The organism is Riemerella columbina (assembly GCF_030517065.1).
In the GTDB taxonomy this organism is placed as follows: Bacteria; Bacteroidota; Bacteroidia; order Flavobacteriales; family Weeksellaceae; genus Riemerella; species Riemerella columbina_A.
This window is the reverse complement of sequence record NZ_CP103950.1, coordinates 1,614,104-1,844,789: the sequence shown is the minus strand read 5'-3', so window position 1 is coordinate 1,844,789 and position 230,686 is coordinate 1,614,104. Positions and strand designations below refer to the sequence as shown.

The window sequence follows — 230,686 nt, the reverse complement described above, 5'->3', positions numbered from 1 at the left end:
CAGCCTTGCATTGCAGAAAAAGGGACTTTATAATAAACCTTATTGATCTGTTGGAACAAGGTGAATAGCGCCGCTTGATGATTTTTAAAAACTTGATCAGAGTAGGTATCTAATAATAAATCTTGCTTGGGCTGTTGGGTCAGGCTATCATTGAATGCAAAAACGGAAGTTTGTTTCTGGGTATCTATCCAAAGTGAAAAAATGAGGTTGTCTTTTATACTATCATTTCGGTTGGGTTTTATAGAGGCTTCATAGTTCACGCAAAGATTTTGGGCGATGCTAAAACTGCACCCCAGCCAACAGAAGAGCCAAAAATAAATTAGTTTTCCCATTCAAATTCTATTTCTAAATCTACCCTTGGTTGCTCAAAAATAGTACGATTTGGATTTTTGCTTAGGGCTTCCTCTAACCGTTTGGATAAGCCATATCTTAGTTTAGGGTATTTTTGATAAGGCTCAAAATGGGTTACCGTTTTAAAAGGATTTTTCATAATCTCTTTGGTTTTAGCATATCCATTCAATGTCTAACGGAAGCGATTTTCATCATCATAAATTTCGTAGACAATGCCAGGCAGCCCAGAGAATTTCCAAGGTGCCACGCTAAAAGTTGATGATTTCTGAAACCAAGCGGTATAATGCCGACCTCTAAAATCAACGGTGGCTTTCTCTAACTTAACTTGCTGGAACATTTTGGTTTCTGATGTAAAATGCCAATCTAAATGCACATGGTCTTCTAAATCATAATATTTCTTTTGGATAAAATCGTGAATGAGAAAAGAAGTGCCATCTTCAGTATAGAGGGTGTATTGGTATTGGCTGCGAGGAAGCACCATATTTTCTGAAACTTGGGGTGTATACTTTTCATCATCCTGACCAAAAGAAACTTCATATAATTTTCCTTTGCTACCTAATTTTGTTAAAACCTTAGCCTGATCCTGATACTCTCGGTTAGAAGGGTATTCTTTAAAGGTGAAATGGTAGTTGAATTGGTAAGTTTGCGCCGAGAATAACAAGGTATAAAGCATCAAAATAAAGGCAAATTGATTTTTCATTTTTGCAGAATTATAAGTCTGGATAGTTAACCAATAGGTTAAGGTCTATAGGGTTGTTATTTTTCTTGATGAAAGCTTGATATTTCTTGGCTTGTGCTCTCATATCTATAACTTTTTTATTACCATGCTCATCTAAAATAATGATGTCTTGAGCATCTTTTATAGGATTGTCAAAGTGTTCTAAATTCAATTTACGGTACATTTTTAGATTGATAGGAATGGCTTTTTTACCATAATCGGTTTCTAAAAAAGATTCTGTATCTACGGTTTCTTTTTTATTTACAATCCTATTGACGGAAAATATGAAATTGTCTTTAGTGTCTCTCAGCTCAAAGATTAGCCCTGGCAATCCTCTAAATTATGCGGACCTTCCGAGATTGGATATTCCTCTGCGAACCAGGCTTCCCAATTTCTTTTGCCGAAAGTGGTGGTGGCTTTTCTGAGGAGAATACCATTAACGGTTTTAGTATCGTTATGAAGTGTCCAATTTTGAACATCATCGGTTTCTAAACGGTAATAGTCTGTGGAAATGGTATAATAAGCCTCGTTATGATGGCTATTGAGTTGCCTTTTGATTTTATCATTAAATTCAGGTTGGGCAAATTGGGTTTGATTGGTGGCTCTGCGTATAGAATCTACTTTTAGGTATTCGGAGGAGTAGAATTTAGTTTCTTTTGGCGATAAATCTAATACCACCTCATCTTTAGTCAGGTGCTCGGCTAGGGAATCTTCTTTAAAACTGACATTATAATAGACCATTAAATCTTGGGCTTGGAAGCTTAATGATAGGAAGATGAAAACGAAAGATAGGGCTTTTAAAATGGTGTTTTTAATCATTATAATAGGTTGTTGACATTAACGCTACGAATATAGTAAAATATTGGTAATGTTTGCCTTTTGGTCTGTTATTTATTAATTCTCTTATTTCAAAGATATTAGTTTCATCTATTTCAAAGCAATACATTTTTTTAACAAAAATTTCCTCCACCTCATTTCCCATAAAAAAACTCCCCCTTAATGATAAGGAGGAGTTGGGTATCATAGCAAAGTGTTTAATATCACACTTTGATTTCTACATCTACACCGCTTGGAAGCTCTAATTTCATTAGGGCATCTACTGTTTTAGAAGAAGAAGAGTAGATATCCATCAATCTTTTGTGTGCAGATAGTTGGAACTGTTCTCTTGCTTTCTTGTTAACATGCGGAGATCTTAGCACGGTAAAAATTCTTTTGTGTGTAGGCAATGGGATAGGCCCGTTCACTACAGCACCAGTAGATTTTACTGTTTTTACGATTTTCTCAGCAGACTTGTCTACCAAGTTGTAATCGTAAGATTTTAATTTTATTCTGATTCTTTGTGACATTTTAATTCAATTTTAAAGATTAACCTTTCGCTTTTTCGATAACTTCTTCAGCAATGTTTTGTGGTGCTGGTTCGTATTTCTCAAACTCCATAGAAGAAGTTGCTCTACCAGAAGATAGGGTTCTAAGAGAGGTTACATAACCGAACATTTCAGAAAGTGGAACGAAAGCTTTCACTACTTTAGCGTTATTTCTATCGTCCATACCATTGATGGTTCCTCTTCTTCGGTTCAAGTCTCCTACGATGTCCCCCATGTATTCCTCAGGTGTTACCACTTCTAATTTCATAATAGGCTCCATAATCACGGCTTTTGCGGCTTTACCAGCGGCTTTGAAACCGAGTTTTGCTGCCAATTCGAAAGAAAGCTGGTCAGAGTCTACCGCGTGGAAAGATCCATCTTTAAGGGTAATCTTCATCGCTTCTACTTCAAATCCTGCTAAAGGTCCGTTTTTCATCGCTTCTTTGAATCCTTTTTCTACGGAAGGAATAAATTCTTTCGGAATGTTACCCCCTTTAATCTCGTTGATGAATTCTAAACCTACTTTACCTTCTTCAGCTGGACCGATTTCAAATACAATATCCGCAAATTTACCTCTACCACCAGATTGTTTTTTGTAAACTTCTCTATGGCTGGCTGTAGCAGTAAGCGCTTCTTTGTACTCTACCTGAGGTTGTCCTTGGTTAACTTCTACCTTGAACTCTCTCTTCAAACGGTCTACAATGATATCTAAGTGAAGCTCACCCATACCAGAGATAATGGTTTGGCCAGAAGCCTCGTCTGTTTTCACTTGGAATGTAGGATCCTCTTCTGCCAACTTGGCTAAGGCATTACCTAATTTATCTTGGTCCGCTTTAGTTTTAGGTTCTACGGCAATACCGATTACAGGATCTGGGAAAATCATAGATTCTAAAACGATAGGGTGTTTTTCATCAGAAAGGGTATCCCCAGTTTTAATATCTTTGAAACCTACCGCAGCACCGATGTCTCCTGCCTCAATGTATTCCACAGGATTTTGCTTGTTAGCGTGCATTTGGTAAATTCTTGAAATTCTTTCTTTGTTTCCAGAACGGGTGTTAAGAACATAAGAACCAGCATCTAATCTACCAGAGTAAGCTCTAAAGAAAGCTAATCTTCCCACGAATGGGTCTGTAGCGATTTTAAATGCTAATGCAGAGAACGGCTCTTTTACATCTGGTTTTCTGGTGATTTCTTCGTCCGTGTTAGGGTCTGTACCTTTAATATCGTCTTTGTCTAACGGAGAAGGTAAGTATCTACAAACGGCATCCAGCATAAACTGAACTCCTTTGTTTTTGAATGAAGAACCACAAGTCATCGGGATGATGGATAGATCAATGGTGGCTTTTCTTAGCGCTTCGTTGATTTCATCTTCTGTGATAGAGTCTGGATCTTCAAAGAATTTTTCTAATAAAGATTCATCGTATTCTGCTACAGCTTCTACTAAGTTTTGTCTGTATGCCAATACATCTTCTTTCATATCCTCAGGGATAGGGACTACATCAAAAGTTGCCCCTTGAGTTTCTTCATGCCAAATGATTGCTCTGTTCTTAATTAAATCTACCACACCTTTGAAGTCTTCTTCAGCACCGATTGGTAGTACAATTGGAACAGCGTTAGAGCCGAGCATTTCCTTCACTTGGTTTACCACATTGAGGAAGTCTGCCCCTTGTCTGTCCATTTTATTCACGAAGCCCATTCTGGCTACTTTGTAGTTGTCAGCCAATCTCCAGTTGGTTTCGGACTGAGGCTCTACACCATCTACGGCAGAGAATAAGAATACCAAACCATCTAATACTCTAAGGGAGCGGTTTACCTCTACGGTAAAGTCCACGTGTCCCGGTGTATCGATGATGTTGAAGTGGTAATCTTTAGCATCGGCAGTTGGCTTACCATCGTGTCTTGGGAATACCCAGTTACAAGTGGTAGCTGCAGAGGTAATGGTAATCCCTCTTTCTGCTTCTTGTTCCATCCAGTCCATTGTGGCAGCACCTTCGTGCACCTCACCAATTTTGTGAGTTTTTCCGGTATAGAATAGGATTCTTTCCGTGGTTGTCGTCTTTCCAGCATCAATGTGTGCTGCAATACCAATATTTCTTGTGTATTTAAGATCTCTTCCCATTTTTTCTTAAAATCTAAAGTGTGAGAATGCTTTGTTGGCTTCTGCCATTTTGTGAGTGTCTGTTTTCTTTTTGAAAGCGGCACCTTCTTCTTTTGCTGCGGCGATGATTTCTGCGGCTAATTTTTGCGCCATAGATTTATCATTTCTTGCTTTAGCGTATTTGATGAGCCACTTCATTGCCATAGAGATTTTTCTGTCCGCTCTAATAGGCATAGGGATTTGGAAATTAGCGCCACCCACTCTTCTTGAACGCACTTCTACATGCGGCATTACATTGGTTAAGGCATCTTTCCAAATTTCTAAAGAAGTTTTTTCGTTGTCTCCTTTTTTAGTTTCTACGATGTCTAATGCATCATAAAAAATTCTAAATGCGATAGACTTTTTACCGTCTAACATTAGGTTGTTAACAAATCTGGTTACCAATTGATCATTAAATTTAGGATCTGGTAACAACGGTCTTTTTTTTGCTTTTGTTTTTCTCATTGTTCTGTTTCTTAAAATTTAATGATTACTTTTTAGCTTCTTTAGGACGCTTAGCACCGTATTTAGATCTTCTTTGAAGTCTTCCGTTTACGCCAGCGGTATCTAAAGCACCACGAACAATGTGATAACGAACTCCCGGTAGGTCTTTCACCCTTCCGCCTCTTACCAATACTATCGAGTGCTCTTGGAGGTTATGTCCTTCGCCCGGGATATAAGCGTTTACTTCTTTACCGTTAGAAAGTCTTACCCTTGCTACTTTTCTAAGTGCAGAGTTAGGTTTCTTAGGTGTAGTGGTATATACTCTGGTACATACCCCTCTTTTCTGTGGACAAGAATCCAAAGCAGCCGATTTGCTCTTCTTGGCAAGTGTGGCTCTTCCTTTTCTTACTAATTGTTGAATAGTAGGCATTTAATTGCTTTTATTTATTTTAGTTTCAAGTTGCAAAAATAAGATTTTTATTTGAATGGGCAAAAGTTTTTTCTTAGTAAATTTTTTGCCCATCTGTTCGTTAATCTTTGCCTTTCCAAAAACTCCACTTGCTTCCGTTAAATACTGCTAAGCGTTTGGAACCCGCTTTGTTGATGAAAACCATCATCCCTGGAGAGGGGTTGATAATATCCTTATAATCATTAACCATGGGGAGCACCATGGCTTGGGTCTGAGATTCTAAAACAAGGACACCATCTGCAGAAGTTGTAGCGTTTCCGATAATCACTTTTGCCTTGTCTGCGTCTCCAACGCCTAATTCGGGTTGGTTTTGGAGGGCGCTAGTAATGTCAGCACTTTGTTGGCTTAGATCAATCCATTCTCCGTTATAGTATCTTACGCGTGCACCTTGAGGATCTCTGGCATCTAATAATATGGTGCCTTCTGTAATATTGCTAGGGTACTCTCTTACATAAGGCAAGATTAAACCTCTATTTTCGGATGTGGAAAACTGTAACAGAACAGACTCTGTATCATTCTCATAAGCGACTTTGTTGGGGTCTCCTATAATAACTTGAGCTTTTATAAAAAGTGCATTACAAATAAATAATATCAGCGTGATGTAAGTTGATTTTCTATAATTCATTTTTGTGTTGTTTTGATGTGAATATTAAGGACAAGTGGCAACATTGAAGCACTTCCAAGAGCCGTCAGAATAGATGCTGAGGCATTTTTGGGTAGTGTCATACACGATCATTCCTTCTTTAGGTTTAGCTATGGCAGTATTAGGGTCTGCTACTCTGGTGAGAACAAATCCTTTTTTGTTGGATTCTAATACTGTCCAAGCGCCTTTGCGTACCATAGGCCATTCATTACCTGTGATGTTATCTGGACTAACGCCCGCTCTAATAAGAGTTGTGATACCATGGTTAGACGATAGGACGGTGCCAGTGGTGGTAGGGTCTTCATAACAAGCGCCTATAAGGTTAATAACCACTGTAGCGGTGGCTTGGTTAGAGCAGGCGCCATCCACTACATAATTGAAAGTGTAGGTGTTGGCAGATGCTAGCTCTGCGTACCAAATGTTATCAACTAATAAACCGCTGTTGGATACTTCTACCCATTCACCATAGTTGTCATAAGGAGGAGTAAGGTAGGAGAACAAGTCAATTCCTGAGGTAACATCGTTTTTATCTATCGTTACGGTTTGTCCTGTTCCAGCATTAGGGTTGCTCTCTGTACCTGCTACCAAGTTAAAGGATATGGTATTGCTAATACAAGAGTTAGGGTTGGGCTGGTAGGTTATTTTAGCTTCGTATAAACCTGCGTGTGTAGCAGAGTGGTACGGTGTGAATGTTAGTGTATTATTGTTGGTAGCACTAGGTGAAATGACTACGCCGTCTTTGGACCATTCTATATTCATAAAGCTAAGCCCGTCTATGTATAGTTTTCCATTAGCGCCTTCGCAGAGGTTGCTTGGCTTAATGACAGGAAGTTTGTTTCTGTTCACTTTTACATTTGCAATAATAGAATTCCCACAGCTGTCGGATAATTTTACTTTATAGGTTCCTTCTGCAAGGTTGACAAATACAGGATCGTTGCCATTATCTTTATAGAATGGTGTACCATCTTTTTCGATAATCTCGTATTTTAATGGTGGTATCCCTGCTGCGTCGAACATCAAGTTGTAAGTGTTGTCCATACAGCTTACCGTGTAATAATCATTTAATGTAAGTCCGCCAGGTGGCACCTCAAATTCTTCCATGAAATCTATACAAGTTTTATCAGCCCCCATGGTGTAAGAACCATATCTGAGTAAGGTTCTGAATTTACCATATTTGGTAATATTGCTGATGGTACCTGTATAGTTAGGCCGAACACCAGCAGGTCTAGTCGCAGTACCTACTTTTTCCCAAGCGCCAGTGGCTGGGTTGTACCATTCTAAGTCTATATAAGGGTTATATACATTGGAGGTTAGGGTAAACTCAATATTGAAACTACCACATAAGAAAGTTTTTTTGTTAGTGGTGCTGTAGGTGGCGCCCGCTATTGTTGTGGTAATGGTTTTGTCAGCGCCACAGCTGTTTTCTGCTAAAAACTCATAAGTACCCGCAGGAAGTTCGCCTACTTTTGCTCTTCCGTCTGAGGTTATGGCTTGGTTAATGTTGACAGGATAGCTAGCAGAGTAAGCTGCAGGACCAGAGATAATACTTAGTGACGTGATGTTTCCTACTTGGGTATTGCTGGTCCCAACAATAGATAATCTGATGCCGCCCTCGGTGTTACACCCTGGTTTGGTATGTCAGCATAAAGTTTGGTTTCAGATGTAATTTTAAAGGTTCTGGTATAAGAATGCCCACAGTCGTCACTAAGTTTAACGGTGTAATTTCCAGAAGGTAGGCCATTATTGGCATTACCTAGTTGAAAAGAAGGCACATCGGTAAAGGTACCGGTATAGCTGCCATTAGGGAAATTACTACTATACTCCCAAGGTTTGAAATCACTAGGATAACTTTCAAAAGTAATTTTATAAGCAGGAGCAGCATAGTAAGGATTGAATGAAACATAAGAAACGCCACAATTTCCTGCAAGCAATCTATAGTCTAACCTCATTGTGGCAGTAGAAATATTATCTGTCTGTGTATAGGTATTGCCGCAATGATCTACTAAAGTCGCCTTTATAGAGAAGTTTTGGTTGTAATAGAAAGGAACATCCGTAACAACCATCCCATTATCGCTCGCGTTATTCATAGTATAGTTTTTTGTGGTTACGCTACCATCGGGCGCTGTAATCTCATAGGTAATGTTGATAGGAAATTTATCACTAGGAATCACTAAAGAGTTATTTCTTTTAATTTGAATAGAGTGACTAAAGGTATCACAGCTGCTCAGGTAGTTAAAGCCTAGTTGGTTGGTTGCAGCTCTATTAAATGTATAATTATTGGTTTCTGCGGCTAGTGTAACAGACTTGGCTACAGCGTTTCCGCAGACATCTTTTACAACAATATTATAAGCCCCTGCAGGCACATTGCTGAAAATATTACTGGTCTGCTCTGGTCTCACATTGCTTCCAGAAGTGGTATTAAGGGTATAGGTGGCGGGAGAGCCTTGGGTGGTATTAACAACAATATTAGTTAGCCCACAACTTTTGTCACTGATATCAAAAGAAAAAACCAAAGGTTTAAAATTGTTTGATATTTTGAAGGCGGTATTCTTGGTGGTGGTATTACCATTAAGGTTTTCATTGGTTACCCAAGTGTAATCTCCAGCAGGGAGGTTCACCTCTTCATACTCATAGGTAGAGCCAGTGGTTGTATTGCCGCTAATGGTTCTATAAGGTGAAGATGAGTCGGGGAGTTTATAAATTAAAAACTCTAATGTCGCACCAGTAGTAGTATTGGTGATGCTCACTTTGGCTTTCCCATCGCCGTTACAAAACTCTGGCGAGGTACTTACAGATTGATTGAACTGCGCCCAGTAAAATAAGGGCATCAGCAATAGTAGAAAAATTTTTCTCATGCAAAATCAATTTATATTATAAATAAATGAAAATATTTTGGGCAAAAATAGACAAACTCTTTTGGTGTTAAATTAACATTTGTTAATTCAAAAAAGAGGGTTTATAGTATGATAATCAGGTTTTATGAGCTTTTAAAGGGAAAATAAAACGGTTATATTGTTACTTTTTTTATTATTTTTTCTTATCCTAGATAAAGATACAGGGGATATATTGAGCCTAGAGGCAATGTGCTTTAGCGGAACTATTTTTAGCAAGTCGGGAAACCTTTCCTCAAATAATTGGTAATTATCCGCCACATCATTCCTTACAAAGAGGTCTAATATTTCATAAGTTCTTAATAAATATTTGCTTAGGATATCATTAAGGATTAAAGACCATTCGTGGAACTCTGCGCATAGGGCGTCTAGATCTTTCTTTTTGATACAAATAACCTCCGAATCTTGGTAGAGATGGATGTTGCATTGGCTTTTCTCGTGGGTGAAAAAGGTTTTGAGATCGGTTAGGAACATAGCGGGAGATTCTATCCATTCTGTGGTTTCGTTGCCTTCTGCATCTTCGGTGTAGCATCTGGTGGCAGAGTCTTTAGCGTAGAAGATAAAATCGCAATAATCGCCATTAGAGACAATGAAATCTCCTGCCGACATCAATTTTGAATAAAAGAGAGGAATGGCTTTATTGAGCGCTTTTGGGCTCAAGGGGATAGTGAAACCCTGTAGTAGAGCCTTGATGAAGTCGTTTTTGTTTTTCATGATACTATTGTTTTAATGCTGGGGAGAAGATCTAGGTGACAACCAATTGTATACTCAGTTTTTCCAAAGTTTTTTTTATTTCTTCGCTGGGGGATTGGTCGGTAATAAGGCAGTCTATATTCCTTAGCGAGCAGATTTGCCCTAAGCCCTTTTTGCCAAATTTAGAATGGTCGGAAAGGATATAGGTTTTGCTCGCATTTTTAATCATCATCCGGTTAAGGTGAGCTTCCGCTGTGTTAGAGGTGGAGATACCAAAATCTAAATCAATACCATCTACGCCCAAGAATAGCTTATTGGCAGAGATTTCTTCCATAAACTTCTGTGCCACAGGTCCCACGGTAGATTGGGAGGAGCGCCTTACCTCTCCACCAATTTGAATAACGGCAATTTTTTCGTACTGAGAGAGCATATTCGCAATGAGGAGAGATGAGGTAATCACCGTAACGGTTTTATCTTTTGGGAAACTCTCCACCATATTCAGCACCGTAGTACCGGAGCCCAAGATCACCACATCATGATCCTCTATAACCTCAGTTGCGGCAATGGCAATTCTGTTTTTTTCAGATTTGTTAAGGTGTTGTTTATGGCTTATAGGTCTATCCACCACATAAGGGTTCACCAAGCTGGCGCCGCCGTGGTTTCTAAATAAAAGCCCCTTTTTTTCTAAGACTTTAAAGTCTTTCCTAATCGTCACTTCAGAAACTTCTAAAGCCTTAGCCAATTCCGAAACCAAAACATGATTCTCCTGCTTTAGTTGGTCTAAAATATACTGATGTCTTTTAGTGATATTCATTATAATAATAAAATATAACCAGCCAAATATAATAAAAATATAATAAAACAAAAATGAACGATAAAGAGATGATAAATTTCATATTGTTTCGTTTGGTTTCATATGTCTATATTTGTGGAATTAAAAACAACAAATGAGAATGAATATGAAACGAAGCGAAATTTTAAATTCTTTTGAAATTCAAAATCAAGAGATTTGGGATGTGGTGGTAATAGGCGGCGGCGCTACAGGATTAGGCGTTGCTATAGACTCCGCGTGTAGAGGTTACAAAACATTGCTTTTAGAGCAGAGTGATTTTGCTAAATCTACCTCCAGCAAGAGTACCAAACTGGTGCACGGTGGTGTGCGCTATATGGCACAAGGGTATATAGATTTGGTGAAAGAAGCCTGCAAAGAGCGCGGACTATTGCTTAAGAATGCACCGCACCTTACTAAAAATATGACCTTCGTTATTCCTATCTATACTTGGTTAGACCGCTGGATGTACACCATAGGATTGAAATTTTACGATTTCTTAGCAGGAAAGTTGAGTTTAGGAAAGTCACACTTTATCAATAAAGAAAAAACCATCCAGCACCTGCCAACGGTAAAAAAACAAGGGCTCAAAGGCGGGGTGGTTTATCATGATGGGCAGTTTGATGATGCTCGCTTAGCACTAAATTTAGCACAGACGGCTATTGAAAAAGGCGCTACAGTTCTCAATTATGCTAAGGTGACCGCCCTCTCTAAAGATGAACATCAGCAGTTGAATGGTCTTCGTTTTCACGATGAGATTTCTAAAAAAAACTATGAGGTTAGAGCAAAAGCGATTGTGAATGCCACGGGAGTCTTTGCGGATACCATCAATAGAATGGACCACGGCACAGATAAAAAGACCATTAGCCCAAGCCAAGGGATACACCTAATGATTGATAAAAAATTCTGTCCCACAGATTCCGCCATTATGATACCTAAAACCGAGGATGGTAGAGTGCTATTTGCTGTGCCTTGGCATAATAAAATTATTTTAGGAACCACAGATACCCCAGTAAAACACGAATCATTAGAGCCTAAAGCTTCGGAGAAAGAAATAGACTTTATTTTAGATACGGCTAAAAATTATCTTCAGCCAGCACCTACACGCGCTGATATAGAGAGTGTTTTTGCAGGGTTAAGACCTCTGGCGGCAGCGGAAGAAGGTCAAAAAACAAAAGAAGTTTCCCGTAGCCATAAGCTTATTGTCGCGCCGTCTCGCTTAGTGAGCATCATCGGAGGGAAATGGACAACCTATAGAAAAATGGCAGAAGATACCATGGATAGGATAGAAGAGGTTATGCAATGGAAAAAAATAAATTCTAACACAGAGCATTTAAAAATTCATGGCTATCGGGAAGGGGTGTCTCAAACAGATGAGCTCTATTTCTACGGAAGCGATGAGGAACCATTAAAAAAGTTAGCCGCAGAAACCTCTTATGGGAACGAATATTTGAGTCCATCGTTAGGCATCAGAAAAATACAAGTGGTGTGGGCGGTAAGAAAAGAAATGGCTGTTCATGTGGAAGATGTTTTGGCTAGAAGAACCAGAGCACTACTTTTAGATCAAGAGGAAGCCGTGAGAATCGCTCCAGAAGTGGCTAAAATTATGGCGGAAGAACTACATAAAGACCAAACTTGGATAGATGCAGAATTAGAGCATTTTAATCATGTGGCAAGCATTTATCACTAAACAATATAAAATAGTAATTGATATATGATGAAATCATTTTTATCTCCACCTAAGCATATACCTCTACTACCCAAAGAGCAGATAGATAGGGTGTATAAGAGTAAAAGACTACAAGTTTTTATAGGAATATTTGTAGGTTATGCGGGGTATTATCTCGTAAGGAAAAATTTCTCCTTAGCTATGCCTCATTTAGAAGAGACGGGCTTTTCTAAAGCAAGTTTAGGGTTGGCATTGTCTGCTAATGCAATAGCTTATGGGCTTTCTAAGTTCATTATGGGAGGAATTTCTGACCGTAGTGATGCTCGTAAGTTTTTAGCTTTGGGGCTTATTCTATCCTCCTTGGTTACATTTCTTTTAGGGACTAGTTTGGGATTATCCTCCATTACGATTATGTTTATCCTTCAGTTTCTCATTGGGTGGTTCCAAGGAATGGGCTGGCCACCAAGCGGTAGGGTTATGACGCACTGGTTCTCCCAAAACGAAAGAGGAACTAAAATGTCTTTTTGGAATGTCGCTCATAATGTTGGGGGAGGTTTGCTTGGTCCCCTGGTGGTATATGGAACTTTGTGGTTTGGATCTTGGGAGGTAGGTACTTTTTGGTTTCCAGCGGTTATAGGCATTATTATCGCGCTAATATCTTTACTTTTGGTTAGGGATACCCCGCAGTCTTGTGGCTTACCTCCAATTGAAGAATACCGCAATGATTATCCTAAAAATTATTCAGAGCATTCGGAGGAGGAACTTACCGCTAAAGAGATCTTCTTTACTTATGTTCTCAAAAATAAAACGCTATGGTTTATTGCGTGGGCTAATGCCTTTGTGTACTTGGTTCGGTATGGGGTGTTAGATTGGGCACCTACTTATCTTCAAACCGTTAAACATTATAATATTAAAGAAATAGGTTGGGCATATTCTGCCTACGAATGGGCGGCTATTCCAGGGACCATTGTTTGCGGATGGCTTAGTGATAAGGTGTTTAAAAAACGCTCTGTTACCACTATGCTCTATATGGCATTGGTAATGGTGTTTGTATTCATTTACTGGAAAAATATGGATAGCAAACTTTTGGATAGTATTGCGCTAATTGCTATTGGATTTTTAATCTATGGTCCTGTAATGCTCATAGGCGTGCAGGCATTAGATTTAGCACCTAAAAAAGCAGCTGGTACAGCAGCAGGGCTCACAGGATTACTCGGTTACCTTGTTGGGACAGCCATCTTAGCTAATATTACCATTGGTTATTTGGTGGGGCACTACGGTTGGGATGCTGGCTTTATACTTCTTATTGTAGCCTGTCTATTGTCCATTCTATTTGTAGCATTCACCTATAAAGAAGAAACGGAATTATTAAACTCTAAATCATAAAAACTTTAACTCAAATAAATTTTCATTATGCTAAAAAATGTACTAAAAGCAAGCGTAGCCGTATGTTTAGTAACTATGGTGTCTTGTAATGCAGATCGGGAAGTACAGAATCCTGATGTTGATGCAACAAAAGTAGAGGTGAAACAGCTTTCGCCAGAGATGATTAAAGTGCGAGATTATGTGCCAGAAAATGCCGTAATTGCACACAGAGGCTCCACATTCTGGACGCCAGAGGAAACAGAAGCCGCATTTAGATGGGCAAGAGAAACAGGCGCTGACTATATGGAAGCAGACTTACAAGTTTCTAAAGACGGCGTGATCTTAGCCCTTCATGATGACAACTTGAAGCGGACCACAAATATTGAAACCGTTTATGGTGAGCATTTACCATCAACAAGAAAACAATATTACTTAGATTTAGGCTACACCTCTGCAGAGGCAGACCAAATGGTAGCAGATGACCAAAAGAATTTTTACCCTAACCTACCAAGCTCTTACACCTATGAGGAATTATTGAAATTAGATGCTGGAACATGGTTTAATGAGGTTAACCCAGAAAGAGCCAGAGCAGGCTATACAACACAGCACCAGTACATTTCTTCTTTAGAAGATATGATTATGTATGCCAGAGGTTATAAACTCAAAAGAGATGCTAACGGAGAGCGTGTGGCTACAACCAAAGTACTAACCACGGAGGTGATGTCTCATCCACTATCTGGTGCCAAAGAAAAAAGAGTAAAATACACCACGCAGTATGTGGTAGATGACCAAGATACAGGGAACCGCCCAGGGATTTATGTTGAGTTTAAAGAACCGTGGCTCAACCCTGCAGAGTTTGAAAAAATGGTGTATGATGAGTTGGATCAATACAATATGAACATCATCACAAAACCAGAAGCGGAGAATACACCATTCTATATCAATGGTAAAGTAAATGTAGGAAATACCAATGGTAAAGTGATTTTACAAACCTTCTCACTACAAAGTTTAAAGAGAATAAAAGATTTCTTTAAAGGGCAAGTGCCTATGTGTTTCTTATTATGGAAAGGTACAGGTGCTACAGATATGTCTGATGATTCTCCTCAGGGGTACGCCTCGTTTATTAACTTAGGGGTAGATAATTTAGCCCATTTTGCAGGGCCATCTATTGCAGGGGCGCCTAACAATTATCCAGAATTACTTAAACCTTGGCAAGCAGACCTTATCAGACGCTCTAATATGAAAATTCACCCTTATTCTTTTGATACCAAAGATCAAATGAAAAAATACTTCGGAGATTATAACTTTGGCAATAGCATAGGTAACTTGGCAGCACCACCATATTGTGATGCTATGTTTACCAACAGAGCTGAAGAAACACTACATTATTATGTGGAAAAAGGCGTAAGAAATAAAAATGCCGCTCAGAATGTACCAGACTCTTCAGAACTACTTAAAAGATTAGGATACTAATACATATTATTAACAAATCAAGACAGAGGGGCCACCTCTAACTTATTATAATTATTAAACTTATGAAAAAGAATATCATACTGATAGCATTACTTTCCTTAGGTATTTCAGGACAAGCATTGGCACAAGATAGAGCCGCTATCAAACCTTATTATATTTATGACAATCCGGAAGACGATGTTAAAATCACATTAGGTGCCAGATTCATTACAGATTTAGCTTATAACAGCAGTGATTTTACCCCAGTAAGATCCGGTGCAGACATCTCAGATGCCCGTGTAAGAACCTCTCTAACTTACAAAAACTGGTATTTCTATGGCGATTTTGATTTCGGTGGAGGTAAATTCCATCAGCGCAATCTCTTTGTAAGATATTATTTAAAAAATGACGAACAAAGTTCTAAGAGCATCAAGTTCGGATACTACGCAGAGCCGTTTTCTATGAACCTGAATACCAGTGAGTATGCTATGAAGTTCATCAACCGTCCTACTACGGTAAACGCTTTAGGGAACTTCCGTGCTTTGGGGGTTACTTATAAATATTATAACAACCACTTCTTCTCAGACCAAGGGATATTTACCGAAGATGTCTTAGAAAATAAAAAACCAGCAGGTAACCAAAGCTGGAACCTCACAGGGCGCTATGTTTACATCCCAGTAAATAAACCAGAACTTACCGCTCATATTGGTACATCTTTAAGATACAGACAAATCAACGGAGGAGAGCTCATTAACGAAGGCAGAACACTAAAAACCAACCTTAATGTATCATCAGCATTAGAAATGGGAGACCACAATAAAGAATTCCTTAATGCTAATGTGCCATGGGCTAAAAACCTTTACAAAATAGGTTTTGAAGGATTGGTGAAAACGCCAAGATTCTTTGCGCGTGGAGAGTATATGATGCAGAAAATAACCAAGCAAAGACCTGATCAAGAGCTGTTTGATGCTCAGTTAGGTGGCGTTTGGAGCTGGACCACACTTAAGAGCTGGCAAAAAGCCAACCCGCTTGGAGATTCTAACTTTGATGGTGGTTACTTAGAATTAGGCTACTTGCTTAATAACAAATCCAACTATAAATACAATAAGGAATTCGCATTGATTAGTGGGAACTATGAGCCAGGAGCTTTAGAATTAGTCGCAAGATACAGCTACACTAACCTAAACGATATCAAGGATGGAGATGTGTTCCTAAAAGGTAAAAATAAATTTTATCCAGATGGCAATATTACCGACTACCCTAATGAATCATTGAGTATTGCAGGAGGGAAGGCGCATGCCGCTACCGTAGGGCTTAACTACACCATTAACAGGCATGCCATCATATCTGCGGGATATACCTATACCAATTTAGATAATCCATATTACCCAGATGATAAAAACTTCCATTCTGTACAAGCAAGAATGATGTTCTCTTTTTAAAGATCATTTATCTTTAAAGTAATGTAAATGAGGTTATATTTAATATAGCCTCATTTTTTTTGATGATATAATGGCGTAAGTCAATAAAAAAGGCTGTTATAAATAACAGCCTTTTTTGTAATCATTTTTATCTCATCCCACCAGATAAAACTTCTCCAGCTCTTCTTCGCAGAGGGTTTTGATGACCTCTATCCAGCGGTCTTCATCATTAAGGCAAGGGAGGTAGTGGTAAGCGCTCCCTCCAGCGTGCAGAAATTCCTCTTTTCCTTCTATAGCGATTTCTTCCAAAGTTTCCAAACAGTCGGAGACAAAGGCAGGACAACAGATGGCTAACTTTTTAACCCCTTTTTGTGGCAGGGCAGCCAGAGTTTCATCCGTATAAGGCTCTATCCATTTATCTTTTCCCAACCGAGATTGAAACGAAATCACCGTTTTCTCCTTGGGGATGTTGAGCTTCTCAATTACCAGCTCTGTGGTTTTAAAACATTGATGCCTATAGCAAAAAGAATGGCTGGGATTGTCTTCCCGAGAGCAACAATCGTTGAGGTTGCAGGTATGGGTAGGGTCGGTTTTGTAGAGGTGCCTCTCAGGAACGCCGTGATAAGAAAACTGCAACGCATCAAACTCGGCAGGGAGCTTCTCTTGGAGGCTTTCCGCAAGACAATTGATGTAGATTTCTCGGTTATAGAAAGGCTGCACATAGTTTATTCTAATCTTCGGGAAATACTTTTTACGAACCTCTTCCGCTTTCTCTATCACGGTTTCTGTGGTGCTCATAGCATACTGAGGATAGAGCGGAAACAGCACAATATCCGTTACCCCTTGGTCTACCAATTCTTGGATGCCGTGTTTTATGCTGGGCTCGGCGTAGCGCATACCGATGGCTACTGGGAGGTCTACACGCTGTTGGAGTTTTTGTTTAATTTTCTCTGTGTAGACAATCAGTGGAGAGCCTTCTGGCGTCCAAATACTCTCATAGGCAGCGGCAGATTTAGGCGGGCGCGTGTTCAAAATAATACCACGAACCAAGAGTGCACGGAAAAACCAGCGGTAGTCTATCACCTTTTCATCCATTAGGAATTCATCTAAATAGCTTTTAACATCCGCTACCTTTGTCGATTTTGGCGAACCTAAATTTACTAATAATATACCTTTTTTTGCCATAGATTTTAGAGAGAAATTGGGGTTGTTGATATTGCGTTTTTTTTATTGAGAGGCGTTATCCATTAACGGCTTCCACCTTTTCTACTAAATCTGGCACAAATTGTTTCAGAATATTTTCTATACCACCTTTCAGCGTTGCGGTAGAGCTTGGGCAGCCACTACACGCCCCTTGGAGGAGCATTTTTGCCGTTTTGGTACTTTCATCATATTCAATGAGTGAGATTTTCCCTCCATCATTTTCCACTGCAGGCGCAACATATTCATTAAGAATATCGCTGATTTTCTGTTCTTGGTCGGTATATTCACGGTTGATAATTTGCTCCACAGGATTTTCGTGGGCTTGTGGTTTAAGGCGAGAAATTTCGCCGCCATTTTGTAAATATTCCGCAATAAAGGCGCGTACAGCCACCATAACCTCGTGCCATTGTACAGAATCATCTTTCGTTACCGCTACAAAGTTATCCGAGATAAACACCTCTTGAGCAAAGTCAAATTCATCAAAAATAGCTTGTGCTAAAGGCACTTCTTGCGCTTCCGATCTTGATTTCACTTCCACAAAGCCATCAATCAGCAGCTTGGAAGACACAAATTTCATCACTGAAGGGTTCGGAGTCATCTCCGCATAGATTTGATACGCTATTTTCGCTTTGGCTTTATAAATTCTTGGGTTGGCGAGGAGTTCATCTTCAATTACATTTTTCAAATTCTGGGCAACATGCTCCCATTCTACCGTATCTTGCTTGGCTACCGCCACAAAATTAGCCGTGATGAAAATCTTATCCACAAAAGGATAATTAAACAACTCCTGAGCCAGAGGAATTTCGGAAATATCCGATTGTCTATCCAGCTCCAGTGCCCCAGGGATCAGGGTATAGTCGGCAATAAATTTCATCACCTTTGGGTTTTCTGTGGCTTCTATAATGATGTTTCGCATTTTTATAATTAAATTTGGAACTGCAAAAATAAACAAACCAAATGAGACCAAAGCGTAGTCGTTTTAGTTTTTTTCAATGAAAGCGAGAGATAAAGGCTTTGGCGCATAACTTAATTTTAAAAATAACCAAGACTATGGCACTAATTAGAACCCTTTTAGGCAAAACACCACAAATTGGCGAAGACACTTTTTTAGCCGAAAACGCTACCATCATCGGCGATGTACAAATGGGAAAAGAATGCAGCATCTGGTATAATGCCGTGATCCGTGGCGATGTACATTATATCAAAATGGGCGACCGTGTGAATGTTCAAGACAACGCGATGCTCCACTGTACCTATCAAAAATACCCACTGACCATCGGCAATAATGTATCTATAGGGCATAATGCCATTGTGCACGGCTGCACGCTCCACGACAATGTATTGATTGGAATGGGCGCCATTGTGATGGACAATTGCGTGGTAGAGAGCAACTCTATTGTGGGCGCAGGCTCCGTGGTAACCCAAGGCACACACATCAAATCTGGCGAGGTTTGGGGTGGCATTCCAGCCAAGAAACTCAAAGATATTTCCCCTGAATTATTGGAAGGCGAGGTCAATAGAATCGCCCAAAATTATGTCAAATATTCCAGTTGGTATAAGGAGGAATAATAGCGGAATACCAGATCCAAAGGGCGTTTTATCATCTATTTTAATTGAAATAAAAGAGCCGCAGTGCGCCATTTAGGCAAGGATTTTGCAAGGGGAGAAGCCGAGCATCAAACACGATTGATTTCATAGGCGATAAATGTTGAACCGAATAAAATCCACAGATAGATGAAACAAAAAAACGCTTTTTGGGAAATATTAAAAACCACTTTTAAGGAATGGAACAACTCGCCCGCTTCTCGGGATAGTGCGGGCTTGGCATATTATGCGATGTTCTCGCTGCCAGGGTTGCTCATCATTATCATTTGGATTGCAGGCTTATTTTTAGGCGATGATAATGTGCGACAAGAACTCCTAACCAAGATGAGCGAGGTCATCGGCAAAGATTCCACAGAAAATTTCACAGAAATGATAACCAATGCCTTGGCAGACGGCAAAAACTTCTGGATGAAGACCGTGGGTGTTTTAGCATTAATCTTCGGTGCAACAACTTTATTCTTTAACCTCCAACAATCGTTGAACAGGGTGTGGGGCGTACGCCAAGCCTCCACCGAAACCATTAAAGAATACATAAAAGACAGAGGCTTAGCCTTTTTGTTAATCGTGGTGATTGCCCTTTTATTCTTAGCGAACTTATTAGCAGCATCGCTATTGTCCGCGTCTAATGTATGGCTGGAGCAGCACTTTGGCACTTCCGTAACTTTGGCATTCAGCGTGGTCAATTTTATCATCAGCATAGGGTTAATCACCCTTTTGTTTATGTTTATATTCAAATATATGCCAGATATATCCATCTCGTGGAGGGCAGTATGGGTGGGCGCCTTGCTCACGGCAATATGGTTTGAAATAGGGAAGTATCTCATCGGTTTTTATTTTGAATACTCCAAGCCATCATCGGTCTTTGGGGCGGCAGGCTCCTTGATTTTGGTGATGATATGGATGAACTACATCTGCCAGATCTTATTCTTGGGCGCAGTATTTACTAAAGTCTACGCACAGCACAAAAATTACGAGATAAAACCCTCCGAAGGGGCGGAATGGATACCCCAACACTAAAAATAGAGCACAAAACTAACGGAATACCAAATCTGAAATAAATTCCGTACTTTCGCTCTATGAATTCGGACATCTTTGAGCTTTTAGAATTTACCAATCGCTCCGTTTTTTTAACGGGCAAAGCAGGAACAGGAAAAACCACCTTTCTAATGGACTTCGTGAGGCGTACCAAGAAGAGCCATATCATTCTGGCGCCCACGGGCATCGCCGCGATTAACGCTGGAGGAGTCACGATACACGCGATGTTTGGCTTACCATTGCGCGCGTTCTTTCCAACACATGATAGGGTGGATGAGCGCTTGGGCAATAACATCGCAGACTTGTTCAAGCACTTCAGATTCCGAAAGAATAAGCTCAAACTACTCCGTGAGGTGGAGTTAATCATCATTGATGAGGTCTCAATGCTCCGCGCCGATGTCTTAGATATGATGGATTTCGCCCTAAGGCACATCAGAAGGAACGGAAAGCCTTTCGGAGGCGTGCAGATGCTCTTCATTGGAGATTTACACCAGCTGCCACCAGTGGTAAGAGATGAAAACATCCTCCGTGAGTATTACAAAACCCCGTTTTTCTTCAGCGCTAAGGCGTTAGAGAACTTAGAACTCATCACCATAGAGCTCACCAAGGTTTACAGACAAAAAGATGAAGATTTTTTAAAAATCCTCAATGAAATTAGAGAAGGGCACCTGAGTGATGAAGGCTACCAACAGCTCAATGAACGCTACCTCCCCGATTTTGAACCCCAGAAGGAAACCTATGTCTATTTGACCTCGCATAATAAGATGGCGGATAGCATCAACCAGAAAAAACTCCAAGAACTCAAAGGAAAATCTTATACTTATAAAGCCAAAATCACTGGCGAGTTTAAAGAAAACCAGTACCCTAACGATGAGGAGCTGGAGCTTAAAGTCGGTACACAGATTATGTTCATCCGCAACGATGCCAGTGGCGAGCGCCACTATTATAATGGCAAACTCGCAGAGGTTATGGTGCTCTCTCCCACAGAAATTACCGTCCTGATAGAGGGCGATGACAAAACTTATACCCTAAAAAAAGAAACTTGGGAAAACAAACGCTATACCTTGGGCGAAGACAAGAGCGTGGAGGAGGAAGTCTTAGGCAGTTTTGAGCAATATCCTATCCGTTTGGCGTGGGCGGTCACCATCCACAAGTCCCAAGGGCTTACTTTTGATAGGGTGATTATAGATGCAGGGCAATCCTTTGCCTCGGGGCAGGTTTATGTAGCACTTTCGCGCTGCCGCACCCTCCAAGGCATCATTCTCAAATCCGAAATTACCAAAAATGCCGTATTTAATGACCGCCGTGTTAATCGCTTTCAAGACGATACCCACGCCAACGAGCGCATCACCGAAATCATCAACACCGAAAAGCACGCTTACGCCTTAGATAAGGTACTCTCTCGCATAGAGCCGCTTTGGTTTGAGCGGGATTGGGGCAATTGGTACAATCAAGCCTTGGTCTCTCGCGATTTAAACCGCCGCAAAGCCGAAAAACTTTACCAAGCCCTCCTCCCTAAGCTAAAAAATTGGAATACCATCTATGAGAAGTTGCAAAAGATTATCGCCGCAAAGGTGCATAAGATGGGGCAAGGGCAGGACACTTGGCAGAGCATAGAAGAGAAAACCCGAGGCGCCGTTAATTTCTATTATAATGAAGTTCACAACGAATTCTTTACACCCATTAAGCATTTTTATGCCGAAACCAAAGGCGCCAAGGGCTTAAAGGCGTTCAACGAGGTTACCCATACCCTTTTAGAAGACTTAGAGGACTACCTCAACCAGCTCAAAACCGCCCATTTAATGGAAACTGCCCTCTTTGATGCGCAGAATGACACCAAAGTAGAAATCAACGCTCTAAAAGTGCCCACGCATATCCTCACTTTTCAACTTTTTGAGCAAGGCAAGACCATTGCAGAGATTGCCGAAGAGCGCAACTTGGTGCCTTCTACCATTTATGGACATCTGGCGAAGTTCGCTGAGCGTGGATTATTAGATTTGAGCCGAATCATTAGCAAAGAGAAAGATCAACGCTTCCGTGAACAGTACCAGAAAGCCCCACAGGAGAACCTTAACGATTGGAAAAAGCACCTCCCAGAAGATTTTGAATACCACGAAATACGCCTCCTTTGGAACCACTACCGTTATTTAGATGAAAAACAAGCCGAAGACCACCCAGAGGACTAAAACAAGGCTAATGAGCATCAAAATAATATCTAAAATCGATAAAATAACCCTCCAAAGCCTTAAAATAAAGCCTCAAAAGGCAAAAACAAACCTCCACACCTATATTAAATAGGAATGGAGGTTTATTTTAATAATCGCTGTCTTCTAGTTGGAAAAGATCTTCCACGCGTTTACCAAAAACTTTAGCAATTTTGAGCGCCAATAGGGTAGAAGGGATATATTTCCCCGCTTCTAAGGCATTAATGGTCTGCCGACTTACACCAATTTGCTTTGCTAAGGCTTCTTGTGTCAGTTGGAGGATAGTCCGCTCTATTTTGATGTTATTTTTCATAATTTTTAGACAAAAGATAACGAAAACGAAAGATATAAAGCAACAAAGGCAAAAACGCTTGCAATAAAATGACCTCCAAAAAGATAAGACCATATAAAGTCAAGTACAGCATAAGGAAAACTACATAACTAACGAGCAAACTCCATAACACAGCGCGCAGCCTAAGGCTCGCAATATACTCATCTTCCTCTTTTTCTTGGCTAAAACCGACCAAAAGCCCACCAATAATCACCAAAACAGCCACCAGATTGATAATAGGCGTCCGAACGAGCGTAAAAGAAGCCTCATCATTAAGCCATTGGTTAGAAAAAATTGCAGGTACCGTTATTTGCCATTGTTCGAGCAGGCTAAGCCAAGCCCATTCATCACCAGGCACCAAAAAACCAATAAAATAAACCACGCTAATCATTAGCGAAGGAACTAAAATTGCCTAACCTATCTTCTGATAATAGTTCGGCAGGAGAGAATAAGATTTCATAAGATGATGTTTTATAATATTTGCTTGCAAATGTAAAACAAATTTTACAAATTGACAAATAAACTTTACATTTTAACCAATTGAATGCCTACAATGCCACCAAGAATAAGCCAATAAATCTCCATTTTCTCCCAAAGACCAAAGATGAAAACAGAAATAGACATAATCTTCTTAAAAATACTCAATTTGAAGAGCGGAACAGAGAAAAAAATTAGCGGAATAACTTAAAAAGCATTCGGAATAACACAAAAAAGCAGCGGAATGGATAAGATAAAGGGCGGAATATACAAAAAATAGGGCGGAAAATAGAAAATGAATGTCGGAAAATAGCCCAAAAACAGCGGAAAATAAAATTAGTTGGCGGAAAATGAAAAAAAATATTCGGAATATAGAAAAGTTTCATATTTTTGTGTAAATTGCAACGGAAAAAATAATCTTATTAACAATAAAAAGTAAAGCGATGTCACAAAAAGTCTATTTTACCAACGAAGAAATGCTTCAAAATGCCGCAGTGCTCTTTAAAACCATTGAAACAAACAATGCCATCTCTACAAAATTAGATGATTATGGCTATAATACCGAAGAACTGACCAAAGGCAAAGCCCTTTATGAGAAAGCGCAAGCCCTCTACGGCACAAATAAGAAAGAAACCGAAGAGAAAAAGGTCGCCTACCTCCATTTTAAACAAAAAATGGATGAACTGACTAAAATCTATGCCGAGCACAGGAATAAAGCAAGATTGGTTTTCAAAAACAATCCCGAAGCCAAGATTTCCTTAGGGCTAAATATCAAAACGGCAACTGCTATTTTGGTTCTATTGGAGCAGATTACCGCATTTTATACCCACCTTGATGAGGTTGAGAGCCTAAGAACACCTTTGGCAAGGGTAAAAATTACCCAAGAGGATATTACTAATCAATTGGCTAAAGTGGTTGAAGTCAAAAATGCCTATACCACCTATGCTCAGGAGAAAAACGAAAGCGAGCAATCTACGAAAGACAAAAATAAAGCCTTCGCTGACTTAGACCATTGGATGAGAGAGCTCCACGCTTACGCTAAATATGCCCTAAGCGACCAAGAACAGTTCCTTCAAATATTTGGCAAGGCAGTGGAGTAGTCTAATTATAATTTTAAGAACTAAAACAATCCTTTTTAAAGCTTTTTTAGCCTCTGTCTCTCAGGGAATTCTATCATTTGTAATAAAATAGAAACCCTAAAAGGCGGAACATCTAATAAAAGTAAAGAAAGAAGCACTTTAAAAACGATAATTAAAAAATGGGCGTAGATCATGGTAAATCCAATAACCTAAAACTACGCCCATACTATTAAGAAGGATATCATCAACATCAAAAATACCCAATCGGCTAAAGTATTGCACTGCCTCTAAGATGATAATAGCACTCATCATATCAAAAACCAGCGGCTGCAACTTCTGATACTGAGGAAAAACCACGCCTAAAAACCCAAATGGCACAAAAAGCACCAAATTCCCCACAATATTGATAAAAACAGAAGACCAACGAATGCTATGCATCACAAAACGGAAAGTAGAAACCAGCGGTGCCAACCGAGCAATCGGCTGTGGATAAGGCACTCTCCCAAAACCAAAAAACATCAGATAAAGCACCAGCCCTGCATAGCCAATAATAAAAACCAAAAAGATTTTCCTTAGCATAAGCCACAAAAATACAAACAATTTCCCAAAAACACTTTTCAATTCTCCTAAAATACCAATCCTTATTCTAATAACACCCTCCAAAATCCCCAAAACATCAACCATTCTCCCAATAACAACTATCAAATCTCAAAAAATACTCTCCACTCTTAACCCTTTATCCCTTTTTATCCCCAAACTTTCCTTCCGACCTCCAATTTCGGAGGCGTTAAAAAATGGAAAAGCAAAAAGCGTTAAAAAAGTTTTCTTGTCTGAAGTGACGATAGGAGCAAGTTTTAAAACTTTTAGCTTTTTAGTTTCCATTTTAGCCGAGAAATTGAGTCTTGAGCTTTTGTTTCTTTTGGGTCAAGCCAAAAGAAAGGCGGAATAACTTCCAAAATTCCCAAAACATCAACCATTCTTCCAAATAATAACAACCTAATCTCTCAAAAGACTTAAAACCCTCAACCTTTCAACTTCCTTAATTCTAAAAATAACTCAAATGAGCTTAATAATAAGCACGCATTAACGACATAGGAATACGGAGGCGTTAAAAAAATTAAAGCCTTTGGCGTTAAGAAAGCTCTGTTGTTTGAGCGACGATAGGAGCGAGTTCCAGAGCTTTTAGGCAAAGGGCTAAATTTTTAGCCGTAGTCTTCCCCGCCTTGATTTTTGGTTCTTTTTATCAAGAAAAAGAACAAACCTAACAATCAATCGAGCGGAACAATCCCCAAAATCTCTAAAACAAGATCTTTAACCTCCCCTTTACCAATAAAAATTAAAACATTATCTTTGTTTCTCAAAACAACCCTTATGAAATACATCGTCTTAGCCCTCATTTCGGCATTATTGTTCTCCATTTCTTGGCCCACCTATGGCATTCCCTATTTTATATTTATTGCGTGGGTACCGCTACTGATGTTAGAGCACGAAATCACAAAATTTTCAAGCATAAATCACAAAAGTTGGGCAGTTTTTGGTTGCGCTTACCTCGCGTTTGTTGTGTGGAATGCCGTAACAACAGGCTGGCTCTACGAAGCAAGAAACCCAGATGGCTCACACGCTTGGTTTGCAGTAATTTTTCCCGTGGTGGTCAATGCGTTATTGATGAGCTTGGCGTTCCAGCTTTACCATTGGTACAAAAAGGCAAAAGGCACCTATTGGGGGCTCGCATTTTTTATCGCCATATGGATGTCGTTTGAGAAATTCCACCTCGCTTGGGAATTCACTTGGCCGTGGCTCAATTTAGGCAATGTTTTCGCAGAAAAACCACAACTCATCCAGTGGTATGACACTTTGGGCGCCACAGGCGGCAGTTTTTGGGTGCTAATAGTCAATGTTTGGGCATTTTATACCCTTAGAATCTGGGAAGCGGGTAGAAAATCCAAAGATTTAATAAAGAATATGGGCATACTGATCGCTTTGATGGGTGTTCCAATTCTCATTTCCTTAATAAAATACCAACAATTTGATGAAAAACCGATCGGCAAAGTCAGAGTGATGATGATGCAGCCGGATCTAAACCCCTACACCGAAAAATACCAAAAAGATAGCCTACAAATTGTTTCGGAACTTTTAGAATTAGCCCAAAACGATAAAACCCCTCAAATTGAGTATTACCTTGCCCCAGAAACCGCTTTCCCTGGCTATGGAGGGCTCTCAGAGAACGGACTGAAAGACAGCAAACAGGTTCAATTAGTGGAAAATTTTCTCCAAGCGCATCCCAAATCGGTATTTATGGGCGGCGTTTCCACTTATCAAATTAGAAATAGAGACCAAATAGAGGTAGAAGCCTATAATTCTGCCATACAGATAGAGCCACAAGGGCGTTATCAAGTCTATCATAAAGGGAAATTGGTGCCAGGAGTAGAGATTTTCCCTTATATTAAAGTCCTTAAACCTCTTTTAGGCGATGCGATGCTTAATTTTGGAGGAACGATCTCTTCTTTGGGACAAAGTGAGGAGCGCGTCGTATTCAGCAACCCATTTAATCAAGGGAAAATAGCCCCTATCATCTGTTATGAAAGCGTCTACGGCGAATTCGTTACCGATTATGTTAAAAAAGGCGCCAATTTCTTAGGAATAGTCACCAATGATTCTTGGTGGGGCATCTCGCAGGGGCATCGGCAGCTTTTGGCTTACGCACGACTGCGGGCTATAGAAAACCGCCGAGAAATAGCGCGCGCTGCCAACAGTGGAATATCTGCACACATCGATGCTAAGGGGAATATCTTAGAAGACACCTTTTATGGAGACCGCACGGTATTGGTTTCCGATATTCAGCTCTATAATGGCACTACTTTCTATACCCGCGCCGGCGATTTACTTTCCAGAATTTGTATTTTTGCCTTAGGCTTCCTCGTTTGCTATCTTTTTGTAGAAAAAATAAGAGGAAAGAGCGTATTTTAAGCGGAATTAAGGGATAAATCAATAAAAAATCCATACAATTGAATGTAATTGTATGGATTTTCATTTTAAATATTTAAAATTTAACTCAAAGTATAAGTAGTGCCGTCTTTGCCATCCTTCAGTTCTATGCCATAGGCGAGGAGTTGGTCTCTAATCTGGTCGCTGAGCTCCCAATTTTTAGCCTTTCTGGCTTGGTTTCTCAGATTGATGAGGATTTGTAGCGCTTGGTCTAACTTTTCGTTGTTATTTTCCTCGATGGTTTGCAAGCCTAAAACCTCAAAAACGAAATCGTGCATCAGGCGTTTTAGGGTTTCTAAATCTTGAGCCGAAATGGTCGCTTTTTGGTCTTTCAAGGCGAAGATCAACTTCACAGCTTCAAAGAGGTGGGCAATCAATATCGGTGAGTTGAAATCGTCCAACAATGCGGCATAGCATTTCTCTTGCCACTCGGAAACCTTGAATTCGGCATCTTCTTGGTCGTTCGGATTAGGAGTTAGTTGGTCTAAAATTTTAATGGCTTCCATCAGCCTTTGGAAACCTTTCTCACTGGCGATGAGCGCTTCGTTGGAAATATCCAAAACGCTTCTGTAGTGGGCTTGCATAAAGTAAAAACGCACCACGGAAGGATGAAAAGGCTTTTCAAAAAAATCATTATTGCCAGAAATGAGTTGAATAGGGAGGATGTAATTGCCGGTGGATTTGCTCATCCGCTGTCCATTCATTGTGAGCATATTGGTGTGCATCCAATAATTAACAGGCTCGGTATCATTGCAGGCTTTACCTTGTGCAATTTCGCACTCGTGGTGAGGGAATTTTAAGTCTAAACCGCCGCCGTGGATGTCAAATTGGTCACCTAAATATTTGGTGCTCATCGCGGTACATTCTAAATGCCAACCAGGGAAACCAGCGCCCCAAGGGGAATTCCAGCGCATAATATGCTGCGGCGAGGCATTTTTCCAAAGGGCAAAATCCTGCGGATTTTTTTTCTCGCCTTGACCGTCTAAATCTCGGGTGTTAGCAAAAAGTTCTTCTATATTTCTTCGTGAAAGCTCGCCGTAGTTAAGTCCGCGCTGGTTATAAGCCACCACATCAAAATACACCGAGCCATTGCTTTCGTAGGCAAAACCTTTGTCGATGAGTTTTTGTGTAAGCTCTATTTGTTCGATGATGTGTCCCGTAGCGGTGGGCTCAATAGTCGGTGGCAGGAGGTTGAATAAATCCAAAATGTGGTGGAAATCAACGGTATATTTCTGCACAATTTCCATCGGCTCCAGTTTTTCTAACCGAGATTGTTTAACGAAGCGGTCGTTGTTCACATCGCCATCATCGGTCAGGTGTCCTGCATCGGTAATATTACGAACATAGCGAACTTGGTAGCCCAAATGGAGGAGGGTACGGTAGATAAAATCAAAAGACATAAAAGTCCTAACATTGCCCAAATGGACATTATTATATACCGTAGGGCCGCAGACATACATCCCGATTTTGCCTTCTACAATGGGTTTAAAAATTTCCTTTTCTCCTGATAGAGAGTTGTATATTTTGAGTTCCAAAATAAGATAATTTTAAAAATGTATAATTCGTTGAGGGGGACCACGATTGCCGTGGCTTTTCTTTTAATCAAGCTTGGTGTGGCTGCCTACATAGTGCAGAAACTCTTGTCTCGTAATGGGATTGGTGCGGAAAATGCCGCTCAATTCTGCCGTAATGGTAGAGCTGGCGGTGTCTTTAATGCCGCGACAGTTCACGCAAAGGTGCTTGGCATCAATAATACACGCCACATCTTTTGTGCCGAGGGCTTCCTTCATCGCATCGGCAATTTGCATGGTAAGGCGCTCCTGCACCTGTGGGCGTTTGGCGTAATAATCTACAATTCTATTGATTTTAGAAAGTCCGATAACCTCGCCGTTAGAGATGTACGCCACATGGGCTTTCCCAATAATCGGTAGGAAATGATGCTCGCAGAAAGAATAAACGGTAATGTCTTTCTCCACCAGCATTTGGCGGTATTTGTATTTATTACTAAAAGTAGAGATGCCTGGTTTATTCTCAGGGAGGAGGCCGCCAAAAATTTCATTCACATACATTTTAGCCACGCGTTTTGGGGAGTCTTTTAGAGAGTCATCGGACATATCTAACCCCAGAGTATGCATAATTTCGGCAAAATGTTGCTCTATAATTTTTATTTTCTCCTCGGGTGTTTTTACAAAAGCATCTTCGCGGAGTGGGGTGTGCTCTTTGCCAGTAAAAACATCATCATCATTATCAAAAAAATCATTCATTTTAAAACGATATTAGAGAGCAAAATTAAGAAAATCTTTTGAGATAGCTGAATATTTTTGTTCCAAAAAGTGCGGAGTGATCAACTGAAACACAAGCAATAGACCGAGGTAAGCAACCGAAGGAGAAGATAAAAAAGAGGTCAGTGAAGGAATTTTTTTCAAAAATAATGAAATTGAAACTAAATTTCATATATTTGCACCGATTAATAATTTTTTAAATCTTATATATTATGTCAGACATTGCATCAAGAGTAAAAGCGATTATCGCTGATAAGTTGGATGTGGAGGAAACAGAAGTAACTCCAGAAGCTAGTTTCACTAATGATTTAGGCGCAGACTCGCTTGATACTGTGGAACTCATTATGGAATTTGAGAAAGAGTTCAATATCCAAATTCCTGATGACCAAGCAGAAAAAATTACTACAGTAGGGCACGCAATTACCTATGTAGAAGAAGTGGTAAACAAATAATTAACTTTTTTGTAAAAACTTAAAATTATGGAATTGAAAAGAGTAGTTGTAACCGGTTTTGGTGCTATTACCCCTATAGGAAATAATGCTAAAGAGTATTGGGAAAACCTAATCAAAGGTGAGAGCGGTGCCGCTCCAATTACTCTTTTCGATGCCACTAATTTTAAAACGAAATTTGCGTGTGAGGTTAAAAACTTCAATCCTTTAGACTTTTTTGATAAAAAAGAGGCTAAAAAAATGGATAGAAATACGCAATTGGGCTTAGTAGCAGCCCGCGAGGCTGTTGCCCATTCTGGGATTATAGAAGCCAATGTAGATAAAAATCGTGTTGGTGTGATCTGGGGGTCTGGTATTGGCGGTTTAGAAACTTTTGAAAACGAAGTTTTAGGCTGGGCAAATACAGAAATCCCGAGGTTTAACCCATTCTTTATCCCGAAGATGATTGCGGACATCACACCAGGGCACATTTCCATAGAATACGGCTTCCACGGGCCTAACTATACCACTGTGTCGGCTTGTGCATCTTCTGCGAATGCCATTATAGACTCTAAAATGCTCATCCAATTAGGAAAGGCAGATGTGATCGTTTGTGGTGGTTCAGAGGCTGCTGTTACAGCAAGTGGCGTAGGAGGGTTTAATGCGATGATGGCACTTTCTACCCGAAATGATGACCCAAAAACCGCTTCAAGACCGTTTGACAAAGACCGAGATGGCTTTGTTTTAGGCGAAGGCGCTGGCTGTATTATTTTAGAAGAATATGAACACGCCGTAAAGCGTGGCGCTACCATTTATGCCGAGCTGAAAGGCGGCGGTATGAGTGCTGATGCCCACCATATGACCGCACCACATCCAGAAGGTTTGGGTGCTTATTTGGTGATGAAAAATTGTTTAGAAGACGCTGGTGTAACCGCTGATGAGGTAGACCATATCAATATGCACGGCACTTCTACACCATTGGGCGATATAGCGGAGTCTAACGCGATTTCTCGCTTGTTGGGAGAGCACGCTTTTGATATTCAAATCAACTCTACAAAGTCTATGACAGGGCATTTGTTGGGCGCTGCAGGGGTTATAGAAGCCATAGCAGCCATCGGAACTATTGTTCATAATACGGTGCCACCAACCATCAACCACTTTACAGATGATGAGAAAATAGACCCTCGTCTCAACTTTACCTTCAACCACCCTGTGGAGAAGCAAGTGGACATTGCGATGAGTAACACTTTCGGTTTTGGTGGACACAATGCGTGTGTACTCTTTAAGAAAGTATAAAATGAAGTTTACAGGCTATCTTAGAAAATTTTTTGTAAGGAAACCTGCATCTTCCACAGCTCAAAAATATACCGATAGAGACGATTTTCTCTATAACAACCTCAACAAAATTTTAAGCCTGAAACCTAAGAATATCGCTTGGTATCAGGAGGCTTTTTCACTAAGAACGCAGCGGTGTAGTTTAAACTATGACCGATTGGAATTCTTGGGAGATGCGGTGTTAGGAAGCATTATTTCATATTATCTTTATACCCAATATCCGCAAAAAAATGAGGGCTTTCTCACTCAGATGAAGTCCAAGATTGTCAATAGAAAAAATTTGAACCAAATAGGGGAGCAACTGAAGCTCAAAAGCCTTATTAAAGGGAGAAAAGGCTATAAACATAGTGAGGACTTGTCGGGGAATTTGTTGGAGGCGCTTATCGGAGCTATTTATATGGATTTAGGGTACGAGGAATGCCAAAAACTGGTGCTCACAAAGCTTTTGCCACATTCGGAAATCCTGAGGCTGGAGCATAAAATCATCAGTTATAAAAGTTTGCTCTTAGAGTGGAGCCAAAAACATAAACTCAAAATAACCTACGAGACCCAAGAGGAAAGTCTGTCTAACCAAAATAAAAGGTTTAGAACTTTTCTTTTCTTAGAAGGCGAAAAAATAGCCAATGCTACGGAAACTTCCAAAAAAAGAGCCGAAGAGAAAGTGGCACAGCGCGCTTTTTATGCATTAAACAAAAAACAAAAAATCATTGAAAAATAAAAAATTCATTCTTGAAGCGGAGGAGGAGGAGCGCACAGTGGGGTTATTGCGGCTTGCTCATCGGATGGAAGATTATGAATTTTTTTTTAAACTCAACCGCATCAATCCGTTTAAATTCAGTAGATTGGAAGATGTGGAGATGGATGATTACTCGCTGGTGTATCAATTTGCCAGATACCAAACCTATGATGAAGCTACACGAACCATTTATAGCTTTGTAGCGAATAAATCTCATCACGCACAGAAAAAAACAGATGTAATAGATTTATTTTCAGATTTATACGAGCCTATGTATATTTTCCCACAGTATCCAGAGGTAGATTATATTTTGTTAATAAAGGATGTATTTACTAAATTTTCTGTAATTTTGCTGCCGGAACAGCTGACTTTTCCCCTCCAAGAGGTGGTATTAAGTCCAGAACAAAAGTTCTATCAAACCATTCAATACTATGAATAAACATTTAAAGAAAACCAAAATAATAGCCACATTAGGACCCGCATCTTCTTCCAAGGAAACAATGGTAGAGCTCATCAAAGCGGGCGTAGATGTATTTAGAATCAATTTTTCCCACGCCGATTATGACTTGGTACGGAAAAATGTAGCCCTTATTAGAGAAATTAACCAAGAGTACGGCTTTGCGGTGTCTATTTTAGGCGATTTGCAAGGTCCTAAACTGCGCGTAGGCGTGGTAAAAGAAGGCTCGTACCTCAACCCTGGAGATATTCTCACCTTTACCAATGAAAAAATGGAAGGCGATTCTACCAAGGTTTATATGACTTATCAGAAATTTCCACAAGATGTAAAAGTAGGCGAGAGAATCCTCATTGATGATGGTAAACTGGTCTTAGAGGTGATAGAAACCAACCTGAAAGATACCGTTCGCGCCAAGACCATACAAGGCGGACCTTTAAGCTCCAAAAAAGGCGTGAACTTGCCGAATACCAATGTTTCTCTGCCAGCACTCACGGAGAAAGATATTCAAGATGCCAATTTCATTTTAGACTTGGAGTTGGATTGGATTGCCCTCTCTTTTGTGCGCCACGCTCAAGATATTAAGGACCTCAAAGAGTTGATAAAAAAACACCCAACCAACCATTTCAAAACTCCAATTATTGCCAAAATAGAAAAACCAGAAGGCGTTAAAAACATCGATGAGATTTTAGCGGAATGCGATGGTATTATGGTTGCACGAGGCGACTTAGGCGTGGAAGTACCGATGGAGGAAGTGCCTGTCATTCAGAAAACATTGGTTAAAAAAGCCAGAATGTATGCCAAACCAGCCATCATAGCCACACAAATGATGGAGACGATGATCAACAGCCTTACCCCAACCAGAGCTGAGGTGAATGATGTCGCCAATTCCGTGTTAGATGGTGCCGATGCTGTGATGCTCTCTGGGGAAACTTCCGTGGGGAAATATCCTGTAGATGTGGTTAAAAATATGGCAAAAATTGTGAAAGGTATAGAAAAAACACATTATTATTATAATAGAAATACCATTTTAGATGATAAAATCAGCTGTGTTAATGAGCGGTTTATCACGGATAAAATCTGCCTTTCAGCGGTTAAAATTGCCCAAAGTGCAGGGGCGGAAGCCATTGTAACGCTCACACATTCGGGGTATACAGCGTTCCAGATTTCTGCACACAGACCAGATTCTCACATCATTGTTTATAGCGCCAACCGCCGAGTGCTCACGATGCTCAACCTGCTTTGGGGCGTGCGTGCGTACTATTACGATATGGAGAAAACCACTGATGAAACCGTGATACAAGTGAACGCATTGACCAAAAATTATGGTTTCTTAGAAACTGGTGATTTTGTGGTGAACCTCAATGCGATGCCAGTCCACAACGGTGGTATGACCAATACGCTAAGACTTTCTACGGTTTAAAATGACCATTAAATCATAAAAAAATAAACCCTCCGCTTTTTCATTGAAACGGAGGGTTTTATGTTGATATTAAGGTGCCACAATGGTCTTAGGATAAGTGAACTCAAACAAAGCTTTTAGGGAAAGTTCCGTGCCGTAGCCTGATTTTTTCACGCCACCAAAAGGCAACCGTGCATCAGATTTGGTCATTGCGTTAATGCTCACTGTACCAGACTCCAAAGCCTTTGCCACTTGGAGCGCACGAGAAGTATTGGCACTCCACACCGCATTGCCTAAACCAAAAGGCACCGCATTAGCGAGGTTGATGGCATCTTCATCATTTTCTGCGACCATAAGAATGCCCAGCGGTCCAAACAGTTCTTCTTGCAAAATCGGATTTCCTTTTTTGACCAAAATAAGCCCAGGTTGAAAATTCACATCGGAGAGCCTCACGAGTGGTAGCACGATCTCTGCACCGTGTTCTATCGCTTTTTGATATTGGGTTTCTAACTCATCTGCCAAATCTTTTCTCGCCATCCCTGAGAGGTTGGTGCTTTCTAAAAATGGATCGTTAGGCTGAAATTTTTGATATTCCGCAATAAATAATGGCAAAAATTCATTTTTCACTTGTTGATGGACAATAAAGCGTTTGGCAGCAATGCAAGTCTGCCCACAATTTTGAAGTCTGGATAATGCGCCCACGCTGGCGGCTTCTTGTAAATCGGCATCATCTAAGATGATGAAGGCATCACTTCCGCCTAATTCCAATACAGATTTTTTGATTTCTCGCCCCGCGATGCTCGCTACAGAACTTCCTGCTTTCTCGCTGCCTGTCAGGCTTACTCCTTGCACGGCAGGATGTTTTAAAATGGTTTCTATAGCCTGATGTCCCACATCTAAATGCTGAAATATGCCTTCTGGAAAGCCAGCTTCTGCGAAGGCTTGGGCAATGGTATCACCACTACCTTTACAGATAGAAGCGTGCTTGACCACCACGGTATTGCCCGCTAAAATGGTAGGGATGGCAAATCTCAAAACTTGCCAAAATGGATAATTCCAAGGCATCACACCCAAAATAACGCCCAGTGGGGTAGGGTGAACCTCGCTGATTTTAAACTCTGTGTTGATGTGTTCTGGTTGCAGAGGGTTTTCTATTTCGGAGTAGAAAGCCGCCATCGTTGCCGATTTTTCCACCTCTGCCACGGCTTGGCTGATTGGCTTGTTCATCTCTTGGGTAATCAATTGCCCAAACTGATGGCGTTTTTGGTTCAAAACATCGGCTAATGTTTTGAGGTAAGTTTGTCGTTCTTCAAATGGAATATTCTTCCAATGTAGAAAGCTTTGGTGGGCTTTTTCTAAAGATTGTTCTATCATAATAATGCGTGATTTTGAGGTTGTATCATCAGCCATTCGTTCAGCAAAGACCCTGCCAGCCTCGCTGTGCGCTCTTGTAAATCGTATTGAGGGTTGATCTCTGCCACATCTAAAGCCACAAGTTTTTGCTGCCCAAGAATATGCTTATAAAAGTGCATAAAAGTGGCATCGGCAAAAATACCATTATAGGCTTGAGCGCTCACACCAGGGGCAATAGCGACATTAAACACATCCATACAAATGGTCAGGTAGAGAACATCTACACTGGCAACCAGTTCATCAATGGTGGCATAAATTTTAGGGAGGTTTTCAAAGAAAATCTCTTCGGCTAAAATGTATTTCATCTGCCAAGTGTGGGCATCATCAAAAAGCTGAAGGGTATTGCTATTGCGCTGTATGCCAATGTGTAACGATTGCCAATTTTGCTCTTGAGCAATTTGCCAAAATCCAGTTCCTGAAGAAGCCAACCCGTCACTTGGGGTTCGGTTGTCAAAGTGGGCATCAATATTGATAATACCGATTTTTTGATCAGAGAAAGCCTGCCGAATGCCAGAATAATGGGCGTAAGTCACCTCGTGGCCACCTCCTAAAACGATAGATTTGGCGCCACTTTGCAGATGATGCTTGACCTTCTCAGCGAGTTGGGATTGCGCACGCTCTAAATCCTGATGCTCGCAAGAGACATTTCCAAAGTCCAAAACCCTAAGTTGGGGCTGTACCACAGGGAAGTTGCCCATATTTTTTCTGATGATGTTGGGAGCCTCTTGGGCGCCCACTCTGCCGCGATTTCGCCTAACGCCCTCATCTACGGCAAATCCTAAAAGTGCAAAATCCAAAGGGCGGATTTCGGTGTGGTGGTCCGCTAAAATAACCCGTTGGAATAACCGATGGTATAACGGCTCATCGCCATCAAACCGACCTTTCCAAATTTGATTCATAAAAATTGAAATTTTAATCCATGTAAAGATAAAGAAAAAAAATGAATATACTGCGGTTAGATTTCAACCTTCATTTGATAATGCAAAATGTTTTTAATTATTGAGGAAATCAAGGTGCTGGATTGGTTTTTGAGGTTTTATCATCTCAATAAAAATACCTAATTTTGCCGCAATGATGAATAAAACGGAAAGGCTCACGCTGGTGGTGCTTTTGGGTGGCGTAGCGGCAATTGGTCCGTTTAGTATTGATATGTATTTGCCTGGTTTTCCAGCTATTGCGAAGAGTTTTAGCGTGGAGGCAGCCGATGTTTCTTATACACTTACGGGCTATTTTATTGGCATTTCTATCGGACAGCTGATATATGGACCGCTGATAGACCGCTATGGACGCAAAAAACCGCTACTGTTGGGGCTTTTGTTGTATGCCTTGGCATCGTTGGCGTGTGCGCTGTCGCCGAATTTATGGAGTTTGGTAGGCAGCCGTTTTGTGCAAGCGTTGGGAGCGAGTGTGGGAATGGTGGCGAGTATGGCGATTATCCGTGACCAATTTCCTGTGGCAGAGGTAGCGAGGATGCTCTCATCGATTTTGCTCGTGATGGGCGTTGCTCCCGTTATTGCGCCTACGCTGGGGAGTTTCTTGCTCACGCATTTCAGTTGGGAGGCTATTTTTGTGTTTCTGTCCCTCGTGGCGGTGGTGCTGTTGGGCAATCTCTTTTTCTTTTTGAAAGAAACCCAAGGCGCTAATACAGCGATAGAGCTTCGGCTCAAACCTATTTTTAGCAATTATGTCCGCACGCTGCAACAGCCTGCATTTACCTTTTTCAGCCTGTCGGGGAGCATTGCGATGTCTATTCTCTTTGCGTATATCGCGTCTATTTCTTTTGTTTTGATGTCGTTATATGGCGTGGATAAAAGCACATTTGGACTTCTTTTTGGGCTGAATGCCTTTGGGTTTATCTTGGGGAGTCAGGTTAATAATCTATTGCTAAAACGCTGGCATCTGTACCGACTCACCCGCTTGATGTCCTTTTTACAAGTGTTGGTATCGGTGTTGTTTTTGCTGAGCGTGTGCAGTTTGGAGCTGTCACTATGGGCAATGAGTGCGTTTACATTTAGCATTTTATTTTTGTTGGGCTTTATCAATCCGAATGCTACGGCGCTGTCTTTGGAGAAAATCAAAACGCATATTGGTGTGGCATCGGCACTGAATGGAAGTATGCGAATGGCACTGGGGGCGTTGGTCTCGTTTTTGGTAGGAAGTTTAGCTGATGGCACGGTATTTCCTTTTGTGGCGAGTATCTTTGTGCTCAGTGTGCTGAGTTTCGTTCTGTTGTTAATCGGTAAAAAATATAATTAAACTTAAAAAAATAATAAAAAATGATTAGTCTTTATACGGTTTTTATATTGTTGATTGTGATGTCTGCAGCATTTTCTTACATCAACCAAAAGTTTTTGAAATTACCATTCGTTATTGGGTTGTTTTTCCTTTCCACGGCGTTGTCGCTATTGGTGGTGACCTCTCAGTTTTGGATGGATTTACACATTGAAAAAATTGCAGATTACCTTAATTCAGCGAAGATAGATGAGCTTATTATTGATGTATTTTTAGGCTTTTTGCTCTTTGCAGGGGCGCTGCACACCAATTGGGCAGACCTTAAATCTCAAATCAAAACCATTGCCAGTTATGCGCTGGGCGGAGTGTTGCTCTCGGCGGTGCTGATTGCTATTTTGTTCTATTATGCAGCGCATGGTTTGGGGATAGAGATCAGCTTTATTTATTGTTTGATTTTTGGGGCGTTAATTTCTCCTACCGACCCTATTGCGGTCTTAGGAATTTTGAAAAAAGCTGGCGTTCCCAAGAAAACGGAATCTATTATTGTGGGGGAGAGCTTGTTTAATGATGGTATCGGCGTGGTTTTGTTCATCGCTTTATTGGATACCCTAAAAGTGGGCGATTTTGAGGTGGCACATTTTGGAATGCTCTTCGTTAAAGAAGCCATTGGCGGCGTATTATTAGGGCTGATTTATGGCTATATTCTCCATATTTTACTCAAAAGTATAGACCACTACGAAACCGAGGTATTGCTCACTTTAGCCTTTGTGATGGCGGGTTATCCATTGGCGAATTATTTCCATATTTCGGGCGCGTTATCTATGGTGGTGATGGGGCTGATGGTCGGCAACTTCCGAACTAAAATCGCGATGAGCGATACCACGGAGGAGTATGTCCATAAATTTTGGGAATTGGTAGATGTGATTCTTAATGCACTCTTATTCATTGTGATTGCTTTCGTTTTAATCGTGGTAGATTTTAACATTCAGTATGTGATCTTGGGCGTTTTGGGGCTTGTTATCGTGTTGCTCACGCGTGCATTTTTGGTGTATGCGCCTCTGAAAGCGTTTCCGAAATTCTTAAATTTGGATAAAAGCGATGCACGGATTATCTCTTGGGGCGGTCTTCGTGGAGGACTTTCGTTGGCGTTGGTGCTTTCGTTGCCCGCTTCGGATACCAAAGATATTTTATTGGTGGTTACTTATATCACCGTGCTTTTCAGTATTTTAGTACAGGGATTGACCATTGGTAAAGTCGCCCAATCTTCTAACAAAAAATAGAAAAAAATGAAATTCGGACAAGTTGAAGACCCTTCTATTATAGATTTTAGTATGCCGCCTGCACACTCTGATACTTTGCGTGTGCTTTCTGGCAAACCAGCACCAGATTTTGAAGTTTCCGTGGGCTGTGCCAAGTGGAACAAAACCGACCTAAAAGGCTTCTATCCGCGTGGAACGAAGGATGAACTCTCGTACTATGCCACACAATTTAATGCGATAGAGCTCAACGCGACTTTTTACAGTATGCCCTCGGTGCAACAAGTGGAAACTTGGCGAGATAAAACCCCTGCCGATTTCAAATTTTTTCCGAAAATAACCAATACCGTTTCGCACTACCGCAGGCTGATTGATGTTGATGAGATTGTCACGCAATATGCCACTTCCGTGCTTCATTTTGATGAAAAATTGGGAATGGTATTTTTACAACTTCACGATAATTTTAAGCCTAAAAACTTTGACCGCTTAGAACATTTTATCCAGAAATGGCCTCAGGAGGTGCCTTTAGCGGTAGAGTTGAGGAATGAAACTTGGTTCTCAGACCCTGAAATTTTTGAGGAAACTTGCCAACTGTTTAAGCGACATCAGATAACCAATATTATTGTGGATACTGCAGGGCGGCGGGATATGATGCATATGCGGCTGACCACGCCCACGGCTTTTATCCGCTATGTAGGCGCCAATGCCGACTCTGATTATTCACGGTTAGAGGCTTGGGTGGATCAGATTGTCCAGTGGCGAGCACAAGGTTTGGAGCGCCTTTATTTCTTTGTACATCAGAATATAGAAAAGGCATCGCCGCTGTTGTCTGCTTATTTTATTGAGCGCCTAAACCGCGCTTTGGGGCTTCAGCTCCACTTGCCGCAGATGGCAACGCCAACGCCTACTTTATTTTAAAATAAAACTTAAAAAGTGGTTTTGTTTCAGTGAGGAGAAGTTGGATTATCATCTTTTTTGATGGCGTGGTGTGGCTTAATATTCATTGGTTTAGGAAAATTTTAATGACAATATTTAAGTTTTGAGTTAAAAAATCCCCAAAATCTCTACCTGATTTACCATAAAATTTTTTAACTTTGAACGCTTTAAATTAAAAAAAATAAACCCAATGAAAGATAAAATTTTTGACCTGATAGAACAAGAGAGATTGCGCCAAACCAATGGTATAGAGCTGATTGCCTCGGAGAATTTTGTATCTGAGGAAGTGATGCGTGCTATGGGCAGCGTGCTGACCAATAAATATGCAGAAGGCTACCCTGGGCGCCGCTATTACGGTGGCTGCGAGGTGGTAGACCAAGTGGAAACCCTCGCGATAGAGCGGGCTAAGCAATTGTTTGGCGTGGCGTATGCTAATGTGCAACCGCACTCGGGATCTCAGGCGAATGCTGCCATATATTTGGCTTGCCTAAAACCTGGCGACACTATTTTGGGGCTGGATTTATCGATGGGAGGCCACCTTACGCACGGCTCTTTTGTTAACTTTTCGGGCATTCAGTACAAAGCTGAATTCTACGGTGTAGAGCGAGAAACAGGGCGTATAGACTACGAGGCTATGCGACAAAAAGCCTTAGAAGTGAAGCCGAAAATGATTATTGCAGGATATTCGGCGTATTCCAGAGATTTGGATTATGCCAAATTCCGAGAGGTAGCAGATGAGGTGGGCGCCATTCTTTGGGCGGATATTGCACACCCTGCGGGGTTGATTGCCAAGGGATTGTTGAGCTCGCCGTTCCCATATTGTGATGTGGTAACCACAACCACGCACAAAACCCTACGAGGTCCAAGAGGTGGAATGGTGATGATGGGCAAAGATTTTGAAAATCCATTTGGACACAAAACCCCAAAAGGCGACATCAAAATGATGAGTGCCGTGTTGGATAGCGCTGTGTTCCCTGGTATACAAGGTGGTCCACTGGAGCATGTGATTGCAGCCAAAGCGGTGGCTTTTGAGGAGGCGCTTAGTCCGAAATTTGAAACCTATGCCCGCCAAGTGATTGCCAATGCTCAAGCTTTGGCTAAAGCAATGATAGACAGAGGTTTTGATATTGTAGGCGGCGGCACGGATAATCACCTGATGCTCGTGGACTTACGCAACAAAGGCGTGAATGGTAAGGAAACCGAAAAAGCCTTGGTGCAAGCCGAAATTACTTGTAATAAAAATATGGTGCCTTTTGATGATAAATCGGCGTTTGTCACCTCAGGAATCCGCTTGGGAACGGCGGCCATTACCACACGAGGCTTGCAAGAAAAAGATATGGAGACGGTGGCAGAGCTCATCAACAAGGTGGTAACCAACATCAAAGATGAAACCGTGCTGAAAGAGGTAAAACAGCAAGTTCATACGCTGATGGCAGACCGACCTCTCTTTATTGCATAACCAATGAACATAACAAAGGCGGTGAGTAATCATCGCTTTTTTCTTATGAAGCGTATAGAGATTGTTGCTATTTTATGAATTTGATAAAAAATCGTAATTAGAATTGATTTTAATTAGAATTGAGAGTTTGATTGTATGATAAACGCTTTCTTAGGTTGATGATTTTCAAAAAAAATGCAGAAAAAATCTTATACATTTGATGAAATAAAGCTGAAACTCGTTAATTATTGCGTGTACCAAGACCGTTGCCATATGGAGGTGGAACAAAAGATGCGTGAGTTTTTGCTGGTGCCAGAGGCGAAGGAAGAGATTTTGCTCTACCTGATGAGGGAGGATTTTCTCAATGAAGAGCGTTTTGCACGGAGCTATGTGCGGGGCAAATTCTACCATAAGCATTGGGGCAGGAAGAAAATAGAAATGCATCTCAAAGCCAAAGGTATCTCTAACCGACTGATAACGATGGCGATGCAAGAGATTGATAATGAGGATTATAGCACAACTTTATCACGGTTGTTTGAGAAACATTATGAAACTGTGAATGCCCATTCTGCCTTTGAGAAAAAGCAAAAAACCATCAAATACCTCCTCAATAAAGGCTATGAATATAGTGAGGTTTTAATAGTTGTAGAGAATTTTGATTTATAATGTATTTTATTTAATATTATTGGATTTAAAATTTAAATTATTTAGTATTTTTGATAAAATTATGTTTTTTTTCAATAAAAAGTCTTGTTTTTTATAAAATAAATCTTTATCTTTGCATCGGTTTTTATAACGGTTATAAACAGATTAAAATATCCGTTTTATATTTGTGTTTTTAAGGCAATTGTTATAAAATTGCAAAATATTATCGTAAAAATGAAAGTTACGCAACTTAAGAAGAAAATTTATGGAGGAGATAATCTGGTTAGCTTCTCTAATATCAGATACTTGCCGCGTTGGCTGGTGTTGATGATTGATATCGGGTTGGTCTTTTTTTCTTTGTGGTTGTCGTATAGTTTGGATCATAGGTTTGAAGATGTTCTGTCGCTTTCATTTTTTTCATTGTACCAGAAAATAGGATTAGTGGTTGGGGTAAACCTCATTTTTATGTTCGTGTTTAAGACCTATTCAGGGATTATTAGGCACTCCACTTTTATTGATTTGTTCAAAATTCTATTAGCGAGTTTTTGCACCGTCACTACATTGCTGATTTTTAACTATACTTATTGTGCGGTTACTCATGTTAAACTATTTTCGCCATATGTATTGCTGATTTATTTCTTTATATCCTTTGTTGTTCTGTTTTTGTTTAGGCTGGTGGTTAAGGAAGCTTTTCACTGGGCGAGGGAATACAGAAGGAGTTCGCTCAAAAAAAGAGTGTTGCTTTTGGGGATAGATGAAGAATCTGTGGCGATAGCCAATGCCGTGATGGGGAATGCCCATTTACCCTTTGAAGTGGTTGGTTTTCTAACCCAAAGAACGGACTCTAAACGCGCTAAGCTACTCGGCAAAAAGATTTATAATAAAGCCGTAATTGAAGAAAACACCAAAGACTATTTGGGAATTGATGGCGTACTGATTTCTACCAATAATATTTCTCGGGAAACCCTTACCGAGTGGGTTAATCTGTTCTTAGAGAAGGATTTAAAAGTTTTTAAAGCGCCTACCGTGCAGAAACTGCGCTCCGAGGGCGGTGCTAATATCAAGAATTTACAAATTGAAGACTTGCTCAATAGAAAGCCTATCGTGATAGAAAATGAGGAAGTGAGGAAAAGGCATTACCAAAAAGCCGTGTTGGTCACTGGTGGTGCAGGCTCTATTGGCAGCGAAATTGTGAGGCAGGTGGCACAGTTTGAACCATCGCTATTGGTGGTTTTAGACCAAGCCGAAACGCCGCTTTATGATGTGGAATTGGAGATGAGGGCTCATTTTCCTAACATTGATTTTAAGTTTATATTAGCCGATATTACCAACCAAGAGCGGTTAGAATCTATTTTTGAGGAACATCAATTCTCTATGGTGTACCATGCGGCGGCGTATAAGCATGTACCGTTGATTGAGGAAAATCCTCACGAGGCAGCGCTGGTGAACATCCAAGGGAGTAAAAATTTGGCTTTGCTCGCCAGCCGTTTTAAAGTCAATCGTTTTGTGATGGTTTCTACCGATAAAGCGGTTAATCCGACCAATGTGATGGGGGCTTCCAAAAGAGCGGCAGAGCTGTTTGTGCAAGCGCTTCAGAAGGAAGCGGGCAATACAACCAAATTCATTACCACGCGTTTTGGCAATGTTTTGGGCTCTAATGGTTCGGTGATTCCTCATTTTAAAAAGCAAATAGAAGCTGGTGGTCCCGTTACGATTACCCATCCAGAGATTGTGCGGTATTTTATGACCATTCCAGAGGCTTGTGAACTCGTTCTTCAGGCGGGAACGATGGGCAATGGCGGTGAGATTTTTGTGTTTGATATGGGGGAACCAGTTAAAATTTTGAACTTGGCAAAACGAATGATAAAACTCTCTGGTTTTGAGCCTGATGTGGATATTAAAATTATTTATACAGGGCTAAGACCTGGGGAGAAACTCTATGAAGAATTGCTGAGTGATAACACCAAAACGATGCCTACCCACCACGAGAAAATTATGATTTCTAAAGACCCTACCATCAATTTTGATGAAATAGAAGCCTTAACCCAAGCGATATATAACGCGGCGAAGGATAAAAATAAGATGGCAGTAGTAAAAGTTTTAAAAGAAATAGTGCCTGAATTTAAGAGTAATAATTCCGTTTATGAAGTTTTAGATGTTCAGGATATATAATAAATTTCGTATATTTGCCAGCACATTTTTTTCAAAATTATGAAGATAAGAAAAACAATATTCGTTTTATGTGTAGCGGTACTTTCTGTTACCTCTTGTAGGACAAGGAACGATATAGAGTATATGCAAAACATAGAGCAACTGGCAGAAGAAGCCTCTATCCGAGGTACCCACAATAACATACAACCAGGTGATGAAATTACCATATTAGTCACCGCTAAAGATTTAGGAGTGGCAGCACCTTTCAATCAAGGAACTACGCCTTCTTCCTCACGAGTAACTTATTCTCAAGCCAGTGGTAACAATTCTTATAGCAACCAGAGTAGCCTTACAGGATTTACCTATACCGTCTCAGATAACGGAACAATAGATTTTCCTATTTTAGGGAAAATATCAACCTCGGGGAAATCTCTTGAAGACTTAAAAGAAGAGGTTAGAAAAGGCGTTTCTCGCTATATTATCAACCCAACCGTTAGCGCTAAATATGCCAATTATAAAATTACCGTTTTGGGCGAAGTTTCTCGTCCTGGGCAATACATCATTCCTGATGGAAAGGTAAGGCTTTTAGATGCTTTGGGTATGGCAGGAGATTTAACCATCTATGGTAAGCGGGATAGAGTGCTGGTGGTGAGAGAGCAAGATGGCGTAAGAACCAACGCTTATGTGGATCTAACCAATGCCGATTTTGTGAACTCCCCATATTATTATCTTAAGCAAAACGATGTCATTGCCGTGGCGCCTAATAAAGCGCGACAGTCTGCCTCTTCCTATGGTCCGCAGACCAATGTTTATATATCAATAGCCTCTGTAACCTTAGGTTTATTAGGATTATTAGTTACAGTGTTCAAAAAATAATAGTATAACAGAGTAAGAAGATGGAACAAAATATAGCAAATAATTCTGTGGACAATCAAGAGCTTGATTTAAAAGAAATTATTCAACCTTATTTGCGGAGATGGTATTGGTTTGTGATCTCTGCGCTATTGGCATTGGTATTCGCTTTTATTTATCTTAAAAAAGCCACCAATATTTACAAAGTACAATCCACTGTCCTCATCAAAGATTCCAAAGGATCTAAATCTGGCACCGAAGCCGATATTCTAAAAGATTTATCAGGATTTGGAGGGATGAGCACCAACAGTATTGATAATGAAATAGAAATTCTGAAATCTAAAAAACTGATGGCAAATGTGGTAGAAACTAAAAATCTACAAACAGCCATCACGGGGGAAGAAGAAGGCAAGCGCCAAGAATTGTATGGAGAAACCTCGCCGATATTGGTCAATATCATCAATGAGAAAAAAGATGAAGAATTCCCTAAAAAACCAATAGAAGTAGCAATTAAAGGCAATCAAATTACGCTATCTTCAAAAGAGTGGGATCAGGATATTGTAGGCGCTTTTAACAAAACCATTAGCCTGCCTTTTGCGAACATTATGATTCGGAAAAATCCTCATTTTGATGCGAAACGAGCTGGCGAAATTACCGACATTCAATTGAGAATTGCGACACTGAAAGATCGGGTTTCTCAATTGCAAAAAGCGCTTAATGTGGTTTTAGCCAACAAAGATGCTACGGTGATAGAAATCTCTATGAACGCCGCTAATAAAGACAAAGCCAAAGATATCATCAACAGTCTGGTGGCGGTTTATAATACCGAAGCTATTGAAGATAAAAACGCCCAATCCGAAGAAACGATGAAGTTTATAGAAGGGCGTATCAAGGTGATTGCTAATGAGTTGGGAGATGTGGAGAACCAAAAAGAACAGTTTAAAGTCAACAATAAACTCACGGATATCCAAACCGAGGCAGAGCTCAACCTAAGAACCACCACGGAAGCCAGAGTCAAGCAATTGGATATTGATGCGCAGCTCCAGCTGACCGATGGTTTAATCAGCTACCTTAATCGTCAAGGGGCTTATCAGGTTTTACCTTCAGCCATTGGCTTGGACAATCCTGCCGCATCTGCGGGCATCAATTCTTATAATGAATTGGTATTGGAACGCAACCGCCTTTTGGCATCCGCTACGCCAGAGCATCCTGCGGTGCAAAATATTTCTAAACAATTGAATAACCTTAAAGGTTCCATCCTTCAAAGCTTGCAAAAAACCCGTTCTGGGCTTCAGATAAGAAGTAGTGAGCTCCAAGGCGAACAGAATAAAATCACAGGGAAAATATCTAAACTTCCTGCCATAGAGAAGATTTTTAGAGGGATTGAGCGTCAGCAACAAATCAAAGAGCAACTTTATCTTTTATTATTACAAAAAAGGGAAGAAACAGCAATTTCTATGTCCATTACGGCGAACAAAGCCCGAGTGATTGATGCCGCCTATGCCTTAGACGCTCCAGTATCGCCAAAGAAAATGATTGTGCTATTAGCCGCCCTTGTGATAGGGATGCTAATTCCATTCGCGTATATTTACTTAGCCGAATTGTTCAATAACAAGATTAAATCTAAGCACGACATAGAAAAATTAACCACCGCTCTTGTATTGGCAGAATTACCAAAAGTGGAGAAAGGGCAGCCTGAAACTGTGGGACTTAACGACTTGTCGCCAATGGCGGAAGCGTTTAGAATTCTCATTACCAATATGAATTTTATGCTCCCTAAAAATAGGAATAAAGGCAAGGTGGTCTTCGTGACTTCTACGGTAAAAGGCGAGGGCAAAACTTTTACCTCGGTTAATTTAGCTTTAACATTGGCTACACCGAATAATAAGGTGATTATCATCGGTTCTGATATTAGAAACCCACAGCTACAGCGCTACAACGAAGCACGCCGAGGGCTTTCTGGATTGACAGAGTTTTTATATGACCCAACCACGAGTTTAGAGAGCATTATCCACCAGAGTACTTATAACCCTTATTTAGATGTGATTTATTCTGGTAGCATTCCGCCAAACCCTACGGAATTGCTTTCTAATGGTCGTTACGAAGAACTATTAGAAAGGTTAAAACAGGATTACAATTATATTATTATAGACACCGCACCGCTGATGTTGGTAACGGATACCTTCCTGATTGCAGACTTAGCCGATGCGACCATTTATGTAACGCGTTCTAAGTACACGGAGAAAGGCTTGGTAGATTTCGCAAATAAAAATATCAATTCCGAGAAGATTAAAAATGTAGGCTTCGTGCTGAATGATGTGGATAAGAGCAACTTTGGCTATGGCAATAAATATGGTTATGGCTACGGCGCTCGCGAGAAAAGCTTTATTGAAAAATTAAGAGATAAATTTTAAAAATTAACCATTAATGAAAAACATTCTCATCACAGGAGGGGCAGGTTTTATAGGCTCTAATCTAACGGAATATTTCCTCAACCAAGGGCATAGCGTCACGGTTTTGGATAATTTTTCCACAGGACACCGCCACAATATTGAACCTTTTTTTGAAAATCCAAAGTTTCAGTTGATAGAGGGCGATATCCGAGATTTGGACACTTGTAGAAAAGCCTGCGAGGGGCAAGATTATGTGCTCCACCAAGCGGCGCTCGGCTCTGTGCCTCGCTCCATTGAAGACCCTATTACCAGTAATGATGTGAATGTTTCGGGCTTCCTTAATATGTTGGTAGCGGCGAGAGATGCTAAAATCAAGCGTTTTGTCTATGCCGCAAGCTCCTCTACTTATGGCGATTCCGAATCTTTACCAAAGGTGGAAGATGTGATTGGAAAACCGCTATCGCCATACGCTATTACCAAGTATGTCAATGAGTTATATGCTGATGTGTTTAGCAAAACCTATGGTTTGGAGTGCATTGGTTTGAGGTATTTCAATGTTTTTGGTCGTAAGCAAGACCCCAAAGGGGCATATGCGGCGGTAATTCCGAAATTTGTCATTCAGTTGATGAACTACCAGTCGCCAACCATCAATGGTGATGGGACTTACTCTCGTGATTTCACTTATATTGATAATGTGATCCAGATGAATGAACGGGCGATGCTTACCAATAATCCGAAAGCCATCAACACGGTATATAATACCGCTGTGGGCGACCGCACCACGATTAAAGAAATGGCACACCTCCTCAAAGAATACCTTGCCGCTTATGATGCTAAAATTGGCGATGTAGAAATTCTCCACGGTCCTAATCGCTTGGGGGATATTCCACATTCGTTGGCATCTATCGATAAAGCCAAAGAAAACTTAGGCTATCAGCCCACCCACGAATTTAAGGCTGGATTAAAAGAAGCCGTGGATTGGTATTGGGGGAATTTGAAAGCTTAAAAAAATAAATAATTACAAAATAAAAATAGAGATTATTCTTTTGATAATTTAGATTTATACAAAGTGATTGTTAAATTAAATTCTGTTATAATTAAATTTCTTATACGAATATCAATCAAATCGAAATAAAAATAATAAAATAAAAAACACCATAAAATTACTATTATGAATCCATCTTCTATAAAAATCGCCGTTATAGGTTTAGGTTATGTAGGACTGCCTTTGGCTCGATTATTTGCAACCCAATACCCTGTGGTAGGCTTTGATATTAACCAAGAGCGTGTGGCAAAACTCAACGAAGGGCACGATGATACTTTGGAGGTTTCCGATGAGTTGTTACAGTCAGCATTGGTCAAGGAAAATCCATTGGCATCATCTGCAAAAGGGCTCTATTGCTCGGCGAATTTAGAAGATATTCAAGAGGCTAATGTTTACATCATCACGGTGCCAACGCCTGTGGACAAAAACAATCGCCCTATTTTAACGCCATTGGTAAAAGCCAGCGAAACGGTGGGCAAGGTATTGAAAAAAGGCGATATTGTGATTTATGAATCTACCGTGTACCCTGGTGCTACGGAGGAAGATTGTATCCCAGTAGTAGAGCGAGTTTCGGGCTTTAAGTTTAATGAAGATTTCTATGCTGGATATTCGCCAGAACGCATCAACCCTGGGGATAAAGAGCATACGGTGGAGAAAATTTTGAAGGTTACTTCTGGTTCTACGCCAGAAATTGGGCAGGTGGTTAATGATTTGTACCGTTCGGTGATTACTGCAGGCACGCATTTAGCCCCAACTATCAAGGTGGCAGAAGCGGCAAAGGTGATTGAAAACTCACAGCGAGATATTAACATTGCGTTTGTTAATGAGTTGGCTAAGATATTTAACCTGATGGATATTGATACGCACGCCGTGCTGGAAGCTGCAGGGACAAAATGGAACTTTTTACCCTTCAAACCAGGTTTGGTGGGCGGACACTGCATCGGTGTAGATCCGTATTATTTGGCACAAAAAGCACAAGAGTATGGCTATCATCCTGAGATTATTTTGGCTGGAAGACGCCTTAACGACTCGATGGGGAAATATGTGGCAGAGCAAGTGGTAAAGGCGATGATTAAAAAAGACATCCCTGTAAACAATGCCGAGGTGCTGATGTTGGGCGTTACTTTTAAAGAAAACTGCCCCGATGTGAGGAATACGAAAATTGTAGATGTGATTGCCGCTTTGGAAGATTTTGGCGTTAAAATCACTACTTTTGACCCTTGGGCATGCCCGAAAGAAGTGCAGCACGAGTACGGCATAGAAAGTACCAGCACGCTCCCTAACCAAAAATTTGATGCCATTGTATTAGGCGTAGCCCATAAAGAATTTAAAGACTTAGACCTCGCCTCCCTCAAAAAAGACAACGCCGTGGTGTATGATGTGAAAGGCGTATGGACAGAAAGCGAATTTAGATTGTAAATAACTATGTTATTAAAGAAATCAATACAGGGAATCACTTGGTCTTTCATCGATATAATAGTTAATAAATTAGCCGTTTTCTTGACCACAATCTATATGGCACGTCTTTTAGATCCTAGTGTATATGGTTTGATTGGGATGATAGCGATATTTATTTCTATAGGGGGAAGTTTGGTCGACACTGGCTCTTCTGTTTCCCTGATTAGATCACCGCGGATCACTAGTTTAGATTCCTCTAGTGTATTTGTGGGTTCTATTATTATTTCGGTTATTTTATATGGTATATTTTATGTATTGGCGCCATTTATTGCAGATTTTTATGGTTACCAGATTCTCACAGAGATTATCCGCGTTTATTGTTTGATATTTATTATTTTAGGATTTCGGTCAGTCCAATATGCTATGTTGATACGAAGTTTAGAGTTCCGAAAGAACACTCTTATCAGTATCCCAGCGGTGCTTGTATCTATTTCGGTAGGAGTTAGTTTAGCTCATTATGGTTTTGGAGTATGGAGTTTGGTCTGGCTATACCTTAGCCAGCAGATAGTATTGACAATTTTATATTGGGGGACTTCCCGCGAAAGAATAAGATTTAAATTCTCTAAAAAAGTATTTTTAAAGCATTTTAATTTTGGATATAAACTCACTTTATCTGGGATTATGCACACAGCATTTACTAATCTTAATAATATATTTATAGGTAAATTCTATCCTTTAGCACAGTCGGGGTACTATGAGAGAGCTTATAGCCTTAATAACTATACCTCCAATTTATTTGTGATGATGGTAACACGGGTTATGTTACCTGTATTATCAAAAATACAAGGGGATAAGAATAAAATGGTTAATATTTTTGCATATTTGACAAGATATTCCTTTTTTGTCATGTCCTTCTTAATGATAATTATTATTGTATTTTCCAAGGAAATTCTATTGGTTCTCTTAGGTGAAAAATGGTTGCCCGCTGTTCCTTTTTTACAAATTCTATCACTCTATACAGCGTTTATGCCCATCCATACCTTTAATGTGAATATTTTGCAGATTTATGGTAGAAGTGATTATTTCCTTCGTGCAGAAATCTGTAAAAAGGTGTTTCAAGGTTTAGCAATGTTGGTTTTGTTTCAATTTGGGCTCTACTGGCTAGTATCTTCTTTGTTTTTCCTTTCCGTATTTGAGCTTTATATCAATGCCTATTTCGTGTCCAAAATTTTACCAGTGAGTGTAAAGCAACAGCTCCTAAATTACTCTAAAGAATTAATTTTATTTACGGTTGCCCTAGTTGCATCTTTTATGGTAATACGCACACGCTGGGCAGCACTCTACTACTGGCAGACTTTATTAGGAGTATTATTATTAATTATTTTGGTATATACACTGTTTTTTTATATATTTGAAAGGAAGAATCTACGATACATATTGACATTAAAAAAGGCGATGTAGAGACTGATTTTAATCAGATATCATAAGTATTTAATTATTTTTTACTTGATTAAAATTAAAACGAAAAAATCGGTTGCCAGAAGTTCCTAGTGATACCCTGCTATATAAAACAAGCCGAAGTAATTCTCAGAAACAGACTATTGGTGCCAACAGCTATTGAAAAGGGAGCCTTAGATTGATATCTATAAACTTCAAAGGTTATAGAAAAATAAAATTCTCAGAGGAGATCTATTTTGGGTAGATATCAATCACTATGAAGTAAATTAATATTGTAAGACCAAAAGCCAAAAATTTCATTACTTTTGTCTATAAAAATGGACAAAATAAGCTACAGTTCTCATCTTTGGTTAGAGAAAATAATAAAGGTATACCCTCTATGAAAAATTTTATGTTAAACAGGCGATTAATAGGTGAAGACAAGGGAATTGAATTATGGAGATCAATATAGAATAAGGAAGGAGCTTACCCATCTGTCAGTTCTTTATAGAAAAGGAGTACAAAAAAAACTAAGAGACTATCTCAATTTTGATAAACTTTATGAAGGAAAATCTATAATGAAAATTGTTATTATATATAAGCTAAATTAGTTAAATATCAAAAGGATAAAAAATGAATAAAAAACAACCTCTGGTATCGGTACTATTACCAGCCTACAATGTGGAAGCTTACATAGCAGAGACGGTGGAAAGCGTTCTTGAGCAGTCATTTACAAACTTTGAGTTAATTATTATCAATGATGGGTCTACGGATAAAACGCTTCAGGTTGTAGAAGCATTTAAAGATCCACGTATTATCCTTGTCAATCAAGAAAATTTAGGTCTTGCCAAAACTCTTAATAAAGGATTGCAAATGGCAAGAGGAGAGTATATTGCAAGAATAGATGGAGACGATATATGCTATCGTAATAGACTGAAAATCCAGGTGGAATATTTAGAAAACCATCCTGAGATAGGTCTTCTTGGTACGGGCATAGAGCTTATTGATGAGCAAAGTCAACACCTTGGCTATAGAGTACCCATCATTGGACAACATATACTCCCGTGGGTTATTCGCTACCAAGGGAACCCTATAAAGCATCCTACGGTAATGTTCCGGCGACAGTTGGCCCTCGATTGTGGCGGCTATGATCAGCGCATAGGTAAGTATTTTGAAGATTATATGCTTTGGTTAAAAATGAGTCAGGTAACCGCCATAGACAATTTACCTAAAATATTGGTAAAGTACCGTCTAACCACAGGTTCCATAATAGGCTCTATGAAAACGACAGAGATAGACACGTTTGTAGGGAAGATAATGAGAAAAGGGGGATTCACGGATCAAGACGCTCAGCAATGGCAAGAGCTATTGGCGCGTCCTGTTGATAAAACCAAGCGACAGAGCTTAGAGCAGAGTTCTCGATTTGGATATTATCAGCGTTTTATAGAGATATTCTACCCTATATTTGGTGATAAGGTGATTAGTCTCTTAGCTAATTTGAAGAAAATAAAATATAGAGGTGTACAAATATAGAAAACCGGTTTTATGTGGCATATTTTAAGAAAAATAAGTGTTATTTTAACAATGTTTGGAGCGCTATTCCCGATTAGTTTTATTTTTCTACCAGGAGTAGCTTCTTCTCGTTTTTTAATAGCTCTTATAGGAGTAGTATTGTTTCTGAAAGATCTATCTAAGGCTAAAAATAACCAGATTTTAAGAACAGTATTATATCTTATATTTTTTTCATTACTACTCTGCATTTGGTCTATACTCTGCTCCTATATATTTAATATCTATGGCGATGATTCTTACGTCAAATATCCCTTTACGCTTGTAGTTATGTTACTGTCTGCTTATGTACCTATTTATCTTATTGAAAAGGAATATGGGGAAGCTAACTTTATTAACATTACGCGGTATTTTTTATATACTATATTATTACAATCTCTTTTTGCACTATTGATGTATTTTATAACACCGTTTGCTAACTTTCTAGTGTCTTTACAAAGAATTAGTGATTTTGCAATAAGTATTATTAATTATCACCTTAATGTAAAAACACGGTTTATAGGTTTTGGGCTGCTTTTTTATACGGCAAGTTTTTTTTATGCTACAGCTCTTATACTTATTGCGTATAGTATTAAATTTAAAGTTAAGATTTTTAAGAATAATATCCCTTTAATACTCTTGTATATTTTATTTTCTATAGTAGGTATGGGACTCTCCCGGTCTACTATTTTTGGAGTTTTCCTTTCTTTACTCGTACTTTTATTATTTAATAATCATCACTATTTTAGCTATAAAAAAATATTAACCTATTTTTCATATATAGCCATAATTATTGTGGGTATCGTAGCTCTTTTTAATATTTTAGACTTAGCCAAGTATGAAGCTTTGATAAATAATGCATTTGGTTTTATTGTTAAGTTTTATGAAAACGGAGATTTAGAATCAGAGTCTGCGAAGGGTACTATGGACTATTTTATACTTCCACAGAATGATATGGTCTATCTAATAGGAACGGGGGTTAATGGCTCGGAGGATGTTTCATTTGGAGATTATGTTTACTCTGATATAGGATACCTTCGTTTGCTTTATTATTTTGGAATACCAGGAATGCTTCTTTATCTGTGGATAGAAATTTACGCACTAAAAGTAGCCTTTTGGAATAAGGGGTATACTTTACTCTTTCTTTTATTAGTCACGGTATTGCTTATCATTAATGTTAAAGGTATTGCCACGCTATTGATTATAGCCCTACTATACTGCTATCAAACGCCAAAAGAAAAACTATGAAAATACTATTTTTTATTCCGAGTATGAGAAATAAAGGGGGAGTGGAGCGAGCGGCCATCACCTTGATGAATGCAATGGCTCAGTTAGAAGGCTTGCACATCAGTATTCTGACTCTTAATGATAATAGGGAAGATTTTGCCTTCCCTATTGATGATAATATCTCAGTGGTTAATTTGGAGATTACGCATTACAAAAGACAGTATATAAAACTCTTCTTTCGATTAAGAAAATATTTAAAAGCTAATGTCTATGATGCTATTATCTTAATAGAAACTATTTCTCTTCTGTTTTCTTTTTTACCCACAATACTTTTAAAGAAAAAGCCTAAGTTAGTAGTATGGGAGCATTTTAATTTTAAAAATACTAATAATAGTAAGTTAAGAGCTTATTTTCGCATCATAGCGGCTAAGTATGCGGACTTAATTGTGGTACTTACAGAAAGAGATGAAGAGACTTGGAAAAAACAACTTCGCATTAACAATGCCATTACCTATATTTATAACATTAGCCCATATAGTGGTACTGAAGTACAATATTCTGAAGATAGTAAAGTGGCGATTGCAGTTGGTCGTTTTGTACCTGTAAAAGGTTTTGAACGTTTGATAGAGATTTGGGATATTTTAGAACATAAATATTTCAATCTTGGTTGGAAGCTACATCTGGTAGGCTATGGAGAGCAAAAAGAGAATCTAAAGGCTTTAATAGTTAAAAAAGGTTTAGGAGATTCTATTAAGATATTAGAAAATCAGGATATGAGGGAGGTCTACCAACAGGCGGGGGTCTTGTGCATGACTTCATACTTTGAGGGACTTCCAATGGTTTTATTAGAGGCTCAGGACTACGCTCTCCCAAGTATAGCGTTTGATATCTACTCGGGTCCAGCAGAAATACTACACAATGGTTCGGGTATTCTGGTGAAAGATAATAATTTAGAGGATTATGCTGATGAATTATTTCTATTGCTTTCTGATACTGATAAACGACGAAGAATGTCGGCATTAGCTTTAGAGAATAGCCAAAGATTTTCAAAAGGTGAAATTGTAAAGAAATGGACTACTGAACTAAAAAAACTGCTATAAATGAAGATTTTACAAATTATAAACTCTGTTGAAATTGGTGGAGCAGAAACACTATTGATAGAGTCACTAGATTTTTATAAAAAAGAAGGGGTAGAAATGGATGTATTAGCTTTAAAAAAAGCAGATACCTTCCTAAGCAAAAAAGTTGAAGAAGAGCAACTGAACTATACCACTCTCACACAAGGGAGCGTATATAACCCATTGCTGATATTTAAAATAATACCCTATTTAAGAAAATATGATGTGGTGCATACCCATTTGTTTCCAGCTTTATATTGGGTGGTGTTAGCGAAGTGGTTGAGTTTCTCTAAAACCCCTATCGTTTATACCGAGCATAGTACGCACAATAAACGCCGTGAGCATTTTTTATTAAAGTGGATAGATCGAGTTATCTACCGAGGCGTCCGAAAAATCGTTAGTATATCAGATGATGTAGATCGTAAAATAAAAGAACATTTAGGCTTTCCGCAGGATAGATTTCAATTGATAAACAATGGCGTAGATATAGCGCAATATGCCACCGCATTACCTTATAAAAAAACAGAATTTTTTGGAGAGCAAGATTTTATTTTAGTCCAAGTATCCAGTTTCAGGTATCCCAAAGACCAAAAAACACTCATCAAAGCTCTTGCATTATTACCAGAGAATGTTAAATTACTACTGATAGGCATAGGAGAGTTAGAGGAGGAGTGTAAAAAAATGGTACAAAATCTTAATTTAGAACAGAGAGTCCAATTTTTAGGTTTAAGAAATGATGTACCTCGGATTTTGAAAACCTCCGATATCACCATTTTATCATCTCATTACGAAGGTTTATCTTTGTCTTGTATAGAAGGTATGGCAAGTGGTAAGCCATTTGTTGCCAGTCAAGCACCAGGATTAGAAAATATTGTAAAAGGCTATGGCGTGGTTTTTGAACCCAATAATGAGAAAGATTTAGCAGAAAAGATTTTATTATTGATGACAGATAGTAATCTCTATAATAAAATTGCGGAGAAATGTCAACAAAGATCTTTAGATTATCACATTAGTAAAATGGTAAAACGGTATATAGATGTATATAAAGAAAGTATTTAAAATAGTATTAGCAATAACGCTTGTATTTTTATTTTTTTCTTGTAAAAAAGCAAAAGCTCAAGCTGGAATTTATAAGGAATTGCCTAAGGAAGCGAGTAAAAAATTAAAATCTTATAATGAGAGTGTTAAATACAATCAGCTACAGTCTCAAATAAAATTTAAGAAAGCCGAGGATTACCTTCCTAAACCTTATGTAAAAGATGCTACGATAGACTATACAATATATATACAAAGAGCATTAGATGAAAATACAAATATACTAATGCCTAATTTTCCTATATTGGTTAATGATCAAGGACTTACAGTTTACGATAATCAAAAAATATTATTTGGTAAATATTCACTATTGAGATTATTGCCATCTTCTAAAACGAATTATGAAATTTTAAGAATTCATAACAGGAAAAATGTAGATATATATTTTCCTAAAATTTATGGAGATAGGGATACTCACTTGTCAAATAAAGGAGAATGGGGAATGGGGATTTCTATAAAATCATCTGAGAATGTAAAAATTATTAACCCTTATATCAGTCATTGTTGGGGAGACGGTATTTATATTGGACAAATAGGAACTAAGGATAATATTAATATTGAGGTAAGAAATGGATGGATAGACTATAATAGAAGAAACGGAATTTCAGTAATAAATAGTCAGGAGTTATTGATATCTGATGTTGTAGTTTCAAATACTTTTGGTACTAATCCGCAAGCAGGTATAGATATAGAGCCTAATCATTCATATAATATAATTAAAAATATCAAGATACAGAATTCATATTTGTATAATAATAAAAATTATGGTGTTTCGCTGGCCTTTTATGAGCTAATGGGATCAGAGGACTCGGTTGGTGTTGCTATAAGAACAAATACTATCATTGATTCAAAAGTAGGAATAGGCTATGCTACATCTAAAATACCAAAGAATAAAAAATATTTGAAAGGGAATGTGAGTTTGTATAAAAATAAATTTGATACTGTGGATGATAAATATAAAGTGGAATATAGATCAAAATATGATAGAGTTAATATAAAAAATAACAAATAATAGTTTGGTTTTAAATGTTTTTAAAATGGTCTATTTTGTATGTTAATGAAAATTGTTAAGTGGCGCTATCAGCAACCAGCCTTATGGCTGCTTCCCTTAGTATATGCTTTGGGTATTGGACTTTATACGCCACCAGCTAGTTATGATTTAAGCAGATTTTATTGGTATTACGATCTTTTTACTCAAAACACTTGGGATAGCGAAGTAGGGCAGGAGATACTAAGAACTATTCCTGATTATCTCTCACAGATGATGATTTATATTTCTGCAAGATTAGGGGTGCCTATCCAGTGTTTCCTAATGAGTGTTACTTATCTCACGGTTTTCAATTTTCTATATGTATTTCAGTTTTTTTACACGAAAGAAAAAGGGAGAAAACCTGAATTTTGGGAATATGGTATCGTTTTTTGTGCACTTCCGCTTTTGGCAGTACTTTCTGGAGTGAGGAATATTCACGCCCTGTCTTTTGTTGCCTTAGCCCTATTATGGATAGATAAGAAAAAAATACTATGGGCATTAGGAGCACTTGTATATGCTGCTTTATTTCATTTTAGTACTTGGATTTACTTTTTACTCTATTTGATTTATATAATTGGGATACGCTATTCAAAAAATCCTCAAAACTGGATCAAGAAACAATGGCTATTGGCTTTTGTGATGAGCATCGTAATTTTGATAATCAAATTCTTACCCTCAGATTTTTTAGCCCTCGGATTGCCTGAGAGTTGGCTTTTAAAAGTGAATTTTTATTTGAAAAAAAATGATATTTTGGTGGAAGAATGGCGTCAGCATCATTGGAAATCAGTATTTTTACAACTACTTTATACTTATGCTCCAATGCTGACCGCCCTACTATTATTCAAAAAAGAACTCAAAACTTATTTCGCTTATACCATTAGTTGGGCATTCGTACTTTTGCCGTGCGTAGTGAGTTTACTTTTTCCGAACATTTTTTCAAGGTATACTTTACTGACTAATATCGCTCTTACCATGTTAATTTTAATCAAAATACCACCAAAATCGAGTAGGAGAAACTTTTTTATCAGCTTGATAATACTTATTTTTGGAGTCAAAATATATTTATTTTTTAAAACGATATTTGTTTTATGTTATTTGTGATTTTTTTTATATATTGTGTTGAAGTTATATTGTGTTAACAAAAAAAATATAGTTATTTTTCTAAAATTTCTTTTAATAAGTGTATTTATAATAGCTAATGCTATTTGGGTGCTTCTAATGCAGACCAATTTTCATTATAGATTTTTTTATCTATCATTATTTTTAGTACCTTTGATTATTCTTTTACCCTTTAAGAAAAAACTTAAATGAGAAAACTTATAAGAATTACCACGGTTCCTACTTCTTTAAAAATTCTTTTAAGAGGGCAGCATATGTTTATGACTAAAAATAGGTTTGAAGTTGTAGGGGTGTCATCTCCAGGAATTGATCTGGAGGAGGTATCAAATAGTGAAAATATAAGAATATATTCTATTGATATGTCTCGGCAAATAACACCTTTCAAAGATTTAAAATCGCTTTGGAAAATGTGGAAATTACTTAATAAAGAAAAACCTCAAATTGTACATACTCATACTCCTAAAGCGGGATTGATAGGGATGTTAGCTTCTTTTTTTGCAGGTGTACCTATAAGATTACATACGGTAGCAGGCTTACCCTTGATGGAATCTCAAGGTCTAAAAAGAAAAATATTAGATATAGTAGAAAAGTTGACATATGCTTGTGCAACCAAAGTGTATCCAAACTCCAGAGGTTTATATAACTTTATAATAGAGAAAGGTTATATCTTTGATCATAATAAAATAAAAGTTATTGCTAACGGCTCTTCTAACGGCATCAATACTGATGATTTTTCTGTAGCTCAAATTTCTGAAAATCAACGAGAAAAATTAAAATCGGAATTAGGAATTAAACCAGATGATTTTGTATATATTTTTGTGGGCAGATTGGTAGGGGACAAAGGCATCAATGAACTGGTGGAAGCGTTTAAAAACCTCCAACTCCCCAATGCTAAGCTCCTATTGGTAGGTCCCGAAGAAAGAGCTTTAGACCCATTGGAAAATAAGACGATACAAGAGATAGAGCAAAATCCTCATATTATAACCGTAGGATTTCAGTCGGATGTTCGCCCTTATTTTGCTGTGGCAGATGCATTGGTATTTCCGAGTTATAGAGAAGGTTTCCCTAATGTCGTGATGCAAGCGGGTGCGATGGAATTGCCGAGTATCGTTTCGGATATCAATGGTTGTAACGAGATTATTGTGCCTCAGCAAAACGGCATTATCGTACCTCCAAAAGATGTGCAAGCGCTGCAATCGGCAATGAAAGAATTGTTAGCCAATAACCGTTTATATCAGCAATTAAAATCCCAAAGTCGCCCAATGATTGTACAACGCTATCAGCAACAAGTCGTTTGGGAGGCATTGTTAAAAGAATATCAAGATTTGCTCAATGAAAAATGTTAAGTTACTTTCGCTCTTACCATGTTAATTTTAATCAAAATACCACCAAAATCGAGTAGGAGAAACTTTTTTATCAGCTTGATAATACTTATTTTTGGAGTTAAAATATATTTATTTTTTAAAACAATTTTCGCTTTATCCTATGTATGAAAAAATATTTAAACGCCTAATAGACTTTGTATTATCCTTAGTGGGATTCGTTATTCTTTTACCGATTTTTATTTTGGTAACCATTTTATTAGCCATTGCCAATGATGGAAAATCGTTTTTCTTTCAGATACGCCCAGGTCAAGGTGAGCGACTTTTTAAAATCATCAAATTCAAAACGATGAACGATAAAAAAGATGCCCAGGGCAACCTATTACCCGATGCTGACCGCCTAACCGCTATTGGTAAATTAGTACGCAAAACCTCCTTAGATGAAATCCCTCAGCTCCTCAATGTCATCAAAGGTGATATGAGCCTGATTGGCCCTCGTCCCTTATTACCAGAATATTTGCCACTCTATAATGAAGAACAACGCCTTCGCCACCAAGTACGCCCAGGCATCACGGGATGGGCACAAGTTAATGGGAGAAATGCCCTATCTTGGGAACAAAAATTTGAATATGATGTTTGGTATGTCCACCATATTTCACTACTTTTGGATATTAAAATATTGTTTTTGACCATCAAAAAAGTATTGATTTCGGAAGGCATTTCTCAAGATGGACAAGTGACAATGGAACCCTTTAAAGGTAATTAGATATGATTCTGTTTGGAGCCAGTGGGCATTGTAAGGTAATTTTGGATATTTTACAAGAAAATAAAATAGAAATAGAAAAAATTTATGATGATAATCCCAAATATGCAGAACTTTTGGGAATTTCGGTTGTTAAAAATAACCTGAATCATAACGATTGCCTTGAAGCTATTATTTCCATAGGTAATAATAAAATCCGAAAGGAAATATCACAAAAATATGCTTTTGACTATTTTACGGCTATTCATCCTAAAGCCGTAGTATCTAAGGCTTCAAGTGTAGATAAAGGTACGGTAATAATGGCTAATGCAGTAGTAAATCCTGATGCTAAAATAGGAAAACATTGTATTATTAACACAGGAGCAATCATAGAGCATGATTGTTTAGTAGAAGATTTTGTGCATATTTCGCCTAATGCAGCATTAGCAGGCAATGTTCACATTGGCGAAGGTACACATATAGGTATTGGGGCATCTATAATACAAGGAATTAAAATTGGGAAATGGGCAACAATTGGAGCTGGATCGGTTGTTATTAGAGATGTCCCAGATGGAGCGACAGTAGTGGGCAACCCTGCTCAAATTCTAAAAATCAAATCTTTTTAAACTTACAACCCTAAAAACTTCTATACAGCACCAATTTTTTAGAGATATAACCCTAAAAACCAACCTGGCAAAAACAACAAAAATAAAAACGATATGAACACAAAAATATGGCTTTCTTCGCCGCATATGGGAGGCAATGAGCAAACTTATATCAACGAGGCTTTTGCCGAAAATTGGGTGGCACCGCTGGGTCCCAATGTCAATCAATTCGAATCCGACCTAAAAAACTACCTCTCGCCGAAGGTGGAGGTGGCGGCACTCAGCTCGGGGACGGCAGCTTTGCATTTGGCACTCATCATTTTGGGCGTGCAGGCAGGCGACGAGGTGCTTTGCCAAAGTATGACCTTTTCCGCATCAGCGAATCCCATTGTTTATCAGGGGGCTACGCCTATTTTTGTGGATAGCGAACCGCAAACTTGGAACATTTGCCCAAAGGCATTGGAGGCGGCAATTCAGGACCGCATCGCTAAGGGTAAAAAGCCCAAAGCCATCATTGTGGTGCACCTTTACGGAATGCCCGCCCAGATGGATGCCTTAAAAACCATCGCCGAAACCTACCAAATTCCCATCATAGAAGACGCTGCCGAGGCGTTGGGCAGCACTTACAAAGGGCAAAAATGTGGCACCTTTGGCGAGATGGGCATTCTGAGTTTCAACGGCAACAAAATCATCACCACTTCGGGCGGCGGTGCGTTGGTCTGCCAAAGTCAAGCCCAGAAGGACAAAGCCGTGTTTTTATCCACGCAGGCGAGGGACAACGCCCCGCATTACCAACACTCGGAAATCGGCTACAACTACCGAATGAGCAACATTTGTGCGGGCATCGGCTGCGGACAGATGGAAGTTTTAGACCAGCGTGTCGCCCAGCGCCGTGCCAATCACGATTTTTATAAAGCGTTGTTTTCTGATATTGAAGGTGTTACGGTATTTAGCGAACCCTCGGCGGACTATTTTTCCAACCATTGGCTCTCAGCTATCCTTATCGACCCCGAAAAGGCAGGCTTCACCCGCGAAGATTTACGCCTTCGGTTTTTAGAGGATAATATAGAGTCGCGCCCGCTGTGGAAGCCTATGCACCTCCAGCCCGTATTTGCCAACGCCCCTTATTACGGCGGAAAAGTCGCCAAAAATTTGTTTAACAACGGACTTTGCCTCCCCTCAGGCTCCAACCTAACCGACCAAGACCGAGCGAGGATAGCGCAAGTAGTCCAAAAAATGCCACGTAGCGTATAGAGATGGCGCAGGTTCTTCATTGGGGCGTGCCCCTCGCCGAGGCTTTTCCCACCGCTCGGGTCGGGCTTTCGGCTTTATCTTTTTTTCGTCGTTCCTCCTCAAAAAAGGATGTCGCCTCTATCCCTCACGCACCAGCATACTGGCATAACATACGGCTCAAAAATGATGAACAGAATTCAGCATAATTATTTAAAAATTCGGTATTTTTTTGAAAAAATCATCGCATTATTGGCGGCTATTTTATTGCTTCCAATAATGGCGATGATTTATGTTTTATCCTCGTTAGATACACACTCTCACGGTATTTTCATTCAAGAAAGGGTGGGGCAGTATGGTAAAATCTTCAGGATTTATAAATTCAAAACGATAAATGATATTTCTCAAAATATTTCGCAATGGGGCGCTTTCCTTAGGAAATCCAAATTAGATGAGTTGCCACAGTTGTTTAATATTTTAAAAGGCGAGATGAGTTTTATCGGTCCACGCCCAGATATTGCAGGATATTATAACCAACTGCAAGGAGAATATAGAGCTATCCTTCAGCTCAAACCAGGCTTATTATCCACCGCGAGCCTCAAATACCGAAATGAAGAATTTTTATTAAAACAGCAATCAGACCCATTAAAATATAATGATAAGGTGCTATTCCCAGACAAGGTTAAAATGAATTTTGAATACCTACAACGGCTTTCCTTTAAAGAAGATATGAAAATTATCGGTCGTGCTGTACATTATTTACTGAAATAATCACTATTTTTGCAAAAAGAACGACAATGAAAACACAAAAAATTGGGATTACCTTCTCCGCTTTTGATCTCCTCCACGCGGGGCACATCAAGATGTTGGAAGAAGCCAAAACCGTTTGTGATTACCTTATTGTAGGGCTTCAGATGGATCCTTCTTTGGATAGACCGCATAAAAACAAGCCTACACAATCCGTGGTAGAGCGCTATATTCAGCTCAAAGCCTGTAAGTCGGTAGACGAAATTGTGCCGTACAATACGGAAGAAGATTTATTGGATATTCTGAAATCTTTTGTGATTGACATTCGCATTATTGGAGATGACTACCGCGACCAGAATTTTACAGGAAAAGACTACTGCGAGGCGAAGGGAATAGAGATTTATTACAATAAAAGAGACCATCGTTTTTCTAGTTCTGCATTAAAAAAAGCCATCTATGAGCAGGAAGCTCAGAAGTATGAAAACTAACAAAAAATGAAATTAACAGAAACGCCACTAAAAGATTGTTACCTTATAGAACCTACCATTTTTAATGATTCTCGGGGATATTTTTACGAAAAATTCAATGAGAAAACCTTTGAAAAGCTTACAGGGCAGAATGGTCATTTCGTTCAGGATAATATTTCAAAATCTTCCTATGGCGTGGTTAGGGGCTTGCATTTACAAAAAGGCGAACACGCACAAGCCAAATTGGTTTCTTGTTTAGAAGGGAGTGTTTGGGATGTTGCTGTAGATGTTCGCACAGGTTCGGAGACTTATGGACAATGGTTTGGCGTGGAGCTTACAGCAGAAAATAAACTTCAGCTGTATGTTCCCAGAGGTTTTGCTCACGGTTTTGCGGTATTGAGTGAAACTGCGGTGTTTTCTTATAAATGTGATAATTATTACAGCCGAGAGTCTGAAGGAGGGATATTATGGAACGATGCTGATTTAGCCATTGATTGGAAACTTCCGATAGAAGATATTATGCTTTCGGATAAAGATAAAGTACAACCTACTTTTGTAGAGAAAAATTTTTAATAGACTTTGGAATTGAAAGATATGAAAACAATCATTATAACAGGTGGTGCGGGCTTTATTGGATCGCATGTGGTGCGTGAGTTTGTGAAGAATTTGCCACAGACCAAAATCGTGAATTTAGATGCGCTGACCTACGCCGGCAATTTGGAAAATCTAAAAGATATACAAGATGCGCCCAACTATGTGTTTGAAAAAGCGGACATCACACAGCCAGAGCAACTTCGGAAGGTTTTTGAAACCCACCAACCTGATGCCGTGGTGCATTTAGCCGCCGAAAGCCATGTGGATAGGAGCATTACCGATCCCAACGCTTTCATCAATACCAATGTACTGGGCACAGCCAATTTGCTCAACCTTTGTCGGGAATTTTGGACGCTCAATCCCGAGCATACCCACGGCAACTTCCCCGATACACCGAGAACCAACTTATTTTACCATGTATCCACCGATGAGGTGTATGGAGCTTTGGGCGAAACTGGGTTTTTCACCGAAGAAACGCCTTACGACCCCAAATCGCCGTATTCCGCCAGCAAAGCCGCTTCTGACCACTTGGTGAGAGCCTATGGCAACACTTACGGAATGCCTTTCATTGTGTCCAATTGCTCCAACAATTACGGACCTAACCACTTCCCCGAGAAGTTGATTCCGCTCTGTATCTCCAACATTATCAATGAAAAACCGCTCCCCATCTACGGCGATGGCAAGTATACCCGAGATTGGCTCTTCGTGATCGACCATGCCAAGGCGATATTCCAGATTTTCCACGAAGCCAAAACAGGCGAAACCTACAACATCGGCGGCTGGAATGAGTGGCAAAATATCGATTTAATCAAAGAATTGATTAAGCAAATGGACCACAAATTAGGGCGCCCCGAGGGCTATTCCGAAAAGCTAATCACCTTCGTAAAAGACCGCCCAGGGCACGACAAACGCTACGCCATAGATGCCTCCAAGCTTAACAGAGATTTGGGATGGAAACCTAGCGTAACCTTTGAGCAAGGCTTAGCCCAGACCATCGATTGGTTCCTGAATAACCAAGATTGGCTGGAGCATGTAACCTCCGGCGACTACCAAAACTATTACGATAAGCAGTATCAATCATGAAAGGAATCATATTAGCCGGAGGCTCTGGCACCAGATTATACCCGCTGACCATCGCTGTTAGCAAACAGTTGATGCCCGTTTATGACAAACCGATGATTTACTATCCACTCTCCACCTTGCTATTGGCGGGGATTCGCGAGATTTTAATCATCACCACACCGCAGGATCAGGAAGCGTTTAAAAAACTCTTAGGCGATGGCTCGCAGATTGGCTGCACAATAGAATATAAAGTACAACCGAGCCCCGATGGCTTGGCTCAAGCCTTTATTTTAGGGGAGGAATTTATCGGTGACGATGCGGTGGCGCTGGTGTTGGGCGATAATATTTTTTATGGCACAGGCTTGCCTGCTTTGTTAGAGAGCAAAACTCAAGTTAAGGGCGGCTGTGTGTTTGCCTACCAAGTGACCGACCCAGAGCGCTATGGCGTAGTGGAATTTGATGAAAATCAAAAAGCCATTTCTATTGAAGAGAAGCCTGTGGAGCCAAAATCCAACTATGCTGTGCCAGGTTTGTATTTTTATGACAATCGGGTGGTGGAGATCGCCAAGAGCCTGAACCCCTCTCCTCGTGGGGAGTTGGAAATCACGGATATTAACAAAATCTACTTAGAGCAAGGCGAGTTAGAAGTCGGTGTGATGAGTAGAGGAACGGCGTGGCTGGATACTGGCACTTTTGACTCCCTCCACGAAGCCTCCGAATTTGTGAAAGTCTTAGAAAAAAGGCAGGGTTTTAAAATTTCCTGCATTGAGGAAATCGCCTATAAAAAAGGATTTATCGATAGAGCTCAGCTTCTAAAATCCGCCGAAAAATACGGCAAAAGTGGCTATGGCAATTATTTGAAGATGATAAAGTAAATATTTTCTTTGTGTTTAGAGATTGCTAATGAAAACATAAGATGTTGATCAATCTTTATTCTAAGGCGGTTATTTTTAAGAATCAATTAAAATAATATAACGCTAAAAAGGAGTATTAAAGCCCAGCTGATCAGATTTAAAAAGCGTTGATATTGAAGCGATTTAAAAAGTCAATTTTTATTGTTAACTTTGCACGCTTGAATTAAAATATCAACCATCGCGCTATGAGAACGAAATCTACGGGAAAAAAGAAAATCAATGTGGTCACTTTGGGCTGTTCTAAGAATTTATACGATTCTGAAGTCCTGATGGGACAGCTGAAAGCCAATGGCAAAGAGGTGACTCACGAACAGCAACGCGGTGATATTGTGGTGATTAACACTTGCGGATTTATTGATAATGCCAAGGAAGAATCCATCAATACCATTTTAGATTTCGTAGAAGCCAAAAATAGAGGCGAGGTAGAAAAGGTTTTCGTAACAGGTTGTTTATCTGAAAGATACAAACCGGATTTAATTAAAGAAATCCCCGATGTAGACCAATATTTTGGCACTCGGGATTTACCGATTTTGCTCAAACATTTAGGCGCAGACTACAAACACGAGCTCGTTGGCGAGCGGCTGACCACCACGCCGAAACATTACGCCTATTTAAAAATTTCCGAAGGTTGCGACCGCCCTTGTTCCTTTTGCGCTATTCCACTGATGCGCGGTGGGCATATCTCTACTCCAATTGAAAAGTTGGTGGAAGAAGCCGAAAAATTAGCCCGCAAAGGCACCAAGGAACTCATTTTGATTGCTCAAGATTTAACTTATTACGGCTTAGATATTTACAAAAAAAGAGCCTTGGCAGACTTGCTCAGAGCCTTGGTAAAGGTAGATGGCATAGAGTGGATTCGGTTGCATTATGCCTTTCCTACGGGCTTTCCAGAGGAGGTGTTAGAGGTCATTAAGCAAGAACCGAAGGTGTGCAACTATATTGATATTCCGCTACAACACATCAATTCGGATTTGTTAAAATCAATGAAACGCGGAACCACGCACGAAAAAACCAACGCTTTATTATCAAAGTTCCGAGAAAAAGTGCCAGATATGGCAATTAGAACCACGCTCATTGTGGGTTACCCTGGCGAAACGGAAGAGCGTTTCCAAGAGTTGAAAGATTGGGTGGCAGAACAGCGCTTTGACCGTTTGGGCTGTTTTACCTATTCTCACGAAGAAAATACCACCGCTTATGCTTTGGAAGATGATGTTCCTCAGGAAGTTAAAGAAGCGCGAGTGGAAGAGATTATGGCGCTACAATCTCAAATTTCTTGGGAGAAAAACCAAGAGAAAATAGGCAAAACTTACCGCTGCATTTTTGATAGAAAAGAGGGCGCTTATTTTGTTGGAAGAACCGAGTTTGACTCCCCAGATGTGGACAACACCGTTTTGGTTCCTGCCGAAAATACCTATCTTTCTATTGGTGCTTTCGCTGATGTTAAAATCACGGCGGCAGAGGAGTTTGACTTATACGGCGAGGTGGTAGAAAGTGCGGAATAGCACAGGCTACGGCTGTTTTTCGTAAGTTTGAAAGTACAAATCGTAAGGATTTTGTTCATCTTTAGGGTGGAAAACTTCGTTGGTTTTGGTCCAAATTTTAGGATTGATGTCAGGGAAAAAAGTATCGCCTTGGGGTTCGCTATCCACTAAAGTGACCTCCAATCGGTCGGCTAAGTCTATGGTTTGCTGGTAGATACTGCCACCACCAATAATGAAAAAATCCTCATCAATCTTCTTGGCAAATTTCATCGCTTCTTTTAGGCTTCCCACAATCAAAATCCCTTCTTCAAACCAATCTGGCTTTTGGCTGACCACAATATTGGTGCGGTTGGGCAGCGGTTTCCCTATGCTCTCGTAGGTTTTTCGCCCCATAATAATAGGATGCTCCGAGGTCAGATTTTTAAAATGTTTTAAATCTTTAGGAAGATGCCATAGCAACTGATTATCAGCACCTATTGCATTATTTTTTCCCATAGCCACCACAATTGTTATCATAAAATCTAAGTTTGCTACAAAATTAGCACATTATTTGTATATTTACGCCAGAATAAAAAACAAAAATTAGAAAATTATGAAAAATAAAGGTTGTTTAGGATTAGGTTCCGTGGGGATTCTATTCGTGATTGTGGCTGTGGTGCTCTTCTTTTGGGGCAAAAGTGGCTACAATAATTTCGTGGTACAAGAGCAAACGGTAAATGCCAAATGGTCTAATGTGGAAACGGTGTATCAGAAAAGAGCCAACCTGATTCCGAATTTAGAGCGTACTGTAAAATCTTATGCCAAATTTGAACAAGAAACGCTGACCAATGTGATAGAAGCACGGGCTAAGGCGACCTCTGTAACCATTGACCCAACCAATATGACTGAGGCTGATTTGGCAAAATTCCAAGCGGCACAAGGCGAATTGAGTGGGGCGCTAAGCCGACTGATGGCTGTGGTGGAGCAATATCCTAACTTGAAGGCGGATCAGCAATACATCAATTTCCAAAGAGAATATACCGCTATAGAAAACAGTATCAGAACAGAAACAGTGTATTATAACGATGCGGCTAAGGAGTATAATACCACCATTAAAACTTTCCCAAATAACATTTTAGCCAACTTCACCAACTTTAAAGAAAAACCTTACTTTAAGGCAGATGCTGGTGCAGCACAGGCTCCAGAGGTATTTAAATAATGGAAAACACTTTTCTTACAGAAACCGAAATAGCTTCCTTAGTGGAGGCTATTCGTGTTGCGGAAGCACAATCTACAGGAGAAATTAGAGTTCACATAGATCGGCATACAGCGTCAGAAAATGCGAAAAAAGCTTTTGAGGTGTTTCAAGAATTGCAGATGTATAAAACGGTGGAAAGAAATGCCGTTTTGTTCCATGTTAATTTTAAAGAAAAGTACCTAACCATCATTGGTGATGAAGGCATCCATGCGAAAGTAAAACAACGCTTTTGGGATGTCTTGCACGATAAAACCACCGCCTATTTCGCACAAGGCGCCTATTATCAAGGTTTAAAAGAAGCCATCCTCAGCACAGGGATAGAGCTTAAAAAACATTTCCCTATTTGGGGCGAAAATCCAAACGAGTTACCGAATGAAATTACCTTCTCTTAGACTTGTATTCCTTTTATTATTCACCTATAGCGTTTCGCTTTTGGGGCAGTACCAAGTTCCTCAAAAGCCGAAAGTGCTCTATCCCGTGTATGATGAAGTCGGTTTGCTGAGCCAAGATGAAGCCCAAAGACTGAACCAAAAACTGATCGCCTTTGCCGACTCTACTTCCACCGAAGTAGAGGTGGTGATAATCCCATCTACCCAAGGCGAAGATGTCAATTATGTGGCAACGATGTTCGGCGAACGCTGGGGCATAGGGCAAAAAGGCGTGGATAATGGCGTGGTTTTCCTCATCGCGACTGAAGACCGCAAAATGGCGATACAGCAAGGGCGCGCTGTGGAGCAATATTTAACCGCCTCTACCGCAGGGCAGATTTTGGACTATTTGGTAACGCCAAGGTTTAAACAAGGGCAATGGTACAGCGGAATAGATGCAGGCACAACCGCTATTATGGAGGCGGTACAAGGGAAATTCAAGCCTTTAAAAAAGAGAGAAAAAGCCACGGACTCAGAACCGATGAAGAAATATATGATCATTATCTTCATCATTATTGTTTTGTTGATATTATTAAGCAAGGGCGGAAACAATGGCAGCGGCTACGATGATGACGATGTGATTCTTTCTCGCAGAGGGCGCCGCCGATATTCAGGTGGAGGCTTTTTCCCAGGTGGTTTCGGTGGTAGCTTTGGCGGCGGTTCTTCTTCTGGCGGTGGCGGTTTTGGCGGCTTCGGTGGAGGAGGCTCTTTTGGTGGCGGCGGCGCCAGCGGTGGTTGGTAAGACATTGTAACCCCATTGAAGCCTTAAAAATGAAAAAATAGCTACGCTTTTTTAAGGTTTATTTTGCTTAAAAATTATAAAATAACGCGTTTAATCACCCACCTTGCACATTGCCTTAAAAAAATGAGACATCCTTTCATTATTATTAAGGCATATTTTGTCTAAAAAATGATAAAAAATGCTTCTAACCACCCATATTGAAGCCTTAAAATGAAAAATTAAGGCATACTTTATTGAGGTTTATTTTGCTTAAAAACTATAAAATAACGCGCTATTTAAACCCTCTGAAATTCTATTTTCATTCTCTTTATCGGTTGATTGTTGCCTGATTGACCAGGGATTGATGCCCTCTTTGTTATCGCTTTTTTTCAAAAAGCAAGCATCTAAAAAAATCAACCTTTTTTATCGTAGAATTTGGGCATTTCCCAGTGGTATTTTACGGCAAGCGTTCTGATACTTACAATCAGTAAAATGGTGGAAATCTGCACAAAAGTATAAGAAAGGTGCGTGTATTTTGCCAAAAGAATAAAAATACTGCCGCCCACAATACACGCCGTGGCATAGATTTCTTTTCGGAAAATCAGCGGAATTCTGTTGAGGAGAATATCCCGAATAATCCCACCAAAACAACCTGTAATGGTGCCCAGCGTAATGCAAATAATGGGGTGCAGGTGGGCGTTCATCCCTTTCTGAAGCCCAATAATGGTGAACAGCCCCAAACCAAAACTATCAAAAATAAAGAGCGTAACCCTAAAATTTTTCTCAATCGATTTAAACACCATAGAGGTGATGCAGGTAGCGAAAATCACGGTGCACATCCATAAATCGTGCATCCAGAATACAGGTTGGTCAAGGAGCAAATCTCTCACCGTACCGCCACCCGCCGCCGTTACAAAAGCGATAATGAGCACGCCAAAAGGATCCAACTTCCGTTGCATTGCGGCAAAACTGCCCGACATAGCAAAGGAAATGGTTCCTAAAAACTCAATGATAAAGTTGATATTTTCGTGTGTGAACATCGTGGAGGAGCTTTATATTCTGACCGCATCTGGCACCAGCAGTTGGTACTCGCCGCCGTGGGTGATGATTTCTCGCACAATGCTACTACTGATAAACGATTTGCCCGAGGAAGTCAGCAAGAATACGGTTTCTAACTTGCGGTGAGCCAGCGTTCTATTGGTGTGGGCGATGGCTTTTTCAAACTCAAAATCGGCAGGGTTTCTGAGCCCTCGCAGGATAAACTGCGCATTTTTCTCTAAGCAATAATCTACGGTAAGCCCTTCAAAATGGTCTACCTCCACATTGTTAAAATGCTCGGTAGAGGCTCTGATGAACTCTATCCTCTTCTCCAGCGGAAACATATATTTCTTCTGAGAATTCTGTCCAATGGCGATGATGAGCTTATCAAAAAGTCCTGAAGCTCTTTCAATAATATCGTAATGCCCTAAGGTAATCGGGTCAAAAGACCCTGGGAAAACAGCTATTTTCATAAGTTTAAAAAATTATTGGGCTAAGGCTTTTTCTACCTCGTGGCCGCAGAGGTCTTGGATGGAAATGCCGTAGATCTGTGCCTGTTGTGGCAAGATGCTGGAAGGCGAGAAGCCTGGGTTGGTGTTCATTTCCAGCATATAAGGTGTGCCGTCCATAATGATAAATTCACTTCTGGAGAAGCCCCGCATCCCGAGGGAAATATAGGCTCTCTTCGCGATGGCTTCCACCTTTTGGCGTGTGGCATCATCTAAACGCGCAGGGGTAATTTCTTCGGAAGCGCCTTCGTATTTGGCTTCGTAGTCAAAGAAATCTCGGTGAGAGATAATCTCCGTAATGCCCAGCACAATCACTTCGCCTTGGTAGTCTAAAACGCCCACGGAAACCTCGGTGCCATTGAGAAAACTCTCGATGAGGATTTCATCATCTTCGGCAAAGGCTTTTTCTAATGCGGCATCTAATTCTTCGGCGTGTTTCACCTTAGAAATCCCCAATGAAGAGCCGCTTTGGTTGGGTTTAACAAAAAGAGGCAGTTGGAGCTCCTCTATAATGTGCTCAGTGTTGTAGGGTTCGCCTTTTCTTAAATAAATACTCTTGGCGGAAGGAATGCCGTATTTTGCCAACACCGCCAGCGTGTCTTTTTTGTTAAAAGTAAGGGCGCTTTGGTAGAAAGGACAGCCTGTGTATTTTTGTCCGATAGCGTCCCAGTAGGCTTGTAGCACGCCATTTTCGCCTGGGGCACCGTGGATGGTGTTAAAGCATACATCAAAACTGAGGCGGCTGCCATCGTTCAGGGTTACGGAAAAATCTTCCTTATTTATAGGGCGCTGGGCACCATCTTCGGTAAGGAGGTACCATTGGTCTTTTAAAATCACTACCTGATAAACTTGGTAGAGGCGGCGGTCTAAAGATTCGTAGATGAGAGCACCACTTTTGAGTGAAACTATGTATTCATCAGAGTAGCCGCCCATGACAACGGCGATATTTTTTTTATTCATTATGATAAGTCGTAAAATTGGGGCAAAGTTAAGAATTTTTGTAATGAGAGCGGCGGTTTTGGGTTTTAAAACAAAAAATAAACTAATTTATATCAGATTAGATAGAGATAGGATTTTTCTTGAAAATTTGTTATAATGAAGATATTACCCTATTTTTGCCGGCAACAAAAAAAATAATAAATTTCTAATGGTGTATTTTTTGCTATGGGGCTGCTGTACTTAAAATACTTTATTAGAGTATCATTTTAAAATTGATATTAAAAAATGACAAAAACAAATCAGCTAAGATTAGCATTCGTAAGCCTTTTGGCGGGTAACGCTTTATTCTTTTCTCAGCAGAATCTGGGGATAGGGACGGAGAAGCCCCAAGTGGTTTTAGATATTGTGGCTAAGTCCCAAGCGAAAGATGGTAAAGTGCTAAAAGTGGTGAACACTGACGGCAAGGTGATTATGTCTGGTACTGATGCTGGTGCTTTTGGCTTTGGACCGACCACCACCGACCTACCTGTGGCGCAGTTTACCACTTATGGTGAAGACAATAAGGGTATAGGGACTGTGCCTGCATTTAGCATTCTATCCACCGAAACCAATAGTAGTTTTAGAACTTATATCCGCCCTAAGCAGGGGGAGTTTAACCAAGCTTATGCAGGCTACCACACTTGGATCTTAGATAAAGACGGCGATAAAAGCCTTTATAAAACAGTAAATAGTTCTAATGTGCCTGCCTATGGTGCTTTTTTTGGCTTTCATGCTGCTTCAGCACATAATGGGATTTTCTTTACGGATTCAGGGCTTTCTGTTTTGGCAACATATAGAGCGGATAGAAGTGATAAAACTGCATTCGAAAATCCTGATGAGAGAAACGTTACAGCTTCTACAGAAGGTACCTTGCGGATAGAAGATGAGCAAAAAGGCTATGCTGCGGGTGAAGCTTGTACGAACCCTGGGGTGATCGCTTTTGATTCTGCCGACAATAACTTCTTGGGTTGTGTAGAGCTCTATAATGGAAATACCAAAACAGGAGAAATGGTGTGGAAAAAACTGAATAATAACTAAGAGATAATAAGAAATAATGAAAAAAATAAATCTATTGATCGCGCTTTTATCCGTTGCATTGGGCTGGGCACAGTCTGGGAATGGGAATGTGGGGATCAACACAAGCGAACCAACAGCAAGGTTAGAAATCCATAGTGAAGGGAACACAGAGGCAGCGGCGGCTTTTAGAATGACCTATGCTAGTGGTGCTAACAAGGTAAATGCTTTTTTACTTACAGATAAGGGGACCTTTGCTTTTAACCAACCTAATCCTACTGCAACGGTGGATCTTGTGGTGCCTCGCTTTGGAACCTCTACAGATGGCTGGCTTGTGCTAGGACCTGTTGTAGCAGATCCCCAAGCGGTAGCTAACAAACCAGATTACACCTATATTCCGAGATTAGAAACCTTTTATTCATGGGGAGAGGGTAGTTTTGATAATAACAATTACGGTGGCGTTTCATTGATGTTTAATAAATTGAGCGGAAGTAATTTTGATAGTACCAATCCGCGTTTAGGTAATTATATTATCCCCACAAGCAAGAAGGATAACCCTAAGGTAGGCGTTTATCTCTCGGCATCTGGATTATTTGGTGCTTCATTAGATCGTTTCCCTACCACTAAAATAGATGTGGGCGGAAGTATTAAGTTAGAAGAAGTAGAGGTGTTGCCTGTAAAATGTAAGGGAGGAGAGATGGCTTATTCTAAAGGTCATTTCTATGGATGTAAAGGGAATAATGTTTGGCAATTATTAGATAACTAAAAAAAAATGGTATGAAAAAAATAATCATAAGCCTTTGCTTAGTTACTTTTGGGAGTTTATTTTCTCAAAAAATAGGCGTTAATAATAAAGAACCAGAAGCCACTTTAGATGTACACCAGCCGACATCCGCCAGTAATAGAACCACGATGTTGAGAATCAACAATGGGGTGAGCAATACCCTTTTGGTTAAGGGGGATGGTAAGCTGCAGATGAATGTTACTAATCTCAATGATACGACTAAAAATCACATCTATACCTATGTGGTTAATAGAGGTCTACCAGATTTTGGTGTGGGTAATGGAGAACATCCTGAAGCTTTTGTGGCGCATTTTGCTAGTGTAGATAAGGACGCAATGTTAAGTGATTATGGCATTGACATTGGCGATAGAACAGGGCATTTGTTCCTCTTCTCTACAGGTGGGAATGACGATGGCTTCTTTATCGGTGGCTATACCGACCGTGCCAATGGAATCTATGTAGGCGAGAATGGTAATAACGGGATAGGTGCTAAAGAAAAACCAACAGAAAAACTGGTTATCGGTGGGGTTTTGAAAATATCAAACCTAGATAGAGATGGTGTTTCGCTCAATGTAGCAGAGAACGATACTTGTGTTAAGCCAGGGCAAATAGTATATAATGCCAATGCGTTTTGGGGCTGTACCAATAATGGTTGGCGCCAGCTGGATAACTAATCCTCCATTTATAAGGTAGTTTATATAAGGTAGTTTATAAAAATGGGGCGGCTCAAACTTTTAGTTTGAGCCGCTTTTTTTATTTCTAAAATGGTGGCTGCGGTCTTTTATTTTGCGATCCCAATCCTCCCAAAGAGAGAAACCACCAACATTTTCCGTGATGAACCGCCGTTTTTGCGCTATTTTCCCTTGTTTTCTAAAATGCAGAAAGTCCCTTTGGTAGTATTTTTTTCTTTTAAAGGGCTTTTCGGTGAGTTCTAAAAGTATAAAAAACTGACATATTATCGTTTTTAATCATTGTTTTCTTAAATAAGTATAAAGTTAGGAATATAATGCTAAACTGTTCTATTTTTGCAGCACTAAAAAACAAACAATAAAACTCAATAATAAAATGTTGACACCTCGCTTTATTATGATTTCAATGATGATTGCCCATTATATTAAAATGATAATGTGGCACACGGGATATAGAGAGCATAGAAGTAACGCATAGCTAAGGACAAAATTTAATATTATACACTTTTCCAAAAAAAACTTCAAATGCTCACCCATTTGGAGTTTTTTTTATTCTCTACAAAAAATTAAAAAATCAATTATATCAATGAAAAAACAAGTATTTGCACTAAGTGCTTTGGGGTTTTGTTTAGGGCTGAGCAATTTGGCCTACGCACAGACCAAAGACAGCTTAAAGACTAAAAAACTCGATGAAGTAGTGATTGTAGCCTTCGGGAAGCAGAAAGCGAAAGCCATTGTAGGCTCTGTAGCCAGCTTGGGGAAAGAAGTGCTCTCCACGCAGCAGACTTCTAATGTGGCAACCGCCATACAAGGAAGCGTTGCAGGGGTGAATATCATCGGTTCTGGTACGCCTGGAGCAGCACCTACCATCCGCATCCGAGGAATTGGCTCTATCAATGCCAGCTCAGACCCGCTCATCATTGTAGATGGCGCCCAGTATTCAGGGAGTTTGTCTAATATCTCGCAAGAAGAAATAGAGAGTTTGAATGTCTTGAAAGATGGCTCTGCTACTTCACTTTATGGTTCTAGAGCAGCGAACGGTGTTATCCTAATCACTACCAAAAAAGGAAGAAAAGGAAAGCCAAGAATCACGCTACAGTCTTCTTTGGGCTATTCAGCGCCTGTGAACGATCTCTATCCTCTGGTAGATAATCACAACTATTTGCAATATACCTGGGAGGCGCTAAGGAATGGTTTTTTAGACTCAGGTGATTCTAGAGTAGATGCAGGTGTTAAGGCTTCGCAAGGTGTTATATCAAGATTGCAATATAATCCTTATAATGTTGCAAATCCAATAGACTCTGAAGGGAATTTAGTGAGCGGTGCGCAATTGCTCTGGAACACGGATTGGGGTAAAGAATTACTCAACCGTTCAGCAGAGCGTCAAGAGACTACGGCAACGATTTCTGGCGGTACAGACCAGAGTAATTATTTCCTTAGTGTCAATTATTTAAGGCAAGAGGGTGCTATCAAAACTACTGAGTTTGAGCGATTTACCACAAGACTCAATTTGGAATCTAAACTTAAGCCATGGTTGACTGTTGGGTTGAATACCAGCTATACTTCTAGAGATAGAAATTTGCCAGTACAAAGTGGTAGTGAGTATGGAGCACCTATGGCAAGTATATATGTTATTTCTTCTGTATATCCACTCTATACTAGGGATGAGAATGGAAATTTAGTTTATGATGAGAATGGAAATTTGGCTTATGATTTTGGAGCAGGCAGTGGGAGACGAGTGAATGCTCAAAGACCTTTTGTAAGAAATGCTAATCCTGTAGGAAGTCTTTATGCAAACAAATATAGATTTAAAACTAGTACCCTCTCGCTAAATGGTTTTGCTAAAATAGATTTTACTAATGAACTTTCTTTCCGTTCTAATTATGCCTATGAAATTAATGAAACAAATAATAAATCATACAAGAGTAACTTGTATGGAGAATACACTGCCAATGGCGGACAGATATCTTATGGAAGAGATGTTTATTTAACCAAAAACTTTGTAAATGCTCTTAATTATAATAAAAAGATAGAGGGACATAATATAGCTATAGATGCTATAGCAGAGTCTTATGAAAATAATATAGATCTGATGGGGGCTATTGGCTCAGGTCTTTTTACTGGTATAGAGGTATTGGGCGGAGCTAGTAAATCAGAAAGAACTAGTGGCTATATTGTTTCGCAGAGGTTAGTGGGCTTCTTAGGAAGGTTGAGTTATAATTATAAAGAAAAATACTTTCTTGAAGGTTCATTCCGTAGAGATGGTTCTAGTATTTTTAGCAAAGATACCCGCTGGGGAAATTTCTATTCCGTGGGGGGAGCTTATATATTGAGTGAAGAAAACTTCTTAAAAGGAAACAAAACTTTAAGTTATTTGAAACTGAAATCTTCCTACGGAGAGCTAGGAAATAATAATTTTGGTGATAATGACTATTTCCCTTATCTTGCAACTTATCTAACAGGGTTTTCTGTAGGGTCTAACACTGGTATTGTGCTTTCTGATCCGAAAGATGCTTTGCTTACTTGGGAGAAAACAGCCTCTTTTAATGCAGGTATAGAGTTAGGACTATTCCAAAATAGAGTAAATATTAATGTAGATTACTATAATAAATCGTCAGTTGATTTGATTGGTCCACTGATAACGGCAAGTTCTACAGGAGCAACCTCTATTACTTCTAATATTGGTAAGCTAAGAAACTATGGCTGGGAATTTGCGATCAATACGAAGAACATCAAAAATTCTAATGTGACATGGAATACCTCTCTTAACTTTTCTTTTGATAGAAATAAAATAGTAGAGCTAAGTAAAACTAATACCCCTCAAGTACAAGGATCAAAAAGGTGGGAAGTTGGAAGATCACTTTATGATTTTTACATTGAAGAATATGCAGGGGTAAACCCTGATAATGGTAATCCACTCTGGTATAAAGATGAGGTAGATGCCAATGGTAATACAGTAAAGGTAACTACGGAGGATTATTCTCAGGCGAGTAGATATTATAACCATAGTTCTTTACCATGGGTAATTGGAGGGCTAAATAACTATATTAGATTCAAAAATTTTGATCTTAATACATTAGTTAATTTCAGTTTTGGAAGTTATCTATATGACTTTGAGTATGCAGATTTAATGGATGGGACATTTGAGGGGCGCTCGAGTAGTATAGACTTAGAACAGAGATGGCAAAAGCCAGGAGATGTAACTAGTGTACCACGTTTTAGTAGTTTAAATTTACAAGGAAGTAACCGCTCTACTCGTTTTCTGTTTAAGAATGATTATGTGAGATTAAAGGCTTTGACTTTAGGCTATAATTTTGACAAAGAGGCTGTTGGAAGAATAGGGTTAAGGAATTTAAGACTATTCCTACAGGCAGATAACATGTTTACTTGGCAAACACATAAGTATACAGATCCAGAACAGTCGCTCTCAGGGCTAACAGCTGGCAGAGCATCTAATATTAAAACGGTTTCTTTCGGTGTAAAAGTTGAATTTTAAAAATAAAAAAATGAAATTAGATTATATTAAAAATACAGTATTGACCACATTATTAGTGGTTACCATCTCTTGTGAGAGGTATCTAGATGAACCTAAACCAACAAATGCAGTAAGCTCTCAAATGGTATTTGCAAATGGCGATAATGCTGAAGCAAATTTAACAGGAATATTGAGTTTACTTCGTTATAACTTTGTAAATCAAGATGCTTCTAATTTGGGAAGTGTATATTTCGCACGAACAGTGAGAGGAGAAGATTTTATAGTACCTAGTTCTTGGTATTCTTATGATTATCGTAATATTACAAGGTTGTCAGTGCATAGAAGAGCCAACTTTACTTGGGATTATTTTTATACGATAATTCGTCAGGTTAATGAGTTCATTAGTGGAGTTAATGAAAGTACTAAGATATCAGAATCAGGAAAAAAATCCTTAATAGCAAGAGCCAAAGTACTTCGTGCATTAGCTTATTTTGAGTTAGTACAAGATTTTCAGTTAGGATACTCTTATGCTAAAGACTTTCCTGCTATACCTATTTACGAAACCTATTCTAGCGAGGCACACCCTCTAAGCACTACAAAGGAAGTGTATGAATTTATTATCAATGATTTAGAAACTGCTATTCCAGAGTTACCACAGAGCAGACCTTCTAAGGCATTTGTAAATCAGCAAGTAGGCTATGCGCTGGCAGCCAGAGTTTATCAAGTGAAGAAAGATTGGTCTAAGGCTTATCAATATGCAGAATTGGCATATGGAGGTAGTGTAGAGGCTACATTAGATGCAGCAGCTTATGCAAGTGGTTTCAATACTTTAGATTCCAAAGAATGGATTTTAGGCTATGGGCAGCAAGCAGGGCAGAGCGTATACTGGACTATGGCACCACATTCTTTTACAGACTTGTCATTGGAAAATGATGGGTATAGCAATGCCTATATAAGTAAAAGTTTATATGACTTATTTAGTGATACTGATATTAGAAAACTATTTGATTATGACCCTAAAGCAAGTTCTTATAGACAGTATAGTACACATAAGTTTATATTTAAAAGAGGTGAAGCGGCTTGCCCTTATATAAGAACACCAGAGATGATTCTTATTGCAGCAGAGGCACAATACCAATTGGGCAATACCACAAAAGCACAAGAGATTCTTTATAAACTACAAAAAAATAGAGACCCTAAAGCGGTGGAGCAACACAATACTGGCAATGCCCTTTTAGAAGAAATTTTAGTGGAAAGAAGAAAAGAACTCTATGGAGAAATAGGTGTAGAGCTTTACGATGCAAGAAGACTTTCAAGACCGCTTAAAAGAAGTGCATACCATCTACAGCCTTTGGATTTAAAAGCCAACGATTACAAATTCATATACCAATATCCACAACAGGAGATAGATGCCAACCCTTATTTGGATAAAAACATCAATGCCAACCGATAATATGGTCATTGACCAAGACTTGGATAGGCATAAATGAGGAAAGCTGCCCGCTAAGGGCAGCTTTTTTATTTGAAATAAGTGCGGTTGTAAGAAAATCAAATTGAGTGCAATAGATGGAAACAGAGAGATACTACCAGGTTTTGAAAATTAGTTTTCAAAACCTCTTTTAACTTACACAGTTTATGAGATACTACCGGTTTTAGTGTAGCCTTTCCACCTTACCCTTACCAAATTGTCACTTTTCAGCGAAGTCATCATTTCTTTATTTTTTTTATGCATTCTCTCATCTCCTCTACAACTTGAATTCTTCACATCTTACACCTTTTACTTCTTCACATCTTCACAATTTTACAATCTAACACTTTCACTTCTTCGTTTGAGAATCCATTACAATAGTTACAGGACCGTCATTGATGAGAGCCACTTTCATATCGGCGCCGAAAATTCCAGAAGCCACCCGCAGCCCAGAGCGTGAAAGTTTGGTTTTAAAATACTCAAAAAGTGGAATGGCTTGGTCGGGCTTAGCCGCGCTGATGAACGAGGGGCGGTTCCCTTTTTTGTAATCCGCTATTAAAGTAAACTGGCTGATGCATAAAATCTCGCCTTGAATATCTTGGATAGAGCGGTTCATTTTGCCCTCCTCATCGCTGAAAATACGCAGGTTGAGGATTTTCTTTACTAGCCAATCGGCATCGGTGGTGGTGTCGTGTTCATCAATGCCAATCAGGAGCATCAACCCTTGCGGGATGACACCTACCGTTTGTCCCTCCACTTTTACAGAAGCTTCGGAAACGCGTTGTATCACTACTTTCATATTTAATATTTTATGGAGAGCGTTTGGGTGCTGGCATCGTAATAGACGGGGTAGGTTTTGGGCGGAATTTGTGCCACTTTGGAGGGCTGCCCAGTGAGAAGAATCCACTCGGCGCCATCTTCGGGACAGCGGATTTTAATGCCGTCAATCACTTCCAAAGTGCTGTTTTGGGTGGGACACAAGTGGGGGGCATTTCTGTCATAAACTTTGAAAACGCCAGGCTTGGTGCGCACGACAATAAGCCCTCGGGTGCCAGAATTTTGTTCGTTAATATACATCCACCCGCGCCCAGTGTTAGATAAAGGCTGGTAGGCAGGCAGGTTGAGGTTTAAATCCACTTGGATGGGCACGCTGGGGAAGCAGTTGACCGTGTCCTCTCTATGACCACATTGGTTGAGGCTCAATGCACTGATTGATAGCACGATGAGGGACAGAATTAAAAAAAGATTTCTTTTCATTAAAATAAAATTTATATCTTTGCAGTTCTATTAAATGCTAAATATTGTCCGGCAAATGTCGGATTATTTTTTTATACTAACGCTAAATTAAGAAAATTATGGCTTATGTAACCAAAGAAGGCTTAGAAAAAATGAAAGCCGAGCTGGAACAATTGGAAACCGTAGAGCGTCCAAAAGTAACGCAGCAAATCGCAGAGGCAAGAGATAAAGGCGACCTTTCTGAAAACGCAGAATATGATGCTGCCAAAGAGGCACAGGGGCTTTTAGAAATGAAAATATCAAAACTTAAAGACCTGATTGCCAATTCTAAAGTGATAGATGAGAGCCAGCTAGACATCTCCAAAGTGTCTATCCTAACCACCGTAAAATTACTGAACAAAGCCACCAAGAAAGAGCAAATCTTCAAGTTGGTACCAGATAATGAAAGCGACTTAAAATCAGGGAAGATATCCATCAACACGCCAATAGCCAAAGGGCTTTTAGGAAAGAAAATCGGTGAACAAGCAGAAATTGTACTCCCGAATGGCAACCAACTTTCGTTTGAGGTATTGGATATTTCTTTGTAACTTTGAAATCTTAAAAAACACCCGACTATGGCGTCTATTTTTTCTAAAATCATCAGTGGCGAAATTCCTGCCTATAAGGTGGCGGAAGATGAACAGCATCTGGCTTTCTTAGACATTATGCCTTTGGCAGAAGGGCACACCTTGGTGATTCCCAAACAAGAGGTAGATTTAATTTTTGACTTAGACTCTGAGGCGTTTAAGAACCTTTGGGTATTTGCACAACAGGTCGCTAAGCAGTTGGGTGCCACTTATCCAGAAAAAAGAGTTGGCGTAGCCGTGGTAGGCTTAGAGGTGCCCCACGCCCATATCCATTTGGTGCCACTAACGGCGGTGGAAGATTTGAATTTTAAGAAAGAAAGATTGCAACTATCGCCAGAGCAATACCAAGAGATACAGCACAAAATTAAATCTCAACAGAACTAAAAAACATCAATCCAAGTGCAGCACTGCACCGACCAGATAAATAGAAAAATATGAATAACAACCAATGTTCTTTTTGCGGCAGACATAGAAACGAAGTACAGATGTTAGTTTCTGGACAGAATGGTCTAATCTGCGAAAACTGCATAGAGCAGGCACACGCTTTCGTGAAGAACAATATAGAAACAGCGGGCTTTTCTCCTGCGCAATCCATCGCGGAGCTGAAAAAACCTAAGGAAATAAAACGAACGTTAGATGAGTATGTGATTGGGCAAGACCAAGCCAAAAAGCAGCTCTCCATCGCGGTTTATAATCATTATAAAAGACTCCTTCACGCCGAAAAGGAGGACAAAGAAGTGGAGATAGAAAAGTCCAACATCATTATGATTGGCGAGACGGGAACGGGCAAAACCCTATTGGCGAAGACCATTGCAAGAGAGCTCAATGTTCCATTTTGTATCGTAGATGCCACCATTTTAACCGAGGCTGGTTATGTGGGGGAGGATGTGGAGAGTATCCTCTCGCGGCTGTTGATGGTGGCGGATTATGATGTGGCTAAGGCAGAAAAAGGCATTGTTTTCATTGATGAAATTGATAAAATTGCCAGAAAATCAGACAACCCAAGCATCACGAGAGATGTCTCTGGCGAGGGTGTACAGCAGGGGCTTTTGAAACTGTTAGAAGGTAGCATCGTGAATGTGCCACCACAAGGTGGAAGAAAGCATCCAGACCAAAAATATATTCAGATTAATACCCAGAATATTTTATTTATTGCAGGTGGTGCGTTTGATGGCATTCAGGAGATTATAGAACGCCGCCTCAACAAGCAAGCCATCGGCTTTAGCAAAGAAAAATTAAAGAAAGAAGATGATGAGGCACAGATTTTGCACCACGTGGATGCCACAGATTTGCGAAAATTTGGGCTAATTCCAGAACTTTTAGGGCGTTTCCCAGTGATTACCTATTTGGATAAACTGACCAAAGAAACTATGATAAGAATCATGAAAGAGCCTAAAAACTCTATTGTGAACCAGTTTAGAGCCTTGTTTGCTATGGATGGTGTAGACTTAGAAATCACCGATGAAGCCTTAGAAAAGATAGTAGATGAGACGATAGAAAAGGGCTTAGGCGCCCGAGGACTTAGAGGAACGACAGAAAAAGTTTTAGAAGACTATATGTTTAATATAGATGAGGTAACGAGTGTAAAAATTAAATAAAAGTATTATAAAAATTTTTATATTTATAAAACTTGGCTTAACTTTGCACCCGAAAAAATGTCAGTAAAAACAAATATAAATAATGAAAAAACAATTATTGTTGTTGGGAAGCTTAGGGCTTATAAGTTTCTCTAATGCCCAGCTTACAACTGTTACTCCCAATACGACTGTTTATGTAACAGAAGGAGCGCTATTGTATAGTGGAGGAGAAGTAAAGACTATAGGTAATGGCGTTATCGATAATTCTGGTAACATCATGATAAATGGTGGTGGTTTCAAAACAGTTAATACTAACGCAACCGCTAAAACAGACGGAGGTAACTTGATTCTTAGAATAACAGATAAGAATGTAAATGCTTTAAGATATGGTCAATTGTACATTACTGGTGTAGCACAGACTGATGTGACAGGTATTGTAGATAAAGAATATTTGGATAAAAAACATGGAACCTACCAGCAGATAGCTCTCCCTTTTTATCAAAAGAATTTAGCCGATCTTAATAGTGAATTTAGTAAGACTTTTGAAGATAAAAGGTATTCTCAAAATGAAATTCTATATTATAAAAATGCAGAGGTATACGCTCAGAATAAAGGGGTGACAAGCCAAACGACAACTAACACGATGTATTTCATGTTAGGTGCTAAGGATTTTGATCCGTCTACTACAAGCGTTAATGGAGGGGTTTATGTGGTAAAGGGCGTTCCTTATGTAGACGGAATTACTGAAACGCTATCTGGAGCAGGTGCTAATATTGATTTTGGACCAAACGGAACTAAAAGGAACAAATATAGAGAAAAATATAACACTTACTTGCAGGATAATTTTGCAGAATCAGATGGAGAGATGTGGACAGGAAACTATGGTAAGAATATTTATCAATTTGGTAATCCTTTCCTGACTAATATAGATTTAGGATATTTGGGGAAAGCTATCCCAAATATTCGTGGGGTTAGATTAGATCCAGGAGGTGTTATTACAACTGGAAAAGGTTCAACTAAGGCAACAAACGCACTTTTTATTACTTATGATAGTTCAGGGAGGGCTTTAGGAGATGTTTCAGAAGCTGTTGTAAGACCTATGCAAACGGTTGTGATTAAACTAAAAGATAATACAGAGGCACAGTTGGATTTTGATAAATTAAGAAGTTTTTTATATCAAATTAGACCTGAAAATGTATCTACTGTAACAGGGCAGTCTAATAGAATTGATAATAAGCTCCAAAGTTTTAATAAAAAAATATCAAGAGCCTCTACAGTAAAACAGTTAGGTATTATCGCGTTAGATGAAAATGGGAACAAACTATCTAGAAGTTATTTTGCTGTTTATAATGACGCTGTTACAGGTAAGCCTAAAGCAGGACAAGTAACAGCGCAAGTTACGACACCTCCAGAAAATATAATGGGAACTTATGAAGAAAATATAGATGGTGGTATTGATAAAAGTTTAGAAGACAAATATTTGTTGTACATCAACGAGGCAAATGAAAATGATTTCAAAGGAAAAGAAGTTGCATTGTCTATATTTAGTGATAAAATTAGATTTTTCCAGTTTGAGATTAGAGAGAACGCTAAGTTACTAGCAGATAATCAATCATTATTATCGTCAGGAGAAAAATTTTATATTAAGGCAGGAGAACAGTTTGTAGAAATTAAACAAGGTGCTACTATACCTGTTGCAGTTTCGGATTTTGGTTTATACTATGGAAAACCTAAAGTATTAAAAGAGGATGTGGTTAAAGTAGAAACTTCTAAAAACCAAGTGGTTTATGATGAAGAAGCTAAGGTTCATAAATTATACTTTGGAACAGCGTGGACAACTGCAGAGGTTAAGGTATATGATATGCTAGGTAGAGTAGTATTATCAAAAGATAATGTTAATACACAAGAAGCTTTTGAAATTGTACTTCCAAAAAACAATAAAGCGGCTTATGTAGTAACTGCAGTATCAGATAAAGGTGAAAATTTCTCACAAAAAATAGTAACAAAGTAATACGATAATGATGAAAAAAATAAATTTAAAATTAGTATTAAATAGATTAACCTATCTATTAGCATTATTGTTCTTTTATTTAAATAAAGCACAAGAGTACGCTATGCCAAACAATATGCCACAACCTAATGGCAGACAAGGCGGAAATATTGGGGTAGTAGGTCCTGGTGAGCCAGACGATGTCCCTGTGGATCAATATACATCGCTATTGTTTATTGCAGGTATAATGATAATTGTAGGTTATATGTTCTACTTACGCTATGAGAGAAGATTAGCAGTAAAATAAATTATAGTAGTATTATTAAATAACTCCCTATCTTAAACAAGGTAGGGAGTTATTTTTTATAATAATTTTAAATCGATTTAGAGATAATACCAAAAAGTTGTTTGGTAAGCTTTGCTGAGTTCTTTAATACATTTTTTACTGGTTATTTTCAGCTTAATATCCTTAATGCCATCATTGATATTATAGCTAACATTAGGCGTTTTTTCTTTAAACTTAAAAGCTTGATTGTTGAAGTAAGTGATATCCCATAGATATTGGTACGGCGTATTACTATCCTGTCCTAGCGGAAGCATCATAATATGACCATCATTGATTTTTACCTCCTTAAAATCCGAAATATCAATATCGCAAGAATCGTTGGTAGGCTTGGGAGCGGCAACAATCTCCTTTTGAGGTTGAGCGATCACTTTAACCTCCTTTTGACATTCTTTAGTGCCAGAAGGGGATAAGAAAGAAATAGAAAGAACAGTAGAACCCAATTGCTGAGCCGTTACCTCTATCGTATTGAGTCTTTTTTCACTACCAAGTTTTAGAATATTAGCATCTCCAGATTTCCATAAATGACATTCTTTACATTGAGCGGCTTCCTTCTCTATTGAATAAGAGGCGGAGCTTCCTAATACAATTTCACTCTGTCCATCAATTTGGCATTGAGCAAAAGCCAATGCTGATAAAGATGAAAAAAATAAGTTAATAAATATTTTCATATCAATATAATTTATAAATACTTAGCAAATTTACACTATTTATTTATAGCATACAAAAAACATTAACTGAATTATAACATATTAAAGAAAAACACCCCATAAAAAAACTTCTATTATACCATATAATAGAAGTTTTATCAATAATTTTATAATCGTTATAACATTATACCTGAATAACGCCTAAATTAAATTTCTCAGTAATAGGTGCGTGGTTGGCAGCTTCTATCCCCATAGAGATCCACTTTCGGGTATCCAAAGGATTGATGATGGCATCAGTCCAGAGGCGTGCCGCCGCATAGGTAGGTTCGGTTTGTTTTTGGTATTTTTTGGAAATTTCGTCTAAGATGCGGTTGTGCTCTTCTTCGGTGATTACCTTGCCCTGTCTTTTCAAAGTGCTTTCTTGGATTTGCGCTAAAACTTTTGCCGCTTGCGTACCGCCCATAACCGCCAATTCCGCCCAAGGCCAAGCCACAATCAGGCGAGGGTCATAGGCTTTGCCACACATCGCATAGTTGCCCGCGCCATAAGAATTCCCTGTGATGATGGTAAATTTAGGCACCACGGAGTTAGAAACGGCATTCACCATTTTGGCACCATCTTTAATAATGCCGCCGTGTTCAGATTTAGACCCCACCATAAAGCCTGTAACATCTTGGAGAAAAACCAGTGGAATTTTTCTTTGATTACAATTGGCAATAAATCGCGTGGCTTTATCAGCGGAATCAGAGTAGATAACGCCACCAAACTGCATCTCGCCTTTGCCACTCTTGACCAATTTCCTTTGGTTGGCTACAATGCCCACGCTCCAGCCATCAATCCTCGCGGTAGCGCAGATGATAGACTTGCCATAATCGGGCTTATATTCCTCATATTCAGATTGATCTACAAGGCATTTAATGATTTCATAAGTGTCATATTGCTCCGATCTTGCCGCTGGGATGATGCCAAAAATATGCTCTGGATTTTCTTTCGGAGGGAAGCTTTCAATCCTATCAAACCCCGCTTTTTCAAAATCACCGATGGATTTCATAATATTTTTAATGCGGTCTAAGGCATCTTGATCATTTTTCGCTTTGTAGTCAGTAACGCCAGAAATGGAGCAATGCGTGGTAGCGCCTCCCAAGGTTTCGTTGTCTATATTTTCGCCGATGGCGGCTTTGACCAAATAACTACCAGCCAAAAATATAGAACCTGTTTTATCAACAATCATCGCCTCATCGCTCATAATGGGAAGGTAGGCACCGCCAGCCACGCAACTGCCCATCACGGCAGAAATTTGAATGATGCCCATAGCGCTCATCTTCGCATTATTCCGAAAAATACGCCCAAAATGCTCTTTATCAGGGAAAATTTCATCTTGCATTGGGAGGTATACCCCCGCAGAATCCACCAAATAAATAATAGGCAGGCGATTTTCCATCGCAATTTCTTGAGCGCGCAGATTTTTCTTCCCTGTAATGGGGAACCAAGCACCAGCCTTCACTGAGGCATCATTAGCAACCACAATGCATTGTTTACCAGAGATATATCCTATTTTTACTATCACGCCACCAGCTGGACAACCGCCGTGTTCTTCATACATCTCATAGCCTGCAAAAGCCCCGATTTCAATGCTGTCTTTGCCTTGGTCTAAAAGGTAATCTATACGCTCTCTGGCAGTCATTTTGCCCTCGCTTTTTAATTTTTCTAAACGCTTTTTACCGCCACCTTCTTTTATTTTGCTCAAAAGTTGGTTAATGGCAGAGAGTTTCAGCTTATTAAGATCTTCGTTTTTATTAAATTGTAAATCCATACTCGTTTTTTTCAGAGTTTAAAGATAGTATTTTTAACCAAATTAGACAATAAGTTTCGTTTTTTCAATTTAAAATCAAGAGGCTTGCTAAAAATAAAGCGGTAGAGGGCAGTTCAATTGAGGTCTCGTTTTTAATTTTTATCACCTCAAAAAAATCATTATATTTGAAATCTAAAATCGTATTAAAATGTATAAGACCATTGATGTAGAAACCCATTTTGAGGGCGCTTTACAAATCGTTTATTTAAATCAGCCCGAGACTTATAATAGCCTTAATAGAACGATGCTTGAGGAATTGCTCAAACTCATCAAAGAGGCAGATGCGGATGAACATGTGCGCTGCATTGCGATTAGTGGGCGTGGGGCTGCGTTTTGCTCAGGGCAGAATTTGAAAGAAGCCTTGCATTATAAAGAAGAATTAAATGAAGAGCGTTTTATACAGCGCATCATTATTGATTATTATAACCCATTGGTCAAGGCGATTGTGCAATGTAAAAAGCCCGTTATCGCTTTGGTGAACGGTCCTGCGGTGGGTGCTGGGGCGATGCTCGCTCTCATCTGTGATTTTGCCGTGGCTAAAGAATCTGCATATTTTTCTATGGCTTTTTCTAATATAGGTCTTATCCCAGATACGGCGGGTACTTATTATTTACCGAAGTTGGTTGGGCGCTCATTAGCACATTATTGGGCATATACAGGCAAAAAAATCTCCACACAAGAGGCGCTGATGAGAGGGCTTATTGCCGATGTATTTAAGGATGAAGAATTTGAAAATGCAGCACTCCAATTGCTGTCCCATATTGCCCATCAGCCTACGGTGGCACTGGGTTTAACCAAAAAAGCCTTCAACCGTGCGGAGCAAAATAACCTTTCGGAACAGTTGGATTTAGAGAGTATTTTACAACAAGATGTCGCAGAAACAGAGGACTTTTTAGAGGGCGTCCAAGCATTTATAGAGAAGAGAAAACCAACTTATAAAGGACGATAATTTTTTCATTGGATATCAAATCACTGTCGTGAATACCACTTCTGCATAAAAAAAGGATGGGCGGGCGAGGTGCCGTATTCAATGAATAATTTTTATCTTTGCAACATAATATTGGGTATGATAGCATCTATGACAGGCTTCGGGAGAGCCGAAGGCGTTTTTGAAAATAAAAAAATAAGCATAGACCTAAGGGCGGTCAATAGCAAGAGTTTGGATGTCAACCTCAGATGGCCTTCGGTGTATAAAGAAAAGGAATTTACCTTAAAAAAAATACTCTCAGAGCGGGTGATTAGGGGCAAGGTAGATGTCTATTTTAATGTAGAAAATCTGGTGCAAGAGAGCCAAATTACCCTTAATACAAGCGTTCTCCAAGACTATATGGCGCAGCTGAAAGCCGTTAGCGGTACAGAAACGCCAGAGTATGAACTCCTAAAAATCGCGATGAAACTTCCCGATAGCACCACCGCAAAAACGGAAGCCATCACCGAGGAAGAGTGGGCATTTATAGAGCAATTACTGAACGAAGCCATAACCAGATTGATAGAATTTCGCGAGGCGGAGGGGGCATCTTTACACCAAGAATTGCAGAACAATTTGAATCATATTCGGCAGTACCTTGCAGAAGTGGCGCCTTATGAACGTGAAAGAATGGTCGCGATTAAAGAAAAATACCAAAAAACGCTGCAAGAATTTGAGGCAATCGATGAAACCCGCTTCTATCAAGAAATGGCGTATTATACTGAAAAACTGGATATTGCAGAGGAAAAAGTAAGGCTTTCTCAGCATTTGAATTATTATGAGGAAGTGATGCAAAATGAAACCTGCAACGGTAAAAAGTTGGGCTTCATCGCCCAAGAAATCGGCAGGGAAATCAATACGCTGGGTTCCAAAGCCAACCACGCTCAAATCCAAAAATTAGTAGTCTTGATGAAAGATGATTTGGAGAAAATTAAAGAGCAGACCCTCAATGTTTTATAACTTTTAAAAACCATTTATTTTGAATAAAGTCATTATATTTTCGGCGCCATCAGGAAGCGGAAAAACCACTTTGGTGAAGCATTGTTTAGCGCAATTCCCTATGCTGGAATTTTCCATATCTGCTACCACAAGGGCGCCCCGAGGCGTAGAGCAACACGGCAAAGATTATTATTTTTTCTCGCCAGAAGACTTTCGCCAGAAGATTGGTGAAGAGGCTTTTGTGGAGTATGAAGAGGTTTATCAAGACCAATATTATGGCACGCTAAAGTCCGAAATAGAACGCATTTGGCAGGCTGGTAAGGTGGTCATCTTTGATGTAGATGTGGTGGGAGGCGTTAATCTGAAAAAGATTTTTAAAGACCAATCGCTTTCCATTTTTGTGGCGCCGCCCAATGTGGAAGAGCTGGAGCGCCGTTTAAAACAAAGAGGCACCGATAGCGAGGAAACCATCAAAACCCGATTGGCAAAAGCTGAAGAGGAGCTGACTTATCAAGCGCATTTTGACCGAGTGATTGTTAATGATGAACTCCACCAAGCTCAAAAAGAAATAGAAACTGCACTCCAAGAATTTTTAAATTAAAACCAATGAAAGACGAAAATAACCTTAAAAATGCCAATCTTCCTGTGCCTGATTTGGCTTTATTTGAAGATTTGAAATTGCCAGAGTCCGAGCAATTGGTAGATGAAATTTCAAAATTAAAAACCGAAAAAAACATCTGGGTTGCCGTGCACACCTCCCAAGAAGTGGAGGCGAGCCAAGCGATAGCCGACTTTGTGGGAACGCTAAAAGAGGTATCAGAACAGCTGAAAACCGTAGCGCAAGAAACAGTACTGTTCACTGGAACTATGGCTGATGCAGGCGTGCTTAAAATGCTCCACCCAGAGAAAACCATCTTATTTATAGAAGAAAACACTTTCTTTTCGGAATTGGAGGAAACTGCCGAAGAGGATTCTCAATATCAGCTTTTAGAAGAAATTTACCTCGCTCTGAAGTACGAATTTCCTTACGCGCTACTGATTGACGATTCTTTTAACGCGTGATAGAATATGGCACAAATTATTTTAGAAGATATTAAAATCTATGCATTTCACGGGGTGTTGCCAGAGGAAAACATCGTCGGCACAGATTATTTAATCACCCTAAAATGCGACTTAGATTTATGGAAAGCCGCCGAAACGGATTGTTTATCGGATACCGTTAGCTATGCGGAAATTAACGATATCATCCACGAGGAAATGGCGATTCCATCTCAATTGTTGGAGCATGCCGCAGGGCGAATTCTCAAAAAAGTGAGCCTTCGCTTTCCACAAATGACCCATTTAGAAATTAAATTAACCAAAGTAGCCCCACCAATGAAAGGGGAGATGAAGGGTGCCAGCGTGGTATTAACGCTCACGCCATTGCATTAGCGTTGGAGTTTTTCGCCGTAGCTTAAATCGCCAGCGTCGCCAAGCCCAGGGGTAATGTAGCCTTTTGAGGTCAGTTTTTCATCTAAAGCGCCCACCCAAAGATAAGCCTCAGGATAGGTTTTGGAGATGCAATCCACGCCCTCTTGGCTCGCAATAGCCGCCACAATATGGAGTTGCGAAGGCGTACCATTGGTTAATAAATCCTTAATGGCTTCCACCAAAGAAGCGCCCGTTGCCAGCATAGGATCTGCCACAATTAAAGGCCGCCCCTCTATATTGGGACAAGTCAGATAATCTTGCTTAATGCTAAAATAATCGTTGGCATCGTGTTTTCTATATGCCGCCACAAAACCACAATCCGCTTTATCAAAATAATTGAGAACGCCTTGAAATAAAGGAACCCCAGCTCTTAGTATCGTTGTGATAACAGGTTGGGTACTAATCTGTTGGGAGTTAATTTGTGCCAAAGGTGTGGTGATTTCAACAGGGTTAAAAGGCAGGTGTTTGCTGATTTCATACGCTGCAATTTCGCCAATACGCTCCAAGTTTCTACGAAATTTCATACGGTCGTTTTGGACATCTACATTGCGTAAATCGTTAATCCACTCCGTTATTAAGGAGGCGTTTTGAGAAAGTACAGTAAGCATAAGTCTTTATTTTGTGCAAAGTTCCGTATTTTTTCAGAATAAAACAACTGGATATGGGGCGATAGAAATCATAAAAACCCATTAGTAACTCATCTGTCTTAGTTTTTTATTGAATAAGCCCACGGAGAGGGCAATCAGCACGGTCATTGTGCCACCCAAAACCACAGAACGCACCACACCGAGGAGTTTCGCTGCTACGCCGCTTTCAAATTGCCCCATCTCATTGCTGGACATAATGAAAATAGAATTAACGCTCAGCACGCGCCCACGGATATGGTCAGGCGTTTTCAGCTGGACAATGGTACCTCGCACCACCACAGAAATGCCGTCTAACATCCCCGAAAGCATCAAAAATAAAAACGAAAGCCAATAGAGTTTAGATAACCCAAAACCGATGATGCACAGCCCAAAGCCAGCCACGGCAACCAGTAATATTTTGCCTTGATGTCGTTTGAGTGGCACAAAGGAAAGCAAAATGATGATACACATAGAACCAATGTCCGAAGCGGCATTGAGCAATCCAAAACCTTGAGCGCCCACTTTGAGAATATCGCTTGCAAAGACAGGAATCATCGCTACGGCACCGCCAAACAGCACGGCAAACATATCTAAACAGAGTGCGCCCAGAATTTCCTTCGTTTTATAAATATAGGCAATGCCCTCTCGCATACTTTCCAAAATTTGGACTTCTTTTTTGTTGTGTTCAGAGGATTGAGGCTTGAGTTTCCAGAAAAATAAAGAGGCGAAGAGCATCAAACCGATGATCACGGCTAAAGTCCATTTGATTGTAATTAAAGCAATGAGAAAGCCGCCCAAAGCGTGTCCGCAAACGGAAGAGGTGAGAAAAGTGGCTTGGTTGAGGGTAATGGCATTGGGCAAGTTTTCTTTTTTAACAATTTTGGGAATCATCGTGGGAACCAAAGGTCCAATAAAAGCCCTACAAATCCCCGTGAGAAAGATAATGCCATAAATAAAATAGGTGGTTTGGTAGCCTGTAAGGTTGAGCTTCGGCGATAGAAATGCCAAGCTCATAAGCGCACCCACCAGCACTATATAAGCGTAGTTGCAGAGGAGGAGCATTTTCTTTTTCTCGTTCATATCAATCACATGCCCTGCGTAGAGCGCTGTAGAAACGGCAGGCACCACCTCCGAAAGTCCGATAAGCCCAATGGATAAAGGGTTTTTAGTCAGTTGATAAACCCACCAACCTAAGAGCGTAGCCATCATTCTGAAAGCTAAAATAAGAAAAAAACGCCCCAATAATAGCGCTCGGAACTCGGTATTTCTTAGGGTTTTTAAGGGTTCTAACTGGATTTTCAAGAGATTGGGGTTTAAAAGTTATGATGAGAAAGTTGCTAATCTAATCGCTGGGTTTCTAAAAATTCAGCGATGGTTCTATCATTCGCCAGTCTTGGGATTTTATTTTGTCCGCCCAGCTTGCCTTCGGATTTTGCATAATGATGAAAGGCATTTTTTTTAAGCGGTGTAATTTTGAGCGGTTGCAGCACTTTCCCTTGGATTAAATCATCATAATAAGTGTTGAGACTTTTCATCTCTTGGTCGAGTGTTGCGGCAAAAGCCTTTAAATCTGCTGGTGGTTGCTGAAATTCTATCAGCCACTCGTGGTAGGGCAGTTCTTGATGCGCTGGCGTTACTTGCGGTGCCAAATGGAACTCTGTAATCTGTGCAGGATGTTTGGCTATCGCCCTTTTTATCGCTTCTTCCACCTCGTAGGCAATCACATGCTCACCGAAAGCCGAGGTGTAATGCTTGGTTCTGCCACTCACCAAAATGCGGTAAGGATTTTTAGAAATAAACCGCACCACATCGCCGATAGCATAGCGCCAAAGCCCAGAATTGGTAGTGATGATCATTGCATAATCTTGGTGAAGCTCTATCTCTTTTAAAGTCAGGCAAGGCGCATTTGGTTTTCCAAACTCTGCCAACGGCACAAATTCATAGAAAATACCGTGCTGGGCCAGTAGCAAAAGCCCTTCCTTAGAAATATCATCTTGAAATGCAAAAAAGCCTTCACTGGCAGGGAAGGTTTGCACAATATCAACGGCGCCGCCCAAGAGCTGTTCCATTTTTTTTCGGTAAGGTCCGTAATTAACGCCCCCTGTTACGATAAGTTGTAAATTTGGAAAAAGCGCTTTGATAGGCTTGCCGTGGCGCTCCACCAAAATTTCAAAATACATAATGAGCCACGGTGGAATGCCCGAAATCAGCCGCATATCCTCGTGTTCTGTTTCATCAGCGATTTTGTGGATTTTCGTTTCCCAATCGTCTATGCAGTTGGTCGCGTAGGAGGGCAACCTGTTTTTTTGGAGATAATGCGGAATATGGTGCGCCACAATCCCCGAGAGCCGCCCTGTTTTAATGCCATAAACCTCCTCTAATTCGGGCGAACCTTGTAGGAAAATCATTTTGCCATTAACAAAATTGGCATTGTTTTTCTGCGCAATATAATGCAATAGCGCCGACCGTGCCGCTTGGATTTGAAACGGCATTCCCTCCTTAGAAATCGGAATATATTTAGCCCCAGAAGTGGTCCCCGAGGTTTTTGCAAAATATTCAGGAGTGCCAGTCCACAAGATATGGGCTTGCCCTCGCTTCATCTTATCGATATAAGGTTTTAAGCCCTCATAATCGGTAATGGGCACTTGCTTTTGAAAATCTTGAATGGTTTTAATATTTTCAAAATGATGGACTCTCCCAAAAAGCGTTTTCTCGGCAGTTTTTACCATTTGGAGCAATAGCGCTTCCTGATGTTGCGCCGCCTGCTGTCCTGCTTTAGCCACCTGCTTTTGGTGTATTTTAGCCCAAGTTAAAGCGAGTTGCTTTTTAATCCATTTTAACATAGCGCAAAGATAAACTTTTTTAATGAGAGCTTTTTATTCATCAAAGTTAGTGCAGAAGCGGATTTCCATTGATTAAAGCTTCTCCTCATTCCTACGCCTCACAGGAGGTACAGTTCACGAAGTTGACCATCATCTCCTTAGATACAGAGGAACTTCTTTGGTAGTACAAGGTTTTTACGCCTTTCTTCCATGCCTCTATCATCAGGTAGTTCACATCTTTTACTGGCATATTAGACGGGATTTGGAGGTTGAGGGATTGCGCTTGGTCTATGTACTGCTGGCGCTGGGCGGCTTGGGAGATGATCTCCATTGGAGATATTTCTTTAAAGGTTTTGAACACCGCTTTTTCCTCATCGGTTAGCCCTTCCAGATGCTGTACAGAGCCGTGGTTGAGCATAATACTGCGCCAAGTTTCCTCATTGTCTAAGCCTTTTTCTTCTAACAGTTGTGCCAAGTATTTGTTCTTCCGCATAAAGTTTCCTTTGGCTAAGCCCGCCTTGTAGTAGTTGGAGGCAAAAGGCTCTATCCCTGGCGATGTTTGCCCTAAAATAGCCGAGCTGGAGGTGGTTGGCGCTATCGCCATAAGGGTAGTATTGCGTCTGCCATAGCCTTTGAGCATTTCGGGTTCGCCGTAGATGTTGGCGAGCTCTTGGGAGGCTGCCTCGGCTTCTTCCTTGATGTGGCGGAAGGCACGGGCGTTAAACTGGGTGGCTTCAAAACTCTCAAACGGAATTCTATTCTTCTGAAGGTAAGAGTGATAGCCCAGCACGCCTAAGCCCAACGCTCTATGCTTAATTGCGAAGTTGCGCGCGCCTTGCAGGTAATAGTTGCCTTCGGTTTTTTCGATAAACTCGGAGAGTACAGCGTCTAAGAAATAAATAGCGAGCTTGACAGCATTGGTATCTTTCCACTCATCAAAGAGTTCTAAATTCATAGAAGACAAGCAACAGATAAAGGATTCATCTGCGGTGGAAGGGAGCATAATCTCGGAGCAAAGGTTGCTGGCGTTAATCATCAGCCCTGCATCTTTATAGACTTGAGGCTTGTTTCTATTGACATTATCGGTAAAGAAGATGTACGGTAAGCCCTTCTGCTGGCGACTTTCTAAGACTCTTGCCCAGATTTTTCTTTTCTCAATATCGCCATCTATCATATCTTGCATCCAATAATCTGGTACGCAAACGCCGATGAACAGGTTCTGAATTGGGCTGCCGATGTCTTTAATAGAAAGGAACTCCTCAATATCGCCGTGGTCAATATCTAAATAAGCGGCAAAGGCGCCCCTGCGCACGCCACCTTGGCTCACCACATCCATAGAGGTGTCAAACAACTTCATAAAAGAGACAGCACCAGAGGATTTTCCATTGTCGGTTACGGCAGTGCCACGGTGTCTGAGTTCTCCAAAGTAGCCCGAAGTACCGCCCCCAATTTTGGTCTGCATAATCACTTCGCCCATTTTGTGGGTAATGCCCTCTATGCTGTCTGGGATGTGGACATTAAAGCACGAAATCGGTAGTCCGCGCTGGGTTCCCATATTCGCCCAAACTGGGGAGGAAAAGGAGATCCACCCTTTGGTGATCATCTCTTCAAACGCTGGCTGTAGCTCCGGCTTGTAGAGCCTTTTGGCTGCCGCCGTGGTAATTCTTTTAATGGCACCGTGTACCGTTTCGCCTTTGAGGAGGTAACCTCTGTTGAGCATTTGCTCAGACTCTTCATTGAGCCACCATATATGCTGTTCTTCCATTGTCGTATATGCTTCTATATTATAGGTTTAATGCTGATTTTGTGGGTGATGTTGTTTTTCTGCTTTGATGGAGAAGCTAAAACAAATCATTTTCTGTAATCGGTTTGTCGTGCTTGGTGTAGTCCACAGGGCGCTTAGCGAAGAAATCATCTAAAGAATTAGCAAACACCTCTTCTTCAAACCATTGCATCGGTTTGTATTCCTCTGCGGTGATGTTGTATCTCGGTTTCATCCCGATTTTTTTTAGGGAGTCATCTACTCTATATTTCATAAAGTTGAGGAGGTCTTTTTTAGAAACTTTGTCAATCTCGCCCAGTTCAAAAATCCAATCTAAAATTTCGGCTTCCACCGTCAGGGAGGTGTCCACCAGCTGATAGATGTCCTCTATATCCGCCTCGGTAAGGAGGTGGGGTTGCTCTTCTCTGATTTTATTGATGAGGTAGATGCCCGCATTAGCGTGGATTTGCTCATCTACACTGGTCCACGCGATGATGTTGGACACATTTTTCATATACCCCTTAAACCTCGTGAAAGAGAGAATAATAGCAAACTGGCTGAATAGAGACACATTTTCTATCAAAATAGAAAATAAGAGCAATGAAGATACATACTCTTTCGGCTGCGTGGAGTTGGCGTGTTTAAGGACTTCGGTTAAGAAGTCTATTCTCTTTTTAACGGCAGGAATTTCCACCACATTTAGGAATTCGTTATTGTAGCCCAGCACTTCCAAAAGGCGAGAGTAGGCCTCGCTGTGTCTAAACTCACACTCTGCAAAGGTGGATCCCAACCCGTTGAATTCTGGCTTAGGCAGGTGGTTGTAGAGATTGCCCCAGAAGGTTTTTACGGAGACTTCAATCTGAGCAATCGCCAATAGGGCGTGCTTAATGGCATTTTTCTCGTGCAGCTCCAACTGCGAGTGGAAGTCCTGCACATCGGCAGTGAAGTCTACTTCGGAATGTACCCAAAATGATTTATTGATGGAGTCCACAAATTGTAATACTTCTGGATACTCAAACGGCTTGTAGCTGATACGCTTATCAAATATTCCCATTTTTTGTGCTGTTAAAAGGTTAAACAAAGCCAGCTTTTGTGGTATACATTGCTAAGTTATAGATTTATAAGGGATTAACCTCAACTTGCGAACCCAAAGCGTGGATTACAAAAATAGAGAATCCTCTTTGAAAAAGAAAACAAAACCCTGCGATAAGTCTTAAAATTTTGGTTATTAGGCTTATAAGTTTTCCACATTGCTGCCAGCCCTTTACTATAGGGCATAGCGCTTCATTTAGCCCATCAATAAACGCTTTGTAGTGAGGGGTGAAATTAAACAATCGTTTAAGTTTGCCTTTTTTAGGGTATAGATGATTTAAACTATACCCCAAATGGTGTAGTGCGCCGTCGAAAACAAGCCTTTTTTATCCTTGAAAATGCTCATCACCTCTTAAAATAGGTGAGGGGTAGAGGTCAATAATTGATGAAATTGTGGTTTTTGGTTTTGTATTTGAGGCTAAAATTTTGGGGAAGTGGGCATAAAAAAATCGGTGTATTCTGTTGATACACCGATTGTTAAACTTGGTAGCGAAGACGGGAATTGAACCCGTGACCTCAGGGTTATGAATCCTGCGCTCTAACCATCTGAGCTACCTCGCCATTTGAGTGGTGCAAATATAGAAAATATTTTTATCCCACCAAAATTTATTTCAAATTTATTGTGCCTAAAAAGGCTTTAAAGTTATGTGGCTTGTCTATAATTTTATCCTGAGCATCTAAAAGATAATAAGTTGGCGTAGCGTGCACATTGTAAGTTTCAGCGTAGCTACTTTCCCAGCCTTTCAGCTCAGAATCGTTAATCCATGGTAAAGAGGCAACGGTGTTTTGGTAAGCCTGAGCATCTTGGTCTAAGGAAAACGCCACCACCTCGATGCCTTGCTGTTTTAGCTGTGGGTATTTTTCTAAAATCTGTGGCAATTCAGACATACAATGCGGACAAGTAGATGCCCAGAATAACACCAATTTTTTGCTGGCTTTTACATCGCTGAGCTTTTTAGCCTTGGTATTTTTAAGGTTGCTCGTGAAGGTATAATCAGGGAAAGTGCTGCCCACCATCGTGTTTTTAATTGAAGTGAGGCTACTTTTTAGATTTTTATTGATTTCGCATTTAAGATTGGATGCAAGTTTGAAATATTTATCTTTTTCCTCTTCTAAGCCATAAGTTTCAAAAATATCTAACAACTCTGCCAATATAGTTTGCCCTCTTGGCGATTCCACGCTAACGGCTTCCAAAAGTTGCCCTACTTTGGGATCTATTTGCTCTTTGGATAAAGAACGCAGGAAGTTGAGGAGGGTAGGTTTGAGGAGCGATGAGGTTTCTAAAAACTCATTGCTGGAAGATAGAAATTGGATGTAATCATCTGCCGTTAGGGGCTTTTCAGGATTTTGATTGGCATAAAGCGTATGCTCAAAATAATACTGAATAAAAGGATATTGCGATAAATTTTGCCCCGCCATTTTAGCTTGATTAAGCCGATTGATTTCTGCGGCTAATGCTTGGTCAAAAGCGGAATTATCATTATAAAAACCTTTAATTTGAGATAAAACAGGCAGTATTCTTTCCTTTTTTTGATTATTTTGCAAAAGTTGATACATCGTTTGGTTGGCAGGGTCTTGGTAATCAATTTTCTTGATATTTTGCCCATCGGTATCCAATTTAATTTTGACCTCTTGGTTTTCGGACATGAAATTAACCGATTGCTTGTTGTCAGGGAAATAAGCCCTAAGCATCCCGTGGTAAGCCTGAGGAATTTGGATGTTCCACTTGCCGTTTTTCTTTTGTGCTTGTGCGGTTAAGAAGTCTTTGGAACCATTCAAAGTATAGACCATAACCTCTTTTTTAGAAAAACTATCGGGGGCTTCTATGCTGATGTTAAACTGCGCCAAAGCCATCGTAGATAGCAATAATGGCGATAAAAGGATTGCTTTTTTCATAGCCACAAAGTTAATAAAAAATAGAGGAAATATTAAGTAATCATTTGGGGCATGGATTAAAATAAAACAAAAAAGGCTCTTTCACATTATGAAAAAGCCTTCTATTTTAGATGAAATTATTACTTCTTATCCTTTAAATAAAGGTCAAAATAATCGGTTACTTTTTGCATTAGGTGTACACGGTCTTTGCCTAACACATTATGGGCGTGCCCAGGGTAAACAAAATAATCCAGCTGCGTGCCCTTTTCTACAGCATTCCTTAGGAGGTTAATGGTGTGTTGCCATACCACCACGTCATCTTGAGTGCCGTGGATCAGGAGAAGTTTCCCTTTCAGATTTTGAATTTTATCCAAAAGATTGGCTTGCGCATAGCCTTTGGGGTTCTGTTGAGGGCTGTCCATATAGCGCTCGGTGTACATAATTTCGTACATATTCCAATCGATAACAGGGCCGCCAGCCACCGCCACTTTAAACACTTCAGGATGGCGAAGCATCAAACTTGTGGTCATAAAGCCACCAAAACTCCAGCCGTGAACGCCCATTCTATCGGCATCTACATAAGGCAAAGATTTCAAATAAGCCACGCCTTTCAGTTGGTCTTCCATTTCCACAGTGCCCAATTGTCGGAATGGAGCGGACTCAAACTTGAAACCACGATTAGAAGAGCCTCGGTTGTCCATTGAGAAAACCACATAGCCCCTTTGCGCTAAATATTCGTACCAAAGATTGCCGCTGGCAGGGAAGGTATTGGTGATGAGTTGTGCGTGTGGGCCACCATAAAGATAAACGATAACGGGATATTTTTGGTTAGGATTAAAATCAGTGGGGAGTATCAATTTTCCATAAAGAGGCGTACCATCATCGGCTTTTAGCGTTACATTTTTTACCTCAGGTCGGGCGTAATCTTTTAGTGGATTTTCCGCAGAAAATAGAGGTTGAGATTTTAAATTCTGCGTATTGATGAGGTTGATGTTCCTCGGCACTTCGGCGTTAGAATAAGTATCGATAAGGAGCGTCCCATTTTGGTTGAGTAGCCCTCTGTGCATCCCTGATGCAGAAGTGATTGGCGTGAGTTTTTTATTCTTCCAATTCACTTTATAAACTTGCCTTTCCAGCGGCGAATTTTTAGTGGTATTGATGTAAATTTCATGCTTAGCGGCATTGAAGCCTAAGACATCGGTCACCAGCCAGTCGCCCGTGGTAATCTGTTGCACCAGACCTCGGTCAATGTGGTAGTGGTAAAGGTGGTTAAAGCCGCTCCTCTGGCTCTGCCAAATAAAATCTTGGTTAGAGTGAGGGAGGAACAATAGCGGGTGCTCAGGCTCCACATATTTGGCATTTTTTTCCTCAAAAAGCGTTTTGATAAAGCGCCCCGTTTGCGCATCGTATTGGTTCATTTTGAGGTGGTTTTGATCTCTGTTCAGCACCCCAACGAAGATAAAACGCGAATCTGGACTCCACGAAACGGCGGTTAGGTATTGCTCTGGGTCGCCATCTATTTGCAGAAATTGCGTTTGTTGCGTTTTAAAATCGTAAATTCCTAAACAGACTTGGTGAGAGGTGCCGCCCGCCATGGGATATTTAATGTTATGATTTTCAGCTGGCACCACGCTCCAATCGATGATGGGGTAATCTTTGACCATCGTTTGGTCCATTTTGTAAAAAGCGACCTTGTTTTGGTCTGGGGCAGGGAAGATGCCGCCATGGATCCCGAATTCGTTGCGGTGAACGGATTGCCCGCTGATGATATTCTCGTTTTGTTCCTGCGTGATGGCGGTTTTCTTGCCTAAATATTGACTATAAAGGTTGTTTTTAACCGTAAAAAGAAAAGTGCCATTGTCGGTAATTTGGATATTTTCGGCATCTTCAGGGAGCTGTTCCCAAATTTTAATTTGCCATGCGCCAGCCTGTTTTTCTACAAGATAATAAGTGTTGTTTTGGTCAAAATACGCCTTTTCATCATTGATGAAAGTGAGCCTCGGAAAGCCTTTGAGCTGCCTTTCTTTGGATAAATTTTGGTTGATTTGATGCAGAGAAACCAAGGTGTCCACCTTCATAGAAGGGTATTGGGTAATGGTATAGGCGTTTTTGACTTGTTGGATGTAGCCCTCTTGATTTTTTGCCCAGTCTAAGCCATAAATGCTTTTCACAGCAAGGTTAGAGCGAAGCCCCAAAACGGCATCTTCCATAGTGAATTTCTTGTTTTGAGCGGGAGATAAGGCGGAGAGCGCCAATATCAGTAAGTAACTTTTGTTGATTTTCATTATCTCTAATTTTTTATATGCCCAAAAATAATCATTTTATTTGAACTTGTTTTCTTAAAGATGAAAAAAAGCGGGATTATATTTCGGTTTTATAAGGATTAAAGTTAAATTTGCAGCGTTCTATGAAACTCTTAAAAAGACATCGGCAGATTATCTTGTTCATCATCGCTGGGGGGCTGAGTGCCGTGGTGGAAATCGGTACTTTTAAGTTACTGAGCGTGGTGCTACCGCAGTATTTGCCACAGGAGCAAGATTGGGGCGGCGTGCATTATCCGCTGAGCAATATCCTCTCCACCACCATGGGAATTCTCTCCAATTATTTCCTCAGTATTTGGTTTGTCTTTAAAAGAGGCAAACACTCTAAACGGCGTGAGTTTGCGTACTTTATGGCAGTTTCATTCTTGTCCACCGCGCTGAGTTTATTGGCATTTCAGATGTTCTATTGGTGGGTATTTACGAGCAATATAGAGGTGCCATTCTTCACTTTCAGCCGTGCCATTTTGAGTAAAATAGCCGCTATTGTTTTGGTGTCTATCCTTAATTATAGCGTGAAAAAGCGTGTGATTTTCAATGGATAACCGCAGGGTGTCCGCCCTTAGTATAGCAAGGTGTCTGCCCTTACGCTAACGGAGGCTCTGTCCTTATAATGATGTGATGTCCGTCCTTAGGCTAACGCGCTGTCTGTTCTTATTATAATACGCCACGCCTTCTGATGAGGCTACGCTAGTGCTTCGCCTTATTATATAACGATGAGGAAAATGGTGGTGGTTTAAACTCCGAGAGAAATTTGTGTATATTTGCGGCGTTTTAAATCATTGAAAATGGTCATTTTAGTCTACCTTTGGCGGCTTTGGTTTGTGGTTTTGGGCGTATTGCTCACCTTGCTGATGGCGCCGTGGGTTTATATTTTTTCTTTTAATAAGAAGCACTTTCGCATTGCGTATTTCTTTATTAGAATTTGGGCGCTGGGGCTTTATTATGGTATGGGCTTCCGCTACCGATGGATCAAGGAAACGCAACGGAAAATAGAGAAAGGCAGGCAGTATGTATTTATCGCTAACCATACATCCGTGATGGATATTATGCTGATGGTGGTCTTGTTGCCAGAGCATCCGCTGTGTTTTGTTGGAAAAAAAGAATTGGTAAAACTCCCCATTTTTGGAACGATTTACAAACGCGTGGCAGTTATGGTGGACCGAGATAGCGCCAAGAGCCGTGCCGAGGTGTACACGCGCGCCGCAGAGCGGATGCAGCACGGACAGAATATGGTTATCTTCCCAGAAGGTTTGGTGCCAGATGATACGACAGTCACTTTGGCGCCGTTTAAAAATGGGGCGTTTATGCTTGCCAGCCAGCACCAGTTGCCGCTTTGCGTTCTGACCTTTGTGGGGCTTAAGCAGATGTTTCCTTTTGATAATGCTAAGGGTTACCCTGGGCGCGTGAAGGTTTTCCTCAATGAAATTATAGAACCTGCCGACGGTTATACTTTAGAAACGATGAAAGAAGCCGCCTTCCAGATGATAAAAAATACCATAGAAAAACACGAAGTATCATTTTAAATCTCTATATTTGTCTGCACTAATTTTAATTTAATTTAACAAATGGAACAAAATACACAACAGACCAAGTGGTCGCAGTTTATCTCGTTGGTCATCGTTTTCTTTTTTTGGGGCTTTGTAGCCGCCAGCAACGATATTCTTATCCCTGTATTTAAGAAAAGTTTTACCCTATCCCAAGTTCAGTCCCAATTGGTGGCGTGGGCATTTTATCTGGCGTACTTTATTGGCTCTGTGATCTTTTTTGTGGTTTCGTTATTTAGTGATATTTTACAAAAGTTTGGATATAAAAAGACCTTAGCTTTCGGCTTGATTGTCTCTGCGATAGGCGCTTTTTTGTTTATCCCTGCCGCTACCAACCATAGTTTTGCGTATTTCCTAACAGCTTTATTTGTGGTGGGCTTGGGCTTTTCGGTGCAGCAAATTGTGGCGAACCCCCTCGCGATTAAAATGGGAAGTCCAGAAACAGGGGCGCACAGGCTTACTTTGGCGGGCGGTATCAACTCTTTGGGAACCACCATTGGGCCTATCATTTTAGGACGTGCACTTTTTGGCGATGGCGGCGATGCGAATACCACACTAAACCTCCACGATGTGCAGTTGCCATTCATTATTTTGGGGGTGGCGTTTATTGCCGTTGCCATTTTTATGATGCTTTCTAAAATAGAAGACCCCGCGAAAGATGAAATCCAAGAAGAAAGCCTACAAGTGGAAGAGGAGACATCTTTTAATATTATGAAATACCCACAACTTCTACTGGGAATGTTGGCGATATTTATCTATGTTGGCGTGGAGGTGTCTATTGTGAGTAACCTGCCAGCATTGCTCCATACGGCGGAGTTTGGGAATATTTTGGAGCACGACATCGCGCCGTTTATTTCCCTCTATTGGGGCAGTTTGATGATTGGAAGATGGAATGGCGGTATCAATGTTTTTAACACTTCTAAATCTACAAATTTAGCGCTTAAATTTATCGTTCCATTTGTTGCATTCGGGATTATCTTAGGGGCTAATAGCCTGATGGGCAAAAATATTTCATCATTTTATATCTATCCTATATGGATTTTAATTTTCATTCTGATGAGCTTCTTGGGAGGTAAAAATGCAGGCAAAACCTTGATGATTTTCGGGGTAGCAGGCGTGCTGATGATGTTGTGTGGTCTATTCTACCCTGATAAAACGATTGCCAAATATTTCTTTATTTCTGGTGGTTTGTTCTGCTCTATTATGTGGCCGTCTATTTTTGATTTAGCCATAGCGGGATTGGGCAAAAATACAGGGAAAGCCTCATCATTCTTGGTAATGATGATTCTCGGTGGTGGTGTTATTCCAATCATCCAAGGTTGGGTTTGTGACCACGATTTAACTTCGCCAGAAGGGATTTTCGGCATCAGTTACACACATTTTTCATATATTATCCCTGTGATTTGTTTTAGCTATTTGGCATTTTATGGCTTTATTACGCCTAAAATCTTGAAAAAACAAGGTATCACCATAGCAGAATCCAATGGCGGAGGACATTAAAAAAACGTTATTTTATAGTAAAAGAATTTGGGCAGGGCTTCTTCTTGTCCAAATTCTTTTGTTTTATGGGCTATCGCATACGCCTATCGCTATTGATTTTTTTGAATATGGCTTTGAGTGGAAGAAGTATCCACAGCAATATTTTTCTTCGCTGTTCCCTTTTTCGTTGGGAGATTGGGGCTATCTTATTTTAGGATTTATTTTGCTGATGTTGGGCATTAAAATCGTGATTTTAAAGCGGCGATCTTTTAATATTGTGCGGTTGCTTATATTGCTGAATGGCTTTTATTTTGTTTACCAATGTTTTTGGGGAATGCTCTACTTTCAAACGCCGATCATTGAAAAGTTACCAGCGGAAGAATCCACAATAGCGCAAACTAAACGTTTGGCAGAGCGATACCTCCAGCGGTGTATCGAGAGCCGACTTTTAGTTGAAGAAGATAAAAATGGCGTGTTCCATATTACGGATTCTGAGGCATTGGTACAAGAAATTTTGAAACAGCAGCACCATCTGCCCACTTTCTTAGCGCCCAAAAAGCCCACCAATCTTTCTGATATTAAACCCAGTCTTTGGGCGCCAGTGATGAGCTATACAGGGATTTTGGGCTATTATAATCCCTTTACCGCCGAGGCACAGTACAATCCCAATGTGCCAGATACTTACCTGCCCATCACGCTGGCACACGAAATGGCGCATCAGCTGGGTTATGCTCGGGAGGAGGAAGCCAATTTTATCGCTTATTTGGTGGGGAAAAGTTCTACCAATACGGTTTTGCAATACAGCACGAATTATTTTGTGCTCAAAAGTTTGCTTCGGGATTTAATCGACACGGAACCAGATTTTGTAGCGCAAATTTTGAAGCGCTATTCTGAGGGAATGAAACGCGACCGTGCACAAGAGTGGGCATACCAAAAACACTACCAAGGCCTTGCAGAAACTTTTTTTGGTTGGACTAACCATTGGTTTTTAAAATCTAATCAGCAAGATGGAGCCGTGACTTATTCTTATTTTACTCGCCTTTTACTTCGGTATGAAGCTGTGGAATATCCATAAAAAGAGCCACTTATAAAAAGTGGCTCTAAAAACACAAATGATGAAAAAAAATTATTGCTTAATTAGAGTAAAACCCTTGATTATAGCGTTCCAAATATAATCATTTTATTCTGTCCCACCAAATATATTTTAAATAAAAAAGCCCATTAAACTTAATGGGCTCTTTTCTAAACTATTAAAATGAAAAAATTACTTTTTCGTAATGGCGGAGTAGATGGCTAAAAGCAATACTGAACCACCTACGGCTACCATAAAGCTTGAAAAGTTGAAGCCAGTTACATCTATACCTAAAAACATAGAACCTAACCAACCGCCTAACATACTTCCTACAATACCGATCACGATGGTGATTAACCATCCGCTTGGGTCTTTACCTGGGTGAATTGCTTTTGCGATAGCACCAGCGATTAAACCAAATAAAAGCCATGATAAAATTCCCATAATACTTTTGTTTTTTAAAGTTAATAAATTCATTTAATTTGAAAAGCCCTCTAATGGCTGTAAAACCAATATTAAACTTTTCCGAAAAAGAATCTACAAACTCCGTGCCATTAAATAATTTGGAAGTCTTTCAACTTCTCGCCAACGCTTTTGTATTTTACGAAATCTTGGAACTGGTTGGCAATTATAAATACCACTGTGGCAGTAGATTGTTGGGCTTACTCAAAAGGTATTTTATACTTTTATATCAACCAAAAGCACCTCGTTATTTGAGGCGCTTTTTTTAAGATATTCATTTATTGTATTTGATAATGAATTATTTTATCAAGTTCTATAGGATTATTTTCTTTTATGATGCGTTCTTGTTCTCTTTTTTCAAATTCTCTCATTTCTTGAGCGGTTTTTACTGGTTTTCCGAACATAATGATGGTCGTTCCTTTATTGTTTTTCAATTGTTCTTTCAAATAATTAAATGGAGAATTAAAATGCTCTATTCTTTTCTTCTTCAAAATTGTTTCATCAATTTTAATAGGATTTTGCCCTCCAATGGTTTCTAAAAAATTTTGGGTATTAAATGGTTGGTTTAAGATTTTATTTTCTACTAAACTAAATATAAAATTATTTTGGGTGTCTTTTATTTCTATAATAAGACCTGGAAGTCCTCTAAATTTATATGGACCATCCCAGAATGGAAATTCATCAGAAAACCAAGCGATCCAATCTCTTCCTCCAAACTTTGCTATCGCTTTTTGGGCTTTTACTCCATTAAAGTCTTTTATTTCATTTAAAATAGTCCATTGGATATTGTCTTTTGACTCAATAACAAAGAAATCAGTTCCTATTTCAAAAAAAGATTGATTAATTTGGGATTTTTTGTTGTGAGATAATGCTGGGAGGTTATACCAAACGATGTTTTCTATACCTTTATTCTTGGATATGGAATCATTTATGATATATCGGTATGAATAAAATTTAGAGGTTTTATCGTTGATATCTAAAACCATATTTTCCTTAGAGTATTCTTTGGAAGTGGAATCTTTTTTGAAATGATACTCATAAATAAACCTATAGGTTTGAGCATAGCATGATATAGAAAATAAGAATAATAGTAAAAAATTAAATTTCATAGTAGAAAATTTAAATGAAAAACCTCTAATCCTCAGACCACCGATTAAGCTTTTCTGAAAAAAGAATCTACAAACTCGGTTCCATTAAATAATTGGAGGTCTTCCATTTTCTCGCCAACGCCAATGTATTTCACAGGCACTTGGAACTGGTCAGAAATTCCTATCACTACGCCACCTTTGGCGGTACCATCTAACTTGGTGACAGCCAATGCAGTAACTTCTGTTGCAGCGGTAAATTGTTTGGCTTGCTCAAAGGCGTTTTGCCCTGTACTTCCATCTAAAACCAAAAGCACCTCGTGGGGCGCATCAGGGACTACCTTCTGCATTACGCGCTTGATTTTAGAAAGTTCGTTCATCAAATTGACTTTATTGTGAAGTCGCCCAGCGGTGTCAATGAGTACCACATCGGCATCTTGAGCCACGGCAGATTGCACGGTATCAAAAGCAACAGAGGCGGGATCGGAACCCATATTTTGTTTAACGATAGGCACGCCCACGCGCTCGCTCCAGATGACCAACTGGTCTACAGCTGCCGCACGGAAGGTATCCGCCGCACCGAGAACCACTTTCTTCCCTTGGGATTTAAATTGGTGGGCGAGTTTGCCAATGGTAGTGGTTTTTCCTACGCCGTTCACGCCGACCACCATAATCACATAAGGCTTTTTGGTGGTGTCTATATTGCCCGTATCGGCGTGTGGATTTTCTAAAAGAAGCCCTGAAATTTCTTCTCTTAAAATTTGGTCTAACTCATCTGTACCGATGTATTTATCCCGTGCCACACGGTTTTCTATGCGTTCTATAATTTTAATGGTAGTAGCGGCGCCCACATCGGAGGCAATGAGGATTTCCTCTAAGTCATCTAAGACTTCATCATCTACTTTACTTTTACCAACAACGGCTTTGGATATTTTTTCAAAGAAGCCTTGGCTTGATTTTTCTAAGCCTTTATTTAAGGTTTCTTTTTCTTCTTTTTTGAATATTTTTTTGAACCAGCTCATAGAGGTCTTTGTTTTATGGTCAGTGTTAGAATTATTTCAGCAAATATATAAAAAAACTACCCAAAAATATTTGGATAGTTTTATATATTTTAAGATAGAGGAGGTTATTTTTTCAAATAAGCATCTACCTCATCAGCGTTCATTACTTTTTCGTCGAAAACATAAGCTCCTGTTTTAGGAGATTTAACCATTTTCACTACTTTGGTCATCTTTTTAGAAGATGTTTGTAGGGTTGCTACTACTTTTTTTGCCATTGTAAAATATCTTTAAAGATTATTTAATTTCTTTGTGAAGGGTGTATTTTTTCAATACAGGGTTGTATTTTTTTAACTCCAATCTTTCAGTGGTGTTTTTCTTGTTTTTGGTGGTGATGTATCTGCTCATCCCAGCCATACCACTTTCTTTATGTTCTGTGCATTCTAAAATCACTTGCACGCGGTTTCCTTTTTTTGCCATGGTTTCCTAATTATTTAATAAATCCGTTACGAGTAGCTCTTTCTATAGCCTCTTCAATACCAATCTTGTTAATCACTCTCAATCCGTGAGCAGACACCTTTAAGGTTACATATTTCTCTTGCTCAGGAAGGTAAAATCTCTTCTCTAATAAGTTGATCTCAAAACGACGCTTCGTCTTGTTATTAGCGTGAGAAACATTGTTTCCTACCATTGCACGCTTTCCTGTTATTTGGCAAATTCTTGACATATCTCGATGTTCTTTATTACTACTAAATATTTGAGAGTGCAAAATAACAAAGAAATTTTGATATAGCCAAATCTTTTTATAAATTATTTTAAAACTTTATACGCTTCTGTTTTAGTAGCTTTGGATTTTTTGTACTGCAACAGACTTGGCAAAAATTCCTTATATTAGCCCACTGAAATTTTAAATTTTACTTATCTTATGATATACTACCTAAAAGGAGTGGTTCAGGAGCTAACACCGACTTATTTGGTGATAGAAGTTGCGGGCGTGGGCTACTATGTAGCGGTGAGTGTTGCCACCTCGCAGAAGATGAATTTGGGTAAAGAAAACCGAATTTTTACGCAGCCCATCATCAGAGAAGATGCCCATTTATTGTTTGGTTTTGCAGACCTTAGGGAGAAAGAAATGTTTAATCTTTTGGTGTCTGTGAGTGGCGTGGGGCCTGCATCAGCTATGATTATGCTCTCCTCATTAGAGTTGGAAGAAATCGCCCAAGCCATACTTTCTGGCAGTAGTGCCACGCTACAAAAAGTGAAAGGCATCGGTGCGAAAACCGCCCAGAGAATCATTGTAGATTTAAAGGATAAAGTGGCGCATTTCAATACTTCGGAAGAAAACATTTCCGTATTGGTAGATAATAAAGTAAAAGAAGAATCGTTATCAGCATTAGAGGTTTTGGGGATTCCTAAAAAGATGTCGGAGAAGTTGGCAGACAAGATTTTAAAGCAAAATCCAGACCTCCAAACGGAAGATTTAGTGAAACAAATTCTAAAAAATATTTGATTGTAAGTGAAACCACATAATATACTCTTTAAACTATGGTGTTTATCTTTCATCATCACCATAGGCGGCGCTAAGGCTCAGACTACAGAACCACAGGCGGAACCTACGCCACCGCAAATTGCCCTGCCCAACCCCGTGCGGTACGAGGCTTTTTATGATATAAAACAAGGGCTCTATTTTCTGTATCCTAAGGTGGGCAACATCGTTTCTGGCGTTCCCATTGCGATGACGCCCAGCGAGTATGCCGACTATGTGCGCACCCAAGGTTTGAGAAATTACTATCAAGAAAAATCCAATAATAACGATTTAGTTAATAGGAAAGACCCCGAGGCAGCGGAGAAAAAAGGCTTACTCCCAAGCTTAAAAATCAACAATAAATTATTTGAAACCGTTTTTGGCGGTAATAAAATAGAGCTGATTCCGCAGGGGTTTGCATCTTTTGATTTAGGGGGGCTGTACCAAAAAATTGACAATCCAATGGTGCTGCCACAGAACAGAAAGAATTTTGCGTTCAATATCCAGCAGAGAATTCAGCTCGGTATTTTGGGGAAAGTAGGAGAGAACCTTCAGCTCAAAGCCAATTATGATACGCAGAGCGGCTTTGCTTTTGAAAATAAACTCAATTTGGTGTGGCAAGCCAAAGGCACTTGGCAAGATTTGCAAACCAAGGGTTTGGGCGACCTCAACAAAGGTGGCGAGGATAAAATCATCAAAAGGGTAGAGTTTGGTAATGTTAATATGCCGCTCTCCACCAGTCTTATCCGTGGCTCCGAGTCTTTATTTGGATTGAAAACGGAGTTCCAATTAGGGAAAACTTACGGAACATTGGTGCTGTCTCAACAACAGGGGGAATCTCGCACCGTAGTCGCTCAAGGTGGCGGAACAATGAGCACTTTCAAAATCAATGCGATAGATTACGAAGACAACCAGCACTATTATTTAGGACAATATTTCTTCAAAAATTATGATAATGCATTACTCAACTACCCTCAGATTAACGCTAAAATCAACATCACGCGTTTAGAAGTTTGGGTTTTAGACCAAGGCTCTGGCAACCTCCAAGATCAAAAGAGCATCGTGGCGGTTAGAGACTTGGGAGAGGGCATTTCGGGCTATCCTAATAACGCTCAAAATAACCTTTACCAAAGTATTAACAATTTAGGCGCAGGGCTTAGAGATGCCAATACGGCGTATAATACCATCAATCAGCAATCTTTCCCAAACGCCTCTGGAACGGTGGAAACCTATACCGATGGCGAGCAATTTATCTTCAACCGAAGAGCCAGAAGACTGAACCAAAACGAATATAAATTTCATCCGCAGTTGGGGTATATCTCCCTCAATCAAAGGCTTAACGACAACCAGCTTTTGGCGGTTTCTTACTCTTTTACGGTAAATGGCTCTAACCAAGTGTATAAAGTGGGGGAATTTTCGGAAGAAAGTACCGTGCTGGTTACCAAGTTGATAAAGCCTAATGTTTTGGTGAAAACCACCTCGCCAATGTGGAATTTGATGATGAAAAACATCTATTCTATGAATGCCAACCAAATTGCGAGGGATCGTTTTTTTCTGAATGTTTATTATCGTGATCCTCAAAATGGCAAGGTCAACTATCTACCCAACACACCAATCCAAAATACCAATCTATTGAGCCTCCTCAATTGGGATAGACTTAATCTGAATAATGACCTCCAAAACGATGGCGGCAGTACCTATGGCGATGGTTTGTTTGACTTTGTGCGGGATATCACCATAGATCCAGAAAACGGAAAACTTATCTTTACCAAAGCGCAGCCTTTCGGTAATTTTATGATTAACGCCTTGGGTAGCAATGATCCTAAATTTGTGTTCTCCGAGCTTTACTCGCAGCAGAAACAAGTGGCATCACAAAACCCATTGGCACAGCGCTATACTATAGAAGGGCGTTACCAAGGCTCGCAGGGGCAAGGCATAGCACTTGGTGCCATCAATGTACCCAAAGGTTCGGTTAAGGTAACAGCGAACGGCGTGGCGCTTACCGAAGGCGTAGATTATACGGTGGACTATCTTTTGGGGCAGGTTACCATTATCAACGAGACTTTAAAACAATCTGGGCAAGCCATCAATATTTCGTTAGAAAATCAGATGACTTTTAACACCCAAAGAAAAAGATTTTTAGGGTTGAATTTGGAGCGTAAATTCAATGAACACCTTACCGTAGGTGCTACAGCGATGAACTACTCTGAGCGACCTTTAACCCAGAAAGTACAAATAGGACAAGAGGCGGTTAATAATACGATGCTCGGGATGAATGTGATGTATAATAATGAATTGCCATTCCTCACGAGGCTCACCGATAAAATTCCGCTCATCAATACCGAAGCGCCTTCTAACCTCAATTTTAGAGCAGAGGCGGCTTACTTGATTCCTGGCGAAAATAAAGACATCAACAACCAAGCTTATGTAGATGATTTTGACCAAAGTACCTCTAAAATCACGCTGAAAGAGCCTGCACTTTGGACTTTAGCTTCTAAGCCTGAAAAAAATACACGCGACCCATTATTCTCCAATTCTGGACTTTATGATGATGTGAAAAACGGCTATGGTAGAGGGCTATTGTCTTGGTATTATATAGACCCGAGGTTCTATGGTGTGGGTGGTAAAGCTCCTAATGGCATCAATGCAGAGGCGGTTTCTAACCACGCTTCTCGCCGAGTTAAGATGAATGAAATCTACAACAGCCGAGATTTTGTGGCGGGAGACCAAACTTTCGTTAATACCTTAGACATTACCTATTATCCAACCCAGCGCGGTCCGTATAATGTAAACCCTAATAATGAAGCAACAAGCGAACGGTGGGCAGGGTTGATGAGACCAATCAATGTGTCTAACTTTACCAGCGCGAATATAGAATATGTAGAATTCTGGATGATGGACCCTTATGCGGATGGCAAACCTTTGGGCGCTAATCCTAAGTTGCTCCTTCATTTAGGAAATGTTTCGGAAGATATTTTGAAAGACGGAAAACTCCAATACGAAAACGGATTGCCAACTTTGGATACGCCAGCGAAAACCTCGCAGACCTCGTGGGGGGTGCAGCCAGACCAGCAACCTGTGCTTTATGCCTTCTCCTCTGAGGGTGAAAATCGGACGGTGCAAGATGTCGGTTTTGATGGTTTAGACAATGTGCAAGAAGCCACCAAATTTAACTCTCCGTTTGTCAATCCAGTGACCAACTTGGCAGACCCTGCGGCGGATGATTTCGTGTTCTACCTCTCCAACCAGTTCCAAGGGGCGTTGGCTTCTTCTTTGGTGGAGCGTTACCGTTATTTTAGAAATCCAGAAGGCAACTCTAAGGCGGGTTCTATGGAGGTTTCTTCTCAGATGCCAGATGCCGAAGATATCAATAATGATTTCAACTTAGACCAGAGCGAAAGCTATAACCAGTATAGCATCAGTTTAGATAGAGCGGATTTGACTTTGGGTAAAAATTTCATCGTTGATGAGAAGGAAACCGAAGTGAAATTCCAAAATGGACAAATAGGGAAGAACAAGTGGTTCTTATTCCGAATTCCAGTATCGCAGTTTGATACAGATGCAGGCGATGCCAGTGCAGCGGTGCTCAATAATGTGCGTTTTGCCAGAATGATTTTAAAAGGGTTTGATGAAACCTCTACTTTAAGATTTGGAACCTTTGATTTGGTGCGTTCAGATTGGCGCAAGTACACGAAAAACTTAGCTGTAGGTAACAATTCTGATGAAGGCAGCTACACGGTGGACAATGCCAACTTTGATGTAGGTGGGGTCAATTTAGAAGAAAATGCCCTCGGCACGCCGCCTTATGTTATGCCTCCAGGGATTGAGCGCCAAGTGTTGAGCGGAACTACGGGGTCTCAGAGACAAAATGAAGCTTCTCTTTATTTAAAGGCAACCAACCTTTCTCCAACCACGCACGCCTCCCGAGGGGTGTTTAAAAATGTGTCGTTAGATATGCGCCGCTACCAGAAGTTGGAGTTGTTTGTACACGCAGAAAACCTTAAAGAGGTGACTTCCAATAGGGTAGATCCAGAGGCTAAATTCTTCATCCGTTTTGGTAGTGATGCCACGGACAACTATTACGAATATGAATCTTCGTTAAAATATACCGCTATTAGCGCTACTTCGCCGTTGGATATTTGGCCAATGGAGAACAATGTGAATTTGGATTTACAAGACTTCATCAATGCGAAATTGAGAAGAGAGTCTGCTAATGTGGGCATAGACCAGCGGTATAGAGATATAGAATATGGCGATGCGCATAAAGCCATTTATACCAAAGGTCGCCCTACTTTGGGGAATATTTCCACCATTGTAATTGGGGTGCGAAATACAGGCAATGACTCCAAAGATTTGGTGCTTTGGGTAGATGAGGTGCGCCTTTCTGGTATTGAAAATAAAGGAGGCTATGCCGCGAATGCCAGCCTCAATTTTAACCTCGGTGATTTTGCAAATGTGAATGCCAATGCGACCATTTCTACCATTGGATTTGGCTTTATTGACCAAAAACCAGTGCAAAGACAGCAAACGCAAAACACGGCTTTCTCTATAAATACCACCGTGAATGTAGATAAGTTTTTACCTGAAAAAGTGGGAATGAAAATTCCAGTCAACTATTCGTATAGCCAAACCATAGAAGACCCTAAATACAACCCATTGAATGATGATGTGCTCTTCGCTGAAGATCCTAAAAAAGAGGAACTGAAGCAAGTGGTGAGAACTTACACGCAGCAACGCAGCATCGGGGTGGTTAATATGCGCAAAGAAAGGGTAAACTCTAAGAAAAAACCTAAATTCTATGATGTGGAAAACCTCTCTGTAACCGCAATGTATAATGATGATTACTACCGAGATATCTATACCAAAAAGAATTACAGACAGAACCTAAAAGCCTATGTGGATTATAACTTTAGCTTTAAACCTTGGGTGATTAAGCCGTTCAACAACTTGGTGAAGGATACCGCTAAATCAGCGAAATACCTCCAATGGGTTAAGGCGTTTAATGTGAACCCTATCCCGACGCGTTTCTCTTTCAGAACAGAAATAGACCGTGATTACAGCGAGTTAGAGTTTAGAAATATAGAAGCCTTGATGAATGGGACAGCCACGCAGAATTTTGATGTCCTTAAAAACCGAAATTTCTATTTCGGATGGCAGTACAACCTTGGCTTTAACCTGACCAAATCCTTGAAATTGGATATCAACTCTGCCACGAGAACCCTTAATGATGATTGGGCGGTGCAGACTATGGACACCAAGTCTATTTTCCAAAATCCGTTCCGTGTGGGGCGCCCAGTGCTTTATAACCATAGGGTGCAGCTCAATTATAAATTGCCATTTGAGCATTTTCCATATTTAGATTTCATCAGTGCCGAGGTGGGCTACGGCTTCCAGTACAATTGGAACGCACGCTCTACGGTGCTCCTCAATAGTGCGAATGGCAACTTAGGAAACCTTGCTCAGAATACCAATAATAAGGTGGCTACGGCATCGGCGGATATCCCAACGCTCTTGGGGAAATTCAACTATTTTAAGAAAATAGACTCCATCCGCCAAGGTAGAAATAGAGAGATAGACTCCCTCAATCAAGTTTATGAAAAAGCTTTTGCCGATAACAAAAGCCGTAAAAAATTCAAGTTTAAATCTTACCAATTTAAACACCATTTGAGCGTAGGGCAACAGCTGATGTCGGCGCTGACTTCCATTAAACAAGTTAATTTTAATTATACCGAAAATAACGGAACTATGCTCCCAGGTATCCTTTCGGAACCGAATTTCTTTGGTGTGGGCAAAGGCGTTGGCGGACCTACCACAGGCTTTTTATTCGGTTCGCAAGCAGATATTAGAAGGATTGCTGTGGAGAACAATTGGGTGACCAGTTCAGACTACCTCAATGAGCCTTATACCCAAATGCGAAATGAAAATATCACCGCCAATATTGCAATAGAGCCGATGAAGGATTTAAGAATAGACCTTAATTTCTTACGGACTTATAATAAGAATATGAGCCATTCAGGCTTTAATATTGATATAGATGGCGATAGAAGCAACGGCGTACAATTCTCCTTTGCGAATGAGATGATCAGTTATTCTCATACCGATTTCCTTTTGGGCACTGCTTTTACCGACGGTGGCGAGATTTTCAATCAAATGAAAGCCAAAGCGAGAGAAATCTCCAGACAGCACAACGGTACCTTAACGGCAGACGGTTTTGTGGAAGGGTATAGCATCGCGAATTCTTATGTGTTGGTGCCTGCATTCCGTGCGGCGTTGGCAGGGAAATCATCTACCACCGTGGGACAGCCTACCAAACCGAGCTTCCCACTGCCCAACTGGCGCATTACCTATTCTGGATTGCGGAACATTCCGTTTATCAATAGCCAATTCCAGAAGTTTGATCTCCAGCACGCCTACACTTCTACCTTTACCGCTACGGGCATACAGTCCAATATCGATTTTTATAGCAACCAAGGCAGTGTAGACATCAGAGGGGATAAAATCAACCCTTATGTATTCTCTCAGGTGATGTATCAGGAGGATTTTTCGCCGCTAATTGGCGCTGATGTTACTATGCGAAACAATATGCAGTTCCGTGCACAATATAATAGAAGCCGTATGTTCCTCCTCGGTTTGGTTAACCATACTTTAACCGAAGATTCAGGCTCGGAATATGTGTTAGGTTTTGGCTACATCCTCAAAGATTTGCAGTTTAAACTTAAATTTAGAGGCAAAACGAAGAACATCAAAAGTGATTTAAATATTCGCGCTGATTTTTCGTTGAGGGATAACAAAACCAGAATTACCAATATTTTATTAGATGATGCTCAAATCACGGGTGGACAGCGGATGATGGGGATTAAACTCTCCGCCGACTATAATATGTCGCAGAATTTGAACCTTCGTTTCTTCTATGACCAACTGATGACGAAGTATAAAATCTCCACGGCATTCCCACTCTCCACCATTAGAGCAGGACTCTCTGCCACCTTTACTTTTGGAGGCGCAGGCGTTCAATAAGGATTGATAGCATCAAACTTTAAATCTTATAAAAGTCCACTAAATGTGGGCTTTTTTATTTTTCAACCTTGAAGAAGTGCATAAACTTAGAGTAAAAGCCCTATTTCCGATAAGTTACTCTGTATATAGAGGCGATAAAATAGGCATCAGCGATAATTTTTTATACATCAGATTAAAAAATATTTATAACTTTGTTTTAACATTTTTTAACAAATAGAGGCTTCGGAAGTAGCCTATAATTAACTAAGATGAAAAATTGTAGCTTATGAAAAATACTGTTTTAACCAAAACTTGCCTTATTGCAGCCCTCTATTTGGGATATTCTGCGCAGGCACAGTCCACGCCGAAAAACGATACGGCTATAAAGGAAAAAAGATTAGAAGAAGTCGTTGTAATTGGTTACGGTACGGCTAAGAAAAGAGATTTAACGGGGTCTATTACCAAGGTAGATGGTCGGCAGATTGCGGATAAACCTGCCTCTAACCCGCTGAACTCCTTGCAGGGGAAAGTGTCGGGACTTTCGGTGGTCAATTCTGGAGCGCCAGGTTCCCAAGCCGATGTGAGGATTCGGGGGACGGTGACCATCAATGGTGTTAATCCTGTTTATATTGTAGATGGCGTGTTCACAACCAATATTGATTTCTTAAACCCTGCCGATATAGAGTCTATGGAGGTGCTCAAAGATCCTTCTTCCTTAGCGATTTTCGGGAGTAGAGGAGCGAATGGTGCCATCATCATCACGACTAAAAGAGGGAAAAAAGGCAGAACTACGGTCTCGCTTGCCTCATCTATTGGGGTGAAGAGCTTGGACAACAGACCTGATTTGACCAACGCCGAACAGTTTAAAACTTTGTATAATGAAGACCTCATCAACCAAGGTTTAGCGCCGTATACATTATTTAATATTTTTAATGCGGATACCAATTGGATAGACGAAATCAGAAACAAAGGAGCGCTCATCAGCCAGCATAATGTTTCGGTGGCGAATGGTACGGAGAATAACAAAGTCAGCTTCTCGGTGGGGTATCAACAAGAGGAAGGCTCCATTAAGTTTGAAGACTACACCCGCTTAACGATGCGTTTTAATGATGATTTGAGCCTTAGTTCTCGCCTTCGTATGGGTGTGGGCTTTACGGGGTCTTACATTAAAAATCCGCAGATTAGAAGTTTCGGTTCTTCGCTTAATGCCACGCCTGTGGTTAGCCCGATCAACCTGACTCCAGGGCAATATTACGGACTTTATAACTCGCTGCCGCAGGAGTTGGGAGCGGCACAGATTGCCAACCCTTTAGCATGGGTAGAGGGCGAGAGAAATACGCAGCTCAATCGAGATTTCCAGTTCAACCCCAATGTATATGTGGAGTTTGATTTTTGGAAACACTTCAACTTCCGCTCCAGCTATTTTGTGAATTACAGAAACAGCACAGGACGAAGCTATCAGCCTATTTTTGATATTTATGTGCCCGAAACCGACTCTACCACGCCATTTGCAGGAAGACAATTGCCAGTGGTTAGCCAGTTTGAAAACCGCACGCTACTCTTCCAACAAGATCAGCTCTTAACTTATAAGAATAAATTTGACCAGCACGATTTTACGGTGATGGCAGGTTTTGAAACCATTGATCAATCTTACCAAGGAATGTCAGGAAGCGCCAAGAGTAGCCTTTCCAATCCATTGGGGTTAATGCCGAACAACCCAAGATTTTGGTACCTCAATTCGGATTTTGTAGATCCAGAATCTAAAACCGTGAGCACCAGCCAAACCAAGAAAAGACAAATCTCTTACTTTGGGCGTTTGCTTTACAATTATGGTGGTAAATATTTGCTCAATGCTTCTATCAGACGCGATGGCTCATCGGCGCTGGCACCAGGCAACCGCTTTGATTGGTTCTGGTCGGTGGGTGGTGCTTGGGAGCTGACCAAAGAAAACTTCCTTAAAAATAATGCCACACTGAGTTATTTAAAACTCAAAGCCTCTTATGGTGATTTAGGAAACCAGTTCACGCCGTACAACTATTTCGGTTATCCAGTGTATGTGGCAGGCGGCACAGGGGTTTTTGGCAACAGCGTTTATCCCGCTTTGGTAAAGTCTTACGAAGAAGCCACCGATCTAAAATGGGAACATCTTAAATCATACGAAGTAGGATTTGAATCGATGTTTTTCAATAGAAAACTATCTTTTGATGCCACTTATTATAATAAGAGAACCCAGGATTTGCTCAATTTTGTAGATGGTAACCCAGATTATTTTATGAATGCAGGTTCTATTGAAGCCAAAGGTTTTGAATTTTCAGCCAGCTGGAAAGGGCGTATTGGGGAGAATTTCTCCTACAATCTTTCAGGAAACCTGACCACTACGCAAACCAAAGTTCTACAAACTTATGGCAATGGCGATTATAAAATCAATGGTGTTTCTATCTACCAACAGGGCTTGCCTGTGGGTGCGTTCTATGGCTATGTGGTGGATGGCGTTTATCAGACCAAAACCGATATTTTACTTTCGCCAACTTCAACCATTGGCACACCACAACCTGGGGACTTAAAATACAAAGACCTTAATGGCGATGGGCTGATTACTCCAGACGATAGAACCGTGATTGGAAATCCAACGCCAGACTTTACCTACGGCTTTAGCTTGGGTGCAGAGTACAAAGGGATTTTCCTCAACGCCGATTTCTACGGTGTTTATGGCAACGAAGTGTTCAGAAGTTGGGGCAATGGCAATAGCTTTGCACCGTTTAACTACCGTGCGGAGAGAATGGGCAGATGGACAGGCGCAGGCACTTCTAACTGGGAGCCTCGCAGCTATTCTGGAAATGCCTACAATCGTGAAAATTCTACCTATATGATAGAAGACGGCAGTTTCTTCAGAATCAGAAATGTGCAGGTGGGCTATAATTTTGATAGAGAATTCCTTTCACAATTTAAATTACAAGGGCTTAAGCTGTATGTCAACATTCAGAACCTAAAAACTTGGGATCATGTGAACGGCTTTACCCCAGAATTCGGAGGCTCAGCCACGCAGTTTGGTGTGAACAGTAGCGGTTATCCTAACCCAAGAATTACCAGCTTCGGTATCAATGCAACCTTTTAATCATCTAAAAAAAATAGAAACATTATGAAAAGTATATCCAAAATCATATTAACCAGTGCCCTCTCTGTGGCAGCGTTGGCATTCAATAGCTGTTCCGAAGATTGGTTAGATTTAAAACCAGAAGGCAGACCCGTAGGCGATGAAGTCAGTGTAGGCGGCTATGAAGCCCTCGCCTTCGGACTTTATTCCAGTTTGAGAACCCAAGGCGGCGTGAGTGATTTCACTTATGTATGGACGCACTGCATCCGTGCAGACGACAACGAAAAAGGAAGCACACCAGCAGATGCTGCAACCAACGGTGGCGTTTTTGACCACTTTGGCTATGTCGCCTCTAACGGTACCATCGCCAGCGATTGGAACGGTCACTATAAAATCATTTATGATTGTAACGAACTCATCAACGATGCCCACGAGAAAAATGAAACCTCGGCAGGGACTTTGGTAAACATTGCGGAAGCCAAGGCGATTAGAGCATTTTGTTATTTTGAACTCCGAAGAGATTTCGGCGAAGTGCCAATCAACCTTAAAACCATTGATGTTCCAGAAGATGAAATCGCACCAAAAAATACCATTGCTGAGGTAGATGCACAGATTGAAAAAGATTTGATAGAAGCCCGTGAAGACCTACCATTACAATGGAATTCCAGCTATACAGGGAGAGCCACCAAAGGGATGGTTAATGCGCTATTAGCGAAGTTGTATTTGTATCAAGGGCAGTGGACAAAGGCGTTAGAAACTTCGGAGCGTGTGATTACCTCAGGGATTTATCGCCTCAATCCATCGTATGATGCAGAATTTACCAAAGCGGGCAATAATTCGGTGGAATCTATATTTGAAATTCAGAAAAATTATGACAACGCGACCAAATACAGCAACAATTTTTATGAATGCCAAGGCGTGAGAGGTAGCGGCACTTGGGACTTAGGTTGGGGCTTTAATGTGCCTTCGCAAGGTCTGGTAGATGCCTACGAAACAGGAGATTTACGAAAACAAACCACCATATTAGTCTCTGGCGGACCAGATATTTATAACAGCCCAGGTCTCACTTTGCCTGCATCGCCACCGTTGGCACAGAAGTATTGGAACGGCAAGGCTTACACGCTTCCAGAGGAGAGAAACCACTATTCACAGAAGAAAAACCATTGGGAAAATATCAAAATCATCAGATATGCTGATGTCCTTCTGATAGCTGCCGAAGCCGCCAATGAGTTAGGGCAAACGGGTAAAGCGACAACTTACCTTAACCTTATCAGAACCCGTGCAGGCTTAGCCGCTACGACTGCCGTGAGTCAAACCGATCTGAGAACCGCCATCAAAAACGAACGCCGTGTAGAATTTGCGATGGAATTTGAGCGTTTTTACGATTTGGTACGCTGGGGCGATGCCTCTTCTGTGTTAGCACCACTCGGATATGTGGCTAAAAATCAATATTTTCCTATTCCACAGGTGGCGATTGATAAATCCCAAGGTGTACTTGTACAAAATCCAAATTATTAACCTTTTTAAGTGATAAAGTGATGAACAGAACAATAATAAAAACACTGAGCCTATGGGCTATTTTGGGCACGGTATGGTCTTGCCAAGATTTAGACCGCCCAGATTTAGGAGACTATCCGAAAGACGAAATTAACCTCCCAGATGGCGACCTCCGCTTTTTTGTCCCTTTTGACAAATCTTCTGATATTTTAAGATTTCAGTTTGCAGAAGAGCTGTCAGGGTATCCGGCTTTTACACCAGATAAATCCATAGAAAGCCAAGAGGGCATTAAGGAAAAAGCCTACAAAGGCTCGCTCAAGGGGTATTTAGAATACATATCGCCCAATGATTTTGCGGAAAAAGCCCAAAGTTTTACCGTGAGCTATTGGATGAAGCACGCCCCAACGACCACCAATGCTGAGTTCGTGTTTAGTATTCCCTCTTCCATTGAGCATTGGACGAAAAGCACAATGCTCCTGATGAACGAATCTTCTGCCCGAGGCATCGCTGTTAAGATGATTTTGGTGGATAAAGATAAAAGAGATACTTGGCTCACTTGGGAAGGCGCAAACGCTATCCCTGCCGATGGTTTTTTTGATGAAAAATGGCACCATTGTGCATTGGTGTATGATGCCGCTACTTCTGAGCTGACTTTCTACAAAGATGGCGTACAGATGGGCACGCCTAAAAAATGGGGCACGCACGGTGGCGTAGATATGGACGCTTCCAAAGTAACCCAATTCCGATTGGGTGGTCCTGCGGGGTCAGATGCTTGGATGAAGCCTTGGGGTGGCGGTTTAGACCAATTCCGACTTTATACTAAGGCATTGTCTTCGGCGGAAATTGCTCAACTTTATAATAATAAAGATTAAACGATGAAGAAGATATTGGTGTTTGGGGCTTGGCTTTTGTTGGCAGCGTGCAGCAGTCAGCAGAGTAGGGAGGCGGAAACGCCTAAGCCCCAGCCGCTATCTGATGAAGCCCTGATGGATGAGGTACAACGCCAAACGCTCAAATACTTTTGGGACTATGCGGAGCCTCATTCTATGCTCGCCAGAGAGCGCTATCACGAGGATCATATCTACCCAGAAAATGACCAAAATATCGTAACCACAGGCGGTTCTGGCTTTGGGATTGCCACGATATTGGTAGGCGTAGAGCGCGGTTTTGTGCCAAGGCAAGAGGCGGTGGAGCGTCTGCATAAAATGGCAGATTTTCTCTCCAAAGCAGACCGTTTCAAAGGGGCGTGGAGCCATTGGATTAACGGAGAAACAGGCAAAGTAAAGCCATTTTCGCCCAAAGATAACGGCGGCGATTTAGTGGAAACTTCGTTTCTGGCTGCCAGTCTCATTATGGTAAGGGAATATTTTAAAGAGGGTAATGCTTCCGAGCAAGCGTTAGCCCAAAAATGTGATGAACTTTGGAAAGGCATTCAGTGGAACGCTTATACCAAAGATGGCGAAAAAGTGCTGTATTGGCATTGGTCGCCAGACCACGAGTGGGCAATGAATTTTCCACTCAGAGGTTATAATGAAGCCTTGCTGACTTATATTTTGGCAGCTTCTTCGCCCACACATCCCATCGATAAAGAGACTTATTATCAAGGCTGGACTCGCAATGGCACTTACCTAACCACCCAAACGCAATATGGACTTCCGCTGTATGTGAAGCACAACGGCGCCGAGCAATACGGTGGTCCTTTATTTTGGGCACATTATTCTTATATCGGCTTAGACCCAAGGGGCTTATCAGACCGCTATATCGCCAATTATTTTGATTTGAATAGAAATCAAGTTCAGATAGATTATCAATATTGCTTAGAAAATCCGAAAAAATGGAAAGGCTATAGCCGCTATTATTGGGGGCTAACGGCGAGTTATTCTCGGAATGCCAACGGCTCCACAGGCTACGATGCACATTTTCCAAAGAATGACAAAGGCATCATCAGTCCTACAGCGGCATTGAGTAGTTTTCCATACACGCCCCAAGAGTCAATGGCGTTTTTGAGGTTTCTCTATACGCAAACGCCACAATTTATAGGTAGTGCAGGACCGTATGATGCCACTTCTTTGCATTATAATTGGTATACGCCGCGCTATTTGGCAATTGACCAAGGTACCATTGCCCCGATGATTGAGAACTATCGCACAGGATTGCTTTGGAAATTGATGATGAAAGCTCCAGAAATTCAGCAAGGATTAAAAAATTTAGAATTTCATTCCTCACAATACGGATTTTAAATGCAGGGGGAAAATCTTAAAAAACAAGGATAAAACCTCGCTCATAAAACGATAACAAATGAAAAAACTGATTTTATACTTTACGATAAGCCTTCTGTGCGGAGGTTGGACTTCTGCCCAAGAGAAAAAGTTGAAATACGAAGGCACAGCCAAGAGGAACATCGCCATTAACTATGTGCTGGACATTCCTAAGGAGGTAGCAAAGCCCTTTCCGCTCATCGTTTTTCTACACGGTGCAGGGGAGCGCGGTGATGATTTAGAGCGTGTGAAAGTCCACAGCCCTTTTACCTACCGCCATTTGATGAAAGAGCCTGTGGCAATCCTCGCGCCGCAGTGTCCGCAAGGCGAGTATTGGGATACCGAGGCGGTTTATGAACTTTTGAAAACCATCATCAGCCAATATCCAGTGGATCAAAACAGAATTTATCTAACTGGTTTGTCTATGGGCGGTTGGGGCACTTGGAAGTTAGCCGATGAACATCCTGAGCTTTTCGCTGCGATAGCCCCAGTTTGTGCGCCTATGCATCGTCCTGCCTTTTTTAACGCCTGCGAGCATTTCCGAGACACGCCTATTTGGCTATTCCATGGGGCTTTAGATGATGTGGTGCCCTTAGATGATAGCACGCGGATGTTCAAAAAACTTAAAAATTGTAATCCCAAAGTGCAATACACCATTTTTGAAAAAGACAACCACAACGCTTGGGACTCTACTTATAGTATGCCAACCCTCTACGAATGGATACTTTCTCAAAGAAAACCTTAATTTTAAACCTAAATTCAGAAATTCAAAATGAAAAAAATAAGCCTTATCGCCAGTTTATTATTAACAATGCCGATGCTCTCCGCACAAGAATGGGCAACACAACCAGTGCAAAATTACAGCCCTGCCCAGTACGAACAGAAAAGAGCCGCATTTATAGATCGCCTACTTTCAAAAATGACTGTGGAAGAAAAAATAGGGCAACTCAACCTGCCTACTTCTGGCGATTTTACCACAGGGCAAGCCCAAAGTTCAGATATTGCTAAAAAAATAGAGCAAGGTTTGGTGGGAGGCTTGTTCAATATTAAAGGTGCAGAAAAAATTAAAGCCGCCCAAAAAATTGCGGTTGAAAAGAGCCGCTTGGGCATTCCGTTGCTTTTTGGGATGGATATTATTCACGGCTACGAAACCACTTTCCCCATTCCGCTGGGCTTAGCCGCAAGTTGGGATATGGCATTGATTCAAAAATCGGCACAAATTGCCGCCAGAGAAGCCTCTTCAGATGGCATCAACTGGACTTTTTCTCCAATGGTAGATATTTCCCGAGAGCCACGCTGGGGCAGGGTTTCGGAAGGTTCTGGCGAAGATCCTTATTTGGGAAGTGAAATCGCAAAGGCAATGGTGTACGGTTATCAAGGCACCTCGCTGTCCTCGCCGCAGACCCTTTTGGCGTGTGTGAAACACTTTGCTCTCTATGGTGCGCCAGAGGCAGGCAAGGAATATAACACGGTGGATATGAGTCATATCCGAATGTTTAACGAATATTTTCCGCCGTACAAAGCCGCTGTAGATGCAGGCGTGGGCTCGGTGATGGCTTCCTTTAACGAGGTAGATGGCATCCCTGCAACAGGCAACCGCTGGCTGCAAACCGAGGTTTTACGCCATCAGTGGAAATTTAAAGGCTTCGTGGTGAGTGATTACACGGGTATCAATGAGATGATAGACCACGGTATGGGCGACTTGCAGCAAGTATCGGCGCTGGCACTCAATGCGGGTATTGATATGGATATGGTGGGCGAGGGCTTTATCAAAACTTTAAAAAAATCTTTGGAGGAAGGCAAAATTTCTCAACAAACTTTGGATAACGCAACCAGACGCATTTTGGAAGCCAAGTATGATTTAGGGTTGTTTGAAAATCCGTACCGCTATGGCGATGCAAAGTTGGCAGCAAAGGAAGTATTTTCGCCTCAAAATAGAGCGGAAGCCCGAAAAATTTCAGCCCAATCGATGGTGTTGCTCAAAAATGAAAATCAAGTTTTACCGATAAAATCGGCTTCTAAAATTGCTGTGATAGGTCCTTTGGTTAATAATGCCATCAATATGACAGGAACTTGGAGCGTAGGGGCAAAACACGAAAAATCGGTGTCCTTAGTACAAGGTTTGAAAAATAATTTAGGAAATTCGGCGCACATTCTTACCGCCAAAGGGGCTAATTTAGATGATAGCGAAAAGTTGGAAAACATCTACGCTGCCCACGGCAAAGTAACGGATAGAGACGCCCGAAGCAAAGAAACTTTATTGAAAGAAGCCGTGGAGATCGCTAATCAGTCGGATGTTATCATCTTGGGCATCGGCGAGTCGGCAGAGATGAGCGGCGAGTCATCTTCTCGTACGGAGATTACGGTGCCCGCCTCGCAGGTGGATTTGCTTAACGCTTTGAAGACCACGGGCAAGCCGATAGTGGTGGTTTTGTTCACAGGGCGACCGCTGGCTTTAACGAACATCAAAGATGCTCCAGAGGCTATTTTGAATGTGTGGTTCCCAGGAACGGAGGCTGGCAACGCTATTTATGATGTGCTTTTTGGCAAAGTCAATCCTTCGGGTAAGCTTCCGATGACTTTCCCACGGAGTTTGGGGCAGGTACCTATTTATTATAATCACAAAAATACGGGCAGACCTTTGAGCGATGAAAAAACCGACCGCTGCGAGTATGAACGCTTCCGAGCCAATTATATGGATGAGTGCAACACGCCGCTTTATCCGTTTGGTTACGGGCTTAGCTATACCGATTTTGAGTATTCAGATGTGATTTTATCGGCATCTCGTTTGAAGGGCAACCAGACTTTGAAAGCCTCTATCCAGCTTACCAACAAAGGAAATTATGATGGGGCAGAGGTGGTACAGCTTTATATTAGAGACTGGGTAGGCTCGGTAACGCGCCCTGTGAAAGAGCTGAAAGGCTTTCAGAAAATATTTCTTAAAAAAGGAGAAACCAAGGAAGTGAGTTTTAACATCACGCCAGAGCAACTCAAATTTTACAACAGCACCTTAAATTACGATTGGGAATCAGGTGATTTTGAGATTATGATAGGCACCGATGCCCATCATCTTAAAAAAGCAAAAGTCTATTGGGAGAAGTAATGGGAGAGGTTTTCTATTAAAAAATGAGAAAAAATTTTGTGCATTTGCAGAATTGCGCTAAATTTGAAAAAAATTAAATTAAAAAATGAATACACCAACAGAATTAAAGTACACTAAAGACCACGAGTGGGTAAAAGTAGAAGGGAATATTGCCACAGTGGGCATCACCGATTTTGCACAAAGCGAGTTGGGAGACATCGTTTTCGTAGATGTAGATACGGTGGATGATGACCTTTCGGCAGGCGAAGTTTTCGGTAGTGTAGAAGCTGTAAAAACAGTATCAGACCTTTATTTACCGCTTTCAGGAAAAGTGGTAGAGTTCAACCAAGTTTTAGAAGATGAGCCAGAGTTAGTTAATTCTGACCCTTATGGAAAAGGTTGGATTATTAAAATAGAATTAGCCGATGGCGCAGATGTGTCAGAACTCCTTTCTGCAGAAGATTATTTAAATGTTATTGGTTAATTCGCCAAAATTATTTCGTAAGATATTGCCCATTTATTGGGCATTTCTTACTTATATACTCCTCAGACCAACTTCTGGGGAGATCTTAGACCATTGGTTTATCTTTTCGGAGATAGATAAAATAGCCCATTTTCTTACATTCTTTTTATTGGGTGCTTTGCTTAGGCTGGCATATCCGAGCCAAAAATTTTCCCGCTACATTATGATTATTCTAATCTATGGGCTACTAACCGAAATTCTACAAGATGAATTGGCGTTCGGTAGAACCTTAGATGCGTTAGATTTATTAGCCGATACCTTGGGTGGTGGCTTAGCTTACTATATAATATATAAGTTGAAAAAATAATTCCCTGTTTTTCTTTAATATTCTTGAAGGAACAAAAAAAATACCACAGGCTAAATTTTAAGTAAAGTTGATTTGCGATACTATATATAATAGTATGGTGTTTGGCTCGTACCTATTATATAATAGTATAAAATTGATGTCACTTAATTTTGTCCATATATTAAAGAGAATAAAAAACCACACATATACTATATATATGTGTATACTTATAGTATATATAGTACATCAGACAATCCCGTATTTTATATTTCAGGGGGAGTATAAAATTTTTAGCATTGATTAACAGGGTGTTAGTAATAATAGGGTAAAAAAAGGTGTAAAAAGATTTGGAGGATTGAGGAGTAAGGGGTATTTTTGCACCCTCATTACGAGAGAGTAGAGCGGTATTGAATTTAAGGAAATATTTTTTAAAAAAAGATTAAAAAATATTTTGTCATATCAGAAATAAGTTTTACTTTTGCACTCGCAAATCAGAGATGGTGAGCGGCGAAAGAGAACGAAAGGTAAGATAAAAATTTTTTACAAAAAATTTGGTAGTTAAAAAATAAGTTGTATCTTTGCAGTCCGAATTCAAAAACGGAGCGCAAGAGAAGCTTAAAAGATTACTGAAAAAAATATTAAAAAATATTTTGTCATTTCAAAAATAAGTTTTACTTTTGCACTCGCAAATCGGACGAAGTTTCTGAGAGGGGCTTAGGAAGGTGAGCGAGAGAAGAATAGAGAACATTGAATTAAGATATAACAACCAAGTAAGGATAAAAACCAAAGCGTAACAAAAACTTTGAGTGAGACGGGAAAAACATACAATGGAGAGTTTGATCCTGGCTCAGGATGAACGCTAGCGGGAGGCCTAACACATGCAAGCCGAGCGGTAGAGAGTAGCTTGCTACTCTTGAGAGCGGCGTACGGGTGCGTAACACGTGTGCAACCTGCCTTTATCTGGAGGATAGCCTTCCGAAAGGAAGATTAATACTCCATAATATATTGAATGGCATCATTTAATATTGAAAACTCCGGTGGATAAAGATGGGCACGCGCAAGATTAGATAGTTGGTGAGGTAACGGCTCACCAAGTCAATGATCTTTAGGGGCCTGAGAGGGTGATCCCCCACACTGGTACTGAGACACGGACCAGACTCCTACGGGAGGCAGCAGTGAGGAATATTGGACAATGGGTGAGAGCCTGATCCAGCCATCCCGCGTGAAGGACGACGGACCTATGGTTTGTAAACTTCTTTTGTATAGGGATAAACCTACCCTCGTGAGGGTAGCTGAAGGTACTATACGAATAAGCACCGGCTAACTCCGTGCCAGCAGCCGCGGTAATACGGAGGGTGCAAGCGTTATCCGGATTTATTGGGTTTAAAGGGTCCGTAGGCGGGCTCGTAAGTCAGTGGTGAAAGCCTGCAGCTTAACTGTAGAACTGCCATTGATACTGCGAGTCTTGAGTATAGTTGAGGTAGCTGGAATGAGTAGTGTAGCGGTGAAATGCATAGATATTACTCAGAACACCAATTGCGAAGGCAGGTTACCAAGTTATAACTGACGCTGAGGGACGAAAGCGTGGGGAGCGAACAGGATTAGATACCCTGGTAGTCCACGCCGTAAACGATGCTAACTCGTTTTTGGGCTATTATAGTTCAGAGACCAAGCGAAAGTGATAAGTTAGCCGCCTGGGGAGTACGACCGCAAGGTTGAAACTCAAAGGAATTGACGGGGGCCCGCACAAGCGGTGGATCATGTGGTTTAATTCGATGATACGCGAGGAACCTTACCAAGGCTTAAATGGGAATTGACAGATTTAGAAATAGATCCTTCTTCGGACAATTTTCAAGGTGCTGCATGGTTGTCGTCAGCTCGTGCCGTGAGGTGTTAGGTTAAGTCCTGCAACGAGCGCAACCCCTGTCACTAGTTGCCATCATTCAGTTGGGGACTCTAGTGAGACTGCCTACGCAAGTAGAGAGGAAGGTGGGGATGACGTCAAATCATCACGGCCCTTACGCCTTGGGCCACACACGTGATACAATGGCCGGTACAGAGGGCAGCTACACTGCGAAGTGATGCGAATCTCGAAAGCCGGTCTCAGTTCGGATTGGAGTCTGCAACTCGACTCTATGAAGCTGGAATCGCTAGTAATCGCGCATCAGCCATGGCGCGGTGAATACGTTCCCGGGCCTTGTACACACCGCCCGTCAAGCCATGGAAGCTGGGGGTACCTGAAGTCGGTGACCGTAAAAGGAGCTGCCTAGGGTAAAACTAGTAACTAGGGCTAAGTCGTAACAAGGTAGCCGTACCGGAAGGTGCGGCTGGAACATCTCATTTTAGAGACTCATTTGGAGTATAAACAAAAACAAGAGTACTTACTTAAAGTAAGCTTTGGTTTTTTACTGGTTGGTTGTAATATTAAAAATATAACCCCTAAAGATTAGTATAAAGGGAAGAGATTACAGAGTCTCGTAGCTCAGCTGGTTAGAGCGCTACACTGATAATGTAGAGGTCGGCAGTTCGAGCCTGCCCGAGACTACTAATTGAAAGAGAGGGGGAATTAGCTCAGCTGGCTAGAGCGCCTGCCTTGCACGCAGGAGGTCAAGGGTTCGACTCCCTTATTCTCCACAATAGATTAGACTATTGGAAGACTTTATAGTAAAGAAATGAGAGCCATTTCGTTTAAAGGAAAGCAATAGAGACTAATCAAGACTAAAGAACATTGACATTAACGGTAAAAAGACATCACAAAGAGAAAACCGAGCACTTATAAGTGCTTGAGTAACCAATAAATTAGGAAAGAAATCGTTAAGGGCGTATGGCGGATGCCTAGGCTTTCAGAGGCGACGAAGGACGTGGTAAGCTGCGAAAAGCTACGGGGATTGGCACACACGAATTGATCCGTAGATATCCGAATGGGGCAACCCGGCAGGTTGAAGGCCTGTCACCTCGCAAGAGGAGCAAACCCGGAGAACTGAAACATCTAAGTACCCGGAGGAAAAGAAATCGAAGAGATTCCGTAAGTAGTGGCGAGCGAAAGCGGATTAGCCCAAAAGTTTATATATGTTTAATAGAATGTTTTGGAAAGAACAGCCATAGAAGGTGAAAGCCCTGTATATGAAAGGCATATTTAGATGATACAAGAGTAGGGCGGGACACGTGAAATCCTGTCTGAATATGGGGGGACCATCCTCCAAGGCTAAATACTCCTGAAAGACCGATAGTGAACAAGTACTGTGAAGGAAAGGTGAAAAGCACTTCGAATAGAAGGGTGAAAGAGAACCTGAAACCGTACGCCTACAAGCGGTCGGAGCAGCGTTATAGTTGTGACGGCGTGCCTTTTGCATAATGAGCCTACGAGTTAATTTTACTAGCGAGGTTAAGGACTTCAGGTCCGGAGCCGGAGCGAAAGCGAGTCTGAATAGGGCGAATAGTTAGTAGGATTAGACGCGAAACCTTGTGATCTACCCATGGGCAGGTTGAAGCTTTGGTAACACAAAGTGGAGGACCGAACCGGTTGACGTTGAAAAGTCTTCGGATGACCTGTGGGTAGGGGTGAAAGGCCAATCAAACTGGGAGATAGCTCGTACTCTCCGAAATGCATTTAGGTGCAGCGTCGATGTTAAGTTTATTAGAGGTAGAGCTACTGATTGGATGCGGGGGTTTCACCGCCTACCAATTCCTGACAAACTCCGAATGCTAATAAATGTTCGTCGGCAGTGAGGGCATGGGTGCTAAGGTCCATGTCCGAGAGGGAAAGAACCCGGACCACCAGCTAAGGTCCCTAAATCTATACTAAGTTGAAAGAACGCGGTTGAACTGCATTGACAGCTAGGATGTTGGCTTGGAAGCAGCCATTCATTTAAAGAGTGCGTAACAGCTCACTAGTCGAGCGGTTCGGCATGGATAATAATCGGGCATAAGTATAGTACCGAAGCTATGGGATGTATTAATACATCGGTAGGAGAGCATTCTATCGGCGCAGAAGCAGTATCGCGAGGTATTGTGGAGCTTATAGAAAAGAAAATGTAGGCATAAGTAACGATAAAGGGGCGAGAAACCCCTCACCGAAAGACTAAGGTTTCCTCAGCCATGCTAATCAGCTGAGGGTTAGTCGGGACCTAACGCGCACCCGAAAGGGGAAGTGGATGGACAATGGGTTAATATTCCCATACTTGCTCACACTAAAAAGGGGACGGAGCGCCGTACTTACTGAAGACTGACGGAATAGTTGAGACCTAGCCTACGGGCGAAGTTGTTGTAGGGAAAGCGCTTCCAAGAAAAGCCGAAGTGAAGCAACCCGTACCAAAACCGACACAGGTAGTCGAGGAGAGAATCCTAAGGTGCTCGAGTGAGTCGTGGCTAAGGAACTAGGCAAAATAGTCTCGTAACTTCGGAAGAAGAGACGCCTCCCTCCGGGGAGGCCGCAGTGAAGAGGCCCAGGCGACTGTTTATCAAAAACACAGGACTCTGCTAAATCGAAAGATGCTGTATAGGGTCTGACACCTGCCCGGTGCTGGAAGGTTAAGGAAGGTGCTTAGCGTAAGCGAAGGCATTAACTGAAGCCCCAGTAAACGGCGGCCGTAACTATAACGGTCCTAAGGTAGCGAAATTCCTTGTCGGGTAAGTTCCGACCTGCACGAATGGTGTAACGATCTGGGCACTGTCTCAGCCACGAGCTCGGTGAAATTGTAGTATCGGTGAAGATGCCGATTACCCGCAATGGGACGAAAAGACCCTGTGAACCTTTACTATAACTTCGTATTGACTTTGAGTAAACAATGTGTAGGATAGGTGGGAGGCTATGAATCTGGCACGCTAGTGTTGGTGGAGCCGTTGTTGAAATACCACCCTTTGTTTACTTAGAGCCTAACTCGGAAACGAGGACATTGCGTGGTGGGTAGTTTGACTGGGGTGGTCGCCTCCAAAAGAGTAACGGAGGCTTTCAAAGGTACCCTCAGCACGCTTGGTAACCGTGCGTAGAGTGTAATGGCATAAGGGTGCTTGACTGTGAGACCTACAAGTCGATCAGGTGCGAAAGCAGGACATAGTGATCCGGTGGTTCCGTATGGAAGGGCCATCGCTCATAGGATAAAAGGTACTCCGGGGATAACAGGCTAGTCTCCCCCAAGAGCTCACATCGACGGGGAGGTTCGGCACCTCGATGTCGGCTCGTCACATCCTGGGGCTGGAGAAGGTCCCAAGGGTTGGGCTGTTCGCCCATTAAAGTGGCACGCGAGCTGGGTTCAGAACGTCGTGAGACAGTTCGGTCTCTATCTATTGCGGGCGTTAGATGTTTGAGAGGGCTTGATTCTAGTACGAGAGGACCGAATTGAACAAACCTCTGGTGTATCTGTTGTGCCGCCAGGCGCACCGCAGAGTAGCTATGTTTGGTAAGGATAAGCACTGAAGGCATATAAGTGCGAAACCTGCCTCAAGATGAGACATCTTTTAAGGGTCGTGGGAGATGACCACGTTGATAGGCTATAGGTGTAAAGCTGGTAACAGCATAGCCGAGTAGTACTAATTACCCGTAGATTTATAGCCTAATAGGTTAATAAAACCAAGCCTTATAAGTGCAATCAAGGTTTTGCCTTTGTGATGTTAATTACCGATAATTTATGCTACTTGAATCAAGATAGCATAAAAATATAAAACTACCATTTGCTTCATAGGAGCAAATAGGAACCAACTTTAGGGTGGTTTTAGCGGTGGGGCTCACCTGTTCCCATTCCGAACACAGAAGTTAAGCCCACCAGCGCCGATGGTACTACGAAAGTGGGAGAGTAGGTCGCCGCCAGTTTTTATTTTTGTTAAAAGCCGTGTACATACCAGTACACGGCTTTTTTGTTTATATTTGTGTGTGTTACGCGCGGAAACACTGAATAGAGCATCATAAGATGATGAGAGACAGAGGAGAAATCATCATTTAAAAAAGGCTTCGTTTTCTTTTATTTCATTATATTTGTGCTATGAGAGAAGAAACTGCCCAACATTTTTTTGAAAGTCATTTTAAATCTAAGGTTCAAAACTGGTTAAAACTCCCCGCCAGTGGCTCTTCACGGGTTAATTTTGTAGCCACGAGTGAGAGTGGCGAAAAGTATATTGTAACCTCCAACCAAAACAGGTTAGAGAACGAAGCTTTTATTTATTTCTCTCAGATTTTTTCAAATTTAAATCTCAATACCCCTGAAATTATTGCAATTTCAGATGATGACTTGTCTTATATCCAAACCTATTTAGGACAACAAACCCTATCTGAAATTATCGCAGAAGAAGGTGAATCTTCCCGAGTGAAAGCCTTGGTTAAGCAAACTTTGTATCAACTTTATCAACTTCAAACAAAAACGAAAGGTAAAATAGATTATTCTAAAACTTTTGAATACGAAGCCTATAATGAATTTCCGATTACGAATGATTTTTATTATTTTAAAAATTTTGTAGCTGATGTTTTAGAGTTGCATTATCATAAATATAAATTGCTCAAAGAGTTTAAAACGCTTACAGAGAAAATTGAAAGTTTGCAGCCTAAGGGATTGATGATTCGTGATTTTCAAGCCAGAAATATTATGGTCAATGATGAAAACCAAGTGTTTTTTATAGACTACCAAGCGGCAATGCAAGGCCCTTTGATGTACGATGTCATTTCATTTTTATACCAAGCCAAAGCCAACTTTTCAACTGATTTTAAGAATGAAATGCTTGATTATTATTACGCTTTGTTTGAAGATGAAAAACAAGTTGCACAGTTGAAGGAAAGCCTGCCTTACTTACAATTGATTCGTTTTTTACAAGTTTTGGGTGCTTATGGTTTTAGAGGGCTCATTCAGCGGAAACCTCATTTTTTAGAGAGTTTACCGAAAGGCATAGACAACCTCTATCAATTTTCCAAAACTTGGAGTGAAATACAAAATTATCCAGAACTTAATCAATTGATATTACAATTAAAGCAATACGATATTGCCAATTTATAAAAAATACCGTTAAAAATATAAACTATGCGTTTCCCCATTCTTGATGTATCGCCCGATTTTTCTCAATTGTCTTTTGAACTTTCTGAACCCAATTATACATTTCAAAAAGATGGGCTGGAGCTTAAGACAAGATATACCAAAACCGAAGCCCAACCGATTATAGCCCAAGGTTATTCTGCGGGGATTGCGCCTTATTTGCGTGGGCCTTATACCACTATGTATGTTCAAAAACCGTGGACTATTCGGCAGTATGCGGGATTTTCTACCGCTGAGGAATCCAATGCTTTTTACCGCCGAAATTTGGCAGCAGGGCAAAAAGGACTTTCCATAGCGTTTGATTTGGCGACCCACCGAGGCTATGATTCTGACCACCCTCGTGTGGTGGGCGATGTCGGTAAAGCAGGAGTAGCCATTGATTCTGTGGAAGATATGAAAATTTTGTTTCAAGATATTCCTTTGGAGCAAATCTCGGTTTCTATGACGATGAACGGTGCGGTGTTGCCTATTTTGGCTTTTTATATTGTGGCGGCGGAGGAACAAGGCGTGGCGCAGCATCAGCTTTCTGGTACCATACAAAATGACATTCTCAAAGAATTTATGGTGAGGAATACTTATATCTATCCACCTACGCCATCAATGAAAATTATTGCAGATATTTTTGAATATACATCAAAAAATATCCCTAAATTTAATTCAATCTCTATTTCTGGGTATCATATGCAGGAGGCTGGGGCTACTCCAGTTTTGGAGATGGCTTACACTTTGGCAGATGGCTTAGAATATGTGCGAACAGGCATAAAGGCAGGGATGAACATTGATGATTTTGCACCGCGTTTGTCCTTTTTTTGGGCGATAGGGATGAATCATTTTATGGAAATTGCCAAAATGAGAGCTGCCCGTTATATTTGGGCACAGCTGTTGGCGCCTTTCCATCCTAAAAATCCTAAATCCTTGGCATTGCGCACCCACTCGCAGACTTCGGGCTGGTCTTTAACCGAGCAAGAGCCGTTCAATAATATCACGAGAACTGCCATTGAAGCCTTGGCTTCGGCATTAGGCGGCACCCAATCTTTGCACACCAATGCCTTGGACGAAGCCATTGCACTCCCCACCGATTATTCGGCGAAAATTGCCCGAAATACCCAAATTATCCTCCAACAAGAAAGCGGTATTTGCGATGTGGTGGATCCTATGGGCGGCAGTTATTTGGTGGAAGCGCTTACCCAGCAAATGATTACCGAAGCGATGAAATTCATCGATGAAGTAGAAGCCGAAGGCGGTATGACCAAAGCCATAGAGGCAGGCATTCCCAAAATGAGAATTGAGGAAGCGGCAGCCATCAAACAAGCCAAAATAGACAGTGGCGAGGAGTTTATTATCGGCGTTAATGCCTTTAAATCTCAACTCAAACAACCAGATTTTGAAATTTTAGATATTGATAATACCGAGGTTCGGCGGAAACAAATAGAGCGGCTTAACCAACTCAAAGCGGAGAGAAATCCTGAAGCGGTAGCGGCTATTTTAGAGGAAATAAAGGCGTGTGCAGCCTCTGGAGAAGGCAATTTATTGGCGCTTTGTATAGAGGCGGCACGGCGGCGCGTGACTTTGGGCGAGATGAGTGATGCTATGGAAACCTCGTTCGGAAGATATAAAGCGAATATTAAAACCATACAAGGCGTTTATGCGATGAATGCAACAAAAAATCAATATTTTGACAAAGCCGTGGCTTTAGCCCAGCAGTTTGAAGATGAAGAAGGGCGCCGCCCAAGAATGATGGTGGCAAAGATGGGACAAGATGGACACGACCGTGGCGCTAAGGTGGTGGCAACAGCATTTGCAGATATGGGCTTTGATGTAGATGTGGCGCCGCTATTCCAAACGCCAGAAGAGGTGGCTAAGCAGGCGGTGGAAAATGATGTCCATATTTTAGGCATTTCCTCTTTGGCAGCAGGGCACAAAACCTTGGTGCCGCAGGTGGTGGAAGAGCTCAAAAAAATGGGTGCAGAAGACATTACCATCGTGGTGGGCGGCGTGATTCCTCAGCAGGATTATGACTTTCTGTATGCCAATGGCGCAGACCATATTTTTGGACCAGGGACCAACCTTCCAGAGTGTGCGTGCGAGGTTTTAGAGAAAAGACTCAACCTTAAATAAAGCCATACCAATAGGATTTAAAGGATTAAATCGGTGAGGATAGAATATTTAAAAATGCCTCAAAACCCTTTATTTGAGGTGGATAGAGTGCCATTGAATTTCTTAAAAAAATATATTATATTTGTGGCAATAAACATCCTAATAAATCCTAATGAATAATACTTATAAATCTGCAGGCGTAGATAAAGAAGAAGGCTACAAAACCGTCGATAAGATTAAAAAAGCCGTTAGCGAGACCCATAACGAGAATGTACTCAATGGCATTGGTAGTTTTGGGGCTTTTTATCAAATAGCGGGCTACAAAAATCCTGTTTTGGTTTCAGGGACCGATGGTGTGGGCACCAAATTAAAAATCGCAATTGACACTCAGAAGTTTGATACCATCGGGATTGATTGCTTTGCGATGTGTGCCAATGATATCCTTTGCCACGGGGCTAAGCCGCTTTTCTTCTTAGACTATTTGGCGTGCGGAAAGTTGGATTCTGATGTGGCTGCCACCATTGTTTTAGGCATCACCGAGGCTTGTAAAGACAACGAATGCGCTTTGATTGGCGGCGAAACGGCAGAGATGCCAGGGATGTACCAACCAGGTGATTATGATGTGGCTGGCTTTTGTGTGGGCATCGTGGAAAAAGATGAAATTATCGATGGTTCCAAGATTAAAAAAGGTGATAAAATCATTGCGTTGCCAAGTTCAGGCTTCCACTCCAATGGCTTTTCTTTGGTCAGAAAAATATTCCCAGATTTTAATGCCGAGTTTGAAGGTCGCCCGCTTTACGAAACTTTGCTCATCCCAACTCAACTCTATTACCGAGATATTTTTAAATTGAAAAAAGAAGTGGAGATTTCAGGCATTGCCCATATTACAGGCGGCGGCTTGATAGAGAATGTGCCACGGATTATTCCAGATGGACTATGTGCGCAGATTGATGCGGCTCAAATTAAAATCCCAAGCATTATGCTGGAATGCGAGAAACGAGGCAACATAAGCCGTGATGAGATGTTTGGCACCTTTAATATGGGCGTAGGTATGGTAGTGATTGTTGATGAAAGCCAAGTGGCACAAACTTTGGACCTCCTCCCAGAAGCGTATGAAATCGGTACGGTGACAGAAGATTCAGAAAAAATAAAACTCGTTTAAACCATCATCAATAGCCTTTTGATATTCAAAAAATATTAAAAATAAAGGCTTTACCATCTTTGAGATTATGAAAAAAATAGTGGTTCTTGTATCGGGTTCAGGGAGTAATTTAGAGCGAATTATAGAAAGTCTGGCAGCCAATGAAATCCAAAATGCCCAGATAGAAATGGTCATTGCGGATCGAGATTGCTATGGACTTACCAGAGCGCAAAATCACGGTATAGCGCAACAAAGGGTTCCAAGAGGAAAGGCGTTTTCGCAACGGTTGGCAGCGGTGTTGCCACCAGATGTGGATTTAATCGTTTTGGCGGGCTTTCTCTCTATTATCAGTGCGGATTTGGCACAGCAATATGCGGGAAAAATCATCAATATTCATCCTTCTTTGCTGCCTAAATTTGGAGGCAAAGGTATGTGGGGGCACCATGTTCACGAAGCCGCGTTAGCCGCAGGCGAGACCGAAAGCGGTGCAACGGTTCATTATGTCACAGCAGGCATTGATGAAGGCGAAATCATCCTCCAACAGAAAGTAAAAATCACCACTGAGGATACGCCAGAAACTTTGGCTCATAAAGTCCATCAGGTGGAATATCAAATTTTGCCACAAGCCATCAACCAAGTTTTAAACGGAACTCAGAAATAAAAAATGATGGAAAATCGCAGGCTGGATCGTTTTATAGAAGCACAAAAAAAAGCGTACCCTATCGCCTTAGCCGAAATTCAGAATGGTAAAAAAATGAGCCACTGGATGTGGTATATCTTCCCGCAAATCAAAGGTTTAGGCTATAGCGAAACCTCGATATATTACGCCATTGCCGATAAGACAGAAGCCCAAGATTACCTCCAGCATCCTATATTAGGTACGCGGTTAAAGGAAATTTTTCAAGCGTTACTCACTCATAGAGGCACGCCAATCCACCAAATTTTAGGCGGTGATGCGGTTAAACTAAAATCTTCCGCTACACTTTTTCATACCATTTCTGGAGAGGTAGAAACCGTATTTTCAGAAGTTTTAGCCACCTTTTTTAATCATCAACAAGATGAGAAAACATTAACAATTTTAAATTCTATATAAAAAATAAACAATGAAAAGAGCACTTATTTCTGTATCGGACAAAACAGGACTCACCGAATTTGCCACCTTTTTGGAGGCTCAGAACTACCAACTGATTTCCACTGGCGGCACTTTCAAACATTTAAAAGAAGCGGGCTTATCGCCCATTTCCATTGATGAAGTAACGGCATTTCCAGAAATGTTAGACGGCAGGGTTAAAACCTTGCACCCCAAAGTTCACGGGGGATTGTTGGCGGTGCGCACCAATGAGGAGCATATGGAGACCGTAAAAGCCCACCAGATAGACCTTATCGATATGGTGGTGGTTAATCTGTATCCGTTTTTTGAGAATGCTAAAGCGGAACTATCTTTGGCAGAAAAAGTGGAGTTTATAGACATTGGCGGGCCTTCTATGTTGCGCTCTGCCGCTAAGAACTTTAGCGCCGTTACTGTGATTACCGATGTTACCGATTACGCCAAAGTACAGGCTGAAATAGCACAATATGGCGATACCCAAGAGGCAACCAGAAAAACTCTGGCAGGAAAAGTGTTCAACCTCACTTCCGCTTATGATGCGGCGATTGCTCAGTTGCTGTTAGATGAAGAATATCCGAAATACCTCAATGCCTCTTATCAGAAGGTGGCAGATTTAAGGTATGGCGAAAATCCGCACCAGTCGGCGGCGTATTATGTGTCTACCGTAGAAAATGGCGCAATGAAAGATTTTGAGCAATTGGGAGGTAAAGAGTTATCCTTCAATAACCTACGGGATATGGATTTATGCTGGAAAGTGGTCAAGGAGTTTAAAAACGAATTGGCGTGCTGTGCCGTTAAACATTCCACACCTTGTGGCGTAGCGATAGGGAAAACGCCTTTGGAAACTTACCAAAACGCCTTTGCCTGCGACCCGATTTCCATTTTTGGAGGCATCGTGGCGGTTAATTATAAAGTAGACCGAGCCACTGCGGAAGAGCTCAACAAAACTTTCTTAGAAATAGTAATGGCGCCAGATTTTGATGAAGAAGCGTTGGCAGTGCTTGGACAAAAGAAAAATTTGAGGATTATCAAAATTAAAAACCCCGTGGCAGACCAGCAAGTTTGGGTGAAGATAGATGGCGGTATGTTGGTGCAAAATGCAGATAATCAATTCTCTGAAGACATCAGAGTGGTAACCGAGACGCAGCCTACCGAGGCACAGCGCGAAGCTTTGCTCTTTGCACAGCGGGTGGTTAAGTATGTGAAATCCAATGCTATTGTGGTGAGCAATGGGACTCAGGCGCTGGGTATTGGCGGCGGTCAGGTCAATCGGATTTGGGCAACGCAGCAAGCTATAGAAAGAGCCCAAGCGAAATTTAGCGGCGATTTGGTGTTGGCATCAGATGCTTTTTTTCCTTTCCGAGATGTGGTGGACACTTGTGCAGAAGCGGGAATCCGCGCTATTATCCAGCCTGGAGGCAGTATGAGAGATGAAGAAAGCATCCAAGCGGCGAACGAGCACCATATCCCGATGCTGTTTACAGGAATGAGACATTTTTTCCATTAAAAATAAATTATACTCCAATTAAAGTAAGGGTGCGGATAGAAATTTTCTGTTCGCACCCTTATTTTTTATCATGTTTATTTTTATATTTTTTCTTTGTAAATCAGTGGGTTATATGGTTTTGGGTTGATGTGATACAAGCGCGTTCACTTTACAACCAGCGTACCGAGTGTAATCTCTGCCGTTTTGCTTTTCATTTTAGAGCGGAAAACCTTATTTTTGCACCAAATATAGTTTTAAAATGTTAGAAAACATTGAGTCTTATTTAGCAGAAGTCGCAGCGTTTGAGTCTGCCAACCCTGAAGAAATAGAGCAATTTAGAATAAAATTTAACGGTAAAAAGGGGATTTTAAACGCCATTTTTGAGGCTTTTAAACAAGTCCCTAACGACCAAAAGAAAGTCTACGGACAGAAAATCAACAGCTTAAAACAAGCGGTTGCCGAAAAATTAGACAGCCTAAAAACCGAGAATGCAGCCATTGTGGCGGTCAGCAGAGAAGACCTTACCCGCCCAGGTTATCCACTGGAACTTGGCACGCGCCATCCCATCAATTTGGTGAAGAATAAGATTATAGACATCTTTAAATCCATTGGTTTTGCGGTGGCAGATGGTCCAGAGATTGAGGACGATTGGCATAACTTTACCGCCCTTAACCTTCCAGAATACCACCCTGCCCGAGATATGCAGGATACTTTCTTTATCGAGCAAAACCCTGATGTTTTACTCAGAACGCACACTTCATCTGTGCAGATTCGGTATATGGAAAACAATGAACCTCCGATGCGAATTTTGTCCCCAGGGCGCGTTTTCAGAAATGAAGCCATCTCCTCGCGGTCACATTGTATTTTCCATCAGATAGAGGGTTTGTATATAGATGCAGGCGTGAGTTTTGCGGATTTAAAACAGACCATTCAGTATTTCACTAAGGAATTATTTGGAAAGTCTAAAATACGGATGCGTCCGTCGTATTTCCCATTTACAGAGCCCAGCGCAGAGGTGGATGTTTATTGGGGACTCAACTCAGAAACCGATTACCGTATTACCAAAGGAACGGGTTGGTTAGAGATTATGGGCTGCGGTATGGTAGACCCTGCGGTGCTCAAGAATGTAGATATTAACCCTGATAAATACAACGGCTACGCCTTTGGAATGGGCATAGAGCGCATTGTGATGCTCCTTTATCAAATGAGCGATATCCGTATGTTTTTTGAAAACGATATCCGAATGCTGGAACAATTTAAGGCATTATAACCCCCTGAAAAACAAAAAGAGAAGATACATTAAATATCTTCTCTTTTTTCTTTAAAAAGGTGTGGTAGAGCGGTTTAGAGCATCATCACGCCATCTATTTTTTCTACCGCTTTGTAGAGGTTGATCACTTGTTCAGAGTCTAATACAAAAGCCTGAATGCTGGCAGAGATGTACTTTCCGTTTTTGCTCTCACGGGTAGAAACGGTATTTTGAGTTTCATCAAATACTTTATAAATTTCGGTAAGTTTAGCCGCATCATTCGGGATGATGAATTTGAATAAATATTCCGTAGGGAATTGGTGTACTTCATTCAATTTTTCCTTTAACGAGGCATAAAATTGCTCTGGGCTTTGCCCTTGTTCGTCTTCAAAAACTTCTATCATTTTATTTGGTTTTAAGCGTTGATAATTAAGCAAAGGTACGAAAAAGATTTGTTCTATCCGCTAAATTATTGCTACCTTTGTATCTTAACACAAAAGATTGACAATCCAATGAGAAAACAATTTATTTACTGGGGGCTGTTGTTGCTCATCGTAGTGTGGGCGGTGGCTTTATGGCTGAAGGCTTATTATTGGCTGGGGACATTGCTCACCATTATTTATGCCGTGGGGATTTATAACACCTACCAAACCAAGCACGCTATTCTTAGAAATTTCCCTGTGCTGGGCTATTTTAGGTACTTTTTTGAAAGTATTTCTCCAGAGATGCAGCAATATTTTATTGAAAGAGAGACTGATGGCAAGCCTTTCCCAAGAAACCAACGCTCGGCAGTGTACCGCAGGAGCAAGAATATTAGTGATACGGTGGCTTTCGGGACACAGTTAGAAATCAACAATAGAAAATACGAGGGTGTTAAGCACTCCATCTACGCCAAGGCGCCTAAAGAAGAGCTACCGCGCGTTTTGGTGGGCGGTAAAGATTGCAAACAGCCTTATAGCGCCTCGTTGCTTAATATTTCAGCGATGAGCTTTGGGGCGTTGAGCGACCGCGCACAGATTGCCCTAAACCGAGGGGCTAAAAAGGGCAAGTTCTTCCATAACACAGGTGAAGGAGGCATCTCGCCTTACCATTTAGAGGGCGGCGATTTATGCTGGCAGATAGGAACAGGCTATTTTGGCTGTAGAGATGAGCACGGGCATTTTAATCCAGCGCTTTACGAAAAATACGCCAACCTTCCGAATGTGAAAATGGTAGAGCTAAAGCTTTCCCAAGGGGCAAAACCTGGGCACGGTGGCGTGTTGCCAGCGGCTAAAAACACACCAGAGATTGCCGCGATACGGCATGTAAAACCAGGCATTACCGTGCTCTCTCCACAAGGGCACTCTGCGTTTTCTGATGCGGAGGGCTTGTTAAGATTTATTAAACAACTCCGAGACCTGAGCAACGGCAAGCCTGTAGGCTTTAAGCTCTGCATTGGCGAAACCAAGGAGTTTGAGGAAATCTGCGAAAAGATGAAACAACTGGACATCTACCCAGATTTTATTACCATAGATGGCGCCGAAGGCGGCACAGGAGCGGCACCACCAGAGTTTTCAGATGGGGTAGGGATGCCGCTGGAGCCAGCCCTTATTTTTGTGAACAATACTTTAGAAAATTATGGCATCCGTAAGGAGATGAAGTTGATCGCCAGCGGTAAGGTGCTCACAGCGTTGGATATTCTAAGAGCTTTGGCGATGGGCGCAGATATGTGCAACAATGCCCGAGGCTTTATGTTCTCGTTGGGTTGTATTCAGGCACTGCGTTGTAATACTAATGCGTGTCCTACGGGCGTTGCCACACAGAACAAAATGCTAATCAAAGGTTTGGATGTGACCGATAAAAGCGAGCGTGTGTACCATTTCCATAAAAATACGCTACACACTTGTAATGAGCTGATTGCGGCGGCGGGCAAAGAATCTTATGATGAAGTAGACGCCTCTATGTTTATGCGAGGTGATGAGTTTGAACACCTCTCTGATCTCTACTTCCCAGATGTGCTCTCCAGTGTGGTGCGGCGGTAGTTTTTAAGTGAAAACTAGTAATAAATTTAATGGTATAAACCCATGAATGAGAATAGTGCCGATATTAGCAGGCTATATAAAAAGTTGCTAAGGCATACCAAAAAAGAGAAACTTTCGTTTCTCTTTTTTTTGGTTGGTGCTATCAAATATGTTTGATTGATGTGAGTGGTTTTATATAGAAATTTTATTTTTAATATTTATTAAGTTGTTTTTTGGGAAGGATATAAAAGGATAGAATGTGATATGATGGGTGTACAAATTATAAATATTTTGCCTTTTTGTATAACCTTTTTTATTTTGGGATAAAAAGCCTTGGTATCGCTTTTTTAGGTTAGAGATCGTGTGTAGATTAAAAGATTAAATGGTGAGAGTTGTTTTTATCAATACCATTATTTTTTTTCATAATCCTTTTTATAAGTGAAAAAAATGGAGATATAGACTAAATAGCCTTTTTGCCCTTGGTAATCAGGATGCTAAACCGAGTATAGTTAATTTTTTTGAAGAAAATAAACAGTTTGGCGGGGGGGTATAGTGGAGCTTTTAGTGTAACCGTATAAAAAACCCGCGCAGGCAAAGCCTGCGCGGGTTACAACTAATGGAAAACTTAGTTTATATTACTTGATCAATTGCTTAAAGCAAAGTGAGAAATATTTAGTACCAGAAATACTATTAGGAATGGCTTGGTTCAAAGTGTTAACTCTATACTCAAAAGAAGTCCCTTGTTCTGCACCAGCTACTATATATTGTCCTGTAGCGGCATAACTGGTCTGGAAAGAAACTCTTGCCAATTCTACCCACTCATTCCCCATATTAAAATCTTTTGGGGGTAAAGTACGATTATATCTATTCAGAGATATTTATAAGCATAAGTTTTATTTTCCACCTAAAGGAATATGAATTTAGATACAACAATAAAAACAAAAACTGGTATCTTTGTCTATGTAAGCAGATAAGAAATAAACCTCTTAAATTATCTTGAACTTTTTTAATATCCAAAAAGGGATACAATACAGTATCCCTTTTTGATTAAATTATTGGTGATTATTAAAATCCAAATACCATTGATTATTGAACTCAACAAATGTTATAATTGTTTCCCATCTTGATGCACTATTATTACCAAACATAACTTTTCCATTAGTTATAGAATATCCTTTAGTAGAACGTATATCCTTATTAGAAACATTGCTAAAATAGACCGCACCAGAGCTACTACCAAAACCATTCCCGCGAACGATATAAAACTTAATAACTCTTGCTGTGTTATCATTTGACTGGTTAGGAGGTAGGGTAATATTAGTACTATAGGTTCCTTGTGTGGTTATATCATTAATAACATATAGGTCCTTAGGATCATTAATATTAGACAAATCTATTTTTGCAGTGTTTGAGCTTGTGTCAATAGTGTAAGATTTATCTAAGGTTAGACCGCTACTTTTACTTGGTAAACTATTAACTACCCCTAATACGCCATTATTATCAACAACCAAGGTTTTAGTAGCCGTAAAGGTTTGGTCTTTAGCAGTAGAAAGGGAGCCATCTGGCTTCGTGCTAATGGCATTAGCAGCGCCGTTGGTTGGGAGGTCTGTAATTCTCGCTGTACCTTTTACTTGTAGGGTTTCTGTTGCTGGAGTGGTGCTGTCTGTAGCAATACCTACACGCTTAATTTGTGTTGATGTAGCGTTGCCCATACCTGTACCAAAAATAACATTACCAATGTTAAGCTGTCCATTAGTGTTGTCTTTTAGTCGGGAGGCAGCCCCTATAGCGATGTTATTACTACCGTTGAGTAAGCCTTCTCCAGAGTTTCTACCTAAAAAGATGTTGCTGTCCCCAGATTTGAATGTATCAGCAGCTGTAGTTCCATCATTTAGAGTATAGTTCTTAAGGAAGATGTTGTGTTGACCGCTGGTCATATTCTCCGCTACACGGTAACCTAATGCAATGTTAAACACAGGGTTAGTCGCTTTCTCTAGTACAGCTGTCCCTATGGCAATGTTACCATTAGCTTTAGTTACCTGACCTAGTGCCTTAGTTCCTATCGCCACATTGGTACCGCCATCTTGTAGTTTCATTAGGGTACGGTTACCCACGGCAGTGTTTTGGATCAATAGAGTTGTAGGAGCTGTAGGATTTACATCTCTCATAGACTCCTCACCTATCGCCACATTTTGTCTGATGCTAACGCCGTTATATAGTTGCTTAGGGTCTACATCTTTAGCGATCGGGAGGGCATTGTAACCCAACGCCACATTACCACCAGAAGGGTAAGTGCGAGAATTCGCACTATCGTACTGAGTGATAATACCAGAAGGCACATCATTCACTCTAAAAGCTAGGGCGTTGTCATCTAAAGTTCCTACAAAGTTTTTCTTTTGATCAGTTCCATTGTTACCCCAAATATGCCAATCTACGGGAGCTTTACTAGTAGAAGACATAGCGATCCATTTGTCTTGCACAGAATCAAAGTAATAGTAACCAGTGGCCTTCACATCTACAGTTTGTCCTGCAGGGGCGGTATCTGCTGCGGTTACATAAACTACTGCACCGTTCTGGGCAGCAGCATAGGTTTTGGCTCTTAGCTGCTCACCGGTAATTCTTGGTGCTATAATTCCATCAAATTTAGAAGTATCAGTAGGCGCTCCTACTACATCTAAAGTCGCTTTTGGTGTTGGTGTGTTTATCCCCACATTTCCTTCTTGTGCTGCGGCAAATGCAAACGAAAGGAGACCAACTAATAATAATTGTTTCTTCATTTGTTTATGGTTGTGTATTAAATTTCAAAGTGCAAAGTTACATTTTTTTAATAAAACAACCATCTATATCATTGTTTTTTTTATGTTAATTAAGATAAATTTATACTTATTGGCATTATTTTCTTTCAATTAAAATAGGTTAAATACCTTTTGTATAGCGTGTTTAGCGGTATATTATTGTTTTTTATTGAAGACTTATTTATTTTTAGCCCCTTGTGCATTTAGGAAAAAAATTAAAAAAAGATTGTTCATTCGACTAAAAAGTCGTATATTTAATTAGTTATCAATTGATTAAATACATGAACAATCTTATACAAAACTACAAAATTATTTTGAAAGAACTGAAAGAAACTTGCAAAAATATTCCTACTAAAAAGAAAATCCGAAAACCGAAATTGTCTGATATGGAATTAGTGGCACTGAATATTACCGCAGAATATATGTCAATAAACTCTGAGCTTCAGCTATTTAGATGCATCGCTGGAACAGAATTAGACAGCAAAATAGAAAGAAGCGTTTACAACAAAAGAAAACGAAAACTTTTTTCATACATCGAAAAAATAAGGAAGACCCTAAGTGAAAAATTCTCAGATTTTACCGATGTTTTTATCGTAGATTCAACCCCTATTGAAATTTGTAAAGTGAGTAGAGCCCATCGTTCCGCCATCTGCTCCACCGATGAAATACACCCCTCATTTGGGTATTGTGCTGCCAAAAAATCAAAGTATTTTGGGTACAAACTTCATGCGGTTTGCGACAAAAATGGCATCTTTCATTCCTTTGATTTTACACCTGCTAATGTCCATGATGTCAACTACCTGAAAGACATCAAAGAAGACTTTAAAAACTGTGAGTTAATCGGGGATAGAGGCTATATCAGCAAGGAAATTCAACTGGATTTATTTAACTGTTCTAACATCAATTTATCCGTTCCGATGCGGAAAAACCAGCATGATTTTGTAGCGTTTCCAAAAGTCAAATCAAGAATTAGAAAACGTATTGAGACGAATTTTTCCCAGCTGTGCGGACAGTTTTTAATGGGCATCAACTTAGCCAAAACTTTTCAGGGATTCATTACAAGAATACTGTCAAAAATCACTTCTTTTACCATGATTCAGTATCTCAATTTTTTCGTATTCAAGAGAGATTTGAACAAAATTAAAGTGAATTTGTGCTAAATGCACAACGGGGATTTTTATTCTTTTTTATGATGAAAAGTCGGTTGTTTCAAAAATACTATATTTGCTATGCTATAAATAAAATAAAAAAAGAAGTATATGAAAAAACTATGGATTGTGGCATTGGGGCTTTCGTTAGGTAGCGCCCATGCACAGAGTTTTCAAGAAAATTTTGATGGTTTAGGCGTGGGGCTATCCCAGTGGGTCCTCTACAGTGATGGCGGCGTGCCTGCAGAAGCTGTAAAAGACTACCAAGAGCCGTGGGTAGAAAAAGATATGAGGCTCTACAACCTCAACCTGTTTAAAAAATACGCCATCTCTACCTCTTATTATGAAGATGAAAAGCAGCAGGCAGACCGCTGGATGGTTTCCCCAAAAATCAAGATTACACAAGACAACCATACCCTCTATTGGGAAGAGTACGGCGTGGATCCCTATAGCCCAGATGCGTTTAAAATCCTTATCGCAGAAAATGGCGGTACCACAAAGGCAGATTTTACCAAAGAAATCTATACCACAGACCAAGCCAGCGACCGCCCGACTTTTAAAAGTGTAGATTTACAAGACTACATCGGGAAGGAGGTAAGGGTGGCTTTCGTAAATCATTCACTGCAAGGCTTCCTCTTGGGGATTGACAACATCTATGTAGGCGGCAGCGGCATTGAAAATCCTAATCTCTTGGATTATAGCGCCCAGAGCCCGAGCGCCATTGAGATGAAATGGTATGGCAGTAAAGATGTAGAGCTCTACCTTGGAGAGTACAACCATGTGCCCCAACCCGCAGATCAAGGCATCAAAGTGAAAAATGATTACACCGTAATAGACCAACTGCCGGCAGGAACGCTCTGGCACGCCTACATTAAGGATAATAAGGAAAACGCAATGTGGATAGGACCTTATCCAGTGGCTACCGCCTATCAACTGCCTTATAGTCAAGATTTTGAAGGCGATTTATTGAAAGGCAACATCTATGTAGAAGAGTTTTCTGTGGTGGAGAATAAGTTTTTTGAAAACGGCGGACAGCGCTCTATGTTAGCCACTTCGGACCCTGATGATGTTACGATAAAACAATTCTATCTGCCCTCGGTATTCATCCCAAAAGGAAAGCAGGTGAACATAAAATTTGATATGCTACACCTGAATAATTTAGCAGAGCCTACCGTTTCTCTCGTGACTTATGATGTGCGTGGCAACCGCTTTAGCTACCTCTGGACTACCAAGATTAAAGATATAGACACCGCGGTGACCATCAATGAGCCTATTGGCACCTTTCAAGAAGATGGCACCTATCACTTGGCGTTGCTCTATTCTACCAATTATAACGAAACAGAGGATTATAATGTCTTATATATAGACAACCTCCAAATAGGCACGCCAGAAGAGTTGGCGGTAAAAGAGGCAGCGGCTGCGCCAGAGGTACATTTATACCCGAATCCTGCCACTTCAGAATTTAGACTTTCAAACGCCGATGAGGTGCTGTCTGTAGAAATCTACACCGTTGATGGCAAGCGGCTTTCTCAGCAAAAAGCGAGCACTTCCTATTCTGTAGCGGACTTACCTAAAGGGCTTTATTTGGTGAAAATCAATACTAAAAAAGGCACGGTAACCCAAAAGCTCATCAAGAAATAAACGGCATTTTCATTTTTGATATATGCCACAATAACGAGAAATGATTGAGGTTGCCAAGCCTCTGACAACCTCAATCTTTTTGCTGAATAAGCATTACTAAATTGAGATACTGAGTATGGTGGCTGTTGTTTTTTTACAAGAAAAATAAAGATTTGTCGTTGACTTTATATTATCGTTGGCTTTTGCTTGGCGGCTCCGCAGGAGCCGCCGAGCTTTTTTAACCTTGCTATCCTTTATTACATTTTTTTTAATCAATAAGTTAACGCCCAAAAAAAACTTGAGAATAAAAGTTTTGAACGCTCTTCCGCACATCCAAAAAGCAAAAAAATACATTTAAAAACCTATAAAATAAAGGTGATATAGAGCCCGCTTGCCTTCGCTCTATATAAAAAATGGCGGCAGATAGCAAAAATTAAGCCGTTTTTCATATTTTTGCAAGATATATAGAACATAGACAATGGAAAAACAAACGATAAAAGACATACTTAGCGGCTACAAAAGCCTACTCCATCATGATATTACCGTGCAAGGTTGGGTGCGCGCCTTTCGCTCTAACCGCTTTATTGCGCTGAACGATGGCTCCACCATTAAGAACCTCCAAGTGGTGGTAGATTTTGAAAAATTTGATGAAGAACTGATTAAAAATATCAACACTGCAGCATCGTTAAAAGTGACTGGCGAGGTGGTAGAAAGCCAAGGCGCAGGGCAATCGGTGGAGATTATCGCTAAGAAAATAGAGATTTTAGGCGACCATTTTTTTGAGGAATTGCAATCCACCATTTTGCAGCCTAAAAAACACTCTTTGGAAAAACTTAGAGAACAAGCCCACCTAAGGTTTAGAACCAATTTGTTCGGGGCGGTGTTCCGTGTGCGGAGTGCCGTAAGCTTCGCGATACACCAATTTTTTAACCAGCATCAGTTTTTCTACATCAACACGCCTATAATCACAGGTGCCGATGCAGAGGGCGCTGGCGAGATGTTCGGCGTGAGCAGCTTTGACCTTAACGCCCTGCCGAAAGATGAAAGTGGCGCAGTAGATTTCAGCCAAGATTTCTTTGGTAAGAAAACCAACTTGACCGTTTCTGGACAGCTGGAAGGCGAAACTGCCGCGATGGGCTTAGGGCGCATCTACACTTTTGGACCTACTTTTAGAGCCGAAAATTCCAATACCACAAGGCACCTCGCCGAGTTTTGGATGGTGGAACCCGAAGTCGCATTTAACGATTTAGAAGACAACATCGATTTGGCAGAGCAGTTTTTAAAATATGTGATCCAATATGTGCTGGACCACTGCCAAGATGATTTAGCCTTTTTAGACCAGCGTTTTGCCGAGGAACAAAAGCAAAAACCAGAGAAAGACAGAGCCAAAGAAGGCTTGATAGAAAAGCTGGAAAACATCGTGAAAAAACGCTTCAAGCGCGTGAGCTACACCGAGGCAGTGGAGATTTTACTCAACTCTAAGGAGAACAAAAAAGGCAAATTTCAATTCCCGATAGAGGGTTGGGGCGCAGATCTACAGTCTGAGCACGAGCGCTATTTGGTGGAAAAACATTTTGAGTGCCCTGTGGTACTTTTTGACTATCCTAAAGACATCAAAGCATTCTATATGCGCCTAAACGAAGACCAAAAAACGGTGGCGGCTATGGATGTTTTATTCCCAGGCATTGGCGAGATTATTGGCGGTTCTCAGCGGGAAGAGCGTATAGAAGTCCTCAGACAAAAAATGCAAGAAATGAATGTAGATGAGCACGAATTATGGTGGTATATGGACACTCGCAAATTCGGTTCTGTGCCACATTCGGGCTTTGGGTTAGGGTTAGAGCGCTTGGTACTTTTCGTAACGGGAATGTCCAACATTAGAGATGTCATCCCTTTCCCAAGAACCCCTAAAAATGCTGAATTTTAATTATGCTAAAACAGAATTTACAACTTAAATTAGGGCAAAAACTCGCGCCGCAGCAGATCCAGTTGATGAAACTCATCCAGCTGCACACCCTTGATTTTGAAAAAGAATTGGAGCGTGAGTTAGAGGAAAATCCTGCCTTAGAAAAAGCCGAGGAAGCCGAAACCATAGAGGATGAATATGCCGAAATAGCAGAACTCAATGATGAAGATTCTGAAAGCATAGAAACCGATTTTGATGTAGAGGAATACCTCTTTGATGATGAGCCTTCCTATAAAACTGCAGCCAGCAACTACTCGCCAGATGACGAGGAGTACGACCAGCAGAGCCTCCTTACAGAAGGGCAAACCATCTACGATTATTTGATGGAACAAATCCACCTCAGACGCATTGCGGGGGAAGACCTTGCTATTGCAGAATATATCATCGGCAATCTGGATAACGATGGCTATCTCCGTCGAGAGGTTAGGGCGCTGGTGGATGATTTGGCGTTTTCACAAGGCATCTATACCACGGAAGCCCATGTACTGGATATTCTCCTCAACAGGGTTCAGAAGTTGGATCCGCCAGGGGTGGGCGCCAGAGATTTGCAGGAGTGTCTATTGTTGCAGATTCGTTTTAAGTTAGAAACCAACCCAGATGAATATACCGAACTGGCAGAGGAGATTTTAGAAACGCAGTTTGAAGCCCTTACCAATAAGCATTACAAAAAAATAATGCAGCGCCTGAGCTGTTCTGAGGAAGAGCTGAAAGAAGCTTTAGATGAAATCAGCCATCTTTCGCCGCGTTTGGGAGGTAATTTTGATACGCAGACCATCACCATCAATCAGGAGATTATCCCAGATTTCACCATTCAAGTGAAAGATAATCAGGTGATTCCGTTGTTGAATAGTAAAAATGCACCGCAACTGCGCGTGTCTAATGAATACCGCGATATTCTGGACACCTACTCCCATGATAAAGAATCTAAGGAGCATAAGCAAGCAGCGCTGTTCATCAAGCAGAAATTAGATGCCGCCAAGTGGTATATTGATGCGGTAACGCAGCGACAAAATACTTTGATGCAGACCATCTCTGCCATCGTCAAGTTGCAGAAAGATTATTTTTTAACGGGAGATGACAAATCCCTCAAACCGATGATTTTAAAGGATGTGGCAGACATCACAGGCTTTGATATTTCTACGATTTCAAGGGTGGTGAAGAGCAAATATGCGGATACACCTAATGGCATTGTGCTACTCAAAGATTTGTTTTCGGATAGCTTAACCAATGAAGATGGCGAGGAAGTTTCTACCAAAGAAATTAAAACTTACCTCCAAGAAGTGGTGGATAACGAAAACAAGCGCAAACCTTATACAGATGATGCCTTAGTGAAAATTTTAAAGGAAAAAGGCTACAACATAGCCCGCCGTACCATAGCCAAATACCGCGACCAGCTGGATATTCCTGTGGCAAGGCTCCGAAAGGAATTGTAGAGAGAAAGCCGTTTCAATGTATTTTTGAGACGGCTTTTTTAATTTCACAAAGGTCTCTTTTATCATATAATAAGTTGTTGCTAAAAAAAAATATGATATAATGACCATTGTATGGCGGTATATTGAAGTGAATTCACTGAAGGGCGTTTTTGGGTTTTCCCATTTCAATATCGCAGCTGTAACAAACAATTAAAAACATTAGATAATTAAAAACATTGGTTATATTTGCATGATGAAAAAGAACGCTCAGCTCCTGTTTTTGCTTGGTTTGATGATGATGAATGCGCAAACTCGAGATACGCTATCAGCGGAACAGCCCCACGCCCTTTATATTAAAGGTAACGCGCTGACTTTGCCCGTGTTGGTGTTTAATTTTGGCTTGGAATATCAACTATCGCCGAAGTGGAGCCTGCAAGGTGATGCTTTTGCCTCGCCGTGGAAGTCTGTTAATGACAAGCATTATCAAATTTATATGGGGCATTTGGAGGGCAGGTATTATTTTAAAACAGCGCTAAAAGGCTGGTATGTGGGGCTTAATGCGGGTTTTGGGCTGTTTGATTTAACCAAATGGAATTATCTGCATACCAATAAATTTCAGCGGGGTTATAATTATATGTTGGGCGCTACGGTGGGCTTTCAGTACCAATGGAAAGACCGCTGGAATTTGGATGTCTTCTTAGGAGGAGGTAACTCTCAAGGTTTTTATCACGGCTACGAGCCCTCGGAGGAGCCGCCCTATTTTATGAAGCGCTATGAGCATCATCCCAAAAATTGGAACCGCAGCGGCGAGTGGTTGCTCTACCGTGGCGGCATTATGATATCCTATAAAATACAATAAATATGAACTTTAAAAATCCTAAATTTTACGCCATCGTAGTGCTGACTTTCGTGATTGTTTTCCTGATGAATTTCATTGGTAATGATGAACCGAATCGCTTAGAAAGTGCGCTATACAACGGCTTGGGCGGTGCTATCGGCATCAGTGTAGGCTTGTGGATCTGGTACCGCAATAAAAATGATGACATGCCACAGCATTTTGATTAAAAATTAGAAAACAGCGCCGTCTCATTTTGCTTTTTGTTTTTATGATGATGAGCGCTGTTTTGCATTAAGAGAAAAATAAAAATCGGTTTCAAGATGATTGAAACCGATTTTTTTATTCCATTAAAATTTTATTTTAATGCCATTATATCTGGTCGATAATCTGGTTTAAAGTGGCGGAAGGTCGCATTGCGTGGTAGGTTTTCGCCTCGTTAGGGTGGTAATAGCCACCGATATCCTGAGGTTTACCCTGTGCGCCAATCAGCTCCTCGTTGATTTGGGTTTCTTGGGCGTGCATCGCTTCGGCAATAGGTTTGAAGTGTGCCGCTAAGGCTTCATCTTTGGTTTGGTTGGCTAAGGCTTCAGCCCAATACATCGCAAGGTAGAAGTGAGAACCACGGTTGTCTATGCTGCCCAACTTTCTCGCTGGAGATTTGTCTGTGGCAAGGAATTTCGCATTGGCTTCATCTAAAGCATCGGATAGAATCTGTGCTTTAGGGTTGTTTTGTGTTTGTGCCAAGTGCTCTAAGCTGGCTTGTAGCGCCAAAAACTCGCCTAAAGAATCCCAACGCAGATAGCCTTCTTCTATAAATTGCTCAATGTGCTTCGGTGCAGAGCCGCCAGCGCCAGTTTCAAACAAGCCGCCGCCGTTCATCAGTGGGACAATGGAGAGCATCTTCGCTGAAGTGCCTAATTCTAAAATAGGGAATAAATCGGTAAGGTAGTCTCTGAGTACATTGCCAGACACAGAAATGGTGTCTTTGCCTTCTCTAGCTCTTTTTAGGGTAGCTGCCATGGCATCTTTCACATCCATAATTTGGATGTCTAAGCCTGTGGTATCGTGGTTTTGGAGGTAAGTTTTTACCTTTTTAATGACCTCTCTATCGTGGGCTCTGCCTTGGTCTAACCAGAAAATAGCTGGCGTATCCGAAAGTCTGGAGCGGTTAACTGCCAACTTCACCCAGTCTTGGATTGGGGCATCTTTGGTTTGGCACATTCTGAAAATATCGCCTTTTTCCACTTTTTGCTTTAATAGCGTTTGGTTATTTTCATCAAGAACTTTGATCACGCCATCGCCCTCCGCTTGGAAGGTTTTGTCGTGTGAGCCGTATTCCTCCGCTTTTTTCGCCATAAGCCCAACATTAGGCACGCTGCCCATAGTGGTAGGGTCTAATTTGCCGTGGGCTTTCATATCGTCAATCACCGCTTGGTAGAAGCCAGCATAGGAGCGGTCAGGGATGATGGCGAGGGTGTCTTCTTCTTTGCCCTCTTTGTTCCACATTTTGCCACCACCTCTTACCAAGGCAGCCATAGAAGCATCAACGATGATGTCACTCGGCACATGGAAATTGGTGATGCCTTTATCAGAATTAACCATAGCAACTCTGGCGTTTTCTTCTAAAGCACGGTCTATATCGGCTTTGATTTCTGCTTCTTGCGGTGTGCCTTTAATTTTATCAAAAAGGCTGGCTAAACCGTTGTTAGGGTTGATGTCTAAGGCTTTGAAAACCTCTGCATATTTCGTAAAAACATCGCTAAAGAAAGTCTCCACGATGGCTCCGAAAATAATAGGGTCAGACACCTTCATCATAGTGGCTTTTAGGTGAGCCGAGAGGAGGATATTTCTGTTTTTAGCCTCTTGGATGGCTTCTTTTACGAAAGATTTTAAGCTGTTGAGGTTCATCACAGAAGAGTCGATGATTTCGCCAGTTTGCAGCGGTGCTAAGTCTTTCAGTACCTTTTCAGAACCATCATTACCAAAGAACACGATTTTGAACTGTCCATCTTTTTCCACAGTGGTAGAAGTTTCGGTGCCGTAGAAATCGCCACTGTTCATATGGGCTACATCGGTTTGGCTTTGTGCAGACCAGTCGCCCATTCTGTGTGGGTTGGCTTTGGCGTAATTTTTAACGGCTTTGGGAGCGCGTCTGTCCGAGTTCCCTTCTCTAAGCACAGGGTTGACGGCGCTACCCAAAACTTTGGTATAGCGGGCTTTGATCTCTTTTTCTTGCTCTGTTTTAGGCTCAGCAGGGTAGTCAGGAATTGGGAAACCTTGCTTTTGGAGCTCGGCAATCGCTTCGTTTAATTGAGGAATAGAAGCGGAAATGTTAGGCAACTTGATGATGTTTGCCTCTGGCTTGGTGGCCAATTCTCCTAACTGAGCGAGGGCATCTGCGACCCTTTGGTTTTCAGGGAGGAAATCCGACATATTGGCTAAAATTCTTCCTGCGAGAGAAATATCAGGCACTGCAATTTCAATATTGGCAGTTTTGGTAAAAGCTTTTATGATGGGCAAAAATGAGTGTGTAGCGAGCATTGGCGCCTCATCTGTTAGCGTGTAGTAGATTTTAGATGTTGACATTATAGTTTATATTTTCTTGATTTACAGAGGACAAAAATAACGAATTTTTAGAGAATAATCTAAGGTCTATAAGATTTAATAGGTTTGTTATTTAGAATTACTATAAATAATACTTATTTTTTGAGTGGGTAAAGCAGAATTTTTAGAAGGTGTTGGTTATTTATTGGCTTGATAAATAGGAAGTTAATAGAGGCTTGTTTTCTTTTAGCTTAACGGAATATTCGTAAAAATACATATGGTTTTTTGAGGATATTATAGAATGGTATAAATATGATATTTGTCATTAAAATAAAGGTGTTTTCAGATAAAAAACGATGATTAGGCTCAAATATGCTCTTGGTTTTGTATTGTGATATCCGTAATTTAATTTAAAATTATTGTTTATATTATACTAATGTGTTTTTGGTTGTGTTTTATGATGATAAGTTGCGTTTTATTTGTTGATGTGCTGAAATTTTAACATAAAAATATTTGTTGGTATAGTTAAAATTTGTTAATATTGCCATACAATTTTAAACATTTTGTCGTTATGAAAAAATCTATTTTAGAAAAACTAGGTAATCATAAAAACCTGTTACCGGTAGCGGTAGGGTTTTTATTAGCGCCGAGTTTTGTCTATGCTCAGAATGTCGAGCAGGTGAAAAAAATCAGACAAGCGTCTGATTTGGGACAGTTGAACACCTTACAAAAAGCGTTTGGAAAATCTACGCTTACCGTGAAGCAACTGCAATCCCAAGCTAAAAAACTTAACATTCCTTTCTCAGGTGAGACCTCTAAAGGAAAACTTTATCAACTTCAAGGCTTTGATAAAAAAGGTCAGCCGCTTTATTATGTGACCAATAATACAGGCGCTGCAGAAGGAACAGGAACCAACAAAGTAGGTGCAGGTACAGTTTTCAACCTTGAAGGAGAAGGAATGAAAGTCCACGAGTGGGATGGAGGAGCAGTGAGAACCACACACCAAGAGTTTGGCGGTAGAGTAAGCCAAAAAGATACCCCAACAGGTTTTAGTGCGCACGCTACCCATGTGGCAGGTACTATGATAGCTGGGGGAGTTAATCCTGCAGCTAAAGGTATGGCCCCAAAAGCTACTTTAGATGCTTATGATTGGAACTCAGATGAGCAAGAAATGACGGCTGCTGCTGCCCAAGGAGCTATTTTATCTAATCACTCTTATGGTTATTTAGGTGCTTTTGAGTGGGGAGATTGGTCAGGGAATCAGGGATGGCACTGGTTCGGAGCAGAAGATGAAACAGAATATGTGGGTTATGGCTTCTATTCAGATGCAGATAGAGATTGGGATTTAATAGCTAAAAATGCACCTTATTACCTTCCTGTAAAGGCTGCGGGTAATCCAAGAGGGGATGGGCCAGAACCAGGAGGTCTTCATTATGTAAGAGATGAAAAAGGGGTATGGCATGAATCTACGGTGGTACGTCAAAAAAACGGAGGTGCTGATGGTTTTGACTGTATCGGCACAGGTTCTGTGGGTAAAAATATTTTAACTGTAGGTGCGGCTGCAAAAATTCCAGGTGGCTACACCCAACCATCAGATGTTAAAATGGCGAGTTTTAGTGGCTTTGGTCCAGTAAATGATGGGCGTATTAAGCCGGATTTGTCAGGAATAGGTGTCGGATTAACTTCTACTGTGTCTTCTGATGATGCGGCTTATAGTGGAATGAGTGGAACCTCTATGGCTTCTCCTAATGTTACAGGTTCTTTGCTTTTAATCCAGGAACAATATTCAAAAAGCAATAATGGTGATGTGATGCGTGCAGCCACACTTAAAGCCTTAGCTATTGGAACCGCCAATGAAGTAGGTGTATCAGACGGACCAGATTATGCATCAGGTTGGGGATTACTCAATACTTATGATGCTGTTAAAGCGATTGCTTTTAACGGAAAATATACATTGATCCAAGAGAAAACGCTAAGGAATAGCCAAGAGAGTAGGTTGGATGTGGTAGCATCAGGAGTAGAGCCGTTGAAGGTGACTATTGCTTGGACAGACCCCGTGCCATCTACTTTGTCTGATGATTCAGTTGTTAATGATAGAACTAAAATGCTTGTGAATGACTTAGATTTACGGGTGCTGAAAAATGGTGTAGAAGAAATGCCGTGGGTATTAGACCCAACCAACCCAGGAGCAGCAGCTACTAAGGGGGATAATACGGTAGATAATGTGGAGCAAGTGGTGATTAACAATCCAGAAGCGGGGGCTACTTACACTATTGTAGTAAGCCATAAGGGTGATTTAAGGGATAATGTTATTCAGACCAATGCTAATGGAGATTTAGCTATAGGTTTAGCGCCATCTAATGTTCAGGACTTCTCGCTAGTAGTAATAGGTATCAATAATGGGGTACAGAAAGACTTAGCATTAAACTCTATTAAATCTGATGTGGCTCCAGTTGATTACACTTCGGCTACGCCAGTGAAGTTTATCATTCAGAATAAAGGAACAGACTCTATTGCAGGAGCTAAATTGGCTTATAAATTCACCAATAAAGATACAGGAGTATTAGTTTCTGAAGGTGAGATTAATATTCCTACGATTGATGCAGGTGCTGTAGTAGAGGTGTCTAAAACCTTTGATTTATCACAATCTTTTATTAACTTTAGTGTATCAGGAGAAATTGTTTATCCAGAAGATCAGGTTGACTTAAATAATCAATCCAGTTTAGATTTATTTGGTATAGTAGCGGATCTTACACCAGACCAAGCATCTCATAGCTTTGGTTTTGAAGATGATTTTGCTAAAAATGGTTGGTTGTCAGAAGATAAAGATCGTGATGGTAGAACTTGGAGAAAATATGATGATCTAAGTTTTGCGCACGAAGGAAAAAGTTTTGCAGTAAATTTCCCTGGTAATGAAAGAGATATTAACGATTGGTTGTTTTCTAATCCAATTAAATTGAAAGGAGGGGTGCTTTATAGAGTTGTGTTCTTTATTAGAAAATTCCAAAACTTAGAGGAGTCCATTAGCGTAGCTTTAGGTAGTGAGCCTAACAGTGCAGCTATGACTACGGAAATTGCTGCAAAAGTAGAAGCGGTTTCTGATGGAGCTTATATTAAACACTCTTATGAATTTTCAGTGCCTAATGACCAAGTGGCTTATGTAGGGTTTAACCATAAAACAGAAGCCGATGCAACTTCTTACGCTGTAGCGATAGATGATGTAGCGTTCCAATATGCAGAAGCTAAGCCAGAAGCTGACTTCACAGCAAGTAAAGTAAAGGCTAATTCATTTGAAACAGTTAGTTTTAGGAATACTACATTAACAGCTTCCACTTTACCAATTAACTCTTGGCAGTGGTCATTTGAGCCTAATACGGTGACTTATCAAGACTCTACTACTGCTACTTCTGAAGAGCCGAAAGTGGTATTTAATCAAGAAGGAACTTATAGCGTAACCTTAAAAGCGGTTAATGCAAAAGGTGAAGGTAGCGTAACAAAAACGGATTATATTACGATTGCTAATACAGCAGCTGCAGCCAACTTTAATGTAAGTTCAGAAAATATTTATGTAGGTGAAGCTGTGGTGTTTACCAATACTTCTACAGGAGATCCTGCGCCAGAATCATTCAAATGGACAATTACGCCTTCTGATGGTGTAGAGTTCGTAGGAGGTACAGATAATACATCTAAAAATCCAAATGTTAAATTCAACAAAACAGGTCAATATTCTGTAGCTTTAGAGGTGACTTCACTACTTAACAGTGATGAAGTTACAAAAACAGATTTAATCACGGTGGCAGAGGTTCATAACCCTGTAGATGGGCTTACTTCTAATTTTAATACCAGTGACCAAGCCTTAACGCTGAAGTGGGATAGACCAGTGATGAATCCTTTATATCAGGAAAGGTTTGAAGCTAATGGCAACATGCCTGCGGATATTACGGCAGTAGATGCTAATAATGATGGTATAAATTGGTTCATCTCTGAGGTAACTAAAAACTCTGGTAAATATGGTGCTATATCTTATTCTTGGTTCTATGGAGGTTTTGATGTAGATGATTTCCTCATCAGTTCTAAGATTAGAGGTGGTGCGGAAGTACTTAAGTATTTCTATAAGTTCCCATATGCAGAGCGTTACGATGTTTATGTGGTAGAAGCACCAGCTTCAGGAGATGTTCCTACAGTAGATGAAATAAAAGCAGGTCATAAAGTGTATTCTTTTGAAGCGACAGGCGCTCAAAAAACATTTGCTGAAAATACAATTAACATCAAAGAGGTGGCTCAGAATGATTTCTATATCGCATTCAATCATAAGACAACAGCTGCAGATGACGGCTTGTACTTAGCGATTGATGATATAGAAGTAGGTTACGATAACTCTGCAGCGGGTAGAACAGGAGCTAAGAAAGATGAAGTTCTGACCACTGAGCAAAGTCAAGGCGTAGACTTTAAAACGGAGTTCAAGAAAGCAGAGCGATTAGTTTCTAATGAGGGGCTTGAAAAAGCATCATCAAGAAGCGTGGCTAATCCTAAGAAAACCTTTGGAGCGCTTAATTTACCACACCTTACAGGTTACAAAGTGGTAAAAGATGGTGTAGTGATGGAGAATATAGATGATATTACAAAACGCATCTATGATGAAAACATCAATGCCAATGGTACCTACACTTATGGCGTATCAGCAGTTTACTCCGATGGTGTAGAATCAGAAATGAAGACCATTGTTGTAGATATTACCACTCTTGCCACTACAGATGTTAATGCTAATGCAGGCTTAAAAGTGTATCCAAATCCATCTACAGGTAAATTTGTAGTGGAGGCAGATGCGAGCGTGAGCACACTTAAAGCAGGCGTTTACGATATGTCAGGTAAGCAGATTCTAAGCAATACCTTCAAAGGTAATAAATTTGAATTGAACTTGACACAACATCCTAAAGGCGTTTACATCCTCAATCTCGTAGATAACCAAGGTGTGAAGCACAATGTGAAGTTAATCGTGAAATAAGATTTTAACTTTATAGTGTAATAGAATGAGCCGCGGCACTCAAAGAGTGCCGCGGCTTTTTTACGCTTTATTTTGTTCCACAAGCGAAAATATAGAATTAGTTGGCTCTGTATTGATCATTAAAATTGATGTTTTTAGCTTGGGTTTTGTTCTCGCCAAAATGATAAGTTACCGTCACCACCACGCTCCGATTATCGTAATAATTGCTATAAAATTGATGAAAATCATCATAGTATAGAAAGCCCTCGCTGGCGGTACCTTTTAGAACATCATTGATTCGAATATTGAAGTTCAGTTTTTTATCCAATACATTAAAACGGGTGCCAAAGCTCAAATTTGAGAGGCTTTTCGTTGCCACATTAGACTCTTTACCAGGGAGAGCGCTCCAAAAATTCACAAAAAATATCCATTGTTGGTCAGCATTGATTGTCCAAGCATTGTTAATAGAATAACTTAAGGAATAGCCCTTTAACGGCTTTACTTCGTGATGTTTTGTTTTAGATTGAGAGTAAAAAGCGGTGGCATTGGCAGAGAAGTTCCAAAAAGAAAACCAACGCTGTTCCAGAGAAAGGTTAATGCCCAGATTTTGTATGGTGTACACATTTTCGGTGTGGGTAGATTTAATGCCGTGGTCTACCTGAACAATGGCGCCATAGGCATCGTTTTGCTGTGTGCCGAAAATCCCCACCATAAAGGCATTGTTGTACACATAGTTGAGCTCCAAGTTATGCGTGATAGAGGGTAGCAACAGCGGATTGCCCACATGGTACATATACGGATTGGCATACCATTTAAACGGGTTGAGTTGCCCCAAAGAAGGGCGATGGATGCGCTTATTATAGTTCAGCGACCACGAATGTTGGGGCAGTTGGTACATCACATTAACATTAGGAAAGAAATTTCCATAAGACTTTTGAAAATCAGACTTTTGATGAGGTTGATGCGCTACAGTGGTGGTATATTCGTACCTGCCACCCAATTTGAAAGTCCAATGGTCAGCTATCGTTTTCTTCAATGATAAATAAGCCGCATAATACCGCTCACGGAGCTGAAACTGATTGTTTCTATTGTGGTCTATTACCCATTGGTTCTGGCTCTGGGTATAATATTGAATGATGGATTCATTGTCAAATTGTGTCCATTTAATGCCTGTTTCATAATTGAGAAATGAGGACATTTGCTGCCAATCTACCTGCCCAGAAATCACTTGATAATGCAACCGACTGGTGTTCCATGTGGGCGACAAATGTGGCTGTTGAGGTGTGGAAAACAGCAGCGATGAATTAGAGCGGTGGTTAAAATAATTTCCTGCAAAACTCAGTTTAGAACCTAAGGAATCCAGCTGATAATCATCGTAAAAGCTCAGTGTGTGGGCAGTGGTAGGCTTGTGATAATGGGCACTGGTGTAGAGCGTAGAATCAAGGGCGGTAGGAGAGAAATAGCACGTAGTATTCTGGCTGTCGTATTGGTTTTTATAATGGCTAAAATCATACACCAACCCCAAGCGATTGTTTTTAGAAGTTTGATAGGAAAGGTCCATATTGGTACCCCAATTTTGCGAGGTGTCATTTCTATCGGTATGGCTATTCAGCTGATTTTGATTGGTAAACAGAAGATTCTGATTTTCATAAACTTGGTTGTGTTGATCTGATTGCCGCAGGCGCACTAAGGCTTGGAAGTCGTTTTTTCGGTAGTTCAATCCCAAATGATTAGCGTTAGAAAATTGAGCGCTCAGTGTCCCCGAGGTGGCGTAATTGCCGCTCCAAAGGTTCTGGGTTTTTTGTTGGGTAATGATGTTAATCAGCCCGCCATTGCCCTCGGCATCGTATTGTGCGGGCGGCGAGGTGATCACTTCCACTTTCAGCACATCGTTAGACTGCATTCCTTTTAAATAAGATGCCAGCTCACTGCCCGAGAGTGGCAAGGGGCGCCCATTGAGCATCACTTTTACGCTGCCTTTCCCCACGATGCTGATGCCTTGCGCATTGGCAGTCACCATCGGCGTGTGGTTTAGCACTTCCACCAGATCTGTATTGGTGCTGTAGATAGAATTTTTGATGTGAAACACCATTCGGTCTACTTGGCGCTCTATTAGCGGTTTCTTAGCATTGATGATGACCGCTTTTAGCGCTTTGGAGGGTTTAATGGTTAGAGAGCCCAAATCTAAATGTTGAACCATTTTCACTTGTTGCGTGAGGAGCATTTCGCCAAAGGCTTTTAGTTGGAGGTTATAAATTCCTGAGGGTAATAGAAGGCTAAAATGACCATTCGCAGAGGAAAGATGGCTCGCCACGAGGCTGTCTTGTTTTAAGACCAAAACTTGAATCGATTCTGCAGGTTGCTGGGTGTCTTGGTTGATGATTTTGCCACTTAATCGATAAGGTTGCGCTCCAAAAGGGAGTGTTATCAATAAAAACAGAAATGTAAGTATTGTTTTAAATTTCACGATGTTTTTTTTTTTTTTTTTTGCAATAATATTAAAAATAAATGATTAAAACAATATAATTGGTAACTTAAATAAAATATTGGTAGAGAAGAAATAAGGCGGTTTTAATGAGAGGGATAAATTTGGGGTGAATTTTCTTCGGCTTGATTTTAAAAATGAAATTTAAAAATGTCACTGAATATCATATGATTTGTTTGCAGATTCAAAAAAAAGTTATAATTTTGCACCTCGTAATCTGTGGTAGAGTGAATTCAGGTGAGAAGGGTTCTTCTAAGTCTCAGATTATCAGAAAAATGCTTCCACATTTTTATTTATTTAATTATTAAAAAACAAACATGGCAAAGAAAGTCTTTAAAATGGTGAAGCTCCAAGTGAAAGGTGGCGCAGCTAATCCTTCACCACCAGTAGGGCCAGCATTAGGTTCTGCAGGGGTTAATATTATGGAGTTTTGTAAGCAATTCAACGGAAGAACTCAAGATAAGCCAGGGCAGGTATTACCTGTTGTAATTACGGTTTATGAAGATAAATCATTTGATTTTGTGATCAAAACCCCACCTGCTGCTGTACAACTTTTAGAAGCTTCTAAAGTGAAAAAAGGTTCTGGACAGCCTAATAGAGAAAAAGTAGGTAGCGTGTCTTGGGAACAAGTACAGAAAATTGCAGAAGATAAAATGGCAGACCTTAACTGCTTTACATTAGACTCTGCAATGAGTATGGTAGCGGGTACCGCCAGATCTATGGGATTAAAAGTAACAGGAACTAAACCTACTAACGCTTAAAACTTAAGAAATGGCAAGATTAACAAAAAAGCAAAAAGAAGTTTCTACTAAGATAGAAAAAAATAAACTCTATAACCTTGATGAAGCTTCGGCTTTAGTAAAGGAAGTCAATATTGCAAAATTTGACGCTTCTGTAGACATCGCAGTGAGATTAGGTGTAGACCCAAGAAAAGCCAACCAAATGGTGAGAGGCGTGGTTTCATTACCTCACGGTACGGGGAAAGATGTTAAAGTATTAGCATTGGTTACTCCAGATAAAGAAGCGGAAGCTAAAGAAGCGGGCGCAGATTTTGTAGGATTAGATGAGTATTTAGACAAAATCAAAAGCGGTTGGACAGATGTAGATGTTATCGTAACGATGCCTGCTGTAATGGGTAAATTAGGTCCATTGGGTAGAATTTTAGGTCCAAGAGGTTTAATGCCTAATCCTAAATCTGGTACGGTAACTATGGAAATCGGAAAAGCGGTTTCTGAAGTGAAAGCTGGTAAAATTGACTTTAAAGTAGATAAGTACGGTATTGTTCACGCTGCTATCGGTAAAGTATCTTTTGATGCTCAGAAGATTAAAGAAAATGCACAAGAGCTTATCCAAACTTTAGTGAAGTTAAAACCAACAGCTGCCAAAGGAACTTATATGAAGAGTATTTATCTCTCTTCTACAATGAGCCCAGGTATTGCTATTGATACTAAATCTGTAAACTAAAATCTGTAAGACAATGACTAAAGAAGAAAAAGTATTAGTAATACAAGAAATAAAAGAATTGCTACAAGACGCTAAAAATATATATGTAGCAAGTCTTGAAGGAATGAATGCTTCTGCGACTTCAGATTTTAGAAGAAGAGCCTTCAAGAACAACATTAAGCTTAAAGTGGTTAAGAACACTTTGCTTAGAAAAGCGATGGAGCAAATGGAAGGTGTAGACTATTCCGAAATGTTTGATACATTTAAAGGAAACTCTGCATTGATGATTTCAGAAACAGCCAATGCTCCAGCAAAATTGATTAAAGATTTTAGAAAGAACGCAGAGTTCCCAGCTTTAAAATCCGCTTATTTAGATGAAACATTCTACATTGGGGATGATAAATTAGGCACTCTTGCAAGTCTTAAATCTAAAGAAGAGATGCTTGGAGAAATCATTGGATTACTTCAGTCGCCAATCAGAAATATCCTTTCTGCTCTTCAAAATCAAGACAAAATGAAAGAAGAAGGTGTTGAGTAAGCCTTCGAATAATAAGACACTCAAAAACAAATAGATAAATCGTTTAACAACAAAAAAAACATTAAAATGTCAGATTTAAAAAACTTAGCGGAAACGCTTGTAAACTTAACAGTAAAAGATGTAAATGAATTAGCGCAAATTCTTAAAGATGAGTACGGTATTGAGCCTGCTGCTGCTACTGTGGTAGCTGCTGCTGGTGGTGCTGGTGATGCTGCTGAAGAGAAAACAGAATTTGATGTGATCTTAAAATCAGCTGGTGCTTCTAAATTAGCCATCGTAAAATTAGTTAAAGACTTAACTGGTGCTGGTCTTAAAGAAGCTAAAGACATCGTAGATGGTGCGCCTGCTCCAATCAAAGAAGGTGTATCTAAAGACGAAGCTGAGGCTTTGAAAAAGCAATTAGAAGAAGCTGGTGCAGAGGTAGAATTAAAATAATTCTTACATCGGATAACCAAACTAAAAGGCACTTCTCTTCGGAGAGGTGCTTTTTTTTATGTGCAATGTTTTTTTTGGAAAATAATCCTCACAAATGCGATGCAAGTTAAAATTTTTCCGCTTTTTTTGAGAAATAATCTTGATAATTCTATCTAAAATAGAGAGCGACTGATTATATTGATAACCGCTCAATAAGAAAAGGATTTGCATTTCCCTATAAAATGTTGTATATTTGCACTTCATTTTGAACAAAAAAGACTTTTAAATATAATACTGAAATGTAAAGCTCTATCCCTTAATGGGTTAGGGTTTTGGTGTGTTGTATTTTGAGGTCTTGCTGTTTCGGGTGAATCTAAAAATATTTTGCACTACGCCGTGAAAAGATATACCGGAGTTGCAGTTAGAAAGTTTTGAGAGCAATCCAAAAGGGCTTTAAAGAATCTAATAGGTAACTCTATTTTTCCTGTCCACTTGCTCCCTCACTACTTTCTGATATTTTTAAAAAAAGTAACAAAATATTTTTAACTACAATCTTCTAAAGTTTTATGAGTAAATCAAAGACGACAAACAAAACTCAGGAAAATCAAAGAATCAATTTCTCGTCTGCGAAAGGAAGAATTGAAACGCCAGACTTTCTGGATATTCAGCTACAATCCTTCAAGGAGTTCTTCCAATTAGACACACTTCCGGAGCAAAGAGTACACGAAGGGCTCTACAAAACCTTCCAAGAAAATTTCCCAATTACAGACTCTCGCAACCAGTTTGTATTAGAATTTTTAGATTATTTGGTAGACTCACCGCGCTATTCTATTGAAGAATGTGTGGAGCGTGGGCTTACTTACTCTGTACCTTTAAAAGCAAGACTAAAGCTCTACTGTACAGATCCAGAATATGATGATTTCCAAACCGTTATCCAAGATGTTTATTTGGGAACTGTACCTTATATGACGCCTTCAGGCTCGTTCATTATCAACGGTGCAGAGCGTGTGGTGGTTACACAATTACACAGATCGCCAGGGGTATTCTTCGGGCAAACTTACCACGCCAACGGAACCAAACTTTACTATTCAAGAATTATCCCTTTCAAAGGCTCTTGGATGGAATTCACAACGGATATCAACAGCGTGATGTACGCTTATATAGACCGTAAGAAGAAATTACCACTCACCACGCTACTTAGAGCCATTGGCTACGAGTCTGATAAAGAAATCCTTCAGATTTTTGACTTGGCAGAAGAGGTTAAAGTTTCTAAAGCTGCTCTTAAAAAAGTAGAGGGGAGAACCTTAGCCGCCAGAGTATTGAACACTTGGTTTGAAGACTTCGTAGATGAAGATACTGGCGAGGTGGTATCTGTAGAAAGAAACGAAATTATATTAGATAGAGAAACGGTATTAGAGAAGGAGCACTTAGATTTAATTTTAGAATCTGGGGTGAAGACCATTCTTATCCACAATGAAAATACCAAAGAATTCTCCATCATCCAAAATACATTACAGAAAGACCCTACCAACTCAGAAAAAGAAGCGGTAGAGTACATCTATCGTCAGTTAAGAAACGCCGACCCACCAGATGAAGAAACCGCAAGAGGGATTATTGATAAACTCTTCTTCTCGGAACAAAGATATTCTTTGGGCGAGGTAGGCCGTTACAGATTGAATAAAAAATTAGGACTTAATGTAGATGAAAGCGTACAGGTATTAACCAAAGAAGACATTATCAGCATTGTTAAGCACCTGATTGAGTTAGCCAACTCTAAAGCCGAGGTGGATGATATTGACCACTTATCGAACAGAAGAATTAGAACCGTAGGAGAGCAATTGGCAGGGCAGTTTGGTGTAGGGCTTTCCCGTATCGCCAGAACCATTCGTGAGCGGATGAATGTTCGTGATAATGAGTTGTTTAGTCCAACAGATTTGGTGAATGCGAAGACCTTAACTTCGGTTATCAACTCTTTCTTCGGGACCAACCAACTTTCTCAGTTTATGGATCAAACCAACCCACTATCAGAGGTAACCCATAAACGAAGATTATCCGCATTAGGACCTGGTGGTCTTTCCAGAGAGAGAGCAGGTTTTGAGGTGCGAGATGTTCACCATACGCACTACGGAAGAATTTGTCCTATTGAAACACCAGAAGGACCAAACATCGGTTTGATTTCCTCTTTGGGACTTTATGCTAAAATCAACAATTTAGGATTTATAGAAACCCCATACCGCAAGGTAGAAAATGGTAAAGTGGACTTATCTGCAGCGCCTATTTTCCTCAATGCTGAAGATGAAGAATCTAAAATCATTGCCCAAGCGAATGTGGAGTTGGCAGAAGATGGCACCTTTGAAACCGACAGAATCATCGCCCGTTTAGATGGGGATTATCCTGTGGTAGAGCCAGAGCAAGTGGATTTAATAGATGTAGCCCCTAACCAAATTTCGGGGATTTCCGCTTCGCTTATTCCGTTCTTGGAACACGATGATGCGAACCGTGCCCTCATGGGATCTAACATGATGCGCCAGGCGGTACCTTTATTGAAACCACAAGCGCCAATTGTAGGAACTGGTTTAGAAAAGCAAGTGGCTAAAGATTCCAGAATCCTCATCAATGCGGAAGGCTCAGGGGTGGTAGAGTATGTAGATGCAGAAAAAATCGTCATTAAGTACGATAGAACGGAGGATGAAGATATCATCAACTTTGATTCTGCAACCAAAACTTACCACTTAACCAAGTTTAGAAAAACCAACCAATCCACCACCATTACTCTAAAACCAATCGTAAGAGCGGGAGATAGAGTAGAGAAGGGACAGGTGCTTTGTGATGGCTATGCCACAGAAAAAGGCGAGTTGGCTTTAGGTAGAAACTTGGTGGTAGCGTTTATGCCATGGAAGGGTTATAACTTTGAGGATGCCATCGTAATCAATGAAAAAGTGGTGCGCGAGGACTGGTTCACCTCTATCCATGTAGATGAGTACTCTCTTGAAGTGAGAGATACCAAATTGGGTATGGAAGAACTCACCGCAGATATTCCTAATATTTCTGAAGATGCCACTAAGGATTTAGATGAAAATGGTATGATTAGAATTGGGGCAGAGGTAAAACCTGGGGACATCCTCATCGGTAAAATTACCCCTAAAGGAGAGTCTGACCCTACACCAGAAGAAAAACTCTTGAGAGCCATCTTCGGAGATAAAGCAGGAGATGTGAAAGACGCTTCCCTAAAAGCCGATTCTTCTCTAAGAGGTGTGGTGATTGATAAAAAACTCTTCTCCAGAAACATCAAAGATAAGAAGAAGAGAAACGAAGAGAAAATCAAGCTGGAAGAGGTAGAAACCACTTATAGAGCTAAGTTTAACGAACTTAGAAGCATCCTTTTAGAAAAGTTGAACACCATCGTTAATGGTAAAACTTCCCAAGGCGTTAAAAACGATTTAGGCGAAGAAATCATTGCCAAAGGAGCTAAATTCACAATGAGACTCCTCCAATCGGTGGAAGATTATATGAATGTTAGCGGTTCAGACTGGACAGTAGATGCAGACAAAAATGAATTGATTAAACAATTGATTCATAACTATAAAATCAAATACAACGACCTACAGAGTTATAAAAACCGTGAGAAATACGCCATTTCTATCGGTGATGAACTACCAGCAGGTATCATCAAATTAGCGAAAGTGTACATCGCGAAGAAGCGTAAACTCAATGTAGGGGACAAAATGGCAGGGCGCCACGGTAACAAAGGGATTGTCTCTCGTATCGTGCGCGAAGAAGATATGCCATTCTTAGAAGATGGAACACCAGTAGACATCGTGCTTAACCCACTTGGGGTACCTTCTCGTATGAACATCGGACAGATTTACGAAACGGTGCTCGGTTGGGCTGGTAAACAATTAGGACTTAAATTTGCCACACCAATTTTCGATGGGGCTAAATTAGACCAAATTACCGAATATACAGAGAAAGCAGGCTTGCCAATCTACGGAAATACCTACCTTTACGATGGTGGTACAGGGGAGCGCTTTACGCAACCAGCCACAGTGGGGGTAATCTATATGCTGAAATTAGGCCACATGGTAGATGATAAGATGCACGCGCGTTCTATCGGACCATACTCACTCATCACGCAACAGCCATTAGGTGGTAAAGCTCAGTTTGGTGGTCAGCGTTTCGGAGAGATGGAGGTGTGGGCATTAGAAGCCTTCGGAGCCTCCAACATCTTGAGAGAAATCTTGACCGTGAAGTCTGATGATGTGGTAGGTAGAGCCAAAACTTATGAAGCAATAGCCAAAGGCGAAGCGATGCCAGAACCAGGCATTCCAGAATCTTTCAATGTATTGCTACATGAGCTACAAGGACTTGGACTTGATGTAAGACTTGAAGAATAATTTTTTCGAATTTGAAAGTCTAAAAATCTAAAATCTAAACTAATGTCAAATAAAAATAAAACAAGTAGATTTAATAAAATCTCAATCGGTTTAGCCTCACCAGAGTCTATTTTACAAGAATCAAGAGGAGAGGTTCTAAAACCAGAAACGATCAACTACCGTACCCACAAACCAGAAAGGGATGGACTTTTCTGCGAGAAAATATTCGGTCCCGTTAAGGATTACGAATGTGCCTGCGGAAAATACAAACGTATCCGTTACAAAGGTATCGTGTGTGACCGCTGTGGGGTAGAGGTGACAGAGAAAAAAGTGCGTAGAGAGCGCATCGGGCATATCAACTTGGTGGTGCCAGTAGCACATATTTGGTATTTCCGCTCTTTACCAAACAAAATAGGTTATCTTTTAGGATTACCATCTAAAAAATTGGATATGATTATCTATTATGAAAGATATGTCGTTATCCAACAAGGTATCGCTAAAAAAGCAGACGGTTCTGATTTTGAAGAAATGGAATTCTTAACAGAAGAAGAATATTTAGACATTTTAGAAACCCTGCCAGTAGAAAACCAATACCTTGATGATTCTGACCCTAACAAGTTTGTAGCTAAAATGGGTGCAGAAGCCATAGAGGAGCTTCTTAGAAGAATTGATTTAGACCAACTCTCTTATGATTTAAGACACAAGGCACACAACGAAACTTCTAAACAAAGAAGAACCGAAGCCCTCAAAAGACTCTCCGTGGTAGAAGCCCTTAGAGATGCCAACACCCGTATGATCAACCGCCCAGAGTGGATGGTGATGCGTGTGCTACCGGTAATCCCGCCAGAGCTTAGACCATTGGTGCCGTTAGATGGTGGGCGTTTCGCCACTTCGGATTTAAATGACCTATACCGAAGAGTCATCATTAGAAACAACCGTCTGAAAAGACTTCTTGAAATCAAAGCCCCAGAGGTGATTTTAAGAAACGAGAAGCGTATGCTTCAAGAAGCGGTAGATTCATTATTTGATAACACCAGAAAATCATCAGCGGTAAAATCCGAGAGCAACAGACCATTAAAATCATTATCCGATTCTTTAAAAGGAAAACAAGGGCGTTTCCGTCAGAACCTCTTAGGGAAAAGGGTGGACTACTCTGCGCGTTCCGTAATTGTGGTAGGACCAACTTTGGAACTCCACGAATGCGGTATCCCTAAAGATATGGCCGCCGAACTTTACAAACCATTTATCATCAGAAAATTGATTGAAAGAGGGATTGTAAAAACTGTAAAATCGGCAAAGAGAATCATCGATAGAAAAGAACCTGTGGTGTACGACATCCTTGAAAATGTAATGAAAGGACACCCCGTACTTCTCAACAGAGCGCCTACCCTCCACCGTTTGGGGATCCAAGCGTTCCAACCAAAGATGATCGAAGGGAAAGCCATCCAGCTCCACCCATTGGTAACCACGGCTTTTAACGCCGACTTCGATGGTGACCAGATGGCGGTGCACTTGCCACTCGGGCCAGAGGCGATTTTGGAAGCACAACTTTTGATGCTCGGTTCTCAGAACATTTTGAACCCTGCCAACGGCTCGCCAATTACGGTACCATCTCAGGACATGGTATTGGGGCTTTATTTTATGACTAAAGAAGCCCACTCTACCGAAGACCACAAGGTGAAAGGCGAAGGGCTGGTATTCTACTCTCCAGAAGAAGCAGAAATTGCTTACAACGAAGGTAGAGCTTCCCTCAATGCCAAAGTGAAGTGTAAACTCCCAGTAAAAGAGAACGGTATTTTAGTAACCAAACTCATAGAAACCACTGTAGGTAGAATTTTATTTAACCAAATTGTACCAGAAGAAATCGGATACATCAATGAGCTTTTAACGAAGAAATCATTGAGAAATGTCATCGGTAAAATCTTGGCAGAAACCGACTTCCCAACCACGGTTAAATTCTTGGATAGAATGAAAGATTTAGGTTATACCAACGCCTTTAAAGGTGGTCTTTCCTTCAGCCTTGCAGATATTGTGGTGCCAGAAGAAAAAAGAACAATGATTGGTAATGCCGTAGAGAGCGTAGATGAGATTAAAGCCAACTATAATATGGGGCTTATCACAGATACAGAGCGTTATAACCAAGTGATTGATGTCTGGACCAATACCAATGCCAACCTCACCGAGATGATTATGAGCCGAATGAAAACCGACCAAGGCGGCTTCAACTCGGTATATATGATGTTGGATTCTGGAGCGAGGGGTTCCAAAGAGCAGATCCGCCAGCTTTCAGGGATGCGTGGTTTGATGGCAAAACCTCAAAAAGCAGGTTCCGTAGGGGCAGAGATTATTGAAAACCCTATTGTAGCCAACTTTAAAGAGGGGCTTTCCATCTTGGAGTACTTTATCTCTACCCACGGTGCGCGTAAAGGTCTTGCGGATACCGCCCTTAAAACGGCAGATGCGGGGTACCTCACCAGAAGATTGGTGGATGTGGCACAAGATGTCATCATTACCGAAGATGACTGTGGTACACTAAGAGGTGTAGAAGTAACGCCGCTTAAGAAAAATGATGAAATTGTAGAAAAACTATCTGAAAGAATTTTAGGTAGAATTTCTCTTCACGATATTTATGACCCAGAAAACGATAACATCATCGTAGAGGCAGATGCCCTAATTGATGAAGATTTAGCGAAGAAAATAGAAGACGCAGGTATAGAATCTGTGGAAGTTCGTTCGCCGCTCACTTGTGAGTCTAAGCGAGGCATCTGTGCTAAGTGTTACGGTAGAAACTTAGCCACTGGCAAGATGATCCATATGGGAGAAGCTGTGGGCGTTATCGCGGCACAATCCATTGGGGAGCCTGGTACTCAGCTGACTTTGAGAACCTTCCACCAAGGGGGTACTGCGGGGAATGTCTCAGAAAATCCTTCCATCGTTGCCAAAAGAGATGGTATCGTGGAGATGGACGAGGTAAGAACCATTACTTCCGAAGACGAAGAAGGCAACAAGGCAGAAATCGTGGTATCGCGTTCTACGGAATTCCGTTTGGTAGCAGATAATGCCAACAGAACACCAATTATGGTTGCGAATGTACCTTATGGTTCCATCTTATCTGTAAAACCTGGGGACAAAGTGAAAAAAGGAGACCTCATTGCGAAGTGGGATCCTTATAACGCGGTAATTATTGCCGAAACTTCAGGTAAAGTAGAGTACGAAGACATCATTAAAGGGGTATCTTTCCAACTTGAAATTGATGAACAAACAGGATTTGAGGAAAAAGTAATCTCCGAATCAAGAAATAAAAAAGCCGTACCTACACTTAGAGTGGTAGATTCCAAAGGCGTAGAGCAGAAATCTTACAACTTGCCAGTGGGCGCCCACTTAATGGTTAACGATGGCGAGAAGATTAAAGCAGGTAAAATCTTGATTAAAATCCCAAGAAAATCAGCGAAAGCAGGGGATATCACTGGTGGTCTTCCAAGGGTAACCGAACTCTTTGAAGCCAGAAACCCTTCTAACCCTGCCGTAGTAACGGAGATTGATGGGGTGGTATCTTACGGTAAAATCAAGAGAGGTAACCGTGAGCTCATCGTGGAGTCTAAAACGGGAGAAATTAAGAAATATCTCGTTAAACTATCTAACCAGATTTTGGTTCAAGAAAACGACTTCGTGAAGGCGGGAGCACCACTTTCTGATGGTTCTGTTACGCCGAACGACATCTTAGCGATTAAAGGCCCTACCGCCGTACAAGAGTATTTGGTGAATGAAATTCAGGAAGTTTACCGTCTACAAGGGGTAAAAATTGATGACAAACACTTTGAAATCATTGTAAGACAGATGATGACCAAAGTAGAAATTGTAGATGGTGGTGATACTCAATTCTTAGAAGGCAGCTTAGAGCACAAGTTAGACTTCATCCAAGAAAACGAAAGAGTATTCGGAATGAAAGTCGTAACCGACCCTGGAGACTCTCAAGAACTGAAAGCTGGTCAAATGATTACAGCAAGAGAGTTGAGAGATGAAAACTCTAAGCTGAAGCGTGAAGATCTGAAACTGGTAGAAGTTCGTGAGGCGCTTACTGCAACGGCACATCCTGTATTACAAGGGATTACCAGAGCGGCATTGCAGACCAAGTCGTTTATGTCGGCAGCATCGTTCCAAGAAACCACGAAGGTGCTTAACGAGGCAGCAGTATCTGGTAAGGTAGATGCACTGAACGGTCTTAAAGAAAATGTTATCGTAGGACACAGAATTCCTGCAGGTACGGGACTTAAAGATTATCAGAGCTTTATCGTAGGCTCTAACAAAGAGTTTGAAGATTTAAACTAAAATAATAACCCGAAAGTTTGAAAGGTTAAAGAATATTTGTATTTTTAGCCTTTCAAATTTTCAAAATTAAAAAATAAAATTATGGACAACAATCAAAACCAAGATCCAAACAACATCAACATTGAATTGAATGAAGTAGTAGCAGCAGGTGTTTATGCTAATTTAGCATTAGTTAACCACTCGCCATCAGAGTTTGTATTAGACTTTATCCAGCTTATGCCAGGAGTACAGCAAGCTAAAGTAAGATCAAGAGTGATCTTAGCACCGCTACATGCTAAGAGAGTGCTTAACGCGCTTCAGCAAAACATTGCAAACTACGAGCAACAGTTTGGAGAAATTAAAGAAGTAGAGCCTTTCGTTCTTGGCGGTAACAATGCCCCACAAGCGTAAGACCTTATCACTTTATATTTAAAAAAATTCTCAGTCCTCACAGGGCTGAGAATTTTTTTTGGATATTTTTGTGGAAATACACTTTTATTTATAGAAATATTTAGTTGCACAAAGAAAAGCGTAAAAAATCATATCTTTGCAGAATGATAAAAATAGGGCGTATAGAATTGCCAGAATTTCCGCTATTGCTGGCACCTATGGAAGATGTGAGCGACCCCCCATTTCGGCGGTTGTGCAAGCAACAGGGCGCAGATATGATGTACTCGGAGTTCATCTCCTCAGAGGGGTTGATCAGAGATGCCATAAAATCTAAACAGAAATTAGACATTTTTGATTACGAAAGACCTGTCGGCATTCAGATTTTTGGAGGCGATGAGGAAGCGATGTCCCTCTCTGCCAAGATTGTAGAAACCGTAGCCCCCGATTTGGTAGACATCAACTTTGGCTGTCCTGTTAAAAAAGTGGTGTCTAAGGGCGCTGGGGCAGGCGTGCTCAAAGATATAGATTTAATGGTGAGGCTCACCAAAGCGGTGGTCAGCTCCACGCATTTGCCAGTCACGGTTAAAACCCGCCTCGGTTGGGATACGGAGCACATCAACATTGATGAAGTGGCAGAACGCTTGCAAGAAACAGGCATCAAAGCCTTGACCATCCACGCCAGAACGCGCGCCCAAATGTACAAAGGCGAGGCTGATTGGGAGCACATCTCGCGCATCAAACAAAACCCTAATATAGAAATTCCAATCTTTGGTAATGGCGATATAGATTCGCCTCAAAAAGCTTTGGAGTATAGACAAAAATATGCTTGCGATGGCGTGATGATAGGGCGTGCTGCCATTGGCTACCCTTGGATTTTTAACGAAATCAAACATTTCTTCGCTACGGGGGAGTTGCTACCGCCGCCTACTATGGCAGACCGCCTGACCGCCGTAAGGCACCATGCGGAGTGGAGTGCCGAATGGAAAGGCGAGCGCTTAGGCTTGATAGAAATGAGGCAACATTACAGCAACTATTTCCGAGGCATTCCCCACTTTAAGGAATACCGCAAGCGCTTTTTAGAAATTCTAAGTTTGGCAGAAATGGAGCAACTCATCAAGGAGATTAAAGAAGAAATGGACTTCAGCACCATAACGCCTTCAGTATAAACCATAAGACATCCACTATGCAGATTATATCTTATAATGTTAATGGCATCCGTGCAGCTTTTAATAAAGGACTTTTAGATTGGCTGACCATAGCGGCGCCAGAGGTCATTTGTTTTCAAGAGAGCAAAGCCAGCCCAGAGCAAATAGAAACCACCAAAATAGAAGAGGCAGGCTACCATAATTATTGGTTTTCAGCGGAGAGAAAAGGTTACAGCGGTGTAGGCATCGCCGCGAAAATAGAGCCGAAACGTATAGAATACGGTTGCGGTATAGACGCTTACGATAGGGAAGGTAGAATTATCCGCGCCGATTTTGAGGATTGCTCCGTGATTTCCGTTTATGTGCCTTCGGCATCTAATATAGAGCGCTTGGATTTTAAAATGCAGTTTTGTTATGACTTTTTGGACTACATCAAAACTTTAAGAAAAAGCATTCCCAACCTCATTATCTCTGGGGATTTTAATATTTGTCACCAAGCGATAGATATCCACGATCCTGTGCGACTGAAAAATGTTTCGGGCTTTTTACCCATAGAACGCCAGTGGATGACAGACTTTATGGCAGAATGTGGGCTGATTGACAGTTTTAGATTTTTTAATGATGAACCCAACCATTATTCGTGGTGGAGTTATCGGCAGAATGCCAGAGCGAGGAACAAAGGCTGGCGTTTGGATTACCATTTTGTGGCAGAATCCCTCAAAGAACGCTTAAAAAGAGGTGTGATCCTCAGCGAGGTTTACCATTCTGACCATTGTCCCGTATTGGTAGGCTTATAAAATTGGCAAGGCATCAATAAAAATAAAAACCACCGTTACATAGCGTTTCGGTGGTTTTTGGTTAAAAGATAACAAAAGCTATAAGCCGGATTCTGTACCCCAAAAGGGGTGCTTGTTATTTATCTACGCAGAGGCATTGCTGCCTTGCTTGAGCTGCTTACCCCTCGGCATTGGGCGGGCTACCCTTGGTTGCCGATATACTTAGCATTGCACCGCATAGAGTTTACCTGATTTCACTACAGCCTAACTGTACTTGCTTTCTGTTGCACTGGTCCTCGTATCACTACGGACGGCGGTTAGCCGCTATGCTGCCCTATGGTGTCCGGACTTTCCTCTTTGTGTCTGGCACAAAGCAACAAGCCACTCTTGTTATCAAGCCGCAAAGATAAGCCTTTTTTTCTCAATGAAAAATTCCGATGCAGGCTTCAATAAAAAGAACCCCCCCCCCCATTTTTATCTTCTGATGAAAGGCAGGCTATTGGCGTGCTCAATTTATTTTTATATCTTTACGCAAAATATTGATTCTTGAAAAAAACATTAGTGCTTTTTGCCCATCCTTTTTTGGAACATTCGGTGTTTAACGCCCAAGTGATAGAGGTTTATCAAGGGGTGGAGGGACTCACATTCCGAGATTTATATGAGGAATACCCAGACTTCCACATTGCGGCGTTTAGGGGAGCGCAAGCGGATAAAAGCTTATGATAAAATTGTGTTTCATTTCCCTTTGATATGGTTGAGTGTGCCGCCTTTGCTTAGCTTATGGCTCAGCGAGGTTTTAGATATGCGCTGGCTGAACAAACTTCAAGATAGTCCGCTGAAAGACAAACGCGCCCTGATTGTGGTGACCACGGGCGGCTCGGAGGCGGCGTTTAGTCCAGAAGGGATGTACCAATATCCATTAGAAAACTATTTGGCGCCGTTGGCAAAGAGCTTGGAACTGACGGGCGTGCGCGTGGAGAGGATGATTCCCATTTATACCGCCAAACAGAAAGATCAGCACTATGTGGGTGAGGTAAAAACTTTAATTCAACAATTTATAAATTCTAATTGAAATGTCGGAGGGGATATTTACGATAGCTTTAGTTTATTTGGGCGCTGCCATCACTTTGGTGCCTATCGTGCGGAAATTGGGGTTTAGCTCGGTTATTGGCTACATTATTGGTGGGATTTTGGTGGGACCTTTTGTTTTGAAACTAACAGGAAATGCCCAAGATGTGATGCATAGCACAGAATTTGGCGTGGTGATGTTGCTCTTTATCATTGGTTTAGAGTTGGAACCGCGTAAATTTTGGGCGATGCGGCGGAGCATTTTAGGCTTAGGCTTTTCGCAATTGGCGCTGACCTTTACGCTGGTTTATCTGATTCTCTATGCTTCAGGTTGGGCTACCACACCTAATTTGGTGATTTCCTTGGCTTTCGCGATGTCCTCCACAGCCATCGTTCTACAAACTTTAAAAGAAAAGAACCTCTTTAATACCGTTTCTGGCGAAGCCTCATTTTCTACTTTATTATTTCAAGATATTGCCGTAATCCCGATACTGGCACTCTTGCCGATGCTCTCGGCATCTGGACAATCAGAGAACGAAGCCCTTTTGATCACCTATCTTCCCGATTGGCTGCAGCCTTTTTCCGTGATATTAGGTGTGGGTGTGCTGATTCTTTTGGGGCGATATGTGTTCGTGCCGTTCCTCCGCTATGTCTCCCGCAGCGGAATGAATGAGCTCCTTACAGCCTCTTCCTTATTCCTACTTGTGGGCGTATCAGAACTGATGATTATCGCAGGGCTAAGCCCAGCATTAGGGGCTTTTTTGGCTGGTGTTATGTTAGCGAATAGCGAGTTCAGACACGAATTGGAGAGCCAGATAGACCCCTTCAAAGGATTGCTGTTGGCAGTGTTTTTTGTGAGCGTGGGCTCTACCATCAATTTTGATATAATCCGCCAAGATCCTATGTTCATCTTTTCAATGGTGATGATGATTATCATAGTTAAGTTCTTGGTACTCTTTGTGGTAGGGCGTTTATTTAAGATGAGCAACGACCAAAATTTCCTCTATGCTTTTGGAATGTCTCAGGTTGGAGAGTTTGCATTTGTCATCATCACTTTTGCCACAAAATTATACCTATTAACCGATGTGGAAAGCTCGCAAATGGTCTCCGTTGTGGCGATTTCTATGATGAGCACACCTTTTCTATTGCTACTGAATGAGAGGATTATAGCCCCTAATTTCAATGTCAAACAAGAGGAAGACACTACGGATTTTAATTTGGAACAACTCAGGCAGAAGAAAATTATCATCGTGGGTTTTGGGCATTTTGGAAGTACCGTAGGGCGTTTATTGAAAATCAGTGGGGTTAAGGCAACCATTCTCGATAATGATTCTAACAGGGTGAATATTCTTCGGCAACAGGGCTTTCAGGTGTATTATGGCGATGCCCGCCGCTTGGAAATTCTACGGGTGGCAGGTGCCGAGCAAGCGGAGATTTTGGTGCTGTGCTTAGATGACCCCGAGGGGAATAAATTCTTGATCCAACTCGCCAAGCGGCATTTCCCGCATCTTAAAATATTTGTGAGAGCCAGAAACCGTTTTGACGCCTATGAATTCATCAATGATGGCGTGGAGCATATTTATAGAGAAACTTTGGAAACGGCGGTGAATATGGGTGTGGACATTCTGCACGCATCAGGGTTTAGAAAATACGCTGCACGCCGCTTAGCCAATAGGTTTGTGGCGATAGATAAAGACTCTACCGTGCGTTTGGCGCGACAAGATATTGATAGCGATACCACCTTTACCATCAAAGAATCTTTGGAGCGTGAGGCTCGCCTTTTGGCAGATGACAATATCTCCTTTGAGGAAGACCATTGGTTGGATGAAGAGGCATAAACCAAAGCTGTGGGCATTGCTGAGGTTAAGGCTTTGCTATCTGTATTATAATTAGTAAATTTGCCCTCTTAAATTAAGAATCATTATGCAGTTATCCGAACAAGAAATTATCCGTAGAGAGAAATTACAGAAGCTGTCACAAATGTGCATCAATGCCTTTCCAGCTGATGAATACGCTATATCTGATACCACCGCCAGCATCAAACAAAACTTCCAAGAAGGCAAAGCCGTAAAGTTGGCAGGACGGTTGATGTCGCGCCGTATTCAGGGGAAAGCTTCCTTTGCAGAATTGCAAGATGCCGAAGGGCGCATTCAGATTTATTTCAATCGTGATGAGGTATGCCCAGGGGAAGATAAAACCCTTTACAACGAGGTTTATAAGCACTTGTTAGACATCGGCGATATTATCGGTATAGAGGGCGAATTGTTCAAAACCCAAGTGGGAGAGATGACGGTAATGGTTAAAAATTTTACCCTTCTCACCAAAGCGCTTCGCCCGCTACCACAAGCTAAAATAGATGAAAACGGCGTGGTACACGATGCCTTTAACGACCCTGAACTCCGCTACAGACAGCGCTATGTGGATTTAACGGTTAACCCTCAGGTTAAAGAAATTTTTGTGAAGAGAACCAAACTCTTCAATGCGATGCGCCAGTTTTTTAATGATGCAGGCTATTTTGAAGTGGAAACGCCTATCCTACAAGCCATTCCTGGGGGAGCGGCAGCCAGACCATTCATCACCCATCACAATGCTTTGGATATTCCGCTATATATGAGGATTGCCAATGAGTTGTATTTAAAACGCTTGATTGTCGGCGGTTTTGATGGCGTGTATGAATTCTCAAAAAACTTCCGAAACGAAGGAATGGATAGAACGCACAACCCAGAATTTACCGCGATGGAAATCTATGTGGCGTATAAAGATTACCACTGGATGATGGACTTCACGGAAAAACTTTTGGAACACTGCGCTACGGCGGTTAACGGCACGCCAGTTTCTCAGTTTGGGGAACATACCATCAATTGGAAAGCCCCATACCCACGGATTTCTATGACGGAAGCTATTAAAAAATACACAGGTTTTGATATTACAGGAAAAACCGAGGAGGAGCTCAGAACTTTCGCGCAATCTATTGGTATTGAGGTGAATGAAACGATGGGCAAAGGCAAACTTATCGATGAGATTTTTGGCGAAAAGTGCGAAGGCAACTTTATCCAGCCGACTTTCATCACGGATTATCCGATTGAAATGTCGCCGCTGACCAAAAAACACCGTAGCCAAGAGGGACTTACAGAGCGCTTTGAATTGATGGTTTGCGGAAAAGAAATTGCGAACGCTTACTCTGAGCTTAACGACCCTATCGACCAAAGAGAGCGCTTTGAGGAACAACTTAAACTATCCGAAAAAGGCGATGATGAGGCGATGTTCATCGATCAAGATTTCATCCGTGCCTTGGAATACGGAATGCCGCCAACAGCTGGTTTAGGCATCGGTATGGACAGATTGGTGATGTTCTTAACCAACAATGCCTCTATCCAAGAGGTGCTGTTCTTCCCACAGATGAAACCCGAAAAACTACAACCCAAAGTAGAACTCAACGAGGAGGAACAAATCATCCTCTCCATATTAGACCGCCAAGAAGGTGCCCAACCTTTGGCAGAGGTGAAGAACCAAGCGGGGCTTTCTGGCAAAAAATGGGACAAAGCCACAAAAAACCTGACCAAGCACCATTTAATCAAAGTAGAAAAAATAGATGAGGTGCTGATGATGAGCAAAAGCTAACTTATCCATTATAAGATCCATTGGCGGCAGGTTTCTTTAGAGATTTGTCGCCTTTGGCTTTATTGGAACTCTTTTTTTGAGGTGATAGCAAGGCATATTCACCGATAGCCGCCATATTTCTAAACCAAAAATCTTATCTTTGCAAAATGCCAGTGATTACGCTTACTTCGGACTACGGACTGATAGACCCTCGTGTGGGCGCTATTAAAGGGAGCATTATCTCTTTAAAGGAAGATGCCAGAATCATTGATTTAACGCACCAGATAGAACCTTATAACCTCCTGCAGACCGCATACATCGTTCGGAATGCTTACCGCCATTTCCCTAAAGGTACCGTGCATTTAATCGCGGTGGATAGTTTTTACCATCAGGATAGAAAAGCCTTGGTGTATAAGGTGGATGGGCATTATTTCGTAACTGTGGATAATGGGGTTATGGGGCTGATTTTTTTTGACATTAAACCTGATGAAATTTATGAAATTACCATCAATAATAGGTTTGATGATGAGGTGCGCTTTACCGCTACGGATATTTTAGTGCCTGCGGCGGTGCATTTGCATAATGGAGGATTGCCAGAGGTCATCGGTAGAAAGTACGCTACACCAAAGGAAATCTCGTTCCCAAGGCCTATCTATACCGACAAAATGATGGTAGGGCAGATGCTTTACATTGATAATTTTGGCAATGCGGTGTCCAATATCAGCAGAACTTTTTTTAATGAAAAAGCGGTGCTTTATTCTCAGTTTGCCATTAAATTTAGAAATTATACCTTCACAAAAGTTTACCAGCAATACACAGATGTGGTAACAGATTGGCAACGAGAAAGCGAATACCACGGCAAATCTTTGGCTATTTTTAATGATGCCGACTTGTTAGAAATCGCTATCTATAAGGGCTCTCGGCAGAATGGCGCACAGTCTTTATTGGGCATCAATATCGGCGAAAATATATATATAGAATTTCAATAATGGATAGATTGTAATATGGCAAATTTGATTATAAAAGCCCTGCATATCATCTTTATGGTGAGTTATTTCGCTGGGATTTTCTACTTGGTGAGGCTGTTGGTGTACTATAAAGATACAGACGCGTTTCCAGAACCGAAGCAAAGTATTCTGCGCACCCAATATGCCTACATGGCGAAGCGCCTTTGGGATATCATCATCTTGCCCGCTGGCGTGCTGATGCTGGTTTTTGGATTATGCTTAATTTACCTCAATCCATATCTTTTAAAAATGCCTTGGTTTCATTTAAAATTAACCTTTTTGGTGGGCTTGGCTGCGTATCATTATTGGTGCTGGCGGCAGGTGCAAGGGCTCCAGAACTTAAAAAACGAAACCCTAAACATCGCGAATATCAAGCTGAGGCAAGCCAATGAAGTGGCGACTTTTATATTATTTTTAGTGGTCTTCACCGTGATTTTAAAAGCCAATGTGTTAGCGTATTGGTGGCAATTGTTGCTCGGCTTTTTAGGCATTGTGGTTTTAATTATGGTGACCGTTAAATTAGTCAATAAAAATAAAAAATAAGCGTTTAGAAGGGTATGATTTCCATTTTCAAAAAAGACTTTAGAGCCTATTTATCGGGTGGTGTAGCATGGGCGGCTATCGCGATTTTTAGCATCATCAGCACTTTATTTCTATTTTTCTTTGAGAATAGTTTTAATCTTTTTGATATTGGCTCTGCTTCTATGCAGCCTTATTTTGCGCTGTCGCCGTGGTTGTTGCTTTTTATTATCCCTGTGCTGAGTATGAAATCTTTTGCCGAAGAACAGCAGAATGGCACGCTCTATTGGCTTTTTTCTCAACCTGTTAGCACTTTGAGCTTAGTGGTGGGCAAGTGGGCAGCGGTCTTTGTGGTGGGGCTATTGTGCTTGTTGCCATCGTGTGTTATCGTAGCGACTTTATCTAATTTAAGCGTGACCGAAGATCATTTAGATATGGGGATGATGTGGGGCGGCTATGGCGGATTGTTACTTCTTATTGCGGCTTTTTCTGGCGTGGGCATTTGGGCATCGTCGCATGCTTCTAACCAAATGATGGCGTATCTGATGGGGACAGGCGCTAATTTTATCCTCTATTTCGGGATAGAACAATTGGCGAGCTATAAACTGTTGGGCAGCGCCGATTATTGGCTGCAAAACTTCGGTTTTTATTATCACTATATGAGTTTTACACGCGGGCTGGTGGACAGTAGAGATGTTAGTTATTTTCTGTTGGTGCTGGTGCTGAGCCTCGGAGCAACTTATTATTTTATCAATAAAAAGAAATCATAAAATGAAAGTAGGTATCAAAAATAAATTTTGGTGGATAGGCGCTGCTGTGGTGCTTCTTTTGGGGTGTTTAGGCGTTTGGTATCAGAGGTTAGATTTAACTCAGGAAAAGCGCTATACCTTGTCAGATGCCACAGTGGAAGTCTTAAAATCTGTAAAAAAGCCACTCAAAATTGAAATTTATTTAGACGGCGATTTTCCTGCATCGTTTAAACAACTCCAGAGCGAAACCCAGTTTATGGTGGAGGCTTTTCGAAAAATCAACCCTAAAATAGACTATACTTTTATAGACCCCATTAAGACCAAAATGTCGCAAGATACCCTAATGGCGATGGGGATGTCGCCCTCCATTTTACCAGATATGAAAGATGGCAAGGTATCAGAGATTGTGCTATTTCCGTACGCCGTGTTTAAGTATGATGGCTATGGCGCCTCTACCTCGCTCATCGTGCAACAGATGGGTATTGATGCGAATCAGCAACTGGCACAGTCCATAGACCATTTGGAGTATAATTTGGTTTCTCAGATTAAAAACCTTACCGAAAATCACAAAAAAAAACATCGGTATTTTAGTCAATCACGATGAACTGAAACCTGATGCATTTCAAGGCTTTGTCGATATGGCATTGGAGCGTTATAATGTAGGCCCCATCATCCCAGGAAAATCCACAGGGCTATCAACGGCAGATATTCCGAAACTAAAAAAAAATGGATGCTTTGGTGATTGCCAAACCGAGAAAACCCTTTAACGATGAGGAGAAACTGGTGATAGACCAATACATTATGAACGGTGGAAAAACCCTCTGGATGATAGATGCTGTAAACGCCGATATGGACACGCTATTCCACGCCAAAAGGATTATGGCATATCCTGTGGACCTCAACCTCACGGATTTCTTTTTCAATTATGGCATTCGGATTTCGCCCACTTTGGTTAAAGATTTTAAGAAAACAGCATTGGTGCGGTTGAGCGCTGGCGAAATTGCGGGCAACCCACAATATCAGAATTTCCTTTGGCCCTATTTCCCTTTGGGGATTGCAGAGGGCAACCAAGTGATTACCAAAAATATAGACCCCGTTAAGTTGGAATTTCCGACTTCTATTGATACTTTGGCGCGTGCGAACATTAAGAAAGAAGTCCTTTTTGAATCCAGTGACAGAACCACCACCAAGTCGGTGCCGAACTATGTCTCTCTGGCGGAGATTGTCAATGTAGATTCTTTGGGCGCTATGGAACGCCCCAGCGTACCGAAGATTTTTGCAGTAAGCTTGGAAGGGAAGTTCACTTCTGCCTATGCCTCGCGGAGTGAGCGGATGTCCTATCCACACTTTAAAAACCAAAGCCCAGAGAATAAAATGATCATTATTGCCGATGGCGATGTGGGCAGGAACCAAATCTTAAAAGGCGAGGCACTGCCATTGGGGGCAGATTTGCTGACCAACCAACAGTATGGCAACGAGCAATTTCTGCGTAATGCTTTGGATTGGCTGTTAGATGACAGCCAGCTGATGACGCTCAGAAACCGAAACATCAAAGTGAGGCTTTTAGACCGCCAGAGGATTAACGAGGAAAAAACCGAATGGCAATGGCTCAACCTCCTGTTGCCGCTGGGTATTTTGGCACTCTGTGCAGCCCTATGGCATTTTTGGCGAAGAAAATATTACCGCTAAATTTCGGTTTTTTAATGGAAAAATAGGTTGAGGCTCAGTTTTTATCCTTGACAAAATTCATATCGGGTATTTTATAAAAATTCCGTACTTTTGGACTTCATCTAAAAGAAAAGAAAAATGAGATACTTACAGTTAGGGAAAATTCCACAAAAAAGACATACCGTATTTAAGTCCCCAGAGGGCAATTTTTACTATGAGCAACTGTTTGGCACCGAGGGCTTTCACGGTATAGCCTCGCTATTGTACCATATCCATCGCCCTACGCAAATTAAATCGGTGGGGCAGACGGTAGATGTTACCCCAAAAATAGCGGTGGACAAAAACATTATCCCACGGATGTTCAAGGGGAAAAATGTGAAACCCGAAGCTGATTTCTTAGAGAGCCGAAAAGTCCTTTTACTCAATAATGATTTGAAAATGGGCTTAGCCAAACCACAGCAATCCACGCCGTATTTCTACAAAAATGCCGAGTGTGATGAGCTATTTTTCGTGCACGAAGGCTCTGGCGTGCTCAAAACTTTTGTGGGCAATATCCCGTTTGGAGTGGGGGATTATCTCATCATTCCGAGGGGCACCATTTATCAAATAGAGTTTGATACGCCAGAGAATGTCCTATTTTTCTTAGAAAGCCATTCGCCAATCTATACGCCTAAGCGCTACCGAAACGAGTTTGGACAACTGTTGGAACACTCGCCGTTCTGTGAGCGGGATATTATAGCCCCTACTTTTGTGGCGCCTCACGATGAACAGGGCGATTTCCTCATCAAAGTGAAAAAAGAAAACCAAATTACCGATTTCATCTACGCTACGCATCCTTTTGATGTGGTGGGCTGGGATGGCTATTTCTATCCATATAAATTCAATATCAAAAACTTTGAACCCATTACAGGGCGCGTGCATTTGCCGCCACCAATTCATCAGAATTTTGAAGCCCATAATTTTGTGGTTTGCTCCTTTGTAGCACGGCTTTACGACTATCATCCGCAGGCGATACCTGCCCCATACAACCACTCTAATATTGATAGCGATGAGGTTTTATTCTACACCGAGGGCGATTTTATGAGCCGCAACCATATTGATTTGATGGACTTCACGCTTCACCCAGGGGGCATTGTCCACGGGCCGCACCCAGGCGCTATGGAGCGGAGCATCGGTAAGAAATCCACGGAAGAATATGCCGTAATGGTGGACCCTTTCCGTCCTTTAAAAATTACAGAAGAGGCGCTAAAAATAGAAGACCCAGACTATGTGACCAGCTGGATAGAAGCGCCATAAACTAACCAAGATAATTATTAAATTACAATAAAATGCATCATTATGTATCCGCCGAAGAGGCGATATCCATTGTAGAAAGCGGCGAGCGTATTTTTATGCACGGCAGTGCCTGCACGCCCAATTATTTAATAGATGAACTCGCCAGACAAGCCCACAGGCTCTCTAATGTAGAGGTGGTCTCCATTACCCAACAAGGGAATATGGAAATAGCGAAGCCACAGTACAAAGACAGTTTTTATATCAACTCATTGTTTGTCTCTACGCCGGTGAGAGATGCGGTAAACTCTGGGCGCGGAGATTTTGTCCCTGTGTTTTTGAGCGAAATTCCGCTTTTGTTTAAGAAAGAAATTTTGCCGTTAGATGTGGCTATTGTCACCGTTTCTCCGCCAGATGCCCACGGCTATTGCACGCTGGGAACTTCCGTAGATGTGGCGAGAGCAGCAGTAGATACCGCTAAAAAAATCATCGCGATGGTTAATCCTAAGATGCCGAGAACCCACGGAAACGGGATGATCCACATCGAAAGGATTGACAAAATGGTATGGCACGAGGAAGAGCTCCTCACCATCGATTATGCCTCCAAAGTGACCGATATAGAGCGCCAGATTGGTAAGAATGTGGCAGAACTCATTGAAGACCGTTCCACATTGCAGATGGGCATTGGGACTATACCAGATGCGGTGCTCCAGTGCCTTCACAACCATAAGGATTTAGGTATCCATACGGAGATGTTGAGTGATGGCGTGATAGATCTTATCAAAAAAGATGTGATTAACAATAAATTTAAGGGCGTACACGAGAACCGAACGATTACCAGCTTCTGTTTTGGTACCAAACGCCTCTATGATTTCGTGGATGACAACCCTTCCATCGCCTTTTTAGATGTTCAGAAGGTCAATTATCCGATAGAAATTATGAAGAATAAGAAGATGACTGCCATCAATTCCGCAATAGAGGTGGACTTAACGGGACAAATCTGCGCAGATTCCATAGGAACTTACCAATTTAGCGGTATCGGTGGGCAGATGGACTTTATGCGGGGGGCAGCTTTGAGTGAAGACGGCAAACCAATCATTGCCATCTCCGCACGCACGAAGAAAGGCGTACCACGCATCGTTCCTTTCCTTAAAGAGGGTGCTGGCGTGGTAACCACCAGAGGTCACATCCACTATGTGGTGACGGAATACGGCATAGCCTACCTATATGGTAAGAACCTCCGCCAGCGTGCGAAGGCACTCATCGAAATAGCGCACCCTGATGATAGGGAGATGCTGGATAAAGCCGCCTTTGAACGCTTTAAATCATAAGAAACGCAAGAGCCTAAGACCCCAACGGTTTTAGGCTCTTTTCTTTTGGATATGGTTGATAATGAATGGAGCATAGTTGCTGATAATGCTTGCTGTTATGTTGATAATTTTAGATGAGATAAAGGATAAATTCACTTAGAAATGAACCAATCGCACACAGAAATGAATAAACCGTACATAGAAATGAACCAACCGCACACAGAAATGAATAAACCGTACATAGAAATGAACCAACCGCACATAGAAATGAATCAACCGCACACAGAAATGAACCAACCGCATGCAGAAATGGATCAACCGCATGCAGAAATGGATCAACCGCATACAGAAATGAATCAACCGCATACAGAAATGAATCAACCGCACACAGAAATGGATAAACCGCAAGGATATATGAAATCTGAACGCTAAAATAAGAGAAATTGATAATTTTAATCGGTTTCTCTTTTTCTTTCTTTTAAATCTAAGAGGGAATAAGGCTATTCTATATTAAAGTATAGTATTTCTATTCTATTAAAAGGCTATTCTTTAAGGCTCTAATAAGCATCTATATGAGGAAATTTAGTTTCTATAATCTAAAACTCAACACTAATAAGCAATGAATTATATTCTATAAGGCTTTGATTGATATCTATATGAAAAAATTTGATTTATATAATCCAAAACTCTATACTGGTAAGCGATTGATTTCTTTCTTAAAAACTTTGATTAGCATCAATAATCTAAAATCTAATATCTATAAACCAAAATAGAAAACCTATAATTCAAAAATAAACCCCTATTAGCGGTGGAGGCTATTCTTCGTGAAGAAAATGAATATCAGTTGAAAAAAATCAAAAGTCTATCCTCATTAGGGTAGTGGTGTAGTACAGGGAATAGATTTCTTTTAAAAATATAGCCCTATGCTATGGAGGATTACGAAAAAATGTGTAGATTTGTATTCAATCATCATCGGGAGTAGTACGTTCTATGCCAGCGTGATGAGGAACTTTTTAAATATTAACATCAAAAATTTAAACCAATGAAAAAACTAAGTATCAGTCTACTTTCTCTGTCGGGGCTATTGGCGTTTCAGTCGTGCTCGGTGCAGTCTCAGCAAGCGGCTAAGGCAGAACAACATACGCTAAAGGAAAACCACGCAGGGCACCAGCATGCAGATGAAGGCATTGCCTTGCAGTATATGGACACCAGCGTGCGTCCGCAGGACGATTTCTATAATTATGTGAACGGTGGCTGGATGAAAACTGCCGTTATCCCTTCGGATAAAGCGTCTTGGGGCAGTTTCAATGAGCTAAGGGAGAAAACCGATGAGGCTTCTCTCAACATCCTCAACAATATCCTTAATAAAAAGTACGCTGAAGGCTCTGAGGGGCAAAAAATCCAAAATCTCTATGCCTCTTTTATGGATATGAGCAAGCGGAATGCGGAGGGCATTGCTCCAATCCAAGCCGATTTAGCAAAGATTGATGCCATTAAGAATATGAAGGACCTCCAAGCGTATTTCATCGATAGAGTGAAGCACGGCGGCGGCAACCCGCTCTACGACTGGGGTGCCTATGCAGATATGAAGAACTCCAAGATGAACGCTATCTACCTCGGAGGGCCAAGATTGGGTCTCGGTAGGGATTATTATCAAAAAGAGAACGCCGAGAATGCTAAAACCATCGCTGAATATCAGAAATATGTGGCGAAACTCCTCAGCATATTGGGCTATAAGAACCCCGAGGTAACGGCGAGCCAGATCGTAGCGTTGGAGAAGGACTTCGCTAAAAATTTATTAACGCTGGAGGAGGGGAGAGATGCCAACAAGCGCTATAACCCAAGAACTTCGGCGGAACTAAGCCAACTGTCTAAGAATATAGACCTTAATACTTACCTGAAGCAAGTCGGTGTAGACACGGATAAAGTAATCATCGGCGAAATAAAGTATTATGAGAACTTAGACCGTTTCCTGAATGAGAAAAACTTGCCACTCATCAAGGATTACTTGAAAGAAAAGCTTTTAGCCTCTAATGCGGATAACCTTGACCAGCGTCTGGATGACATTCATTTTGATTTCTATGGCAAATACTTGCAAGGACAGAAGGAACAGCGCCCAATGAACAAGCGTGGGCTCAGTCTGATCAACGGTGTGCTGGGAGAAGCCTTCGGTAAGCTCTATGTGAGCGAGTATTTCCCTGCGGAAGCCAAGGCGGAGATGCAAACCTTAATCGATTACCTTAAAAAGTCTTACCATCAGCACATTAGTAACTTAGATTGGATGTCTCCAGAGACCAAAAAGAAAGCGCTGGAGAAGCTGAGTAAGTTTACAGTAAAGGTTGCCTATCCAGACAAGTGGGAGGATTACTCTGCCCTTGCCCTTAACGGCAATAACCTCTACGAAAACCTAAAACAAGTCGGCGAATGGGAGTATAACAAGAGCCTGAAAGAAGAGGTGAACAAGCCTGTGGATAAAAGCAAGTGGGGAATGACCCCTCAGACCGTTAATGCTTACTATAATGCCTCTAATAACGAGATTGTGTTCCCGGCTGCCATCCTTCAACCGCCGTTTTTTAACTTTAAGGCAGACCCTGCGGTTAACTTTGGTGGCATTGGCGCTGTTATAGGCCACGAAATCTCTCATGGCTTTGATGATGGCGGCTCTCGCTTTGACGGTGATGGCAACCTGAACAACTGGTGGACAGAGGAAGACCGCAAAAACTTTGATATTAAAGTAAAACAGCTGGCAGACCAGTACAGTAAGTATGAACCGGTTAAAGGTAACTTCGTTAATGGTGTCTTTACAAGCGGAGAGAACATCGCCGACTTAGGAGGGGTTGCGATTGCTTATGATGCCCTCAAGATGTATCTTAAAGATAAAGGCAATCCAGGGGAAATCAGTGGGTTTAACCAAGACCAACGCTTCTTTCTAAGCTGGGCAACCGTTTGGAGAACCAAGTCTACTGACCAATATATGATTAACCAAGTGAAAACAGACCCACATTCACCGGGTTACTTCCGTAGCTTTGGACCTTTGGTTAATGTAGATGCCTGGTACGAAGCTTTTGGTGTAAAACCACAAGACCGCCTCTATAAAACAGATGAACAACGCATCAAAATATGGTAACCTACTGCGCTACCAACAGTGCATACTGAAAACGGCTCTCGTAAGAGAGCCGTTTCTTTTATTCTGTGGGCTATTGCCTAAGGACTTGCCACGCTTCCTCAATCTTCATCTGCGCTAAAAGCGTCTGTGCACGGCGGTGGGTGTCTTCCTCGTGAGAGAAACGACCTTCTGGGAGCGTTTCTACATTGGCGAGCATCGCTAAATCGTTGCCTGTGAGCACTCGGCTTTTCAATAACTCCTCAGGAAGGGCATCAAAGCCGATGCCTTTGGTCACTAAGGGCTTGGGCACTTCAAAGAGGCTGCCTTGGGTGGTTCGGGAGTACCAGTTGCCGCCTAACCTCGCCACTAAATCTAATCGGGCTTGGTCTAAACGCCCATCTTCGTTCAGGTATTCCTCACGGATATGGATTTTAACGACTTCGGCAATCACCAAGTTGCCAGCGCCGCCTTCGTTACCGAGGGCTTTGACCTCCAAAACGCGACATTCTAAATTGACAGGGCTTTCTTCTATCAGATAAGGCGCCACCAAGTCGGCAGGCTTCATATGTAGCCCCGATTTAATGAACTCATTGACCCCTTGGGCGTATTCTGTGGAAGTCAAAGAGACTTGCTGCACCATAGGATAGTTAACAATACCAATCACCGCCTCTCCTGTGGTTTTTACATTTTCTAAGGTGTGCTTGGTGGTGTTGTCCCTCACGCGGCGGGCAGGGGAGAAGATGACCACAGGCGGATTAGAGCTAAAAAGATTAAAGAAACTGAACGGCGATAGGTTGGCGCGCCCCTCAGCATCGATGGTAGAGACCAAAGCGATGGGTCTTGGGGCAATGGCAGTCTGCAATAAGGCTTGTAGTTCAAAGGCGGAAGCCTCTTGAGGAAGAAGGGTTTTCATTGCATTAAAATCTTATAGTTCTGGTAATACTTTGGTGCTCACTTCTCCGAAACCTACACGGATACCGTCTTTCTCTGCGAAGCCTTTCATTGTTACCGTATCGCCGTTTTCAATGAATTTACGCTGGCTGCCATCGGCAAGGGTTAAAGGGGTCTGTCCTCGCCAAGTGAGCTCAAGCATAGAGCCAAAGCTATGAGGGTCTTTGCCAGAAATAGTGCCAGAGGCGTACATATCTCCCACTTCTACATTACATCCGTTAATGGTGTGGTGCGCCAGCTGTTGTGCCATATTCCAATACATATACTTGAAGTTGGATTGGCAGATGAGGTTCTGCGTTTCGCTGTGTTCTGGCTGGAGGTAAACCTCTAATTGGATGTCAAAGTTCTTATCGCCTTGGTATTGTAGGTAAGGTAAAACCTCGGGGGCTTGCTTTGGTGAAGCGGTACGGAAAGGCGCCAAGGCTTCCAGGGTAACCACCCACGGCGATATGGAAGAACAGAAGTTTTTACCCAAAAATGGTCCGAGGGGCACATATTCCCAACTCTGTATATCTCGGGCTGACCAGTCGTTGAAGAGTACCATACCAAAAATAGCGTCTTCGGCATCGGCAGTGCTGATGGATTCTCCCATTTCGGTGTTTTTATTCACGATGAATGCCATCTCTAACTCAAAATCTAATTGTTGAGAAGGCCCAAAGATTGGTGCTGTGGCATCGGCAGGCTTCATTTGTCCCTTAGGGCGGTGGAAAGGATGCCCAGAAACGACAATAGAGGAGGCTCTGCCGTGGTAACCTACGGGAATATGCTTCCAGTTAGGGAGTAGGGCGTTGTCTGGATCACGGAACATCTTGCCGACATTGGTGGCGTGCTCTATGCTGCTGTAAAAATCGGTGTAGTTAGGGATATGCACAGGCATTAGCATCTCTACCTCGTCTAAATCATAAAAGCATTCTTCTTTGGCCTTCTCATCATTGGCTAATTTAGAATTTTCTAAGAAAAGGGTTTGGAGTTTAAGCCTAACCGCTGTGGTCACAGGCTTGCCTAATTCAATAAACTCGTTGAGGGTATAGGCTTCAAAAACATTGTCTTGGAGACCTTCAATATCATCAAAGTAGCCATAGTCGTATAAGGTGGCTAAATCTACTACCAAGTCACCGATTCTGGTGGCACAGGCAATATACGCTCTGCCAAATACGGCAACGCCAAAAGGAATGTTATGAATGGAGAAGTCTGAGTTCTCGTTATAGTGAACAAATGATTTCATAAAGGTAAGGTTTTATTGTTTGTTAAGGGCGGTCTGGTCTATCCAGCGCTCTTTGGTGTTGATATCAATCAGGTAGAGGATATTTTTCTCCTTGTTGAGCCATAGGGTTTTGGTAATGGGGATAGGGATTTTTTCGCCCTCCAATAGATCGGCTCGTATGGAGATCACATTTTTCTTGGTGCGCATCATATCGCCAGAAAAGACATTAGAAGTGGTTTTCTGGGTCTTTTTATCATCAAAAACTTCAATATAATTGACTTTATTTTGGTTAAAGATGATGAATTGCCGCTCGGTATGGTCCTCAAAATCTTTAATAGCGATAAATTTTTTACCGTTTAAGTCCACATCGCCTAAGTTCTGGTTGAAGCCTTTCCGTTGCTCCAATCGGTCTAAAATTTCGTTGATTTTCCCAAAGTTTTGCGCTTGAGCTGCCGAGAGGGAAAGCCCTACCAAGAGGGTTAAGATTATTTTTTTCATCGTAATGGTTTTAAAAATGGCTGATTGATGCTCAGCCATTTGTTGTTGATTTTAAAGGTTGCCGCGTTTGGCTTGCTCTCTCTCTAAGGCTTCAAATAAGGCTTTAAAGTTACCCGCACCGAAACTCTGTGCGCCGTGTCTTTCTATGATTTCAAAGAAAAGGGTAGGGCGGTCTTCCACAGGTTTGGTAAAGATTTGGAGGAGGTAGCCTTCTTCATCGTGGTCTATGAGGATGCCTAAATCTTGTAGTTTCTTTAAATCTTCATCAATGTGACCCACACGCTCTGGAACCATCTCGTAATAGGTTTCTGGCGGCGCAGATAAGAACTCTACACCTCTGGCTTTGAGCTCAGACACGGTTTTGATGATATCTTTGGTCGCCACGGCAATGTGCTGTACGCCTTCGCCTTCGTAGAATTCTAAATATTCTTCCACCTGAGATTTCTTTTTGCCTTCTGCAGGCTCATTGATAGGGAATTTGGCGTATCCGTTGCCGTTAGACATCACCTTAGACATCAGCGCGGAATACTCTGTGTTGATTTGTTTATCATCAAAGCTTAAAATATTAACAAAACCGAGAACATCTTCGTACCACTTGACCACAGGGAGCATTCTGTTCCAGTCTACATTCCCCACGCAGTGGTCTACATAGAGCAAGCCGCAATCGGTTGGGTTGTAGTCGCTTTCCCATTTTTGGTAACCAGGCATAAAGGGTCCCGTGTAGTTTTTTCTTTCTACAAACATATGCACGGTCTCACCATAGGTATAGATGCCGCTCATTCTAACTTCTCCAAACTCATCTGTAAGGGTGGTAGGCTCTAAATAAGGCTTGCCGCCGCGCTTGGTGGTTTCTTCAAAAGCGGCATAGGCATCATCCACCCAAAGGGCAAGGATTTTTACGCCATCGCCGTGTTTTTTCTGATGTTCACAAATGGGAGAATCTGATTTTAGCCCTGAGGTAAGCACCAACCTGATTTTGCCTTGTTGAAGAACATACGATGCTCTATCTCTAACGCCTGTTTCTGGACCAGCATAGGCGATGCTCTGGAAGCCAAAAGCAGTTTTGTAGAAATGGGCAGCTTGTTTGGCATTCCCTACATAAAGTTCAATGTAGTCTGTCCCGTTAATGGGTAAAAAGTTTTGGGCTTGTGCTATTTTTTCAGCAAAAGTGAGTGTTGACATATTTTTACTTTTTTAATGATTTTTGATTTGCCAAAATACAATTTTTTTATGAAATAGCGGTGCATTATGGCTAAAAAAAAGCCCTCACAAATTGTAAGAGCTTTTGAATAAGGTAGGTTAATTAGAGTTTTAAGTCGGCATTGACCTCTCTAACCGCTTTGGCAGCCGTTGCGAATTTCTCTTTTTCGGCATCAGTAAGGGTTACATCTACGATTTTTTCTACTCCTTTTCTACCGATGATGACAGGCACGCCTAAGCAAATATCAGACTCGCCGTACTCGCCATTGAGCATTACCGAGCAAGGGATCATTTTCTTTTGGTCGCAAGCGATGGCTTGTACAATGGTAGACACTGCCGCTCCTGGTGCATACCATGCTGAGGTACCCAATAATTTGGTCAATGTAGCACCCCCTACTTTGGTTTCTTCTACCACATAGTTTTGTTTTTCGTCGCTTAAAAACTCGGTAACAGGCACGCCATTTCGGGTGGCTTTGGAGAGTAGTGGCAACATTCCAGTATCAGAGTGGGCAGCAATCACCATACCGTCTACATCAGAAATAGGGCACTCTAATGCCTCTGCCAAACGGTATTTGAAACGCGCGCTGTCCAAGGCTCCACCCATTCCGATGATTCTTTCTTTTGGTAATCCAGAAGTTTTGTGCACCAAATACGCCATAGTATCCATAGGGTTAGATACCACGATGATGATTACATTTGGAGAGTGTTTTACTAAGTTTTCAGTAACTTCCTTCACGATACCAGCATTGATGCCGATGAGCTCCTCGCGTGTCATTCCTGGTTTTCTTGGGATTCCAGAGGTGATCACTGCAACATCAGACCCTGCGGTTTTAGCGTAATCAGCGGTAGAGCCCACAATGCGGGTATCAAAACCGTTGAGAGATGCGGTTTGCATCAAATCCATCGCTTTACCTTCGGCAAAACCTTCTTTAATGTCTACTAATACCACTTCTGAACAGAAGTTTTTCATCGCGATATACTCGGCACAGCTGGCTCCTACGGCTCCTGCACCTACTACGGTAACTTTCATTTTGATTTATTTTTTATGAGTTAAAATTTAAAATTGTGAATGGTCAAATTTACAAATATCTGCACCTTCTACCAAACGATTTGGGGATTTTTATTGCTCTTCTTCAAAATAGAGACGGTAGAATTTACCTTTTTCATCTTGCCCAGTCTCTATCATCTTTCGGTCGCCGTGCACATAGATATGGAAATTTTTGTCCAGCTTGATCACGCTTTTAAAATACCGCTGTTGTTTCTTAACCGCCGACGGGTTGATTGGGAAATTCTCCGCGATAGACAGCTGTGTATCTTGCTCATAATCTGTCTTATAGTTCACGAAGCTCTCCACAATATTTTCATCTTGGAGGACTTCTTGGCTAAACTCATCAAAGTCAAAGGCTTCTTTTTCTTTAAAAAAGTTGATGGATTTATTGAGGAAATCGGCTTGGTCAGCTTTGGTAACTTCAAACTCTTGAGGCAATTGCTTGGTGATGTAATCTTTGTAAACGGCAAGGGTCTCTTGAGTGTGGAAATAATCATCTTCGCGCTGGCGTACTTTTAGAAAATCCTCAAACCAATAGTATAAATCGCCATTTTTGTTGTTATCCACTACGGCAATTTTGTAGCCCGTTTCTTTACTATTATTATAAATGATGGCGCCTTTGTCCAGTTTAGAAAGCCCGATGCCAAAATCTTTTTCTATCTGATAATCATCTTCTTCCGTAGCGTTGATTTTTAAAAAAGGCTCTTTTCTCTCGGTTTTAAAAATACCGATGGAATCTATTTTTCCAGCCTCCGTAGACTCGCCTTCAAAGTAAACGATGAACAACTCCCCAGACTGAACTCGCGGATTTTCAGCCACTTCATAAAGGTGTTTGGCAATGTTCTCACTCTCCCATTGGAATTTATTAGGATCTTCAAAAATCTCTGATACAGAGCTATATACAGGGTTATTGGTTAAATAGGAATCACTATAAAACTGAAATTGCTCTTCAGATTTAAAACTTTTGAGGAAAAAATCTTCTAACGCTTCCTTCATATCTTCCTCTAAATCTAAGAGTTGCGAGGATAAAAATAAATTTTCTTGGTTGATTTTGTTCCCCACTCTGTGGACAATAATTTTTGAAAACATAGGCTAAATACCGTTATTTTTTTAAGGTTGATGTTTTTTTTGTTCTTAATCTAAGCTTTTAATCAGCGCGATGTTAATTTCCGCAGAGCGCTTGCCAGCCTCGGCTACAAAGGTTTCAAAAGATACCGCATTGCCCTCGCCTGCGATGTCCGATATGGCTCTCAGAATAATAAATGGCGTGCGCATCTGGTGGCAAACTTGAGCGATGGCGGCGGCTTCCATTTCTACAGCTTTGGCCTCTGGAAACGCTTGTTTTATCCACTCAAATTTTTCAGGTTGGTTGATGAAGGCATCACCGCTCACAATAAGCCCTTGGTTAGCGCTGAGTTGGTGCTGAGTGATGATTGCTTGAGCTTTTTCGAGAAAATAAGCATCTGGAATAAAAGCTGGTGGCATCTGCGATGGCTGCCCCAACTGATAGCCAAAAGCGGTTAAATCCACATCGTGATGTTTGACCCCGGTGGCTAATATAATGTCTTTTACGGCAACATTTCTAAGACCTCCCGCCGTACCTGTGTTGATGACCAAATCTGGTGCAAAATGGTCAATGAGTAGCGTGGTACTCACGGCAGCGCTCACCTTGCCTACGCCTGAGAGTAAGACCACCACCTCGTGATGACCAATAGTCCCCGTATAAAACTGAAACTGATGAATTTGCTTTTCTTGTCTATTTTCTAAGGCTTCACGGAGGTGCTTTATTTCAACCTCCATAGCGCCTATAATGGCTATCTTCATTAAATTTGAATTAAAAAAATCTCAGCACAAAGGTATAAAAAGCATTTTATTTTCGGGCGTTATTTTTGGTTTTGAGTTGAGTTTTGCGCTTTCACCAGCACTTCCACCAAAGATTGCAAGCAGCGTTGTGCAACAAAATCAATGAAGTCATTTCTTTCTAAATGAGGCAGATAGAGATGATAAGGATAAACCGAAGTACCGATGCTGATGGTATAATAGACCTCGCCGATACGGTTTTGATAGGCATCGGTTTTGGGGCCCGCTACGCCTGTGGTGGCAATACTGATATCGGTGCCAAATAATTTGCGACAGCCTTGGCTCATCGCTGTAGCCACTTGCTCGGAGACCACTGTTTCGCGGTCTATTAAGTCTTGGGGCACTTGGAGAATTTTAACTTTTTGTGCGGTTGCATAGGTCACAATGCCGCCTTCAAAATAAGCGGAACTACCAGAAATAGAGGTTAGTAGCTTAGCGATAGCGCCGCCAGTACAGCTTTCGGCACAAGATATTTTTAGTTGCTTTTGGATTAAAAGGTGTTTTAAAATAGAAACAAGATCATCTTCTGCCCAGCCAATCACTTTATCAGCAATGAGGGGTTTCAGTTGCTCAATTGCCGTGTCGAGTTGGCGTTCCAAAAGTGCCTGATCATCGCCGCTGATACTCAGTTTAAGTTTGACCCTATTGCCGATAGGAAGATAAGAAAGCTTGATGTGTTGAGGCAATGCCATTTCCCATTTTTCTATGGTTTGAGAGAGTAAACTTTCAGGAAAATCCACCACGGAAACCACTCGCGATAGAAGGTAAGGCTGTTGGTATCGCTCTTTGAGGTAAGGCAATATTTTTTCTTTGATGAGCGGCTTAACCTCGTAGGGTACGCCAGGGAGCACGAAGAGCAATTTTTGGGCATTTTCCATCAAGAAGCAAGGCGCGGTACCATAGTCGTTTTGAAAAATTTTTGCTCGCGAAGGTACGGTGGCTTGGGCTTGGTTGATTTCAAATAAATCCGCCCGATTTCTACGCGTTAAATACTGTTTGAGGTGTGCCAAAGTGCTTGGGTCTATCGCCAAATGGTCGCTAAAATAATGTGCCACCGCCGTTTTGGTTTTGTCGTCTTTGGTAGGACCCAAACCGCCAGTGCTGATGACCAAAGGTGCTGAGCGAAAAGCCTCGTCAAGTGCTTGGTTAATCTGTTGATGATCATCAGAAATGGTCAAGATTCTAACCACTTCTATCCCGATATTTTTAAGCTCTTGGGCGATGAAATTAGAATTGGTATCAATGGTATTTCCAGATAAAATTTCATCGCCGATGGTGATGAGAACCGCTGTTTTCATTGGTGTGATCTTTTAAACCGTCATAGAAAATAGCCGCGTTTCTGGAGCTTTTCTCAACATTCGGAGATCAAAAGACATCGCGATATTTCGGGTGAAAGCGCGCCCTTTTTCTGTGATTTTAATGTGGTGTTCAGTAATTTCCACTAAGCCATCAGCCTCCATTTCTTTCAATTTTTCTAAGGTCTGCGGCAGTTCTGGAAACGCGGATTGTTCATCCCAAGAGGTTTCCAATTGGCACATCAGATTAAGAATATGTTTTCTGATTTTTAAATCTTCCTCATTTAAGATATGCCCTCTAAACACAGGGATTTCGCCGTTTTCTACGCGTTGCTGATAGGCTTCCACCGTTTTTTCATTTTGTGCAAAAGCATACCAAGAGTCAGAGATGGCACTCATCCCTAAACCGACCATCAGCTGGGTTTTTCCAGAGGTATAGCCCATAAAATTACGGTGTATTTTCTTGTTGAGCATAGATTGGTAGAGTTCATCGTGCTCCAAGGAAAAATGGTCCATTCCGATTTCTTTGTAGCCCAAAGCTTCTAAAAGCTGTTTGCCATTTTCGTAGAGTTTTCGTTTTTCCTCGCCGCTGGGCAGGTCGTTTTCATCAAAACCTCTTTGTCCTACGCCCTTGATCCACGGCACATGCGCATAGGAATAAAAGGCGATACGGTCGGGTTTTAGCGTCATTGTTTTTCTAATGGTGTGTTCCATTTTCTCCCAAGTATGAAAGGGAAGACCGAAAACCAAATCGTGGGAAATGCTCTCGTAACCGATTTCTCGCGCCCATTGGGTCACTTGGGCTACATTCTCAAAAGGCTGTATGCGGTTGATGGCTTTTTGGACTTTTTCATCATAATCCTGGACACCAAAACTGACCCTTCTAAAACCTAAATCATAGAGGGTTTGCAGGTGTTCTTTGGTGGTATTATTGGGGTGTCCTTCAAAGGAAAATTCTGGCTTCGGAGCTATGTTGGCATCGGAAAGAATGGTTTCTATCAGCGCCTTAAGGTGCTTTGGCGAGAAAAAAGTAGGTGTGCCGCCGCCCAAATGAAGCTCTTTTATGGTCGGTTTTTCGGAGAATAACTTTAAATAAAGTTTCCATTCTTTAATCACGGATTCTATATAAGGCAATTCCACGGAATGTTGCTTGGTAATGCGCTTGTGGCAGGCACAAAAGGTGCAAAGTTGCTCACAAAACGGCAGGTGGATGTAGATAGAAATGCCCTCGTGTGTAGACTCATTAAACGCTTTGATTACGGTGTTTTGCCAAGCTTCTGAGGAAAAATTTTCTTCCTCCCAATAAGGTACCGTAGGGTAAGAAGTGTAGCGCGGTCCAGGGATATTGTATTTGTCAATTAACGAATTCATTTTGCAAAAATAAGGAAAAGATAAGTAAAAATGATGCGGTTTTTAGAACTAATTTTAAGCCTAAAATCCGTTAAAAAGTTATAAATTTGCGAGGCGATATTTAGAATGCGATAAAAGTTGATACAAAACCCCATGAAAAAACTGTTTTCCTACCTGCGGTTCCGCTTAAAGCACACCTTTGATAATATCCAAAATGAACGCCTGAAATATAATCTTTTGCAGGCTATTCCATTTTGGTTCGCTTCTTTATTAACGGGGATTGTGGCGGTGCTTTATGCGAAATTATTTGAGTGGGGGGAACACATTTTATTTTCTATTCTCCATTGGCAATCGTGGCTGATTTTCATCATTGCGCCTTTGGGTTTTGTGCTGTCGTGGTGGTTGGTGGAGCGCTATGCGCCGTATTCTCGGGGGAGCGGTATTCCGCAGGTGATGGCTTCGGTAACGCTGGCAAATCCTAAGCAACGCCGAAAAATCAAATATCTGTTGAGTATTAAAATCGTTTTGATAAAGGTGTTGTCCAGCATTGTTTTGGTGATTGGTGGTGGCGCTATTGGTCGAGAAGGTCCAACGATTCAAATTGCGGGCTCTTTGTTCCGTTTTGTCAACCAGATTTTGCCGAAATGGTGGCCCAAGATTTCCATTAAAAATATGATTATGACAGGTGCGGCGGCAGGGCTTTCGGCAGCGTTTAATACGCCATTAGGGGGTATTGTTTTTGCGGTGGAAGAACTATCCAAAACGCATATGAACTACTTTAAAACCGCCCTTTTTACCGCTGTGATTATTGCGGGGCTCACGGCGCAGACTTTGGCGGGTTCTTACCTTTATTTAGGGTATCCTAAAACGCAGGGCATCGGTATTGGGATTATATTTCCTGTGATTTTGGTGGCTTTTCTTTGCGGTTTGATGAGCAGTAAACTTTCTAAGCTGATGCTCGCCATCAACCATTTTAGAGCGGGATTGAAAAATAACCGTCAGCAGGTTGTATTTTTGGTGGTCAGTGCCTTAATCATCGCTACGATGGCATTTTTCGTTGATAAAAGTATTTTGGGCTCTGGGAAGGGGCTGATGGAGCGTGTGCTGTTTTCTGATGAAAAAGAGCAGGCTTGGTATATGCCGATATTTAGAATGTTGGGACCTGCATTGTCCTTTACCAGTGGTGGTGCAGGCGGGATTTTTGCGCCAGCGCTCAGTGCAGGGGCGAGCTGTGGTGCCTTTTTTTCGGATATTATGCATCTTTCTCGAAATGAGACCAATGTGATTATTTTGGCAGGTATGGTGGCTTTTCTTACAGGCATTACGCGGGCACCGTTTACCTCGGCTATTTTGGTTTTAGAGATGACCGACCGCCATTCATTGATATTTTATTTGATGCTCTCTGGGATGGTGTCTTCTATTGCGGCGCTTTTGGTGAGCAGAAAATCGCTCTATGACGAGTTGCGAGACCATTATTTAAAATCGTTGGAGCAGCAGTATGGCAGCCACGAGAACCTCCCTAAAACTAAGCTTAATCTTTCGGATTTAGGGAAAAATAAAACTTCTAAAACGCCTTTTCCAGATGTGAGCAGAAAACCAGACTAAAAAAGTTTGTGTGTATCATAAATAATTCTTATTTTTGCGGCTTAATTTTAAACATTTAAAATCAATATTATGAATCATTACGAAACTGTTTTCATTTTAACTCCCGTTCTGTCTGATGCTCAGGTGGAGGAAGCAGTGAAAAAATTTGAAGATCTATTAAAAGATCACAATTGCGAAATTGTTGCCAAAGAAAATTGGGGACTAAAAAAATTAGCGTATCCTATCCAACTTAAAAAGAACGGATTCTATACTTTAATAGAGTTTAAAGGAGAAGGTACTGTGGTAGCTGATTTAGAGCTGGCGTTTAAGCGTGATGAAAGAGTGATCCGCTATTTAACCACTAAATTAGACAAGCATGCGATAGAGTATGCAGAAAAGAGAAGAGCTAAATTAAAATCACAAAAAGCTTAATTTTTAACCCTAAAAAACATTACAATTATGGCAATAGATGAAATGGCACAACAAGCCGCACAAGGTGGAGAGTCTGAAGTGAAATTCTTAACTCCATTGGATATCAATACTAAATCTGACAAAAAATTCTGTAGATTTAAAAAATACGGTATTAAATATGTAGATTATAAAGATGCTAACTTCCTTCTTCAGTTCGTAAACGAGCAAGGTAAAATTTTACCAAGAAGATACACAGGAACTTCTTTAAAATACCAAAGAAAAGTATCTGCCGCTATTAAAAGAGCAAGACACTTGGCGTTAATGCCTTATGTAGCAGACTTATTAAAATAAAAAAGCAATCGCTATAGCATATGCTTGGGCAGATTGCATAGCCATTAAGTTGCTGAATTCAATTAAAAAAATTCTAACTGTTTTAGTAAAAGGCAAAATTGCCACAGTCTAAAACCTAAAAAAGGACAACAACCCATGGAAATTATTCTAAAAAAAGATGTAGAAAACTTAGGACTTGAGTTTGATACTGTAGATGTAAAACCAGGATACGCAAGAAACTTCTTGCTTCCACAAGGCTACGCTGTATTGGCTACGCCTAAAAACAAAGCCGCTTTAGCAGAAACTTTAGAAGCGAGAAAAGAAGAAGAAGCTAAGTTAGTAGCTGCAGCTCAAAAAGTAGTAGAGCAGTTGAAGAAAACAGCTGTATCTATCGCTGCAAAAGTAGGAACGGGTGATAAATTATTCGGTTCTATTAACAATGCCAACTTATCTGAAGAATTGGCTAAAGCTGGGGTAGAAGTAGATAAAAAATACATCAAAATCCCAGGAAATACCATCAAAAGAATTGGTAAATTCGTGGCTAAAATCCGTCTCCATAGAGATGTAGAGCACGATTACGAATTTGAAGTGGTATCTGATGCTCCTGTAGAAGTTGCACCAAAAGCTGAGGAAGCACCAAAAACAGAGCAATAAAACATAAGCTTTAAATTTTATAAATTTAACTGTAGGAAAAGATACTTCATTTTGAGGTATCTTTTTCTTTTTTTATCGATGAAGAAGAAGGCGAGTAATAAAGAATGGAATAAAAAACCAGTCGGCGGGATTTTTAAATCCCGCCGACTGGTTTAAAGAATATGCATTATAAAAACTATTTAAGTTCGCCCAAATAGCGCTCTGCATCTATGGCAGCCATACAGCCGCTTCCTGCCGCAGTAATGGCTTGTCTGTAAATATGGTCCTGAACATCGCCCGCCGCAAAAACGCCTGGTAGATTGGTTTTAGAAGATTTACCTTGGGTGATGATATAGCCATTTTCATCTAAATCAATCTGCCCTTGGAAAAGGCTGGTATTCGGTTGATGGCCAATGGCAATAAAAATACCATGAACATCAATTTCGGAAGTTTCATTGGTTTTATTATTGAGCACTACGGCTTTTTCAACCAAGTTGTTATCACCTTTAATGCCGACCAATTCGTGGTTAAATAGCACCTCTATATTAGGCGTTTTTTCCACGCGTTGCTCCATTACCTTAGAGGCACGGAAGTAGTCTTTTCTCACCAGCATCGTTACTTTATTACAAATATTAGCGAGGTAAGTGGCTTCCTCCGCAGCGGTATCTCCAGCGCCTACCACAATCACATCTTTACCTTTATAGAAGAAACCATCACAAGTAGCACAAGCCGAAATGCCGCCACCTGCATATTTTTTTTCATCATCAAGACCTAAGTATTTGGCGGTAGCTCCTGTGGAAATGATTACTGTGCGTGCCAAAACTTCTCTACTGCCCGTAGATATTTTGTGGATGCCACCCACTTCTTTTGAAAACTCTACGGATGAAATCATCTCGTAGTGGATTTTAGTGTCAAATCTTTCGGCTTGTTTTTGCAAGTCCATCATCATTTCAGGACCTGTGATGCCGTTAGGATAGCCAGGGAAATTTTCCACTTCTGTCGTGGTTGTCAGCTGTCCGCCAGGTTCCAAACCAGTGAAAAGTTCAGGTTTTAAATCAGCTCTTGCAGCATATATAGCGGCGGTGTAGCCTGCAGGACCAGAGCCGATAATCACACAATCCAAAATATTTTGTTCTTCCATAGGGATATAATTTTTAATTCGTTTTTTGAGACGGCTAATTTCGGAATTTTTTTTGACTTTATGCCGTTTTCAATGATTGATGTTGTCAATAGTATTGATTATAAAATAAGGCTACTTCAATAAGTAGCCTCATTTTATGGATTTTAGATAAAAATTAAACTGTTTTTTTCTCTGGTATTTGAGCTAAAACATCTTTTAGAAACCTCCAAAACTTCTGTGTGGAGGAGATGCTGGCTCTTTCGTCAGGCGAGTGTGCCCCTCTGATGGTAGGTCCAAAGCTGACCATTTCCATTTTAGGGTAATTGGCACCAATAATACCGCACTCTAATCCGGCGTGGCAGGCTACCACATTTGGTTCTGCATCAAAATCTTCTTGATAAATTTGTTTCATAATCTTGATGATTTCAGCATCTGGTTTAGGCTTCCAACCTGGGTAAGAACCTGAAAAAGTGACAGGAATTTGTGCCAGTTCAAACACGGCTTTTAGTTGTTGGGCAACATCAAACTTGCTGGATTCCACCGAAGAGCGCGTTAAATTTAAGGCTTGGAAAGCGCCATCTTTTAACTCTATCCGCGCCACATTATTAGAGGCTTCCACCAAATCTGCCACATCTGGCGACATACGGAACACGCCATTGTGTGCTGCTGTAATGGCTAAAATTATTTTTTGAGAATCCTCGTGGCTAATGGCGTTGCCTTCCGCTGTGGTAGGCTCTAAGCTGATGCTAAGGTGCTTTTCTAAGGTGGCAAATTCCTCTAAAATTTCCGATTTTAAAACTTCAAAAGCGGCTGAAAACTGGGCTTGGTCTTTAACGGTAAACACGCATTCGCCCTCTCTTGGAATGGCATTTCTAAGCCCACCAGAATTGATGCTATAAAGTTGAATGCCATTTTCTAAGCCTAAAAATAAAAATCGGGCTAAAATTTTATTGGCATTGCCTAAGCCTTTGTGGATGTCCATACCAGAGTGTCCACCTTGTAAACCTTTGATGCTCAGTTTAAAACCTTCATTTTTTAAAGCTTGTGTAGGGAAGGTTTTAGAAGCCGTTACATCTACGCCACCCGCACAACCGATGTCTATTTCATCATCTTCCTCGGTATCTAAGTTGAGTAATATTTCGCCGTTTAAAGCATTGGGTTCTAAGCCAAAAGCCCCCGTCATCCCTGTTTCTTCATCAATGGTAAAAAGGGCTTCTATTGCAGGATGAGGAATATCTTGGCTTTCCAAAACGCTCATAATGGCAGCCACGCCTAAGCCGTTATCCGCGCCTAAAGTGGTACCGTGAGCCTTCACCCAATCGCCATCTACATACATAGAAATGCCTTGGGTTTCAAAATCAAAATCTACATCGTTATTTTTTTGGCAAACCATATCTAAATGGGCTTGTAGCACTACGGGCTGTCTGTTTTCCATCCCTGCAGTGGCGGGCTTTCTGATGATGACATTACCCGTTTTGTCCACAGAAGTTTCTAAGCCTAAGTTTTCACCAAAATTTTTGATGAATTGGATCACTTTTTCTTCCTTTTTGGAAGGTCTTGGCACGGCATTGAGCGCCGAAAAATTTTTCCAAATAATTTGAGGTTCTACATTTGATAAACTCATAATTGTATTTTAATTTTTTCCAAAGATACGATAATTTTAGATTTTCTCTGACTTTAAATCCCTCTGTTGGCGCATATAAAAGTGATGAAGAATGATTGAGAGCGTAGCTCATCGCTCAAAGTAGAAGCGGCTAAACCACTGCGTTTCCATTCTTTTTGACTATTTTTGTAGCTTGAAAATGATAGAAAAATGAAATTTTATAAATACCAAGGCACGGGTAACGATTTTATTATGCTGGACAATCGCAGCGGCAGTTTTAATCTAAGCCAAAAGGAGATAGAAAGGCTTTGCCACAGGCGGTTTGGCATAGGTGCAGATGGTTTGATTTTACTTGAAAATGATACCGATTTGGATTTTAAAATGGTATATTATAACGCCGATGGCGCCGAAAGTACGATGTGCGGTAATGGCGGGCGCTGTTTGGTGGCTTTTGCTCATTTTTTGAAGATTTTTGATGCCCACTGCACTTTCCAAGCGATTGATGGTCGCCACGAGGCAGAGATTAGCAACGGCATTGTCAAATTAAAAATGATAGATGTTCCTGAAATAACCCAAAAGCCAGAATATACCGTAATGAACACGGGATCACCGCATTATGTGGTTTGGGTGGAAGCTGTGGAGCAATTCCCAGTGTATAAAGAAGGGAAAGCCATCCGCTATAGCGAGGCGTTTGCTAAGGAAGGCATCAATGTTAATTTTATAGAAGAAGTAGCGCCTAACACGCTGTTTGTGAGGACTTATGAACGCGGTGTGGAAGATGAAACTTACAGCTGTGGCACGGGCGTAACGGCATCAGCGCTCACTTATATGCTCAGCCATCATCTAAATGAAGTGGAAATCCAAACCTTGGGCGGCAACCTTAAAGTTTATGCTGAAAAAGCTGATTCTGGATTTAAAAATGTTTGGTTAGAAGGCCCTGCAGAGCAAGTATTCGCAGGGGAGTTATAATAAATTTGAATTAAAAAAATGAAAAAAATTATTGCAGTCGTTTTTATCATTGGCGTTGTGGCAGGCTATTTTGGCATTAAATTTTATCAGCGCTATTATTCGGATAATGTAGAAAAGGCGGGCTATGTTTTAATCCCCACCAAGGCTAATTTTGAACAATTGATGGACAGCATATCGCCTTATCTTAAAGACCGAGAGGCGTTTAGAGCGGTGGCGCAGGCTAAGCATTTAGACCAGTTTCATCACGCTGGGCGCTACGAAATCAGCGAGGGAATGGACAACACAGCGCTGGTTAATATGATTAAAGCGGGCAACCAAACGCCCAACCAGTTTAGGATTATTGATTTTAGCAATGTTTACCAGATGATGGGGCGCGTGGCTAAGAAAACCGAAATAGATTCTTTGGCGTTCATCAAGGGGCTTAATGCCATTGCTAAAAAAAAGGGCTTAGCCGATGCCGAAGCGCTGAAACCATACTTTTTTATTGATACTTACCGCTTTTTTTGGACGGTAACGCCAGAAGAATTTTTCAAAACCTTTGAGGCGCAATATCAAGCTTTTTGGAATGCAGAGCGCGTGGCTAAAGAGCAACAATTGGGGCTGAGTAGAAATCAAATTTATGCATTGGCATCTATCGTTTATAAAGAGTCAGGCGGCAGACCAGACGAACAAAAAACCATTGCGGGGCTTTACCTTAACCGTTATAGAAAAGGAATGAAACTGCAATCTGACCCTACGGTGATTTATGCGGTCAATCAGCAAAACGGCTTTACAAAAACCATCAAAAGGGTTTATTACCGAGATTTGAAAGCGACCTCGCCATACAATACTTATGCGAATGCGGGCATTCCACCAGGACCTATTTGCATCGTGGATAAAAATTCTGTAGATGCGGTGCTCAATGCTGAAAAAAACAATTATCTTTTTATGGTGGCAGACCCTCAAAAACGAGGTTTTCATAAATTTACCAGTAGTGATGTGGAGCACGCTAAAAATGCCAAAGCCTACCAAAATTGGCTCAATGAACAGAATATAAAATAGTGTCGCACTTTTTGTTTTTCTTTAGAATGAAATTATTTTTGATTTAGAATTTAACTTTAGCGGCAGACTTTCATCTTAACACAGAAGAAAAAATACTTTTATGACGCATAATACGGAAATTTCTACCCTCGTGAGTAGAAAAACGCTGGCTCTCGTAGCGGTACTTGGCGCTGCGAGTTTTGCTTTTGCACAACAGAAAAATACCATCTTTGGGCGAGTAGTAGACGCTCAGAACCAAGCGGTACCCTACGCTTCTATTTCATTTTTTAATAAAGCCAATAAGTTGTATAGTGATGCGACCTTGACCGATGAAAAGGGCAATTACAGCCTTTCTCTCGTGCCTGGCGATTATGAAATTACCATAGAAGCCATAGATTTCAAAAAGAAAGTATTTAGTCAGAAAGTAGGGCAGGGGGCGTTGGCGGCGTTCCAAATTCAGCGCGAAGCTAGCCTAACCAACACCCAAACCAAAGAGCTCCAGAGTGTGGTCATTACAGCCACCACCAAGCCTTATAAAGTGGAGTTGGATAAAAAAACTTATGATGTTTCCACCGATATGGTGAGCAAAGGCGGCAGCTTACAAGATGTGTTGCAGAATGTCCCTTCTGTGGATGTGGACACGGATGGCACGGTATCTATGCGCGGAAGTTCTAATGTGCGCTTTCTCATCAACGGAAAACCTTCGGTTATGTTGGGGATTGATGATGGTGCTAATGCTTTGCAGTCCATTCCTGCAGACCAAATTGAGCGTATAGAGGTCATTACCAATCCATCGTCTAAATTTGAGGCTTCGGGAACTTCAGGAATTTTGAATATCATCCTCAAAAAAAATAAAAAAACAGGCTTTAATGGTAGTGTTATCGGTACTTTGGGCTATTTGCCACAAACGGGGCTTAATGCCAATTTAAGTTGGAGAAAAGGCAACCTCACTTGGTTTGTTAATGGTGGCGGCAGTTACCGAGAATCCAAAGGTACTACACGAAATAATAACTATTATACTGATTTACAGCAATCTAATCAACTTTTGGCATCGTTGCAGAATGGCGAGAGAAAAAACGCAATGGACTCCTATAACGCCACCGCAGGTTTGGTTTACGATTGGGGCAAAAATACCTCCATCAACCTATCGGGAACGGTGCGCACTTTTGAGGGAACGGAAGATGCCTACACTTATTTTGATTACCGCTATAACAGCACCGCCCTGCCTACACCTTATATGTTAAGGCAAAGTGATGGCACTAATAAAAACCTCTCTTGGCAAGGCGATTTAGGCTTGGATCATCAATTTAGCGAGGCGGATAATTTAGCCCTTTCGGTGAGTTATCAGACCAGTAAAAACAGCGCCAATAGCCACATCAATCAAGAAACGAATAATATTTTTGATAGAAAATTCCGAGCCGATGCGCTGACACCCAATATGAGCTATCTGATTAGTCAAAACTCTCAAGATGCCAAACGCAACACCGTGATTGCCAAGGCAGATTATGAGGTTAATTTGGGCGAAAATTCTAAATTAGAAGCGGGTTATCGCTTAGACATCAACAGAAACCAGTACGATAATACTGCCGATGAGCAAATCGGAAAAACAGGAACGATGAATCCTCTGGGGAAATTCACGAACAATACCAGTTATGATGAGGTGTTCAACGCGTTCTATGTTCAGTTTAAAAGTAAAATCGGAAAATTAGGTTATCAGATTGGGCTCAGAGATGAACTCTCCGAAGTTAAAATAGACTACCAAAACTTGGAACAAGGCAAAATTATAGACCAAAAAACTAAAAATTATAACAACCTCTTTCCGAGCATTTACCTCAGTTATGAGTTGGAAAAAAACAATCAACTTTTACTGAACTACTCTCGGAGGATAGACCGCCCACGCGCCTTTTTTATGGTGCCGTATTTTTCTCTAACGGATGACCAGAACTTATTTTTAGGGAACTTAGACCTCAATCCGTCTTATGTTAATTCCTTTGAGTTGGGCTACAGCATCCAGAAGCGAAAATTTACCCTCAACCCGACTTTATATCTAAGACACAAAACCGATGATGATAAAATGTTGGTATACAGAGCGGATGAGCGCACCAATGTCTTCTTTACCAACCCTATCAACCTCGGCGAAGATACCAAATATGGTTTAGATTTAAACGCCACCGCAGACCTATTCTCTTGGTGGAAGATGATGGCGAGCGTAGATGTGTTCGGCTACCATACTACGGGCTACACCACTTACCAAGTTTTGGATAAAAATGGAGATCCAGCCACTCGGGAGGCAGATTTTGAAGGTAAAGGCTTCTCTTATCGGATGAGGCTTAACTCTACTTTTAAAGTGGACAAAACGCTGAGTTTCCAGTTCCAAGGCTTTTACAGAGGTGGGCAAAAAACAGCATTCCAAGACAGAAAAGCGATGTATGCGGTTAATTTTGGCACCAGCAAAACCATTTGGAACGGAGATGGCACCATTACCTTTAATGTTCAAGACATTTTCAACACCAGAAACAGAACTGTGTACACCTTCTCCGAAACTTCTACACGAGAATCTTATATGCAGTGGCAGCCGCGCCAAGTCTCGCTCTCTCTAACTTATCGCTTTAAACAAGGCGAAAAAATAGAGCAACCGAAACGCAAAAAAGACAACAATTCTAATTATAACGGCGATGATGAAGGCGCAGTAGCAATGTAGTCTATTGCTCCACAAACTCCAAGCACGCATCATAAAATTATGGTGCGTGTTTTTTATTTCTTAGGAATCTTATTTTTAGATCAATAAAATCATTTGATGCGGTTTTATTACGAGATACCGAGGGTTATGGTTTCATAATCCACAAAAAAAATGTAACTTTGAGCGGTATCTAAAATTCTAATCATAATGCTTAAAAATATACTCTGCACTTCGGTCGCTGTGTTGGCTTTTTCAATGGCGGAGGCACAATCGCCGCTTTGGCTTAGACACTCTAATATCTCTCCAGATGGACAGTTTATCGCGTTTTCTTACCAAGGCGATATTTATAAAGTGCCCACCCATGGCGGAACAGCCATCAGACTAACCACCAATCCAGCTTATGATTCTGAGCCCATATGGTCGCCAGATGGAACTAAAATCGCTTTTGTGAGCGACCGAGATGGCGGCTATAAACGCCTCTATCTGATGTCGGCGCAAGGTGGCGTAGCTCAGGCGCTTACGCACCATTCTCAGTCGGCGCGAGCGCTTGGTTTCTCGCCAGATGGCAAGTCTGTTCTCTACACAGCGAATATCCAAAACAGTGCAGAAAATGCCGTTTTCCCGAGGTTTGGTCAGGTTTATCAGGTTTCGTTAGAAGGTGGACAGCCGCAGCGCGTGGCAGATTTTCCAACCAATGCCATCAGTTTTGCATCTGTCAATCAAATGTATTATGAGGATTTAAAAGGCGGCGAAAACGAGTGGCGAAAGCACCACACTTCTTCTGTAACGCGTGATATTTGGCGCTATGATTTTAAAAATCAAACCCATACCAAAATCATCGATTGGAAAGGCGAGGACCGAAATCCTGTATTGGCGTCTGATGGCAAAACGCTTTATTTTTTAAGTGAAAGAAGCGGCAGTTTTAACATTTATAAAGCCAATGTACAGAACCCCAGCGAGGCTCAACAGCTGACTTTCTATAAAGATTATCCAGTGAGATTTCTCTCTGTGGCTAAAAATGGCGTACTGTCTTATAGTTATGGTGGCGAACTTTATACGCTAAAAGAGGGACAACAGCCACAGAAACTCAGTGTAAATATCATAACCGATGTGGCATCGCAAGAACCTGTGTTTAAGACTTTTACTTCTGGTGCTACTTCGGCAACGGTTTCTCCTGATGGCAAACAAATCGCGATGGTGATCCGCGGCGAGGTTTTTGTTACCTCCACAGACTACACCACCACGAAACAAATTACCCAAACTGCCGCGGCAGAACAGGGCGTAACTTTTGGTAAAGATGGGCGCACTTTGGTCTATGCCAGTTATAGAGACGGATATTGGGATTTATACAAAGCCACCATCCAGCGTAAAGAGGAGGCGAATTTCCCTAATGCCACGCTCATCACCGAAGAAAAATTGATTAAAAATGACCGCTCCGAGAAAATGCATCCGCAGTTTTCTCCTGATGGCAAAGAAATCGCCTTTGTGCAGGACCGAAATCATATTGCGGTTTATAATCTGAAAACGCAGCAAATCAGAACCATTACCGAGGATAAATACCAAGTGGAGCGCAATGGCAACATTAACTACGCGTGGTCGCCAGATTCGCGGTGGTTTGTGGTGGAATATGTGGCGAGAGAGCGGGCACCTTATTCGGATATTGGCATCATCAGTGCGGAAGGCGGTCAGCCGATATTCAACATTACTGATAGTGGTTATTTTGATACCAACCCGCATTGGGCTTTAGGTGGTAATGCTATTATTTGGCGCTCAGAACGCTATGGAATGCGGAACCACGCCTCTTGGGGCTCTATGAACGATGAGATGATGGTGTTCCTCAACCGTGAAGCTTTTGATGAGTATCAAATGAACAAAGAGGAGTACGAACTCTACCAGCAAGCCAACAAAGAAAAACCAAAAGAAGAGGATAAAAAAGATGAAAAAGAGCCTTCTAAAAAAGAAAACGAGGAGAAGAAAAAGCAAAAAAATATCCTTGTAGAATTAGAAAATATCCAAGAGCGTATGGTGCGCATTACGCCCAATTCTTCCAATTTAGGCGATGCCATTATGGATAAAGAGGGCAAAAAAATCTATTATTTAGCCGCTTTTGAAAAAGGTTACGATTTATGGGAGCACGATTTAAGGGAGCGCTCTACCAAACTTTTGTCTAAGCTCAACGGACAATTTATGTTTTTTGAAACCGACAAAGCTGGAAAGCAAATTTTCCTATTGGGCGGTCAGAAGATGAAAAAAATCAACCCAATTAAAGACATCAACTATGCCGCAACGATGAAGCTGGATTTAGCCAAAGAGCGTGAGTTTATGTTTGATATGGTAAAACGCGAAGAAAAAGAGCGTTTCTATGTGCAAAATATGCACGGCGTAGATTGGGAAAAACTGACCGAGCATTACAGAAAATTTTTGCCTTACATCAACAATAATTATGATTTTTCGGAGATGCTCAGTGAGCTTTTGGGCGAGTTAAATGTTTCGCATACAGGCGCCAGATACCGTGCTCAGGGCAGTGCTTATGTACAAACGGCATACTTAGGAGCGCTCGTATCGCCTCTGCCTAATGGACTTCGTATAGATGAGGTGTTGATTGGAGGTCCTTTTGATCGTTCTAAATCTAAGATCAAAAAAGGCACTATAATAGAAAAAATAGATGGCGAGCCAATCACGCCTGCGATAGACTATCAACAACTGTTGGAAGGGAAAGCGGGCAAGAAAATATTGGTTTCATTATATGATCCGCAGGAAAATCTTCGTTGGGAAGAAGAGGCGAAGGGCATCAATGCCTCACAGTGGAACGAGTTGCTTTATCAAAGGTGGGTAAAACAGCGCGCCGCCGATGTGGAACGCTGGTCAAAAGGGAAGTTAGGTTATGTGCACATCCGCTCTATGGGCGATGGCAGCTTTAGAGAAACTTATTCCGAAGTTTTAGGGAAATACAATAATAAAGAAGGCATCGTGATAGACATTCGCTATAATGGCGGTGGGCGCTTGCACGAAGATATAGAAACCTTCTTCAGCGGTAAAAAATATTTAACGCAAATGATTCGCGGTAGAAAATATGCCGATATGCCGAGCCGCCGTTGGAATAAACCATCGGTAATGCTCATCAACGAAGCGGATTATTCCAATGCCCACGGTACGCCTTGGGTTTACCAGCATATGAACATTGGAAAATTGGTGGGTGCGCCCGTGCCAGGTACTATGACTTCTGTGAATTGGCAAACGCTGCAAGACCCTTCGCTGGTGTTTGGAATTCCTGTGGTGGGCTATGAAAAAGCCGATGGTACTTATTTAGAAAACTTCCAATTGGAGCCTGATGTTAAGGTGATTTTGGATACCAAAAGTGTGACCAAAGGCGAGGATAACCAGCTGAAAAGTGCGGTGGAAGAATTATTAAAAGAAATCAAGTAGGATGGCATTGATAAGGGCTTGTCTGATTATTTTTGGATTTTTAGCGTTGGGGGAGCTGGTGGTTTTTCTTACAGAAACAAAGTTTCCTTCCAGCCTTATCGGGATGTTTTTGCTGACCATTGCCTTGCATTTTCGTTGGGTTAAAGTGGAGTGGGTTAAGGCATTATCCGATTTTTTGCTCAATAATTTAGGTTTGTTTTTTATACCATCTTGTGTCGCTATTATGCTGTATTTTGATGTCATCGGGCAGAATATCGTCGCTATTATGGTGTCTATTGTGATCAGTACCGCCTTGGTTATTTGGGTAACAGGGAGAGTTTATCAATATATTAGAAAAAAGATGAAATAATGCAGGTTTTTTTACAAAATCCGTATTGGCTTTTAGGGCTTACTTTTTTATTCTATTATAGCGCTATTTTGCTTCAAAATAAATGGCCTACGCCTTGGCTTAATCCTATTCTAATGGCAGCCTTGGTGATGATAGGTTACCTTAGCATTTTTAATATCACTTTCGCCCAATATGAAGAGGCAGGCAAGTATATAGATTTTTTTCTTAAACCCTCTGTGGTGGCGCTTGGAGTACCGTTGTACTTACAATTAGAAAAAATTAAAAAACAATGGATTCCAGTGTTGGTTTCTCATTTTTTTGGAAGTTTGGTGGGGATTATTAGCGTTTGTGGCATCGCAAAATTATTGGGTGCAGACCGCGAAATCATCCTTTCATTAGCGCCTAAATCGGTGACAACGCCCATCGCTATTGAAGTTTCTAAAACTTTGGGCGGCTTGGTGCCATTAACGGTTTCTGCGGTGATTATCACAGGGTTAGTAGGGAGCGTTATCGGCTTTCAAGTATTGAAGTGGACTCGCGTGAAAAGCCCTATGGCACAAGGGATTTCGCTGGGTGCTTCGTCTCACGGTATGGGCATTATGATGTCTATGACGTTGGGCGAAAGGTATGCAGGCTTTGCCAGCGTGGGCTTGATTCTCAATGGTGTGTTCACGGCTATTATGGCACCTTATGTGGTGCAGTGGTTATTTTAATTTTTGAGGATAAATAATGAAAGAGTCTTTATTATTGCCAAAAGTTCAAAAATTTATCAGCGAGAATTTAGATGTGCAATTGCCAGATTTACTGTTTAAAAAACCGATATTTGAAGAGGTTAGCAATCAAGACTTGGCAATCCAAATCCAAGGACGGAAAACGGCTCAAAAGAAATTTCCAGCTTTCAATCAAGAGTATATCCTCTTTCCACCAAAGCTCAATTTAGAACAAACTTCATCTCAAGCCACTGCGGAATATAAGAGCCAAGGGCTGTCAGGGCGGGCTTTTTTGGATTTAACTTGCGGTTTTGGCATTGATGCTTTTTTTCTATCTCAACATTTTGAAACGGTGACTTTAGTAGAACAGAACCGCCAACTTTTAGACCTTGTGGCGCATAATTGGCAACAATTGGGGCGAAAAGCCAACTTTATCGATCAGGATTTAATGCAATTTCTCAACGATGCACCACAACATTTTGATTTGATTTATTTGGACCCAGCGCGCCGAGATGCCCATAAAAAGAAGGTTTTTCTATTGGAAGATTTATCACCGAATGTTTTAGAAATTCAAGAGAAATTGTTAGAGAAATCGCCAAAAGTGCTGATGAAACTCTCGCCTTTGATTGATTTAAAATACCTCTGCACGGTGCTTAAAAATATAGCGCGCATAGACATTATTGCGGTTAAAAATGAAGTGAAGGAAATCGTGGTTTTACAAAATTTAGAAACCTCAAAACCGAATATTGAAGGGCGTTGTGTGAATTTAGAGACCTCAGAACCCGTATTTCATTTTACGATCAATGATGAGCCATCAGGGGCAATCAACTACGCAGCACCTCGCCGCTATTTGTATATTCCCAATAACGCTATTTTAAAATCAGGGGCTTATGCCAAGTTAGCCGCGCAATATCAATTAGAAAAGTTGCACCCTAACACCCATTTTTTTACATCAGAAGTCTTGATAGACCATTTTCCTGGGCGTATTTTGGAAGTTAAAATATTGGAAGCTAAACAGATCAAGAAGAAATCAACTTATAATATCATTTCCAAAAATCATCCATTATCGCCAGCGGAGATTAAGAAAAAATACCAACTCAAAGACGGCGGCGATAGGTATTTAATCTTCACCCAAACCCTCAATGGGAAAATTATTTTGGAGGGCATTCAAAAAAAATAGTTTATTTTTAGGCTATTAAAAAGAGATTTAGTAATTTTGGGGTCAAATTTAGAGTAATGAAAAAATATATTTTTGCAGTAGCCGCCATGTCTTTTATGGTATCTTGTAAGAAAATTCAGCCAGGAGGTAATAAAAACATTCTTAAATTAGAAGAAGGCGTAGAGCGCTATTCTGATGATCATCAGGGAGGCGCACATTCGGAAGAAGCCGCTTCTCATACCACTGCCCACCAAAATGAGGTGAGTGTAGATTTAAATGGTGTGGTGCTTAAAGGTTATAAAAATGGTTTGGAAGAAAGAATGGTATCTTTCTTAAAATCAGGGAAATATGCTTCGGAATCAGAAGAGGCTTTAAAATCTGTATGGTATGATTTTGACCATGTTAATTTTAAAGTAGGTTCAAGCAGTCAATTAGAATCTGGTGCCGAGCAGATTGAAAATTTAGCTAAAATCCTTAAAGCTTATCCAGAAGCTAAAGTAAAAATAGGAGGCTACACCGACAAAACTGGTAATGAGGAAGTCAATAAAAAAATCTCTCAGCAGAGAGCAGATTTCATTAAAGCTCAGTTAGAAAAGGCAGGTGTAGGTGCTCAGGTGGTGTCTGCGGAAGGCTACGGCAGCGCATTTGCTAAGGTTGCCGCTGATGCTTCTGATGAAGAGAGAGCTTCTGATAGAAAAATGGCAGTAAGATTTACGAAATAAACAATACATAACTATGATTTTTAATGCTTTATCTTCATTATGAGATAAAGCATTTTTCTATTTCGCTAAAAAATTTTATCTTTACTTCTCAAATTTAAACGAATGCAAGACACACAAAATTACATTACAGAGCACAAAAAAAGATTTTTAGATGAGCTCATAGATTTGCTTAAAATAGCCTCCATTAGTGCAGACCCAGCTTATAATCAAGATGTTTTAAACTGCGCCGATGCCGTGGCAGACTACCTCAAAAAAGCAGGTGCAGACCAAGTAGAAGTTTGTGAAACCAAAGGTTATCCCATCGTTTTTGGGCAAAAAATAATAGACCCAGCGCTTCCTACGGTTTTGGTTTATGGGCATTATGATGTGCAGCCGCCAGATCCATTGGAATTGTGGGAGAGTGGTCCTTTTGAACCTGTGGTTAAAGAAACGCCATTACACCCTGAAGGGGCTATTTTTGCGCGTGGTGCCGCCGATGATAAAGGCCAGTTTTTTATGCACCTCAAAGCTTTTGAGGCGATGATGAAAACCCAGACTTTGCCGTGTAATGTCAAGTTTATTATTGAAGGAGAAGAAGAGGTGGGCTCTGCCAGTTTAGCGGATTTTCTCAAAGAAAATAAAGAAAAATTAGCCTGTGATGTTATTTTAATTTCGGATACAGGGCTTTATTCTATGGAGCAACCTACGGTGACTACGGGGCTCCGTGGATTGAGCTATGTGGAAGTAGAGGTGGAAGGTCCTAATCGAGATTTGCACTCAGGGCTTTATGGCGGTGCCGTGCCTAATCCGATCAATGTTTTGGCTAAAATGATTGCCAGCTTAATTGATGATAACGGCAGAATTACAGTGGAAGGTTTTTATGATAATGTAGAAGTGGTTTCGCTGGAAGAAAGGGCAGAAATGAACAAGTTGAAAGATGATGTAGAGGCGTTTAAAAAAGCCATTGGGCTTCGTGATGTTCAAGGCGAGGAAGGCTATACCACGCTTGAGCGCACTTCTATCCGCCCAACTTTAGATGTTAATGGCATCTGGGGTGGCTACATTGGTGAGGGTGCCAAAACGGTCATTCCGTCCAAGGCTTTTGCTAAAATTTCAATGCGTTTAGTGCCTAACCAAACGCCAGATGAAATTACAGAAAAATTTGTAAAACATTTTGAAAAAATAGCGCCTGCGAGCGTTAAAGTGAAGGTAACGCCACACCACGGCGGAATGCCTTATGTGCTGAAAAGCGACACTGAGGAATTTTTAGCCGCTAAAAAAGCGATGGAAAAAGCCTTCGGGAAAGAGGTTTTACCATTCCGAAGCGGTGGCAGTATCCCTATTACAGCGCTATTTGAGGAGGTTTTAGGTTCTAAATGCGTCCTTATGGGCTTTGGCTTAGGTACCGATGCCATCCATTCACCGAACGAACATTATGGACTTTATAATTTTTATAAAGGGATAGAGAGTATTCCGTGCTTCTTTCAATTTTATACTGAAATGAAGTCTCAAAAATAACGATTTTATTATTTAAAATAGAAATCGGTTTCAATGGATTTTGAAGTCGATTTTTTGTTTATTCTTATTTGTATTTTTTTGCTAATTAACACAAAATAAATGCTTTACCCTTCTAAACGATACTCGTGGTAGTTGCCTAAAAAACGAACGCTAACGCCCAAAGATTCAAGTTCTGCAATGGCGTTTTGGTAGAGAATATTTTCCCAATCTCCAACAATATTGATGTAAAAGAAATAATTTCCTAAGCCTGTTTTTAGCGTTCTGCTTTCTATTTTGGAGAGGTTCATTCGCCGCCAAGCAAAAACGGAAAGTACTTGGTGGAGCCCACCCGCATAATCATTAGGAAGGGTAATCATCAGCCCTGTTTTTTGTCCTAAATCTTGGTGGGGTAGCTGCAATGAATGATTTTGCTTTGAAATAATAATAAAGCGCGTATGGTTTTGCTCAAAATCTTGGATGGAAGAATGGAGGATTTTAAGCCCATAAAGTTGCGCCGCATAAGTATTGGCGACCGCTGCCCAAGGTTGTTCGGGGTGTTCGGAAACCCATTTTGCCGCTGCTGCGGTGGAGCTATAATCTTGCGTGCTGGAGTTTGGATACGCCTGTCGCCGAAACTGAAAAGTCTGCGCCAAAGCCTGTGGATGAGAGATAATATGGGCTACGGTTTGATTTTGAGGATGAACCATCAGGTGATGCACAATAGGCAAAATGGCTTCGGCTTCTATAAAAATAGACTTAAAATCATAGAGGTAGTCCAAGCTCATAGACACGGTGCCTTCTATGGAATTTTCTAAGGGAACTACGGCTTTATCCAAATTTCCAGCCTGCACTGCAGAGAAACAATCTAAAATGTTAGCCTGCGGAATCAAGCTTTCCTCAGGGAATATCTGCGAAGCCACCAATTGCGTAAAAGAGGCTTGGGGACCTAAAAATCCAACTTTCATAGGCATTAAAACTAATCCAACGGCAAAAATAGTCTTTTTTTGAATAAAGCCCACCGAGTAGCGCTGGAGAAATTCACTTTGGTATAACCTAAAATAGCGAATTTTACGGCGGAAGATTCTGCAAAATCTCTTTTGCTCAATTGAAATAACATGCTTATTTTTGCAGTTCGTGTAGGGCTCAAAAAGCCTCACGAAATATCTATGAAAAAAATACAAAACCTCCTGATTTCCACGCGCACTATGGCGGTGCTTTTATTGATTTATGCCGTTTCTATGGCGTATGCTACATTTCTTGAAAATGATTACGGAACCCCTGCCGCCAAGGCGTTTATATATGATTCTAAATGGTTTGAACTGTTGATGTTCTTGCTCATTCTTAATTTTATTGGCAATATAGAGCGCTACCGACTTTGGCGGAGAGAAAAATGGCCTATTTTAGCCTTTCACTTGGCTTTTATTTTGTTGTTTATTGGTGGGGCAATCACGCGCTACATCAGCTACGAGGGACAAATGCACATCCGCGAAGGGGAAACTTCAAAAGAGATAACCTCGCATAAAAACTTTTTTAAAATTCAGATTGAAGAAAAAGGCGAGGTGCTTAATTATCAGGATATTCCATTTGAAATGACGCCAGAAGTGCCGTTTTGGAGCGCAGTAACCAACCACCGTTTCAAGGCGACTTATGATTTTCACGGACAAAAAATTAAGGTGACCCAGTTGGCTTATACACCGAGAAAAAAAGACAGCCTGAAAGTGACCACTTCGGGTAAGGAATATTTACATTTTGTAACCACAGACGAGGTGGGGCGTTTGGATTATTACTTAGCCGAGGGCGAGGTGAAGAACATTGATGGCGCGCTGGTTTCCTTTAACCGCCCGATAGATGGTGCCGTGGAATTTAAGAAACAAGGCAACGAACTTTGGATTAAAACCCCTATAGATGCGCAATATATGACGATGGCAACCCAAGCAACGGGTACTACTAAAAAAGATGAATATCAGCCGTTGGCGCTCAGAAGTCTCTACACCATCAACCACCTTAAAATTGTGGTGCCAGAAGGATTACAGAGGGGCGAAATTATTTCTTATTCTGGGGATAAAAACAAAGATAAGAATGTTCCCGATGAGCTATTGGTAGAGGTTCAAGGGCCTAAAACTAAGCAACAGGTGGCGCTCCAAGTGCAGAGCTATAATCCTAATTTGGTCAAGCAAATCACCATTGATGGGATGAATGTGATGTTGGGCTTTGGTGCCAAAGTGTATACCACGCCTTTTGCATTAAAATTAGATGATTTCGTGATGGAAACTTACCCTGGGAGCTCCTCGCCATCGGCTTATGAGAGCCATGTTCAGATTATTGATGAAGGAAAACAAACGCCTTATAAGATCTATATGAACCATGTATTAAATTATAAAGGTTACCGCTTTTTTCAATCCAGTTTTGATCCTGATAGACAGGGCACTGTGCTCTCCGTTAACCACGATTATTGGGGAACGCTCATCACTTACATCGGTTATGGTTTGATGTTTTTAGCGATGTTTATCACTTTATTTTGGAAAGGCACGCGCTTTTGGACACTCAACCAAATGATTAAAGAAGCGGGCAAGAAAAAAACGCTCAGTTTAGCATTCGCCTTTTTGAGTTTAGGTTTTGCCTATGCACAAGCGCCAGCGAAGCCTCAGAAAACACTCTCCGCAGATGAAATGGTGCAGCACATCAATATTGATAAAGACCATGCAGAGCGGTTTGGAGCGCTGTTGGTACAGAGTTATGATGGAAGAATCCAGCCGATCAATACGCAGGCGTTGGATATTTTGAGAAAGCTGACAGGCAAGGAAAAATTTAAACAATTAGATGCCAACCAGTGGTTTTTGGCGGCTACCATAGACCCAATGTTTTGGGCGCAGGTGGACATCATCAAAGTGGAAACTCGGGGTAAAGTAGGGCAGCAATTGGAGCAAAAAACCAAAGCCAACCAAGATGGATATACCAGTTTAGTAAAGCTCTTCCCAGCCGATGCCAACGGCAATTTGAGGTTTGTTTTGGAAGAAGATTATAACACGGCATTCAATAAAAAACCTGCTGAGCAATCCAAATACGACCAGGCGGTCATCAAGCTGAATGATAAAGTCCAAGTGATGAATGCCTTGATGTCTTGGCAGTATTTCCGTGTAATCCCAGTGCAGAACGACCCTAACCACAAGTGGAATTCTGTGATGGATACCAACTTTAATGTAGATAGCACGGCGCAAAATATTTTGGGACCTTATCTGGCTGCCGTTCTTATGGCAACGCAAAGTAACCAATGGAAAACTGCCAACCAAGAGTTGGATAAGGTAAAAGCTTACCAACAGAAGTGGGGTAAAAATGTGCTACCTTCTCAAACTAAAATAGATTTAGAACTGTTAATGAATAAGTTAGATGTCAATTTTAAATTGATGATTTTCTATGCTGTCATTGCGGCTTTGCTTCTCATTTTAGGATTTATAGAATTGTTTAAACCCAACCAATGGCTACACCGCGGCATCAAGGTGATTTTGGCTTTGGGGGTATTGGGCTATATTGTTCATTTTTTAGGCTTGGCAGCAAGGTGGTATATCTCTGGGCACGCGCCGTGGAGTAATGGTTATGAGGCGATTATGTTCATCTCTTGGGTGGGCATTAGCGCAGGGCTTTTACTCTACCGAAATAACAATGCGCTGATTCCTTCGGCAGGCTTTTTGGTGGCGGTATTGTTGATGGGCTTTGCCCACGGTGCCGTGAGTTTAGACCCACAGATTACACCGCTGGTACCCGTGCTAAAATCTTACTGGTTGGTTATTCATGTGGCGATCATCACGGCGAGTTACGGATTTTTTGGCTTGTCTTTTATTATAGGCGTTATCGTTTTGCTTTTTTACATCGTGGCGAATGGAGCGACATTCAAAAAACACCATGATACCACGCTCAAAGAGCTCTCTGCCGTTTCCGAAATGTCCCTTACCATTGGGCTTTTCGCATTAACGATTGGAACTTTTTTAGGGGGTGTTTGGGCGAATGAATCTTGGGGGCGCTATTGGTCTTGGGACCCTAAAGAAACTTGGGCGTTTATCTCGGTGATCGTTTATGCCTTTGTGCTTCATATGCGTCTGGTGCCAGGTTTAAGGGGGAGATATATCTTTCATATGGTGACGATGTTTGCATTCAGCACGGTGATTATGACTTATTTTGGAGTTAATTATTACCTTACAGGCTTGCATTCTTACGCCGCAGGAGACCCAATTCCTGTGCCAGCGTGGGTTTATATTACACTCACCACGATGATTGTGCTCTCCGCTTGGGCTTGGCTGAAATTTAAAACTTTAAAATCTAAAGCTTAATTACAATGAAAAAAATTATAGTATTTCTATTATTCGTATTGGGGATTTATGCGTGCCAAAGGAATTCCACCACCTCTTCTCAAGAAAAAAACATCTGGGTGGCTCCAGAAACACAACCTTGTGATGCTGGCGTTATGCGCAAACAATGTCTCCTCATCAAATGGAATAAAAACGATCAAGATTGGCAGTATTTTTATAACGATATTGAAGGTTTTACCCACGAAAAAGGCTACACTTACGAACTTTTGGTAAGAGAGGAAGCCGTAGAGAATCCACCAGCTGATGCCTCGCAGTGGCGGTATATTTTGGTGAAAGTGATTTCAAAACATAAAATTTAAAACATAGCCTATTTTTAGTTTTTTTAAAACATATATTGTTGATAGTCAGGTTTATGTCTCTTTGATGGGGCTTGCTTTGTTGTTGTTTTTTAGCAGTAGTTTGGGCGCGATTAGTTGGTCATTACAAATTTTAATATTTTTGACCTATCTTAGTGGTTATCTTTATACCAAATATCAAAATATAAAATCTAAATGGTTGAAAATTATCGTTTTTAACCTATTTTCCTTTATTTTTGGATTTTTATTTTTATGGAAATACCACGGCGTAGCAACGCTGTTTAAATGGAGCGTTATCATTGTGATTGGACTTTTGTATGACAGTTATTTTTTGAAATATTTTGTCCGACAAATACCGCTGTTCAAGATTTTTTATGTGGGCATCACTTGGGGGCTGATGTGCGTATGGTTGCCATTTGAAACTTGGCATTGGGAGGCGTTTTTTATTGTCGTTTTGTATATTTCGGCATTGGTTTTACCCTTTGATATTCGCGATAAAAACCAAGATGAAGTCTTAACTTTCCCCAAATGGATAGGCGTAGAAAAAACCAAAATTTTAGCTTATATATTGTTGTTAATCAGTGGGTTGTTGGCGTTTTGGTTTTATGGGATAGCAACGGAAACTTGGGCTTTTTTAGGCGCTGTTTTAGTTTCGGTGGGGTTGGTGGCTGGAGCTGCGGAAACCCGTAAAGACCTTTATTTTTCCTTTGGCGTAGAGACCTGTTGCGGACTTCCATTTTTGTTTTTAATTTTATTAAAATATTTTTAACACAACGAAGATTGTATTCGTATGAAAATCAATAAGCTAAACCTTACACAATTTAAAAATCATCAAGATCGTATTTTTGATTTTTCTCCAGAAATCAATGCTTTTGTGGGGAATAATGGTGTGGGCAAAACCAATATCTTAGATGCTCTACATTACCTTTCGGTGGGCAAGAGTTTTTTAGGTAACTCTGATGTCAATAATATTCAAAATGAAGCCGATTTCTTTGTTATAGAATCCGAAATAAAAACCGACCAAAAGGATATTATCCTCAAAATTATTCAAAATAGAGAAACCAAAAAAATCATCAAAAAAAATGATAAATCCTATGCGCGCATTGCAGACCACATCGGTTTTTTGCCATCGGTGATGATTTCGCCTTATGATGCCAACCTGATTTCGGATTCTGGCGAAAGCCGCCGCCGCTTTTTAGATGCGATGATTGCGCAAATAGACAGCCCGTATTTATTCAGTTTGATGCAGTATCAAAAGGCGTTGAAGCAAAGAAATACCTTGCTTAAATCTTTCGCAAAACATCGTTTTTTTGATGCTGAGGCTTTGGAAATTTATAACGAACCTTTAGTCAAACACGCCCGCACGGTTTTTGAAACAAGAAAAAATAGACTGGACCAACTCAAACCGACTTTTCTGTACTTTTACGAGATGATTTCTGGGGCTAAAGAACAGGTGAATCTCGTTTATCAAACCGACTTAGAAGTTCAACCCATGGAGGCTTGGCTCTCGGAAACTTTGGAAAAAGATAAGGTGCTGACTTACACCTCCAAAGGGATACACAAAGATGATATTTTGTTTAAAATGAATGGCGAATTGATCAAGAAAATAGGTTCTCAAGGTCAGCAGAAGTCGTTTTTGATTGCTCTTAAATTAGCTCAAATTAACCAAATAAAGCAATTGACTGATAAAACGCCTTTGCTCCTTTTAGATGATATTTTTGATAAATTAGATGATAAGCGCGTGACACAGCTGATAGAATTGCTCAGTAAAGAGCGGTTTGGGCAGATCTTCATCACGGATACCCATAGAGAACGCACCGAGCAAATTTTAAAAAACATCAATGATGATTTTAAAATTTTTGAGATCAAATCATAATTTTCTTTTAAAATATGAAAAAGCCGAATATTTTGTATTCGGCTTTTTGGGGGTAAAATTTTTAAATTTTATTTAATTTTAGATTTAAATTTCTTTTGGAAATCTTCCCACTGTGCTTTGGTCTCTATATTTTTATAGGTATCGGTATGGAAAAGTGATAAATAAGGTTCCAATTCTTTGGCGTTAAAATAGCCTACCAAATTGGTAATAGGAGCCCCTGTCTCATCTAAAAATACGGTGGTAGGGTAGGCGGTTACATTAAAAAATCGAGCTAACTCGTGTGGTGCATTTCGCCCAGAAACATTGGCTCTGTATTTAGGGTTGCTAAAAACTTTGTTTTGATAATGCGCCACCTCATTTCCTTCGCCATTGAATTTTACTGCATAGTAGTTTTTATTGATGATTTTGGCAATTTCAGGATGTCCATAAGTGTTTTTCTCCATCATTTTGCACGGTCCGCACCACGGCGCATAGATGTCAATAAGTATTTTCTTTGGCGCTTTCTTTTGTGCCGCTATGGCTTCATCAAAGGTAAGCCACTTAACCTCTTGTGCAAAACTCAAATTGAGTAATAAGATACTGAATATCAATGCTATCCTTTTCATTGTAATTAAATTATATTATATTATGATTAAAATTGTCATTAAAAGATAAAAATAAACCTACCGCACTTCGCCCATCAGTTTTTTGATGAATGGAGATATCAAAATCAATACCAATCCAGCTAAAAGGGCATAGATGGCGAGTTGTTTGTATCCCTCGGTGTAGGAGAGTAGGGCTTCGTAGTTGGAGGCATTTTCTTTAGCTTCGGCTAAGTTGGCTCCAATAATTCCCGCCACATATTGTCCATATGCCGAGGCGAGGAACCACATTCCCATCATCATTCCTTGGAGATTTTTGGTGGAGAGTTTGGTCATAATGGATAAGCCAATCGGTGAGAGGCATAATTCCCCAAAAGTAATGACCAATAGGGCAATGGTAAAGAAATTTAGAGAGGTAATCCCTGCCGCATTAGCAAAAAATCGGGTACTGAATAATAGGTAATACCCCAAGCCCAAGAAGATGAAGCCTAAGCCAAATTTAATGATGGTATTGGGTTCTATCTTCTTCTTATTCAGCCATATCCACAACAAACCGATGAGTGGTGCCAAGAAAATAATGAAGAATGCACCGCCAGAATTATTCACGCCATTAGGGTCTAAACCTAACAAATCTTTGTTGAGATTTTTAGCCGCAAAAATACTCAGCGAGCCGCCACTTTGTTCATATATTCCCCAAAACAAAATAGAAAATAGAATGAAAATGAGTGCTGCCCACAGCTTTTTGCGTTCTTCGGTTTTGAGTTTAGACATCTCAAAAAACAAATAAATGAGCGTGAGCGGCCCGATGGTCCACATAAAATAATCGGTATAATCGGTTTGGGCTACCATCACCATAATGATGGGTACAAACACCAAAGACAGGGCATACACGCCGTATTCTTTCCATTTAGCAATGGCTTCGGTTTTGATTTCTGCCAACGGATGCCCAGGCTGAAGCCCAATGCTGCCTAAACTTCTTTGCGTAAAGATGAAATTAACCAAACTAACAACCATCACAATAGCGGCTAAACCAAAAGCGACATTCCAGCGAAGGTGCTCTGGGATAGCATTTTCAAACAATTCCCCTTTACCAATAGCGATGCATAAATAGCCGCCCAGCAAGGCACCGAGGTTAATCCCCGCATAGAACAGCGAAAATCCAGCATCTGCCCGAGGGTCGTTGGGCTTGTACAATTGCCCTACCATAGAGGAAATATTGGGTTTGAAAAATCCCGTTCCCACCACCGTAAAGGCGATGCCCAAAAAGAAATAACGGTGTGGATCTGTGGCGAGGATTAAACTACCGATAATCATCAAGATGCCGCCCCAAAATAAGGACTTCCGAAAGCCTAAAATTTTATCAGCGCAAAGCCCGCCTATAAAGGTAAATGCGTATACAAAGGCTTGTGTAGCACCGTATTGAAGGTTGGCTTGTGCTTCTTGAAAATCCAGTTGAGAAATCATAAAAAACACCAGCATTCCCCGCATACCATAGAAGCAAAAACGCTCCCACATCTCGGAGAAGAAAAGACTCCAGATCTGTTTAGGATATTTCCCTTGAAAATTCTGAATTTGTTCCGTTGTTAAGTTCATAAAAGTGAAATAAGGCTACGAAGATATGAAAAAACCTCCGAATATTCAGAGGTTTTTGGTTAATTTTATGATGGAGAAAAATTCTCACTACTTCACGCCGTGCATCAGTTTAGAGATAAATTTGCTGAGGAGGAGGAGTAAAATACCACAACCAATCACAAATCCTGAAATATAGGTGAAGATCTGCCCTGCACCCATTTTTTCTACATAGGCTGCGATAAATCCGCCTAAGAAATTGGCAACAGATGAAGACAGCATCCAAACCGCCATAAGCACGGAAGCTAACCTTACTGGGGCTAATTTGGTAACCACAGAAAGCCCCACAGGAGAGAGGCAAAGCTCACCCACGGTATGCACGAAATAAGTCATCACCAACCACCATAAGCTGGCTTTTATCGCTGGATCTTGGATATCGCCGCCACGCTCTGCCACGGCTCCGAGCATAAACCAGAATCCAATCCCTAAGATGATCATACCCAAGCCCATTTTAACAGGCGTAGTCAGTTTTTTTCCTAATTTAGAATTCCAGAAAATCGCAAATAATGGTGACAAAATCACGATAAAGAAAGGGTTTACCGATTGGAAAAACGATGCTGGTATGGTGTAGTGCCCTAAGAACGGTAAGGTGATATCACGATTGATAAATTTGTCCGTATATAAGGCAATAGAAGACCCCGCTTGCTCAAAGCCTGCCCAAAAGAACACCGCGAATAAGAACAAAATGAAGATAACGCTCACCCGTTCTTTTTCCACTTTTTTGAGTTCGTTGCCGTGTAAAACTTCTTCTTTGGTTACTTCTAACTCTTCTTTAACCTCAATTTTTTTCTGTGGTTTTTTGCCGATATTGCCTAAGTATTTATGCGCCAAAGTGTTGAATAGCAACTGTCCTAAAAGCATTCCTATCCCTGCCGCTAAGAAGCCGTATTTGTAGCCGTAAGACATAATCTCACCAGAGGCATTTTTTGTTGCAAAAATATTATCGGTAAGCACACCAATAATGATCGGAGCCAATAACGCCCCTAAATTGATCCCCATATAGAAAATCGAGAAGGCAGAGTCTCTTCTGTCGTCGCCTTCAGGATAGAGATTTCCTACCAAAATGGAGATATTAGGCTTGAAAAATCCGTTTCCGATGATGAGTAGTAACAAACCTAAATAAAGTCCAAAATGCGTATTGATGGCGAACAAAGTGAATTGCCCAAGCATCATCGTGATCCCCCCAATGGTAATGGCGAGGCGTTGTCCTAAGAACTTATCTGCCAGCCAGCCCCCAATCAGCGGGGTAAAATATACCAAGCCTGTAAAGTTTCCGAAGATTAAACTTGCGGTAGCAGGATCTATAGCAAGTCCGCCTTGTAAATAAGTTTTGGTAAGGTAGAAAATGAGAATTGCCCGCATTCCATAATAACTGAAACGCTCCCACATTTCTGTAAAGAATAAAAGGTATAACCCCTTAGGATGTCCTTTCTGTTTTAGTGTTGTATCCATATGAATAAAATATAATTTTTATTGAGACCAACAAATATAAACTTTTTTTGGTTTTTACAAAATAAAATAAGCTTTAAAATGCCGTAGATTTCGTTAAAAACCTTTAAACTAATGAGTTATATATCAAGATATAAAGAAAAAACCTTTCCCAAAATGCTAATTTTAGGAAAGGCTATAAGGTTTTAGCTCGCTTTTTAGTGAGATTTCATCGCTTTGTTGAGACTTTTGAGGATGGAGAGCCCAATGAGCGTTGCCAAAAGGAGCAATCCAAAATTCACCCAAAAGAAGTTGGCTTTGTCCTCATAATTGTACCACATACTGGAGAGCACGCCCGAGAGTTTATTCCCAATAGCAGTGGAGAGGAAGAAACCGCCCATCATAAGGGCTGTAAGCCTCGGTGGGGAGAGTTTAGACACCAAGGAAAGTCCCATAGGGGAGAGGCAAAGCTCGCCGATGGTAATCACGCCATAAGCCGCAACCAACCACAGGGCAGAGACTTTAACCAAGCCATTATCGCCAGCGTGTACAGCGCCCACCATCACCAAACAAGAAAGTGCCGAGATGAAAAGCCCCAATACAATTTTGGCAGGTGTGGTCGGCTCTTTGCCTTTTCTTCTGAGCATCAGGAAGAAACCAACCACCAAAGGTGTGAGGACAATCACCCAAAATGGGTTAATGGATTGGAAGAGTTCTGTATTATATAAATAAACTTTTTGGTCAGGGTTTTGTTCTAATTTTGCCCTTTGCTCTGGGCTAATATTTCTGAAATAAATATCCTTGCCTTGCTCTTTTACGGCATTGCCTTGGGCATCTTTTACGGCTTGATATTGCGCATCATAAACGGGAACTTCGTGGGTGTTGAAGTCTTTGCTATCCACCAAATAAATGCTTTCCAAAGGCTTTTCCGCCACGGCAGGCACGCTTCTATCGGTGTAATATTTTGCCCAACGGGTGAGCGCAGTGCCATTTTGTTTAAACACTGCCCAAAACATCAAGCTGACTGCAAATATCGCGAGGAGTGCGCCAATAGGTCTTTTGTCCTCGGCGTTGGCTTTTACATAAAGCGAAACATAGAAAACAATCACAGGGATACAAGCAAAAATAAAGGCATCAGTGGTATCAGAACCGAAAATATTACCAGGGATAAACCACCCCAAAACGCCAACCATAATGGCAGGCATAAAGACTTTTAAAAGCACGGAAGAAATGGTGGTATCGCCTTGTTGTACAGGTTTTAGCACATTGGCGTGTAAGATGTGTTTTCGCCCTAAACTGAAGATAATCAATCCTAAAAATATCCCGAAACCAGCGGTCATAAAGGCTTCGCCCCAACCGAATTTATTTCGCATAAACGCTGCGATAATATTACACGCAAACGCCCCAATATTGATCCCCATATAGAAAATATTGTAGCCAGCGTCTTTGTTGGCTTTGTAAGGTTCTTCGG

The 230,686-nt window shown here is 40.9% G+C and carries 192 protein-coding genes, 3 tRNA genes, 3 rRNA genes, 1 other RNA gene and 1 pseudogene (2 of these 200 cut by a window edge); 131 read left to right on the top strand and 69 right to left on the bottom strand.

The window, feature by feature from the left end:
• From NYR17_RS08665 to NYR17_RS08600, 14 genes are all read right to left on the bottom strand, one after another.
• A protein-coding gene (locus tag NYR17_RS08665; RefSeq protein ID WP_302505315.1) for a GLPGLI family protein crosses the window boundary here: on the bottom strand, window positions 1-332 show its beginning. Its footprint begins 481 nt before the window's first position; the window shows 332 of its 813 coding nt (coding positions 1-332); it begins with the start codon at window positions 330-332; its stop codon lies beyond the left edge, outside the window.
• Window positions 320-490, bottom strand: coding sequence for a hypothetical protein (locus NYR17_RS08660; RefSeq protein WP_302505314.1), 171 nt, complete (start codon window positions 488-490; stop codon window positions 320-322). The genes NYR17_RS08665 and NYR17_RS08660 overlap by 13 nt, the downstream gene beginning before the upstream one ends.
• A gap of 33 nt (window positions 491-523) precedes the next feature.
• Window positions 524-1,051 (bottom strand): GLPGLI family protein, encoded by a 528-nt coding sequence (locus NYR17_RS08655; RefSeq protein ID WP_302505313.1) that lies wholly within the window; start codon window positions 1,049-1,051, stop codon window positions 524-526.
• A 10-nt stretch (window positions 1,052-1,061) separates the two neighbouring features.
• The gene (locus NYR17_RS08650; RefSeq protein ID WP_302505312.1) at window positions 1,062-1,400 is read right to left on the bottom strand and encodes a hypothetical protein; all 339 of its coding nucleotides are present in this window, start codon (window positions 1,398-1,400) and stop codon (window positions 1,062-1,064) included.
• The gene (locus NYR17_RS08645; RefSeq protein ID WP_302505311.1) at window positions 1,388-1,888 is read right to left on the bottom strand and encodes a GLPGLI family protein; all 501 of its coding nucleotides are present in this window, start codon (window positions 1,886-1,888) and stop codon (window positions 1,388-1,390) included. The genes NYR17_RS08650 and NYR17_RS08645 overlap by 13 nt, the downstream gene beginning before the upstream one ends.
• A gap of 221 nt (window positions 1,889-2,109) precedes the next feature.
• Entirely contained in the window at window positions 2,110-2,415 is a 306-nt protein-coding gene (gene rpsJ, locus NYR17_RS08640) for a 30S ribosomal protein S10 (protein WP_004916455.1), read from the bottom strand.
• A 19-nt stretch (window positions 2,416-2,434) separates the two neighbouring features.
• Window positions 2,435-4,552 (bottom strand): elongation factor G, encoded by a 2,118-nt coding sequence (fusA, locus tag NYR17_RS08635; RefSeq protein ID WP_302505310.1) that lies wholly within the window; start codon window positions 4,550-4,552, stop codon window positions 2,435-2,437.
• A 6-nt stretch (window positions 4,553-4,558) separates the two neighbouring features.
• Window positions 4,559-5,035: a 30S ribosomal protein S7 gene (rpsG, locus tag NYR17_RS08630; protein ID WP_302505309.1), complete on the bottom strand. Its 477-nt coding sequence runs from the start codon at window positions 5,033-5,035 to the stop codon at window positions 4,559-4,561.
• A gap of 25 nt (window positions 5,036-5,060) precedes the next feature.
• The gene (rpsL, locus tag NYR17_RS08625) at window positions 5,061-5,444 is read right to left on the bottom strand and encodes a 30S ribosomal protein S12 (protein ID WP_302505308.1); all 384 of its coding nucleotides are present in this window, start codon (window positions 5,442-5,444) and stop codon (window positions 5,061-5,063) included.
• Between the two features lie 100 nt (window positions 5,445-5,544).
• The gene (locus NYR17_RS08620) at window positions 5,545-6,108 is read right to left on the bottom strand and encodes a hypothetical protein (protein WP_302505307.1); all 564 of its coding nucleotides are present in this window, start codon (window positions 6,106-6,108) and stop codon (window positions 5,545-5,547) included.
• A gap of 24 nt (window positions 6,109-6,132) precedes the next feature.
• Complete coding sequence (locus tag NYR17_RS08615; protein WP_302505306.1) at window positions 6,133-7,227, bottom strand: hypothetical protein; 1,095 nt, start codon at window positions 7,225-7,227, stop codon at window positions 6,133-6,135.
• Between the two features lie 464 nt (window positions 7,228-7,691).
• Window positions 7,692-8,981, bottom strand: a complete 1,290-nt coding sequence (locus tag NYR17_RS08610) for a hypothetical protein (protein WP_302505305.1) — start codon at window positions 8,979-8,981, stop codon at window positions 7,692-7,694.
• Window positions 8,982-9,113: 132 nt separating this feature from the next.
• Window positions 9,114-9,731, bottom strand: a complete 618-nt coding sequence (locus NYR17_RS08605) for a Crp/Fnr family transcriptional regulator (protein ID WP_302505304.1) — start codon at window positions 9,729-9,731, stop codon at window positions 9,114-9,116.
• Between the two features lie 31 nt (window positions 9,732-9,762).
• Window positions 9,763-10,524, bottom strand: a complete 762-nt coding sequence (locus NYR17_RS08600) for a DeoR/GlpR family DNA-binding transcription regulator (RefSeq protein ID WP_302505303.1) — start codon at window positions 10,522-10,524, stop codon at window positions 9,763-9,765.
• A gap of 139 nt (window positions 10,525-10,663) precedes the next feature.
• Between NYR17_RS08600 and NYR17_RS08595 the strand changes: the two genes are divergently transcribed.
• The 4 genes from NYR17_RS08595 (at window position 10,664) to NYR17_RS08580 (ending at window position 16,467) form a co-directional block, all read left to right on the top strand.
• Window positions 10,664-12,229: a glycerol-3-phosphate dehydrogenase/oxidase gene (locus NYR17_RS08595; protein WP_367997953.1), complete on the top strand. Its 1,566-nt coding sequence runs from the start codon at window positions 10,664-10,666 to the stop codon at window positions 12,227-12,229.
• A gap of 24 nt (window positions 12,230-12,253) precedes the next feature.
• Window positions 12,254-13,594, top strand: a complete 1,341-nt coding sequence (gene glpT / locus NYR17_RS08590; RefSeq protein WP_367997951.1) for a glycerol-3-phosphate transporter — start codon at window positions 12,254-12,256, stop codon at window positions 13,592-13,594.
• A gap of 27 nt (window positions 13,595-13,621) precedes the next feature.
• A complete protein-coding gene (locus NYR17_RS08585; RefSeq protein ID WP_302505302.1) occupies window positions 13,622-15,046 on the top strand; it encodes a glycerophosphodiester phosphodiesterase family protein in 1,425 nt (474 codons plus the stop codon).
• 62 nt (window positions 15,047-15,108) lie between these two features.
• Window positions 15,109-16,467 (top strand): porin, encoded by a 1,359-nt coding sequence (locus tag NYR17_RS08580; RefSeq protein ID WP_302505301.1) that lies wholly within the window; start codon window positions 15,109-15,111, stop codon window positions 16,465-16,467.
• A gap of 132 nt (window positions 16,468-16,599) precedes the next feature.
• Here the strand turns inward: NYR17_RS08580 and hemH are convergent, their stop codons facing one another.
• Entirely contained in the window at window positions 16,600-17,631 is a 1,032-nt protein-coding gene (gene hemH / locus NYR17_RS08575; protein ID WP_302505300.1) for a ferrochelatase, read from the bottom strand.
• 55 nt (window positions 17,632-17,686) lie between these two features.
• A complete protein-coding gene (locus tag NYR17_RS08570; RefSeq protein ID WP_302505299.1) occupies window positions 17,687-18,565 on the bottom strand; it encodes a NifU family protein in 879 nt (292 codons plus the stop codon).
• A gap of 134 nt (window positions 18,566-18,699) precedes the next feature.
• Here NYR17_RS08570 and NYR17_RS08565 point away from each other — a divergent pair, with 134 nt between their 5' ends.
• The 3 genes from NYR17_RS08565 (at window position 18,700) to NYR17_RS08555 (ending at window position 22,475) form a co-directional block, all read left to right on the top strand.
• A complete protein-coding gene (locus tag NYR17_RS08565; protein ID WP_302505298.1) occupies window positions 18,700-19,218 on the top strand; it encodes a gamma carbonic anhydrase family protein in 519 nt (172 codons plus the stop codon).
• Between the two features lie 165 nt (window positions 19,219-19,383).
• Window positions 19,384-20,271 (top strand): YihY/virulence factor BrkB family protein, encoded by an 888-nt coding sequence (locus NYR17_RS08560; protein ID WP_302505297.1) that lies wholly within the window; start codon window positions 19,384-19,386, stop codon window positions 20,269-20,271.
• 59 nt (window positions 20,272-20,330) lie between these two features.
• On the top strand, window positions 20,331-22,475 hold the full coding sequence (locus NYR17_RS08555; RefSeq protein ID WP_302505296.1) for a helix-turn-helix domain-containing protein: 2,145 nt from the start codon (window positions 20,331-20,333) through the stop codon (window positions 22,473-22,475).
• Window positions 22,476-22,602: 127 nt separating this feature from the next.
• On the opposite strand, the gene NYR17_RS08550 is transcribed toward NYR17_RS08555, so the two are convergent.
• Complete coding sequence (locus NYR17_RS08550; RefSeq protein WP_302505295.1) at window positions 22,603-22,806, bottom strand: helix-turn-helix transcriptional regulator; 204 nt, start codon at window positions 22,804-22,806, stop codon at window positions 22,603-22,605.
• Window positions 22,796-23,215, bottom strand: a complete 420-nt coding sequence (locus NYR17_RS08545) for a hypothetical protein (protein ID WP_302505294.1) — start codon at window positions 23,213-23,215, stop codon at window positions 22,796-22,798. The genes NYR17_RS08550 and NYR17_RS08545 overlap by 11 nt, the downstream gene beginning before the upstream one ends.
• Before the next feature lie 529 nt (window positions 23,216-23,744).
• Between NYR17_RS08545 and NYR17_RS08540 the strand changes: the two genes are divergently transcribed.
• A complete protein-coding gene (locus tag NYR17_RS08540; protein WP_302505293.1) occupies window positions 23,745-24,401 on the top strand; it encodes a hypothetical protein in 657 nt (218 codons plus the stop codon).
• A 138-nt stretch (window positions 24,402-24,539) separates the two neighbouring features.
• Here NYR17_RS08540 and NYR17_RS08535 read toward each other — a convergent pair whose 3' ends face one another.
• Both NYR17_RS08535 and NYR17_RS08530 read right to left on the bottom strand, forming a co-directional pair.
• Window positions 24,540-24,959 (bottom strand): VanZ family protein, encoded by a 420-nt coding sequence (locus NYR17_RS08535; RefSeq protein ID WP_302505292.1) that lies wholly within the window; start codon window positions 24,957-24,959, stop codon window positions 24,540-24,542.
• 129 nt (window positions 24,960-25,088) lie between these two features.
• A complete protein-coding gene (locus NYR17_RS08530) occupies window positions 25,089-25,262 on the bottom strand; it encodes a hypothetical protein (RefSeq protein WP_302505291.1) in 174 nt (57 codons plus the stop codon).
• 489 nt (window positions 25,263-25,751) lie between these two features.
• Between NYR17_RS08530 and lnt the strand changes: the two genes are divergently transcribed.
• The gene (gene lnt / locus NYR17_RS08525) at window positions 25,752-27,347 is read left to right on the top strand and encodes an apolipoprotein N-acyltransferase (protein WP_302505290.1); all 1,596 of its coding nucleotides are present in this window, start codon (window positions 25,752-25,754) and stop codon (window positions 27,345-27,347) included.
• Between the two features lie 80 nt (window positions 27,348-27,427).
• Here the strand turns inward: lnt and cysS are convergent, their stop codons facing one another.
• Window positions 27,428-28,900, bottom strand: coding sequence for a cysteine--tRNA ligase (gene cysS, locus NYR17_RS08520; RefSeq protein ID WP_302505289.1), 1,473 nt, complete (start codon window positions 28,898-28,900; stop codon window positions 27,428-27,430).
• A gap of 63 nt (window positions 28,901-28,963) precedes the next feature.
• A complete protein-coding gene (gene folE / locus NYR17_RS08515; RefSeq protein WP_302505288.1) occupies window positions 28,964-29,629 on the bottom strand; it encodes a GTP cyclohydrolase I FolE in 666 nt (221 codons plus the stop codon).
• Between the two features lie 230 nt (window positions 29,630-29,859).
• Here folE and NYR17_RS08510 point away from each other — a divergent pair, with 230 nt between their 5' ends.
• The 5 genes from NYR17_RS08510 to pyk are packed head-to-tail and all read left to right on the top strand — an operon-like array spanning window position 29,860 to window position 34,023.
• Window positions 29,860-30,099: an acyl carrier protein gene (locus NYR17_RS08510; protein ID WP_018675116.1), complete on the top strand. Its 240-nt coding sequence runs from the start codon at window positions 29,860-29,862 to the stop codon at window positions 30,097-30,099.
• 27 nt (window positions 30,100-30,126) lie between these two features.
• A complete protein-coding gene (gene fabF, locus NYR17_RS08505; protein ID WP_302505287.1) occupies window positions 30,127-31,371 on the top strand; it encodes a beta-ketoacyl-ACP synthase II in 1,245 nt (414 codons plus the stop codon).
• Window position 31,372: 1 nt separating this feature from the next.
• Window positions 31,373-32,128 (top strand): ribonuclease III, encoded by a 756-nt coding sequence (gene rnc / locus NYR17_RS08500; RefSeq protein ID WP_302505286.1) that lies wholly within the window; start codon window positions 31,373-31,375, stop codon window positions 32,126-32,128.
• Window positions 32,118-32,585 (top strand): IPExxxVDY family protein, encoded by a 468-nt coding sequence (locus NYR17_RS08495; protein ID WP_302505285.1) that lies wholly within the window; start codon window positions 32,118-32,120, stop codon window positions 32,583-32,585. Before rnc ends, NYR17_RS08495 begins: the two co-directional genes overlap by 11 nt.
• Window positions 32,578-34,023, top strand: a complete 1,446-nt coding sequence (gene pyk, locus NYR17_RS08490; protein ID WP_302505284.1) for a pyruvate kinase — start codon at window positions 32,578-32,580, stop codon at window positions 34,021-34,023. The genes NYR17_RS08495 and pyk overlap by 8 nt, the downstream gene beginning before the upstream one ends.
• Before the next feature lie 69 nt (window positions 34,024-34,092).
• Here the strand turns inward: pyk and NYR17_RS08485 are convergent, their stop codons facing one another.
• On the bottom strand, window positions 34,093-35,376 hold the full coding sequence (locus NYR17_RS08485; RefSeq protein ID WP_302505283.1) for an aldehyde dehydrogenase family protein: 1,284 nt from the start codon (window positions 35,374-35,376) through the stop codon (window positions 34,093-34,095).
• Window positions 35,373-36,314, bottom strand: a complete 942-nt coding sequence (gene hutG / locus NYR17_RS08480; protein ID WP_302505282.1) for a formimidoylglutamase — start codon at window positions 36,312-36,314, stop codon at window positions 35,373-35,375. Before hutG ends, NYR17_RS08485 begins: the two co-directional genes overlap by 4 nt.
• Window positions 36,315-36,486: 172 nt before the next feature.
• Between hutG and NYR17_RS08475 the strand changes: the two genes are divergently transcribed.
• The 27 genes from NYR17_RS08475 (at window position 36,487) to rimO (ending at window position 67,520) form a co-directional block, all read left to right on the top strand.
• Window positions 36,487-37,671, top strand: coding sequence for a multidrug effflux MFS transporter (locus NYR17_RS08475; RefSeq protein ID WP_302505281.1), 1,185 nt, complete (start codon window positions 36,487-36,489; stop codon window positions 37,669-37,671).
• Window positions 37,672-37,691: 20 nt separating this feature from the next.
• Window positions 37,692-38,927 carry a cation:proton antiporter gene (locus NYR17_RS08470; protein WP_302505280.1) on the top strand — a complete coding sequence of 412 codons (1,236 nt, stop codon included), beginning with the start codon at window positions 37,692-37,694 and terminating at the stop codon, window positions 38,925-38,927.
• Window positions 38,928-38,933: 6 nt separating this feature from the next.
• Window positions 38,934-39,821, top strand: a complete 888-nt coding sequence (locus NYR17_RS08465) for a DUF72 domain-containing protein (RefSeq protein ID WP_302505279.1) — start codon at window positions 38,934-38,936, stop codon at window positions 39,819-39,821.
• A 208-nt stretch (window positions 39,822-40,029) separates the two neighbouring features.
• Window positions 40,030-41,298, top strand: a complete 1,269-nt coding sequence (glyA, locus tag NYR17_RS08460; RefSeq protein WP_302505278.1) for a serine hydroxymethyltransferase — start codon at window positions 40,030-40,032, stop codon at window positions 41,296-41,298.
• Window positions 41,299-41,472: 174 nt separating this feature from the next.
• Window positions 41,473-41,943, top strand: coding sequence for a regulatory protein RecX (locus NYR17_RS08455; RefSeq protein WP_302505277.1), 471 nt, complete (start codon window positions 41,473-41,475; stop codon window positions 41,941-41,943).
• 213 nt (window positions 41,944-42,156) lie between these two features.
• Entirely contained in the window at window positions 42,157-44,094 is a 1,938-nt protein-coding gene (locus NYR17_RS08450) for a polysaccharide biosynthesis protein (protein ID WP_302505276.1), read from the top strand.
• Between the two features lie 39 nt (window positions 44,095-44,133).
• Window positions 44,134-44,949, top strand: a complete 816-nt coding sequence (locus NYR17_RS08445) for a polysaccharide biosynthesis/export family protein (RefSeq protein ID WP_302505275.1) — start codon at window positions 44,134-44,136, stop codon at window positions 44,947-44,949.
• Window positions 44,950-44,969: 20 nt separating this feature from the next.
• On the top strand, window positions 44,970-47,339 hold the full coding sequence (locus NYR17_RS08440) for a GumC family protein (protein WP_302505274.1): 2,370 nt from the start codon (window positions 44,970-44,972) through the stop codon (window positions 47,337-47,339).
• 13 nt (window positions 47,340-47,352) lie between these two features.
• Window positions 47,353-48,324, top strand: coding sequence for an SDR family oxidoreductase (locus NYR17_RS08435; protein ID WP_302505273.1), 972 nt, complete (start codon window positions 47,353-47,355; stop codon window positions 48,322-48,324).
• 165 nt (window positions 48,325-48,489) lie between these two features.
• Complete coding sequence (locus tag NYR17_RS08430) at window positions 48,490-49,782, top strand: nucleotide sugar dehydrogenase (RefSeq protein WP_302505272.1); 1,293 nt, start codon at window positions 48,490-48,492, stop codon at window positions 49,780-49,782.
• A 6-nt stretch (window positions 49,783-49,788) separates the two neighbouring features.
• On the top strand, window positions 49,789-51,222 hold the full coding sequence (locus tag NYR17_RS08425) for a lipopolysaccharide biosynthesis protein (protein ID WP_302505271.1): 1,434 nt from the start codon (window positions 49,789-49,791) through the stop codon (window positions 51,220-51,222).
• A gap of 609 nt (window positions 51,223-51,831) precedes the next feature.
• Complete coding sequence (locus tag NYR17_RS08420; protein ID WP_302505270.1) at window positions 51,832-52,731, top strand: glycosyltransferase; 900 nt, start codon at window positions 51,832-51,834, stop codon at window positions 52,729-52,731.
• Between the two features lie 12 nt (window positions 52,732-52,743).
• A complete protein-coding gene (locus NYR17_RS08415) occupies window positions 52,744-53,994 on the top strand; it encodes a hypothetical protein (protein ID WP_302505269.1) in 1,251 nt (416 codons plus the stop codon).
• Complete coding sequence (locus tag NYR17_RS08410) at window positions 53,991-55,073, top strand: glycosyltransferase family 4 protein (protein ID WP_302505268.1); 1,083 nt, start codon at window positions 53,991-53,993, stop codon at window positions 55,071-55,073. Before NYR17_RS08415 ends, NYR17_RS08410 begins: the two co-directional genes overlap by 4 nt.
• Complete coding sequence (locus tag NYR17_RS08405; protein WP_302505267.1) at window positions 55,074-56,150, top strand: glycosyltransferase; 1,077 nt, start codon at window positions 55,074-55,076, stop codon at window positions 56,148-56,150.
• Entirely contained in the window at window positions 56,128-57,198 is a 1,071-nt protein-coding gene (locus NYR17_RS08400) for a right-handed parallel beta-helix repeat-containing protein (RefSeq protein WP_302505266.1), read from the top strand. Before NYR17_RS08405 ends, NYR17_RS08400 begins: the two co-directional genes overlap by 23 nt.
• A 39-nt stretch (window positions 57,199-57,237) precedes the next feature.
• Window positions 57,238-58,317 carry an EpsG family protein gene (locus NYR17_RS08395; RefSeq protein WP_302505265.1) on the top strand — a complete coding sequence of 360 codons (1,080 nt, stop codon included), beginning with the start codon at window positions 57,238-57,240 and terminating at the stop codon, window positions 58,315-58,317.
• Between the two features lie 206 nt (window positions 58,318-58,523).
• Window positions 58,524-59,681, top strand: a complete 1,158-nt coding sequence (locus NYR17_RS08390) for a glycosyltransferase family 4 protein (protein WP_302505264.1) — start codon at window positions 58,524-58,526, stop codon at window positions 59,679-59,681.
• Window positions 59,682-59,820: 139 nt separating this feature from the next.
• On the top strand, window positions 59,821-60,423 hold the full coding sequence (locus NYR17_RS08385) for a sugar transferase (protein ID WP_302505263.1): 603 nt from the start codon (window positions 59,821-59,823) through the stop codon (window positions 60,421-60,423).
• Window positions 60,424-60,425: 2 nt separating this feature from the next.
• On the top strand, window positions 60,426-61,025 hold the full coding sequence (locus NYR17_RS08380; RefSeq protein ID WP_302505262.1) for an acetyltransferase: 600 nt from the start codon (window positions 60,426-60,428) through the stop codon (window positions 61,023-61,025).
• Window positions 61,026-61,118: 93 nt separating this feature from the next.
• Window positions 61,119-62,258, top strand: a complete 1,140-nt coding sequence (locus NYR17_RS08375) for a DegT/DnrJ/EryC1/StrS family aminotransferase (protein WP_302505261.1) — start codon at window positions 61,119-61,121, stop codon at window positions 62,256-62,258.
• Window positions 62,259-62,423: 165 nt separating this feature from the next.
• Window positions 62,424-63,005 carry a sugar transferase gene (locus NYR17_RS08370; protein WP_302507048.1) on the top strand — a complete coding sequence of 194 codons (582 nt, stop codon included), beginning with the start codon at window positions 62,424-62,426 and terminating at the stop codon, window positions 63,003-63,005.
• Window positions 63,006-63,031: 26 nt separating this feature from the next.
• On the top strand, window positions 63,032-63,469 hold the full coding sequence (locus tag NYR17_RS08365) for an adenylyltransferase/cytidyltransferase family protein (RefSeq protein WP_302505260.1): 438 nt from the start codon (window positions 63,032-63,034) through the stop codon (window positions 63,467-63,469).
• 6 nt (window positions 63,470-63,475) lie between these two features.
• Entirely contained in the window at window positions 63,476-64,021 is a 546-nt protein-coding gene (gene rfbC, locus NYR17_RS08360; RefSeq protein WP_302505259.1) for a dTDP-4-dehydrorhamnose 3,5-epimerase, read from the top strand.
• A gap of 21 nt (window positions 64,022-64,042) precedes the next feature.
• On the top strand, window positions 64,043-65,125 hold the full coding sequence (rfbB, locus tag NYR17_RS08355; protein WP_302505258.1) for a dTDP-glucose 4,6-dehydratase: 1,083 nt from the start codon (window positions 64,043-64,045) through the stop codon (window positions 65,123-65,125).
• Window positions 65,122-65,979, top strand: coding sequence for a glucose-1-phosphate thymidylyltransferase RfbA (gene rfbA / locus NYR17_RS08350; protein ID WP_302505257.1), 858 nt, complete (start codon window positions 65,122-65,124; stop codon window positions 65,977-65,979). The genes rfbB and rfbA overlap by 4 nt, the downstream gene beginning before the upstream one ends.
• A gap of 224 nt (window positions 65,980-66,203) precedes the next feature.
• Entirely contained in the window at window positions 66,204-67,520 is a 1,317-nt protein-coding gene (gene rimO, locus NYR17_RS08345) for a 30S ribosomal protein S12 methylthiotransferase RimO (RefSeq protein WP_302505256.1), read from the top strand.
• Between the two features lie 6 nt (window positions 67,521-67,526).
• On the opposite strand, the gene NYR17_RS08340 is transcribed toward rimO, so the two are convergent.
• Entirely contained in the window at window positions 67,527-68,015 is a 489-nt protein-coding gene (locus NYR17_RS08340; protein ID WP_302505255.1) for a dihydrofolate reductase, read from the bottom strand.
• 76 nt (window positions 68,016-68,091) lie between these two features.
• Between NYR17_RS08340 and NYR17_RS08335 the strand changes: the two genes are divergently transcribed.
• Genes NYR17_RS08335 through NYR17_RS08325 form a run of 3 tightly spaced genes read left to right on the top strand, consistent with a single transcriptional unit; the run spans window position 68,092 to window position 69,906 of the window.
• On the top strand, window positions 68,092-68,697 hold the full coding sequence (locus tag NYR17_RS08335; RefSeq protein WP_302505254.1) for a LemA family protein: 606 nt from the start codon (window positions 68,092-68,094) through the stop codon (window positions 68,695-68,697).
• Window positions 68,697-69,128: a TPM domain-containing protein gene (locus NYR17_RS08330; protein WP_302505253.1), complete on the top strand. Its 432-nt coding sequence runs from the start codon at window positions 68,697-68,699 to the stop codon at window positions 69,126-69,128. Before NYR17_RS08335 ends, NYR17_RS08330 begins: the two co-directional genes overlap by 1 nt.
• Window positions 69,109-69,906, top strand: coding sequence for a TPM domain-containing protein (locus tag NYR17_RS08325; protein WP_302505252.1), 798 nt, complete (start codon window positions 69,109-69,111; stop codon window positions 69,904-69,906). Before NYR17_RS08330 ends, NYR17_RS08325 begins: the two co-directional genes overlap by 20 nt.
• Window positions 69,907-70,298: 392 nt before the next feature.
• Here NYR17_RS08325 and NYR17_RS08320 read toward each other — a convergent pair whose 3' ends face one another.
• The 3 genes from NYR17_RS08320 to NYR17_RS08310 are packed head-to-tail and all read right to left on the bottom strand — an operon-like array spanning window position 70,299 to window position 72,392.
• Entirely contained in the window at window positions 70,299-70,925 is a 627-nt protein-coding gene (locus NYR17_RS08320) for a trimeric intracellular cation channel family protein (RefSeq protein WP_302505251.1), read from the bottom strand.
• A 12-nt stretch (window positions 70,926-70,937) separates the two neighbouring features.
• Window positions 70,938-71,396: a pantetheine-phosphate adenylyltransferase gene (gene coaD / locus NYR17_RS08315; protein WP_302505250.1), complete on the bottom strand. Its 459-nt coding sequence runs from the start codon at window positions 71,394-71,396 to the stop codon at window positions 70,938-70,940.
• A gap of 12 nt (window positions 71,397-71,408) precedes the next feature.
• The gene (locus NYR17_RS08310; protein WP_302505249.1) at window positions 71,409-72,392 is read right to left on the bottom strand and encodes a D-alanine--D-alanine ligase; all 984 of its coding nucleotides are present in this window, start codon (window positions 72,390-72,392) and stop codon (window positions 71,409-71,411) included.
• Between the two features lie 264 nt (window positions 72,393-72,656).
• Between NYR17_RS08310 and NYR17_RS08305 the strand changes: the two genes are divergently transcribed.
• From NYR17_RS08305 to NYR17_RS08285, 5 genes are all read left to right on the top strand, one after another.
• Window positions 72,657-73,448 (top strand): hypothetical protein, encoded by a 792-nt coding sequence (locus tag NYR17_RS08305; RefSeq protein WP_302505248.1) that lies wholly within the window; start codon window positions 72,657-72,659, stop codon window positions 73,446-73,448.
• Between the two features lie 16 nt (window positions 73,449-73,464).
• Window positions 73,465-74,190 (top strand): hypothetical protein, encoded by a 726-nt coding sequence (locus tag NYR17_RS08300; protein ID WP_302505247.1) that lies wholly within the window; start codon window positions 73,465-73,467, stop codon window positions 74,188-74,190.
• A gap of 11 nt (window positions 74,191-74,201) precedes the next feature.
• A complete protein-coding gene (locus NYR17_RS08295) occupies window positions 74,202-74,882 on the top strand; it encodes a hypothetical protein (RefSeq protein WP_302505246.1) in 681 nt (226 codons plus the stop codon).
• Between the two features lie 601 nt (window positions 74,883-75,483).
• Window positions 75,484-78,393, top strand: a complete 2,910-nt coding sequence (locus NYR17_RS08290; protein ID WP_302505245.1) for a SusC/RagA family TonB-linked outer membrane protein — start codon at window positions 75,484-75,486, stop codon at window positions 78,391-78,393.
• A 10-nt stretch (window positions 78,394-78,403) separates the two neighbouring features.
• Window positions 78,404-79,825: a RagB/SusD family nutrient uptake outer membrane protein gene (locus NYR17_RS08285; RefSeq protein ID WP_367997950.1), complete on the top strand. Its 1,422-nt coding sequence runs from the start codon at window positions 78,404-78,406 to the stop codon at window positions 79,823-79,825.
• 364 nt (window positions 79,826-80,189) lie between these two features.
• Here the strand turns inward: NYR17_RS08285 and dtd are convergent, their stop codons facing one another.
• Window positions 80,190-80,639 carry a D-aminoacyl-tRNA deacylase gene (gene dtd / locus NYR17_RS08280; protein WP_302505244.1) on the bottom strand — a complete coding sequence of 150 codons (450 nt, stop codon included), beginning with the start codon at window positions 80,637-80,639 and terminating at the stop codon, window positions 80,190-80,192.
• A 2-nt stretch (window positions 80,640-80,641) separates the two neighbouring features.
• A complete protein-coding gene (locus tag NYR17_RS08275; protein ID WP_302505243.1) occupies window positions 80,642-81,097 on the bottom strand; it encodes a hypothetical protein in 456 nt (151 codons plus the stop codon).
• A gap of 98 nt (window positions 81,098-81,195) precedes the next feature.
• Here NYR17_RS08275 and greA point away from each other — a divergent pair, with 98 nt between their 5' ends.
• The 5 genes from greA (at window position 81,196) to NYR17_RS08250 (ending at window position 85,576) form a co-directional block, all read left to right on the top strand.
• On the top strand, window positions 81,196-81,663 hold the full coding sequence (gene greA / locus NYR17_RS08270) for a transcription elongation factor GreA (protein ID WP_302505242.1): 468 nt from the start codon (window positions 81,196-81,198) through the stop codon (window positions 81,661-81,663).
• Between the two features lie 27 nt (window positions 81,664-81,690).
• A complete protein-coding gene (locus NYR17_RS08265) occupies window positions 81,691-82,086 on the top strand; it encodes an HIT family protein (RefSeq protein WP_302505241.1) in 396 nt (131 codons plus the stop codon).
• Between the two features lie 50 nt (window positions 82,087-82,136).
• Window positions 82,137-83,300, top strand: coding sequence for an ATP-dependent Clp protease ATP-binding subunit ClpX (clpX, locus tag NYR17_RS08260; protein WP_302505240.1), 1,164 nt, complete (start codon window positions 82,137-82,139; stop codon window positions 83,298-83,300).
• An 82-nt stretch (window positions 83,301-83,382) separates the two neighbouring features.
• A complete protein-coding gene (locus NYR17_RS08255; protein ID WP_302505239.1) occupies window positions 83,383-85,290 on the top strand; it encodes a T9SS type A sorting domain-containing protein in 1,908 nt (635 codons plus the stop codon).
• A gap of 7 nt (window positions 85,291-85,297) precedes the next feature.
• Window positions 85,298-85,576 (top strand): hypothetical protein, encoded by a 279-nt coding sequence (locus tag NYR17_RS08250; protein WP_302505238.1) that lies wholly within the window; start codon window positions 85,298-85,300, stop codon window positions 85,574-85,576.
• A gap of 77 nt (window positions 85,577-85,653) precedes the next feature.
• Here NYR17_RS08250 and NYR17_RS08245 read toward each other — a convergent pair whose 3' ends face one another.
• Together NYR17_RS08245 and NYR17_RS08240 are read right to left on the bottom strand one after the other, a co-directional pair.
• The gene (locus NYR17_RS08245) at window positions 85,654-86,283 is read right to left on the bottom strand and encodes a hypothetical protein (RefSeq protein ID WP_302505237.1); all 630 of its coding nucleotides are present in this window, start codon (window positions 86,281-86,283) and stop codon (window positions 85,654-85,656) included.
• 163 nt (window positions 86,284-86,446) lie between these two features.
• On the bottom strand, window positions 86,447-88,075 hold the full coding sequence (locus NYR17_RS08240; protein WP_302505236.1) for an acyl-CoA carboxylase subunit beta: 1,629 nt from the start codon (window positions 88,073-88,075) through the stop codon (window positions 86,447-86,449).
• Between the two features lie 187 nt (window positions 88,076-88,262).
• Here NYR17_RS08240 and NYR17_RS08235 point away from each other — a divergent pair, with 187 nt between their 5' ends.
• The 5 genes from NYR17_RS08235 (at window position 88,263) to folB (ending at window position 91,451) form a co-directional block, all read left to right on the top strand.
• Window positions 88,263-89,063, top strand: coding sequence for an enoyl-CoA hydratase/isomerase family protein (locus NYR17_RS08235; protein WP_302505235.1), 801 nt, complete (start codon window positions 88,263-88,265; stop codon window positions 89,061-89,063).
• Window positions 89,064-89,180: 117 nt separating this feature from the next.
• A complete protein-coding gene (locus NYR17_RS08230; RefSeq protein ID WP_302505234.1) occupies window positions 89,181-90,041 on the top strand; it encodes a YicC/YloC family endoribonuclease in 861 nt (286 codons plus the stop codon).
• Window positions 90,042-90,060: 19 nt separating this feature from the next.
• Complete coding sequence (gmk, locus tag NYR17_RS08225) at window positions 90,061-90,621, top strand: guanylate kinase (protein WP_302505233.1); 561 nt, start codon at window positions 90,061-90,063, stop codon at window positions 90,619-90,621.
• Between the two features lie 5 nt (window positions 90,622-90,626).
• Window positions 90,627-91,082: a quinolinate synthase NadA gene (gene nadA, locus NYR17_RS08220; protein WP_302505232.1), complete on the top strand. Its 456-nt coding sequence runs from the start codon at window positions 90,627-90,629 to the stop codon at window positions 91,080-91,082.
• A gap of 6 nt (window positions 91,083-91,088) precedes the next feature.
• Window positions 91,089-91,451, top strand: coding sequence for a dihydroneopterin aldolase (gene folB / locus NYR17_RS08215; RefSeq protein ID WP_302505231.1), 363 nt, complete (start codon window positions 91,089-91,091; stop codon window positions 91,449-91,451).
• Here the strand turns inward: folB and upp are convergent.
• From upp to NYR17_RS08175, 8 genes are all read right to left on the bottom strand, one after another.
• A complete protein-coding gene (gene upp / locus NYR17_RS08210; protein ID WP_302505230.1) occupies window positions 91,448-92,098 on the bottom strand; it encodes a uracil phosphoribosyltransferase in 651 nt (216 codons plus the stop codon). The two genes, folB and upp, sit on opposite strands and share 4 nt — an antisense overlap.
• 81 nt (window positions 92,099-92,179) lie before the next feature.
• Window positions 92,180-93,412, bottom strand: coding sequence for an MFS transporter (locus NYR17_RS08205; protein WP_302507045.1), 1,233 nt, complete (start codon window positions 93,410-93,412; stop codon window positions 92,180-92,182).
• Between the two features lie 41 nt (window positions 93,413-93,453).
• Entirely contained in the window at window positions 93,454-94,959 is a 1,506-nt protein-coding gene (locus NYR17_RS08200; RefSeq protein WP_302505229.1) for a GH3 auxin-responsive promoter family protein, read from the bottom strand.
• A gap of 91 nt (window positions 94,960-95,050) precedes the next feature.
• Window positions 95,051-96,703, bottom strand: a complete 1,653-nt coding sequence (locus NYR17_RS08195; protein WP_302505228.1) for a ribonucleoside-diphosphate reductase subunit alpha — start codon at window positions 96,701-96,703, stop codon at window positions 95,051-95,053.
• A gap of 76 nt (window positions 96,704-96,779) precedes the next feature.
• Complete coding sequence (locus tag NYR17_RS08190; RefSeq protein ID WP_302505227.1) at window positions 96,780-97,754, bottom strand: ribonucleotide-diphosphate reductase subunit beta; 975 nt, start codon at window positions 97,752-97,754, stop codon at window positions 96,780-96,782.
• Window positions 97,755-98,276: 522 nt separating this feature from the next.
• Window positions 98,277-98,353: transfer RNA gene (locus tag NYR17_RS08185), tRNA-Met, on the bottom strand.
• 45 nt (window positions 98,354-98,398) lie between these two features.
• Complete coding sequence (locus NYR17_RS08180) at window positions 98,399-99,688, bottom strand: TlpA family protein disulfide reductase (protein ID WP_302505226.1); 1,290 nt, start codon at window positions 99,686-99,688, stop codon at window positions 98,399-98,401.
• Window positions 99,689-99,807: 119 nt separating this feature from the next.
• Complete coding sequence (locus NYR17_RS08175; RefSeq protein ID WP_302505225.1) at window positions 99,808-101,952, bottom strand: S9 family peptidase; 2,145 nt, start codon at window positions 101,950-101,952, stop codon at window positions 99,808-99,810.
• 122 nt (window positions 101,953-102,074) lie between these two features.
• On the opposite strand from NYR17_RS08175, the gene NYR17_RS08170 reads away from it, so the two are divergent.
• The 4 genes from NYR17_RS08170 (at window position 102,075) to NYR17_RS08155 (ending at window position 106,086) form a co-directional block, all read left to right on the top strand.
• Window positions 102,075-102,530 carry a GtrA family protein gene (locus tag NYR17_RS08170; protein WP_302505224.1) on the top strand — a complete coding sequence of 152 codons (456 nt, stop codon included), beginning with the start codon at window positions 102,075-102,077 and terminating at the stop codon, window positions 102,528-102,530.
• Between the two features lie 243 nt (window positions 102,531-102,773).
• Complete coding sequence (locus NYR17_RS08165) at window positions 102,774-103,511, top strand: lysophospholipid acyltransferase family protein (protein ID WP_302505223.1); 738 nt, start codon at window positions 102,774-102,776, stop codon at window positions 103,509-103,511.
• Window positions 103,512-103,553: 42 nt separating this feature from the next.
• A complete protein-coding gene (locus NYR17_RS08160; RefSeq protein WP_302505222.1) occupies window positions 103,554-105,032 on the top strand; it encodes an MFS transporter in 1,479 nt (492 codons plus the stop codon).
• Window positions 105,016-106,086 (top strand): DUF3810 domain-containing protein, encoded by a 1,071-nt coding sequence (locus NYR17_RS08155; RefSeq protein ID WP_302505221.1) that lies wholly within the window; start codon window positions 105,016-105,018, stop codon window positions 106,084-106,086. The genes NYR17_RS08160 and NYR17_RS08155 overlap by 17 nt, the downstream gene beginning before the upstream one ends.
• Before the next feature lie 189 nt (window positions 106,087-106,275).
• On the opposite strand, the gene NYR17_RS08150 is transcribed toward NYR17_RS08155, so the two are convergent.
• The 6 genes from NYR17_RS08150 to rpmB all read right to left on the bottom strand — a co-directional run bounded on the left by NYR17_RS08150 (window position 106,276) and on the right by rpmB (window position 109,355).
• Window positions 106,276-106,527: a GlsB/YeaQ/YmgE family stress response membrane protein gene (locus NYR17_RS08150; RefSeq protein ID WP_302505220.1), complete on the bottom strand. Its 252-nt coding sequence runs from the start codon at window positions 106,525-106,527 to the stop codon at window positions 106,276-106,278.
• Window positions 106,528-106,823: 296 nt separating this feature from the next.
• Window positions 106,824-107,654 carry a GLPGLI family protein gene (locus NYR17_RS08145; protein WP_302505219.1) on the bottom strand — a complete coding sequence of 277 codons (831 nt, stop codon included), beginning with the start codon at window positions 107,652-107,654 and terminating at the stop codon, window positions 106,824-106,826.
• Window positions 107,655-107,698: 44 nt separating this feature from the next.
• The gene (gene ftsY / locus NYR17_RS08140; protein ID WP_302505218.1) at window positions 107,699-108,652 is read right to left on the bottom strand and encodes a signal recognition particle-docking protein FtsY; all 954 of its coding nucleotides are present in this window, start codon (window positions 108,650-108,652) and stop codon (window positions 107,699-107,701) included.
• Between the two features lie 104 nt (window positions 108,653-108,756).
• Complete coding sequence (locus NYR17_RS08135) at window positions 108,757-108,906, bottom strand: DUF4295 family protein (protein WP_302505217.1); 150 nt, start codon at window positions 108,904-108,906, stop codon at window positions 108,757-108,759.
• A 19-nt stretch (window positions 108,907-108,925) separates the two neighbouring features.
• On the bottom strand, window positions 108,926-109,108 hold the full coding sequence (gene rpmG / locus NYR17_RS08130; protein WP_302505216.1) for a 50S ribosomal protein L33: 183 nt from the start codon (window positions 109,106-109,108) through the stop codon (window positions 108,926-108,928).
• 10 nt (window positions 109,109-109,118) lie between these two features.
• Window positions 109,119-109,355 carry a 50S ribosomal protein L28 gene (rpmB, locus tag NYR17_RS08125; RefSeq protein ID WP_302505215.1) on the bottom strand — a complete coding sequence of 79 codons (237 nt, stop codon included), beginning with the start codon at window positions 109,353-109,355 and terminating at the stop codon, window positions 109,119-109,121.
• Between the two features lie 198 nt (window positions 109,356-109,553).
• Between rpmB and ruvA the strand changes: the two genes are divergently transcribed.
• From ruvA to pheS, 22 genes are all read left to right on the top strand, one after another.
• On the top strand, window positions 109,554-110,138 hold the full coding sequence (gene ruvA / locus NYR17_RS08120; protein WP_302505214.1) for a Holliday junction branch migration protein RuvA: 585 nt from the start codon (window positions 109,554-109,556) through the stop codon (window positions 110,136-110,138).
• Window positions 110,139-110,198: 60 nt separating this feature from the next.
• Entirely contained in the window at window positions 110,199-117,170 is a 6,972-nt protein-coding gene (gene sprA / locus NYR17_RS08115; RefSeq protein ID WP_302507043.1) for a cell surface protein SprA, read from the top strand.
• 265 nt (window positions 117,171-117,435) lie between these two features.
• Window positions 117,436-120,264: a SusC/RagA family TonB-linked outer membrane protein gene (locus tag NYR17_RS08110; protein ID WP_302505213.1), complete on the top strand. Its 2,829-nt coding sequence runs from the start codon at window positions 117,436-117,438 to the stop codon at window positions 120,262-120,264.
• A 24-nt stretch (window positions 120,265-120,288) separates the two neighbouring features.
• Window positions 120,289-121,761 carry a RagB/SusD family nutrient uptake outer membrane protein gene (locus NYR17_RS08105; protein WP_302505212.1) on the top strand — a complete coding sequence of 491 codons (1,473 nt, stop codon included), beginning with the start codon at window positions 120,289-120,291 and terminating at the stop codon, window positions 121,759-121,761.
• Window positions 121,762-121,781: 20 nt separating this feature from the next.
• Complete coding sequence (locus tag NYR17_RS08100) at window positions 121,782-122,612, top strand: LamG domain-containing protein (RefSeq protein WP_302505211.1); 831 nt, start codon at window positions 121,782-121,784, stop codon at window positions 122,610-122,612.
• 3 nt (window positions 122,613-122,615) lie between these two features.
• Window positions 122,616-123,980, top strand: coding sequence for a glucoamylase family protein (locus NYR17_RS08095; RefSeq protein ID WP_302505210.1), 1,365 nt, complete (start codon window positions 122,616-122,618; stop codon window positions 123,978-123,980).
• Window positions 123,981-124,038: 58 nt separating this feature from the next.
• Window positions 124,039-124,743, top strand: a complete 705-nt coding sequence (locus NYR17_RS08090) for a prolyl oligopeptidase family serine peptidase (RefSeq protein WP_302505209.1) — start codon at window positions 124,039-124,041, stop codon at window positions 124,741-124,743.
• A 27-nt stretch (window positions 124,744-124,770) separates the two neighbouring features.
• Window positions 124,771-127,101: a beta-glucosidase BglX gene (gene bglX, locus NYR17_RS08085; protein WP_302505208.1), complete on the top strand. Its 2,331-nt coding sequence runs from the start codon at window positions 124,771-124,773 to the stop codon at window positions 127,099-127,101.
• An 85-nt stretch (window positions 127,102-127,186) separates the two neighbouring features.
• Window positions 127,187-127,564: a glycine cleavage system protein GcvH gene (gcvH, locus tag NYR17_RS08080; protein WP_302505207.1), complete on the top strand. Its 378-nt coding sequence runs from the start codon at window positions 127,187-127,189 to the stop codon at window positions 127,562-127,564.
• On the top strand, window positions 127,551-127,910 hold the full coding sequence (locus NYR17_RS08075) for a VanZ family protein (protein WP_302505206.1): 360 nt from the start codon (window positions 127,551-127,553) through the stop codon (window positions 127,908-127,910). Before gcvH ends, NYR17_RS08075 begins: the two co-directional genes overlap by 14 nt.
• 803 nt (window positions 127,911-128,713) lie before the next feature.
• A 16S ribosomal RNA gene (locus tag NYR17_RS08070) occupies window positions 128,714-130,232 on the top strand.
• 128 nt (window positions 130,233-130,360) lie between these two features.
• Window positions 130,361-130,434 (top strand) — tRNA-Ile (locus NYR17_RS08065).
• A gap of 15 nt (window positions 130,435-130,449) precedes the next feature.
• Window positions 130,450-130,523, top strand: a tRNA-Ala gene (locus NYR17_RS08060).
• Window positions 130,524-130,693: 170 nt separating this feature from the next.
• A 23S ribosomal RNA gene (locus tag NYR17_RS08055) occupies window positions 130,694-133,442 on the top strand.
• A 148-nt stretch (window positions 133,443-133,590) separates the two neighbouring features.
• A 5S ribosomal RNA gene (rrf, locus tag NYR17_RS08050) occupies window positions 133,591-133,698 on the top strand.
• The 16S, 23S and 5S rRNA genes sit together here with 2 tRNA genes alongside, the layout of an rRNA operon.
• Before the next feature lie 169 nt (window positions 133,699-133,867).
• Window positions 133,868-134,869: an aminoglycoside phosphotransferase family protein gene (locus NYR17_RS08045; RefSeq protein WP_302505205.1), complete on the top strand. Its 1,002-nt coding sequence runs from the start codon at window positions 133,868-133,870 to the stop codon at window positions 134,867-134,869.
• 24 nt (window positions 134,870-134,893) lie between these two features.
• Window positions 134,894-137,023 carry a methylmalonyl-CoA mutase gene (gene scpA / locus NYR17_RS08040; RefSeq protein WP_302505204.1) on the top strand — a complete coding sequence of 710 codons (2,130 nt, stop codon included), beginning with the start codon at window positions 134,894-134,896 and terminating at the stop codon, window positions 137,021-137,023.
• Window positions 137,024-137,174: 151 nt separating this feature from the next.
• Complete coding sequence (gene purM, locus NYR17_RS08035) at window positions 137,175-138,164, top strand: phosphoribosylformylglycinamidine cyclo-ligase (protein ID WP_302505203.1); 990 nt, start codon at window positions 137,175-137,177, stop codon at window positions 138,162-138,164.
• A gap of 67 nt (window positions 138,165-138,231) precedes the next feature.
• On the top strand, window positions 138,232-138,804 hold the full coding sequence (gene purN / locus NYR17_RS08030) for a phosphoribosylglycinamide formyltransferase (protein ID WP_302505202.1): 573 nt from the start codon (window positions 138,232-138,234) through the stop codon (window positions 138,802-138,804).
• A gap of 3 nt (window positions 138,805-138,807) precedes the next feature.
• The gene (locus NYR17_RS08025; protein WP_302505201.1) at window positions 138,808-139,236 is read left to right on the top strand and encodes a DUF1810 domain-containing protein; all 429 of its coding nucleotides are present in this window, start codon (window positions 138,808-138,810) and stop codon (window positions 139,234-139,236) included.
• A gap of 10 nt (window positions 139,237-139,246) precedes the next feature.
• Window positions 139,247-140,758 (top strand): bifunctional phosphoribosylaminoimidazolecarboxamide formyltransferase/IMP cyclohydrolase, encoded by a 1,512-nt coding sequence (gene purH, locus NYR17_RS08020; RefSeq protein WP_302505200.1) that lies wholly within the window; start codon window positions 139,247-139,249, stop codon window positions 140,756-140,758.
• A 238-nt stretch (window positions 140,759-140,996) separates the two neighbouring features.
• A complete protein-coding gene (gene pheS, locus NYR17_RS08015) occupies window positions 140,997-142,007 on the top strand; it encodes a phenylalanine--tRNA ligase subunit alpha (protein ID WP_302505199.1) in 1,011 nt (336 codons plus the stop codon).
• 74 nt (window positions 142,008-142,081) lie between these two features.
• On the opposite strand, the gene NYR17_RS08010 is transcribed toward pheS, so the two are convergent.
• Window positions 142,082-142,390: a DUF493 domain-containing protein gene (locus tag NYR17_RS08010; RefSeq protein WP_302505198.1), complete on the bottom strand. Its 309-nt coding sequence runs from the start codon at window positions 142,388-142,390 to the stop codon at window positions 142,082-142,084.
• Between the two features lie 108 nt (window positions 142,391-142,498).
• Between NYR17_RS08010 and NYR17_RS08005 the strand changes: the two genes are divergently transcribed.
• A complete protein-coding gene (locus NYR17_RS08005; RefSeq protein WP_302505197.1) occupies window positions 142,499-144,007 on the top strand; it encodes an FMN-binding glutamate synthase family protein in 1,509 nt (502 codons plus the stop codon).
• Window positions 144,008-144,621: 614 nt separating this feature from the next.
• Here the strand turns inward: NYR17_RS08005 and NYR17_RS08000 are convergent.
• Window positions 144,622-144,816 carry a hypothetical protein gene (locus NYR17_RS08000; protein WP_302505196.1) on the bottom strand — a complete coding sequence of 65 codons (195 nt, stop codon included), beginning with the start codon at window positions 144,814-144,816 and terminating at the stop codon, window positions 144,622-144,624.
• Window positions 144,817-145,038: 222 nt separating this feature from the next.
• On the bottom strand, window positions 145,039-146,763 hold the full coding sequence (locus NYR17_RS07995; protein ID WP_302505195.1) for a hypothetical protein: 1,725 nt from the start codon (window positions 146,761-146,763) through the stop codon (window positions 145,039-145,041).
• Window positions 146,764-147,062: 299 nt separating this feature from the next.
• Between NYR17_RS07995 and NYR17_RS07990 the strand changes: the two genes are divergently transcribed.
• From NYR17_RS07990 to NYR17_RS07965, 6 genes are all read left to right on the top strand, one after another.
• Entirely contained in the window at window positions 147,063-147,941 is an 879-nt protein-coding gene (locus NYR17_RS07990) for an IS982 family transposase (RefSeq protein ID WP_164881936.1), read from the top strand.
• A 99-nt stretch (window positions 147,942-148,040) separates the two neighbouring features.
• Window positions 148,041-149,570 (top strand): T9SS-dependent choice-of-anchor J family protein, encoded by a 1,530-nt coding sequence (locus NYR17_RS07985; protein WP_302505194.1) that lies wholly within the window; start codon window positions 148,041-148,043, stop codon window positions 149,568-149,570.
• Window positions 149,571-150,027: 457 nt separating this feature from the next.
• Entirely contained in the window at window positions 150,028-151,476 is a 1,449-nt protein-coding gene (asnS, locus tag NYR17_RS07980; RefSeq protein ID WP_302505193.1) for an asparagine--tRNA ligase, read from the top strand.
• 2 nt (window positions 151,477-151,478) lie between these two features.
• Window positions 151,479-152,948 (top strand): RNA polymerase factor sigma-54, encoded by a 1,470-nt coding sequence (rpoN, locus tag NYR17_RS07975; protein ID WP_302505192.1) that lies wholly within the window; start codon window positions 151,479-151,481, stop codon window positions 152,946-152,948.
• Window positions 152,949-153,177: 229 nt separating this feature from the next.
• Window positions 153,178-153,786 carry a DUF3575 domain-containing protein gene (locus NYR17_RS07970; RefSeq protein WP_302505191.1) on the top strand — a complete coding sequence of 203 codons (609 nt, stop codon included), beginning with the start codon at window positions 153,178-153,180 and terminating at the stop codon, window positions 153,784-153,786.
• A gap of 2 nt (window positions 153,787-153,788) precedes the next feature.
• Window positions 153,789-153,992, top strand: a complete 204-nt coding sequence (locus tag NYR17_RS07965) for a hypothetical protein (RefSeq protein ID WP_302505190.1) — start codon at window positions 153,789-153,791, stop codon at window positions 153,990-153,992.
• 142 nt (window positions 153,993-154,134) lie between these two features.
• Here NYR17_RS07965 and NYR17_RS07960 read toward each other — a convergent pair whose 3' ends face one another.
• Window positions 154,135-156,351: an NADP-dependent isocitrate dehydrogenase gene (locus NYR17_RS07960; RefSeq protein WP_302505189.1), complete on the bottom strand. Its 2,217-nt coding sequence runs from the start codon at window positions 156,349-156,351 to the stop codon at window positions 154,135-154,137.
• 529 nt (window positions 156,352-156,880) lie between these two features.
• Here NYR17_RS07960 and NYR17_RS07955 point away from each other — a divergent pair.
• Window positions 156,881-161,314 carry a S8 family serine peptidase gene (locus NYR17_RS07955; RefSeq protein WP_302505188.1) on the top strand — a complete coding sequence of 1,478 codons (4,434 nt, stop codon included), beginning with the start codon at window positions 156,881-156,883 and terminating at the stop codon, window positions 161,312-161,314.
• 97 nt (window positions 161,315-161,411) lie between these two features.
• On the opposite strand, the gene NYR17_RS07950 is transcribed toward NYR17_RS07955, so the two are convergent.
• Entirely contained in the window at window positions 161,412-163,760 is a 2,349-nt protein-coding gene (locus NYR17_RS07950; RefSeq protein ID WP_302505187.1) for a TonB-dependent receptor domain-containing protein, read from the bottom strand.
• 335 nt (window positions 163,761-164,095) lie between these two features.
• Here NYR17_RS07950 and rplK point away from each other — a divergent pair, with 335 nt between their 5' ends.
• The 9 genes from rplK (at window position 164,096) to xth (ending at window position 177,186) form a co-directional block, all read left to right on the top strand.
• Window positions 164,096-164,539, top strand: coding sequence for a 50S ribosomal protein L11 (gene rplK / locus NYR17_RS07945; RefSeq protein WP_302505186.1), 444 nt, complete (start codon window positions 164,096-164,098; stop codon window positions 164,537-164,539).
• Window positions 164,540-164,549: 10 nt separating this feature from the next.
• On the top strand, window positions 164,550-165,242 hold the full coding sequence (gene rplA, locus NYR17_RS07940) for a 50S ribosomal protein L1 (RefSeq protein ID WP_302505185.1): 693 nt from the start codon (window positions 164,550-164,552) through the stop codon (window positions 165,240-165,242).
• A gap of 13 nt (window positions 165,243-165,255) precedes the next feature.
• Window positions 165,256-165,759, top strand: coding sequence for a 50S ribosomal protein L10 (gene rplJ, locus NYR17_RS07935; protein ID WP_302505184.1), 504 nt, complete (start codon window positions 165,256-165,258; stop codon window positions 165,757-165,759).
• Between the two features lie 66 nt (window positions 165,760-165,825).
• Window positions 165,826-166,194 (top strand): 50S ribosomal protein L7/L12, encoded by a 369-nt coding sequence (rplL, locus tag NYR17_RS07930; protein ID WP_302505183.1) that lies wholly within the window; start codon window positions 165,826-165,828, stop codon window positions 166,192-166,194.
• Window positions 166,195-166,739: 545 nt separating this feature from the next.
• Window positions 166,740-170,567 carry a DNA-directed RNA polymerase subunit beta gene (gene rpoB / locus NYR17_RS07925; RefSeq protein ID WP_302505182.1) on the top strand — a complete coding sequence of 1,276 codons (3,828 nt, stop codon included), beginning with the start codon at window positions 166,740-166,742 and terminating at the stop codon, window positions 170,565-170,567.
• A gap of 42 nt (window positions 170,568-170,609) precedes the next feature.
• Window positions 170,610-174,875, top strand: coding sequence for a DNA-directed RNA polymerase subunit beta' (gene rpoC / locus NYR17_RS07920; protein WP_302505181.1), 4,266 nt, complete (start codon window positions 170,610-170,612; stop codon window positions 174,873-174,875).
• 81 nt (window positions 174,876-174,956) lie between these two features.
• Window positions 174,957-175,265, top strand: a complete 309-nt coding sequence (locus tag NYR17_RS07915; RefSeq protein ID WP_302505180.1) for a DUF3467 domain-containing protein — start codon at window positions 174,957-174,959, stop codon at window positions 175,263-175,265.
• 143 nt (window positions 175,266-175,408) lie between these two features.
• Window positions 175,409-176,410: a tRNA dihydrouridine synthase DusB gene (gene dusB, locus NYR17_RS07910; protein WP_302505179.1), complete on the top strand. Its 1,002-nt coding sequence runs from the start codon at window positions 175,409-175,411 to the stop codon at window positions 176,408-176,410.
• Between the two features lie 17 nt (window positions 176,411-176,427).
• Window positions 176,428-177,186 carry an exodeoxyribonuclease III gene (gene xth, locus NYR17_RS07905; protein ID WP_302505178.1) on the top strand — a complete coding sequence of 253 codons (759 nt, stop codon included), beginning with the start codon at window positions 176,428-176,430 and terminating at the stop codon, window positions 177,184-177,186.
• Between the two features lie 65 nt (window positions 177,187-177,251).
• Here xth and rnpB read toward each other — a convergent pair.
• Window positions 177,252-177,558, bottom strand: an RNA gene (gene rnpB, locus NYR17_RS07900) — RNase P RNA component class A.
• 153 nt (window positions 177,559-177,711) lie between these two features.
• On the opposite strand from rnpB, the gene NYR17_RS07895 reads away from it, so the two are divergent.
• The 12 genes and pseudogenes from NYR17_RS07895 (at window position 177,712) to NYR17_RS07835 (ending at window position 191,485) form a co-directional block, all read left to right on the top strand.
• Complete coding sequence (locus tag NYR17_RS07895; protein WP_302505177.1) at window positions 177,712-177,888, top strand: hypothetical protein; 177 nt, start codon at window positions 177,712-177,714, stop codon at window positions 177,886-177,888.
• Window positions 177,889-177,895: 7 nt separating this feature from the next.
• Window positions 177,896-178,237, top strand: coding sequence for an NAD(P)H-dependent oxidoreductase (locus NYR17_RS07890; RefSeq protein ID WP_302505176.1), 342 nt, complete (start codon window positions 177,896-177,898; stop codon window positions 178,235-178,237).
• A 1-nt stretch (window position 178,238) separates the two neighbouring features.
• Entirely contained in the window at window positions 178,239-180,071 is a 1,833-nt protein-coding gene (locus NYR17_RS07885; RefSeq protein WP_302505175.1) for a monovalent cation:proton antiporter-2 (CPA2) family protein, read from the top strand.
• A gap of 85 nt (window positions 180,072-180,156) precedes the next feature.
• Complete coding sequence (lysS, locus tag NYR17_RS07880) at window positions 180,157-181,854, top strand: lysine--tRNA ligase (protein ID WP_302505174.1); 1,698 nt, start codon at window positions 180,157-180,159, stop codon at window positions 181,852-181,854.
• Window positions 181,855-182,000: 146 nt separating this feature from the next.
• Window positions 182,001-182,822 (top strand): SAM hydrolase/SAM-dependent halogenase family protein, encoded by an 822-nt coding sequence (locus NYR17_RS07875; RefSeq protein WP_302505173.1) that lies wholly within the window; start codon window positions 182,001-182,003, stop codon window positions 182,820-182,822.
• 15 nt (window positions 182,823-182,837) lie between these two features.
• Window positions 182,838-183,383: a CopD family protein gene (locus NYR17_RS07870; protein ID WP_302505172.1), complete on the top strand. Its 546-nt coding sequence runs from the start codon at window positions 182,838-182,840 to the stop codon at window positions 183,381-183,383.
• Window positions 183,384-183,397: 14 nt separating this feature from the next.
• Window positions 183,398-184,129: an ABC transporter permease subunit gene (locus NYR17_RS07865; RefSeq protein WP_302505171.1), complete on the top strand. Its 732-nt coding sequence runs from the start codon at window positions 183,398-183,400 to the stop codon at window positions 184,127-184,129.
• A gap of 1 nt (window position 184,130) precedes the next feature.
• Window positions 184,131-185,797 (top strand): annotated as a pseudogene (gldG, locus tag NYR17_RS09665) (gliding motility-associated ABC transporter substrate-binding protein GldG).
• Between the two features lie 117 nt (window positions 185,798-185,914).
• Window positions 185,915-187,072 (top strand): homogentisate 1,2-dioxygenase, encoded by a 1,158-nt coding sequence (locus NYR17_RS07850; RefSeq protein WP_302505168.1) that lies wholly within the window; start codon window positions 185,915-185,917, stop codon window positions 187,070-187,072.
• Window positions 187,073-187,104: 32 nt separating this feature from the next.
• Window positions 187,105-188,379 carry an acetyl-CoA hydrolase/transferase family protein gene (locus NYR17_RS07845; RefSeq protein WP_302505167.1) on the top strand — a complete coding sequence of 425 codons (1,275 nt, stop codon included), beginning with the start codon at window positions 187,105-187,107 and terminating at the stop codon, window positions 188,377-188,379.
• Window positions 188,380-188,520: 141 nt separating this feature from the next.
• Window positions 188,521-188,790, top strand: coding sequence for a hypothetical protein (locus tag NYR17_RS07840; RefSeq protein ID WP_302505166.1), 270 nt, complete (start codon window positions 188,521-188,523; stop codon window positions 188,788-188,790).
• Window positions 188,791-189,400: 610 nt separating this feature from the next.
• The gene (locus NYR17_RS07835) at window positions 189,401-191,485 is read left to right on the top strand and encodes a M13 family metallopeptidase (protein WP_302505165.1); all 2,085 of its coding nucleotides are present in this window, start codon (window positions 189,401-189,403) and stop codon (window positions 191,483-191,485) included.
• 70 nt (window positions 191,486-191,555) lie between these two features.
• Here the strand turns inward: NYR17_RS07835 and NYR17_RS07830 are convergent, their stop codons facing one another.
• From NYR17_RS07830 to hemN, 9 genes are all read right to left on the bottom strand, one after another.
• Window positions 191,556-192,377 (bottom strand): flavin reductase family protein, encoded by an 822-nt coding sequence (locus NYR17_RS07830; RefSeq protein WP_302505164.1) that lies wholly within the window; start codon window positions 192,375-192,377, stop codon window positions 191,556-191,558.
• A gap of 12 nt (window positions 192,378-192,389) precedes the next feature.
• The gene (gene fahA, locus NYR17_RS07825; protein ID WP_302505163.1) at window positions 192,390-193,640 is read right to left on the bottom strand and encodes a fumarylacetoacetase; all 1,251 of its coding nucleotides are present in this window, start codon (window positions 193,638-193,640) and stop codon (window positions 192,390-192,392) included.
• Window positions 193,641-193,652: 12 nt separating this feature from the next.
• On the bottom strand, window positions 193,653-194,117 hold the full coding sequence (locus NYR17_RS07820; RefSeq protein ID WP_302505162.1) for a hypothetical protein: 465 nt from the start codon (window positions 194,115-194,117) through the stop codon (window positions 193,653-193,655).
• Between the two features lie 51 nt (window positions 194,118-194,168).
• Window positions 194,169-195,299 carry a 4-hydroxyphenylpyruvate dioxygenase gene (gene hppD, locus NYR17_RS07815; protein ID WP_302505161.1) on the bottom strand — a complete coding sequence of 377 codons (1,131 nt, stop codon included), beginning with the start codon at window positions 195,297-195,299 and terminating at the stop codon, window positions 194,169-194,171.
• Window positions 195,300-195,420: 121 nt separating this feature from the next.
• Window positions 195,421-196,347 carry a malate dehydrogenase gene (locus NYR17_RS07810; protein ID WP_302505160.1) on the bottom strand — a complete coding sequence of 309 codons (927 nt, stop codon included), beginning with the start codon at window positions 196,345-196,347 and terminating at the stop codon, window positions 195,421-195,423.
• Window positions 196,348-196,437: 90 nt separating this feature from the next.
• Window positions 196,438-197,454 (bottom strand): nucleoid-associated protein, encoded by a 1,017-nt coding sequence (locus tag NYR17_RS07805; RefSeq protein ID WP_302505159.1) that lies wholly within the window; start codon window positions 197,452-197,454, stop codon window positions 196,438-196,440.
• Between the two features lie 45 nt (window positions 197,455-197,499).
• On the bottom strand, window positions 197,500-198,189 hold the full coding sequence (locus tag NYR17_RS07800) for a 5'-methylthioadenosine/adenosylhomocysteine nucleosidase (protein ID WP_302505158.1): 690 nt from the start codon (window positions 198,187-198,189) through the stop codon (window positions 197,500-197,502).
• 59 nt (window positions 198,190-198,248) lie between these two features.
• A complete protein-coding gene (locus tag NYR17_RS07795) occupies window positions 198,249-199,523 on the bottom strand; it encodes a CinA family nicotinamide mononucleotide deamidase-related protein (RefSeq protein WP_302505157.1) in 1,275 nt (424 codons plus the stop codon).
• Between the two features lie 12 nt (window positions 199,524-199,535).
• Window positions 199,536-200,891 carry an oxygen-independent coproporphyrinogen III oxidase gene (gene hemN, locus NYR17_RS07790; RefSeq protein WP_302505156.1) on the bottom strand — a complete coding sequence of 452 codons (1,356 nt, stop codon included), beginning with the start codon at window positions 200,889-200,891 and terminating at the stop codon, window positions 199,536-199,538.
• Between the two features lie 132 nt (window positions 200,892-201,023).
• On the opposite strand from hemN, the gene NYR17_RS07785 reads away from it, so the two are divergent.
• The 4 genes from NYR17_RS07785 (at window position 201,024) to rplI (ending at window position 203,849) form a co-directional block, all read left to right on the top strand.
• Entirely contained in the window at window positions 201,024-202,475 is a 1,452-nt protein-coding gene (locus NYR17_RS07785; protein WP_302505155.1) for a chloride channel protein, read from the top strand.
• Between the two features lie 69 nt (window positions 202,476-202,544).
• On the top strand, window positions 202,545-202,886 hold the full coding sequence (rpsF, locus tag NYR17_RS07780; protein ID WP_302505154.1) for a 30S ribosomal protein S6: 342 nt from the start codon (window positions 202,545-202,547) through the stop codon (window positions 202,884-202,886).
• A gap of 27 nt (window positions 202,887-202,913) precedes the next feature.
• Window positions 202,914-203,216, top strand: coding sequence for a 30S ribosomal protein S18 (rpsR, locus tag NYR17_RS07775; protein ID WP_302505153.1), 303 nt, complete (start codon window positions 202,914-202,916; stop codon window positions 203,214-203,216).
• 135 nt (window positions 203,217-203,351) lie between these two features.
• Window positions 203,352-203,849 carry a 50S ribosomal protein L9 gene (rplI, locus tag NYR17_RS07770; RefSeq protein WP_302505152.1) on the top strand — a complete coding sequence of 166 codons (498 nt, stop codon included), beginning with the start codon at window positions 203,352-203,354 and terminating at the stop codon, window positions 203,847-203,849.
• A gap of 175 nt (window positions 203,850-204,024) precedes the next feature.
• Here rplI and trxB read toward each other — a convergent pair whose 3' ends face one another.
• Entirely contained in the window at window positions 204,025-204,969 is a 945-nt protein-coding gene (trxB, locus tag NYR17_RS07765; protein ID WP_302505151.1) for a thioredoxin-disulfide reductase, read from the bottom strand.
• A 154-nt stretch (window positions 204,970-205,123) separates the two neighbouring features.
• On the bottom strand, window positions 205,124-206,572 hold the full coding sequence (locus NYR17_RS07760) for an aminoacyl-histidine dipeptidase (RefSeq protein WP_302505150.1): 1,449 nt from the start codon (window positions 206,570-206,572) through the stop codon (window positions 205,124-205,126).
• 189 nt (window positions 206,573-206,761) lie between these two features.
• Here NYR17_RS07760 and dapF point away from each other — a divergent pair, with 189 nt between their 5' ends.
• The 9 genes from dapF to NYR17_RS07715 all read left to right on the top strand — a co-directional run bounded on the left by dapF (window position 206,762) and on the right by NYR17_RS07715 (window position 219,062).
• Window positions 206,762-207,520 (top strand): diaminopimelate epimerase, encoded by a 759-nt coding sequence (gene dapF, locus NYR17_RS07755; RefSeq protein WP_302505149.1) that lies wholly within the window; start codon window positions 206,762-206,764, stop codon window positions 207,518-207,520.
• 18 nt (window positions 207,521-207,538) lie between these two features.
• The gene (gene mltG, locus NYR17_RS07750) at window positions 207,539-208,561 is read left to right on the top strand and encodes an endolytic transglycosylase MltG (protein ID WP_302505148.1); all 1,023 of its coding nucleotides are present in this window, start codon (window positions 207,539-207,541) and stop codon (window positions 208,559-208,561) included.
• 100 nt (window positions 208,562-208,661) lie between these two features.
• Window positions 208,662-211,241, top strand: coding sequence for a TonB-dependent receptor domain-containing protein (locus tag NYR17_RS07745; protein ID WP_302505147.1), 2,580 nt, complete (start codon window positions 208,662-208,664; stop codon window positions 211,239-211,241).
• A gap of 186 nt (window positions 211,242-211,427) precedes the next feature.
• Window positions 211,428-214,646, top strand: a complete 3,219-nt coding sequence (locus NYR17_RS07740; RefSeq protein WP_302505146.1) for a S41 family peptidase — start codon at window positions 211,428-211,430, stop codon at window positions 214,644-214,646.
• A gap of 1 nt (window position 214,647) precedes the next feature.
• Window positions 214,648-214,995 (top strand): CidA/LrgA family protein, encoded by a 348-nt coding sequence (locus NYR17_RS07735; protein WP_302505145.1) that lies wholly within the window; start codon window positions 214,648-214,650, stop codon window positions 214,993-214,995.
• A complete protein-coding gene (locus NYR17_RS07730; protein ID WP_302505144.1) occupies window positions 214,995-215,687 on the top strand; it encodes an LrgB family protein in 693 nt (230 codons plus the stop codon). The genes NYR17_RS07735 and NYR17_RS07730 overlap by 1 nt, the downstream gene beginning before the upstream one ends.
• Before the next feature lie 16 nt (window positions 215,688-215,703).
• The gene (locus tag NYR17_RS07725) at window positions 215,704-216,864 is read left to right on the top strand and encodes a class I SAM-dependent methyltransferase (protein ID WP_302505143.1); all 1,161 of its coding nucleotides are present in this window, start codon (window positions 215,704-215,706) and stop codon (window positions 216,862-216,864) included.
• A 56-nt stretch (window positions 216,865-216,920) separates the two neighbouring features.
• Window positions 216,921-217,565 carry an OmpA family protein gene (locus NYR17_RS07720; protein ID WP_302505142.1) on the top strand — a complete coding sequence of 215 codons (645 nt, stop codon included), beginning with the start codon at window positions 216,921-216,923 and terminating at the stop codon, window positions 217,563-217,565.
• Between the two features lie 102 nt (window positions 217,566-217,667).
• Window positions 217,668-219,062, top strand: coding sequence for a dipeptidase (locus NYR17_RS07715; protein ID WP_302505141.1), 1,395 nt, complete (start codon window positions 217,668-217,670; stop codon window positions 219,060-219,062).
• 104 nt (window positions 219,063-219,166) lie between these two features.
• On the opposite strand, the gene pheA is transcribed toward NYR17_RS07715, so the two are convergent.
• Window positions 219,167-220,006, bottom strand: coding sequence for a prephenate dehydratase (gene pheA / locus NYR17_RS07710; protein WP_302505140.1), 840 nt, complete (start codon window positions 220,004-220,006; stop codon window positions 219,167-219,169).
• Between the two features lie 11 nt (window positions 220,007-220,017).
• The gene (locus tag NYR17_RS07705; protein WP_302505139.1) at window positions 220,018-220,158 is read right to left on the bottom strand and encodes a hypothetical protein; all 141 of its coding nucleotides are present in this window, start codon (window positions 220,156-220,158) and stop codon (window positions 220,018-220,020) included.
• 49 nt (window positions 220,159-220,207) lie between these two features.
• Between NYR17_RS07705 and ccsB the strand changes: the two genes are divergently transcribed.
• The 4 genes from ccsB to recF all read left to right on the top strand — a co-directional run bounded on the left by ccsB (window position 220,208) and on the right by recF (window position 225,577).
• Window positions 220,208-223,366 carry a c-type cytochrome biogenesis protein CcsB gene (gene ccsB, locus NYR17_RS07700; RefSeq protein WP_302505138.1) on the top strand — a complete coding sequence of 1,053 codons (3,159 nt, stop codon included), beginning with the start codon at window positions 220,208-220,210 and terminating at the stop codon, window positions 223,364-223,366.
• A gap of 5 nt (window positions 223,367-223,371) precedes the next feature.
• The gene (locus NYR17_RS07695) at window positions 223,372-223,704 is read left to right on the top strand and encodes a DUF4377 domain-containing protein (protein ID WP_302505137.1); all 333 of its coding nucleotides are present in this window, start codon (window positions 223,372-223,374) and stop codon (window positions 223,702-223,704) included.
• A 196-nt stretch (window positions 223,705-223,900) separates the two neighbouring features.
• The gene (locus tag NYR17_RS07690) at window positions 223,901-224,470 is read left to right on the top strand and encodes a hypothetical protein (protein WP_302505136.1); all 570 of its coding nucleotides are present in this window, start codon (window positions 223,901-223,903) and stop codon (window positions 224,468-224,470) included.
• Between the two features lie 21 nt (window positions 224,471-224,491).
• Window positions 224,492-225,577 (top strand): DNA replication/repair protein RecF, encoded by a 1,086-nt coding sequence (gene recF / locus NYR17_RS07685; protein ID WP_302505135.1) that lies wholly within the window; start codon window positions 224,492-224,494, stop codon window positions 225,575-225,577.
• A gap of 68 nt (window positions 225,578-225,645) precedes the next feature.
• Here the strand turns inward: recF and NYR17_RS07680 are convergent, their stop codons facing one another.
• The 4 genes from NYR17_RS07680 to NYR17_RS07665 all read right to left on the bottom strand — a co-directional run.
• Window positions 225,646-226,182 (bottom strand): thioredoxin family protein, encoded by a 537-nt coding sequence (locus NYR17_RS07680; protein WP_302505134.1) that lies wholly within the window; start codon window positions 226,180-226,182, stop codon window positions 225,646-225,648.
• Window positions 226,183-226,239: 57 nt separating this feature from the next.
• Window positions 226,240-227,751, bottom strand: coding sequence for a peptide MFS transporter (locus NYR17_RS07675; RefSeq protein ID WP_302505133.1), 1,512 nt, complete (start codon window positions 227,749-227,751; stop codon window positions 226,240-226,242).
• Window positions 227,752-227,838: 87 nt separating this feature from the next.
• Entirely contained in the window at window positions 227,839-229,239 is a 1,401-nt protein-coding gene (locus tag NYR17_RS07670) for a peptide MFS transporter (protein ID WP_302505132.1), read from the bottom strand.
• A gap of 194 nt (window positions 229,240-229,433) precedes the next feature.
• Window positions 229,434-230,686 carry the 3' portion of a peptide MFS transporter gene (locus NYR17_RS07665; RefSeq protein ID WP_302505131.1) on the bottom strand. It continues 394 nt past the right edge of the window, so 1,253 of the gene's 1,647 nt are visible here — the last part of the coding sequence; its start codon lies off the right edge, out of view — the gene reads right to left on this strand; the stop codon is at window positions 229,434-229,436.

Excerpts from the sequence above, each read along its gene's own strand:
- NYR17_RS07960 (WP_302505189.1), bottom strand. The coding sequence starts at position 156,351 with ATGTCAACATCTAAAATCTACTACACGCTAACAGATGAGGCGCCAATG.
- NYR17_RS08285 (WP_367997950.1), top strand. The coding sequence starts at position 78,404 with ATGAAATTAGATTATATTAAAAATACAGTATTGACCACATTATTAGTG.
- rpmB (WP_302505215.1), bottom strand. The coding sequence starts at position 109,355 with ATGTCAAGAATTTGCCAAATAACAGGAAAGCGTGCAATGGTAGGAAAC.
- folE (WP_302505288.1), bottom strand. The coding sequence starts at position 29,629 with ATGAATGATTTTTTTGATAATGATGATGATGTTTTTACTGGCAAAGAG.
- folB (WP_302505231.1), top strand. The coding sequence starts at position 91,089 with ATGGCACAAATTATTTTAGAAGATATTAAAATCTATGCATTTCACGGG.
- NYR17_RS08555 (WP_302505296.1), top strand. The coding sequence starts at position 20,331 with ATGAATTCGGACATCTTTGAGCTTTTAGAATTTACCAATCGCTCCGTT.
- rfbB (WP_302505258.1), top strand. The coding sequence starts at position 64,043 with ATGAAAACAATCATTATAACAGGTGGTGCGGGCTTTATTGGATCGCAT.
- NYR17_RS08365 (WP_302505260.1), top strand. The coding sequence starts at position 63,032 with ATGAAAACACAAAAAATTGGGATTACCTTCTCCGCTTTTGATCTCCTC.
- NYR17_RS07875 (WP_302505173.1), top strand. The coding sequence starts at position 182,001 with ATGCCAGTGATTACGCTTACTTCGGACTACGGACTGATAGACCCTCGT.
- lnt (WP_302505290.1), top strand. The coding sequence starts at position 25,752 with ATGAAATACATCGTCTTAGCCCTCATTTCGGCATTATTGTTCTCCATT.
- NYR17_RS07735 (WP_302505145.1), top strand. The coding sequence starts at position 214,648 with ATGGCATTGATAAGGGCTTGTCTGATTATTTTTGGATTTTTAGCGTTG.
- NYR17_RS07810 (WP_302505160.1), bottom strand. The coding sequence starts at position 196,347 with ATGAAAGTTACCGTAGTAGGTGCAGGAGCCGTAGGAGCCAGCTGTGCC.
- rpoN (WP_302505192.1), top strand. The coding sequence starts at position 151,479 with ATGCTAAAACAGAATTTACAACTTAAATTAGGGCAAAAACTCGCGCCG.
- clpX (WP_302505240.1), top strand. The coding sequence starts at position 82,137 with ATGAATAACAACCAATGTTCTTTTTGCGGCAGACATAGAAACGAAGTA.
- pheS (WP_302505199.1), top strand. The coding sequence starts at position 140,997 with ATGTTAGAAAACATTGAGTCTTATTTAGCAGAAGTCGCAGCGTTTGAG.
- lysS (WP_302505174.1), top strand. The coding sequence starts at position 180,157 with ATGCAGTTATCCGAACAAGAAATTATCCGTAGAGAGAAATTACAGAAG.
- NYR17_RS08405 (WP_302505267.1), top strand. The coding sequence starts at position 55,074 with ATGAAGATTTTACAAATTATAAACTCTGTTGAAATTGGTGGAGCAGAA.
- NYR17_RS08545 (WP_302505294.1), bottom strand. The coding sequence starts at position 23,215 with ATGATTAGCGTGGTTTATTTTATTGGTTTTTTGGTGCCTGGTGATGAA.
- ccsB (WP_302505138.1), top strand. The coding sequence starts at position 220,208 with ATGAAAAAAATACAAAACCTCCTGATTTCCACGCGCACTATGGCGGTG.
- rpsJ (WP_004916455.1), bottom strand. The coding sequence starts at position 2,415 with ATGTCACAAAGAATCAGAATAAAATTAAAATCTTACGATTACAACTTG.
- NYR17_RS08580 (WP_302505301.1), top strand. The coding sequence starts at position 15,109 with ATGAAAAAGAATATCATACTGATAGCATTACTTTCCTTAGGTATTTCA.
- NYR17_RS07705 (WP_302505139.1), bottom strand. The coding sequence starts at position 220,158 with ATGTTATTTCAATTGAGCAAAAGAGATTTTGCAGAATCTTCCGCCGTA.
- dapF (WP_302505149.1), top strand. The coding sequence starts at position 206,762 with ATGAAATTTTATAAATACCAAGGCACGGGTAACGATTTTATTATGCTG.
- NYR17_RS08325 (WP_302505252.1), top strand. The coding sequence starts at position 69,109 with ATGAAATTACCTTCTCTTAGACTTGTATTCCTTTTATTATTCACCTAT.
- NYR17_RS07740 (WP_302505146.1), top strand. The coding sequence starts at position 211,428 with ATGCTTAAAAATATACTCTGCACTTCGGTCGCTGTGTTGGCTTTTTCA.
- NYR17_RS08160 (WP_302505222.1), top strand. The coding sequence starts at position 103,554 with ATGGAACAAAATACACAACAGACCAAGTGGTCGCAGTTTATCTCGTTG.
- NYR17_RS07840 (WP_302505166.1), top strand. The coding sequence starts at position 188,521 with ATGAACCAATCGCACACAGAAATGAATAAACCGTACATAGAAATGAAC.
- NYR17_RS08155 (WP_302505221.1), top strand. The coding sequence starts at position 105,016 with ATGGCGGAGGACATTAAAAAAACGTTATTTTATAGTAAAAGAATTTGG.
- NYR17_RS08655 (WP_302505313.1), bottom strand. The coding sequence starts at position 1,051 with ATGAAAAATCAATTTGCCTTTATTTTGATGCTTTATACCTTGTTATTC.
- NYR17_RS08180 (WP_302505226.1), bottom strand. The coding sequence starts at position 99,688 with ATGAAAAAAGCAATCCTTTTATCGCCATTATTGCTATCTACGATGGCT.
- NYR17_RS07915 (WP_302505180.1), top strand. The coding sequence starts at position 174,957 with ATGGACAACAATCAAAACCAAGATCCAAACAACATCAACATTGAATTG.
- NYR17_RS08380 (WP_302505262.1), top strand. The coding sequence starts at position 60,426 with ATGATTCTGTTTGGAGCCAGTGGGCATTGTAAGGTAATTTTGGATATT.
- rpsG (WP_302505309.1), bottom strand. The coding sequence starts at position 5,035 with ATGAGAAAAACAAAAGCAAAAAAAAGACCGTTGTTACCAGATCCTAAA.
- NYR17_RS07720 (WP_302505142.1), top strand. The coding sequence starts at position 216,921 with ATGAAAAAATATATTTTTGCAGTAGCCGCCATGTCTTTTATGGTATCT.
- NYR17_RS08195 (WP_302505228.1), bottom strand. The coding sequence starts at position 96,703 with ATGGAAGAACAGCATATATGGTGGCTCAATGAAGAGTCTGAGCAAATG.
- gcvH (WP_302505207.1), top strand. The coding sequence starts at position 127,187 with ATGAATACACCAACAGAATTAAAGTACACTAAAGACCACGAGTGGGTA.
- glyA (WP_302505278.1), top strand. The coding sequence starts at position 40,030 with ATGAAAGATAAAATTTTTGACCTGATAGAACAAGAGAGATTGCGCCAA.
- NYR17_RS07800 (WP_302505158.1), bottom strand. The coding sequence starts at position 198,189 with ATGAAGATAGCCATTATAGGCGCTATGGAGGTTGAAATAAAGCACCTC.
- rpoC (WP_302505181.1), top strand. The coding sequence starts at position 170,610 with ATGTCAAATAAAAATAAAACAAGTAGATTTAATAAAATCTCAATCGGT.
- upp (WP_302505230.1), bottom strand. The coding sequence starts at position 92,098 with ATGCTTACTGTACTTTCTCAAAACGCCTCCTTAATAACGGAGTGGATT.
- NYR17_RS08330 (WP_302505253.1), top strand. The coding sequence starts at position 68,697 with ATGGAAAACACTTTTCTTACAGAAACCGAAATAGCTTCCTTAGTGGAG.
- NYR17_RS07730 (WP_302505144.1), top strand. The coding sequence starts at position 214,995 with ATGCAGGTTTTTTTACAAAATCCGTATTGGCTTTTAGGGCTTACTTTT.
- rplJ (WP_302505184.1), top strand. The coding sequence starts at position 165,256 with ATGACTAAAGAAGAAAAAGTATTAGTAATACAAGAAATAAAAGAATTG.
- NYR17_RS07985 (WP_302505194.1), top strand. The coding sequence starts at position 148,041 with ATGAAAAAACTATGGATTGTGGCATTGGGGCTTTCGTTAGGTAGCGCC.
- NYR17_RS08465 (WP_302505279.1), top strand. The coding sequence starts at position 38,934 with ATGAAATTCGGACAAGTTGAAGACCCTTCTATTATAGATTTTAGTATG.
- nadA (WP_302505232.1), top strand. The coding sequence starts at position 90,627 with ATGAAAGACGAAAATAACCTTAAAAATGCCAATCTTCCTGTGCCTGAT.
- NYR17_RS08145 (WP_302505219.1), bottom strand. The coding sequence starts at position 107,654 with ATGAAATTTAATTTTTTACTATTATTCTTATTTTCTATATCATGCTAT.
- NYR17_RS08105 (WP_302505212.1), top strand. The coding sequence starts at position 120,289 with ATGAAAAGTATATCCAAAATCATATTAACCAGTGCCCTCTCTGTGGCA.
- NYR17_RS08540 (WP_302505293.1), top strand. The coding sequence starts at position 23,745 with ATGTCACAAAAAGTCTATTTTACCAACGAAGAAATGCTTCAAAATGCC.
- NYR17_RS08615 (WP_302505306.1), bottom strand. The coding sequence starts at position 7,227 with ATGGAAGAATTTGAGGTGCCACCTGGCGGACTTACATTAAATGATTAT.
- NYR17_RS08075 (WP_302505206.1), top strand. The coding sequence starts at position 127,551 with ATGTTATTGGTTAATTCGCCAAAATTATTTCGTAAGATATTGCCCATT.
- NYR17_RS08560 (WP_302505297.1), top strand. The coding sequence starts at position 19,384 with ATGAAACAAAAAAACGCTTTTTGGGAAATATTAAAAACCACTTTTAAG.
- rplA (WP_302505185.1), top strand. The coding sequence starts at position 164,550 with ATGGCAAGATTAACAAAAAAGCAAAAAGAAGTTTCTACTAAGATAGAA.
- greA (WP_302505242.1), top strand. The coding sequence starts at position 81,196 with ATGGCTTATGTAACCAAAGAAGGCTTAGAAAAAATGAAAGCCGAGCTG.
- NYR17_RS08535 (WP_302505292.1), bottom strand. The coding sequence starts at position 24,959 with ATGCTAAGGAAAATCTTTTTGGTTTTTATTATTGGCTATGCAGGGCTG.
- rimO (WP_302505256.1), top strand. The coding sequence starts at position 66,204 with ATGAGAACGAAATCTACGGGAAAAAAGAAAATCAATGTGGTCACTTTG.
- NYR17_RS07745 (WP_302505147.1), top strand. The coding sequence starts at position 208,662 with ATGACGCATAATACGGAAATTTCTACCCTCGTGAGTAGAAAAACGCTG.
- NYR17_RS08570 (WP_302505299.1), bottom strand. The coding sequence starts at position 18,565 with ATGCGAAACATCATTATAGAAGCCACAGAAAACCCAAAGGTGATGAAA.
- purH (WP_302505200.1), top strand. The coding sequence starts at position 139,247 with ATGAAAAGAGCACTTATTTCTGTATCGGACAAAACAGGACTCACCGAA.
- NYR17_RS08455 (WP_302505277.1), top strand. The coding sequence starts at position 41,473 with ATGCAGAAAAAATCTTATACATTTGATGAAATAAAGCTGAAACTCGTT.
- NYR17_RS07970 (WP_302505191.1), top strand. The coding sequence starts at position 153,178 with ATGATGAAAAAGAACGCTCAGCTCCTGTTTTTGCTTGGTTTGATGATG.
- fusA (WP_302505310.1), bottom strand. The coding sequence starts at position 4,552 with ATGGGAAGAGATCTTAAATACACAAGAAATATTGGTATTGCAGCACAC.
- NYR17_RS08435 (WP_302505273.1), top strand. The coding sequence starts at position 47,353 with ATGAAAAACATTCTCATCACAGGAGGGGCAGGTTTTATAGGCTCTAAT.
- NYR17_RS08240 (WP_302505236.1), bottom strand. The coding sequence starts at position 88,075 with ATGGATTTACAATTTAATAAAAACGAAGATCTTAATAAGCTGAAACTC.
- NYR17_RS08600 (WP_302505303.1), bottom strand. The coding sequence starts at position 10,524 with ATGAATATCACTAAAAGACATCAGTATATTTTAGACCAACTAAAGCAG.
- rnc (WP_302505286.1), top strand. The coding sequence starts at position 31,373 with ATGAAGTTTACAGGCTATCTTAGAAAATTTTTTGTAAGGAAACCTGCA.
- NYR17_RS08370 (WP_302507048.1), top strand. The coding sequence starts at position 62,424 with ATGAACAGAATTCAGCATAATTATTTAAAAATTCGGTATTTTTTTGAA.
- NYR17_RS08000 (WP_302505196.1), bottom strand. The coding sequence starts at position 144,816 with ATGGGGAATGAGTGGGTAGAATTGGCAAGAGTTTCTTTCCAGACCAGT.
- NYR17_RS07725 (WP_302505143.1), top strand. The coding sequence starts at position 215,704 with ATGAAAGAGTCTTTATTATTGCCAAAAGTTCAAAAATTTATCAGCGAG.
- dusB (WP_302505179.1), top strand. The coding sequence starts at position 175,409 with ATGATAAAAATAGGGCGTATAGAATTGCCAGAATTTCCGCTATTGCTG.
- recF (WP_302505135.1), top strand. The coding sequence starts at position 224,492 with ATGAAAATCAATAAGCTAAACCTTACACAATTTAAAAATCATCAAGAT.
- NYR17_RS08100 (WP_302505211.1), top strand. The coding sequence starts at position 121,782 with ATGAACAGAACAATAATAAAAACACTGAGCCTATGGGCTATTTTGGGC.
- NYR17_RS07995 (WP_302505195.1), bottom strand. The coding sequence starts at position 146,763 with ATGAAGAAACAATTATTATTAGTTGGTCTCCTTTCGTTTGCATTTGCC.
- NYR17_RS08550 (WP_302505295.1), bottom strand. The coding sequence starts at position 22,806 with ATGAAAAATAACATCAAAATAGAGCGGACTATCCTCCAACTGACACAA.
- NYR17_RS08310 (WP_302505249.1), bottom strand. The coding sequence starts at position 72,392 with ATGAATAAAAAAAATATCGCCGTTGTCATGGGCGGCTACTCTGATGAA.
- NYR17_RS08430 (WP_302505272.1), top strand. The coding sequence starts at position 48,490 with ATGAATCCATCTTCTATAAAAATCGCCGTTATAGGTTTAGGTTATGTA.
- NYR17_RS07670 (WP_302505132.1), bottom strand. The coding sequence starts at position 229,239 with ATGGATACAACACTAAAACAGAAAGGACATCCTAAGGGGTTATACCTT.
- NYR17_RS08150 (WP_302505220.1), bottom strand. The coding sequence starts at position 106,527 with ATGGGAATTTTATCATGGCTTTTATTTGGTTTAATCGCTGGTGCTATC.
- fabF (WP_302505287.1), top strand. The coding sequence starts at position 30,127 with ATGGAATTGAAAAGAGTAGTTGTAACCGGTTTTGGTGCTATTACCCCT.
- NYR17_RS08320 (WP_302505251.1), bottom strand. The coding sequence starts at position 70,925 with ATGTTCACACACGAAAATATCAACTTTATCATTGAGTTTTTAGGAACC.
- NYR17_RS08200 (WP_302505229.1), bottom strand. The coding sequence starts at position 94,959 with ATGTTAAAATGGATTAAAAAGCAACTCGCTTTAACTTGGGCTAAAATA.
- rpsF (WP_302505154.1), top strand. The coding sequence starts at position 202,545 with ATGAATCATTACGAAACTGTTTTCATTTTAACTCCCGTTCTGTCTGAT.
- NYR17_RS08440 (WP_302505274.1), top strand. The coding sequence starts at position 44,970 with ATGGAACAAAATATAGCAAATAATTCTGTGGACAATCAAGAGCTTGAT.
- NYR17_RS08485 (WP_302505283.1), bottom strand. The coding sequence starts at position 35,376 with ATGATAGAACAATCTTTAGAAAAAGCCCACCAAAGCTTTCTACATTGG.
- NYR17_RS08045 (WP_302505205.1), top strand. The coding sequence starts at position 133,868 with ATGAGAGAAGAAACTGCCCAACATTTTTTTGAAAGTCATTTTAAATCT.
- NYR17_RS08385 (WP_302505263.1), top strand. The coding sequence starts at position 59,821 with ATGTATGAAAAAATATTTAAACGCCTAATAGACTTTGTATTATCCTTA.
- glpT (WP_367997951.1), top strand. The coding sequence starts at position 12,254 with ATGATGAAATCATTTTTATCTCCACCTAAGCATATACCTCTACTACCC.
- rplK (WP_302505186.1), top strand. The coding sequence starts at position 164,096 with ATGGCAAAGAAAGTCTTTAAAATGGTGAAGCTCCAAGTGAAAGGTGGC.
- NYR17_RS08390 (WP_302505264.1), top strand. The coding sequence starts at position 58,524 with ATGAGAAAACTTATAAGAATTACCACGGTTCCTACTTCTTTAAAAATT.
- NYR17_RS08410 (WP_302505268.1), top strand. The coding sequence starts at position 53,991 with ATGAAAATACTATTTTTTATTCCGAGTATGAGAAATAAAGGGGGAGTG.
- NYR17_RS08290 (WP_302505245.1), top strand. The coding sequence starts at position 75,484 with ATGAAAAAACAAGTATTTGCACTAAGTGCTTTGGGGTTTTGTTTAGGG.
- NYR17_RS07675 (WP_302505133.1), bottom strand. The coding sequence starts at position 227,751 with ATGAACTTAACAACGGAACAAATTCAGAATTTTCAAGGGAAATATCCT.
- NYR17_RS07990 (WP_164881936.1), top strand. The coding sequence starts at position 147,063 with ATGAACAATCTTATACAAAACTACAAAATTATTTTGAAAGAACTGAAA.
- rplL (WP_302505183.1), top strand. The coding sequence starts at position 165,826 with ATGTCAGATTTAAAAAACTTAGCGGAAACGCTTGTAAACTTAACAGTA.
- NYR17_RS08010 (WP_302505198.1), bottom strand. The coding sequence starts at position 142,390 with ATGATAGAAGTTTTTGAAGACGAACAAGGGCAAAGCCCAGAGCAATTT.
- NYR17_RS08275 (WP_302505243.1), bottom strand. The coding sequence starts at position 81,097 with ATGAAAAGAAATCTTTTTTTAATTCTGTCCCTCATCGTGCTATCAATC.
- pheA (WP_302505140.1), bottom strand. The coding sequence starts at position 220,006 with ATGAAAGTTGGATTTTTAGGTCCCCAAGCCTCTTTTACGCAATTGGTG.
- hutG (WP_302505282.1), bottom strand. The coding sequence starts at position 36,314 with ATGAATCAAATTTGGAAAGGTCGGTTTGATGGCGATGAGCCGTTATAC.
- NYR17_RS08230 (WP_302505234.1), top strand. The coding sequence starts at position 89,181 with ATGATAGCATCTATGACAGGCTTCGGGAGAGCCGAAGGCGTTTTTGAA.
- rpsR (WP_302505153.1), top strand. The coding sequence starts at position 202,914 with ATGGCAATAGATGAAATGGCACAACAAGCCGCACAAGGTGGAGAGTCT.
- NYR17_RS08005 (WP_302505197.1), top strand. The coding sequence starts at position 142,499 with ATGAGAAAACAATTTATTTACTGGGGGCTGTTGTTGCTCATCGTAGTG.
- NYR17_RS08340 (WP_302505255.1), bottom strand. The coding sequence starts at position 68,015 with ATGATAACAATTGTGGTGGCTATGGGAAAAAATAATGCAATAGGTGCT.
- purN (WP_302505202.1), top strand. The coding sequence starts at position 138,232 with ATGAAAAAAATAGTGGTTCTTGTATCGGGTTCAGGGAGTAATTTAGAG.
- NYR17_RS08090 (WP_302505209.1), top strand. The coding sequence starts at position 124,039 with ATGAAAAAACTGATTTTATACTTTACGATAAGCCTTCTGTGCGGAGGT.
- hemH (WP_302505300.1), bottom strand. The coding sequence starts at position 17,631 with ATGGCAAAAAAAGGTATATTATTAGTAAATTTAGGTTCGCCAAAATCG.
- dtd (WP_302505244.1), bottom strand. The coding sequence starts at position 80,639 with ATGAAAGTAGTGATACAACGCGTTTCCGAAGCTTCTGTAAAAGTGGAG.
- NYR17_RS08265 (WP_302505241.1), top strand. The coding sequence starts at position 81,691 with ATGGCGTCTATTTTTTCTAAAATCATCAGTGGCGAAATTCCTGCCTAT.
- NYR17_RS08295 (WP_302505246.1), top strand. The coding sequence starts at position 74,202 with ATGAAAAAAATAATCATAAGCCTTTGCTTAGTTACTTTTGGGAGTTTA.
- ruvA (WP_302505214.1), top strand. The coding sequence starts at position 109,554 with ATGATATACTACCTAAAAGGAGTGGTTCAGGAGCTAACACCGACTTAT.
- NYR17_RS08620 (WP_302505307.1), bottom strand. The coding sequence starts at position 6,108 with ATGAATTATAGAAAATCAACTTACATCACGCTGATATTATTTATTTGT.
- pyk (WP_302505284.1), top strand. The coding sequence starts at position 32,578 with ATGAATAAACATTTAAAGAAAACCAAAATAATAGCCACATTAGGACCC.
- NYR17_RS07830 (WP_302505164.1), bottom strand. The coding sequence starts at position 192,377 with ATGAAAACCCTTCTTCCTCAAGAGGCTTCCGCCTTTGAACTACAAGCC.
- bglX (WP_302505208.1), top strand. The coding sequence starts at position 124,771 with ATGAAAAAAATAAGCCTTATCGCCAGTTTATTATTAACAATGCCGATG.
- hppD (WP_302505161.1), bottom strand. The coding sequence starts at position 195,299 with ATGTCAACACTCACTTTTGCTGAAAAAATAGCACAAGCCCAAAACTTT.
- scpA (WP_302505204.1), top strand. The coding sequence starts at position 134,894 with ATGCGTTTCCCCATTCTTGATGTATCGCCCGATTTTTCTCAATTGTCT.
- rplI (WP_302505152.1), top strand. The coding sequence starts at position 203,352 with ATGGAAATTATTCTAAAAAAAGATGTAGAAAACTTAGGACTTGAGTTT.
- rfbC (WP_302505259.1), top strand. The coding sequence starts at position 63,476 with ATGAAATTAACAGAAACGCCACTAAAAGATTGTTACCTTATAGAACCT.
- asnS (WP_302505193.1), top strand. The coding sequence starts at position 150,028 with ATGGAAAAACAAACGATAAAAGACATACTTAGCGGCTACAAAAGCCTA.
- NYR17_RS08135 (WP_302505217.1), bottom strand. The coding sequence starts at position 108,906 with ATGGCAAAAAAAGTAGTAGCAACCCTACAAACATCTTCTAAAAAGATG.
- rpmG (WP_302505216.1), bottom strand. The coding sequence starts at position 109,108 with ATGGCAAAAAAAGGAAACCGCGTGCAAGTGATTTTAGAATGCACAGAA.
- NYR17_RS07805 (WP_302505159.1), bottom strand. The coding sequence starts at position 197,454 with ATGTTTTCAAAAATTATTGTCCACAGAGTGGGGAACAAAATCAACCAA.
- NYR17_RS07680 (WP_302505134.1), bottom strand. The coding sequence starts at position 226,182 with ATGAAAAGGATAGCATTGATATTCAGTATCTTATTACTCAATTTGAGT.
- trxB (WP_302505151.1), bottom strand. The coding sequence starts at position 204,969 with ATGGAAGAACAAAATATTTTGGATTGTGTGATTATCGGCTCTGGTCCT.
- purM (WP_302505203.1), top strand. The coding sequence starts at position 137,175 with ATGAATAATACTTATAAATCTGCAGGCGTAGATAAAGAAGAAGGCTAC.
- rpoB (WP_302505182.1), top strand. The coding sequence starts at position 166,740 with ATGAGTAAATCAAAGACGACAAACAAAACTCAGGAAAATCAAAGAATC.
- NYR17_RS07795 (WP_302505157.1), bottom strand. The coding sequence starts at position 199,523 with ATGAAAACAGCGGTTCTCATCACCATCGGCGATGAAATTTTATCTGGA.
- NYR17_RS08530 (WP_302505291.1), bottom strand. The coding sequence starts at position 25,262 with ATGGAAACTAAAAAGCTAAAAGTTTTAAAACTTGCTCCTATCGTCACT.
- NYR17_RS08565 (WP_302505298.1), top strand. The coding sequence starts at position 18,700 with ATGGCACTAATTAGAACCCTTTTAGGCAAAACACCACAAATTGGCGAA.
- NYR17_RS08165 (WP_302505223.1), top strand. The coding sequence starts at position 102,774 with ATGGTCATTTTAGTCTACCTTTGGCGGCTTTGGTTTGTGGTTTTGGGC.
- NYR17_RS07760 (WP_302505150.1), bottom strand. The coding sequence starts at position 206,572 with ATGAGTTTATCAAATGTAGAACCTCAAATTATTTGGAAAAATTTTTCG.
- NYR17_RS08660 (WP_302505314.1), bottom strand. The coding sequence starts at position 490 with ATGAAAAATCCTTTTAAAACGGTAACCCATTTTGAGCCTTATCAAAAA.
- NYR17_RS08025 (WP_302505201.1), top strand. The coding sequence starts at position 138,808 with ATGATGGAAAATCGCAGGCTGGATCGTTTTATAGAAGCACAAAAAAAA.
- NYR17_RS08610 (WP_302505305.1), bottom strand. The coding sequence starts at position 8,981 with ATGAGAAAAATTTTTCTACTATTGCTGATGCCCTTATTTTACTGGGCG.
- NYR17_RS08605 (WP_302505304.1), bottom strand. The coding sequence starts at position 9,731 with ATGAAAAACAAAAACGACTTCATCAAGGCTCTACTACAGGGTTTCACT.
- NYR17_RS07785 (WP_302505155.1), top strand. The coding sequence starts at position 201,024 with ATGAAAAAACTGTTTTCCTACCTGCGGTTCCGCTTAAAGCACACCTTT.
- NYR17_RS08595 (WP_367997953.1), top strand. The coding sequence starts at position 10,664 with ATGAATATGAAACGAAGCGAAATTTTAAATTCTTTTGAAATTCAAAAT.
- NYR17_RS08645 (WP_302505311.1), bottom strand. The coding sequence starts at position 1,888 with ATGATTAAAAACACCATTTTAAAAGCCCTATCTTTCGTTTTCATCTTC.
- NYR17_RS08585 (WP_302505302.1), top strand. The coding sequence starts at position 13,622 with ATGCTAAAAAATGTACTAAAAGCAAGCGTAGCCGTATGTTTAGTAACT.
- NYR17_RS08415 (WP_302505269.1), top strand. The coding sequence starts at position 52,744 with ATGTGGCATATTTTAAGAAAAATAAGTGTTATTTTAACAATGTTTGGA.
- NYR17_RS07965 (WP_302505190.1), top strand. The coding sequence starts at position 153,789 with ATGAACTTTAAAAATCCTAAATTTTACGCCATCGTAGTGCTGACTTTC.
- NYR17_RS07885 (WP_302505175.1), top strand. The coding sequence starts at position 178,239 with ATGTCGGAGGGGATATTTACGATAGCTTTAGTTTATTTGGGCGCTGCC.
- NYR17_RS07955 (WP_302505188.1), top strand. The coding sequence starts at position 156,881 with ATGAAAAAATCTATTTTAGAAAAACTAGGTAATCATAAAAACCTGTTA.
- NYR17_RS08175 (WP_302505225.1), bottom strand. The coding sequence starts at position 101,952 with ATGAAAATCAACAAAAGTTACTTACTGATATTGGCGCTCTCCGCCTTA.
- NYR17_RS08305 (WP_302505248.1), top strand. The coding sequence starts at position 72,657 with ATGACAAAAACAAATCAGCTAAGATTAGCATTCGTAAGCCTTTTGGCG.
- coaD (WP_302505250.1), bottom strand. The coding sequence starts at position 71,396 with ATGAAAATAGCTGTTTTCCCAGGGTCTTTTGACCCGATTACCTTAGGG.
- NYR17_RS08245 (WP_302505237.1), bottom strand. The coding sequence starts at position 86,283 with ATGAAAATATTTATTAACTTATTTTTTTCATCTTTATCAGCATTGGCT.
- NYR17_RS08445 (WP_302505275.1), top strand. The coding sequence starts at position 44,134 with ATGAAGATAAGAAAAACAATATTCGTTTTATGTGTAGCGGTACTTTCT.
- rfbA (WP_302505257.1), top strand. The coding sequence starts at position 65,122 with ATGAAAGGAATCATATTAGCCGGAGGCTCTGGCACCAGATTATACCCG.
- NYR17_RS08190 (WP_302505227.1), bottom strand. The coding sequence starts at position 97,754 with ATGGGAATATTTGATAAGCGTATCAGCTACAAGCCGTTTGAGTATCCA.
- NYR17_RS08250 (WP_302505238.1), top strand. The coding sequence starts at position 85,298 with ATGATGAAAAAAATAAATTTAAAATTAGTATTAAATAGATTAACCTAT.
- NYR17_RS08335 (WP_302505254.1), top strand. The coding sequence starts at position 68,092 with ATGAAAAATAAAGGTTGTTTAGGATTAGGTTCCGTGGGGATTCTATTC.
- NYR17_RS07715 (WP_302505141.1), top strand. The coding sequence starts at position 217,668 with ATGCAAGACACACAAAATTACATTACAGAGCACAAAAAAAGATTTTTA.
- NYR17_RS08420 (WP_302505270.1), top strand. The coding sequence starts at position 51,832 with ATGAATAAAAAACAACCTCTGGTATCGGTACTATTACCAGCCTACAAT.
- NYR17_RS08450 (WP_302505276.1), top strand. The coding sequence starts at position 42,157 with ATGAAAGTTACGCAACTTAAGAAGAAAATTTATGGAGGAGATAATCTG.
- NYR17_RS07870 (WP_302505172.1), top strand. The coding sequence starts at position 182,838 with ATGGCAAATTTGATTATAAAAGCCCTGCATATCATCTTTATGGTGAGT.
- fahA (WP_302505163.1), bottom strand. The coding sequence starts at position 193,640 with ATGAAATCATTTGTTCACTATAACGAGAACTCAGACTTCTCCATTCAT.
- xth (WP_302505178.1), top strand. The coding sequence starts at position 176,428 with ATGCAGATTATATCTTATAATGTTAATGGCATCCGTGCAGCTTTTAAT.
- NYR17_RS07820 (WP_302505162.1), bottom strand. The coding sequence starts at position 194,117 with ATGAAAAAAATAATCTTAACCCTCTTGGTAGGGCTTTCCCTCTCGGCA.
- NYR17_RS08300 (WP_302505247.1), top strand. The coding sequence starts at position 73,465 with ATGAAAAAAATAAATCTATTGATCGCGCTTTTATCCGTTGCATTGGGC.
- NYR17_RS08475 (WP_302505281.1), top strand. The coding sequence starts at position 36,487 with ATGATGAATAAAACGGAAAGGCTCACGCTGGTGGTGCTTTTGGGTGGC.
- NYR17_RS08425 (WP_302505271.1), top strand. The coding sequence starts at position 49,789 with ATGTTATTAAAGAAATCAATACAGGGAATCACTTGGTCTTTCATCGAT.
- NYR17_RS08395 (WP_302505265.1), top strand. The coding sequence starts at position 57,238 with ATGTTAATGAAAATTGTTAAGTGGCGCTATCAGCAACCAGCCTTATGG.
- NYR17_RS08110 (WP_302505213.1), top strand. The coding sequence starts at position 117,436 with ATGAAAAATACTGTTTTAACCAAAACTTGCCTTATTGCAGCCCTCTAT.
- NYR17_RS08095 (WP_302505210.1), top strand. The coding sequence starts at position 122,616 with ATGAAGAAGATATTGGTGTTTGGGGCTTGGCTTTTGTTGGCAGCGTGC.
- NYR17_RS07695 (WP_302505137.1), top strand. The coding sequence starts at position 223,372 with ATGAAAAAAATTATAGTATTTCTATTATTCGTATTGGGGATTTATGCG.
- NYR17_RS07865 (WP_302505171.1), top strand. The coding sequence starts at position 183,398 with ATGATTTCCATTTTCAAAAAAGACTTTAGAGCCTATTTATCGGGTGGT.
- NYR17_RS07850 (WP_302505168.1), top strand. The coding sequence starts at position 185,915 with ATGAGATACTTACAGTTAGGGAAAATTCCACAAAAAAGACATACCGTA.
- NYR17_RS08170 (WP_302505224.1), top strand. The coding sequence starts at position 102,075 with ATGAAACTCTTAAAAAGACATCGGCAGATTATCTTGTTCATCATCGCT.
- NYR17_RS08510 (WP_018675116.1), top strand. The coding sequence starts at position 29,860 with ATGTCAGACATTGCATCAAGAGTAAAAGCGATTATCGCTGATAAGTTG.
- hemN (WP_302505156.1), bottom strand. The coding sequence starts at position 200,891 with ATGAATTCGTTAATTGACAAATACAATATCCCTGGACCGCGCTACACT.
- mltG (WP_302505148.1), top strand. The coding sequence starts at position 207,539 with ATGAAAAAAATTATTGCAGTCGTTTTTATCATTGGCGTTGTGGCAGGC.
- NYR17_RS08470 (WP_302505280.1), top strand. The coding sequence starts at position 37,692 with ATGATTAGTCTTTATACGGTTTTTATATTGTTGATTGTGATGTCTGCA.
- NYR17_RS07845 (WP_302505167.1), top strand. The coding sequence starts at position 187,105 with ATGCATCATTATGTATCCGCCGAAGAGGCGATATCCATTGTAGAAAGC.
- NYR17_RS08400 (WP_302505266.1), top strand. The coding sequence starts at position 56,128 with ATGTATATAAAGAAAGTATTTAAAATAGTATTAGCAATAACGCTTGTA.
- NYR17_RS08235 (WP_302505235.1), top strand. The coding sequence starts at position 88,263 with ATGTATAAGACCATTGATGTAGAAACCCATTTTGAGGGCGCTTTACAA.
- ftsY (WP_302505218.1), bottom strand. The coding sequence starts at position 108,652 with ATGAGCTGGTTCAAAAAAATATTCAAAAAAGAAGAAAAAGAAACCTTA.
- NYR17_RS08255 (WP_302505239.1), top strand. The coding sequence starts at position 83,383 with ATGAAAAAACAATTATTGTTGTTGGGAAGCTTAGGGCTTATAAGTTTC.
- NYR17_RS07835 (WP_302505165.1), top strand. The coding sequence starts at position 189,401 with ATGAAAAAACTAAGTATCAGTCTACTTTCTCTGTCGGGGCTATTGGCG.
- NYR17_RS08375 (WP_302505261.1), top strand. The coding sequence starts at position 61,119 with ATGAACACAAAAATATGGCTTTCTTCGCCGCATATGGGAGGCAATGAG.
- rpsL (WP_302505308.1), bottom strand. The coding sequence starts at position 5,444 with ATGCCTACTATTCAACAATTAGTAAGAAAAGGAAGAGCCACACTTGCC.